The sequence below is a fragment of the Pseudomonas chlororaphis genome, from assembly GCA_001023535.1.
GTDB classification, from domain to species: Bacteria; Pseudomonadota; Gammaproteobacteria; order Pseudomonadales; family Pseudomonadaceae; genus Aquipseudomonas; species Aquipseudomonas chlororaphis_E.
In genome coordinates this window covers 2,526,407-2,753,367 of sequence record CP011020.1, presented here as the reverse complement: position 1 = coordinate 2,753,367, position 226,961 = coordinate 2,526,407, and the positions used below count along the sequence as shown (strand labels likewise).

General features: G+C 61.7%; 216 protein-coding genes and 1 tRNA gene (2 of these 217 running past the window's edge). 114 read left to right on the top strand and 103 right to left on the bottom strand.

Features of this window, described 5'->3' with window-relative positions; genetic code table 11:
- Positions 1-1,031: the 5' portion of a glycerol-3-phosphate acyltransferase gene (locus tag VM99_12120; GenBank protein AKJ98773.1), read on the bottom strand. 1,468 nt of this gene lie to the left of the window's left edge; the window shows 1,031 of its 2,499 coding nt (coding positions 1-1,031); the start codon lies at positions 1,029-1,031; the stop codon falls past the left edge of the window.
- 239 nt (positions 1,032-1,270) lie between these two features.
- Here VM99_12120 and VM99_12115 point away from each other — a divergent pair, with 239 nt between their 5' ends.
- Complete coding sequence (locus tag VM99_12115; GenBank protein AKJ98772.1) at positions 1,271-1,480, top strand: cold-shock protein; 210 nt, start codon at positions 1,271-1,273, stop codon at positions 1,478-1,480.
- A gap of 149 nt (positions 1,481-1,629) precedes the next feature.
- Here the strand turns inward: VM99_12115 and VM99_12110 are convergent, their stop codons facing one another.
- The 3 genes from VM99_12110 to VM99_12100 form a co-directional block, all read right to left on the bottom strand.
- Positions 1,630-2,007 (bottom strand): hypothetical protein, encoded by a 378-nt coding sequence (locus tag VM99_12110; GenBank protein ID AKJ98771.1) that lies wholly within the window; start codon positions 2,005-2,007, stop codon positions 1,630-1,632.
- A gap of 81 nt (positions 2,008-2,088) precedes the next feature.
- Positions 2,089-2,898 carry an SAM-dependent methlyltransferase gene (locus VM99_12105; GenBank protein ID AKJ98770.1) on the bottom strand — a complete coding sequence of 270 codons (810 nt, stop codon included), beginning with the start codon at positions 2,896-2,898 and terminating at the stop codon, positions 2,089-2,091.
- Positions 2,898-4,049: a succinyl-diaminopimelate desuccinylase gene (locus VM99_12100; protein ID AKJ98769.1), complete on the bottom strand. Its 1,152-nt coding sequence runs from the start codon at positions 4,047-4,049 to the stop codon at positions 2,898-2,900. The genes VM99_12105 and VM99_12100 overlap by 1 nt, the downstream gene beginning before the upstream one ends.
- 302 nt (positions 4,050-4,351) lie before the next feature.
- Here VM99_12100 and VM99_12095 point away from each other — a divergent pair, with 302 nt between their 5' ends.
- Complete coding sequence (locus VM99_12095; GenBank protein ID AKJ98768.1) at positions 4,352-5,170, top strand: thiamine biosynthesis protein ThiF; 819 nt, start codon at positions 4,352-4,354, stop codon at positions 5,168-5,170.
- Positions 5,171-5,289: 119 nt separating this feature from the next.
- On the opposite strand, the gene VM99_12090 is transcribed toward VM99_12095, so the two are convergent.
- From VM99_12090 to VM99_12075, 4 genes are all read right to left on the bottom strand, one after another.
- Entirely contained in the window at positions 5,290-5,694 is a 405-nt protein-coding gene (locus VM99_12090; protein ID AKJ98767.1) for a Fe-S metabolism protein SufE, read from the bottom strand.
- Positions 5,691-6,896 carry a cysteine sulfinate desulfinase gene (locus tag VM99_12085; GenBank protein AKJ98766.1) on the bottom strand — a complete coding sequence of 402 codons (1,206 nt, stop codon included), beginning with the start codon at positions 6,894-6,896 and terminating at the stop codon, positions 5,691-5,693. The genes VM99_12090 and VM99_12085 overlap by 4 nt, the downstream gene beginning before the upstream one ends.
- Before the next feature lie 74 nt (positions 6,897-6,970).
- Positions 6,971-8,005: a 2,3,4,5-tetrahydropyridine-2,6-carboxylate N-succinyltransferase gene (locus VM99_12080; GenBank protein ID AKJ98765.1), complete on the bottom strand. Its 1,035-nt coding sequence runs from the start codon at positions 8,003-8,005 to the stop codon at positions 6,971-6,973.
- A gap of 33 nt (positions 8,006-8,038) precedes the next feature.
- Entirely contained in the window at positions 8,039-8,401 is a 363-nt protein-coding gene (locus tag VM99_12075) for an ArsC family transcriptional regulator (protein ID AKJ98764.1), read from the bottom strand.
- A gap of 207 nt (positions 8,402-8,608) precedes the next feature.
- Here VM99_12075 and VM99_12070 point away from each other — a divergent pair, with 207 nt between their 5' ends.
- Positions 8,609-10,246 carry a sodium:proton antiporter gene (locus tag VM99_12070; GenBank protein AKJ98763.1) on the top strand — a complete coding sequence of 546 codons (1,638 nt, stop codon included), beginning with the start codon at positions 8,609-8,611 and terminating at the stop codon, positions 10,244-10,246.
- A 442-nt stretch (positions 10,247-10,688) separates the two neighbouring features.
- On the opposite strand, the gene VM99_12065 is transcribed toward VM99_12070, so the two are convergent.
- Both VM99_12065 and VM99_12060 read right to left on the bottom strand, forming a co-directional pair.
- A complete protein-coding gene (locus VM99_12065) occupies positions 10,689-11,060 on the bottom strand; it encodes a transcriptional regulator (protein AKJ98762.1) in 372 nt (123 codons plus the stop codon).
- A gap of 5 nt (positions 11,061-11,065) precedes the next feature.
- Positions 11,066-11,368 (bottom strand): toxin RelE, encoded by a 303-nt coding sequence (locus VM99_12060; GenBank protein ID AKJ98761.1) that lies wholly within the window; start codon positions 11,366-11,368, stop codon positions 11,066-11,068.
- 354 nt (positions 11,369-11,722) lie between these two features.
- Between VM99_12060 and VM99_12055 the strand changes: the two genes are divergently transcribed.
- Both VM99_12055 and VM99_12050 read left to right on the top strand, forming a co-directional pair.
- A complete protein-coding gene (locus VM99_12055; GenBank protein ID AKJ98760.1) occupies positions 11,723-12,580 on the top strand; it encodes a hypothetical protein in 858 nt (285 codons plus the stop codon).
- Positions 12,581-12,742: 162 nt separating this feature from the next.
- Positions 12,743-13,228 (top strand): hypothetical protein, encoded by a 486-nt coding sequence (locus VM99_12050; protein AKJ98759.1) that lies wholly within the window; start codon positions 12,743-12,745, stop codon positions 13,226-13,228.
- A gap of 122 nt (positions 13,229-13,350) precedes the next feature.
- On the opposite strand, the gene VM99_12045 is transcribed toward VM99_12050, so the two are convergent.
- On the bottom strand, positions 13,351-15,948 hold the full coding sequence (locus tag VM99_12045) for a hypothetical protein (protein ID AKJ98758.1): 2,598 nt from the start codon (positions 15,946-15,948) through the stop codon (positions 13,351-13,353).
- 250 nt (positions 15,949-16,198) lie between these two features.
- A complete protein-coding gene (locus VM99_12040) occupies positions 16,199-17,293 on the bottom strand; it encodes a hypothetical protein (protein AKJ98757.1) in 1,095 nt (364 codons plus the stop codon).
- A gap of 441 nt (positions 17,294-17,734) precedes the next feature.
- Here VM99_12040 and VM99_12035 point away from each other — a divergent pair, with 441 nt between their 5' ends.
- A complete protein-coding gene (locus tag VM99_12035; GenBank protein AKJ98756.1) occupies positions 17,735-18,094 on the top strand; it encodes a hypothetical protein in 360 nt (119 codons plus the stop codon).
- Between the two features lie 316 nt (positions 18,095-18,410).
- Here VM99_12035 and VM99_12030 read toward each other — a convergent pair whose 3' ends face one another.
- The 3 genes from VM99_12030 to VM99_12020 all read right to left on the bottom strand — a co-directional run bounded on the left by VM99_12030 (position 18,411) and on the right by VM99_12020 (position 23,280).
- Positions 18,411-19,610, bottom strand: a complete 1,200-nt coding sequence (locus VM99_12030) for a succinyldiaminopimelate aminotransferase (GenBank protein AKJ98755.1) — start codon at positions 19,608-19,610, stop codon at positions 18,411-18,413.
- Between the two features lie 137 nt (positions 19,611-19,747).
- Positions 19,748-22,450 (bottom strand): protein-PII uridylyltransferase, encoded by a 2,703-nt coding sequence (gene glnD, locus VM99_12025; protein ID AKJ98754.1) that lies wholly within the window; start codon positions 22,448-22,450, stop codon positions 19,748-19,750.
- A gap of 47 nt (positions 22,451-22,497) precedes the next feature.
- On the bottom strand, positions 22,498-23,280 hold the full coding sequence (locus VM99_12020; protein AKJ98753.1) for a methionine aminopeptidase: 783 nt from the start codon (positions 23,278-23,280) through the stop codon (positions 22,498-22,500).
- Positions 23,281-23,639: 359 nt separating this feature from the next.
- Here VM99_12020 and VM99_12015 point away from each other — a divergent pair, with 359 nt between their 5' ends.
- The 23 genes from VM99_12015 to ispD all read left to right on the top strand — a co-directional run bounded on the left by VM99_12015 (position 23,640) and on the right by ispD (position 50,107).
- On the top strand, positions 23,640-24,377 hold the full coding sequence (locus VM99_12015) for a 30S ribosomal protein S2 (GenBank protein AKJ98752.1): 738 nt from the start codon (positions 23,640-23,642) through the stop codon (positions 24,375-24,377).
- Positions 24,378-24,571: 194 nt separating this feature from the next.
- Positions 24,572-25,438: an elongation factor Ts gene (locus VM99_12010; GenBank protein AKJ98751.1), complete on the top strand. Its 867-nt coding sequence runs from the start codon at positions 24,572-24,574 to the stop codon at positions 25,436-25,438.
- 255 nt (positions 25,439-25,693) lie between these two features.
- Complete coding sequence (locus tag VM99_12005) at positions 25,694-26,437, top strand: uridylate kinase (protein AKJ98750.1); 744 nt, start codon at positions 25,694-25,696, stop codon at positions 26,435-26,437.
- On the top strand, positions 26,434-26,991 hold the full coding sequence (locus VM99_12000) for a ribosome-recycling factor (protein AKJ98749.1): 558 nt from the start codon (positions 26,434-26,436) through the stop codon (positions 26,989-26,991). Before VM99_12005 ends, VM99_12000 begins: the two co-directional genes overlap by 4 nt.
- A gap of 13 nt (positions 26,992-27,004) precedes the next feature.
- The gene (locus VM99_11995; GenBank protein AKJ98748.1) at positions 27,005-27,760 is read left to right on the top strand and encodes a farnesyl-diphosphate synthase; all 756 of its coding nucleotides are present in this window, start codon (positions 27,005-27,007) and stop codon (positions 27,758-27,760) included.
- Positions 27,760-28,566 carry a phosphatidate cytidylyltransferase gene (locus tag VM99_11990; protein ID AKJ98747.1) on the top strand — a complete coding sequence of 269 codons (807 nt, stop codon included), beginning with the start codon at positions 27,760-27,762 and terminating at the stop codon, positions 28,564-28,566. Before VM99_11995 ends, VM99_11990 begins: the two co-directional genes overlap by 1 nt.
- Positions 28,563-29,753 carry a 1-deoxy-D-xylulose 5-phosphate reductoisomerase gene (locus VM99_11985; protein AKJ98746.1) on the top strand — a complete coding sequence of 397 codons (1,191 nt, stop codon included), beginning with the start codon at positions 28,563-28,565 and terminating at the stop codon, positions 29,751-29,753. Before VM99_11990 ends, VM99_11985 begins: the two co-directional genes overlap by 4 nt.
- Before the next feature lie 52 nt (positions 29,754-29,805).
- Entirely contained in the window at positions 29,806-31,158 is a 1,353-nt protein-coding gene (locus VM99_11980) for a zinc metallopeptidase RseP (protein AKJ98745.1), read from the top strand.
- A 74-nt stretch (positions 31,159-31,232) separates the two neighbouring features.
- Positions 31,233-33,620 (top strand): membrane protein, encoded by a 2,388-nt coding sequence (locus VM99_11975; protein ID AKJ98744.1) that lies wholly within the window; start codon positions 31,233-31,235, stop codon positions 33,618-33,620.
- A 45-nt stretch (positions 33,621-33,665) separates the two neighbouring features.
- A complete protein-coding gene (locus VM99_11970; protein AKJ98743.1) occupies positions 33,666-34,169 on the top strand; it encodes a Skp in 504 nt (167 codons plus the stop codon).
- A 3-nt stretch (positions 34,170-34,172) separates the two neighbouring features.
- Positions 34,173-35,228 carry a UDP-3-O-(3-hydroxymyristoyl) glucosamine N-acyltransferase gene (locus VM99_11965; GenBank protein ID AKJ98742.1) on the top strand — a complete coding sequence of 352 codons (1,056 nt, stop codon included), beginning with the start codon at positions 34,173-34,175 and terminating at the stop codon, positions 35,226-35,228.
- 105 nt (positions 35,229-35,333) lie between these two features.
- Positions 35,334-35,774 carry a 3-hydroxyacyl-ACP dehydratase gene (locus tag VM99_11960; GenBank protein AKJ98741.1) on the top strand — a complete coding sequence of 147 codons (441 nt, stop codon included), beginning with the start codon at positions 35,334-35,336 and terminating at the stop codon, positions 35,772-35,774.
- On the top strand, positions 35,771-36,547 hold the full coding sequence (locus tag VM99_11955) for a UDP-N-acetylglucosamine acyltransferase (protein ID AKJ98740.1): 777 nt from the start codon (positions 35,771-35,773) through the stop codon (positions 36,545-36,547). The genes VM99_11960 and VM99_11955 overlap by 4 nt, the downstream gene beginning before the upstream one ends.
- A gap of 2 nt (positions 36,548-36,549) precedes the next feature.
- Complete coding sequence (locus VM99_11950) at positions 36,550-37,680, top strand: lipid-A-disaccharide synthase (GenBank protein AKJ98739.1); 1,131 nt, start codon at positions 36,550-36,552, stop codon at positions 37,678-37,680.
- Positions 37,677-38,336 (top strand): ribonuclease HII, encoded by a 660-nt coding sequence (gene rnhB / locus VM99_11945; GenBank protein ID AKJ98738.1) that lies wholly within the window; start codon positions 37,677-37,679, stop codon positions 38,334-38,336. The genes VM99_11950 and rnhB overlap by 4 nt, the downstream gene beginning before the upstream one ends.
- A 241-nt stretch (positions 38,337-38,577) precedes the next feature.
- A complete protein-coding gene (locus tag VM99_11940) occupies positions 38,578-42,099 on the top strand; it encodes a DNA polymerase III subunit alpha (GenBank protein ID AKJ98737.1) in 3,522 nt (1,173 codons plus the stop codon).
- A 150-nt stretch (positions 42,100-42,249) separates the two neighbouring features.
- Positions 42,250-43,197: an acetyl-CoA carboxylase subunit alpha gene (locus VM99_11935; protein AKJ98736.1), complete on the top strand. Its 948-nt coding sequence runs from the start codon at positions 42,250-42,252 to the stop codon at positions 43,195-43,197.
- 130 nt (positions 43,198-43,327) lie between these two features.
- The gene (locus VM99_11930) at positions 43,328-44,656 is read left to right on the top strand and encodes a tRNA(Ile)-lysidine synthetase (GenBank protein ID AKJ98735.1); all 1,329 of its coding nucleotides are present in this window, start codon (positions 43,328-43,330) and stop codon (positions 44,654-44,656) included.
- 274 nt (positions 44,657-44,930) lie between these two features.
- Positions 44,931-46,562: a CTP synthetase gene (gene pyrG / locus VM99_11925; GenBank protein ID AKJ98734.1), complete on the top strand. Its 1,632-nt coding sequence runs from the start codon at positions 44,931-44,933 to the stop codon at positions 46,560-46,562.
- Positions 46,563-46,566: 4 nt separating this feature from the next.
- A complete protein-coding gene (locus tag VM99_11920; GenBank protein AKJ98733.1) occupies positions 46,567-47,412 on the top strand; it encodes a 2-dehydro-3-deoxyphosphooctonate aldolase in 846 nt (281 codons plus the stop codon).
- A gap of 252 nt (positions 47,413-47,664) precedes the next feature.
- Complete coding sequence (gene eno / locus VM99_11915) at positions 47,665-48,954, top strand: enolase (GenBank protein ID AKJ98732.1); 1,290 nt, start codon at positions 47,665-47,667, stop codon at positions 48,952-48,954.
- 170 nt (positions 48,955-49,124) lie between these two features.
- A complete protein-coding gene (locus VM99_11910; GenBank protein AKJ98731.1) occupies positions 49,125-49,403 on the top strand; it encodes a cell division protein FtsB in 279 nt (92 codons plus the stop codon).
- Complete coding sequence (gene ispD / locus VM99_11905) at positions 49,400-50,107, top strand: 2-C-methyl-D-erythritol 4-phosphate cytidylyltransferase (GenBank protein AKJ98730.1); 708 nt, start codon at positions 49,400-49,402, stop codon at positions 50,105-50,107. The genes VM99_11910 and ispD overlap by 4 nt, the downstream gene beginning before the upstream one ends.
- Before the next feature lie 874 nt (positions 50,108-50,981).
- Here ispD and VM99_11900 read toward each other — a convergent pair.
- The 3 genes from VM99_11900 to VM99_11890 form a co-directional block, all read right to left on the bottom strand.
- Positions 50,982-52,316 (bottom strand): C4-dicarboxylate ABC transporter, encoded by a 1,335-nt coding sequence (locus tag VM99_11900; protein ID AKJ98729.1) that lies wholly within the window; start codon positions 52,314-52,316, stop codon positions 50,982-50,984.
- Entirely contained in the window at positions 52,309-54,075 is a 1,767-nt protein-coding gene (locus tag VM99_11895; protein ID AKJ98728.1) for a cytochrome C biogenesis protein CcmE, read from the bottom strand. Before VM99_11895 ends, VM99_11900 begins: the two co-directional genes overlap by 8 nt.
- A gap of 250 nt (positions 54,076-54,325) precedes the next feature.
- Complete coding sequence (locus VM99_11890) at positions 54,326-55,849, bottom strand: fumarate hydratase (protein AKJ98727.1); 1,524 nt, start codon at positions 55,847-55,849, stop codon at positions 54,326-54,328.
- On the opposite strand from VM99_11890, the gene VM99_11885 reads away from it, so the two are divergent.
- From VM99_11885 to VM99_11870, 4 genes are all read left to right on the top strand, one after another.
- Positions 55,848-56,063 (top strand): hypothetical protein, encoded by a 216-nt coding sequence (locus tag VM99_11885; GenBank protein AKJ98726.1) that lies wholly within the window; start codon positions 55,848-55,850, stop codon positions 56,061-56,063. The two genes, VM99_11890 and VM99_11885, sit on opposite strands and share 2 nt — an antisense overlap.
- A gap of 189 nt (positions 56,064-56,252) precedes the next feature.
- Positions 56,253-57,359 (top strand): DeoR faimly transcriptional regulator, encoded by a 1,107-nt coding sequence (locus tag VM99_11880; protein AKK01738.1) that lies wholly within the window; start codon positions 56,253-56,255, stop codon positions 57,357-57,359.
- Positions 57,352-58,287 carry a hypothetical protein gene (locus tag VM99_11875; protein AKJ98725.1) on the top strand — a complete coding sequence of 312 codons (936 nt, stop codon included), beginning with the start codon at positions 57,352-57,354 and terminating at the stop codon, positions 58,285-58,287. Before VM99_11880 ends, VM99_11875 begins: the two co-directional genes overlap by 8 nt.
- 28 nt (positions 58,288-58,315) lie before the next feature.
- Positions 58,316-59,065, top strand: coding sequence for an enoyl-CoA hydratase (locus VM99_11870; GenBank protein ID AKJ98724.1), 750 nt, complete (start codon positions 58,316-58,318; stop codon positions 59,063-59,065).
- 185 nt (positions 59,066-59,250) lie between these two features.
- Here the strand turns inward: VM99_11870 and VM99_11865 are convergent, their stop codons facing one another.
- On the bottom strand, positions 59,251-60,702 hold the full coding sequence (locus VM99_11865) for a pyruvate kinase (GenBank protein AKJ98723.1): 1,452 nt from the start codon (positions 60,700-60,702) through the stop codon (positions 59,251-59,253).
- Positions 60,703-60,971: 269 nt separating this feature from the next.
- On the opposite strand from VM99_11865, the gene VM99_11860 reads away from it, so the two are divergent.
- Both VM99_11860 and VM99_11855 read left to right on the top strand, forming a co-directional pair.
- Entirely contained in the window at positions 60,972-61,343 is a 372-nt protein-coding gene (locus tag VM99_11860; GenBank protein AKJ98722.1) for a lipoprotein, read from the top strand.
- Between the two features lie 290 nt (positions 61,344-61,633).
- The gene (locus tag VM99_11855; protein ID AKJ98721.1) at positions 61,634-61,993 is read left to right on the top strand and encodes a pilus assembly protein PilZ; all 360 of its coding nucleotides are present in this window, start codon (positions 61,634-61,636) and stop codon (positions 61,991-61,993) included.
- Between the two features lie 516 nt (positions 61,994-62,509).
- Here the strand turns inward: VM99_11855 and VM99_11850 are convergent.
- From VM99_11850 to VM99_11825, 6 genes are all read right to left on the bottom strand, one after another.
- Complete coding sequence (locus VM99_11850; GenBank protein ID AKJ98720.1) at positions 62,510-63,841, bottom strand: membrane protein; 1,332 nt, start codon at positions 63,839-63,841, stop codon at positions 62,510-62,512.
- Between the two features lie 175 nt (positions 63,842-64,016).
- The gene (locus VM99_11845; protein ID AKJ98719.1) at positions 64,017-65,021 is read right to left on the bottom strand and encodes an ATPase AAA; all 1,005 of its coding nucleotides are present in this window, start codon (positions 65,019-65,021) and stop codon (positions 64,017-64,019) included.
- The gene (locus VM99_11840; protein ID AKJ98718.1) at positions 65,018-66,181 is read right to left on the bottom strand and encodes a hypothetical protein; all 1,164 of its coding nucleotides are present in this window, start codon (positions 66,179-66,181) and stop codon (positions 65,018-65,020) included. The genes VM99_11845 and VM99_11840 overlap by 4 nt, the downstream gene beginning before the upstream one ends.
- On the bottom strand, positions 66,178-67,716 hold the full coding sequence (locus VM99_11835) for a membrane protein (GenBank protein ID AKJ98717.1): 1,539 nt from the start codon (positions 67,714-67,716) through the stop codon (positions 66,178-66,180). Before VM99_11835 ends, VM99_11840 begins: the two co-directional genes overlap by 4 nt.
- The gene (locus VM99_11830; protein ID AKK01737.1) at positions 67,703-68,677 is read right to left on the bottom strand and encodes a membrane protein; all 975 of its coding nucleotides are present in this window, start codon (positions 68,675-68,677) and stop codon (positions 67,703-67,705) included. The genes VM99_11835 and VM99_11830 overlap by 14 nt, the downstream gene beginning before the upstream one ends.
- Entirely contained in the window at positions 68,674-69,399 is a 726-nt protein-coding gene (locus VM99_11825; protein AKJ98716.1) for a membrane protein, read from the bottom strand. The genes VM99_11830 and VM99_11825 overlap by 4 nt, the downstream gene beginning before the upstream one ends.
- Before the next feature lie 14 nt (positions 69,400-69,413).
- Here VM99_11825 and VM99_11820 point away from each other — a divergent pair, with 14 nt between their 5' ends.
- Together VM99_11820 and sbcB are read left to right on the top strand one after the other, a co-directional pair.
- Positions 69,414-69,641: a hypothetical protein gene (locus VM99_11820; protein ID AKJ98715.1), complete on the top strand. Its 228-nt coding sequence runs from the start codon at positions 69,414-69,416 to the stop codon at positions 69,639-69,641.
- Positions 69,638-71,074: an exonuclease I gene (gene sbcB, locus VM99_11815; GenBank protein AKJ98714.1), complete on the top strand. Its 1,437-nt coding sequence runs from the start codon at positions 69,638-69,640 to the stop codon at positions 71,072-71,074. The genes VM99_11820 and sbcB overlap by 4 nt, the downstream gene beginning before the upstream one ends.
- Before the next feature lie 82 nt (positions 71,075-71,156).
- Here sbcB and VM99_11810 read toward each other — a convergent pair whose 3' ends face one another.
- On the bottom strand, positions 71,157-71,534 hold the full coding sequence (locus tag VM99_11810) for an H-NS histone (protein AKJ98713.1): 378 nt from the start codon (positions 71,532-71,534) through the stop codon (positions 71,157-71,159).
- 306 nt (positions 71,535-71,840) lie between these two features.
- Between VM99_11810 and VM99_11805 the strand changes: the two genes are divergently transcribed.
- Positions 71,841-72,689, top strand: coding sequence for a formyltetrahydrofolate deformylase (locus VM99_11805; protein AKJ98712.1), 849 nt, complete (start codon positions 71,841-71,843; stop codon positions 72,687-72,689).
- Positions 72,690-72,764: 75 nt separating this feature from the next.
- Positions 72,765-72,962, top strand: a complete 198-nt coding sequence (locus VM99_11800) for a hypothetical protein (GenBank protein AKJ98711.1) — start codon at positions 72,765-72,767, stop codon at positions 72,960-72,962.
- Here VM99_11800 and VM99_11795 read toward each other — a convergent pair.
- The 4 genes from VM99_11795 to VM99_11780 all read right to left on the bottom strand — a co-directional run bounded on the left by VM99_11795 (position 72,943) and on the right by VM99_11780 (position 77,918).
- Positions 72,943-73,938, bottom strand: a complete 996-nt coding sequence (locus tag VM99_11795; protein AKJ98710.1) for a membrane protein — start codon at positions 73,936-73,938, stop codon at positions 72,943-72,945. The two genes, VM99_11800 and VM99_11795, sit on opposite strands and share 20 nt — an antisense overlap.
- Positions 73,935-74,702: a deacetylase gene (locus tag VM99_11790; GenBank protein ID AKJ98709.1), complete on the bottom strand. Its 768-nt coding sequence runs from the start codon at positions 74,700-74,702 to the stop codon at positions 73,935-73,937. The genes VM99_11795 and VM99_11790 overlap by 4 nt, the downstream gene beginning before the upstream one ends.
- Before the next feature lie 16 nt (positions 74,703-74,718).
- A complete protein-coding gene (locus VM99_11785) occupies positions 74,719-75,840 on the bottom strand; it encodes a glycoside hydrolase (protein ID AKJ98708.1) in 1,122 nt (373 codons plus the stop codon).
- A 188-nt stretch (positions 75,841-76,028) separates the two neighbouring features.
- A complete protein-coding gene (locus tag VM99_11780) occupies positions 76,029-77,918 on the bottom strand; it encodes a chemotaxis protein (protein ID AKJ98707.1) in 1,890 nt (629 codons plus the stop codon).
- 186 nt (positions 77,919-78,104) lie between these two features.
- Between VM99_11780 and VM99_11775 the strand changes: the two genes are divergently transcribed.
- A complete protein-coding gene (locus VM99_11775; GenBank protein ID AKJ98706.1) occupies positions 78,105-79,595 on the top strand; it encodes an ATP-binding protein in 1,491 nt (496 codons plus the stop codon).
- A 254-nt stretch (positions 79,596-79,849) separates the two neighbouring features.
- On the opposite strand, the gene VM99_11770 is transcribed toward VM99_11775, so the two are convergent.
- Positions 79,850-80,305 carry a putatiave Zn-ribbon-containing RNA-binding protein gene (locus VM99_11770; protein ID AKJ98705.1) on the bottom strand — a complete coding sequence of 152 codons (456 nt, stop codon included), beginning with the start codon at positions 80,303-80,305 and terminating at the stop codon, positions 79,850-79,852.
- Positions 80,306-80,612: 307 nt separating this feature from the next.
- Between VM99_11770 and secA the strand changes: the two genes are divergently transcribed.
- The 4 genes from secA (at position 80,613) to VM99_11750 (ending at position 86,379) form a co-directional block, all read left to right on the top strand.
- Positions 80,613-83,348 (top strand): preprotein translocase subunit SecA, encoded by a 2,736-nt coding sequence (gene secA / locus VM99_11765; protein AKJ98704.1) that lies wholly within the window; start codon positions 80,613-80,615, stop codon positions 83,346-83,348.
- Between the two features lie 103 nt (positions 83,349-83,451).
- Positions 83,452-84,669: an ornithine acetyltransferase gene (argJ, locus tag VM99_11760; protein ID AKJ98703.1), complete on the top strand. Its 1,218-nt coding sequence runs from the start codon at positions 83,452-83,454 to the stop codon at positions 84,667-84,669.
- Between the two features lie 136 nt (positions 84,670-84,805).
- On the top strand, positions 84,806-85,438 hold the full coding sequence (locus VM99_11755) for a glutathione S-transferase (protein AKJ98702.1): 633 nt from the start codon (positions 84,806-84,808) through the stop codon (positions 85,436-85,438).
- Positions 85,435-86,379 carry a hypothetical protein gene (locus VM99_11750; GenBank protein AKJ98701.1) on the top strand — a complete coding sequence of 315 codons (945 nt, stop codon included), beginning with the start codon at positions 85,435-85,437 and terminating at the stop codon, positions 86,377-86,379. Before VM99_11755 ends, VM99_11750 begins: the two co-directional genes overlap by 4 nt.
- A gap of 150 nt (positions 86,380-86,529) precedes the next feature.
- Here the strand turns inward: VM99_11750 and VM99_11745 are convergent, their stop codons facing one another.
- The 3 genes from VM99_11745 to VM99_11735 are packed head-to-tail and all read right to left on the bottom strand — an operon-like array spanning position 86,530 to position 90,114.
- A complete protein-coding gene (locus VM99_11745; GenBank protein ID AKJ98700.1) occupies positions 86,530-87,111 on the bottom strand; it encodes an ATP--cobalamin adenosyltransferase in 582 nt (193 codons plus the stop codon).
- A 2-nt stretch (positions 87,112-87,113) separates the two neighbouring features.
- Positions 87,114-89,150: a histidine kinase gene (locus VM99_11740; GenBank protein AKJ98699.1), complete on the bottom strand. Its 2,037-nt coding sequence runs from the start codon at positions 89,148-89,150 to the stop codon at positions 87,114-87,116.
- A gap of 46 nt (positions 89,151-89,196) precedes the next feature.
- Complete coding sequence (locus tag VM99_11735) at positions 89,197-90,114, bottom strand: 2-dehydropantoate 2-reductase (GenBank protein AKJ98698.1); 918 nt, start codon at positions 90,112-90,114, stop codon at positions 89,197-89,199.
- A gap of 141 nt (positions 90,115-90,255) precedes the next feature.
- Here VM99_11735 and VM99_11730 point away from each other — a divergent pair, with 141 nt between their 5' ends.
- Together VM99_11730 and VM99_11725 are read left to right on the top strand one after the other, a co-directional pair.
- Positions 90,256-90,741 (top strand): nucleotide-binding protein, encoded by a 486-nt coding sequence (locus VM99_11730; protein ID AKJ98697.1) that lies wholly within the window; start codon positions 90,256-90,258, stop codon positions 90,739-90,741.
- 144 nt (positions 90,742-90,885) lie between these two features.
- Positions 90,886-91,722 (top strand): mechanosensitive ion channel protein MscS, encoded by an 837-nt coding sequence (locus tag VM99_11725; protein ID AKJ98696.1) that lies wholly within the window; start codon positions 90,886-90,888, stop codon positions 91,720-91,722.
- A gap of 94 nt (positions 91,723-91,816) precedes the next feature.
- Here the strand turns inward: VM99_11725 and VM99_11720 are convergent, their stop codons facing one another.
- Positions 91,817-93,163, bottom strand: coding sequence for a porin (locus VM99_11720; protein AKJ98695.1), 1,347 nt, complete (start codon positions 93,161-93,163; stop codon positions 91,817-91,819).
- Between the two features lie 887 nt (positions 93,164-94,050).
- On the opposite strand from VM99_11720, the gene VM99_11715 reads away from it, so the two are divergent.
- Positions 94,051-94,476, top strand: coding sequence for a histidine triad (HIT) protein (locus tag VM99_11715; protein AKJ98694.1), 426 nt, complete (start codon positions 94,051-94,053; stop codon positions 94,474-94,476).
- 4 nt (positions 94,477-94,480) lie between these two features.
- Entirely contained in the window at positions 94,481-94,687 is a 207-nt protein-coding gene (locus VM99_11710; protein ID AKJ98693.1) for a hypothetical protein, read from the top strand.
- 71 nt (positions 94,688-94,758) lie between these two features.
- On the opposite strand, the gene VM99_11705 is transcribed toward VM99_11710, so the two are convergent.
- Complete coding sequence (locus VM99_11705) at positions 94,759-95,364, bottom strand: cold-shock protein (GenBank protein ID AKJ98692.1); 606 nt, start codon at positions 95,362-95,364, stop codon at positions 94,759-94,761.
- Between the two features lie 395 nt (positions 95,365-95,759).
- Between VM99_11705 and VM99_11700 the strand changes: the two genes are divergently transcribed.
- From VM99_11700 to VM99_11615, 18 genes are all read left to right on the top strand, one after another.
- Positions 95,760-96,233, top strand: coding sequence for a ferritin (locus VM99_11700; protein AKJ98691.1), 474 nt, complete (start codon positions 95,760-95,762; stop codon positions 96,231-96,233).
- A gap of 220 nt (positions 96,234-96,453) precedes the next feature.
- On the top strand, positions 96,454-96,798 hold the full coding sequence (locus VM99_11695; protein ID AKJ98690.1) for a hypothetical protein: 345 nt from the start codon (positions 96,454-96,456) through the stop codon (positions 96,796-96,798).
- 140 nt (positions 96,799-96,938) lie between these two features.
- Positions 96,939-97,160 (top strand): FmdB family transcriptional regulator, encoded by a 222-nt coding sequence (locus tag VM99_11690; protein AKJ98689.1) that lies wholly within the window; start codon positions 96,939-96,941, stop codon positions 97,158-97,160.
- A gap of 75 nt (positions 97,161-97,235) precedes the next feature.
- Positions 97,236-99,011 (top strand): aspartyl-tRNA synthetase, encoded by a 1,776-nt coding sequence (locus tag VM99_11685; protein AKJ98688.1) that lies wholly within the window; start codon positions 97,236-97,238, stop codon positions 99,009-99,011.
- Between the two features lie 118 nt (positions 99,012-99,129).
- Positions 99,130-99,876 (top strand): hypothetical protein, encoded by a 747-nt coding sequence (locus tag VM99_11680; GenBank protein ID AKJ98687.1) that lies wholly within the window; start codon positions 99,130-99,132, stop codon positions 99,874-99,876.
- 194 nt (positions 99,877-100,070) lie between these two features.
- Positions 100,071-100,595, top strand: a complete 525-nt coding sequence (locus tag VM99_11675; protein ID AKJ98686.1) for a crossover junction endodeoxyribonuclease RuvC — start codon at positions 100,071-100,073, stop codon at positions 100,593-100,595.
- A gap of 112 nt (positions 100,596-100,707) precedes the next feature.
- Positions 100,708-101,316 carry an ATP-dependent DNA helicase RuvA gene (locus VM99_11670; protein ID AKJ98685.1) on the top strand — a complete coding sequence of 203 codons (609 nt, stop codon included), beginning with the start codon at positions 100,708-100,710 and terminating at the stop codon, positions 101,314-101,316.
- A complete protein-coding gene (ruvB, locus tag VM99_11665; protein ID AKJ98684.1) occupies positions 101,317-102,378 on the top strand; it encodes an ATP-dependent DNA helicase RuvB in 1,062 nt (353 codons plus the stop codon).
- Positions 102,379-102,505: 127 nt separating this feature from the next.
- Positions 102,506-102,973 (top strand): 4-hydroxybenzoyl-CoA thioesterase, encoded by a 468-nt coding sequence (locus VM99_11660; protein ID AKJ98683.1) that lies wholly within the window; start codon positions 102,506-102,508, stop codon positions 102,971-102,973.
- A complete protein-coding gene (locus tag VM99_11655) occupies positions 102,963-103,658 on the top strand; it encodes a protein tolQ (protein ID AKJ98682.1) in 696 nt (231 codons plus the stop codon). The genes VM99_11660 and VM99_11655 overlap by 11 nt, the downstream gene beginning before the upstream one ends.
- Positions 103,659-103,672: 14 nt before the next feature.
- On the top strand, positions 103,673-104,134 hold the full coding sequence (locus VM99_11650) for a biopolymer transporter TolR (GenBank protein ID AKJ98681.1): 462 nt from the start codon (positions 103,673-103,675) through the stop codon (positions 104,132-104,134).
- A complete protein-coding gene (locus tag VM99_11645) occupies positions 104,134-105,213 on the top strand; it encodes a cell envelope biogenesis protein TolA (protein ID AKJ98680.1) in 1,080 nt (359 codons plus the stop codon). Before VM99_11650 ends, VM99_11645 begins: the two co-directional genes overlap by 1 nt.
- Before the next feature lie 47 nt (positions 105,214-105,260).
- Entirely contained in the window at positions 105,261-106,511 is a 1,251-nt protein-coding gene (locus VM99_11640; GenBank protein ID AKJ98679.1) for a translocation protein TolB, read from the top strand.
- Between the two features lie 52 nt (positions 106,512-106,563).
- A complete protein-coding gene (locus VM99_11635; protein AKJ98678.1) occupies positions 106,564-107,061 on the top strand; it encodes a peptidoglycan-binding protein in 498 nt (165 codons plus the stop codon).
- Positions 107,062-107,067: 6 nt separating this feature from the next.
- The gene (locus tag VM99_11630; protein AKJ98677.1) at positions 107,068-107,904 is read left to right on the top strand and encodes a hypothetical protein; all 837 of its coding nucleotides are present in this window, start codon (positions 107,068-107,070) and stop codon (positions 107,902-107,904) included.
- A 167-nt stretch (positions 107,905-108,071) separates the two neighbouring features.
- Positions 108,072-108,719, top strand: coding sequence for a 7-carboxy-7-deazaguanine synthase (locus VM99_11625; protein ID AKJ98676.1), 648 nt, complete (start codon positions 108,072-108,074; stop codon positions 108,717-108,719).
- A 1-nt stretch (position 108,720) separates the two neighbouring features.
- A complete protein-coding gene (locus VM99_11620) occupies positions 108,721-109,413 on the top strand; it encodes a 7-cyano-7-deazaguanine synthase (GenBank protein ID AKJ98675.1) in 693 nt (230 codons plus the stop codon).
- Between the two features lie 63 nt (positions 109,414-109,476).
- Positions 109,477-109,552 (top strand) — tRNA-Lys (locus VM99_11615).
- A gap of 149 nt (positions 109,553-109,701) precedes the next feature.
- Here VM99_11615 and VM99_11610 read toward each other — a convergent pair.
- The 6 genes from VM99_11610 to VM99_11585 form a co-directional block, all read right to left on the bottom strand.
- The gene (locus VM99_11610) at positions 109,702-111,132 is read right to left on the bottom strand and encodes a membrane protein (GenBank protein AKJ98674.1); all 1,431 of its coding nucleotides are present in this window, start codon (positions 111,130-111,132) and stop codon (positions 109,702-109,704) included.
- Between the two features lie 97 nt (positions 111,133-111,229).
- Positions 111,230-112,417 (bottom strand): MFS transporter, encoded by a 1,188-nt coding sequence (locus tag VM99_11605; protein ID AKJ98673.1) that lies wholly within the window; start codon positions 112,415-112,417, stop codon positions 111,230-111,232.
- A 156-nt stretch (positions 112,418-112,573) separates the two neighbouring features.
- On the bottom strand, positions 112,574-113,485 hold the full coding sequence (locus VM99_11600) for a copper resistance protein CopD (protein AKJ98672.1): 912 nt from the start codon (positions 113,483-113,485) through the stop codon (positions 112,574-112,576).
- 4 nt (positions 113,486-113,489) lie between these two features.
- Complete coding sequence (locus VM99_11595) at positions 113,490-113,876, bottom strand: copper resistance protein CopC (GenBank protein ID AKJ98671.1); 387 nt, start codon at positions 113,874-113,876, stop codon at positions 113,490-113,492.
- Positions 113,877-113,930: 54 nt separating this feature from the next.
- Positions 113,931-114,872, bottom strand: a complete 942-nt coding sequence (locus tag VM99_11590) for a copper resistance protein CopB (GenBank protein AKJ98670.1) — start codon at positions 114,870-114,872, stop codon at positions 113,931-113,933.
- Between the two features lie 10 nt (positions 114,873-114,882).
- Positions 114,883-116,658: a copper oxidase gene (locus tag VM99_11585; GenBank protein ID AKJ98669.1), complete on the bottom strand. Its 1,776-nt coding sequence runs from the start codon at positions 116,656-116,658 to the stop codon at positions 114,883-114,885.
- A gap of 392 nt (positions 116,659-117,050) precedes the next feature.
- Here VM99_11585 and VM99_11580 point away from each other — a divergent pair, with 392 nt between their 5' ends.
- Positions 117,051-118,109, top strand: coding sequence for a quinolinate synthase A (locus VM99_11580; protein AKJ98668.1), 1,059 nt, complete (start codon positions 117,051-117,053; stop codon positions 118,107-118,109).
- 210 nt (positions 118,110-118,319) lie between these two features.
- On the opposite strand, the gene VM99_11575 is transcribed toward VM99_11580, so the two are convergent.
- From VM99_11575 to VM99_11540, 8 genes are all read right to left on the bottom strand, one after another.
- Positions 118,320-118,808 carry an RDD domain-containing protein gene (locus tag VM99_11575; protein AKJ98667.1) on the bottom strand — a complete coding sequence of 163 codons (489 nt, stop codon included), beginning with the start codon at positions 118,806-118,808 and terminating at the stop codon, positions 118,320-118,322.
- A gap of 90 nt (positions 118,809-118,898) precedes the next feature.
- A complete protein-coding gene (locus VM99_11570) occupies positions 118,899-119,111 on the bottom strand; it encodes a cold-shock protein (GenBank protein AKJ98666.1) in 213 nt (70 codons plus the stop codon).
- 394 nt (positions 119,112-119,505) lie between these two features.
- Positions 119,506-120,630, bottom strand: a complete 1,125-nt coding sequence (gcvT, locus tag VM99_11565; protein AKJ98665.1) for a glycine cleavage system protein T — start codon at positions 120,628-120,630, stop codon at positions 119,506-119,508.
- Positions 120,631-120,669: 39 nt separating this feature from the next.
- The gene (locus VM99_11560; GenBank protein AKJ98664.1) at positions 120,670-122,046 is read right to left on the bottom strand and encodes a serine dehydratase; all 1,377 of its coding nucleotides are present in this window, start codon (positions 122,044-122,046) and stop codon (positions 120,670-120,672) included.
- A gap of 105 nt (positions 122,047-122,151) precedes the next feature.
- Positions 122,152-125,001: a glycine dehydrogenase gene (locus VM99_11555; GenBank protein ID AKJ98663.1), complete on the bottom strand. Its 2,850-nt coding sequence runs from the start codon at positions 124,999-125,001 to the stop codon at positions 122,152-122,154.
- Between the two features lie 10 nt (positions 125,002-125,011).
- Positions 125,012-125,395, bottom strand: coding sequence for a glycine cleavage system protein H (locus VM99_11550; protein AKJ98662.1), 384 nt, complete (start codon positions 125,393-125,395; stop codon positions 125,012-125,014).
- Positions 125,396-125,820: 425 nt separating this feature from the next.
- On the bottom strand, positions 125,821-127,329 hold the full coding sequence (locus VM99_11545; GenBank protein AKJ98661.1) for a Fis family transcriptional regulator: 1,509 nt from the start codon (positions 127,327-127,329) through the stop codon (positions 125,821-125,823).
- Positions 127,330-127,542: 213 nt separating this feature from the next.
- Positions 127,543-128,430: a LysR family transcriptional regulator gene (locus VM99_11540; protein ID AKJ98660.1), complete on the bottom strand. Its 888-nt coding sequence runs from the start codon at positions 128,428-128,430 to the stop codon at positions 127,543-127,545.
- Positions 128,431-128,560: 130 nt separating this feature from the next.
- Between VM99_11540 and VM99_11535 the strand changes: the two genes are divergently transcribed.
- Together VM99_11535 and VM99_11530 are read left to right on the top strand one after the other, a co-directional pair.
- On the top strand, positions 128,561-129,439 hold the full coding sequence (locus tag VM99_11535; GenBank protein ID AKJ98659.1) for a beta-lactamase: 879 nt from the start codon (positions 128,561-128,563) through the stop codon (positions 129,437-129,439).
- A gap of 103 nt (positions 129,440-129,542) precedes the next feature.
- Positions 129,543-130,157 carry a 3-beta hydroxysteroid dehydrogenase gene (locus tag VM99_11530; GenBank protein AKJ98658.1) on the top strand — a complete coding sequence of 205 codons (615 nt, stop codon included), beginning with the start codon at positions 129,543-129,545 and terminating at the stop codon, positions 130,155-130,157.
- Positions 130,158-130,472: 315 nt separating this feature from the next.
- On the opposite strand, the gene VM99_11525 is transcribed toward VM99_11530, so the two are convergent.
- From VM99_11525 to VM99_11475, 11 genes are all read right to left on the bottom strand, one after another.
- Positions 130,473-130,811 (bottom strand): membrane protein, encoded by a 339-nt coding sequence (locus VM99_11525; GenBank protein AKJ98657.1) that lies wholly within the window; start codon positions 130,809-130,811, stop codon positions 130,473-130,475.
- A gap of 17 nt (positions 130,812-130,828) precedes the next feature.
- The gene (locus tag VM99_11520; GenBank protein AKJ98656.1) at positions 130,829-132,157 is read right to left on the bottom strand and encodes a Fis family transcriptional regulator; all 1,329 of its coding nucleotides are present in this window, start codon (positions 132,155-132,157) and stop codon (positions 130,829-130,831) included.
- Positions 132,154-134,055 (bottom strand): histidine kinase, encoded by a 1,902-nt coding sequence (locus VM99_11515; protein ID AKJ98655.1) that lies wholly within the window; start codon positions 134,053-134,055, stop codon positions 132,154-132,156. Before VM99_11515 ends, VM99_11520 begins: the two co-directional genes overlap by 4 nt.
- Before the next feature lie 214 nt (positions 134,056-134,269).
- Positions 134,270-135,004, bottom strand: a complete 735-nt coding sequence (locus tag VM99_11510) for an amino acid ABC transporter ATP-binding protein (GenBank protein AKJ98654.1) — start codon at positions 135,002-135,004, stop codon at positions 134,270-134,272.
- Entirely contained in the window at positions 135,001-135,672 is a 672-nt protein-coding gene (locus VM99_11505; protein ID AKJ98653.1) for an amino acid ABC transporter permease, read from the bottom strand. Before VM99_11505 ends, VM99_11510 begins: the two co-directional genes overlap by 4 nt.
- Positions 135,672-136,418, bottom strand: coding sequence for an amino acid ABC transporter permease (locus tag VM99_11500; protein ID AKJ98652.1), 747 nt, complete (start codon positions 136,416-136,418; stop codon positions 135,672-135,674). Before VM99_11500 ends, VM99_11505 begins: the two co-directional genes overlap by 1 nt.
- A 195-nt stretch (positions 136,419-136,613) precedes the next feature.
- A complete protein-coding gene (locus VM99_11495; GenBank protein AKJ98651.1) occupies positions 136,614-137,528 on the bottom strand; it encodes an ABC transporter in 915 nt (304 codons plus the stop codon).
- 446 nt (positions 137,529-137,974) lie between these two features.
- The gene (gene glpD / locus VM99_11490; protein AKJ98650.1) at positions 137,975-139,513 is read right to left on the bottom strand and encodes a glycerol-3-phosphate dehydrogenase; all 1,539 of its coding nucleotides are present in this window, start codon (positions 139,511-139,513) and stop codon (positions 137,975-137,977) included.
- A gap of 324 nt (positions 139,514-139,837) precedes the next feature.
- On the bottom strand, positions 139,838-140,593 hold the full coding sequence (locus VM99_11485) for a DeoR faimly transcriptional regulator (protein ID AKJ98649.1): 756 nt from the start codon (positions 140,591-140,593) through the stop codon (positions 139,838-139,840).
- Positions 140,594-140,682: 89 nt separating this feature from the next.
- A complete protein-coding gene (glpK, locus tag VM99_11480) occupies positions 140,683-142,188 on the bottom strand; it encodes a glycerol kinase (GenBank protein AKJ98648.1) in 1,506 nt (501 codons plus the stop codon).
- Positions 142,189-142,266: 78 nt separating this feature from the next.
- Entirely contained in the window at positions 142,267-143,118 is an 852-nt protein-coding gene (locus VM99_11475) for a glycerol uptake facilitator GlpF (protein ID AKJ98647.1), read from the bottom strand.
- A 321-nt stretch (positions 143,119-143,439) separates the two neighbouring features.
- On the opposite strand from VM99_11475, the gene VM99_11470 reads away from it, so the two are divergent.
- Together VM99_11470 and VM99_11465 are read left to right on the top strand one after the other, a co-directional pair.
- On the top strand, positions 143,440-143,910 hold the full coding sequence (locus VM99_11470; GenBank protein AKJ98646.1) for a hypothetical protein: 471 nt from the start codon (positions 143,440-143,442) through the stop codon (positions 143,908-143,910).
- Positions 143,911-144,056: 146 nt separating this feature from the next.
- Positions 144,057-144,839 (top strand): isomerase, encoded by a 783-nt coding sequence (locus VM99_11465; GenBank protein ID AKJ98645.1) that lies wholly within the window; start codon positions 144,057-144,059, stop codon positions 144,837-144,839.
- A 135-nt stretch (positions 144,840-144,974) separates the two neighbouring features.
- On the opposite strand, the gene VM99_11460 is transcribed toward VM99_11465, so the two are convergent.
- Complete coding sequence (locus VM99_11460; GenBank protein ID AKJ98644.1) at positions 144,975-146,084, bottom strand: iron ABC transporter ATP-binding protein; 1,110 nt, start codon at positions 146,082-146,084, stop codon at positions 144,975-144,977.
- On the bottom strand, positions 146,081-147,001 hold the full coding sequence (locus VM99_11455; protein ID AKJ98643.1) for an ornithine carbamoyltransferase: 921 nt from the start codon (positions 146,999-147,001) through the stop codon (positions 146,081-146,083). The genes VM99_11460 and VM99_11455 overlap by 4 nt, the downstream gene beginning before the upstream one ends.
- A gap of 403 nt (positions 147,002-147,404) precedes the next feature.
- On the opposite strand from VM99_11455, the gene VM99_11450 reads away from it, so the two are divergent.
- The 3 genes from VM99_11450 to VM99_11440 all read left to right on the top strand — a co-directional run bounded on the left by VM99_11450 (position 147,405) and on the right by VM99_11440 (position 150,362).
- Entirely contained in the window at positions 147,405-147,692 is a 288-nt protein-coding gene (locus tag VM99_11450; protein ID AKJ98642.1) for a hypothetical protein, read from the top strand.
- Between the two features lie 131 nt (positions 147,693-147,823).
- A complete protein-coding gene (locus VM99_11445; GenBank protein AKJ98641.1) occupies positions 147,824-149,932 on the top strand; it encodes a dehydrogenase in 2,109 nt (702 codons plus the stop codon).
- Between the two features lie 91 nt (positions 149,933-150,023).
- Complete coding sequence (locus tag VM99_11440) at positions 150,024-150,362, top strand: glutaredoxin (GenBank protein AKJ98640.1); 339 nt, start codon at positions 150,024-150,026, stop codon at positions 150,360-150,362.
- 223 nt (positions 150,363-150,585) lie between these two features.
- Here the strand turns inward: VM99_11440 and VM99_11435 are convergent, their stop codons facing one another.
- Both VM99_11435 and VM99_11430 read right to left on the bottom strand, forming a co-directional pair.
- On the bottom strand, positions 150,586-151,059 hold the full coding sequence (locus tag VM99_11435) for a bacterioferritin (protein AKJ98639.1): 474 nt from the start codon (positions 151,057-151,059) through the stop codon (positions 150,586-150,588).
- A 199-nt stretch (positions 151,060-151,258) separates the two neighbouring features.
- Positions 151,259-151,477 carry a (2Fe-2S)-binding protein gene (locus VM99_11430; protein ID AKJ98638.1) on the bottom strand — a complete coding sequence of 73 codons (219 nt, stop codon included), beginning with the start codon at positions 151,475-151,477 and terminating at the stop codon, positions 151,259-151,261.
- 316 nt (positions 151,478-151,793) lie between these two features.
- Between VM99_11430 and VM99_11425 the strand changes: the two genes are divergently transcribed.
- Entirely contained in the window at positions 151,794-152,396 is a 603-nt protein-coding gene (locus VM99_11425) for an alkyl hydroperoxide reductase (protein ID AKJ98637.1), read from the top strand.
- 220 nt (positions 152,397-152,616) lie between these two features.
- Here VM99_11425 and VM99_11420 read toward each other — a convergent pair whose 3' ends face one another.
- Both VM99_11420 and VM99_11415 read right to left on the bottom strand, forming a co-directional pair.
- Positions 152,617-153,294, bottom strand: a complete 678-nt coding sequence (locus VM99_11420) for a ribonuclease T (GenBank protein AKJ98636.1) — start codon at positions 153,292-153,294, stop codon at positions 152,617-152,619.
- Complete coding sequence (locus tag VM99_11415; protein AKJ98635.1) at positions 153,291-154,337, bottom strand: dihydroorotase; 1,047 nt, start codon at positions 154,335-154,337, stop codon at positions 153,291-153,293. The genes VM99_11420 and VM99_11415 overlap by 4 nt, the downstream gene beginning before the upstream one ends.
- Before the next feature lie 191 nt (positions 154,338-154,528).
- Here VM99_11415 and VM99_11410 point away from each other — a divergent pair, with 191 nt between their 5' ends.
- Both VM99_11410 and VM99_11405 read left to right on the top strand, forming a co-directional pair.
- Positions 154,529-155,524 carry a membrane protein gene (locus VM99_11410; GenBank protein ID AKJ98634.1) on the top strand — a complete coding sequence of 332 codons (996 nt, stop codon included), beginning with the start codon at positions 154,529-154,531 and terminating at the stop codon, positions 155,522-155,524.
- A 127-nt stretch (positions 155,525-155,651) separates the two neighbouring features.
- Positions 155,652-156,869, top strand: coding sequence for an argininosuccinate synthase (locus VM99_11405; protein ID AKJ98633.1), 1,218 nt, complete (start codon positions 155,652-155,654; stop codon positions 156,867-156,869).
- 72 nt (positions 156,870-156,941) lie between these two features.
- On the opposite strand, the gene VM99_11400 is transcribed toward VM99_11405, so the two are convergent.
- Positions 156,942-157,415, bottom strand: coding sequence for a hypothetical protein (locus VM99_11400; protein AKJ98632.1), 474 nt, complete (start codon positions 157,413-157,415; stop codon positions 156,942-156,944).
- A gap of 451 nt (positions 157,416-157,866) precedes the next feature.
- On the opposite strand from VM99_11400, the gene VM99_11395 reads away from it, so the two are divergent.
- The gene (locus VM99_11395; GenBank protein AKJ98631.1) at positions 157,867-158,493 is read left to right on the top strand and encodes a LuxR family transcriptional regulator; all 627 of its coding nucleotides are present in this window, start codon (positions 157,867-157,869) and stop codon (positions 158,491-158,493) included.
- A 71-nt stretch (positions 158,494-158,564) separates the two neighbouring features.
- Here VM99_11395 and VM99_11390 read toward each other — a convergent pair whose 3' ends face one another.
- The 8 genes from VM99_11390 to metG form a co-directional block, all read right to left on the bottom strand.
- Positions 158,565-158,747 (bottom strand): leucyl-tRNA synthetase, encoded by a 183-nt coding sequence (locus tag VM99_11390; protein AKJ98630.1) that lies wholly within the window; start codon positions 158,745-158,747, stop codon positions 158,565-158,567.
- A gap of 107 nt (positions 158,748-158,854) precedes the next feature.
- Positions 158,855-159,493: an endonuclease III gene (locus VM99_11385; protein ID AKJ98629.1), complete on the bottom strand. Its 639-nt coding sequence runs from the start codon at positions 159,491-159,493 to the stop codon at positions 158,855-158,857.
- Positions 159,490-160,023: an NADH:quinone oxidoreductase gene (locus tag VM99_11380; GenBank protein AKJ98628.1), complete on the bottom strand. Its 534-nt coding sequence runs from the start codon at positions 160,021-160,023 to the stop codon at positions 159,490-159,492. Before VM99_11380 ends, VM99_11385 begins: the two co-directional genes overlap by 4 nt.
- Positions 160,016-160,627, bottom strand: coding sequence for an electron transporter RnfG (locus VM99_11375; protein AKJ98627.1), 612 nt, complete (start codon positions 160,625-160,627; stop codon positions 160,016-160,018). The genes VM99_11380 and VM99_11375 overlap by 8 nt, the downstream gene beginning before the upstream one ends.
- Complete coding sequence (locus tag VM99_11370; protein AKJ98626.1) at positions 160,624-161,610, bottom strand: electron transporter RnfD; 987 nt, start codon at positions 161,608-161,610, stop codon at positions 160,624-160,626. Before VM99_11370 ends, VM99_11375 begins: the two co-directional genes overlap by 4 nt.
- On the bottom strand, positions 161,597-162,616 hold the full coding sequence (locus tag VM99_11365; GenBank protein AKJ98625.1) for a (4Fe-4S)-binding protein: 1,020 nt from the start codon (positions 162,614-162,616) through the stop codon (positions 161,597-161,599). Before VM99_11365 ends, VM99_11370 begins: the two co-directional genes overlap by 14 nt.
- Positions 162,613-163,185 (bottom strand): NADH:quinone oxidoreductase, encoded by a 573-nt coding sequence (locus VM99_11360; GenBank protein AKJ98624.1) that lies wholly within the window; start codon positions 163,183-163,185, stop codon positions 162,613-162,615. Before VM99_11360 ends, VM99_11365 begins: the two co-directional genes overlap by 4 nt.
- A gap of 128 nt (positions 163,186-163,313) precedes the next feature.
- A complete protein-coding gene (gene metG, locus VM99_11355) occupies positions 163,314-165,359 on the bottom strand; it encodes a methionine--tRNA ligase (GenBank protein ID AKJ98623.1) in 2,046 nt (681 codons plus the stop codon).
- 314 nt (positions 165,360-165,673) lie between these two features.
- Between metG and VM99_11350 the strand changes: the two genes are divergently transcribed.
- Positions 165,674-166,768 carry an ATP-binding protein gene (locus tag VM99_11350; GenBank protein AKJ98622.1) on the top strand — a complete coding sequence of 365 codons (1,095 nt, stop codon included), beginning with the start codon at positions 165,674-165,676 and terminating at the stop codon, positions 166,766-166,768.
- 126 nt (positions 166,769-166,894) lie between these two features.
- On the opposite strand, the gene fabG is transcribed toward VM99_11350, so the two are convergent.
- The gene (fabG, locus tag VM99_11345) at positions 166,895-167,653 is read right to left on the bottom strand and encodes a 3-ketoacyl-ACP reductase (protein ID AKJ98621.1); all 759 of its coding nucleotides are present in this window, start codon (positions 167,651-167,653) and stop codon (positions 166,895-166,897) included.
- A gap of 158 nt (positions 167,654-167,811) precedes the next feature.
- Between fabG and VM99_11340 the strand changes: the two genes are divergently transcribed.
- The 4 genes from VM99_11340 to groEL all read left to right on the top strand — a co-directional run bounded on the left by VM99_11340 (position 167,812) and on the right by groEL (position 171,318).
- Positions 167,812-168,543 (top strand): heme iron utilization protein, encoded by a 732-nt coding sequence (locus tag VM99_11340; protein ID AKJ98620.1) that lies wholly within the window; start codon positions 167,812-167,814, stop codon positions 168,541-168,543.
- Positions 168,544-168,609: 66 nt separating this feature from the next.
- A complete protein-coding gene (locus VM99_11335; GenBank protein ID AKJ98619.1) occupies positions 168,610-169,086 on the top strand; it encodes an exclusion suppressor FxsA in 477 nt (158 codons plus the stop codon).
- Positions 169,087-169,327: 241 nt separating this feature from the next.
- Entirely contained in the window at positions 169,328-169,621 is a 294-nt protein-coding gene (locus VM99_11330) for a molecular chaperone GroES (GenBank protein ID AKJ98618.1), read from the top strand.
- A gap of 50 nt (positions 169,622-169,671) precedes the next feature.
- Positions 169,672-171,318 carry a molecular chaperone GroEL gene (gene groEL, locus VM99_11325; protein ID AKJ98617.1) on the top strand — a complete coding sequence of 549 codons (1,647 nt, stop codon included), beginning with the start codon at positions 169,672-169,674 and terminating at the stop codon, positions 171,316-171,318.
- Positions 171,319-171,553: 235 nt separating this feature from the next.
- Here the strand turns inward: groEL and VM99_11320 are convergent, their stop codons facing one another.
- Complete coding sequence (locus VM99_11320) at positions 171,554-172,297, bottom strand: phosphoesterase (protein AKJ98616.1); 744 nt, start codon at positions 172,295-172,297, stop codon at positions 171,554-171,556.
- A gap of 230 nt (positions 172,298-172,527) precedes the next feature.
- Between VM99_11320 and VM99_11315 the strand changes: the two genes are divergently transcribed.
- The 5 genes from VM99_11315 to VM99_11295 all read left to right on the top strand — a co-directional run bounded on the left by VM99_11315 (position 172,528) and on the right by VM99_11295 (position 176,207).
- The gene (locus VM99_11315; GenBank protein ID AKJ98615.1) at positions 172,528-173,211 is read left to right on the top strand and encodes an XRE family transcriptional regulator; all 684 of its coding nucleotides are present in this window, start codon (positions 172,528-172,530) and stop codon (positions 173,209-173,211) included.
- Positions 173,201-174,478, top strand: a complete 1,278-nt coding sequence (locus VM99_11310; GenBank protein AKJ98614.1) for a histidine kinase — start codon at positions 173,201-173,203, stop codon at positions 174,476-174,478. The genes VM99_11315 and VM99_11310 overlap by 11 nt, the downstream gene beginning before the upstream one ends.
- Before the next feature lie 115 nt (positions 174,479-174,593).
- On the top strand, positions 174,594-175,262 hold the full coding sequence (locus VM99_11305) for an SAM-dependent methyltransferase (GenBank protein AKJ98613.1): 669 nt from the start codon (positions 174,594-174,596) through the stop codon (positions 175,260-175,262).
- A 4-nt stretch (positions 175,263-175,266) separates the two neighbouring features.
- Positions 175,267-175,977: an InaA protein gene (locus VM99_11300; protein AKJ98612.1), complete on the top strand. Its 711-nt coding sequence runs from the start codon at positions 175,267-175,269 to the stop codon at positions 175,975-175,977.
- A 2-nt stretch (positions 175,978-175,979) separates the two neighbouring features.
- On the top strand, positions 175,980-176,207 hold the full coding sequence (locus tag VM99_11295) for a hypothetical protein (protein AKJ98611.1): 228 nt from the start codon (positions 175,980-175,982) through the stop codon (positions 176,205-176,207).
- Positions 176,208-176,480: 273 nt separating this feature from the next.
- On the opposite strand, the gene VM99_11290 is transcribed toward VM99_11295, so the two are convergent.
- The 11 genes from VM99_11290 to VM99_11240 all read right to left on the bottom strand — a co-directional run bounded on the left by VM99_11290 (position 176,481) and on the right by VM99_11240 (position 188,940).
- Positions 176,481-179,525, bottom strand: coding sequence for an acriflavine resistance protein B (locus VM99_11290; GenBank protein AKJ98610.1), 3,045 nt, complete (start codon positions 179,523-179,525; stop codon positions 176,481-176,483).
- 13 nt (positions 179,526-179,538) lie between these two features.
- Complete coding sequence (locus VM99_11285; GenBank protein ID AKJ98609.1) at positions 179,539-180,687, bottom strand: RND transporter; 1,149 nt, start codon at positions 180,685-180,687, stop codon at positions 179,539-179,541.
- 154 nt (positions 180,688-180,841) lie between these two features.
- Positions 180,842-181,939, bottom strand: a complete 1,098-nt coding sequence (locus VM99_11280; GenBank protein ID AKJ98608.1) for a lipoprotein — start codon at positions 181,937-181,939, stop codon at positions 180,842-180,844.
- A 2-nt stretch (positions 181,940-181,941) separates the two neighbouring features.
- Positions 181,942-183,006, bottom strand: coding sequence for an imelysin (locus VM99_11275; protein ID AKJ98607.1), 1,065 nt, complete (start codon positions 183,004-183,006; stop codon positions 181,942-181,944).
- Positions 183,007-183,034: 28 nt separating this feature from the next.
- Positions 183,035-184,462, bottom strand: coding sequence for a thiol oxidoreductase (locus VM99_11270; GenBank protein ID AKJ98606.1), 1,428 nt, complete (start codon positions 184,460-184,462; stop codon positions 183,035-183,037).
- 244 nt (positions 184,463-184,706) lie between these two features.
- Complete coding sequence (locus VM99_11265; protein ID AKJ98605.1) at positions 184,707-186,047, bottom strand: histidine kinase; 1,341 nt, start codon at positions 186,045-186,047, stop codon at positions 184,707-184,709.
- A 66-nt stretch (positions 186,048-186,113) separates the two neighbouring features.
- Complete coding sequence (locus tag VM99_11260; protein ID AKJ98604.1) at positions 186,114-186,551, bottom strand: LTXXQ domain protein; 438 nt, start codon at positions 186,549-186,551, stop codon at positions 186,114-186,116.
- 288 nt (positions 186,552-186,839) lie between these two features.
- Positions 186,840-187,517, bottom strand: coding sequence for a chemotaxis protein CheY (locus VM99_11255; protein AKJ98603.1), 678 nt, complete (start codon positions 187,515-187,517; stop codon positions 186,840-186,842).
- Positions 187,518-187,524: 7 nt separating this feature from the next.
- Positions 187,525-187,935: a translation initiation factor 2 gene (locus VM99_11250; protein AKJ98602.1), complete on the bottom strand. Its 411-nt coding sequence runs from the start codon at positions 187,933-187,935 to the stop codon at positions 187,525-187,527.
- Between the two features lie 107 nt (positions 187,936-188,042).
- Positions 188,043-188,342 carry a hypothetical protein gene (locus VM99_11245; protein ID AKJ98601.1) on the bottom strand — a complete coding sequence of 100 codons (300 nt, stop codon included), beginning with the start codon at positions 188,340-188,342 and terminating at the stop codon, positions 188,043-188,045.
- A 1-nt stretch (position 188,343) separates the two neighbouring features.
- Positions 188,344-188,940, bottom strand: coding sequence for a septation protein A (locus VM99_11240; GenBank protein AKJ98600.1), 597 nt, complete (start codon positions 188,938-188,940; stop codon positions 188,344-188,346).
- 87 nt (positions 188,941-189,027) lie between these two features.
- Here VM99_11240 and VM99_11235 point away from each other — a divergent pair, with 87 nt between their 5' ends.
- The 5 genes from VM99_11235 (at position 189,028) to VM99_11215 (ending at position 193,932) form a co-directional block, all read left to right on the top strand.
- A complete protein-coding gene (locus VM99_11235) occupies positions 189,028-189,891 on the top strand; it encodes a phosphoesterase (GenBank protein ID AKJ98599.1) in 864 nt (287 codons plus the stop codon).
- A gap of 13 nt (positions 189,892-189,904) precedes the next feature.
- On the top strand, positions 189,905-190,534 hold the full coding sequence (locus VM99_11230; GenBank protein AKK01736.1) for a hypothetical protein: 630 nt from the start codon (positions 189,905-189,907) through the stop codon (positions 190,532-190,534).
- Positions 190,535-191,365, top strand: coding sequence for a chromosome segregation protein ScpA (locus VM99_11225; protein AKJ98598.1), 831 nt, complete (start codon positions 190,535-190,537; stop codon positions 191,363-191,365).
- 11 nt (positions 191,366-191,376) lie between these two features.
- Positions 191,377-192,324, top strand: coding sequence for a segregation and condensation protein B (locus VM99_11220; protein AKJ98597.1), 948 nt, complete (start codon positions 191,377-191,379; stop codon positions 192,322-192,324).
- Positions 192,325-192,696: 372 nt separating this feature from the next.
- Positions 192,697-193,932 (top strand): pseudouridine synthase, encoded by a 1,236-nt coding sequence (locus VM99_11215; GenBank protein AKJ98596.1) that lies wholly within the window; start codon positions 192,697-192,699, stop codon positions 193,930-193,932.
- A 270-nt stretch (positions 193,933-194,202) separates the two neighbouring features.
- Here VM99_11215 and VM99_11210 read toward each other — a convergent pair whose 3' ends face one another.
- Entirely contained in the window at positions 194,203-195,168 is a 966-nt protein-coding gene (locus VM99_11210) for a leucyl aminopeptidase (aminopeptidase T) (GenBank protein AKJ98595.1), read from the bottom strand.
- A 92-nt stretch (positions 195,169-195,260) separates the two neighbouring features.
- Entirely contained in the window at positions 195,261-195,398 is a 138-nt protein-coding gene (locus tag VM99_11205) for a mercuric reductase (GenBank protein AKJ98594.1), read from the bottom strand.
- A 756-nt stretch (positions 195,399-196,154) separates the two neighbouring features.
- Between VM99_11205 and VM99_11200 the strand changes: the two genes are divergently transcribed.
- Complete coding sequence (locus VM99_11200) at positions 196,155-197,570, top strand: aromatic amino acid transporter (protein AKJ98593.1); 1,416 nt, start codon at positions 196,155-196,157, stop codon at positions 197,568-197,570.
- A gap of 220 nt (positions 197,571-197,790) precedes the next feature.
- Positions 197,791-198,204, top strand: coding sequence for a class I peptide chain release factor (locus VM99_11195; GenBank protein AKJ98592.1), 414 nt, complete (start codon positions 197,791-197,793; stop codon positions 198,202-198,204).
- Here VM99_11195 and VM99_11190 read toward each other — a convergent pair.
- Both VM99_11190 and VM99_11185 read right to left on the bottom strand, forming a co-directional pair.
- The gene (locus tag VM99_11190) at positions 198,201-199,400 is read right to left on the bottom strand and encodes an MFS transporter (protein AKJ98591.1); all 1,200 of its coding nucleotides are present in this window, start codon (positions 199,398-199,400) and stop codon (positions 198,201-198,203) included. The genes VM99_11195 and VM99_11190 overlap by 4 nt on opposite strands.
- A 104-nt stretch (positions 199,401-199,504) precedes the next feature.
- On the bottom strand, positions 199,505-199,699 hold the full coding sequence (locus tag VM99_11185; protein AKK01735.1) for a hypothetical protein: 195 nt from the start codon (positions 199,697-199,699) through the stop codon (positions 199,505-199,507).
- 297 nt (positions 199,700-199,996) lie between these two features.
- Here VM99_11185 and VM99_11180 point away from each other — a divergent pair, with 297 nt between their 5' ends.
- Positions 199,997-200,230 carry a hypothetical protein gene (locus tag VM99_11180; protein AKJ98590.1) on the top strand — a complete coding sequence of 78 codons (234 nt, stop codon included), beginning with the start codon at positions 199,997-199,999 and terminating at the stop codon, positions 200,228-200,230.
- On the opposite strand, the gene VM99_11175 is transcribed toward VM99_11180, so the two are convergent.
- The 3 genes from VM99_11175 to VM99_11165 all read right to left on the bottom strand — a co-directional run bounded on the left by VM99_11175 (position 200,224) and on the right by VM99_11165 (position 202,988).
- Entirely contained in the window at positions 200,224-201,246 is a 1,023-nt protein-coding gene (locus VM99_11175; GenBank protein ID AKJ98589.1) for a magnesium transporter CorA, read from the bottom strand. The two genes, VM99_11180 and VM99_11175, sit on opposite strands and share 7 nt — an antisense overlap.
- Before the next feature lie 170 nt (positions 201,247-201,416).
- Positions 201,417-201,722 (bottom strand): peptidase M4, encoded by a 306-nt coding sequence (locus tag VM99_11170; protein AKJ98588.1) that lies wholly within the window; start codon positions 201,720-201,722, stop codon positions 201,417-201,419.
- A 138-nt stretch (positions 201,723-201,860) separates the two neighbouring features.
- On the bottom strand, positions 201,861-202,988 hold the full coding sequence (locus VM99_11165; GenBank protein ID AKJ98587.1) for a glycerophosphodiester phosphodiesterase: 1,128 nt from the start codon (positions 202,986-202,988) through the stop codon (positions 201,861-201,863).
- A gap of 243 nt (positions 202,989-203,231) precedes the next feature.
- On the opposite strand from VM99_11165, the gene VM99_11160 reads away from it, so the two are divergent.
- A complete protein-coding gene (locus VM99_11160; protein ID AKJ98586.1) occupies positions 203,232-203,561 on the top strand; it encodes a hypothetical protein in 330 nt (109 codons plus the stop codon).
- A 35-nt stretch (positions 203,562-203,596) separates the two neighbouring features.
- On the opposite strand, the gene VM99_11155 is transcribed toward VM99_11160, so the two are convergent.
- Positions 203,597-204,307 (bottom strand): hypothetical protein, encoded by a 711-nt coding sequence (locus VM99_11155; GenBank protein ID AKJ98585.1) that lies wholly within the window; start codon positions 204,305-204,307, stop codon positions 203,597-203,599.
- A gap of 14 nt (positions 204,308-204,321) precedes the next feature.
- Between VM99_11155 and VM99_11150 the strand changes: the two genes are divergently transcribed.
- Entirely contained in the window at positions 204,322-205,269 is a 948-nt protein-coding gene (locus VM99_11150) for a LysR family transcriptional regulator (protein ID AKJ98584.1), read from the top strand.
- Between the two features lie 86 nt (positions 205,270-205,355).
- Positions 205,356-205,889, top strand: coding sequence for a membrane protein (locus tag VM99_11145; protein AKJ98583.1), 534 nt, complete (start codon positions 205,356-205,358; stop codon positions 205,887-205,889).
- Between the two features lie 31 nt (positions 205,890-205,920).
- On the opposite strand, the gene VM99_11140 is transcribed toward VM99_11145, so the two are convergent.
- Entirely contained in the window at positions 205,921-206,529 is a 609-nt protein-coding gene (locus VM99_11140) for a TetR family transcriptional regulator (GenBank protein AKJ98582.1), read from the bottom strand.
- A gap of 186 nt (positions 206,530-206,715) precedes the next feature.
- Here VM99_11140 and VM99_11135 point away from each other — a divergent pair, with 186 nt between their 5' ends.
- Positions 206,716-207,774, top strand: coding sequence for a hydrolase (locus tag VM99_11135; GenBank protein ID AKJ98581.1), 1,059 nt, complete (start codon positions 206,716-206,718; stop codon positions 207,772-207,774).
- A 20-nt stretch (positions 207,775-207,794) separates the two neighbouring features.
- Here the strand turns inward: VM99_11135 and VM99_11130 are convergent, their stop codons facing one another.
- Positions 207,795-208,112, bottom strand: a complete 318-nt coding sequence (locus VM99_11130; protein AKJ98580.1) for an XRE family transcriptional regulator — start codon at positions 208,110-208,112, stop codon at positions 207,795-207,797.
- A gap of 148 nt (positions 208,113-208,260) precedes the next feature.
- Between VM99_11130 and VM99_11125 the strand changes: the two genes are divergently transcribed.
- Positions 208,261-208,611 carry a hypothetical protein gene (locus VM99_11125; protein ID AKJ98579.1) on the top strand — a complete coding sequence of 117 codons (351 nt, stop codon included), beginning with the start codon at positions 208,261-208,263 and terminating at the stop codon, positions 208,609-208,611.
- A 22-nt stretch (positions 208,612-208,633) separates the two neighbouring features.
- Positions 208,634-209,329: a hypothetical protein gene (locus VM99_11120; protein ID AKJ98578.1), complete on the top strand. Its 696-nt coding sequence runs from the start codon at positions 208,634-208,636 to the stop codon at positions 209,327-209,329.
- Positions 209,330-209,375: 46 nt separating this feature from the next.
- Here VM99_11120 and VM99_11115 read toward each other — a convergent pair whose 3' ends face one another.
- Complete coding sequence (locus VM99_11115) at positions 209,376-210,365, bottom strand: hypothetical protein (GenBank protein ID AKJ98577.1); 990 nt, start codon at positions 210,363-210,365, stop codon at positions 209,376-209,378.
- Positions 210,366-210,569: 204 nt separating this feature from the next.
- Between VM99_11115 and VM99_11110 the strand changes: the two genes are divergently transcribed.
- Entirely contained in the window at positions 210,570-211,886 is a 1,317-nt protein-coding gene (locus tag VM99_11110; GenBank protein ID AKJ98576.1) for a toxin HipA, read from the top strand.
- On the top strand, positions 211,883-212,233 hold the full coding sequence (locus VM99_11105; protein AKJ98575.1) for a transcriptional regulator: 351 nt from the start codon (positions 211,883-211,885) through the stop codon (positions 212,231-212,233). The genes VM99_11110 and VM99_11105 overlap by 4 nt, the downstream gene beginning before the upstream one ends.
- Positions 212,234-212,330: 97 nt before the next feature.
- On the opposite strand, the gene VM99_11100 is transcribed toward VM99_11105, so the two are convergent.
- From VM99_11100 to VM99_11090, 3 genes are all read right to left on the bottom strand, one after another.
- Complete coding sequence (locus VM99_11100; GenBank protein AKJ98574.1) at positions 212,331-212,489, bottom strand: DNA-binding protein; 159 nt, start codon at positions 212,487-212,489, stop codon at positions 212,331-212,333.
- 265 nt (positions 212,490-212,754) lie between these two features.
- Positions 212,755-214,002, bottom strand: coding sequence for a ribonucleotide-diphosphate reductase subunit beta (locus VM99_11095; protein ID AKJ98573.1), 1,248 nt, complete (start codon positions 214,000-214,002; stop codon positions 212,755-212,757).
- A 497-nt stretch (positions 214,003-214,499) separates the two neighbouring features.
- Positions 214,500-214,763 carry a hypothetical protein gene (locus VM99_11090; protein ID AKJ98572.1) on the bottom strand — a complete coding sequence of 88 codons (264 nt, stop codon included), beginning with the start codon at positions 214,761-214,763 and terminating at the stop codon, positions 214,500-214,502.
- A gap of 427 nt (positions 214,764-215,190) precedes the next feature.
- Here VM99_11090 and VM99_11085 point away from each other — a divergent pair, with 427 nt between their 5' ends.
- From VM99_11085 to astD, 10 genes are all read left to right on the top strand, one after another.
- Complete coding sequence (locus tag VM99_11085; GenBank protein ID AKJ98571.1) at positions 215,191-217,146, top strand: acetyl-CoA synthetase; 1,956 nt, start codon at positions 215,191-215,193, stop codon at positions 217,144-217,146.
- Between the two features lie 783 nt (positions 217,147-217,929).
- Positions 217,930-218,703, top strand: a complete 774-nt coding sequence (locus VM99_11080; GenBank protein AKJ98570.1) for an ABC transporter substrate-binding protein — start codon at positions 217,930-217,932, stop codon at positions 218,701-218,703.
- 90 nt (positions 218,704-218,793) lie between these two features.
- The gene (locus tag VM99_11075) at positions 218,794-219,483 is read left to right on the top strand and encodes an ABC transporter (GenBank protein AKJ98569.1); all 690 of its coding nucleotides are present in this window, start codon (positions 218,794-218,796) and stop codon (positions 219,481-219,483) included.
- Positions 219,480-220,178: an amino acid ABC transporter permease gene (locus tag VM99_11070; GenBank protein ID AKJ98568.1), complete on the top strand. Its 699-nt coding sequence runs from the start codon at positions 219,480-219,482 to the stop codon at positions 220,176-220,178. Before VM99_11075 ends, VM99_11070 begins: the two co-directional genes overlap by 4 nt.
- Before the next feature lie 56 nt (positions 220,179-220,234).
- Positions 220,235-220,999: an amino acid transporter gene (locus VM99_11065; GenBank protein AKJ98567.1), complete on the top strand. Its 765-nt coding sequence runs from the start codon at positions 220,235-220,237 to the stop codon at positions 220,997-220,999.
- A 113-nt stretch (positions 221,000-221,112) separates the two neighbouring features.
- Entirely contained in the window at positions 221,113-222,093 is a 981-nt protein-coding gene (locus VM99_11060; GenBank protein AKJ98566.1) for an AraC family transcriptional regulator, read from the top strand.
- A gap of 412 nt (positions 222,094-222,505) precedes the next feature.
- Positions 222,506-223,726, top strand: coding sequence for an acetylornithine aminotransferase (argD, locus tag VM99_11055; GenBank protein ID AKJ98565.1), 1,221 nt, complete (start codon positions 222,506-222,508; stop codon positions 223,724-223,726).
- 212 nt (positions 223,727-223,938) lie between these two features.
- Positions 223,939-224,958 (top strand): arginine N-succinyltransferase, encoded by a 1,020-nt coding sequence (locus VM99_11050; GenBank protein AKJ98564.1) that lies wholly within the window; start codon positions 223,939-223,941, stop codon positions 224,956-224,958.
- A 43-nt stretch (positions 224,959-225,001) separates the two neighbouring features.
- Complete coding sequence (locus VM99_11045; GenBank protein ID AKJ98563.1) at positions 225,002-226,027, top strand: arginine N-succinyltransferase; 1,026 nt, start codon at positions 225,002-225,004, stop codon at positions 226,025-226,027.
- On the top strand, positions 226,027-226,961 hold the 5' portion of the coding sequence (gene astD, locus VM99_11040) for a succinylglutamate-semialdehyde dehydrogenase (protein ID AKJ98562.1). The gene runs 532 nt beyond the window's last position; the window shows 935 of its 1,467 coding nt (coding positions 1-935); it begins with the start codon at positions 226,027-226,029; its stop codon lies off the right edge, out of view. Before VM99_11045 ends, astD begins: the two co-directional genes overlap by 1 nt.

Genomic DNA, 226,961 nt, shown 5'->3' with positions numbered 1-226,961 from the left:
ATGACCGGCATGTTGAGGTTGATGCCGGCCGCGATGTGCGGTGGAATCAGGCCGTTGCGAAACAGCAGGTACGACAGCAGCAGGTAGTCGATGTGGCTGCGGTGGCAGGGCACGTAGATGACTTCGTGGCCGGGGGCGATGGCCTGTACGCCTTCGATGTTGTTGACCTTGATGCCGTCGTAGATCTTGTTCCAGAACCAGCTCAGGACCACTTCCAGGAAACGGATCGCGGTGTAGGTGTAGTCCGAGGCGATTTCGTTGCCATAGCACAGGGCCTGGGCCTTGGCTTTCTCCGCCGAGATCTTTTCCCGCTCGGCCTCGTCGGCAATCGCCTGCTTGACCAGCGGCTGGTTCAGCAGGCCCTTGACCAGGTTGCGCCGGTGGGAAATGTCCGGGCCGATGACCGCCGTCTTCAGGTTGCGCAAATGCACCCGCAGCACCCGTTGGGCCATGCGCACGGTGCGTTCGTGGCCTTTGTCGTGTTCGATCAGTTCGCGCAGGTGGATCGGTGGCGAGAACTGCACGCGGGTCTTGCGCCCCAGGATCATGATGCTCAGCAGGCGCCGCAGGCGCCCGGTGACTGCCCAACTGTCGGCGAACAGCAGCTTCCATGGGCTGGATTCACTGTCGGGCGATTGGCCCCAGAACACGCTGACCGGAATGATCTGGGCGTCTTCGGCGGCGTTGTGGGTCAGGGCGTCGACCAGCCGCGTCAGGGTCGGTGGCGCGCCGCGCTTGTCCTGGCGGCCCAGCCAGTCCGGGGCGGGCGTGAGGTAGAAGAACGCCGCCGGCTCCAGCAGGTTGCCCACCGACACCGGCAGCACCGGGCGGGGCAGGCCGGCCTTGGTGCACTCGGTGTCGAGCACCGCCAGGTCGGTCAGCGAAGGGTCTTGCAGAACGTAGAACACCGGACGGCTGCGGTCGAGGTTGAGGGTGAAGGACGACTGGTTGATAGTCTCGGAGCGAACCCAGAGATACAGCAGTCGGCGCAGGGTGCCAAACACTAGACGGCGGAACGGGGAACGGGTCATACGGCTTCTGCATGAGTGGATGGGGTTGAGCGGCAGGTAGTGTGCCGGATTCACCGAAAATCGGCAAAAAAGCACCGAAGTAAAGTCAGTTGAGAGTTTTTCCCGGTGTCATATACTCGGCGGGCTACTGCCCCGACGTTCACGTGGACGGCCAGGCGGCGGTGAGAGTCCGCAGGCTTTGTCTGCCTGCCGCCAGGCGGGACAAGCCGACTTAACAATAAGAAATGGGAGTGAGCATTATGGCTGCACGCGAGACCGGCAGTGTGAAGTGGTTCAACGACGCCAAAGGCTACGGCTTCATCCAGCGCGAAGGTGGGGCCGATGTGTTCGTGCACTACCGCGCGATCCGCGGTGAAGGCCACCGTTCACTGACCGAAGGCCAGCAGGTCGAATACGCGGTCGTGGAAGGACAGAAGGGCTTGCAGGCCGAGGATGTGGTGGGGTTGTAAGCCATTCTTTTTCAGCCACCGCCAATCCCCTGTGGGAGCGGGCTTGCTCGCGAATGCGTCAGTCCAGCCGGCATGGATGTCGACTGATGCACCGCTTTCGCGAGCAAGCCCGCTCCCACATTTGGAACTGTGGTGTGCCTGGAGCCGAATCAGGCCGTCTTCCAGGTGATCTCCTCTTCCCCATCGGCGCTGATGCGAATCCAGCGATCGGCCGATTCCTCGCCTTCTTCTTCCACCCACGAGCCGGGTGCGCAGCGCACTTCGACATTCAGTGCGGCGTAGGCGGCGCGGGCGCAAGCGATGTCGTCTTCCCACGGGGTCCGGTCGCTTTCCAGGTACAGGCTGTTCCATTTGCCGACGGCCTTCGGCAGCCAGGTCACCGGGACGTCGCCGGCCTTGCACTTGTAGGTCTGGCCTTTCTGGACCCATTCGCTGCACGGGCCCAGGGCCTGGCCGAGCCAGTGGGCGATGGCCTTGTGGTCGACGTCGGCGTCCTTGAGGTAAATCTCGATATCGGGTTGGCGCATGGATGTCCTCACTGCGGTCTTGAAAAATCCATTCGCGGATTTAACGGGCCCCGTACGGGTGTCCGGGGCCGATCATAAGGTTTATTGAAGAACGAAATAATCGTAGCGCATCGACACCGTGACCTCGAACGGTTCAGCCTGCTCGATCACGCTGGCCCGGCGTTCGGCACTGGCGCGCCAGCCGTGGGGCGTCATCGCCAGCAGGTTGGCGCGGTCCCGGCCGCTTTCGAGCACGAGCGTGAACTCCAGGGTTTCGCTGTGTTCCAGCGCCATCCCCGAAGGCACCAGGGCCAGGTGCTTGTCGTCGGTGTATTCGCGCACTTCGTCGTACAGGCGTTCACGCAATTGCATCAGGTGACCGCGGGTCGGGCCGACTTTCATCAACCCGCCGCCGGGGCTGAGCAGGCGCTTGGCTTCCTGCCAGTCCAGTGGGCTGAACACGCTCGCCAGGAACTGGCAGCAGCCGTCCGCCAGCGGCACCCGGGCCATGCTGGCGATCAACCAGGTCAGTTGCGGGCTGCGTTTGCAGGCGCGTTTGACTGCCTCGCGGGAAATGTCCAGGGCATAGCCATCGGCGTCGGGCAGTGCGTCGGCGATCTGCGCGGTGTAGTAGCCCTCGCCACAGCCGATGTCCAGCCAGCGCCCCGGCGCGCGCTCAGCCGCCAGTTCGGCCAGGCGCCGGGCGACGGGGGCGTAGTGCCCGGCGTTGAGAAAGTCGCGACGGGCTTCGACCATGGCCTGGTTGTCCCCGGGGTCGCGGCTGTTCTTGTGCTGCACCGGCAACAGGTTCAGGTAGCCCTGGCGCGCGCGGTCGAACCGATGGCCGGCCGGGCAGGCCACGCCGTTGTCCACCGCGTTCAGCGGTTCACTGCAGATCGGGCAGGCGAGCATCAGGCGAGCAACTTGATCAGCGTCTGGTAGTAGATCTCGGTTAGCACGTCGAGATCGGCTGCCAATACCCGTTCGTTGACCTGGTGGATGGTCGCGTTGACCGGGCCCAGTTCCACCACTTGCGTGCCCATGGTCGCGATGAAGCGGCCGTCGGAGGTGCCGCCGCTGGTGGACGCCTGGGTCTCGCGGCCGGTGACGTCCTTGATGCTCGACGACACGGCGTCCAGCAGCGCACCCGGTTCGGTGAGGAACGGCAGCCCGGACAGGGCCCAGTCGATGTGCCAGTCCAACTGGTGCTTGTCGAGGATATCGGCGACGCGCTGTTGCAGGCCTTCGACGGTGGATTCGGTGGAGAAGCGGAAGTTGAACACCGCCACCAGGTCACCCGGGATCACGTTGGTCGCGCCGGTGCCGGCGTTGAGGTTGGAGATCTGGAAGCTGGTGGGCGGGAAGAAGTCGTTGCCATGGTCCCAATGTTCGGCGGCCAGCTCCGCCAAGGCTGGCGCGGCGAGGTGGATCGGGTTCCTCGCCAGGTGCGGGTAGGCCACGTGGCCTTGCTTGCCGCGCACGGTCAGTGTCGCGCCAAGGGAGCCGCGGCGGCCGTTCTTGACCACGTCACCCACCAGGGTGGTGCTCGACGGCTCGCCGACGATGCACCAGTCCAGCCGCTCCTGCCGAGCCTTGAGGCGCTCGACCACGGCTTTGGTGCCGTGGTGCGCCGGGCCTTCTTCGTCGCTGGTGATCAGGAAGGTCACCGCACCCTTGTGGTCCGGGTAGTCGGCGACGAAACGCTCGGCCGCCACCACCATCGCTGCGAGGCTGCCTTTCATGTCGGCGGCGCCACGGCCGCAGAGCATGCCCTGTTCATCGATCACCGCATCGAACGGGTCGAGCTGCCAGGCCTGCACCGGGCCGGTCGGCACCACGTCGGTGTGCCCGGCGAAGCACAGCACCGGGCCGTCATGCTGGCCGTGGCGGGCCCAGAAGTTATCCACATCCTCGATGCGCATCGGCTCGAGCGCAAAGCCCGCGTTGCCCAGGCGCTGCATCATCAGTTTCTGGCAATCGGCGTCCACCGGTGTCACGGACGGACGGCGGATCAGGTCGCAGGCGAGTTGCAAGGTCGGCGAGAGGTCGGCGTGGGCCGTCATGGAAACTCCGGGAATATAGTGTGAACGCAAGGCTTGTGCAGGCGCGGGCTGGCTCGCGCAAAATGGCGGTTATCTTATAGTAAAACGACCGTCATTGGCCCAAGTATGCCGACAGTGTGTGACACAGAACCTGTGGGAGCGAGCTTGCTCGCGATGGCGGTGGATCAGTCGATACTCTATTGACTGGACTGACGCCATCGCGAGCAAGCTCGCTCCCACAAGGGGGAATTGGTGGGATTCAAATCGCGAACGGCTCGAATTGCCACGGCAAAGCCCTATAATGCGCGCCGGTTTTTGGGGTAATGGTCATGAGTACAGAAGATCCACGGTTTGCCGGCATCGCCCGTTTGTATGGCATCGAGGGCCTGGAGCGCCTGCGGGCGGCCCATGTGGCGGTGGTCGGGGTGGGCGGGGTCGGTTCCTGGGCGGCGGAAGCGATCGCCCGGTGCGGCGTGGGCGAAATTTCGCTGTTCGACCTGGACGATGTCTGCGTCAGCAACGCCAACCGCCAGTTACATGCCCTGGACAGCACCGTCGGCAAGCCCAAGGTCGAGGTCATGGCTGAGCGGCTGCGTGGCATCAACCCCGATTGCACGGTGCACGCCGTGGCCGACTTCGTCACCCGCGACACCATGGCCGAATACATCACGCCCCACATCGATTGCGTGATCGACTGCATCGACAGCGTCAACGCCAAGGCGGCGCTGATCGCCTGGTGCAAGCGCCGCAAGATCCAGATCATCACCACCGGCGGCGCGGGCGGGCAGATTGACCCGACGCTGATCCAGGTGTGCGACCTGAACCGTACCTTCAACGATCCGCTGGCCTCCAAAGTGCGCTCGACCCTGCGTCGCGACTACGGCTTTTCCCGCACCGTGACCCGTCACTACAGCGTGCCGTGCGTGTTCTCCACCGAACAGCTGCGTTATCCGAAGCCGGACGGCAGTATTTGCTTGCAGAAGAGTTTTGTCGGCGACGGCGTGAAGCTCGACTGCGCCGGCGGGTTTGGCGCGGTGATGATGGTGACGGCGACATTTGGCATGGTCGCGGCGACCAAGGCGGTGGACAAGATCGTGGCGGGCGTGCGGCGGCCGGCTGACAGGACCAAGCCTCAGGATTGAGGGTGGGCTGAGGGCCTCTTCGCGAGCAAGCCCGCTCCCACAGTGGATAGGGGGATCACAAGATTTGTGTTCAATGAGATCCCTTGTGGGAGCGGGCTTGCTCGCGAAGCTTTTAACGATCAGCGAGTCAGCGCAATCATCCGCTGCAACACCGCATTCAACCCATTACTGCGCGAAGGCGATAGCTGGCGCGACAATCCCAGTTCACCAAACCACCCCGGCAGATCGACCTCGCGCAACTCGTTCGCCGATAACCCATTGACCCGCGCCAGCAGCAACGCCACCAGCCCGCGAATCAACCGCGCTTCGCTGCTGGCGGCAAATTGCCAATGCCCGTCCTGCAACCGACCCATCAGCCACACCTGGCTTTCGCAGCCGTTGACCAGGTTGGCGTCGCATCGCTCGGCCTCGCTCAGCGGCGGCAGGCGCTCGCCCCATTGCATCAGCAGCCGGGCGCGCTGTTCCCAGCCCGAGGCCTGCTGAAAGGTCTGCCGCGCCGTGACAGCCTCGGCCGGCAGGTTCATCGGAGCATCTCCAGGGCCTGGTCCAGGGCCTCGAAGAAGCGTTCGAGGTCGGCCGAATCGTTGTACAACGCCAGCGACACCCGGATCGCGCCCGACAGGTTCAGGTGCTTGAACAGCGGCATGGCGCAGTGATGCCCGGCGCGTACGGCGATGCCTTGCTCGGTCAGCAGGTGGGCCAAATCGGCGTTATGCACACCGTCAACGCCGAAGCTGACCAGCGCCAGCCGGGGCTGGCCCACCAGGCGTATGCCCTTGCGTGCCTGCAAGCCATGGAGCAGGTAGTCGTGCAGCGCCGCCTCATGCTCGATGACCGCGGGCGTCTCGAGGCCGGTCAGGTAATCCAGGGTCGCCCCCAGGCCGATCACGCTGGCGATCGGTGGCGTACCGGCTTCAAAGCCCAGCGGCGCCGGGCGGAACGTGGCGCTGTGGTAGTCGGCCTGTTGCACCATTTCGCCGCCAAACTGCCAGTGACGCAGTTCGCTCAACGCTTCGTGACGGCCGTACAGCACGCCCAGCCCGTCGGGCCCGTAGAGCTTGTGGCTGGAGAACACATAGAAGTCGCAACCCAGGCCTTGTACGTCGTGCCGGCCATGAACCACGCCCTGGGCGCCATCGATCACCGTCAACGCGCCTTGGGCCTTGGCCAGGGCCAGCAGCGCCGGCAATGGTTGCCAGGCCCCCAGCACGTTGGACAACTGACTCACCGCCAGCAGGCGCGTACGCGGCCCGATCAACTGCGTGGCGGCGTCCACGTCGATGACCCCGTCGGGGTCCAGCGGCAGCACTACCAGCGTCAACGCACGGCGTTCAGCCAGTTGTTGCCACGGCAGCAGGTTGGCGTGGTGTTCGAGGGCGCTGACGACGATTTCATCGCCCGGCTTGAACAGGTGTTCCAGCCCGTAGGCCAGAAGATTCAGCGCGCAGGTCGCGCCGTGGGTAAAGACGATCTGCCCGCTGTCGCCTGCGTTGAGCCATTGCGCGACTTTAAGGCGACTGTCTTCGAAGGCCTGGGTGGCATGGGCGCCTGGCAGGTGTTGCGCGCGATGCACGTTGGCCGCGCCGTTGGCGTAGTAGTGCACCAGGGCATCGAGCAAGGCTTGGGGTTTTTGCGTGGTGGCGGCGCTGTCCAGGTAGGTCTGGCCTTGCCGGTGCAGGGCGGCGATGGCCGGGAAGTCGGCACGCCAGGGAGAGGGGATCAACATGCTTTCGGGCCCTGCTGGGTTACGCCGGACCCTGTGGGAGCTGTTCGCTCCCACAGGTGACTGTGTGAAGCGCCTTAGTTGTGCGCGTGCAGAGCTTCGTTCAGCTCGATGGCCGATTTGTGGGTCTTGCACTCCACCGCGCCGGTTTCGGAGTTGCGGCGGAACAGCAGGTCGGGCTGACCGGCCAGCTCGCGGGCCTTGACCACTTTGACCAGTTGGTTGTTCTCGTCCAGCAGTGCGACCTTGGTGCCGGCGGTCACGTACAGGCCCGACTCCACGGTGTTGCGGTCACCCAGTGGAATACCGATACCGGCGTTGGCGCCGATCAGGCAGCCTTCGCCGACCTTGATCACGATGTTGCCGCCACCCGACAGGGTGCCCATGGTGGAGCAGCCGCCGCCCAGGTCCGACCCCTTGCCGACGAACACGCCCGCCGATACGCGGCCTTCGATCATGCCCGGGCCTTCGGTGCCGGCGTTGAAGTTGACGAAGCCTTCGTGCATCACGGTAGTGCCTTCGCCCACGTAGGCGCCCAGGCGAATCCGCGCGGCGTCGGCGATACGAACGCCGGCCGGGACCACGTAGTCGGTCATTTTCGGGAACTTGTCCACCGAGAACACTTCCAGCAGCTCTCCACGCAGGCGGGCTTCGAGCTGGTGCTCGGCCAGTTCGGCCAGGTCGATCGCGCCCTGGCTGGTCCAGGCGACGTTCGGCAGCAACGGGAAGATCCCGGCCAGGTTCAGGCCATGGGGCTTGACCAGGCGATGGGACAGCAGGTGCAGCTTGAGGTAGGCCTCAGGCGTCGAGCTCAATTGGGCGTCTTCGGCCAGCAGGGTGGCAACCAGCGGCTTGTGGCTCTCGGCCAGGCGGGTCAGCAGGGCGGCTTGCGCGGCGTCGACGCCCTTGAGCGCTTCGGCCAGTTGCGAGGCCTGGGCGGTGGTGAAGGTGATCGCCTGGTTGCCTTCGCTGTAGCCAAGGATGGGCGCGATGGCGCTGACGATGGCCGCCGACGGGTTGAGCAGCGGTTGTGCGTAGAACACTTCCAGCCAGGCGCCTTGACGGTTTTGAGTGCCGACACCGAAGGCCAGGCTGAACAGGGTAGTGGACATGGACATTACCTCAACAAAATGGACTGGGCAGGTTTACTTGAGCGCTGCCGCATAAATATCTGGCTTGAAGCCAATCAGGGTTCGGTCGCCGAGATCGAGCACCGGGCGCTTGATCATCGAGGGTTGGGCGAGCATCAGTTCGATGGCTTTCGACTGGTCGAGATCGGCTTTGCGTTCGTCGTCGAGCTTGCGAAAGGTCGTACCGGCGCGATTCAACACCACTTGCCAGCCATGCTCGTCGCACCATTGGGTCAGGTGTTCACGGTCGATGCCGGCGCTCTTGTAGTCGTGGAAGTCGTAGCGTACAGCGTGTTCATCGAGCCAGGTGCGCGCTTTTTTCATCGTGTCACAGGCTTTGATGCCGAAAAGGTGCAACGTTTTGCTTGAATCGGTCAAGGAACTGCCCCCTTTGCAGGTGCTGGGAATAAAAGGTGACGGATTATGCCATGACCGGACGGTTTCGCGGCGGCCTGGGTTGATTTGCCCCAAAGCCTTGGAGAGGGTGCGACATAGGTGTAACGGTCAGCGCCATGCTAAGCGACTAATATGGCACTTCAACGGCAAGCTGTTGCCGGATGTGTGTCGCTGTCAATGGAACCCCCTATGCAAAGCGCTTATACCGTCCTGATCCTGCTGACACTGGTGGGTGTCTCGCGTTTGATCGGGCGGTTGATCCCCCTGCCGTTGCCGCTGGTGCAGATCGGCGCAGGGGCTGTGCTGGCCTGGCCATCCCTGGGCCTGCACGTGGCCCTCGATCCCGAACTGTTCCTGTTTCTGTTCTTGCCCCCGCTGCTGTTCTCCGACGGTTGGCGCATGCCCAAGCGTGAGCTGTGGCGCCTGCGCGGGCCGATCCTGACACTGGCGGTGGGCCTGGTGCTGTTCACGGTGGTGGGCGCCGGGTATTTCATTCATTGGCTGTTGCCCAGCATCCCGTTGCCGGTGGCCTTCGCCCTGGCCGCGGTGTTGTCGCCCACTGACGCCGTGGCCGTGTCGGCGATTGCCCGGGACCGCTTGCCCAAGCCGCTGATGCACATGCTCCAGGGCGAAGCGCTGATGAACGACGCCTCTGGCCTGGTGACCTTCAAGTTCGCCCTGGCGGCGGCCATCACCGGGGTGTTTTCCCTGGCTAACGCGAGCCTGGCGTTTGTGTTGGTGGCCGTCGGAGGCTTGTTGGTGGGGGTGGCCCTGAGCTGGCTGGTCGGTCGTCTGCGGGCCTGGATGGTGGCGCGCGGGTGGGATGATCCGGCCACCCACGTGGTGTTCATGCTATTGCTGCCATTCGCCGCCTATGTGGTGGCTGAGCGATTGGGCGTCTCGGGCATTCTCTCGGCGGTGGCGGCCGGGATGATGCAGAGCTGGCTGGATCTGCTGCCGCGCCAGACCCATACGCGGCTGCTCAATCGCAGCGTCTGGTCGCTGTTGGAATTCGCCTTCAACGGCTTGATCTTCCTGCTGCTGGGCTTGCAGTTGCCGGACATCGTCAAGGCCGTCACCCGCCACGAGACCACGTTGTGGCCGACGTTGTTCTACCTCTGCCTGGAGGTGATGGCGATCTTTCTGGTGTTGCTGGTGCTGCGGTTTGTCTGGGTGCAAAGCATCTGGCGCCTGTCCGGGTGGTTGCGCCGCTGGCGTGGCAAGGGGGAGTTGACCTTGGTGCCGACGGCGCGCTCCTGCTGGCTGCTGACCTTCGGTGGAGTGAGAGGGGCCGTGACGTTGGCGGGCGTGTTATCGGTGCCGTTGCTGTTGGGCGCCGGGGAAGCGTTTCCCGAGCGCGATTTGCTGATCTTCATCGCCGCGGGGGTGATCCTGCTATCGTTGATCGCCGCCTGCATCGCCTTGCCACTGTTGCTGCGGGGCATCGAGCAAAGTCCCGACGACAAGCGCCGCACCGAAGTGCGCGAGGCCTGGCGCAAGACCGCCGAGGCGGCGATCCGTGCGCTGGAAGTGGAAGAGCCCGCCGAGCCGGCCAGTGCGCCAGCGGCGGCCATGGCGACCGAGGTCAAGGCGCGATTGATGAGTGAGTACCGCCATCAGTTGGAGGTGTTCAACGACTCCGCCGAAGCCCAGGCCCTGGCGTTCGAAATGGACCTGCTGGAGCGCCGCCTGCGCCTCAAGGCCCTGAAAGCCCAGCGCCTGGAACTGTATCGCCTCAGCCGCCATCACCAGATCGGCGACGACGTGCTGCGTGAAGTGCTGGGGGAGTTGGATTTGGCGGAGGCGAATTTGGGGTTGGGTAAATAATATCGGCCTCATCGCCCGAAGAGTCTGGGGTCGATCACAAACTCTATGAACACACCTTGCGATGGGTAAAGTCAAATACGAATGGTGGGCGATCCTGTGCTGCTATTTTTGGATTGCTTCAGCCGACGGATCTAGAATCTTGAGCAGCATCTGATCGTGTTCCGCACGCGTTGCCTTATAGAACATGCACCGATCTAGAAGGATCCTTTTCATGCTCCGGGCCGAGGCATTTCGCGAACAATCTTGGCGGGGTTTGCGTGCCGGAGAGGGCGCCTCCGTAAAGATTTGCGGCCAGCAACAAGCTGTAACGCCCAGGAACCGATTTCTCAAGCCCCATGTGCTTTACGAACTCACCCAGGTCGACCTCTGGTATGTTTTCTCTTCGGTTGAGGTCATTTCTTGTCCTTGCTGGTTTGAAAAAGCCCGGCGGGCCGGGCTAGTATCAGGCAGCTTTTACTGGCTTTATCAGGCTTTCTGCGGGGATGCCGAACATATCGTGAAGCTTCCAGATCATGGGCAGAGTTAACGAGCGTTTACGGTTGAGCACCTCGTATACGCGGTTCGTTTTTCCGATAGCGGGAGCCAGATCGGCCGCGGTGAGTCCGGATTGCTCCATGCGAAACTTGATGGCTTCAATTGGGTCAGGCAAATCAACCGGGAAGTTCTTGGTTTCGTAGGCCTCGATCAGAGTGATCATGACTTCGAAAGCATCGCCTTCCGGGGTGCCAGGTTCAGGCTCATTCTCAAACAGGGGAGAGATCTCTTTGAGAACTACCCGGTATTCTTCATCGGTGCGGATTGGGCGAATGTTCATGATGATTACTCCATTTCCACGATGTTTGCGTCGATCTCATCGTACCGACGATGAGTGCCGACAAACTTGATGTACACAGCGCCGAAGCGGTAGGCAATGGCGACCACCAGGCGGTAGTCGTTACCCTTGATGTTGAACACCACGCGGCGACTCTTGAGAATGCTTGCGTTACCGTATTGCGCCTTGATGTCGTTTGGGTTGGTCCAAGTGGCTTTTTTGACATCGTCAAGCCAAGCCTTAAGCTGCTGTTCGGAATCTGGGTATTTCTCCCAGAAGGCTTTCAGATGACTGATGGCGATAATTCTCATGGGTGAGAATGTAGTCCCGTGGTGGGACTTTTGCAAGCATTCACGAGCAACAGCTTGCAGTCCTGCCGGACACTCATCCTTAACCTCATAAAAAGCAAAGCCGCCCGAAGGCGGCTTCAATCGACACGCAGTTGAGCTTATTCCGGCCCGTCTGCGTGTCTGGGTCAACCCTGAGAGAGACCCATACTCCTGCCACGCCCGCACCCGTCACGGTATCAGTGGCCATGAAAATATTCCTCGGTGTTGGATTGGGCATATTATTAGCTGACTTTTTCAACGCTCTCTTGGCTTGGCATCTGAGTGCCGGGCAAATGAAGACTGAGGACAGGCGTGGCGAATTTCAAATCGACTGAAATGCGGTTCCTAGACTCGCTCTTCGACATGGGAGGCGGATATGTCCTCGATTTCTCCAACCGCAGGATGGACGAGTTCTTCATGGAGGAGCTTGAGATCGATATCTCCCACGAGATGTTTTCCAAGGATGGCACGTCCAAGGCCAGACGCGTCAGGTGCCTACTTCAAAACGCCGACCTACCTACGGTCGCCCGTGTGCTCAAGGCCCTCTGGAAGTACCGGCAATCTTTACGGGAAGAGGCTAAGGCCGAAGAAGACGTCGTGAATGCCGAAAGGCGCTTTCTCTCTCTGCTTGAGTCAATAGAGTCGCCAGGTGCGCACGCTGCTGTGGTTCGCAATCCATTCTCTGCGGCAGCGGTGGTTGATCAGGGCCCAATCCTCGATGCCCTGAAGCAGCGGTTGTACGACCTGCGTGATCTGCCTCCGCAAAAGCGTGGCTACGAATTCGAAGGATTTCTCAAAGAGCTTTTTGACTCATCTAAGCTTCAGGCACGTTCGCCGTTCAGCCTAGTTGGTGAGCAAATAGACGGTAGCTTCCAGCTCGGAAACGAAACATATTTGATTGAGGCCAAATGGGTCAGGGATCCGATTGGAGCAGCTGAGCTACACACGTTCCAGGGCAAGCTCGATCAAAAGGCTGCTTGGGCACGTGGTGTTTTCATCAGCTATGGCGGGTTCACGCAAGAAGGCCTTCATGCGTTTGGTCGAGGCCGAAAGGTGATCTGCATGTCCGGCGAAGACATCTACAAGGCGCTGGGAAAGCGGATACCCATCGCTGAGGTGATTGAGCGGAAGGTAAGGGCGGCGGCAGAGACGGGCGCTGCATTCGCTCCGCTGGATGAGTTGTTCAAGCAGTGACCTGACTGAGGCATCGGATCAGTGGCCTGAGGTCACCTGCTACTCATTTTCAGTTGATTGCTATCTGTGGTGGTTGGCGAATACGGTTACGTCATCAGGGCAGACGATATATTGGCTGTTACTGAAAGGACAGGGGATGGCGGATGTACGGAGGGTGCGGGAATGATCTACTTCTTCATTGAAGACAGCAATGAGCAGGTGAAGATAGGTCGGGCCAAGGACATCGAGCGGCGCAGAAAAGGCCTTCAAACCGGGAATCCACGGAAGCTTTTGCTTTTGGGGTGGATCCGAACCGATGATGACGTGCGGCTGGAGAAGGAGATTCATCAGAACTTCTCTCACCTTCGTGGTACTGGCGAATGGTTCGACTTGGATCCTGCGGACATCTTGCCGATCCTTGAGCATTTTGGCATCGATGGGTTTGTCGGTACGACTGGCGATTCTTTCGAAGTTATCGGCAATGACCGGGACGGCGTGCCTGAGTATCTCGGCGTTTGGAGCTGGGGCAACCTGGAATGGAACGAATGCTGCCCTTTCTGCGGAAGCTTTTGCGGCATGCACTTTCAAGACGCGTCGAGCATGTACCACTGCCTAAACTGCGACGCGCTGACAACCTTTGATTTCCTGAGTCATCAGGAAGAGGAGTGACAGGGTCAAAAGTACGTTGTCATGTCAGTCTGAGGCGAGTTGTAATCCCGTGGGATCTTGGAACTGGGCGGGTCAAAATCAGAGCGCTCTGCTTGATTCTGACCCTTGTTTAATGATCCATGTTAGCTGGCTCTAGATCCAAAATCCGTGATCCAGCGTTGCAAGGCCGTTACATCGGCTTCAAATACATCCAGTTCCAGAGCGCTGCTGGGCTTTTCATCGGACTGAGCATGTTCGAACACTGAGTAGCGAGTCATCAGGTCATCGATGAATACGCAGTCTTCGTTTGTCACCTTGGCGACTTTGTGCAGCTTGCCTTGGGTATTGATCGCGCGTCTGAAGCGGCCTACGACATCCGCCAAAAGAATGTACTCAATCGTCTTCTCGACTATCACCCTGAAATCACTGCAGGCGCTTTTGCCTAGCGTCTCGTAAGCGTCGACCTCGGCCCTTTCCTGGTGTTTTTTCAGACGCGTAATGGTGTTGTCGATCAATCCGCGAACAGCGCTTTCCGGTTTCAGGTCTCGAGCGCTAGCGGTGGCGACGATACCAGCAACTTTGTCCATTCTCCTCAGCGAGGTCAGTGTCGGCTTGACGGATGGCATCCCTGGCATCTTGTTCCATTTTTCCGTAACCGCGTCTACTAATGCCACTAAAGATAGTCGGTGAGTAAAAATGATGACCTGCCTCGTCTGAGACAAGGACACGAGGCGTTCGACAACCTTCTCTTCAAAGTCTTGGTCGAGTGACGATATTGGGTCATCAAAAATGAATGGAGCCAACTGGTTTGACCCCGTAGTGTCCGCAAGGAACGCGGCAAGTGCGGCGATCCTGGTTTCGCCCTCGCTCAAGATATAGTCCAGCCCATGGGAGCCATTTGCACCAACTAGGTTCAAGCCGAAGGTGATCTTCCCCTTACCGCCGGATTTACTTTGCGGAGCTATTGGGAGGCGGTGGCCGCCGAGGAGCTTCAACTCTTGCAGGAATCTCGCCTGATAACCCGCATCAAGCTCGGTCTTCGCCAGCTCATTCTTTTTCGTAGTCAGGGAGTTAGTGGCGGCTGAGCGTGAAGCTTTGTCTATTGCTGCAACGGCGATCAACCTTGCCCTTTCAGCGCTGATTGAGGCTTTGTTCTGAGAAAGCCATTGCTTGGCTTGGAGTTGCTGGAGTCGGCTCTGCATTGTCTGGCGATGTTCATCCTTCAACAGGGCCGACAGGCTCACCTCTTCTTCGATCAGGTATGCAGACTTGGTCTTCGCAGCTTCGTTTATGCTCGACCAGTCGAAAGGTTGCAAGGTGCCTACAGGGCTACCCAGTGCAATTTGATCGAGCCGTGTTTTCAACAGACCAAGCCAAGTGATCCCATCGGCTTCTTCAAAGCCTAGAGTGGACATGTGAACGATCCAGTCAGCTTGTCCTGGAAGAGTTGGCAGCCGCTTTTTGCGATCAACAAAACTATTTTCAGCCGTCTTGGCAGTTGTTTCGAGGCCGTCGGTCACAAACTTCTCAAACCCTGCCAGACGAGCTTTGGCGCCCTCGCTGAGGCTTTGGTGGCAAAGTACGCAACGTGAGTTAGCTGAGACGTTAGGGAATGCCGTTTCGACGTAGGCTGTGCCGGTGGAGTAGGCACGTGCTTGCTCCCACATTTTCTGCCAGGTCGCTGAGCCGACGCCTTCAAGCTCTGCTTTCCCGAAAATTGCTGCCGCCGCCTCTTCGCAGGTGCTCCTTGCTTTGACGGCGGTATTTTTCAGGTTTTCTAGTTCGCCTGCCGTCGCGTCGTTCAGGCCCAGTTGAAGTGTCGACATCGCTGTTTCAATACTTTTCAGCGTGGTTTTCTCTTTGTTGATGGCCAAAAGGCGACCAGCAATGTCCTTCTCTGCGAGCAAGGCTTCGCTCTCTATACGCTCCCGATCAAGCTGGTCGGTATACAGACATTCCTTATCAATGCTCGCGGGAGTAGTCGTACTTTTCAGGCCCTGAAGCCATTTCGTTTCAGCTGTGTGATTTAGGATTTCTGGAATGGCGGGTAGCGCTTTGCTGAGTGATGCCTTTTCTCCGGCAAGCTCTGCGCTTACGGCGTCTGCTGTGGCGATCAGGGCTGATACGAATTTCATCCGACTGGGCTCGTAGCATGCCTCAGTCCGTCCCATGTACTGTTGAGCCGCTTTGCTGTCGAACACTTGTGCGTGTCGTAGAGCCTTGTGCGGCCCGCTGGGGATGTCCCAGTGAACATCCGCCGGTTTACCATCAATTGACACCTTGAAATGCGCACGGCACGGCGTAGGTGCTGGATCGAAGACATTACTGCGTATTTCGTCTTTGGATCGTGATCCGCAGATCTCCTTTAACAGTCGTGCAAACCCGCTCTTGCCGGTTCCATTCTGTCCATAGATCACCGAGAGATTGCTTTTGCCGAATGGCAGATTAGCGCCGGCCTTGATCGCGTTCAGCCCATGCACATCAAGGATCTCTTCAATTCGAAGCTGAGGTCTGTTAGCTACATGCGATAACGTTCCGGGGGTTACGGTCAAAAATCCTTGATCAGCCTCATCTTTGGCTTCGAGCTTACAAAGCCTAGCTAGGGTTTTGATTTCATCCTGGGTCAGTTGCCGCTTGGAGTCGATAAGCATGCGAGCTGCTGTCTGCAACCACTTAGGGCGCGCATTCAGCCACGTCTCGAAATCATCAGCTAATACTGGCTCTATCTCAATCTTCGTCATGACAGACCTATCTCAGGAGGGAATCTATGAGCTTAGGTGCAAAGTGGCTTATTGCTATTATTTTTCTATTGGGCTGGTTGCCGGATGTAACCGCTGAAAAAGATAGTGAACACGCACACAGGCAACTTTAGGAGGCCATGAATACAATCCAAGCCCCCGGCCTGATCACCCGACACTATATGCTAGGGCGAGCGGTCGTCCGGCACTCAGAAGGTTCAAAAGGCGCTGAGGGAAATTAGAGGCCTCAGGTTCATCTGCCGCGTTTCATTAAGAATTCCACGAAGGCATTCGCAGGATTGTGCCCATCTTCATCACCAGCCCTGCCCAGCGCTTCTGGGGTGACATCTGTCGTGGGCCAGACACAGCCGCTAACGAAATCATGAAGACATCCCAGCCTATCCAGTTTCATGAAAAATTCATCATTCGTTTCGCCCTTCTGCCGCTTGGTGTAATAGTACGAAAGCGCGCTGGTGAGCACGTCGGTAAGCTGGATACCATCAGAATCGTGTGAGGCACTGAAGGCCAACGTGTTCAGCCTCAGGGGCAACTCAATCTGGGCGTTTCCGAAACCAATCACTTGTTGCTCTTCAGCCTGTTCTTCGAGCTCGGCGATTGCCGTGAAAAAATCGGCCTGCCGTTCTAGTGGCTCCGAGTCATCGCATATCGCGTCGAACCGGGCGTGCTGCCTTCCCCACTCAACACACAGCGAAAAGAAAGCCGGGATCGCAGGATTGAAGGTGCTCTTGGGCAGTTCTACGAGGACATCCCGGACAATCACCGAGGTCATGGACAGCACTTCGAGCTCCCACTCCATCGGCAGCGCGCTCTGTGCGGCAGCTTCTTTCACTATCTCCAAATGCTCGTAGAACGCTGTGATTGCTTCCTCGCTCTTCTCGCCGCACATGTCGTAGTAGACGGAGAGAAATTGATCGAAGCAGGCGTCCCCCACTGCCAGGGGAAGACAAGCGAAGAGCATGTTGCTCAGAGCAATGTTCTGGCCGTTCTCGTAGAGGTTGAAGTCGAAGTGGTAGTAAAGCAGCGGCTCCAGGAGGTCATCGATCACCTTGGTCAGCAGCATGAACCGCTTGTGAAACACCTGTGCCTTGAAGCGCTCAGGCGTCACCAAGTCGGACTGGAATAGCTCAATGATCCGATCTTGCCCTCGCCCAGACTTTCGAAGCTTTTTGAAGTGGATTTCAGGAGCCTGCCTGGAGCGCAGCGGGCTGAGGAGCTGTTCACACTCTTCAGCGCTGAAGTCACATGAGCCAAGAATGAACAATGGCTGATCAAGGTCGGCCAACTGCCGCCCTGTGTTGCCGGACTCGTCGAAGTAGATTGTTGCCATTGCGCCACCCTCATCTTTTGGCCTGCGCCGAGTATCAGACCAAAGCTGAGGTGTTAAACCCGTAAAATCAATGATTTGCTTTGAATAGGCCCGTTTTATTTCTTTTCTTGTCTGAGCAATCGATTGTGGTCTGTCAGACGCACCGAAGTTTCCGACAAGTTTTTAAGGTTGTCCGTCGGAAGCGAGGGCTCTAGCCTCTGGGTGTCGCTGCCAATTCAGTGACCGGATGTGAGAATCCGAACTCCTCTAGGCGCGCAGGCGTCGACCATATAAAGTGCAGGCGCTTTTTCGTCTGCGCATTATGTTATGGCGGCCGTGCGCGGGCATGCTTCGGCATGGCCGGGTTCCTAGAGTCTCGGATTCTCACCCCGCGTACGGCTGCCACCCTCCGGTCCGTGAGAAGACTCGGTGGCGGCTCCCAATTCTCTAGGAGCTATAAACATGATCAAAGAAACGCCGAATCCTCCAAAGCCGGCCTCTACTTTCCCCTACGGCGATTACGCACCCGAAAAGCTGCAAGAGGTGGCTGACCGTGTGCTGGATCAATACCTCAAACCTGACGACAGCGAGCCAGAACCCAAACCCTCAGTACAGTTATTCACTGTGGCTGACGGTATCGACACCGAAGTGTTGCTGGCCAACCTCAGCGAAACCCTGGCGTCGGCCAATGCAATGCTCAATGACCTTGCCTTCGATCAGGACGGCTCGCGACGACATGTAGCGTTGGGAGTGGCCCAGATGATTGAGTTGGGGATGTTGTTGGCGAATAAGTGCCTGGATCGGGTAGAACTTCGGACTTGATGCGGTAAGTGCCGGCCTCACCGCGAGCAAGCTTTGCTCCCACAGTGGACTTGTGTGGCTCACACAACCTGTGATCGATACCGGATACTATGGGAGCAAAGCTTGCTCACGATAAATCGAAAGGCAAACACAAAAATACCTGTGAAGCACTGGACCTGTGGCGAGGGGATTTCCCCGTTGGGCTGCGCAGCAACCCTAAAGCAGTGACCTCAATCGTTCTGGCACACCGAGTTGTCTGTTTTGGGGGCCGCTGCGCAGCCCAGCGGGGATAAATCCCCTCGCCACAACAGCGGTCCACTTCAGTCCGATACAGCCATCACCCCCGGCGCTGGATGAACGCGCGGATCCGCTCGGCCGCTTCCACGCACTCGGCCAATGGGGCGACCAGGGCCATGCGCACGCGGCCGGCGCCCGGGTTGACGCCGTCCACGTCGCGGGAGAGGTAGGAGCCTGGCACCACGGTCACGTGTTCCTGCTCGAACAGGTCCCGGCAGAACGCCGCGTCATCGCCTGCCACGTTGGGCCACAAGTAGAAACTGCCGTCGGGGCGTTGCACGTCCAGCACCGGGCTGAGGATCTGCAGCACGGCGTCGAATTTCTCCCGGTACAGTGCCCGGTTGGCGCGTACGTGCACTTCATCGTTCCAGGCGGCGACGCTCGCCAGCTGGGTCTGCACCGGCATCGCGCAGCCGTGGTAGGTGCGGTACAGCAAGAAGCCCTTGAGGATGTCCGCGTCGCCAGCCACGAAACCGGAGCGCAGGCCAGGCAGGTTGGAGCGCTTGGAGAGGCTGTGGAACACCACGCAACGCTTGAAATCCTTGCGTCCCAGCTCAACGCAGGCGCTGAGCAGGCCCGGTGGCGGCGTCTGCTCGTCGAAATACAGCTCGCTGTAGCACTCGTCGGCGGCGATCACGAAGTCGTGTTCGTCGGCCAGGGCGATGAGTTTTTTCAGCACATCCACCGGGATCAGTGCGCCGGTCGGGTTGCCGGGGGAGCACAGGAACAGGATCTGGCAGCGTTTCCAGATGTCCGCCGAGACGGCGTCGAAATCCGGGTTGAAACCGTTTTCGTCCAGGCACGGCAGGTAGTGCGGCTTGGCACCGGCCAGGAACGCGGCGCCTTCATAGATCTGGTAGAAGGGGTTCGGGCTCACGACCAGCGCATCGTCACCGCGGTTGACCACGGTCTGGGTGAAGGCGAAGAGGGCTTCGCGGGTGCCGTTGACCGGCAGCACGTGGCGCGCCGGGTCAAGCCAGCCGTTCGGCACACCAAAGCGTCGCTCGCACCAGCCGGTGATGGCTTCACGCAAGGCCGGGATGCCGAGCGTGGTCGGATAAACCGCCATCTGGTCCAGGTTGCTGGCCAGGGCCTCGGCGACAAAGCTGGGCGAGCGGTGCTTGGGTTCGCCGATGGACAGGGCAATCGGCCGCTTGTCCGGGTTGGGCGTGACGCTGCCGAGCAGGGCGCGAAGCTTCTCGAACGGGTAGGGCTGCAACTGGTTCAGGGCATTGTTCATCGGGGGCCTCGTTCAATGTGGGGCGCTAGCCTTGTGGGAGCGGGCTTGCTCGCGAAAGCGGTGTGTCAGGTGATGGTCAGTTGACTGACACACCGCTTTCGCGAGCAAGCCCGCTCCCACAGGGGATATAGAGTGGGTCAGATACTGATACGCGTCAGGTTGATGTCCGGTTCCTGGTTGACGCTCAAGTGCCGGACCATCTCTTCCTGCAAGCGGCTGCACAACTGCGGGTCGGATAATGGCTGGTTGTGGGCGTCGGTGATGAAGAACACGTCTTCCACGCGTTCGCCGAGGGTGGCGATCTTGGCGTTCTGCAGCGACAGGTCGAACTCCAGGAAGATGTGCCCGACCCGTGCCAGCAGGCCCGGACGATCCGGGGCGCTGAGTTCCAGCACGGTGACCTGGCGCAGGGCGTCGTTGTGGATCGTCACCTGCGGGGCAAACGCGAAATGCTTGAGCTGGCGCGGCACCCGGCGCTGGATGATGGTCGGGTAGTCCGCCGGGTTACGCAGCGCTTCGGTCAGGCCTTCGCGGATCTGCTTGATCCGCGCCGGGTTGTCGCCAATCGAGTCGCCGTCGGTGTCGAGCACGATGTAGGTGTCGAGGGTGAACTGGCTGCTGGAGGTGATGACCCGGGCGTCGTGGATGTTCAGGTTGAGCTGGTCCATCGCGGCCACGGTCACGGCGAAGAAGTCGTGCTGGTCCGGCGCGTAGATGAAAATCTGCGTGCCGCCCTCGAACTCGCGCTGAGTGGTTTCTTTGATCAGCACCAGGGGCCCGCCATCGGCCGGTTGTTGCAGGATCGCATCGCTGTGCCAGGCCACGTCGCCGGCGGTGTGGCGCAGGAAATAGTCATCGCCCAGTTGCGCCCAGAGCTGTTCGACGTCGTCCGGATCGGTGCCGCCGCGCACCAGGATGTCCAGGGCGGCGCTTTGTGTGCGACGGATCTGCTCTTCGCGGTCCACGGGGTTTTCCAGGCCGCGGCGCAAGGCCCGCTTGGTCTCGGTGTACAGCTGGCGCAACAGGCTGGCGCGCCAGGAGTTCCACAGGCTTGGGTTGGTGGCGTTGATGTCGGCCACGGTCAGCACGTAGAGGTAATCCAGGCGGGTTTCATCGCCGACGATCTGGGCGAAGTCGTGGATCACCTGCGGGTCGGACAAGTCCTTGCGCTGGGCGGTGGTCGACATCACCAGGTGGTTCTGCACCAGCCAGACGATCAACCGGCTGTCCCACACCGGCAGTTGGTGTCGCTGGCAGAACGCCTCGGCATCCACCGCGCCGACCTCGGAGTGATCGCCCTGGCGCCCCTTGCCGATGTCGTGGTACAGCCCGGCCATGTAGATCAGCTCGGGCTTGGGCAGCTTGCCCATGAGCTTGCTGGCCAGCGGGAATTTCTCGGACACCTGGGTGTACTGCAGCTTACGCAGGTGCTTGATCAGGTTCAGTGTGTGGGCATCGACCGTATAGATGTGGAACAGGTCATGCTGCATCTGCCCGACGATGAAGCCGAACTCCGGCAGGTAGCGCCCGAGGATCCCGTAGCGATTCATCCGCCGCAGGTTGCGGTGCACGCCGATCTTGCATTTGAACAGCTCGATGAACAGGCTGGTGTTGCGGATGTCATGACGGAAATCGTCATCGATCAGGTGCCGGTTTTCCCGCAGCAGGCGAATGGTGTCGGCGCGCACGCCCTTGATTTCCGGCTGCTGGGCCATGAGCACGAAGATTTCCAGCATGGCGAACGGCGTGCGGCGGAACACATTGGGGTGGCGGGCCTCGATGTAGCCGTCGTGCAGTTGGAAGCGCGAGTTGATCGGCAGCGGCGCTTCCTCGTCCTCGGGGGCCAGGATGACTTCCTCGAAGTGCTGGATGATCAGTTCGCTGAGCTGGGCGATGCTCATCACCACCCGGTAGTACTGTTGCATGAAGTTTTCGATGGATTGCTTGGCGTCCTGCCCTTCGAAACCCAGCAGCCCGGCGATGGAGCGCTGGTGATCGAACAACAGGCGGTCTTCGGCGCGTCCGGCGAGCATGTGCAGGGCATAGCGAACCTTCCACAGGAATTCCTGGGAGGAGGCCAGCAAGGCGTTTTCGCTTTCCACCAGGAAACCTTCGCCGGCCAGTGCACGCAGGTTCAGCGTGCCGTACTGGCGGCGGGCGACCCAGAGGATCGTCTGGATGTCCCGCAGCCCACCGGGCGAGCCCTTGACGTTGGGCTCCAGGTTGTACTCGGTGTCGTTGTACTTGTGGTGACGGGCTTTCTGCTCGGCGTGCTTGGCGAGGAAGAAATCCTTGCTCGGCCACATGTGCGCGGTGCTGGTGACGTCGAGCATGCGTTGGCGCAGGTGCTCGGGGCCGGCAATGGTGCGGCTTTCCATCAGGTTGGTGATGACGGTCAGGTCGGCGCGGGCTTCGTCGGCGCACTCCTGCACCGAGCGCACGCTCTGGCCGACTTCCAGGCCGATGTCCCACAGCAGTGTCAGGAAACGCTCGATGGAATCGCGAAAGACCTCATGGTCGGCGTTGTCCAGCAGGATCAGCAAATCGATGTCGGAGTAGGGGTGCAACTCGCCGCGTCCGTAGCCGCCGACGGCCACCAGGGCGATGTCGGCGTCCTGGCTCCAGTCGAACTGCTCCCAGGCCTTTTGCAGGATGTTGTCGACGAACCAGGCGCGGTCCTCGATCAGCCGGCGGATATCCCGGCCATTGCGAAAGCGCTGGTCCAGCACCTCGTGGGCCTGGCGGATCGCCTTCTTGAATGCCGAGATGGGGCTTGCCTTCAGGGCCAGTTCTGCCTGGAACTGGCCGCGGTCGAAGAGTTCGGGATCCACCTGCGGCATTAATGGCTTTCCTTTCTATATCTATGGAGCGATAGACGAGTTGCGGATCAGGCGGAAACGCGGGCGATGGTGTCATCGCTGCGCAGGGTGAAGATCTCGTAACCGGTCTCGGTCACCAGCAAGGTGTGCTCCCACTGGGCCGACAGCTTGCGGTCCTTGGTGATGGCGGTCCAGCCGTCACCCAGCACCTTGGTGTCGGCGCGGCCCTGGTTGATCATCGGCTCGATGGTGAAGGTCATTCCGGCCTGCAGCTCCATGCCGGTACCGGCGCGGCCGTAGTGCAAGATCTGCGGCTCTTCGTGGAACACCTTGCCGATGCCGTGGCCGCAGAACTCGCGCACCACCGAAAAACCGTTCTTCTGCGCGTGCTTCTGGATCACTTCGCCGATGTCCCCGAGGCGGCAGCCCGGCTTCACCAGTTCGATGGCCATGTACATGCATTCCTGGGTGACCTTCGACAGGCGCTGGGCCCACTCCGGCACGTTGCCGACATGGAACATGCGGCTGGTGTCGCCATGGTAGCCGTCCTTGATGACGGTGACGTCGATGTTCAGGGTGTCGCCGTCCTTCAACGGCTTTTCGTTGGGGATGCCATGGCAGACCACGTGGTTGATCGAGGTGCAGATCGACTTCGGGAAGCCTTTATAGTTGAGCGGCGCCGGGATGGCCTTCTGCTCGTTGACGATGAAGTCGTGGCAGATGCGGTCCAGCTCTTCGGTGGTCACGCCCGGCTTGACGTAGTCGGCGATCATTTCCAGCACGTCGGCGGCGAGTTTGCCGGCGACACGCATTTTCGCGATGTCCTCAGGCGTCTTGATGGTCACGGTCATACAGGCTCTCTTTGCGCCCGACGGCGCTGTTCAAAACGAAATGAGCGGCGGATATTGATCCGGGCAGCCCTTAAAGAGGCGATTCTAACAGACCATCCTGGCAATCCGCGCCTGTCAGCAATACCAGATCGGTCAGGCGCCATAAATAAACCGTGGCTTGAGGTGTTTTGCCTACCTGCAGAATCCGTGTTCCGTTTTCGCCCTTGCTGTGGTATAAAATGCGCCGCTTTCCGGGGATGACCCCGTAAGCTTAAATCCACACACGTGTCGACACGATGACCTGGGTGCCTTTGGCTCATGAGCCGCTGGTTGGTCATTGGGATACGTGGAGGCCAAACCCGACTTATCAAGGAACTATCATGTCCCAAGTCAACATGCGCGATATGCTGAAGGCCGGTGTGCACTTCGGTCACCAGACCCGTTACTGGAACCCGAAAATGGGCAAGTACATTTTCGGCGCGCGCAACAAGATCCACATCATCAACCTTGAAAAAACCCTGCCAATGTTCAACGAGGCACTGACCTTCGTAGAGCGCCTGGCCCAGGGCAAAAACAAGATTCTGTTCGTCGGCACCAAGCGTTCCGCTGGCAAGATCGTTGCTGAAGAAGCAGCACGTTGCGGTTCGCCGTACGTCGATCACCGCTGGTTGGGCGGCATGCTGACCAACTTCAAGACCATCCGCGCTTCCATCAAGCGTCTGCGTGATCTTGAAGTCCAGTCCGAAGACGGCACTTTCGCCAAGCTGACCAAGAAAGAAGCGCTGATGCGCTCCCGCGATCTTGAGAAGCTGGACCGCTCCCTGGGCGGTATCAAGGACATGGGCGGTCTGCCTGACGCACTGTTCGTGATCGACGTTGACCACGAGCGCATCGCGATCACCGAAGCCAACAAGCTGGGCATCCCGGTCATCGGCGTTGTCGATACCAACAGCAGCCCGGAAGGCGTTGACTACATCATCCCAGGCAACGATGACGCCATCCGCGCCATCCAGCTGTACATGGGTTCGATGGCTGACGCTGTTATCCGTGGTCGCAACAACGTGAATGGCGGCACCGAAGTCTTCGCTGAAGAAGCTCCGGCAGCAGCCGCTGAGTAATTGACGCCCTGGCGTTGACTCAGTAAGCAAAAAGGGGGCTTGGCCCCCTTTTTGCCACCTCGAAAACCATTTGTCGCCAGCGCAGCTACCTGTTTGTAACTTGCCGCGGTCTATAAACGATGGTTTTCCAGGAAGAATTGATCGCCCGTTCGATCGGGTGGAATGGTTGAAAACCTATCCAAGAGGATTTTGAAATGGCAGAGATTACTGCAGCGTTGGTCAAAGAACTGCGCGAGCGTACCGGCGAAGGCATGATGGACTGCAAGAAAGCCTTGACCAAGGCTGGCGGCGACATCGAGAAAGCCATTGATGACATGCGTGCTTCGGGCGCCATCAAGGCTGCCAAGAAAGCGGGCAACGTGGCCGCTGAAGGCGCCATCGCTATCAAGGACGACGGTAAAGCCGCCGTTCTGCTGGAAGTCAACTCCCAGACCGACTTCCTGGCCCTGCAGGATGACTTCAAGGCATTCGTTGCTGCCAGCGTCGAGAAAGCCTTCGCTGACAAACTGACCGACGCAGCCCCGCTGATCGAAGCTCAGGAGCAAGCGCGTCTGGTCCTGGTTGGCAAAACCGGCGAAAACGTCAACATCCGTCGCCTGGTTCGCGTTGAAGGTGACGTGGTCGGCACTTACCTGCACGGCAACAAGATCGGCGTAGCAGTTGTCCTCAAGGGCGGCGACACCGAGCTGGCGAAAGACATCGCCATGCACGTTGCAGCGACCAACCCTGAGTTCCTGCTGCCTTCGGACGTTTCGGCCGAAGCGATCGAGCGCGAAAAAGGCGTTTTCCTGCAGCTGAACGAAGAGAAGCTCAAGGGCAAGCCTGCCGACATCGCCGAGAAGATGGTGGCCGGTCGTATCTCCAAGTTCCTGGCTGAAGCCAGCCTGGTCGAGCAAGCGTTCGTCAAGAACCCTGAAGTCAAGGTCGGTGACCTGGCCAAGAAAGCCGGTGCTGAAATCGTTTCCTTCACCTACTTCAAGGTTGGCGAAGGTATCGAGAAGCCGGTCGACAACTTCGCTGAAGAAGTTGCTGCCCAGGTAGCTGCTGCCAGCAAGCAATAAGACAGGTTTTTACAACTGTCGCCCAGAAGAGGCTGCCCGCTCACGCGCGCAGCCTCTTTTTGGATGAGGATGCCGATTTTTATTGGTTTCCTGTCGGAACTGGCTTACAAAGCCGTGTTCCGATGGCGCTGTGTCAGCGTCAAGCCAGGCTTTGAACGAAAAGTCCCGCAGGCATTTTTCGTTCAGCGCACTGAGTGAGTGCAGGCTGCAAACAATCTGCAAATTTTCGTAAATACGCCGCAGGAGAGATTCGCAATGGCTCAGCAGGGCAGTGGTTATCAGGCTCGCTATAAACGCATTCTACTCAAGCTTAGCGGCGAGGCCCTGATGGGCTCGGAAGAGTTCGGGATCGATCCGAAGGTACTGGATCGCATGGCCCTGGAAGTTGGCCAACTGGTTGGAATCGGCGTCCAGGTCGGCCTGGTCATCGGCGGCGGCAACCTGTTCCGTGGTGCGGCGCTGAGCGCGGCCGGCATGGATCGGGTCACGGGCGACCACATGGGCATGCTGGCCACTGTGATGAACGCCCTGGCTATGCGCGATGCCTTGGAGCGTGCCAATATCTCGGCCATCGTGATGTCGGCCATTTCCATGGTCGGCGTGACCGATCATTACGACCGCCGCAAAGCCATGCGCCACCTCAACTCCAAGGAAGTGGTGATTTTTGCCGCAGGTACCGGTAATCCGTTCTTCACCACGGATTCGGCTGCCTGCCTGCGAGCGATCGAGATCGATGCCGATGTCGTGCTCAAGGCAACCAAGGTCGATGGTGTCTACACCGCCGACCCGTTCAAGGACCCGCATGCCGAGAAGTTCGATCATCTGACCTACGATGAAGTACTGGATCGCAAGCTGGGGGTCATGGACCTGACGGCCATCTGTCTGTGCCGCGACCACAAGATGCCGCTGCGCGTCTTTAACATGAACAAGCCCGGCGCCCTGCTGAATATCGTACACGGCGGCGCGGAAGGGACTCTGATCGAGGAAGGCCAACAATGATCAACGAAATCAAGAAAGACGCCCAAGCGCGTATGCAAAAATCCCTGGAGTCTCTGAGCCACGCGTTTGGCCAGATTCGTACCGGCAAGGCGCACCCGAGCATCCTGGGCAGCGTGATGGTGCCTTACTATGGCGCCGACACGCCGATCAGCAGCGTTGCCAACATCACCGTCAAGGATTCGCGGACCCTGCAAGTCGTGGCCTTCGAGCGCAACATGCTCGCGGCGGTCGACAAGGCGATCCAGAGCGCCGGCCTGAACCTCAACCCGACCAACCTGGGCGAGTTGCTGCTGATTTCCATGCCTGCCCTGACCGAAGAAACCCGCAAGGGCTTCACCAAGCAGGCGCGCAGCGCGGCCGAAGATGCTCGGGTTGCCGTGCGCAACATCCGTCGCGATGCCCTGGGCGAGCTGAAGAAGCTGGTCAAGGACAAGGAAATCAGCGAAGACGAAGAGCGTCGCGCAGCGGCCGATATCCAGAAGCTGACCGATAAGGCCGAGGCTGACATCGATGCGGCCACCAAGCAAAAAGAAGCGGACCTGATGGCCGTATAAGGGTCCCGTTTTCATGGAAAAGACCAAGCAGGCCTTGCCGTTCGCGGTGCCGCGCCACGTGGCGATCATCATGGACGGCAATAACCGTTGGGCCAAGAAACGCTTCATGCCTGGCGTTGCCGGGCATAAGGCCGGGGTCGACGCGGTTCGCGCGGTCATCGAGGTGTGTGCCGAGGCCGGGGTCGAGGTGCTGACTCTGTTCGCGTTCTCCAGCGAGAACTGGCAGCGCCCGGCCGATGAAGTCAGCGCCTTGATGGACCTGTTCCTCAAGGCCCTGCGCCGCGAGGCCAAGCGCCTCAACGAGAACAAGATCAGCCTGCGCATCATTGGCGATCGCTCGCGCTTCCATCCGGAGTTGCAAGCCGCGATGCGCGAAGCCGAGGCCGCGACGGCGGGGGCTGATCGGTTTGTCTTGCAGATCGCCGCCAACTACGGTGGCCAGTGGGACATCGCCCAGGCCGCCCAGCGGCTGGCGCGGGAAGTCCAGGCCGGCCACCTGCGCCCGGAGGACATCACCCCGGACCTGCTGCAGACCTGCCTTGCGACCGGTGATCTGCCTTTGCCGGACCTGTGTATCCGTACCGGTGGCGAACACCGCATCAGCAACTTCCTGCTCTGGCAGTTGGCTTATGCCGAGCTGTACTTCTCCGACCTGTTCTGGCCGGACTTCAAACACGAAGCCATGCGCACCGCACTGGCCGATTTCGCTTCCCGTCAGCGTCGCTTCGGTAAAACGAGCGAGCAGATCGAAGCTGGAGCCCGGGTTTAATGCTTAAACAACGAATCATCACTGCCCTGATCCTGTTGCCTATCGCCTTGTGCGGGTTTTTCCTGCTCGAGGGGGCGAACTTTGCCCTGTTCATCGGGCTGGTCGTGACCTTGGGGGCGTGGGAATGGGCACGGCTGGCCGGTTTTCCCGCACAGTCGGCACGCATAGCCTACGCCGTGGCCGTGGCCGCCATGCTGTTCATCATGTACCTGGTACCGGGGCTGGCGCCTTGGGTGTTGGGAGCATCGGTGTTGTGGTGGGCGACAGCCACCTTCCTGGTGTTGACCTACCCTCGCACCACCCATCACTGGGCCAACACGGCGACCAAGCTGGTGATCGGCCTGTTGATCCTCCTGCCGGCCTGGCAAGGCCTGATCTGGATCAAGCAGGGCGCACTGGGCAACTGGCAGATCATGGCCGTGATGGTGCTGGTCTGGGGCGCCGACGTCGGTGCCTATTTTTCCGGTCGGGCCTTTGGCAAGCGCAAGCTCGCGCCAAAAGTCAGCCCCGGCAAGAGTTGGGAAGGGGTCTATGGTGGCCTGGCCTTGAGCCTGGTGATCACCGCCGTGGTCGGCTTCGTCCGCGACTGGACCGTGGCGCAACTGCTGATGGGGCTGTTTGGTGCGGCCCTCATCGTTTTCGTGTCCGTGGTCGGCGACCTGACTGAAAGCATGTTCAAGCGTCAATCCGGGATCAAGGACAGCAGCAACCTGCTGCCGGGTCACGGTGGCGTACTGGACCGTATCGACAGCCTCACCGCCGCGATCCCGATCTTCGCCGTGCTGCTGTGGATGGCGGCATCGTGAGTCGTCCTCAGCAAATCACGGTCCTGGGGGCGACCGGTTCGATCGGTCTCAGTACGCTTGATGTTATCGGCCGGCACCCGGAGCGCTACCAGGTCTTTGCTCTCAGCGGCTTCACGCGCCTGAGTGAGCTGTTGGCCCTGTGCGTTCGCCATGCGCCAAAGTTTGCGGTGGTGCCTGAGGTCGGTGCGGCGCAGGCGTTGCAGGATGACCTGCGCGCAGCGGGTTTGCCCACGCAGGTGTTGGTGGGGGAGGTCGGGCTGTGCCAGGTGGCGTCCGATCCGGATGTCGACGCGGTGATGGCGGCGATTGTCGGCGCGGCCGGCTTGCGGCCGACGCTGGCGGCGGTGGAGGCCGGCAAGAAGATCCTGCTCGCCAATAAAGAAGCGCTGGTGATGTCCGGGGCGCTGTTCATGCAGGCCGTGCGCAAAAGCGGCTCGGTGCTGCTGCCCATCGACAGCGAACACAATGCGATCTTTCAGTGCATGCCGCGGGATTTTTCCCGCGGTCTGGAAGCCGTGGGAGTCCGGCGGATTCTCCTGACCGCCTCCGGCGGGCCGTTCCGTCAGACGCCGCTGGAAGAGTTGCTGCATGTTTCGCCCGAGCAGGCCTGTGCCCACCCGAACTGGTCCATGGGGCGTAAGATTTCCGTGGATTCGGCGAGCATGATGAACAAGGGGCTGGAGTTGATCGAGGCCTGCTGGCTGTTCGACGCCAAGCCGGCCCAGGTCGAAGTGGTGATTCATCCACAGAGCGTGATTCATTCGCTGGTGGACTATGTAGACGGTTCGGTGCTGGCCCAGTTGGGTAACCCGGACATGCGCACCCCGATCGCCAATGCCCTGGCGTGGCCGGAGCGAATCGACTCCGGCGTCGCCCCGCTGGACCTGTTCGCCATCGCCCGCCTGGATTTCCAGGCGCCGGATGAGCAGCGCTTCCCCTGCCTGCGCCTGGCGCGGCAAGCGGCCGAGGCGGGCGGCAGTGCCCCGGCCATGTTGAACGCGGCCAACGAAGTGGCGGTCGCCGCGTTTCTCGATGGACGTGTTCGTTACCCCGAGATCGCGAGTATGATCGAGGAAGTCTTGAATCTCGAGGCGGTGGTTTCGGTCGATGACCTCGACGCGGTATTTACGGCGGATGCCAGGGCCCGTGAGTTGGCGGGGCAATGGCTGCAGCGCCACGGGCGTTGACGCTGCGATACGTTAGCCAGGGTTGCCCTGGGCAGGATTGCGGAGAAAACAGATGAGCGCGCTCTATATGATTGTCGGCACCCTGGTTGCACTGGGGGTGTTGGTCACCTTTCACGAATTCGGTCATTTCTGGGTCGCGCGTCGCTGTGGCGTCAAGGTGCTGCGTTTTTCCGTAGGCTTTGGCATGCCTTTGCTGCGCTGGCACGACAAGCAGGGCACCGAGTTCGTCGTGGCGGCGATCCCGCTGGGCGGCTACGTGAAGATGCTCGACGAGCGCGAGGGCGAGGTTCCCGCCGACCAGCTCGACCAGTCCTTCAATCGCAAGAGTGTTCGCCAACGTATCGCCATCGTGGCGGCGGGGCCGATCGCCAACTTCCTGCTGGCCATGGTGTTTTTCTGGGCGTTGGCCATGCTTGGCAGCGACCAGGTGCGACCGGTCATCGGTTCTGTGGAGGCCGGTAGCGTTGCCGCCCGGGCCGGGCTTGGTGCGGGCCAGGAAATCGTTGCGATCGACGGTGAGCCGACGTCGGGCTGGGCGGCGGTCAATTTGCAGTTGGTGCGTCGGCTGGGTGAAAGCGGTTCGCTGCAGTTGAGGGTGCGCGAGCAGGGCTCCACCGTCGACTCGCCCCGTGAGCTGGTGCTGGACAACTGGCTCAAGGGCGCCGACGAGCCGGACCCGATCCGGTCCCTGGGCATCCGCCCATGGCGTCCGGCGCTGCCGCCGGTGCTTACCGAACTCGATCCGAAAGGCCCGGCCCAGGCCGCAGGCCTGAAGACCGGCGACCGTTTGCTTGCCCTCGACGGCCAGTCGGTCAGCGACTGGCAACAGGTGGTCGATTCGGTTCGTGTACGTCCTGATACCAAAATTGTGCTGCGCGTGGAGCGCGACGGTGCTCCAATCGACGTCCCGGTCACCTTGGGTGCCCGTGGCGAAAGCAAGGCGCAGACCGGTTACCTGGGGGCGGGCGTCAAGGCCGTCGACTGGCCGCCGGAAATGATCCGCGAAGTCAGTTTCGGTCCGGTGGCGGCCATTGGCGAGGGTGCGCGTCGTACCTGGACCATGAGTGTCCTGACCCTCGACTCACTGAAGAAAATGTTGTTCGGCGAGCTCTCGGTAAAAAACTTGAGTGGACCGATAACCATTGCTAAAGTGGCGGGCGCTTCTGCCCAGTCGGGCGTTGCTGATTTCCTGAATTTCCTTGCTTATCTGAGCATTAGCCTGGGGGTTCTGAATTTGCTGCCCATTCCGGTACTGGATGGGGGGCATCTGCTGTTTTATCTGATCGAGTGGGCGCGTGGTCGTCCCTTGTCGGATCGGGTGCAAGGTTGGGGGATACAGATCGGTATCAGCTTGGTGGTCGGGGTCATGCTGCTTGCCCTCGTCAACGATCTGGGTCGTTTGTAACGCTTCGCCGAATTGCGAATCTGCCGCATTTTGCGGCAGTTTGTTTATTGCCAGTTGGAATAAGAAAGGACTTCATGAAACGTCTGCTGCTAACTGCGGTTCTCACCGTATTGATGATCGCCGAAGTTCACGCCGAGTCCTTCACTATCTCTGATATTCGCGTCAACGGCCTCCAGCGGGTCTCCGCGGGTAGCGTCTTTGGTGCCTTGCCGTTGAACGTCGGCGAGCAGGCGGATGATCGGCGCCTGGTGGAATCCACGCGTGCGCTGTTCAAGACCGGCTTCTTTCAAGATATCCAACTGGGCCGTGACGGCAACGTCCTGGTCATCACGGTAGTCGAGCGCCCGTCGGTTGCCAGTATCGAGATCGAAGGCAACAAGGCGATCTCCACCGAAGACCTCATGAAAGGCCTCAAGCAATCCGGCCTGGCCGAGGGCGAGATCTTCCAGCGTGCCACCCTCGAAGGCGTGCGTAACGAACTGCAACGCCAGTACGTCGCCCAGGGCCGCTACTCGGCCACCGTCGACACCGAAGTGGTGCCGCAACCGCGCAACCGCGTCGGCCTGAAGGTCAACATCAACGAAGGTACCGTGGCGGCCATCCAGCACATCAACGTGGTGGGCAACACGGTTTTCCCGGACGAAGACCTGATCGACCTGTTCGAACTCAAGACCACCAACTGGCTGTCGTTTTTCAAGAACGACGACAAGTACGCCCGTGAAAAACTCTCCGGTGACCTGGAGCGCCTGCGTTCCTACTACCTGGACCGTGGCTACATCAACATGGACATCGCTTCGACCCAGGTGTCCATCACCCCGGACAAGAAGCACGTCTACATCACCGTCAACGTCAACGAAGGCGAGAAATACACCGTTCGTGACGTCAAGCTCAGCGGTGACCTGAAGGTGCCGGAAGACCAGGTCAAGTCGCTGCTGCTGGTGCAGAAGGGCCAGGTGTTCTCGCGCAAGCTGATGACCACCACCTCCGAACTGATCACCCGTCGCCTGGGTAACGAGGGCTACACCTTCGCCAACGTCAACGGCGTGCCGCAGCCCCACGATGACGACCATACCGTCGACATCACCTTCGCCGTGGATCCGGGCAAGCGTGCCTACGTCAACCGCATCAACTTCCGTGGCAACACCAAGTCCGAGGACGAAGTGCTGCGCCGTGAAATGCGCCAGATGGAAGGTGGCTGGGCTTCGACCTACCTGATCGATCAGTCCAAGACCCGCCTCGAGCGCCTGGGCTTCTTCAAGGAAGTCAACGTCGAGACACCGGCCGTACCGGGTGTCGATGACCAGGTCGACGTGAACTACAGCGTTGAAGAGCAGGCGTCCGGCTCGATCACCGCCAGCGTCGGCTTCGCCCAGAGCGCCGGCCTGATCCTCGGTGGCTCGATCACCCAGAACAACTTCCTGGGTACCGGTAACAAGGTCAGCATTGGCCTGACCCGCAGTGAATACCAGACCCGCTATAACTTCGGTTTCGTGGACCCCTACTGGACGGCCGACGGTGTGAGCCTGGGCTATAACGCCTTCTATCGCACCACCGACTATGACGAGCTCGACTCGGACATCTCCAGCTATGCGGTGGACAGCTACGGTGTGGGTGCCAACATCGGCTACCCGATCAGTGAGACGTCGCGCCTGACCTTCGGCCTCACCGCCCAGCAGGACAAGATCAACACCGGTCGCTACACCGTCGACGAGATCTTCGACTTCGTTAAACGGGAAGGCGACAGCTACCTGAACTTCAAGGCGTCTGCCGGCTGGTCCGAGTCGACCTTGAACAAGGGCGTGCTGGCGACCCGTGGCCATTCCCAGAGCCTGGTGCTGGAAAGCACCATTCCTGGCAGCGACCTGTCGTTCTTCAAGCTCGACTACCGTGGCCAGCTGTTCCAGCCGTTGACTGACACCTACACCATGCGCCTGCACACCGAGCTGGGCTATGGCGATGGCTACGGTTCGACCGACGGCCTGCCGTTCTACGAGAACTACTACGCTGGTGGTTTCAACTCGGTGCGTGGCTTCAAGGACAGCACCCTTGGCCCGCGCAGTACGCCGAGCCGTGGCGCGGCTGCCACCGGTAACGCAGGTACATTGGCCGACCCAGACCAGGATCCGCTGCCGTTCGGTGGCAACGTATTGATCCAGGGGGGTGTCGAGGTCCTGTTCCCGATGCCGTTCGTCAAGGACCAGCGCTCGCTGCGTACTTCGGTATTCTGGGACGTGGGCAACGTTTTCGACTCTAGCTGCGATAATACGACCAACACCAATGGCACCAACTCGAACGCCAAGTGCAACGACATCAGCCTGAGCAACATGGCCAGTTCCGTCGGTCTGGGCGTGACCTGGGTGACCGCGCTGGGTCCTTTGAGCTTCGCGTTGGCGATGCCGATCAAGAAACCGGATGACGCTGAAACCCAAGTGTTCCAATTCTCCCTCGGCCAGACGTTCTAAGCGTCTGTCCCATGACAACGACAATGGATTTTGTAGGAGTGCATCGTGCGTAAGTTGACTCAATTGGTTCTCCTGGCGACCGTACTGGTCGCAGGCCCGGCGTTCGCCGACATGAAGATTGCCGTGCTGAACTATCAGATGGCCCTGCTGGAATCCGACGCGGCCAAGAAATACGCCGTGGATGCCGAGAAGAAGTTCGGCCCGCAATTGACCAAGCTCAAGGGCCTGGAAAGCAGCGCCAAGGGTATCCAGGATCGTCTGGTCGCCGGTGGCGACAAAATGGCCCAGGGCGAGCGTGAACGCCTGGAGCTGGAATTCAAGCAGAAGGCTCGTGACTTCCAGTTCCAGTCCAAGGAACTGAACGAAGCGAAAGCCGTTGCCGACCGTGAAATGCTCAAGCAGCTCAAGCCCAAGCTCGACAGCGCCGTGGAAGAAGTCATCAAGAAAGGTGGTTTTGACCTGGTGTTCGAGCGTGGCGCCGTGATCGATGTCAAGCCTCAGTACGACATCACGCGCCAGGTGATCGAGCGCATGAATCAGCTGAAGTAATCCATGACAGCGACTATCAAGCTCGGCCAGTTGGCCGAGTTCCTCGGCGCCACCCTGCGTGGCGACCCGGAGAGGGCAATTACTGGGCTAGCCACTTTGCAAGAGGCTGGCCCAGCTCAGTTGAGCTTTCTGGCAAATCCCCAATACCGCAAGTACCTGGCTGACAGCCGGGCTGCCGCGTTGTTGCTCAAGGCCGCCGATGCCGAAGGGTTTGCCGGCGACGCCTTGATCGTGCCCGACCCGTACCTGGCCTATGCGCGCATTTCCCACTTGTTCGATCCCAAGCCCAAGGCGGCTGCGGGTATTCATCCCAGTGCGGTGATCGCGGCGGATGCGGTGGTGGATCCCACGGCCAGCGTCGGTCCCTTCGTGGTGATCGAAAGCGGCGCCCGCATTGGTGCCGGTGTCACCCTGGGCGCTCATTGCGTCATTGGTGCGCGCAGCGAGGTCGGCGAAGGTGGCTGGCTGGCTCCGCGCGTGACCCTGTACCACGACGTGCGCATCGGCAAGCGGGTGGTGATTCAGTCCGGCGCGGTGCTGGGCGGTGAAGGCTTCGGTTTCGCCAACGAGAAGGGCGTCTGGCAAAAGATCGCCCAGATCGGTGGCGTCACCCTCGGCGATGACGTCGAGATCGGCGTCAACACCGCGATCGACCGGGGTGCCCTGGCCGATACGGTCATCGGCAATGGCGTCAAGCTCGACAACCAGATCCAGATCGCCCACAACGTCCAGGTCGGTGACCACACCGCCATGGCCGCCTGCGTGGGCATTTCCGGCAGCACCAAGATCGGCAAGCACTGTATGCTCGCCGGCGGCGTCGGCCTGGTGGGCCATATCGATATCTGTGACAACGTATTCCTGACCGGGATGACCATGGTGACCCACTCGATTACCGAGCCGGGCGCCTATTCTTCCGGTACGGCGATGCAACCGGCGGCCGAATGGCGCAAGAGCGCGGCCCGTATCCGTCAGCTCGACGACATCGCGCGACGTCTGCGCCAGGTGGAAAAGCGTGTAGGGGACGTGACCCCTGACGGTAATGCTTCATCAGATGGCTGATACCATTTCCATATCAAGTGTGCACAGCCGTTAGGGCTCCTTGATTTGCTAGCGGAGTGCGCGTTGCCCGTGCGCTCCCAATCTTTACATAGGCTTCCTCCCGAAATGATGGACATCAACGAGATTCGCGAATACCTGCCTCACCGTTACCCGTTCCTGCTGGTGGACCGGGTGGTGGACCTGGATGTTGAAGGCAAGCGCATTCGCGCCTACAAGAATGTCAGCATCAACGAGCCGTTCTTCAATGGTCACTTCCCCGCGCACCCAATCATGCCGGGCGTGCTGATCATCGAGGCGATGGCCCAGGCTGCCGGGATCCTTGGTTTCAAAATGCTCGACGTAAAGCCTGCCGACGGCACGCTCTACTACTTCGTGGGCTCCGACAAGCTGCGTTTCCGCCAGCCGGTCACTCCGGGCGATCAGTTGATCCTCGAAGCCAAGTTCATCAGTTGCAAGCGCCAGATCTGGAAGTTCGAATGCCAGGCTTCGGTCGACGGCAAGCCAGTCTGCTCCGCTGAAATCATCTGTGCGGAACGCAAGCTATGAGTTTGATTGACCCTCGCGCAATCATCGATCCGACGGCCGTCCTGGCCGCCGATGTCGAGGTCGGCCCGTGGTCGATCATCGGCGCAGGTGTGGAAATCGGCGAGGGTACGGTGATCGGCCCCCACGTAATTCTCAAGGGGCCGACCCGGATCGGCCGTCACAATCGCATCTACCAGTTTTCCTCGGTAGGCGAGGACACGCCCGATCTCAAGTACAAAGGTGAAGAAACCCGCCTGGTCATCGGCGATCACAACGTGATCCGCGAAGGCGTGACCATTCACCGCGGTACCATCCAGGATCGCTCCGAAACGACCCTGGGCGACCACAACCTGATCATGGCCTACGCCCACATCGGCCATGACAGCGTGATCGGCAACCATTGCATCCTGGTCAACAACACCGCGTTGGCCGGTCATGTGCACGTGGATGACTGGGCGATCCTCTCCGGTTTTACCCTGGTGCACCAGTACTGCCACATCGGCGCCCACAGCTTCTCCGGCATGGGCACGGCCATTGGCAAGGACGTTCCCGCCTATGTCACGGTGTTCGGCAACCCGGCCGAAGCCCGCAGCATGAACTTCGAGGGCATGCGCCGTCGGGGCTTCAGCGAAGAGGCGATCACCGCGTTGCGGCGTGCCTACAAGGTCGTGTATCGCCAGGGCCTGACCGTCGAGCAGGCACTCGCCGAACTGGCCGAGGCCTCGGCGCAGTACCCGGAAGTCGCGACGTTCCGCGATTCCATCCAGTCTTCGACTCGCGGCATCACCCGTTAACCATGGCTAATCTGCGTATTGCGCTGGTGGCCGGAGAGGCTTCCGGCGACATTCTGGGCGCCGGTCTGATGCGTGCGCTCAAGGCGCAGCATCCCGCGGTGGAATTCATGGGGGTTGGCGGCCCGTTGATGCAGGCCGAAGGGCTGGTCTCCTATTTTCCGATGGAACGCCTGTCGGTGATGGGGCTGGTGGAGGTGCTCGGGCGCCTTCGAGAGTTGCTGGCCCGGCGCAAGAAGCTGATCGAGACCCTGATCGACGAAAAGCCGGATGTGTTCATCGGCATCGACGCCCCGGATTTCACCCTCAACATCGAGCTCAAGTTGCGTCAGGCCGGGATCAAGACCGTGCATTACGTCAGCCCGTCGGTCTGGGCCTGGCGGCAGAAGCGGGTGCTCAAGATTCGCGAAGGCTGCGACCTGATGTTGACGCTGCTGCCGTTCGAAGCCCGCTTCTACGAAGAGAAGGGCGTGCCGGTGCGGTTTGTCGGGCATACCCTGGCCGACACCATTCCCCTGCAGGCCGATCGCCAGGCGGCTCGCCAGGCGCTGGGCCTGGTCGATGGGCCGCTGGTGGCATTGATGCCCGGCAGCCGTGGCGGTGAAGTGAGTCGGCTGGGTGGCTTGTTTTTCGACGCCGCCGAACGCCTCCGGGCGATGCGCCCCGACGTGCGTTTTGTCCTGCCGTGCGCCAGCCCGCAGCGCCGGGAGCAGCTTGAAGCGCTGCTGGCGGGGCGCGATCTGCCGGTCACGCTGCTCGACGGTCGCTCCCATGACGCGCTGGCTGCCTGTGACGCCGTGTTGATTGCCTCCGGCACTGCTACCCTTGAGGCGTTGCTGTACAAACGCCCGATGGTGGTTGCCTATCGCCTGGCGCCGCTGACGTTCTGGATCCTCAAGCGCATGGTCAAGAGCCCCTACGTGTCCCTGCCGAACCTGTTGGCCCAGCGCCTGCTGGTGCCGGAGTTGCTGCAGGACGAGGCCACGGCCGACGCCCTGGCCAATACACTTGCGCCGTTGATCGACGGCGGCGAGGAGCAGACCCGCGGCTTCGACGAAATCCACCGGACCCTGCGCCGCGACGCCTCCAATCAGGCGGCTGACGCGGTGCTGACCCTGATCGGCGCACAATCATGAGCCACTCGAAACTGCAGATGGGCCTGGACTTCAATCTGGTCGCCGAAGTGGAAGAATTGGTCGCCGGTGTCGACGAGGTGGGCCGTGGCCCGTTGTGCGGCGCCGTGGTAACGGCCGCGGTCATTCTCGATCCGAACCGGCCGATCCTGGGCCTCAACGATTCCAAGAAGCTCACCGAGGCCCGTCGCGAAAAGCTCTACGACGAGATTTGCGAGAAAGCCCTGAGCTGGTGCATTGCCCGGGCCGAGGTCGAAGAGATCGATGAGCTGAACATCCTCCACGCTACCATGTTGGCCATGCAGCGCGCGGTGCAGGGCCTGCACATCACGCCGAAGCTGGCGATGATCGACGGCAATCGCTGCCCGAAACTGTCGATGCGCGCCGAGGCGGTGGTCCAGGGCGACGCGAAGGTGCCCGCCATCGCGGCCGCATCGATTCTGGCCAAGGTCAGCCGCGATCGGGAAATGAGCGCCTTCGAACTGATTTATCCGGGCTACGGCATCGGCGGCCACAAGGGCTACCCGACCCCCGTGCACCTGGAAGCCTTGGCACGCCTCGGGCCAACGCCGATCCACCGGCGCTCGTTCGCTCCGGTGCGGCTGGCTTATGAGGCGCGTGAAGGGTTGATCATAAACAGTCAGTACCCTGTTTCTTGAGACAAACGCTGCTTTTGTGGCGAGGGGATTTATCCCCGTTGGACTGGGAAGCAGTCCCGAAGTCTGTCAGACGCAACGGGTTGTCAGGTTTAAGGGCCGCTTCGCGCCCCAGCGGGGATAAATCCCCTCGCCACAAAGGCCGTGTTCGTATGTTCAAGGTCGGACACTCATGGCTGATGTTTTACCCCAGGCCCGGTACAATCCGGGCCTTGTTGTTTTCATGACTTAACGCAGGATCACTATGCCGGCTTCATTCGTTCATCTACGCCTGCACACTGAATATTCCCTGGTCGACGGTCTGGTGCGGATCAAGCCACTGGTCAAGACCCTGGTGGGCATGAACATGCCTGCCGTGGCGGTCACCGACCAGAACAACATGTGTTCGCTGGTCAAGTTCTACAAGGCCTCCATGGGCGCCGGGATCAAGCCGATCTGCGGTGCCGACCTGTGGTTGTCGAACAAGGACCCGGATGCGCCGTTGAGCCGCATCAGCCTGCTGGTCATGAATGCGGTGGGGTATCGCAACCTCACCGAGCTGATTTCCCGGGGCTTCATCGATGGCCAGCGCAACGGTTCGATCATCATCGAACGCGAGTGGGTGGCCGAGGCCAGCGAAGGCCTGATCATGCTGTCGGCGGCCAAGGAGGGTGAGATCGGCTTGGCCCTGCTCAGCGGCAACCCCGAGGAGGCCGAGGCATTGGCCCGGGACTGGATGGCGGTGTTTCCCGATCGCTTCTACATCGAGGTGCAGCGCACCAATCGGCCCAATGACGAAGAGCACCTGCACGCCGCCGTGGCCCTGGCCGACAAGCTCGGCGCGCCGCTGGTGGCCACCAACGACGTGCGCTTTATCAAGCCGGAGGATTTCGAGGCCCACGAAACCCGCGTCTGCATCGGCGAAGGCCGTGCCCTTGACGACCCGCGCCGCTCGAAGAACTACAGCGACCAGCAATACCTCAAGAGCGCCGAGGAAATGGCCGAGTTGTTCAGCGACCTGCCTGAGGCGCTGGAAAACACCGTCGAGATCGCCAAGCGTTGCAACATCGAGGTCAAGCTGGGCAAGCACTTTCTGCCCAACTTCCCGATTCCCGATGGCATGACCATCGACGAATATTTCCGCAAGGTGTCGTTTGATGGCCTGGAAGAGCGCCTCAGCGTCCTGTTGCCCAAGGACACCACCGAGGATTACGAAGCCAAGCGCCAGGTCTACATCGACCGGCTGAATTTCGAGCTGGATATCATCATCCAGATGGGCTTCCCCGGTTACTTCCTGATCGTGATGGACTTCATCCAGTGGGCCAAGAACAACGGCGTGCCGGTCGGTCCGGGCCGGGGGTCGGGTGCCGGGTCGCTGGTGGCCTACGTGCAGAAGATCACCGACCTCGACCCGCTGGAATATGACCTGCTCTTCGAACGTTTCCTCAACCCGGAACGGGTCTCCATGCCCGACTTCGACGTCGACTTCTGCATGGACGGTCGCGACCGGGTGATCGACTACGTGGCCGAGAAGTACGGCCGCAACGCGGTGAGCCAGATCATCACCTTCGGTTCCATGGCCGCCAAGGCGGTGGTGCGGGACGTGGCGCGGGTGCAAGGCAAGTCCTACGGCCTGGCGGACCGCTTGTCGAAAATGATCCCGTTCGAAGTCGGCATGACCCTGGAAAAAGCCTACGAGCAGGAAGAGATCCTGCGGGACTTCATCAAGGTCGACGAAGAGGCCGCGGAAATCTGGGAGATGGCCCGCAAGCTCGAAGGCGTGGTGCGTAACGTCGGCAAGCACGCCGGTGGCGTGGTCATCGCGCCGACCAAGCTGACCGACTTCTCGCCGATTTATTGCGATGAAGAGGGCGACGGCCTGGTCACCCAGTTCGACAAGGATGACGTCGAGGCGGCGGGCCTGGTGAAGTTCGACTTCCTCGGCCTGCGGACCCTGACCATCATCGACTGGGCGCTGAAGACCATCAACCGCGACCGGGCCAAGGCCGGCGAAGAACCGCTGGACATCGCGTTCATTCCGTTGGACGACAAACCGACCTACAGCCTGTTGCAGAAAGCCGAAACCACGGCGGTGTTCCAGCTTGAATCCCGGGGCATGAAGGAGCTGATCAAAAAGCTCAAGCCCGACTGCCTGGAAGACTTGATCGCACTGGTGGCCCTGTTCCGTCCGGGGCCGCTGCAATCGGGCATGGTGGACGACTTCATCAACCGTAAGCACGGTCGCGCCGAACTGGCCTACCCGCACCCGGACTACCAGTACGACGGCCTCAAGCCGGTGCTGGCACCGACCTACGGCATCATCCTGTACCAGGAACAGGTGATGCAGATCGCCCAGGTGATGGCCGGCTACACCCTTGGCGGCGCGGACATGCTGCGTCGGGCGATGGGTAAGAAAAAGCCCGAGGAAATGGCCAAGCAGCGCGGCGGCTTCATCGAAGGTTGTGCGAACAACGGCATTGATGCGGACCTGGCCGGTAACATCTTCGACCTGGTGGAAAAATTCGCTGGTTACGGCTTCAACAAATCCCACTCCGCCGCGTACGGCCTGGTGTCGTACCAGACCGCCTGGCTGAAGGCGCATTACCCGGCGCCGTTCATGGCCGCCGTGCTCTCGGCGGATATGCACAACACCGACAAGGTCGTGACCTTGATCGAAGAAGTACGGACCATGAAGCTGCGCCTCGACGCGCCGGACGTGAACGCCTCGGAGTTCAAGTTCACGGTGAACGAAGAGGGCCGCATCATCTACGGCCTTGGCGCGATCAAGGGCGTGGGCGAGGGGCCGGTGGAAGCGATCACCGAGGCGCGCCAGGACGGGCCGTTCAAGGACCTGTTCGACTTCTGCGCCCGGGTCGACCTCAAGCGCATCAACAAGCGCACCCTCGATGGCTTGATCCGCAGCGGCGCGCTGGACCGGCTCGGCCCCTATTTCCATGATGAACCCAAGGCCTACCAGGCCAACATCGACCGCAACCGCGCGGTGTTGCTGGCGGCCATGGAAGAAGCCATCAAGGCGGCCGAACAGACCGCCCGCACCCACGACAGTGGCCACGCCGACCTGTTTGGCGGGCTGTTCGTCGAGGAGGACGCCGACGTCTACGGCAATCATCGCAAGGCCAAGGAACTGACCCTCAAGGAACGCCTCAAGGGTGAAAAAGACACCTTGGGCCTGTACCTCACCGGGCACCCGATCGACGAGTATGAAGGCGAGATCCGCCGTTTTGCCCGTCAGCGCATCATCGACCTCAAGCCGGCCCGGGACACCCAGACCGTCGCCGGTATGATCATTGCCCTGCGGGTGATGAAGAACAAAAAGGGCGACAAGATGGGCTTCATCACCCTCGACGACCGCTCCGGGCGTATCGAGGCCTCCTTGTTCGCCGATGCATTCCATTCGGCCCAATCGCTGTTGCAGACCGACGCGATGGTGGTGGTCGAAGGCGAGGTCAGCAACGATGACTTCTCCGGTGGTCTGCGGCTGCGGGTCAAGCGGGTGATGAGCATGGAGGACGCTCGGACCAACCTGGCCGAGAGCCTGCGCCTGAAGCTGCAGACCCAGGACCTCAAGGGCGACCAGTTGCGCTGGCTGGGCGAATTGTTCAAGCGCCATCGCGGCGCCTGTCCGATCACCATGGAGTACATGCGGCCCGACGCCAAGGCGGTGTTGCAGTTTGGCGAGGGCTGGCGGATCGACCCGGCGGATGCGTTGATTCAAGCCTTGCGTGACCAGTTCGGCAAAGACAACGTCTTCCTCCAATACCGTTGACGGCCAGGGGCCACCTCGCAAACCCGAGTGCCCCCTGATCTCGACCCGGATTTTTAATCTCGACCTGAACGCGCCTCTCCCTTAAGGTAGGCGCGAATAGACAACCGGCCGGCCCAAGCTCTCTTGGACGTCGACCCAAGACGGACGCCTATGAACCCGAATTTTCTAGATTTCGAACAGCCGATCGCCGACCTGCAAGCCAAGATCGAAGAGTTGCGCTTGGTCGGTAATGACAATTCGCTGAATATCGGCGATGAAATCTCTCGTCTGCAGGACAAGAGCCGTACGCTGACCGAAGACATCTTCGGCAAGCTGACCAGCTGGCAGATCGCGCGCCTGGCGCGTCATCCGCGTCGTCCCTACACCCTGGACTACATCGAGCACATCTTCACCGAGTTCGACGAACTGCACGGCGACCGTCACTTCTCCGACGACGCCGCGATCGTGGGCGGTGTGGCTCGCCTGGAAGACCAGCCGGTGATGGTCATCGGCCATCAGAAGGGCCGTGAAGTGCGCGAGAAGGTGCGTCGCAACTTCGGCATGCCGCGTCCTGAAGGCTACCGCAAGGCTTGCCGCCTGATGGAAATGGCCGAGCGCTTCAAGATGCCGATCCTGACCTTCATCGACACGCCGGGCGCCTACCCGGGCATCGACGCCGAGGAGCGCAACCAGAGCGAAGCGATCGCCTGGAACCTGCGGGTCATGGCACGCCTGAAAACCCCGATCATCGCCACCGTCATCGGCGAAGGCGGTTCCGGTGGTGCGCTGGCCATTGGTGTCTGCGACCAGCTGAACATGCTGCAATATTCCACCTACGCGGTGATCTCGCCGGAAGGCTGCGCCTCGATCCTGTGGAAAACCGCCGAGAAGGCCCCGGACGCCGCTGAAGCCATGGGCATCACCGCCGAGCGCCTCAAGGGCCTGGGCATCGTGGACAAGGTGATCAACGAGCCCGTGGGCGGCGCCCACCGCGACCCGGCCGCTGCCGCCGCGCTGATTCGTGCCGAACTGAGTTCGCAATTGTCGATGCTGAAGAAACTCGACCACGACACATTGCTGACCCGTCGCTACGATCGTCTGATGAGCTACGGTCTCTGATCTGACGGCAGTACCCTGTGGGAGCGGGCTTGCTCGCGATAGCGGTTTACCTTCAACAGATAAGTTGATTGATACACCGTCATCGCGAGCAAGCTCGCTCCCACATTGATTTGTGTGAAGGCCAATTCCTATGAATCAATCCAGGATTGATCTCCCCACCGGGCTCCTCACCCAACTGTCCCCCTGGCGCAACGCTACCGCCTGGCACATCGCCTTCTCCGGCGGCCTCGACTCCACCGTGCTGCTGCACCTGCTCGTTTCGCTGTCCAAACATCACACCCTGCCCCCGATCCGGGCGCTGCACGTCCATCACGGGCTCCAGGCTGCGGCCGATGCCTGGCCGGAACATTGCCGTCGGGTGTGTGAGGCACTGGGCGTGCCGTTGCACGTGGTGAGCGTTGAGGTTTGCCTGGGTGCCAGCCTCGAACGCGCTGCCCGGGAGGCGCGCTACGCGGCCTTTGCTGCAACGCTCCAGGCCGACGAAGTGCTGCTCACCGCCCAGCACCAGGATGATCAGGCCGAAACCCTGTTGTTCCGCTTGCTGCGCGGGGCGGGCGTGCGCGGTTTGTCGGCGATGCCCCGGCAGCGTCCCCTCGGGCACGGGTATTTGTTGCGCCCGCTGCTCGAGGTATCCCGGGCGGCGTTGGAGGCCTACGCGACGCAGCAGGGCTTGAACTGGATCGAGGACCCCTCCAACGACGACCTGCGGTATTCGCGCAATTACTTGCGCCGGCGGGTGTTTCCGCTGCTGGCCGAGCACTGGCCTCGGGCGTCCATGAGCCTGGCTCGCAGCGCCGCACACATGAGCGAAGCCCAGGATTTGCTGAGCGACCTGGCGCGGCTCGACCTGGCCGCTGCCGCGAGCCCGGACGCGTTCGACTGGCTGGGTGTGCCGTCGCTTGAACTGGCGCCCTTGCAGGCCCTGTCTGCGGCGCGCCAGCGCAACGCATTGAGCCATTGGCTGGCGGCGCTGACCCTGTTGCCCGACAGCGATCACTGGTCCGGCTGGGACGCGTTGCGCGATGCGGCGCACGACGCCCGGCCGATCTGGCGCCTGGCCGGAGGTGAGTTACACCGTGGTGGCGGGCGAGCCTGGTGGTTATCCGACCACTGGCTGCGCCCGGTCGCCGGCGCTGTTCAATGGCCGGATCCCACGGCCGCGTTGTACTTGCCGGGCAATGGCCGGGTCACGCTCAACGGCCAGCGGCCGGCGGGGCCCCTGTGGATCCGCTATCGTCAAGGTGGCGAGGTGCTGCAATTGCCGGGCCGTGGGCATCGCGACCTCAAGCGTTTGCTCAATGAGCGCGCGGTGCCGGCCTTCGTTCGCGGCCGATTGCCGCTGCTGTACCAGGGCCAGCGATTGCTGGCGGTGGCTAATCTGGGCGGGCTCGACTGCGCGGCAGATGGCAGTTGGCAATTGGTCTGGCAGCCAGGAAGCCAAGATCGGGGTTTGAGCTGAAAGGGGCTTTCCGGTAGACTACGCTCCCTTCTTGATACAACTTCTGTGGATTCGCCTGAATTGCAGGAGTTGCCGATTACCAAGCAGTCTTTGCTGGGCGATTCCAAAAAATGTGTAGCGAGCAACGTACCGGTGATTTCACTTCCGGTCTGTCCCAACGCGGCGGTTTTTTTGAAAGGTGCACTGTGATTAATGCAGGTGATCGGGGGCTTCGGCCTTCCTTCGCTTTCCCCGGCGGCTCGGACCGCTTTAACGCAGACTTCTAGGGTTTTTCATGACGCGCTACATATTCGTCACGGGCGGTGTTGTTTCTTCATTGGGGAAAGGCATTGCCTCGGCTTCATTGGCGGCCATCCTGGAGGCGCGGGGACTTAAGGTCACCATGCTCAAGCTGGACCCGTACATCAACGTCGACCCGGGCACCATGAGCCCGTTCCAGCACGGTGAAGTGTTCGTCACCCATGACGGCGCCGAGACCGACCTGGACCTGGGCCACTACGAGCGGTTCATCCGCACGACCATGACCCAGAACAACAACTTCACCACCGGCCGCGTCTACGAGCACGTGCTGCGCAAGGAGCGTCGTGGTGACTACCTGGGCGCGACCATCCAGGTCATCCCGCACATCACCGACGAAATCAAGCGCCGCATCATCAAGGGTGCTGGCGACGCCGACGTGGCGATGGTCGAGATCGGCGGCACCGTGGGCGACATCGAGTCCCAGCCGTTCCTCGAGGCCATCCGCCAGTTGCGTTTCGAAATCGGCGCCAAGCGCGCGATGTTGATGCACCTGACCCTGGTCCCGTACATCGCCACCGCTGGCGAAACCAAGACCAAGCCAACCCAGCACTCGGTCAAGGAGCTGCGCTCCATCGGTCTGCAACCGGACGTGCTGATCTGCCGCTCCGATCACCCGATCGACCTGTCGTCGCGTCGCAAGATCGCCCAGTTCACCAACGTTGAAGAGCGTGCGGTGATCGGCCTGGAAGACGCCGACACCATCTACAAGATCCCCGGCATCCTGCACTCCCAGGGCCTGGACGATTTCGTCGTCGAGCGTTTCGGCCTGCAGTGCGCCGGTGCCGACCTGTCCGAGTGGGACGCCGTGGTCGATGCCAAGCTCAACCCTGAGCACGAAGTCACCATCGCCATGGTCGGCAAGTACATGGAGCTGCTGGACGCCTACAAGTCGCTGATCGAAGCGATGAGCCACGCCGGTATCAGCAACCGCACCAAGGTCAACCTGCGCTACATCGATTCCGAAGACATCGAGAACCAGGGCACTGGCCTGCTCGAAGGCGCCGACGCGATCCTCGTGCCGGGCGGCTTCGGCCTGCGGGGCGTGGAAGGCAAGATCACCGCCGTGCAATACGCTCGCGAAAACAAGGTGCCTTACCTGGGGATCTGCCTGGGCATGCAAGTGGCGGTCATCGAGTTCGCCCGTAACGTGCTGGGCTGGAAAGACGCCAACTCCACCGAATTCGATCGCGCCAGCGGCCACCCGGTCGTGGGCCTGATCACCGAGTGGGAAGACGCCACCGGCGCCGTTGAAGTGCGCACCGAATCTTCCGACCTGGGCGGCACCATGCGCCTCGGTGCCCAGGAATGCCTGCTCGAAGCCGGTTCCCTGGTGCACGAGTGCTACGCCAAGGACGTGATCGTCGAGCGTCACCGCCATCGCTACGAAGTGAACAACAACCTGCTGCCGCAACTGATCGAGGCTGGCCTGAAGATCTCCGGCCGCTCCGGTGACGGCGCGCTGGTCGAGGTGGTCGAGTCGCCGGATCACCCATGGTTCGTGGCTTGCCAGTTCCACCCCGAGTTCACCTCGACGCCACGGGACGGTCATCCGCTGTTCAGCGGTTTTGTGAAAGCCGCTTTGGCCCAACACCAGAAAAAGGCATAAGACGATGGCCCAGAAGATCATCCGCGTCGGTGACATCGAGATTGCCAACGACAAGCCCATGGTGCTGTTCGGCGGCATGAACGTGCTGGAAAGCCGTGACATGGCGATGCAGGTCTGCGAGGAGTACGTCAAGGTCACCCAGAAACTGGGGATCCCCTACGTCTTCAAGGCCAGCTTCGACAAGGCCAACCGTTCGTCCGTGACTTCCTACCGTGGCCCGGGCCTGGAAGAGGGCATGCGGATCTTCCAGGACATCAAGCAAGCCTTCGGCGTGCCGATCATCACCGACGTCCACGAGCCTGCCCAGGCGGCGGTCGTGGCCGAGGTCTGCGACATCATCCAACTGCCGGCCTTCCTGTCGCGCCAGACCGACCTGGTGGTCGCGATGGCCAAGACCGGCGCGGTGATCAACATCAAGAAGGCCCAGTTCCTCGCGCCCCAGGAAATGAAACACATCCTGAGCAAGTGCGAGGAGGCCGGCAATGACCAGTTGATCCTCTGCGAGCGGGGTTCGAGCTTCGGCTACAACAACCTGGTGGTGGACATGCTCGGCTTTGGCATCATGAAGCAGTTCGAATACCCGGTGTTCTTCGACGTGACGCACGCCTTGCAGATGCCTGGCGGCCGTTCCGACTCCGCCGGTGGTCGTCGTGCCCAGGTCACGGACCTGGCCAAGGCGGGCATGAGCCAGTCCCTGGCGGGCCTGTTCCTGGAAGCCCACCCGGACCCGGACAACGCCAAGTGCGACGGTCCTTGCGCCCTGCGCTTGAACAAGCTGGAACCATTCCTGTCTCAGCTCAAGGCGTTGGACGAGCTGGTCAAGGGTTTTGCGACGATAGAAACCGCGTAAGGCGGTTTTCTCCGGTAAAGTACCGCTCGTTTATCGCTCTGGCCTGTGGGCCGCACTGCTCTTGTGGGAGCATGGTTTGCCAGCGATGGCGCCCTTGAGGCCCCCATCGCCGACAAGCCGTGCTCTTGTGGCGAGGGAGCTTGCTCCCGCTGGAGTGCGAAGCGCTCCCATTCGGTCTCTTTTGGCTGAATCGCAGCTGAGGGTGAGCAAGTTTTCTGCAACGTTCTAGTCAACTTTGGAGTGTTTACAACAATGGCAAAAATCGTCGACATCAAAGGTCGTGAGGTTCTCGACTCCCGTGGCAACCCCACTGTTGAAGCGGACGTGCTTCTCGACAACGGCATCATCGGCAGCGCCTGCGCGCCGTCCGGTGCTTCCACTGGCTCGCGCGAAGCGCTGGAGCTGCGTGATGGCGACAAGGGCCGTTACCTGGGCAAGGGCGTGCTGAAAGCCGTCGCCAACATCAACGGTCCGATCCGTGACCTGTTGCTGGGCAAGGACCCTGCCGACCAGAAAGCCCTCGATCAGGCGATGATCAAGCTCGACGGTACCGAGAACAAAGCTACCCTGGGCGCCAACGCGATCCTCGCCGTGTCCCTGGCTGCCGCCAAGGCCGCCGCCCAGGACCAGGACCTGCCACTGTACGCCCACATCGCCAACCTCAACGGTACGCCGGGCGTCTATTCGATGCCGGTGCCGATGATGAACATCATCAACGGCGGCGAACATGCCGACAACAACGTCGACATCCAGGAGTTCATGGTGCAGCCGGTGGGCGCCAAGTCCTTCTCCGAAGGCCTGCGCATGGGCACCGAGATTTTCCATCACCTCAAGGCTGTGCTGAAGGCCCGTGGCCTGAGCACCGCCGTTGGCGACGAAGGTGGTTTCGCCCCGAACCTGGCGTCCAACGAAGACGCGCTGAAAGTGATCTCCGAAGCCGTGGCCAACGCCGGCTACACGCTGGGCACCGACGTGACCCTGGCCCTGGACTGCGCCGCCAGTGAGTTCTTCGAAGACGGCAAGTACAACCTGTCCGGCGAAGGCCAGGTGTTCACCGCCGAAGGTTTCGCCGACTACCTCAAGGGCCTGACCGAGCGCTATCCGATCATCTCCATCGAAGACGGCCTGGACGAGTCCGATTGGGCGGGCTGGAAGATCCTCACCGACAAGATCGGCGAGAAGACCCAGCTGGTGGGTGACGACCTGTTCGTGACCAACACCAAGATCCTGAAGGAAGGCATCGACAAGAAGATCGCCAACTCGATCCTGATCAAGTTCAACCAGATCGGCACCCTGACCGAAACCCTGGAAGCCATCCAGATGGCCAAGGCCGCCGGCTACACCGCCGTGATCTCCCACCGTTCCGGTGAAACCGAAGATTCGACCATTGCCGACCTGGCCGTGGGCACCGCGGCAGGCCAGATCAAGACCGGTTCGCTGTGCCGTTCCGACCGCGTTTCCAAGTACAACCAACTGCTGCGTATCGAAGAGCAGTTGAACGGCAAGGCCAAGTACAACGGTCGCGCCGAGTTTCGCGGTTAAGCGGTAGATGGTAAAAAGACAGCGGGTTATGTCGGAAAAGTCGCCCATGCGGCGCTTTTCCCTCTAATCTGATGCCTTATCAAGCACAAGCCTGGGTTTTCCAGGCTTCGTGCTATCAGACGCTGCAAAGTTTGGCATGGCGGTCTTTTTTCACTGGATACTGATATTCGATGCGCAGTCCCAATTGGTTGTTTCTTGTCTTGCTCCTGTTGCTGGCCGGCTTGCAGTACCGCCTCTGGGTGGGTAATGGCAGCCTGGCGCAAGTGGCCGACCTGACTCAGCAGATTGCCGACCAGCATGCCGAAAACGAGGCGTTGCTGGAGCGTAATCGGGTAATGGACGCCGAAGTCACAGAGTTGAAAAAAGGCATGGAGACCGTCGAAGAGCGGGCTCGCCATGAATTGGGCATGGTCAAGGAGGGTGAAACCCTCTACCAGTTGGCCCAATGAGTATTCGTTTGCCGGCCTTCTGGGCCGTGATTCCTGCCGCGGGCGTGGGTGCCCGGATGGCCGCGGACCGACCCAAGCAGTACCTGCAACTGGGTGGACGCACAATTCTTGAACACAGCCTTGGCTGTTTCCTCGATCACCCCACCGTCAAGGGCGTGGTGGTGAGCATTGCCCATGATGATCCCTACTGGCCGAGCCTGGCTTGCGCCAGCGATCCGCGCATCCAGCGCGTGGACGGCGGCGAGCAGCGTGCGGACTCCGTGCTCAATGCCTTGTTGCATCTGCACGGGCAGGGCGCCGACGATCATGACTGGGTGCTGGTGCACGATGCGGCGCGGCCCAACCTGTCCCGCGATGACCTGGACACCTTGCTCGGCGAGTTGGTGAACGATCCGGTCGGGGGCCTGCTGGCGGTTCCGGCCCGGGACACCTTAAAGCGCGTCGACAAACACGGCCGCGTAGTGGAAACCGTGGATCGCAGCGTGATCTGGCAAGCCTACACGCCCCAGATGTTTCGCCTCGGCGCGCTGCACCGGGCCCTTGCCGACAGCCTGGTGGCGGATGCGCTCATTACCGATGAAGCTTCGGCCATGGAGTGGGCGGGGCAGGCGCCTCGCTTGATCGAGGGGCGTTCCGACAACATCAAGATCACCCGCCCTGAAGACCTGGAGTGGCTGCGCCAGCGTTGGGTGCATCGCCGTTAGTACCGTATAAGGACGTCACCGCTCCGTGGCGAGGGAGCTTGCTCCCGCTGGGCTGCGTAGCAGCCCTAAAAGGTTGGGACCGCTGCGCGTTCCAGCGGGAGCAAGCTCCCTCGCCACGATAAGTGATGAACCTCAAGTGAACGGTATTACGCCAGTACCGGGGATGTTCTGTTCCAGTTAACCCGCTTCGCGAGCAAGCTCGCTCCCACAGGAAGCTGTGTACACAGTCCAATGTGGGAGATCACCCGCCCTGAAGACCTGGAGTGGCTGCGCCAGCGTTGGGCGCATCGCCGCTAGTCCCGTATAAGGACGTCACCGCTCCGTGGCGAGGGAGCTTGCTCCCGCTGGGCTGCGTAGCAGCCCCAAGAGCTTGGGACCGCTGCGCGCTCCAGCGGGAGCAAGCTCCCTCGCCACGACAAGTGATGAACCTCAAGTGAACAGCATCACGCCAGTACCGGGGATGTTCTGTTCCAGTTAACCCGCTTCGCGAGCAAGCTCGCTCCCCCAGGAAGCTGTGTACACAGTCCAATGTGGGAGATCACCCGCCCTGAAGACCTGGAGTGGCTGCGCCAGCGTTGGGCGCATCGCCGCTAGTACCGTATAAGGACGTCACCGCTCCGTGGCGAGGGAGCTTGCTCCCGCTGGGCTGCGTAGCAGCCCTAAAAGGTTGGGACCGCTGCGCGTTCCAGCGGGAGCAAGCTCCCTCGCCACGATAAGTGATGAACCTCAAGTGAACGGTATTACGCCAGTACCGGGGATGTTCTGTTCCAGTTAACCCGCTTCGCGAGCAAGCTCGCTCCCACAGGAAGCTGTGTACACAGTCCAATGTGGGCGCGAGCTTGCTCGCGAAGGCGTCGGCCCGGTCGACCTGCCATCAGTTGTCCTGCAAAAACATTTCCCGGTTCAACCCATGGCGCTGCAGCTTTTCATTGAAGGTGCGGCGCGGCAGTTGCAACTCTTCGAGCACCGCTTTCACGTCGCCCTTGTGCCGTGTCAGGGCGGCGCGCAGGCATTGGGCTTCGAAGGCCTCCTGCTGGGCGGCCAGTGACTGCCCGGGCTCGCTGTCCAGGGTGTGCGGCTGGTCCAGCCCCAGTACCTGGCGTTCGGCGACGTTGGCCAGTTCACGCACGTTGCCCGGCCAGGCATGGCTGAGCAGGTGATTCAACTGCGGGCCGCTCAGGGGCGCGGCGGTGCGGCCCAGGCGCTCGGCGGCGCTGTGGGTGAAGTGTTCGAACAGCAGCGGGATGTCCTCGCGCCGTTCCCGTAGCGGTGGCAAGCGCAGCTCGGCGATGTTCAGGCGATAGGCAAGGTCTTCGCGAAAGCGCCCGGCCCGGGCCTCATCCAACAGGTCGGGCTTGGTCGCGGCGATGATCCGCAGGTCGACGTGGATGCTCTGGTTCGAGCCCAGCCGTTCGAGCTTCTGTTCCTGCAGCACCCGCAGCAGCTTGACCTGCTGGGCCAGGGGCATGCTCTCGATTTCATCGAGGAACAACGTGCCGCCGTGAGCGTATTCGAGCTTGCCGATACGCTTGCCCTGGGCGCCGGTGAACGCGCCGCTTTCATGGCCGAACAGCTCCGCCTCGAACAACGGTTCGGGAATGGCCGCGCAATTCAGTGCGACAAAAGGCTTGCTCGCCCTCGGGCCGAAGTCGTGCAGGCAACGGGCGACCAATTCCTTGCCGCTGCCGGTTTCGCCGCGGATCAGGACGTTGACCGGCAACGCGGCCAAGTCCAGCACCTGGCGGCGCAGGTTCTGCAAGGCGCGGGACACGCCCAGCAGCGTCCCGTCGAGGCGGGCCCTGGCGTCGGCCTGTTCGTGCAGGCGACGGTTCTCCAGGACCAGGGTGCGCTTGTCCAGGGCCCGGCGCAGGCTGCCGAGCAGGGCTTCGGGGCTGAAGGGCTTTTCCAGGAAGTCGTAGGCGCCGTCGCGCATGGCTTCCACGGCCATCGGCACGTCACCGTGGCCGGTCAACAGGATCACTGGCAGGTCCGGGTCGCGGCGGCGCACTTCGGCCAGCAGTTCCAGGCCGCTGAGGCCGGGCATGCGCACATCGCTGAGGATCACCCCGGGGTAGTGCTCCGGCAATTGCGCCAGGCAGTCTTCGGCGCGACTGAACAACTGCACCTGGAACCCCGACAGGCTCAACCATTGCTCGACGGCACTGCGGATGCTGCCTTCGTCATCCACGACCATGACTGAATCAAGCATGCAACTGCGCCTCCTGGTCGATGGGCAAGGTCACGCAGAATACCGCGCCGTGTTCATGGTTGTCCGCTGTCAGGCGCCCACCCGACTCATGAATGATCGCAAACGACACCGCCAGCCCCAGCCCCAGGCCGTCGCCCACTGCCTTGGTGGTGAAGAACGGGTCGAACACCTGGGCCAGGTGCTCCTCGGCGATCCCGCAGCCGCTGTCGCTCACGCACAGGCGCCACAGTTGTTCATCGGCCTCCAGGCGTACTTCCAGGCGCTTGAGGGGCTGCCCGGCCATGGCGTCGAGGGCGTTGCGCAGAAGGTTGATCAATACCTGTTCGAGGCGGATCGCATCGCCACGCACCCATGCCGGACGCGTCAGGTGCAGCACGGTGCTGACCTGTTCGTCCCGTAGACGGGTGTCCAGCAATTGCAGGGCCTGGTCCACCACCGCCGCCAGGTCGAGCCGTTCGCGCAGGCCGCTGGGGCTCTTGCGGGCGAAGGTTTTCAGGTGGCCGGTGAGGGCGGCCATGCGGGTCAGCATGTCGTCCACCGGCTTGAGGGCCTTATAGGCATCGTCGACCCGGCCATGGTCCAGCAGCAGGCGCAACGTGGCCAGTTGCATGCGCTGGGCGGTCAGTGGCTGGTTGATCTCGTGGGCCAGGGCCGCGGACATCTGCCCCAGGGCCGCCAGCTTGGCCGATTGCACCAGGCCGTCCTGGGCCGTGCGCAGGTCTCGGGTACGGACTTCCACCAGCCGCTCAAGCTCTTCGCGACTGCGCTGGCGAAGTTTGGCCAGGCGCCAGCGCTGGTTGAGAAACAGCAGCAGGAACACCAGCGCCAGCCATGATCCGGCGGCGGCAAGCCCGGCGTTGCGCAGGTCCTCGAAGGCGATCTGCGGGTGGCGCAGCAGGTGCAGCGTCCAGCCTTCGGCGCTCAACGGCAGGGACTCCCAAAGGTAGTCGGCAGTGCCGTTGGGGGCGGCGACACGGGCCAGATGGCTGTTGTCGTCAAAGCGTCGTAGCGATTCGATGGCCAACGGTTGCAGCGGTTGCTTGTCGTACTGGCGGGTAGTCTTGAGTTCGGCGCGGTCGCTGTCGGTCAACGGCTGCAAGTGGCGATAGCGCCAGCCCGGCCGATTGGCGATGAACACGATACCCCGGGCATCACTGACCAGCAGGGTGTCGCTGCCCTGGCGCCATTCGCGTTCAAGCTCTGGAAACTCCAGTTTCACCACCATGGCGCCGAGGAATTCGCCGTGGTCGCCGGTCACCGCGCTGGAGAGGAAATAGCCCGGTATGCCGCTGGTGACGCCCACCGCATAAAAGCGCCCGGTGCCCTGGGTGCGGGTCTGGATGAAGTAGGGCCGGAACCCGTAGTTGTGTCCGACATAGCTGCTGGGCAGTTGCCAGTTGCTGGCCGCGACGGCCAGGCCGTTATGGTCGAGCAACTCCAAGGTGGACGATTGGGCGGCACCGTTGATCTGCTCCAGCTTGCGATTCAAGGCGTCCTGCTGCGCGCCCTCGACCGGCCCCTTGAGGGCCGAGCGCAACTCGGGGTCCAGCGCCAGCACGGCGGGCAGGGCGCGGTAGCGTTCGATCAGGGTGTGCAGGGAGTTGGCGTACAGCGCCAATTGCTGGCTCGCTCGGTGAGCGTCCTCTTCCAGGGCGGCACGCTCGGCGTGGCGCATGGCGAGGGTGGCGGCGACTGCCGCGCCGGCAAGGATCAGCAAGGTGTACAGCGACAGGCGCAAGGTGCGGGTGGTTGGCAACATGCTGGCGTGAACAGATTGAAAGTCGGGCGGGCACCATAGCATGGCTTGAACACCGTTTTCGCAGACAACCAAAAACCCTTGTGGGAGTGGGCTTGCTCGCGAAGGCGGTGTAGCGGTTAACCACGATGTCCACTGATGCACCGCCTTCGCGAGCAAGCCCGCTCCCACAGGGTTCAAGGCGGTATCCGGGTACGAAAAAGGCCGGTGGGCATTGAGCTCACCGGCCTTTTTCAGCGCATCGAAGGGCGTGTTACTGCACTTCTACCGCCAGGCTGTCGCTGATTTTCTTTTGCCAGATGGCCGGGCCGGTGATGTGCACCGACTCACCCTGGCTGTCCACGGCGACCGTCACCGGCATGTCCTTGACCTCGAACTCGTAGATCGCTTCCATGCCCAGCTCGGCGAACGCCAGGACCTTGGATTTGCGGATCGCCTGGGCCACCAGGTAAGCGGCGCCGCCGACGGCCATCAGGTACACGGCCTTGTTGTCCTTGATCGCTTCGATGGCGGTCGGACCGCGCTCGGATTTGCCGATCATGCCCAGCAGGCCGGTCTGTTCGAGGATCTGGCGGGTGAACTTGTCCATCCGCGTGGCGGTGGTCGGGCCTGCCGGGCCCACGACTTCGTCACCCACCGGGTCGACCGGGCCGACGTAGTAGATGAAGCGGCCCTTGAGGTCCACCGGCAAGGTTTCACCTTTGTTCAGCATCTCGACCATGCGCTTGTGCGCCGCGTCGCGACCGGTGAGCATCTTGCCGTTGAGCAGCACGGTTTCGCCCGGCTTCCAGCTCTGCACTTCTTCCGGGGTCAGGGTATCGAGGTTAACGCGGCGAGCCGAAGGGCCGGCTTCCCAGACGATTTCCGGGTAGGCGTCCAGCGGTGGCGCTTCCAGCTCCGCCGGGCCCGAGCCGTCGAGCACGAAGTGGGCGTGACGGGTGGCGGCGCAGTTGGGGATCATGCACACCGGCAGGGAGGCGGCGTGGGTCGGGTAGTCCATGATCTTCACGTCGAGCACGGTGGTCAGGCCACCCAGGCCCTGGGCGCCGATGCCCAGCTGGTTGACCTTCTCGAACAGCTCCAGGCGCATTTCTTCGATGCGATTCTGCGGGCCGCGCGCCTTCAGCTCGTGGATGTCGATGGATTCCATCAACACTTCCTTGGCCATGACGGCGGCTTTCTCGGCGGTACCGCCGATGCCGATGCCCAGCATGCCCGGCGGGCACCAGCCGGCACCCATGGTCGGAACGGTCTTGAGTACCCAGTCGACGATGGAGTCGGACGGGTTGAGCATGGCCATCTTGGACTTGTTCTCGGAGCCGCCGCCCTTGGCCGCCACGTCCACTTCCACGGTGTTGCCCGGGACGATGGAGTAGTGGATGACCGCTGGCGTGTTGTCCTTGGTGTTCTTGCGGGCGCCTGCCGGGTCGGCGAGGATCGATGCGCGCAGGACGTTTTCCGGCAGGTTGTAGGCGCGACGTACGCCCTCGTTGATCATGTCGTCCAGGCTCATGGTCGCGCCATCCCAACGCACGTCCATGCCCACGCGCACGAACACGGTCACGATGCCGGTGTCCTGGCAGATCGGCCGGTGGCCGGTGGCGCACATGCGCGAGTTGATCAGGATCTGCGCCATGGAGTCACGGGCCGCCGGCGATTCTTCGCGCAGGTAGGCCTCGTGCATCGCCTGGATGAAGTCCACGGGGTGGTAGTAGGAAATGAATTGCAGGGCGTCGGCAACGCTCTGAATCAGGTCGTCTTGCTTGATCACGGTCATGAGTCGCGCTCCTCTAAAAGACGGGAACATTCTATGGGGCAGCTTCAAGCTTGGAGCTTCAAGCGGCAAGTTGAAGCAATACGCACAGCTTGCAGCTTGCCGCTTGGGGCTCGAAGCTTTCGTCGGGCATGCTGGCGCGACGCTAAAAAGGCGCGGCAGTATATCGCAGGCAGGCACCCTGTGGGGGAGCTTGCTCGCGATAGCGACGGATTGAACAGGTGTGTGGGAGAAAACCTGTGGCGAGGGGGCAGCAAACAAATGCGTCAATCTAGGCCATTGCTTTGACGCCATTTTTCTGCTCCAGAATTGAATGGTCATTTGGCCTGCACGCCACTAAAGTGGCGTCTGGCCTGTAGCGTAGGACGCCTCCTGTCAGTTTCTCTTTCCCATGGTGAGTCAACGATTGACCCATAACGCCATCCAACGTCTTTTGCTGAAACGCTTCGCTCTGGCGGCTGCGACTTACGCGCTGGCACTGGTGTTGTTGTGGCTGGCATTTTTCAGTGGTCACTACCTCGATTCGTTGCGCGGTGTCGTCATCGGCAGCTTGCTCGTGGTGGTGTGCCAGGCAGGGTTGTTCGCGTTGTTCATCACCGGTCGCAACCTGCGCTTCGCGGACCCCAGCCTGACCGAAATACAAGTGTTGATCGGCCTCGGCTGGCAGACCTGGATGATGGCGCACCTGGACCAGGCCCGAGGCGTGTTCCTGGTGTTCTACGTGCTCATCCTGCTGTTCGGCCTGTTCCACCTGACACGCCGGGTCTTCGTGCGCTGCGCGATGCTGGTGTTCTTCAGCTTTACCGGCATTACCCTCTGGGATGGCTATTTCTTCCGGCTCCCCGACCCCACGCTGGCCGGGTTGCAGGTGTGCGTGCTGTTCATGGTGCTGGTGTGGCTGGTGTTCTACGCGCGCTACGTCCAGACCTCGCGCCAGCGCATGCGCCAGCGACGGTTTGCCTTGCAGGCGCACCAGGACACGTTGCGCGGCATGATGCGCCAGCTCGAAGACCTGGTGGCCACCGATGAGCTCACCGGGTTGTTCAACCGCCGGCATTTCCTGCGCCTGGCGTCCCGCGAGCTCAACACCCTGCGGCCCGGCGTTGCCCATGGCCTGGCGTTGATCGACCTCGACCATTTCAAGCGCATCAACGATCTGCACGGCCACGCCGCCGGCGACCAGGTGCTCCAAGCGTTCGCCAGTGTCGCCACGGCCTGCCTGCGCGAAGGCGATGTGCTGGCCCGTTACGGCGGCGAGGAGTTCGTCATGCTCCTGCCTGCCTGCGACCCGTCGCGTCTGACGGCCTGCTGCGAGCGATTGCGCCTGGCGTTCACCGAGGTCGAGTTGGTCGGGCTGCAGGTCGGGGCGCTGAGCTTGTCGGCGGGCATGACGATGCTGGAAATGGGCGATGACCTGGACAACGCGTTGCAACGCGCCGACCAGGCCCTGTACCGTGCCAAGCGAGACGGCCGCAATCGTTGCGCTGCCGCTTGGGAGAGCGTCGATGCCTGAACTGACAGTCGCTGGCCGGCAATGGACGGTGGCGGTGGGCAGTAACCTGTTGGACGCATTGAATGCGTCCGGTGTGGCGGTGCCCTACAGTTGCCGGGCGGGCAGTTGCCATGCGTGCCTGGTGCAATGCCTGAGCGGCGATGTGCGTGACAGCCGGCCCGATGCCCTGAGCCCGACCCAGCGTGATCAGGGCTGGCGGCTGGCCTGTCAGTGCCAGGTGGTCGAGGATGTGCAGGTCCACACCTTCGACCCGCAACGCGACGGTCGCGCGGCTCAGGTAGCGGCGGTGGATTGGCTGGGCGCCGATGTGTTGCGCCTGCGGATCACCCCCGAGCGACCACTGCGCTACCGTGCCGGCCAGCACCTGGTGCTGTGGGCCGGCGAGGTGGCACGGCCGTATTCCCTGGCGAGCCTGCCGGAGGAAGACCGTTTCCTGGAGTTTCACCTTGATTGTCGCGAGCCCGGCCAGTTTGTCGATGCGGCTCGACAGTTGAAGGTCGGTGACCCGATCCGCCTCGGCGAACTGCGTGGCGGCGCCCTGCACTATGACCCCGACTGGACCGACAAGCCGCTCTGGTTGCTCGCCGCCGGCACCGGGCTGGCGCCGCTGTTCGGCCTGCTTCGCGAAGCCTTGCGCCAGCATCACCAGGGCGCCATCCGCCTTATTCACGTGGCTCATGATGAAGCCGGGCACTATTTGGCCAAACCCTTGGCCGCACTGGCGTCCAAGCATGCAAACCTGGACGTGGAGCTTCTGACCGCGACCGAGGCGCCATCCGTGTTGACGCAACTGCGGCTTGTTTCCCGGCAAACCCAAGCCTTACTCTGCGGCCATCCCGACCGGGTCGAGGCCTTTGCCAAGCGCCTGTACCTGGCCGGCCTGCCGCGCAATCAACTGCTGGCCGACGTCTTCCTGCCCCGTGGTTGAGCGCTGATTTCCAGACGCGAGACCGACCATGAGCGAAACCCTGTTACTTGACCGCGAGCGCGGCTTGCTGACGATGCGGCTGAACCGTGCGGACAAGAAAAACGCCCTGACCCGGGCCATGTACAGTCAATTGGCCCAGGCCCTGGCGACGGCCGACGCCGACCCGAAGATTCGCGCGGTCCTGCTGACCGGTTCCAGCGACTGCTTCACCGCCGGTAACGACATCGTCGACTTCCTCGAACAGCCGCCGGACGATCTCGATAACCCGGTGTTCCAGTTCATGCTCGCCCTGCTGGAGTGCCGCAAGCCGGTGATTGCCGCCGTCGCTGGGCCGGCGGTCGGCATCGGCACCACGCTGTTGCTGCATTGCGACCTGGTCTACGTCAGCCGGGATGCGCGGCTGCGGATGCCGTTCGTCAACCTGGGGCTGTGTCCGGAGTTCGGCTCCAGCCTGATCCTGCCGCGATTGCTGGGCCAGGCCAGGGCGGCGCAATTGTTGTTGCTGGGCGAGGGCTTCAGTGGTGAACAGGCGGTCGCCTGGGGCCTGGCCACCGAGGCGTTGGACACGGGGGACGCGGCCTTGGCCAAGGCGCGTGAGGTGGGGCTGAGGTTCGAGTCGCTGCCGCCTGAAGCCGTGCGCATCAGCAAGCAGTTGATGAAGGCACCGGGTCGCGAATCGTTGCGCCGGGCGATCGAGGAGGAGGGTGCCTTGTTCATCCAGCGACTGCGCTCGCCGGAAGCGATGGCGGCGTTGTCGGGGTTTATCGAGCGGCGTTGAGCTCTCCGGCGCCTGGGTCGACGCCTTCGCGAGCAAGCTCGCTCCCACAAAAGCCTGCGTATGCATAACCTTTGTGGGAGCGAGCTTGCTCGCGAAAACGCCAGTGGGAGCGACATATTTCCAAGGCCGAAAACCAAAAAGCCCCGCCATTCACATGGCAGGGCTTTTGTTTTTCAGCCGGTCACTCAGACCATCGGGTCGCCAACATGGAGGATTTTCATCCCGTTGGTGCCGCCGATGGTGTGGTAGCTGTCGCCTTTGGTCAGGATCACCCAATCGCCGGTCTGCACCACGCCGCGCTTGACCAGTTCATCCACCGCCGCCTGGCTGACTTCGCCCGGTTGCAGGGCGGCCGGGTCGAAGGGCACGGTGTAGACGCCACGGAACATGGCGGCACGGGCCTGGGTTTCGCGATGGGGGGAGAACGCGTAGATCGGCACCGAGGAACGGATGCGCGACATGATCAGCGGGGTGTAGCCACTTTCGGTCAGGGCGATGATCGCCTTCACGCCCGGGAAGTGGTTGGCGGTGTACATCGTCGCCAGGGCGATGCTCTCGTCACACCGCTCGAAGGTCTTGCCGATGCGGTGGCTGGAGGTCTTGCTGGTCGGGTGCTTCTCGGCGCCCAGGCAGATACGGGCCATGGCCTGCACCGCTTCGAGCGGGTAGAGGCCGGCGGCGCTTTCGGCCGAGAGCATCACGGCGTCCGTGTAGTCGAGCACGGCGTTGGCTACGTCGGAGACTTCGGCGCGGGTCGGCATCGGGTTCTGGATCATCGACTCCATCATCTGGGTCGCCACGATCACCGCTTTGTTGTGGCGGCGTGCGTGCAGGATGATTTTCTTCTGGATGCCCACCAGCTCGGCGTCACCGATTTCCACGCCGAGGTCGCCACGGGCCACCATCACGGCGTCGGATGCCTTGATCAGGCCGTCGAGGGTGTCGTCGTCGGCCACGGCTTCGGCGCGTTCGATCTTCGCCACCAGCCAGGCGGTGCCACCGGCCTCGTCGCGCAGTTGACGGGCATATTCCATGTCGGCAGCGTCACGAGGGAAGGACACGGCGAGGTAGTCGACTTCCATTTCCGCGGCCAGCTTGATGTCGGCCTTGTCTTTTTCGGTCAGGGCCGGCGCCGTCAGGCCACCGCCGCGACGGTTGATGCCTTTATGGTCCGACAGCGGGCCGCCGATGATCACGGTGCAGACCAGTTCGGTGGCCGTGGCGGTATCGACGCGCATCACCACGCGACCGTCGTCGAGCAGCAGCTCGTCGCCCACGCCGCAGTCCTTGACCAGGTCCGGGTAGTCGATACCCACCACCTGCTGGTTGCCTTCGGTCAGCGGATGGCTGGTGGAGAAGGTGAAGGTGTCACCGATCTTCAGCTCGATGCGCTTGTTGGCGAATTTGGCGATACGGATCTTGGGGCCTTGCAGGTCACCCAGCAGGGCAACGAAGCGGCCGTGCTTGGCGGCGAGGTCGCGCACCAGCTTGGCACGAGCCTTGTGCTCGTCGGGGGTGCCGTGGGAAAAGTTCAGGCGGGCGACGTCCAGGCCAGCCAGAATCAGCTGTTCGAGAACTTCCGGCGAGTGACTGGCCGGGCCAAGGGTAGCGACGATTTTGGTGCGACGGACGGACATGCAAGACTCCTCAGGTTCAAGCGCCAGCGAAGGCTACTATGCTCTTTGGGTGTAGTCATTGTTCATATGCACTACTTATTCGTTTCTTTTTCGAAATGAACATTCCTGAAAATTTTTGCGCCTGTTAAGCACGAAGGCCGAACATTGCTGTTGTGGCGAGGGAGCAAGCTCCCTCGCCACGGGATTTGCATTTACCTAAGGTAGACGTTTTGAGGCTGAAGATTTTCTTGCCCAGGTCGATAAAGAACTCAAGACAGGAGAACCTCCCCATGCGATTCGTGCTTTTTATTGCCCTGGCCCTGAGTATCACGGGCTGCACCCGTTGGTCGATGAACCATCACATGAACCTGGCCTACAAGGCCTATGACCGTGGCAATTGCGAGCAGGTGATGCTCGAGCTGTCCCAGGTCGACCGCGCCAGCCGTGCCCGCCGCTACATGCAGCCGGAAGTCTCGATGCTGCGTGGCCAGTGCCTGGAGCGCCAGAAGCTGTTCATCGATGCGGCGCAAACGTATCAGTTCATCATTGCGCAGTACCCTTACAGCGAATATGCATTCCGCGCCCGCGCCCGTCTTGAAACCTTGCAGAGCCTGGGGCATTACCCGACGCGCAGTGCCGCGGCGATCCGTCCTGCGTCCTGATTCCTGCCCCTGGCGCATGGCCGGCGAAATTCCCGGCCACTTGCGCGTTGTCGTGTTGTCCTACATTAAACATGGCGTGTGTACTGGCTGCGTCGGAACCTTCAGCTATAGTTGTACAAGTCGCATTAGAGCTAACCCTCTAAAACAAGGGGCACCTGTGACCGGCAATAACTAGGCTTAGGCGCTGGCGAGCGTCTGGCACCGGGATCGGGGAGAGCGAGCAGGTCCTTTGGCTCGTTCCGAAGTATCGGTAGCCCCTGCGCGGGGTCGTCCAAAAAGCGATACAAGACATGTACAAAAAGAGGCGTATCGAACGGCAACAGCTGCCGTACTTCCTGAAAGTGTTTAACGGCGTCAATGACAAGCCCCTCGGATTCCTGGGTAATGTCTCTCAGGATGGCCTGATGTTGATCAGCCATCTGCCGTTGATGGTGGGGGCCGACTTTGACTTGCTCCTCAAGCTGCCGGCCGATGAGGGGCCGTCGCTGAACATTAAGTTGAAAGCCACCTGCCTGTGGTGCCACGAAGACGTGACGCCGCAACACTTCGACGCCGGCTTCAGCCTGCATTGGGCGCCGCCGGAGTACAGCCAACTGGTCAATGCGTTGCGCCAGTATTTCAGTTTCCACACGTTGCCAGCGTCGGCCTGATCCATACCTGAGCCAACGAGGGAATCGTCATGGGTTTAGCGGTCACAGGCGACCCCTTGTGGGAGCAGGCTTGTTCGCGAAGGCGGTGGGGCAACTGCACATGTATTGCCTGGCACGCCGCCTTCGCGAGCAAGCCCGCTCCCACAGGTCCTTCATCGTTCTCCAGTTTTGCAAGTCAGCGCTGGACCTTCGCGTGGTGGGCTGCCAGACACTCGCGACTAAACGAGTTGTGGCGGCTGAACGCAGGTTAGTCGACCGGTGGAAAAGCGAAAGCCCGGCGCGCCCGAGGGCGCCCTGCGAACAGACACCATCAAGTGCGGGGATAGGGGGACCCGACTGGATGAAGCCTGTGCGCATCACCTTTACCACCGGGCGACTAAACCCGATCGCTGGAAATCAGCGACGCGAATCAAGTTACGGGGCAAGGCCAAGGCGCACAAGTCGGCGGATTCTGGCGGGTCTGTAGTCCGTTGCGCACGGCGCAGTAGTCGCCCGGACCTTTCTTACAGATCCGGTCTAAGCGGTTCCGGCCTTCTTCCAGGCCAGGTACTGGGTCACCAGTTGCGCGCCCAGCTCACTGGGGCGGGCGTCCAGCGTGGGAATGGCGTGGGCGCTCAACTGCTGGTGCAATTGGGCCCGCGCATTCAAATAATCCACCGTGCCGCAATAGGCCAGGGCTTCGGGCAGGGTCTGCACCGGCGCCTGACGCAATCGGTCGAGGGCTTCTTCACGCAGGCTGGCCACCAGGACCCGATGCTGTTGGCCCAGCCGTTTCACCGCGGCCAGCAGTTCTTCGTCGTCTTCATCGCGCAGGTTGGTCACCAGCACCACCAGCGCCCGGCGCTTTTGCCGGGCCAGCAGTTGAGTGACGGCTGCCTGGTAGTCGGCGGGACGCTGGCTGCTGTCGAGGTCGTACACGGCGTTGAGCAGGACATTGAGCTGGCCGCTGCCCTTGACCGGGGCGAGGTAGCGAGCCTGGTCGCTGGCGAAGGTGCTCAGGCCCACGGCGTCGCCCTGGCGCAGCGCGGTGTAGCTGAGCAGCAGGCAGGCGTTGAGCGCGTGATCGAAATGCGACAGTTCGCCGTCCTGGCTGCGCATGCGGCGGCCGCAATCGAGCATGAAGATGATCTGCTGGTCGCGCTCGTCCTCATACTCCCGGGCAATCGGCGTGCGATGGCGGGCGGTGGCTTTCCAGTCGATCTGCCGCAGGCTGTCGCCTTCGCGAAATTCCCGCAGTTGATGGAATTCCTGGCCCTGGCCCCGCCGCTGGCGTTGGCGTATGCCGAGCTGGCTGAGCCAGTTGTCTACCGCCAGTAACTGGCCGTCGTAGAGTCGGGCGAAATCGGGGTAGACGCGGGTGGCGTCGAGGGCGTCCAGCAGGCGCCGGTCAGACCACAGATCCAGTGGGCTCGGCAGGCTGACCTCGCAGTGTTCGAAGCTGAAATGGCCGCGCTTGAGCGGGCGCAGGCGGTAGCCGATCTGACTGCGTTGGCCGGGTTGAAGCTCGACCGACAGCGGCAGGTTGTCGAAATCCAGGCCGTCCGGTACGTGGTCGAAAAGCTGAATCTGCAAGGGCTGGGCAAAATCATGGGTAATGTCCAACCGGACTTCACCCCAGCGTCCCAGCGCCAGACTGCCCGGCATCTGCCGTTGCACCCGCGGCGAGGGCAAGCGCTTGAGGCGCACGGCGTCGATCAGCGCCAGGGCCAACAGGGCCAGCATCAAGCCCCAGTCGATCGACAGCAGCGTCGCCGGCAGCGCCACGCCCAATGCCCGCAATGCACCCAGCAGGATGCTCACGGCCAGCAGGACGGCGAGCCAGGTCAGCAGCAGGCGGGAGGGTTTCATCGGAACGTTTCCTGCGAAAGAAATGCAGAGCGAGCTTTTGTGGCGAGGGGATTTATCCCCGCTGGCCGCGAAGCGGCCCTTTGCGGTGTATCAGTCGGAATCCGGGGGCCGCTTCGCAGCCCAACGGGGATAAATCCCCTCGCCACAAAGGTGTTCCTGATCATGTTGGTGTGACTCACAACCGCGGCGCCGGCACTTGGTCCAGCAGTTGCCCGAGCACCTGGTCCACCGAGAGCCCTTCGATGTCCAGCTCCGGTGCCAGCCGTACCCGATGACGCAACACGGCCAGGGCGCAGCCCTTGATGTCGTCCGGCACCACGAATTCGCCCCCACGCAACAATGCTCGGGCCCGGGCACAGCGCACCAGCGCGATCGAGGCGCGAGGTCCGGCACCAAGGGTCAGGCCCGGCCAACTGCGGGTGGTGCGGGCCAGGCGCACGGCGTAGTCGAGCACCTGATCGTCCATCGGCAGGTCGCTGGCGATACGTTGCAGCACCTGCACGTCCTTGGCCTGCAACACCGTGCGCAGCGGCTGCACGTCGAGCATGTCGGCACGGGTCGAGCGGCTGACCTGGCGAACCATGTCCAACTCCCGCTCCGCGTCGGGGTAGTCCATCCGCACCTTGAGCATGAAGCGGTCGAGCTCGGCTTCCGGCAGCGGGTAGGTGCCTTCCTGTTCGATGGGGTTCTGGGTGGCGAGCACCATGAACGGCTGGGCGATGGGCAGGGCGCGGCCTTCGAGGGTGACCTGGCGTTCCTGCATGGCTTCGAGCAGCGCGGCCTGGGTCTTGGCCGGCGCGCGGTTGATCTCGTCGGCCAGCAGCAGGTTGGTGAACACCGGCCCCTTGCGCAGCTTGAATTGCTCGGTCTGCAAGTCGTACACCGCATGACCGGTGACATCGCTGGGCATCAGGTCGGGGGTGAACTGGATGCGCGCGAACTCGCCACCGAAACAGCGGGCCAGCGCACGCACCAGCAAGGTCTTGCCAAGGCCCGGAACACCTTCGAGCAGGACATGACCGCCGGCGATCAACGCCGTGAGCACATCGTCGATCACCGCCGCCTGGCCGACCACCGCCTTGTGCAGTTCGGTGCGGATGGCCTGGGCCAACTGACTGGCGCGCTGGCGCTGTTGGACGGCGTGGGCCTGGCCGTCGACAGGTTCGTTCTGTTCAGTCATAGGGCATTCCTGAGGGTTTGCAAATGGGCGACCTGACGGCAGAACTCCGCGTTGGACAGGCGCTGTTTCGGCCGCGGGCTCAAGGCTTGGCTGATGGCTCGCGTGGGCTGGCGGGTCAAGCGGGCGAGCACCTGCCATTGGTCGGCAACCGCCAGTTGTTCGAAGCCCGGATGAAGATGCCTGGCGCGGCGCAACACATCCTGCTGCAAGGCCTGCAGCAAGTACTGCCGGCCATTGTGGCGCATGTGGAAGCCGGCGCTGGCCTGCAAGTGCTCTTCCAGCTGACGCCGGGCCTTGGACGCCGGCGGCTGGATCGGGCCCAGGCGTACCGCCGAGCGCCAGAGCCACAGCGCAACCAGTGCGAGCAGTGCCACCAGCGCCTGGGGGAAATAGCGCAGCAGCAAGGTCAGCAGGCTGTCGTGGTCCGTGTTGAACAGCAGCGTGACATCGGTGTCGGCAGTCAGATACCAGAGCAGCCAGGCGTTGTCGTACTGCTCGATCTGATCGTTCTTCCACAACTCGGCGTCGGTGATCACCGTGATCGAACCCAGGCCATGGTTCAGTTGCATCATGTGGGTGGACTGTGCGCTGTTCGCCCAGGCCTGGGCCAGGTTGTGCGGGTCTTCGAGGTGGAAGTCGGTGTCGAAGCCGACATACGCCGGGGCCTCTTCGTCCTCCAGGTACAGCTTGGTCAGCTCGGGATAGCGGTCTTTGATGAGTTCGGGTGGCGCTTGCTTGAGGTCCTTGCTCAAGGACTGGCGCAGGCGCACGCGGTCCAGCAGCAGATCGCCGCTGCTGCCGGTGCTGTCATCCCAAAGGGCCTCGGCGACAAACAACAGGCGGCCACCGGCCCGGGTCCAGTTCAGCAGTTGCTCGACCTGGCGGGGTGTCATGTTGGTGCGTTCGCCCAGCAACAGCAGGCTGTTCTGGCGCGGTTCCAGGGCCGGTAGCCCATCCAGGTTGTTGGCGTGCGCGACGTTGATGCCTTGCTGGCGCAAGAACTGTTCGGCGGCCAGGTAGGGGTTGGCCTGGGCTTCAGGGGACGGGCCGTGATCGACGGTTTCCTGGTACGGCACGGCCTTGGCGCTGAGGTAACTCACCAGCGCCGCGAGCAGCGCGGCCACCAGGGCCAGGGTCAGCCAAGCGGCGCGCCGGCTCATGGGGTGGCTCCCGGGCCGAACAGCCCACGCCAGTCGTCACACAGTTGCTGTTGCAGGTCGGGCGGCGGTGCCCGGTGCCCATAGGCGATGTTCTGCCAATGCAGGGTCAGGCGTTTGCTGAACCCCAGCAGGCGTTCATTTTCGAGCTGTTCGACCCGGTGCAGCACCTGGCCTTCGGTGTCGGCGGCTTTCAAGGGCACCTTGAAGTCATGGTGCAAGCGGCTGAGCAGCGCCCGGTAGAGCAGGCCCAGCGCTTCCCGGGGATGGGCCGACCACAGTTGCTCGGCGCTGGCCGCGACATCCACCGGCAAGCTTTCTTCGCGGATATCCAGGCCGAACATCTGCGTCGGAGCCGGTCGGTCCAGGTGGGGCTGTTTGGCCGGGCGGCGAACCATCAACAGGTTGAGTCGTTCCCGATAGCGCCAGACCAGCCAGACGATCGCGCTCGCCAGGCAGGCCCAGAGCAGGATTTGGATCAGCCCGGCGGCGAGGTCGAAACGCTGGCCGGCCATCCATTTGAACAACCCTTTGAGCCAGTCCGGATTGGCCTCGGCCTCGGGCGATTGGCTTTTCTCTTCGCCAAAGCGATAGCGGGTGATCGTTTCCGGGTTCTTGAACGGCGGTGCTTGCAGGATCGTCTTGATGCTGTCCCTGGAGGCTTCGCTAGTGAGGGGCTGGTTGAGCAGGCGTGGGCGCTCGGGAGCGTTGCTGTCTTCGTCGGCCCAGGCCGCAGGGGGCATGGGCGCGAGCGTCAAGGCCAGCAACAGCAGCAATGGCGCGACGCCGAGCAGGCGCTGGCGCAGGCGTCGGAACACCAGTTCGATGTCCCAGGCCTCGAGGATCGTGCGCCGGTTCAGGTAGAGGCTGAAGCCGCAGGCGACATAGATCGGCTCCCAGACGATCAGCAGCAGGGGATAAAGAACGTTGACCAGGTGCTCGAACCACAACCAGTCCTGTTCGGTCGCGGTTATCAGCTTCTGCCAGTCCCATTCCAGTTCGACCTGTTGCGGCACGAACAGATAGAACAGGACCATCAGGCCGAACCACAGGGCGGTCTCCAAATGCACGCCGATGACGGTCAACCATTGCGCGGCGCCGCCATTGCGTTGCAACAACACCCGCAAGCGCTGCTCCCGGGCCTCGCCGGCCAGGCCCTCCAATTGCACCACGGGCATCAGGAAGCTGCGGCTCAGGCTCAGCCGACGCCAGGTCAGGCTTGCCAGCAACTGTGGCTTGAGCAGCGCTGGCCATTGGCGCAAGGCCTGGCGCAATGTCGGGGTTTCGCCAAACAGCGCCTTGGACAGAATGTACAACGGCAGGCGGTCGAAGGCCGGCTTCAGCCACCAGAACAGGAACATCACCAGGTTTGGTGACTTCCACAACAACAGCGTCAGCAACGCATACACGGGCAGGGTGCTGATGGCCCAACTGGTCATCAGCAGCCGTCGATGCTGCTGGCTCATCAGCACGCCCAGGTCCATGGCTTCCCAGGTGGTGCGGGGGCGGATCACGACGGTGGCGTCACTCAGGCGCATGGCGGGCTCGTCCGGCAAGCGACAGGTAGCTGATCACCAGCAGCCACAGCAGTGCGCCGACCGTGTACTTGGTGGCGGGCGTCACGGCGCTGGAAGACCAATAGGCCTCGATGAACGCGGCGATGAGCAGGAACAGGATGACCCCGGCAATGATCTGCACGCTCTTGCCGGCGGCGAGCCGCAGCGCCTCGCCCCGGGTGAGGCGGCCCGGGGCGATCAACGCCCAGCCCAATTGCAGGCCGGCGGCGCCTGCCAGGGCGATGGCGGTCAGTTCGAACGCGCCGTGGCCGATCACGAAGGGCCAGAACGTCCCGCCGGAACCGATCTCGGTCAGGTGACCGGCGATTGCGCCGATGGTCAGTCCGTTGAAAAACAGGAAGAACGCGCTGCCCAAGCCAAACATCAAGCCACTGGCGAACGTCTGAAAGGCGATGCCGATGTTATGCATGATGTAGTAGCCGAACATGATCCAATCTTCGCTGGAGGCGCGCTCGACGGAGCGTCCCAGGTGTCCGGCGGCCGGATCGTACATGCCGCGCACCTGGCTGACTTCCTCGGCGCCCAGGATGCTGTAGACCAGGTCGGGAAACAGGTACACCAGCAGCCCGATGCCGATCAGGCTGCCGAGGAACATTACGCTCGCCGCCAGCACGAAGCGCCATTGCGCGCGGACCAGTCGCGGGAAACCGGCCAGGATAAAGTCCGAAAGGCTCGCCGACGGTCGGCTGCGGTCCCGGTAGAGTTGCTGGTGGCCGCGCAACGCCAGTTGTTGCAGGGTATCCACCAACAAGCTGCTGTAGCCCCGGGCCTGGGCCAGCGCCAAATGATGGCAGAGCCGTCGGTAGGCGGGCGGGAAGTCGCTGTCCTGGGGCACGCGGCGGTTGCGTTCCAGTTGGTCGAGCTGCCGGGACAGGCGGTCCCATTCCTCTTGGTGACGGCTTTCGAAAAGACTTTGCTTCATGTAGGCCCCAGCAGGCCACGGGCAATGCCGTTGAGTTCGGCCACGGCCCGTGGCGGCTGGACATTCAAGGGCTCGGCCAGGATAGCGGCCAGCTCGCTGACCCGTGCCTGGGACAGTTCGGCCTGGCGTTCGGCGAAACCGAGCACGGTACGTTGCTCATCGACACTCAGGGCAAAAGGCGGGCGGATCGGCGTTGCCATGGGCAGCGCCGGGCGCTTGACCGGTTGCTCGCGATACACCACCAGCGTGCCGGCCGCCAGGTCGCCCAGGCGTTTGAAGGTCGGATGCTGCAGGCAACTGATCGCGCCGAAGGTATAGCCGAAGGGCAGCATGTCGACAAAGCGCAGCAGGTTGCGGATCAGCGACGCCGACCAGCCGATGGGCCGGCCGTCGTCCTGCACCACGCGCAGGCCCATGATCTGTTTGCCGGGGGAGCGGCCCTGGTGCAGCACTTCGAACAGCACCATGTACCACCAACTGATGACGAACAGCAGGATGGAGCCCAAGCCAATCCCCAGCTCACCGAAGAACGCCAGGATGATGAACAGCAGGCCCAGCACCAGGCCGCGTATCGCCAGGTCGATGGCAAACGCCAGTGAACGGGGCATCAACCCCGCCGGGCGCAATGGCAGGTCGATGCCTTCGGGCGTCTCGACCTGATACCGCGTGTCCAATGGCGGTGGCAGCGTCGCGGTCCTTTGCAGTGCTGGTGTCTCGAGCATGGGCAACCTGAGTGATGGGCCGGGTCGAACGGTCGATGTCGGCGTCGATGCTAGCAGAAAACGGTGGGCGCGAGCCTGCTCGCGAACGCGGTGAGGCGGGTGATGTCGAGGCGGATGGTGGCGCTGCCTTCGCGAGCAGGCTCGCGCCCCTCGGAAGTGTTTCCAAAACAGGCACAGTGCTGGCCGGCGGTAGGGTCGAGCGCCTAGACTTCGCCCGTCTACAGTTCAGGAACAGCCCGTGACTTCCATCTTCTGGTACGACTACGAAACCACCGGCATCAACCCGCGTTGCGACCGGCCCTTGCAGGTGGCGGGGATCCGTACCGATTTCGAACTCAATGAAATCGACGCGCCGGTGAACCTGTATTGCCGGCCCAGCGACGACATCCTGCCTCATCCGGCGGCCTGTGCGATCACCGGGATCACCCCGGACTGCCTGGCGGAAAACGGCTTGAGCGAAGCCGACTTCATGACCCGCGTCCATGCCCAACTGGCCGCGCCGGGTACCTGTGGCGCCGGTTACAACACCCTGCGCTTCGACGACGAGATGACCCGCTACAGCCTCTATCGCAATTTCTTCGACCCGTATGCCCGTGAGTGGCAGGGCGGCAACAGCCGCTGGGACCTGATCGACCTGGTGCGCGCCGCCTATGCCCTGCGCCCGGACGGCATCGTCTGGCCGGAGGAAGATGGCCGCGTCACTCTCAAGCTCGAGCGCCTGACCGCCGCCAATGGCATCGATCATGGCCAGGCCCATGATGCGTTGTCGGACGTGCGCGCCACCATCGCCCTGGCCCGCCTGATTCGCCAGCGGCAACCCCGGCTCTACGATTGGCTGTTCCAGCTGCGCAGCAAACAGAAGGTGATGGACCAGGTGCGCCTGTTACAGCCGATGGTGCACATTTCCGGGCGCTTCTCGGCCGCGCGAAATTTTATCGGTGTGGTGCTGCCGCTGGCCTGGCATCCGAAAAACCGCAACGCGCTGATTGTCTGCGACTTGCACCTTGATCCCCAGGGGTTGCTGGACCACGACGCCGAAACCCTGCGCCAGCGTCTGTACACCCGCCGCGAAGCGCTGCTCGAAGGCGAGCTGCCGGTGCCGCTCAAGCTCATCCACATCAACAAATGCCCGGTGGTCGCGCCGCTCTCGGTGCTGCGGGCCGAGGACCAGCAGCGCTTGCAACTGGACATGGCCGGCTACCAGCAGCGGGCGTTACAACTGACGGACGCGCAACAAGTTTGGCAGGACAAACTTCAGGCCATTTACGCACGGGAGGATTTCGCCGCCAGCGACGATCCCGAGCAACAGTTATACGCAGGCTTCATTGGCGATCGTGACCGGCGTTTATGTGAACAAGTCCGACTGGCCGATCCGGCACAATTGGCACAAGAGCGCTGGCCGTTCGACGATGAGCGTTTACCGGAACTACTGTTCCGTTATCGTGCGCGCAACTTCCCGGACACATTGAATGCTGAAGAGCAGCAGCGTTGGAGAGTTTTCTGTCAACAACGCCTGTCTTCCCCGCAATGGGGCGCGCCTAATACCCTGGAAAGTTTTGATGTGGCAATGGCAGAGTGGCTGTCCCTGGCGACACCCTTACAGCGAGAAGTACTCATGCAATGGCAAGGCTACAGCCAGCAATTGCGTAAACGTTTAAGCCTTGATTTGTCGTGAAGTAAGCAAGATGACAGGCATAAAAAAACGCCAGCAATGCTGGCGTTTTTTTTTCGCAAGGAACGGTGCGAGCCGGTGAGGCTTAACCCAGCAGGGTTGCCCAGCCTTCAACCACGTCACCGCCCCACTTGGCTTTCCACTCTTTCAGCGTCTTGTGGTTGCCACCTTTGGTTTCGATGACTTCGCCGTTGTGCGGGTTTTTGTATTGCTTAACTTTGCGAGCACGTTTGGTGCCGGTAGTTTTGACGGCGCCACGTGGAGCCTTGCTCGACTTGGCATCCGGATCCAGCAGGGCAATGATGTCGCGCAGGGACTTGGAGTATTCGCCCATCAACGTGCGCAGTTTGCCTTCGAATTCCAGCTCGGTCTGCAGCTTGTCGTCCTGGGACAGGTTTTTCAGACGGGCTTGCAGTTCTTTGATGGCTTCTTCGGTGGCACGGTATTCATTGATCAGGGACATGTGGACTACCTTATGTAGGGCTTGGGGTGACAAGGGCACAGTGCGGCAATAGTAATCAGACAGTTTCATCAAGTAAACATTTAACCGATGTTTTATTTAATTAATTAGTGCTGTGCCACAAAAATCGCTATTGCAGTTAAATACCGTCCCGCCGACTTCACGCCCGTTCACACATATAGCTAGCCGCCCTGAGCTGCGCCTTGCGCGGCTCAGGGGCGCGTGGGGCACCGATTGCTTGATCGATACTGCAGTTTTGCCGCGCAATGGCTAGAATAGCCGCCTTTGCGAAGTTCTGGAGTTCCCCTAATGCGCACTTTTCGGCTGGTGATTGCTTGCCCGGACCGCGTCGGTATCGTTGCTAAAGTCAGTAACTTTCTGGCGTCCCATAACGGCTGGATCACTGAAGCAAGCCATCACTCGGACAATCAGAGCGGCTGGTTTTTCATGCGTCACGAGATTCGTGCCGACTCGCTGCCCTTTGGCATCGAGGCTTTTCGCGAGGCTTTCGCGCCGATTGCCGAAGAGTTCTCGATGGACTGGCGCATCACCGACACCGCGCAGAAAAAACGCGTGGTGCTGATGGCCAGCCGCGAGTCCCACTGCCTAGCAGACTTGCTGCACCGCTGGCACAGCGATGAGCTCGACTGCGATATCGCCTGTGTGATTTCCAACCACGACGACCTGCGTAGCATGGTCGAGTGGCACGGCATCCCGTACTACCACGTACCGGTCAACCCGCAGGACAAGCAGCCGGCATTCGCCGAAGTCTCGCGCCTGGTCAAGCAGCACGATGCCGAGGTGGTGGTGCTGGCCCGCTACATGCAAATCCTGCCGCCGGCCCTGTGCAGCGAATACGCGCACAAGGTCATCAATATCCACCACAGCTTCCTGCCGTCCTTCGTCGGTGCCAAGCCGTACCACCAGGCCTCGATGCGCGGCGTGAAGCTGATTGGCGCCACTTGCCATTACGTCACCGAGGAGCTGGACGCCGGTCCGATCATCGAGCAGGACGTGGTCCGCGTCAGCCACAGCGATAGCATCGAAGACATGGTGCGTTTCGGGCGTGATGTGGAGAAAATGGTCCTGGCGCGAGGCTTGCGTTATCACCTGGAAGACCGGGTGCTGGTGCATGGCAACAAGACTGTGGTGTTCTGACCGAACGGCCATCGTGGTGGGGGATCAAGCGCCCTCACCACAGCATGCCCGCCAGATGTTTACCGAAGGTGCACCATGACCGATCCACTGGACAAAGCCACTTCGAAGGCGCCGGCCACCCTCGGTGAGGGTTGCCTGAGCCGCTACGATCCCGAGGAGCTGGGCCCGGAAGACGGTACGGAGTTTCCCGACGCCGCCGAACTGTGGAAACAGACCCATCCCGAAGATCATCCCGATCCCGAGCAGCCAGCCCTCACGCCTGACGCAGGCTGATCAGCTTCTTGATCAATGGTCGCCCGACCATCAGCAAGAACACCGGCCCACCGGCCACCAGATAAAAATAATAGGTGACCGCCCGCCAGATCAGGATGGCCGCGGCCGCGGTGGATTTGCCCACCATCGGCGCGAGCAGCGCCGCCGAGGTCAGTTCTGCCGCCCCCGCACCGCCCGGCAGCAGGCTGAATTGCCCGGCACTCAAGGACAGCATCTGGATCAGGAAACTCCAGGCCCATTGCAAGTCCGCCCCCAGCCCCTTCAAGGCCAGGTACAGCACGCTGTAACGCAACGCCCAATGCAGGCAAGTCAGGCCGAATACCTGGAACAGCGTCTGGCGTGGCAGTTTCAGGGTGTCGGTGAACGCTGCGAGAAAATGCAGGATCTTGCGTCCCCAGCGATGGCGGGTGGCGGTCTTCACTCGCAGATGCCGCAGCAGGCGCGCGCCCAGCAGGATCAACCGGCGGTGATAGCGCGCCACCAGCACGCAGCCGAACAGCCCGCCAAACAATGAAACAGCGCTCACGGCCAGCATCCATTCCATGCGCTGGCTGAGGTTCTGGAACAGCGCGTAGAACAGGATGCCCACCAGGGCGCAGAGAAAGAACAGCAGGTCGCTCAACTGGTCCATGGCGAATACGGCGCTGCTGTGGGCCGGCCGTACGCCATTGCGCGCCAGCAGGGCCATCAAGGTCAGTGGCCCGCCACTGCCGCCGGGTGTCGCGCACATGGCGAACTCGGTGGACATCACCACCCCCAGGCTCTTGAACCGGCCCAGGCGCCCCCGGTGCTCACCCAGCAACAGGCGCAGGCGCAGCGAGTTCAGGGCCCAGCACAGCACGATCATGCCGAGCATGATCAGCAGCAAGGACAAGGGAAAGCGCTGTACCCGTGCCCACATGTCCGTGCCGCCCACCAACAGCGGGACCAGCAAGGCCATGAGCAGCGCGGCGGCCAGCCAGAGCAGCCGCTTCATGCCGCGCTGCTGACCCGCAGGCCCTGGGTGGCCAGCCAGTCGACCTTGGTCATTGGCACGCGGCCTTCATTGAGCAGGCGTTCGAGGGTCTGCAGCCAGTAGTCCCGGGAAAACCGATGGCGCATGTCCACTGGGTGCAGGCCCAGCCGAATCACCGGTGCCTGGCGCCAGCGCTGTTCACGTTGGTCGCTGAGGACTTTCGACAGCCCCCGGCGCCAGGCGCTGCGGGCGCTCCACACCAGCCCGGGAGCGTCGAGCGGAGTAAAGTCGGGCAGGCGATACAGGTGCTGGGTGTCGCTGGTGTAGCTCAGCGGTAACTGACGCAAGGCCCGGCGCGTGCCTTCGCTCATCAGCCAGGCCGGGGCGACGAAGCCTTCCAGCGGCCATTGGTAGCGCTCGAAGGTTTCGATGCCGGCGCGCAGGCGGGCGAGGGCGGCTTCTTCGTCCAGGCTGTAGAACTCGCCTTCATGGGTGTAGACCCGGCGCATGAACCAGTCCTTGGGGTGGCGAGCCGCCGGCCCATCGTCGCAATGGTAATAGCCGTGCAACACCAGTTCGTCGCCGCGCTCCACGCGTCGGTCGAGCAGGCGCCGGAAGTCGGGGTGGTCCTGCAATGCATTGGTGTGGTGGAAATCCGGCACCACCAGCCAGGTCATCGGCACATCGCCCAGGGCGTCGACGGCTTCGACGAAGGGCTGGTAGTCGGGCCAGGTTTGCGGCGCTACGTCGTGCAGCACCAAAAGCACGCTGGGCGAGGTATTCATCGGCACGGTCCTCGTTTCAACCATTGGCCAGCAGTGGCATCTGCTCGCCGAGCACCGCGTAGTAATGCCCCAGCAGGTTGTTGACCACTGAATCCCAGGCGTAATAACGCTCCACGTGCCGGCGCGCCAGCACGCCACGGCGCTGGCAGCCCTCGGCGAACAGTTGCCGCACGGCGTTGGCCATGGCTTGTGGATTGTTCGGTGTGCACAGCAGGCCGCAGTCTTCATGGACGATTTCGGTGAAGGCGCCGGCTGCCACGGCCACCACGGGGATGCCGCTGGCCATCGCCTCGAGGATCACCAGGCCGAAGGTTTCCTGGTCGCCGGCATGCAACAGCGCGTCGGCGCTGGCCATGAGCCGCGCGACTTGCGGTGCCGGGCAGAACTCATCCACCACGGTGACGTTGTCCGGCACCAGCGCCGGCATCGATGAGCCCACCAGCAGCAGGTGATAGCGCTCGCCCAGGCGCTTCATGCACTTGAGCAGCACCGGCAGGTTTTTTTCCTTGGAGCCGCGACCGGCGAAGATCAGCAGGCGGGTGTCTTCGGCGATCCCCAGTTCCGCCCGCAGCTCCGGGTCACGGGCGGCGGGGGTGAAGGTTTGCAGATCCACGCCCAGGGGTTGCACGTGGACATTCCTGACCCCCAGCCCGGTCAGCTTGTCGGCCATGACCTGGCTGGGCGCCAGGACCCGGTCGAAGTTGCCATACAGCTTGCTGACATACGCTTCGATATTGGGGGTGAACCAGTTGCCCATGCGGTTGCTCACCAGCAGTGGCAGGTCGGAGTGATAGAAACCAATGACGGGCACGTCGAGCTGGCGGCGGGCATCCAGGGCGGCCCAGGCGGTGAGGTAGGGGTCGCCGACTTCGATCAGGTCCGGTTGCAGATCACGCAGGACATTGCGCCAGGGCGCCAGGCGCAGGGGGAAGCGGTAGCCCTTGCCGAAAGGCAGCGCCGGGGCTGGGACCTTGTAGACCCCGTCGTGCTCGCTCAAATGTGCGCCGGGAATCAGCAGGCTGTGGCGAATACCGGGCCGATCGCCCAGGCGCCGGTGCTTGGCATCCAGGTAAGTGCGCACGCCGCCGCTGGCAGGGGCGTAGAACATGGTTATGTCCGCTATATGCACGATGAACATCCCTCCGGTCTGTGTTCTCCTTTGTTGACCTTTATGAAGAATAGATGTTCGGTTGGGTTGCGGTGGGGCGGGGGTGTCAGTGGAGTGTTGCTTGATTTGACAGGCCCTCATCGCGAGCGAGCTTCCACAGGGTTAGCGCAAATCCCCGTGGGAGCGAGCTTGCTCGCGATGAGGCCAGTTCAGGCGCTTTAGATCCTGAAACTGCCCACCAACTGCTTGAGCCGCGCCGCCTGCCGCTCCAGGTCGGCACAGGCGCGCAAGGTCGATTGCAGGTTCTCCACCCCTTCCTGGTTCAGCGTGTTGATCTCGGTGATGTCGACGTTGATCGATTCCACCACGGCCGTCTGCTCTTCCGTGGCGGTGGCCACGGACTGGTTCATGCCGTCGATTTCACCGATGCGCTGGGTCACGCTGTTCAGGCGCTCGCCGGCCAGGTTGGCGATCTCCACGCTTTCCTGGCTGTGGCGCTGGCTGTCGTTCATGGTCATGACCGAATCCCGGGCGCCGACCTGCAGTTCCTCGATCATGGTCTGCACTTGTTGTGCCGATTCCTGGGTGCGGTGGGCGAGGTTGCGCACCTCGTCCGCCACCACGGCAAACCCGCGTCCGGCTTCACCGGCCCGAGCGGCCTCGATCGCGGCGTTGAGGGCCAGCAGGTTGGTCTGCTGGGAAATGCTGGTGATCACCTCCAGGATCTGGCCAATGTTCACGGTTTTGCTGTTCAACGTCTCGACGTTGTTGCTCGACGTGCTCAGCAGCTCGGAAAGGCGATTCATCGCGGCAATGCTGCGGTCTACCACGTGCTGGCCGTCCTCGGCCAGGCCACGGGCGTCGCTGGCCTGATGGGACGCCTGGGCGGCATTGCGGGCGATCTCCTGGGCGGCGGCGCCCAGTTGGTTGATCGCGGCGGCCACGCTGTTGGTGCGGCTCGATTGTTCGTCGGAGTTGACCATTGACGAGTTCGACGCGCTCACCACGCGCAGGGCGACTTCATTGACGTGTTCGGTGGCGGAGGACACTTCGCGGATCGAACCGTGGATGCGCTCGACGAAACGGTTGAAAGCGATGCCCAGAATGCCGAATTCGTCCTGGTTCTGGATCGTCAGGCGCTTGGTCAGGTCGCCTTCACCGTCGGCGATGTCCTCCATGGCCCGGGTCATGGTGTGCAGCGGCTGGATCAGCAGGCGGATCAGCATGCTCAACAGCGCGATGATGAAGATCACGGCAATGATCGTCGCCACGACTGCCGAGGTACGGAAATCGCTGAGCATCGCGTAGGCCAGGTCTTTATCCACCGAGACCCCGACGTACCAGTTCACCGAAGGCAGGCCCTTGATCGGCACGAAAGTGACAATGCGCGAGTGGCCGTCCACCTCGACTTCGGTGATCTGTTCGCTGATTTTCGGCGTGTTGCCTGGGTAGGCTTCGGCCAGGGTTTTCATGACCAGGGCCTTGTCCGGGTGCACCAGGATCTTGCCATCGGCGCTGACCAGGTAGGCATAGCCCATGCCATCGAAGTCCACGGTCTTGAGGTTGTCGACAATGGCTTGCAGGCTCAGGTCACCCCCCACGACGCCGACGGTCTGTGTGGCGTTCCGGGCAGCACTGGCAATGGAGATGATCAGCCCGCCACTGGCGGCGTCGATGTACGGTTCGGTCAGGGTCGAGGTGCTGCTGCTCTGCGCGCCCTTGTACCAGGGGCGTACGCGAGGGTCGAAGCCGTCGGGCATCTTCGCGTCGGGGCGAATGATGAAGCTGCCCTGGGCGTCGCCCAGGTAGGAAGCCATGAAGGTTGCGGTCAGTGCTTTCTGCTCCAGCAGCCGGGTGACGCTGGCGGAGTCCGGGCTGGCGGCAATGTTCTGGGCCAGGTTTTCGATGAGCAGGATCCGCCCGCTGAGCCAGGTCTGGATGTTGCTCGCGGTGACCTCGGCCATTTCATGCAGGTAGCCGTCGAGGTCGTCGCGGATGGCGTTGCGTTGCAGGTAATCGTTGTATGACGTGAAGGAGGCGAAGGCGGCAACGACGATCAGGGCGGCGGCAAGGAGGATTTTATGGCTGAAACGCAGGTTTTTCTTCATGGTTCGAGGTTCCGCTGAGTCTTATGGCTCTGGGCGTGCTTTTATATGGAAAGTTCGCTAAATATCGCCGTATTGAAAAAAGCTGATATTTCCATCTCCCTGGGAATTATCCGACCTTGTTTTCAGTAGGGTCTGTCATTCCAGGTATCGGCCAAGCAGGGCCACAGATTAACCACAGGTGACGAAATGCCTGACTCACTCAAGCTTGTTATCGGCGCCGACCCGACCGGCCAACCCCTCTCCCAGGCGATGCGCCTGGCGAACCGCCACGGCTTGGTGGCGGGCGCCACCGGCACCGGCAAGACCGTGACCTTGCAGCGCCTGGCCGAAGCGTTCAGCGATGCGGGTGTGGCGGTGTTCGCGGCGGACATCAAGGGCGACCTGTGCGGCCTCGGCGCTGCCGGCAACCCCCAGGGCAAAGTGGCCGAGCGGATCGCCGGCATGCCTTGGCTCGGCCACACGCCCCAGGCCTATCCGGTGACGTTGTGGGACATCCACGGCCAATCCGGTCATCCACTGCGCACCACCTTGAGTGAAATGGGCCCGTTGCTGATCGGCAGCCTGCTGGAGCTCACCGACAGCCAGCAGTCGGCGCTGTACGCCGCGTTCAAGGTGGCTGACCGTGAAGGGCTGTTGCTGCTTGACCTCAAGGACCTCAAGGCGTTGCTCAACCACCTCAGGGACAACCCCGAGTTGCTGGGGGACGACGCGGCGCTGATGACCACCGGTTCCAGCCAGGCCTTGCTAAGACGCTTGTCCAGCCTGGAGCAGCAAGGTGCGGAAGCGTTGTTCGGCGAGCCGGCCTTGCAGCTCGAAGACATCTTGCAACCGGCCAGCGATGGCCGGGGACGCATCCACCTGCTGGACGCCAGTCGGCTGGTCCATGAGGCGCCGAAAGTCTACGCGACCTTCCTGCTGTGGCTGCTGGCCGAGTTGTTCGAACAGTTGCCCGAGCGCGGCGATGCGGACAAACCGCTATTGGCGCTGTTTTTCGACGAGGCGCACCTGTTGTTCGCCGGCACGCCCAAGGCCTTGCAGGAACGCCTGGAACAAGTGGTGCGGCTGATCCGTTCCAAGGGTGTCGGGGTGTATTTCGTGACCCAGTCGCCGGGCGATTTGCCAGACGATGTACTGGCGCAACTGGGCTTGCGTATCCAGCACGGCCTGCGGGCTTTCACCGCCAAGGAGCAGAAATCCCTGCGGGCGGTGGCGGACGGTTTCCGCCCGAACCCGCAGTTCGATGCCTTGGCGGTGCTGACCGAGCTGGGCATCGGCGAAGCCCTGGTGGGCACCCTGCAGGAAAAAGGTACGCCGGAAATGGTCCAGCGCGTGCTGGTGGCACCACCGCAATCGCGCATCGGGCCGTTGAGCGAGGCCGAGCGCGCCGCGTTGATCGCCCGCTCGCCACTCCAAGGGCGCTACGACAAGCCCATTGATCGCGAGTCGGCCTATGAAGTGTTGATGGGGCGCAAAGGGCTGGAGCCTGAAGCCGAGGCCGCGTCGGACAAACCGGCGGCTGAACAGCCGAGCCTTGCTGACAGGGCCGGGGAGTTCCTCGGCACGGCAGCGGGGCAGGCGCTCAAGTCGGCAATGCGTCAGGCGGCCAACCAGTTGGGCCGTCAACTGGTGCGCGGGTTGATGGGCTCATTGCTGGGCGGCAGCAAGCGCCGCCGGTAGTCAGGGCCGAGTCGCGCCCTTCGCCAGCAGGGGAATTTTGCCGACACAGGATTTTTGCTCGACGCAATCCCTTGTGGGAGCGAGCTTGCTCGCGAAGGCGCTGGGTCAGCCACTTATTCTTAAATGACAGACCGCTTTCGCGGGCAAGCCCACTCCCACAGAAGAGCCGAGGTGAACACAATTTTTGTGGCCGCTGAAAACTCTTGTGGGAGCGAGCTTGCTCGCGAAGGCGATCGACTGGACGAAACAACGTCTCAAGTCTTGGGGCGCGCGTGCGCCGCCAGGCGCTCCAGCGCCGCCCGCAGGTTGGGATCGCTGATGCCCTCGGCCGTGGACTGGATGGTCGCGGCGGCATCCTGGGACAGGTCCAGCGTGTGCCCCTTGGCACCGACCTGCACGGTAGGCGGCTGGACCTTGAACTGGATCCGCACCAGGCCGGCGAACTCTTCGAACGCCTGCAACTGGCGCAGCAGGCGTTTTTGCTGGTAGCGCAGGCGCGTGGCCCAGTGGCCGTCGGTGACAATCAGCAACAAACTGCCTTCGCGCCAGGACGCCACGTGACAATGCTCGCGAGCGGCAGGTTGCAGTTGGCTGTCCAGCAGCCGCTGCAGGTGGCCCAGGCGCCTGGCATGGCCGAAGATGGCTTTCAGCGGCTTGGCTTCGCGCAGCAGGATGGCGGGCGCCTTGGCGGTAAGGGGGCGAAAGGCCATGAATGAATACCGCAAGTGACAGAGGCGCCATGGTAACAGAAAGCATCGCAGGCGCCTGGGCCCGGTGGTCCGGGGCGTTTTACCTGAGCAATCAACGCTTAACTTCTGCGTTTTGTGGGTTGAAGTTCGCGCAAAAGCCCTTATTTTAAGCAAGCCCCGTCACAGCGCTGTGCCAGCATCGTGGAATAACGCCACTTTCCTCTCCATCGTTTCCGGGTAGAATGCTCGTTCGCATGCGGCCATGAGGGCTGCACGGGCGACTCACGGGGCCGCCCTCCATCCCTTTAGTGTGGAAGATCCTGCCGATATGTTTGCGCCTTTGTTAAAGAAACTCTTTGGAAGCAAGAACGAGCGTGAAGTCAAGCGCATGCTCAAGACGGTACAGACTGTCAATGCCTTCGAAGAGCAAATGGTGGCCCTTTCGGACGATCAGTTACGCGCCAAGACTGCCGAATTCAAGGACCGCATCGCCAAGGGAGAAACCCTCGACCAGCTCCTGCCCGAAGCCTTTGCGGTTGCCCGCGAAGCCGGTAAGCGGGTCATGGGCATGCGTCACTTCGACGTCCAGTTGATCGGCGGCATGACCTTGCACGAAGGCAAGATCGCCGAAATGCGCACCGGTGAGGGCAAGACCCTCGTGGCAACCCTGGGCGTCTACCTCAACGCATTGTCCGGCAAGGGCGTGCACGTGGTGACGGTCAACGACTACCTGGCCCGCCGCGACGCCAACTGGATGCGTCCGCTCTATGAGTTCCTCGGCCTGACCGTCGGCGTCGTCACGCCGTTCCAGCCGCCGGAAGAGAAGCGTGCCGCCTACGCCGCCGATATCACCTACGGCACCAACAACGAATTCGGTTTCGATTACCTGCGCGACAACATGGCGTTCAGCATGGAAGAAAAATTCCAGCGTGAACTCAATTTCGCCGTGATCGACGAAGTCGACTCCATCCTCATCGACGAAGCCCGTACCCCGCTGATCATTTCCGGTCAGGCCGAGGACAGCTCCAAGCTGTACACCGAGATCAACAAACTGATCCCGCAGCTCAAGTTGCACGTCGAGGAGGTCGAGGGCCAGGTCACCCAGGCCGGTCACTACACCATCGACGAGAAGACCCGCCAGGTCGAACTCAACGAAGCCGGTCACCAGTTCATCGAAGACATGCTGACCCGCGTCGGCTTGCTGGCCGAGGGCGAGAGCCTGTACTCGGCGCATAACCTGGGCCTGCTGACCCACGTCTATGCCGGCCTGCGCGCCCACAAGCTGTTCCATCGCAATGTCGAATACATCGTGCAGGACGGCCAGGTCGTGCTGGTGGACGAGCACACCGGCCGTACCATGCCGGGCCGTCGCCTGTCCGAGGGCCTGCACCAGGCCATCGAAGCCAAGGAAGGCCTGAACATCCAGGCCGAGAGCCAGACCCTGGCCTCGACCACCTTCCAGAACTACTTCCGCCTGTACAACAAGCTGTCCGGCATGACCGGTACCGCTGACACCGAAGCGTTCGAGTTCCACCAGATCTACGGCCTGCAAGTGGTGGTGATCCCGACCAACAAGCCGCTGGCCCGTAAGGACTACAACGACCTGGTGTTCCTGACCGCCGAAGAGAAGTACGCGGCGATCATCAACGACATCAAGGAAGGCATGGCCCAGGGCCGTCCTATCCTGGTGGGTACCGCCACCATCGAGACGTCCGAGCACATGTCCGCCTTGCTGAACAAGGAAGGCATCGAGCACAAGGTCCTCAACGCCAAGTTCCACGAGAAGGAAGCCGAGATCATTGCCCAGGCCGGTCGCCCAGGTGCATTGACCATCGCCACCAACATGGCCGGTCGGGGTACCGACATCCTGCTGGGCGGCAACTGGGAAGTGGAAGTCGCCTCCTTGGAAAACCCGACCCCCGAGCAGATCGCGCAGATCAAGGCCGACTGGCAGAAGCGTCACCAGCAGGTGCTCGAGTCCGGTGGCTTGCAGGTGATCGCCTCCGAGCGTCACGAGTCGCGCCGTATCGACAACCAACTGCGTGGCCGTGCCGGTCGCCAGGGTGACGCCGGCTCCAGCCGTTTCTACCTGTCTCTGGAAGACAGCCTGATGCGCATCTTCGCCTCTGATCGGGTGAAGAACTTCATGAAGGCCCTGGGCATGCAGCCGGGCGAGGCGATCGAGCACCGCATGGTGACCAACGCCATCGAGAAGGCCCAGCGCAAGGTCGAAGGCCGCAACTTCGATATCCGCAAGCAATTGCTGGAGTTCGACGACGTCAACAACGAGCAGCGCAAAGTGATCTATCACATGCGTAACAGCTTGTTGGCCGCCGACAACATCGGTGACACCATCGCCGATTTCCGCCAGGAAGTGCTCAACGCGACCGTCAGCGCCCACATCCCGCCGCAATCGCTGCCGGAGCAGTGGGACATCGCTGGCCTGGAAGCGGCCTTGCGCAGTGACTTCGGCGTGTCGTTGCCGATCCAGCAGTGGCTCGACGAAGACGATCACCTGTACGAAGAGACCCTGCGCGAGAAGCTGCTCGCCGAACTGATCGCCGCGTACAACGAGAAGGAAGACCAGGCCGGTGCCGAAGCGCTGCGCTCCTTCGAGAAGCAGATCGTGCTGCGGGTCCTGGACGACTTGTGGAAAGACCACCTGTCGACCATGGACCACCTGCGCCACGGCATCCATTTGCGCGGTTACGCCCAGAAGAACCCGAAGCAGGAGTACAAGCGCGAGTCCTATACGCTGTTCTCCGACCTGCTGGATTCGATCAAGCGCGACTCGATCCGTGTGCTGTCCCACGTTCAAGTCCGCCGCGAAGACCCGGCCGAGGAAGAGGCGCGCCTGCGTCAGGAAGCCGAGGCCCTGGCCGCGCGCATGCAGTTCGAACACGCCGAAGCCCCTGGCCTGGACGTTGTCGCCGAAGAGGGCGTCGACGTGGATGTTGCCCTGGCGACCGCGCCAGTGCGCAACGAGCAGAAGCTGGGCCGTAACGAACTGTGCTACTGCGGTTCGGGCAAAAAATACAAGCATTGTCACGGGCAGATCCAGTAACACCCGTTTCCAACGCTGAACGACCCGCGCCGCGACCGGTTTCCGACCGTCGCGGCGTTTTGCCATTTGATTCAGACATACATTTTATTTAAGGAGCGCATTCATGGCTGTTGGTCTTGGTCCGTTGCCAACGTTGCACCCGGTTGCCGGTTTTGAACTCGGTATCGCTTCGGCGGGCATCAAGCGTCCCGGGCGCAAGGATGTCGTGGTGATGCGTTGCGCCGAGGGCTCGACGGTTGCCGGTGTCTTCACCCTCAACGCCTTCTGCGCCGCTCCGGTCATCCTGGCCAAGCAACGCGTGCAGGGGCCGGTGCGCTACCTGTTGACCAACACCGGCAATGCCAACGCCGGTACCGGCGCGCCAGGCCTGGCTGCCGCCGAGCGTACCTGCGCCAAGCTGGCGGAGTTGACGGGCGTGGACGCCAGCCAGGTGCTGCCGTATTCCACCGGTGTGATCGGCGAGCCGCTGCCGGTCGAGAAGATCGAAGGCGCGCTGCAGGCCGCCCTCGATGACCTGTCGGAAAACAACTGGGCCGCTGCCGCCACCGGCATCATGACCACCGACACCCTGCCCAAGGGCGCGAGCCGCCAGTTCGAGCATGACGGCGTGACCGTCACCGTGACGGGCATCAGCAAGGGCGCCGGCATGATTCGCCCGAACATGGCGACCATGCTCGGCTACATCGCCACCGACGCCAATGTCTCCCGGCAAGTGCTGCAAGACCTGATGCTCGACGGCGCCAACAAGTCGTTCAACCGCATCACCATCGACGGTGACACGTCCACCAACGATTGCTGCATGCTGATCGCCACCGGCAAGGCCAACCTGCCGCCGATCACTGAAGCCAGCGGCCCGCTGTTCGCCGCGCTCAAGCAAGCCGTGTTCGAGGTGTGCATGGAAGTGGCCCAGGCCATTGTCCGTGACGGCGAAGGCGCGACCAAGTTCGTGACCGTGCAGGTCAATGGCGGTGGCAATCACCAGGAGTGCCTGGATGTTGGCTACACCGTGGCCCACTCGCCGCTGATCAAGACCGCGCTGTTCGCGTCCGACCCGAACTGGGGCCGGATCCTCGCCGCCGTCGGCCGTGCCGGCGTGCCAGACCTGGATGTGAGCAAGATCGACGTGTTCCTCGGCGACGTCTGCATCGCCAGCCAGGGCGCTCGTGCCGCGAGCTACACCGAGGCCCAGGGGGCGGCGGTGATGCAGCAGGAAGAGATCACCATCCGTATCGAGTTGGGCCGTGGTGAGTGCAGCGAGACGATCTGGACCACCGACCTGTCCCACGAGTATGTGAAGATCAACGCCGAGTACCGGACTTAACATCGAGCCGTCCTCTTCGCGAGCGAGCCCGCTCCCACAGGCGTTTACGGGATGCCGTTGTGGGAGCGGGCTTGCTCGCGAAGGCGGCCTGATAGACAACAGCCAATTTCTGTACCCCTAAGAACGGATTCCAGACATGAGCCTGCACCTGATCATCGGCGACAAGAAAATCTCTTCCTGGTCCCTGCGTGCCTGGTTGGCGTTGACGCTGACTGGCGCGAAGTACACTGAAGAACTGGTCAGGCTCTATCAACCCGACACGCGGCAGAAGCTGCTCAAGTATTCGGCCACCGCCAAGGTCCCGCTGCTCAAGACCGAATCGGGCGTCATTGCCGATTCCCTGGCGATCGCCGAGTACCTGGCCGAGCAGTTCCCCGAGGCGGGCCTCTGGCCCAGGGATGTAGCGGCCCGGGCCCAGGCGCGGTCGGCATGTGCGCAAATGCACAGCGGTTTCTTCGCCCTTCGCACCCACATGCCGTTTGACCTGGCCCATGATGCGCCGTTGTCGCCCATGCCGGCCGATGTCCAGGCGGAAATCGAACGGATGCTGGCGCTGTGGGCCGAATGCCGGGCTGCGGCGACCGACGCCGGGCCTTACCTGTTCGGCACCTTGGGCCTGGCGGATGCGTTTTTCCTGCCGGTTGCCGTGCGCCTGCGCACCTACCAGGTGGAACTGCCGGCGATCGATGCGGCCTATGTTGAAACCCTTTACCAATGGCCGGCCTTCAAGACCTGGCAACAGGCCGGCCTGGAGGAAGCAGCGCGGTGAAACGAGTACACGTAGCGGCGGCGGTCATTCGCGACGCCGACGGCAGGATCCTGATCGCCCGTCGGGCCGACACCCAGCACCAGGGTGGCCTGTGGGAGTTTCCCGGCGGCAAGGTCGAGGCGGATGAGTCCGTCGAGGCGGCCCTGGCCCGGGAGCTTCATGAAGAGCTGGGCATTGTGGTCGGCGCCGCCCGGCCGCTGATCAAGGTGCGCCACGATTACCCGGACAAACAGGTGTTGCTGGACGTCTGGGAAGTCTCGGCGTTCACCGGCGAACCCCACGGTGCCGAAGGACAGCCATTGGCCTGGGTGACGGCACGCGAGCTGACGGGCTATGAATTTCCGGCGGCCAATCAGCCGATCGTGGCCGCCGCCCGTTTGCCTGGCGAATACCTGATCACCCCCGATGGCCTGGAAACACCGGCCTTGTTGCGCGGCCTGCAGAAGGCGATTGCCGGTGGGGTCAAGCTGGTCCAGCTGCGCGCGCCCAACGGCTACGATCCGCAGTACCGCGACCTGGCGGTGGATGCGGTGGGGCTGTGCGCCGGCAAGGCGCAATTGATGCTCAAGGGCCCGTTCGAATGGCTGGGGGATTTCCCGTCCGCTGGCTGGCACATCACCGCCGCGCAGTTGCGCAAGCATGCGGCGGCCGGTCGTCCGTTCGGCAAGGATCGCTGGCTGGCGGCTTCCTGCCATAACGCCGAGGAGTTGTCCCTGGCGCAGCAGATGGACGTGGACTTCGTGACGCTCTCGCCTGTCCAGCCGACCCAGACCCACCCCGAGGCCCAGCCGTTGGGTTGGGACGAGGCGGCCCGGCTGATCGAGGGCTTCAACAAGCCGGTCTATCTGTTGGGTGGGGTAGGGCCCGCTGAACGGCGGCAGGCCTGGGAGGCTGGGGCTCAGGGTGTGGCGGGGATTCGGGCGTTCTGGCCTGGGGCATGATTTTTGTGGTGGGGCTGCTGGCCCCTTCGCGGGCAAGCCCGCTCCCACATTGGATCTGCGTCAGACATAAAGTCAGAGGGCACAACCGATCACCTTGTGGGAGCGGGCTTGCCCGCGAAGGCGGCCTGACCGGCGATACATCTCTTTTGATCACCCCCCAGGCTTGGCCGCCGCCTCCCACAGCACCTCTGCTATCCCTTGCCGCCGGGCGATGATTCGCGCCGCCACGAACAACAGGTCCGACAACCGATTGATATAAGCCAGCCCCGGCCCCGCCAGCGGTTCCACGGCGTTCAACTGCTGGCAACGACGCTCGGCACCGCGGGCCAGGCTGCGACAGATGTGGGCCTGGGCAATCAGCGTCGAGCCACCGGGCAGGATGAAGTTTTCCAACGGTCCCAATTCCTCGTTCCAGACATCGATCGCCGTTTCCAGTCGCTCGACTTCTGCCGCATTCAACGCCTGATAGGCCGGCATCGCCAGTTCGCCGCCCAGGTCGAACAGCCGGTGCTGACAGGGTGCCAGCACGTCACTGACTTCCTTCAGCGCCGGGTAGTGCGTGGTTTCGGCGGCAAGTCCAGCCAATAGCAACCCCAGTTGGCTGTTCAGGGTATCCACTTCGCCGATGGCCTCGACCCGTGGGTGGTCCTTCGCCACGCGGCGACCATCGCCCAACCCGGTTTCACCGGTGTCGCCGGTGCGGGTGTAAATCTTCGACAGGCGAAAGCCCATGCTCAGCGCTCCAGTTGTATGTTTTCCTGCTGGGTGAGGGACGTGCCGGCCAAGGGCAGGCGCAAGGTGAAGCAGGTGCCCTGGCCCGGTGCCGATTGCACTTCCATCTGGCCCTTGTGGTTGTTGGTGATGATGAAGTACGACACGGATAGCCCAAGGCCCGTGCCCTGGCCGATTTCCTTGGTGGTGAAAAACGGCTCGAAGGTGCGCTTGCGCACGTTCTCACTCATGCCGATGCCGTTGTCCTCGACCTGGATCTCGGCCCACGGCGGGTTCAGCCGCGTGCGCAGGATGATACGCCCCGGCTCGCTGTCGTCCTGGCGTTGGTGGATCGCCTGGGCGGCGTTTTTCAACAGGTTGAGCAGCACCTGTTCCAGCTCGTTGGCGGTGCCGGGGACCGGGCCCAGGTTCGGGTCGAACTGACGGATGATCGCCTGGCCCTTGAAGTCGAAACCGATCGCCAGGTCGAAGTCGTTGCCGGCGATTTCCACTGCCTGGTCGATCAGCGCGGGCAGGTCGCAAGGCGCCATCTGCCGCGTGCTGCGGCGGCTGAAACTGAGCATGTGGGTGACGATCTTCGCGGCCCGGGCGCCGGCCTGCTGGATGCCGTCCAGCAACTGCGGGATCTCCCGGCCTTCCAGGTAGCGATTGACCACCTGCAGCTCGATGCCCAGTTGCTCGGCCTGTTCGAGGTTCTTCGGCAGGTCCGGCGACAGGCGTCGGCGGATGTTCTGCACATTGTGCAGGATCGCCCCCAAGGGGTTGTTGATTTCGTGGGCCATGCCCGCCGCGAGGCCGCCGACCGAGAGCATCTTCTCCGATTGCACCATCATTTCCTCCAGCGACAGGCGCTGGGTGATGTCGTCGATGCGGATCACCACCCCGCGGCCGGCGCCGCCCATCAGCGGATAGAAGGTCAGGGCGTAGTGGCGAGCCTCGTCGTCCTTGGTCCAGGTGACGCGTTCGATCTTGGCCACGGTGTGCTGCTCGACGGTCTGCTTGAGTTGGGGCAGGTAGGGCTTGAGCGGTTCGAAGGCGAGGAAGATCGGCTGGTTCAGGGCTTCATCCAGGCGCGTGCCGGAAAGGGCGCTGGCCTCCTGGTTCCACTGGGTGACGTAGAGCTGTTCGTCGAGGGCGATCAGCGCCGACGGCATGGAGTCGATGATGCTGTTGAGGTAGTTCTGGAAGCCGGTGAGCTTCTTCTCGATCTTGCTGCGCACCTGGACTTCCAGCTCCAGCTTGCGGTTGGTGTGACGAGTTTCTTCCGCCAGGCCCTGGGCCTGGTCGTAGGCGGCCTGGGAATCGTCCCGGGCGCGCTTGAGTTGTTGCTCCCGGGCTTCGATCCGCGACAGCATGGTGTTGAACGCCTCGGCCAGGCTGCCGATTTCATCGTGGTTGCCCCTGGCGGCGCGCAGGGCATAGTTTTCCTCGCGGGTGACCTGGCGTGACAGCTCTTCGAGTTGGTGGATCGGCTGGGTAATCAGGCGCTTGATCTGCTGGGCGATGACCAGCCACAGCAGCACGCTGAAGATCAGGATGCCCAGGCTGGCGGTCAGCGTGCCGGTGTAGAACGCGGTCGGCAGTTCGCTGCTGGCCACCAGGAGCAGATGGCCGGGCTCCATGCCGGGACGGGGCAGGGTGATGACCTGGTTGCTGCGAAACTCACCGGCCTGCCAGGCCTGCATCTTGCGAAAGTGGTCCGGCAGCTTGAGCTTTTCGCCTTGTTGCAGTTGTGCCAGGCGTTCGCCCTGGCCGTCGTACAGGGCCGCCGCCCGAAGCGGTGCGTAGCTGTTGAGTTCGTCGAGCAGGCGCTTGGCGCTCTGCGGCGACTGCACGGCATCGGAGATCAGGCTCGGGTTTGCCACCAGCCGGCCAATGGTCTGCAAGGCCTGGGGCGCCATGCTCTCCTGGGAGATGTAGTAGGCGGCACTGATAAAGGTCAGGTTGGCCACCAGCAGGACAGTGGTCAATAACACCAACAGGGCGGCCAGCAGCTTCTGGCCGACCGGGAGGTTCTCAAGGCGCTGGCGCAATGGCATCAGACTGGTCGCTAAAAAGGAACACGAGGGCCAGCGTAGCCGCTGCTCAGTCGCTGGGCAATCCGAGGTTGTCCAAGTGGACAATCAGTCGCTGGCGCAGTTGTTCCAGGTGCGGTACCGCCAACCGGTGCCGCTGGGCCACCTTGCAGGCGTGGCCGAGCAGGTAGCTGATCTCGGTGCGGCGCCGGTTACTGACATCCTGGTACATCGAGGAGTAGTTGGTAGCGGTGGCCTGGATCACCCGCTCGACCTCCGGTTGCAGGTCTTCGGCGGCGGCGGGCTGGCCGCAGTGTTCGAGCAGATCGGTGAGTTCCGCGCACAGGGTGGCGACTTCGCAGTGGTGGCTTTGCAAGCCGCCGTTCTTGCAGTGGTGCAGCACCGTCAGTGGATTGATCGCACAGTTGAGCGCCAGTTTGCGCCAGAGGCGGGTGAGGATATCGGCGCTCCATTCGTGGGGAATGCCTGCGGCCACCAGGTCGTCCAGCCAGAACGGGGCCACCGGGTGCGCCGGATCGCCGAGCCAGGTGTAGCCATGGCCGGCGAACACCACGCGCCAGTCACCGTCGCGAAACGCCCCTTCGGTACTGGAGGCACTGATGCAACGGGCCAGGGGCACGCGGTTGGCCACTGCGTCCTGGCTGCCGAGGCCGTTCTGCAGCAGGATCAGTTCCGAGTCGGCATCCAGGCGGTGGGTCACCGAGCTGACGGCGGCCTCGGCGTCATAGGCCTTGCAGGCCAGCAACAGGCGCTTGATCGGCTCGTGGTGGTCCGCCGTTTCGCCGGGGACCGGGTAACACTGCGCCTGGCCCTGTTCCACCAGCGTCAGCCCGCCGGCGGCTTGATAGGCTTGCAGGCGGTCTGCATTGCGCAGTACCAACCTCACTGGCAGGCCGGCCCGGGCCAGGCGCGCGGCCCACAACGTGCCGAGGCTGCCGGCCCCCAGGACATGCCAGGTGGTGGGCATCAGTTTTTTACTCGGTTTGTCGCAGGCATCCGGGAGCTCGCAGTGTCAGTGGGGAAAGACCCGTTATAATGAGCCCGATTTTAACCACAAGCCAAGCGCGCGCCTTTGTTACCGGCGCGCCTTTTTATTGGAGAACACTACATGCCGTCATTCGACGTGGTATCCGAACTGGACAAACACGAAGTCACCAACGCCGTTGAAAACGCCGTCAAGGAACTCGACCGTCGCTATGACCTCAAGGGCAAGGGCAGTTTCGAGTTCAAGGAAAAGGACCTGACCGTCAACCTGACCGCCGAAGCCGATTTCCAGCTCGAGGCGATGATCGAGATCCTCAAGCTCGCGCTGGTCAAGCGCAAGATCGACGTACAGTGCCTCGAGGTCAAGGACGCTTTCGCCTCGGGCAAGCTGATGAAGCAGGAAGCCGTGCTCAAGGAAGGCATCGACAAGGAACTGGCGAAGAAGATCGTTGCCCACATCAAGGACGCCAAGCTCAAGGTTCAGGCCGCCATCCAGGGCGAGCAGGTGCGGGTGACCGGCAAGAAACGTGACGACTTGCAAGAGGCCATTGCGGCACTGCGCGGCAAGGAATTCGGCATGCCGTTGCAATTCAACAACTTCCGCGACTGATATTTCAGTCGCTTGGAGACCCTGTGGCGAGGGCGCTCGCTCCCGCTGGCTGCTTAGCAGCCCCTTATCGGTGAGCGCTACGCACCCAAGCGCGAGCATCCTCCCTCACCACAATGCCGCGTGTAACAGGAAAAGGAGACAACGATGGACTTGAACGCTGAAGTGGACCACCTGGTCAAGGCTTCCCAGGCCTGGATCCCGATGATCATGGAGTACGGCAGCCGGGTGCTGCTGGCGATCATCACCCTGGCCATCGGCTGGTGGCTGATCAACAAGGTCACGCAGAAACTGGGCGCGCTGTTGGCCCTGCGCAACGCGGACCTGGCGCTGCAAGGGTTTATCAGCACCCTGGCGAACATCATTCTGAAAGTGCTGCTGATCGTCAGCGTGGCGTCGATGATCGGCGTGGAAACCACCTCGTTCGTCGCGGCCATCGGTGCGGCCGGCCTGGCGATTGGCCTGGCATTGCAGGGCAGCCTGGCGAATTTCGCCGGTGGCGTGCTGATCCTGCTGTTCCGCCCGTTCCGCATCGGTGACTGGATCGAGGCCCAGGGCGTTGCCGGTACGGTCGATGCGATCCAGATCTTCCACACCGTACTGCGCACCGGCGACAACAAGACGGTCATCGTGCCCAACGGCAACCTGTCGAACGGCATCATCACCAATACCAACCGCCAGCCGACCCGCAAAGTGGTATTCGACGTGGGTGTGGATTACCAGGCGGATCTGCAGAAGGCCCGGCAGGTGTTGCTGGACCTGGCGAAGGATGAGCGCGTGTTGGCTGATCCGGCGCCTGAAGCAGTGATTTCCACCTTGGGTGACAGTTCGATCACAGTGTCGTTGCGGATCTGGGTGAAGACGGCCGATTACTGGAGCGTGATGTTCATGTTGAATGAACAGGCTCGGGACCGGTTGAAGGATGCGGGGATCGATATTCCGTTCCCACAACGTGTGATTCGGGTGGTTCAGGAGTCTGTTTGACCTGTTGGTCAGACTATTCATGAATAGCCAGCAATGAAAAAGGCCCATCCGAAGATGGGCCTTTTTTTGATTACCGCGAACTAACTTTCGGCAATTACAGAACCGAGATCGGGTAGTCGACGATCAGGCGGAACTCGTTGATATCGCCCTCAGCCTGGTCGGTGTTGGCGCGGTGCCATGCTTGACGAACGCGGAACGACAGGTCCTTGGCAGGGCCGCTCTGAACCACGTACTTGGCTTCGACGTTGGTTTCGTGATGCTTGCCATCTTCACCATAGCCGTATTGGTTGTATGGGCTGGAGGCATCCATCTTGGTACCGTCGATATCCCAGCCTTTAACGTAACGGGCCATGAAGCTCAGGCCTGGTACGCCGTACTCAGCCATCTTCAGGTCGTAACGAACCTGAGCAGACTTCTCGTTAGGGGCGTTGAAGTCAGAGTACTGGATGGAGTTGGCGAGGAAGATCGAGTCGCCGCCACGGTTGTTGTCACCCACACCGACGTAGTCGAATGGAGTGTCGCCGTCCACTTTCTGGAAGGCCACGGTAACGGTGTGCGCTTTCAGGAACGAATACGCAGCTGCCAGCGAGAACGTGGTGTTGCTGATATCACCCGCTCTGGCGCTACCGGTATCGACGGTGCGGTAGATGTTACCATCCAGATTGAGCGACTGGTCGTTACCCATAGGGATGGTGTAGTTCACGTTGGCGTAGTACTGGTCCCAAATATCTTCGAATTTGGAGCCGTAGAGCGAAACGCTCAGATCGTCGGAGATGCCGTATTTGCCACCAACGTAATCCATGGTCTTGCCGGTAACGGCAATGCTGTCGCCGGATGCGTATGTAGCGTGCAGCTCACCGTCACTGTTCATCTCGTCCTGGCTGGAGGCCGAGTAGAAGTGACCTGCTTCCAGATCCAGGTTCTTGATTTCGCTGCTTTGCAGTTGGAAACCGGTAGCGGTTTGAGGCAACAGGCGGGAACCGCCGACAGCGAACACTGGGGAGGTGCTAGGCTGCATTTGACCGAATTTCAGTTCGGTTTTGGAGATACGCAGCTTGACGGCTGCACCGGCCTTACCAAAGTCGTCTTCGTTGTGGCCTTGGGAGTTGCGGCTCATGTTGCCCGAACCTGCCGTGCCGTCGCCGCCGTCCAGTTTGATGCCCAGATAACCGAATGCATCAACACCGACCCCTACCGTGCCTTGGGTGTAACCGGAGCTGAAGTTGCCCCAGAAACCCTGAGTCCAGTCTTTCTGGTCGTTTGAACCGTTTTTGCGGTCACGGTTGAAGTAATAGTTGCGCAGCAGCAAGTCGAACTTGGCGTCTTCGACAAAGCCCTTGGCTTCAGCTTGGTCACTTACGAAAGGTGCGGCCGTAGCCATTTGAGTACTGGCTGCTGCAGCAACGGCCAGTGCGATCATGCTCCACTTCATCACGCGCATCGTGATTTGCTCCTTTGGTTTTAGAAGAGTACTGCCGTCCCACCTGTTTTATTATCTGGGCGGCTCTTTCTTTTTGTGTCGGCGCAAACTTATATCACGCCGACCCTATTGGCGATACTTGCCCATACAACCTTTCAGCTTCTTTACGACCGTGTCGCCAATGGCTCGATCCATGTCGTATTTCGGCTGAACCAACGCAATCGGATTCACAACTTCTAAGGTTGTTTTTTCTCTCCGGCATTGGTGTAAAGAGTCCGTCATTACCGCGCTTGAAGCTCCTGAGGGCAGCCTTGCCACTTTAATTTATAGGTCTGCGGGTTTTCGCTTCCGGCGAAGCCCTTGGACGATGTGCGGATGAATGCAACAAGCATGCACAAACCCGAATTTCGTTTACATTTTTTTCACATTCTACCGGTTGACGCGGTGAAACCTCATGAAACCGGGCTCCAAAGGCCTTGTTTTAAATAGGGTTGACGGCTGCGCGGCCCTCGTGTTGAACGTCTTGAAACGGTGCGCGACAACCAAAAACGTTACCGGTTCACCCCATCGAGTGAGTAAATCCCGGATGCTTCGTGCACTGAGCGTAGACCCACTGTGCTGTTTTGGTGCAAAAAATTTTCAAGCTGTACGAAAATCTGACAGCTCCGGTGCATTTGCCAGGCCCTGGGACGCTGCTGTCGGACTGCACCCTGGACCCTGCGCCGTGTTGGTGCAACGCCCGCCCTCGTTCATACCGGTTCTTGAAAGAGCGGTGAACAAAAAGGCGATGCAGGCGTGTCGAACGAGTGCCCCGTGAACCCTCCGGCATTCGCAGGTATGCTGCCGGTCTGTGTCCGGCGCGGCCTGTGCCCGGAAACCGGACCGATCAACCATCAGGAGTGCGCGCGGTGTTTGCCTTAGATCCACGACTGCAACAAGACACATTGCCGATCGGCGATTTCCCGCTGTGTCGGTTGCTCTTGTCCAATGATTCCAACTATCCGTGGTTCATACTCGTACCGCGGCGGGAAAATATCAGCGAATTATTTCAATTGGATGACATGGACCAGCAGCAACTGTGGAAAGAAACCACGGCCCTGGCCGAAACGCTCAAGGACTCGTTCGACGCCGATAAGCTGAACGTCGCGACGTTGGGTAACGTTGTCAGTCAATTGCACATGCATGTCATCGTGCGCAAACGCGATGATGCCGCGTGGCCGGCACCGGTCTGGGGCAAACACCCGGCACAGCCTTATAATGACGTGCAAGTGAAGGCCATTCGCGAACGCTTGCGCGTGGCATTGACCGATGATTTCAAGTTTCTGGAGGGCTGAAACCATGAACCTTGAAGACCGTGTAACCGATCTGGAAAGTCGCCTGGCGTTTCAGGATGACACCATCCAGGCATTGAATGATGTGTTGGTGGAGCAGCAGCGCGTGGTCGAGCGGCTGCAGTTGCAGATGGCGGCGTTGCTCAAGCGCCAGGAAGAGATGGCTGGGCAGTTCGAATCCTTCGAAGAAGAGGCACCGCCTCCTCATTACTGACCGGCACCGAGTGCCAGGCCCAAAAAAAACCGCGAGCAGCGAGGCTGCATCGCGGTTTTTTTACGGCAGTATCAGCGGCGCGGCAGCGCAGCGATCACGTCTTCGGCCTGCAGGCCCTTGTCGCGGTTCATCACGGAAAACTCTACGCGCTGGCCTTCCACCAGGACGCGATGGCCTTCGCCACGGATGGCCCGGAAATGCACGAAAATGTCATCGCCGGAATCGCGGGAGATAAAGCCGAAGCCTTTGGAAGTGTTGAACCACTTCACGGTGCCGGTATCGCGGTTGGACATGTCGTAGTTCTGCGAGGCAGCAGCGGGCGACGACTTCTTGTAGAAGCTGACGCCCAGGTGCACGGCCACGGCCAGCAACGCACAGCCAAGGCTGAACGCAATGGCCGGTTGGCCGGCGATTTCCGGCATGGGGGCCAGCAACGCCAGGGTTTGCAGGGCGACGGCCAGTACCAGCAGGACGCTGACGAGGTTTTGCAGTTGATGACGGGGGCCTTTATTCCAGTAAGGAATGACGGGCGCGAGGGTCAGGTTGAGCAGGCCGAAAAAGGCCAGGTACAGTGCATCGGGATGTTGCAGGTAAGGTGTGGCTTCGGAACCCAGGCTAGGGATGAAGGACAGCAGCAAGGCAGCTGCGCCCATTAGCAAGTGGACGATTTTCAACATTTTAATTGGCTCACGGTTAAGACAGATCACAAGGAAGAGCGGGTCGAGGACGGTTCGCTTCGGAAAAATGGAGAGGCGTTGGACACGTATTCGAACCAGCCTATGCGCCACGTCCTGGAAAATAGGCGTAGCGACACACTGCCTATTTAACAGTAAAGCCTTGGCCTTCTCAAACGCGTCGCGGACCCATACCGCGCTGTTCGTCGGCCAGCCACCCGGTGGACGCTTGCAGGGGCCAGGCGAGCGCCGTTGAAGGGGCCCGTGTGTCGGAACCGCCCGGCGTCCCGGCTTGTCGGTTCAGGAGGGCCGGCGATCTGTCGCAGGCTGCCGGCGGCAAAAACCACTACAGTGGAGGAGCCGCTGTCTCATTCATCACCGTCAGGAGATCAATCAACATGGCCATTGATATCGGTATCAGTGAAGAAGACCGCAAGTCCATCGTCGACGGGCTTTCACGCCTGCTTTCGGACACTTATGTGCTCTACCTCAAGACCCACAATTTCCACTGGAACGTCACCGGGCCGATGTTTCGCACCCTGCACCTGATGTTCGAGGAGCAATACAACGAACTGGCGCTGGCGGTGGACCTGATCGCCGAGCGCATCCGTGCCCTCGGTTTCCCGGCGCCGGGTGCCTACTCGGTGTACGCGCGCTTGTCTTCCATCAAGGAAGAAGAGGGCGTGCCCGGTGCCGAGGATATGATCCGGCAACTGGTGGAAGGGCAGGAAGCGGTGACGCGTACCGCCCGTGGCATCTTTCCCCTCCTGGACAAGGTCAGCGACGAGCCCACCGCCGATCTGCTGACCCAGCGCATGCAGGTTCATGAAAAGACCGCATGGATGCTGCGCTCGCTGTTGGAAGATAAATAAGCCTGGCAGGGCTGCCGAGCCCTTGCTCTCCGGGAGCAGGGCGCCGGGATTTGTAGGCAGCGGGTAGGACGGCGTAATTCGTCGCCTGCCGGCTGTCGGCTTGTCCTACGTCGATGGCCATAAAGTCGTCTGGATCTGCCGATGCCGTTGAGCTTCCAATAAGCGCCACAGGTGGAGTGTTCCACCTGAAAGGTTCGTCTGGCAAAGGAGTGTCAACGGTATGATTCAAGGAAAAGAACCCGGCGAGGGCGCGCGCGGGCGCTGTCAGCCCATCCACGTCGATCCGTTCGTCAGGGGCTTCGACATGCAATTGGCTCGGCCCTGGGCCCGGTCCATCCGCCTGAATGGCTTTGCCACGTGTCTGCGTCTGGAGCAGGTCTATTGGGATATCCTCGCCGACATGGCCCGGCTCAACCGCTGTTCCATCAGCACCTTGCTGTCCCATGTGGACCGGGAGGTGCACTTGCGCCATGGTGGCGTGCGCAATTTCAGTGGCCTGGTGCGCGTGGTCTGCGTTGTGCACAGTCTGAAGGAAACCGGGCTGGAGGTCGTCGGACGGCACTGAGGCCCAGGCCAGTGCTTGAAACGGGCCGGGAGCGGCCTGTGCGGTCTTACGGCTGCACAGGCTGCATTTAATGGATATAATCTCGCCCTTTGCCGCAAAGCCCGCCTTTGCGCGAGTAACCTGATCGCCGAGACAACCCCATGCCGATGTACGACTATCAATGTGCTTCCTGTGGTCATCAGATGGAAGTCATTCAAAAGATCAGCGAGGCACCGCTGGTCGACTGCCCTGCCTGCCAGGCGCCAGAACTGAAAAAGATGCTGTCCATGCCTGGTTTCCGCCTCGGCGGTACGGGCTGGTATGAAACCGACTTCAAAACCGGCGCCAAGAAGAACCTGGCCGGTGGCGACAAAGCAGACTGAGTTGAATACGCGCGAGTTCTTGCATGGGCAGGGCCTCCAACCGAATGTCGAATTACGAGAAGTGAAACCACTACCATGATGCGCAGCCATTATTGCGGCCAACTGAACGAAAGCCTGGAAGGTCAGGAAGTTACTCTTTGCGGATGGGTTCATCGTCGCCGTGACCATGGCGGGGTGATTTTCCTCGATATCCGTGATCGTGAAGGCCTGGCCCAGGTGGTGTTCGATCCGGACCGCGCTGAAACCTTCGCCACCGCCGACCGCGTGCGCAGCGAATACGTGGTCAAGATCACCGGCAAGGTGCGCCTGCGTCCGGCCGGTGCTGGCAACGCCAACATGGCGTCCGGCATGATCGAAGTGCTGGGCCACGAGCTGGAAGTGCTCAACGAAGCGGAAACCCCACCGTTCCCGCTCAACGAATTTTCCGACGTGGGCGAAGAAACCCGCCTGCGCTACCGCTTCATCGACCTGCGCCGTCCGGAAATGGCCGAGAAGCTGCGCCTGCGTTCGCGCATGACCACCAGCATCCGTCGCTACCTGGACGAGAACGGTTTCCTCGACGTCGAGACGCCGATCCTGACCCGCGCCACGCCGGAAGGCGCCCGCGACTACCTGGTGCCGAGCCGCACCCACCCCGGCAGCTTCTTTGCCCTGCCGCAATCGCCGCAGTTGTTCAAGCAACTGCTGATGGTGGCCGGCTTCGACCGCTACTACCAGATCGCCAAGTGCTTCCGCGACGAAGACCTGCGTGCCGACCGTCAGCCTGAGTTCACTCAGATCGACATCGAGACCAGCTTCCTCGACGAAAAAGACATCATGGGCCTGACCGAAGGCATGATCCGCAACCTGTTCAAGGAAGTGCTGGGTCTGGAATTCGGCGACTTCCCGCACATGACCTGGGACGAGGCTATGCGCCGCTACGGTTCCGACAAGCCGGACCTGCGTATCCCGCTGGAACTGGTGGACGTGGCCGACCAGCTCAAGGACGTCGAATTCAAGGTCTTCAGCGGGCCGGCCAACGATCCGAAGTGCCGCGTTGCCGCCCTGCGCGTGCCGGGCGCCGCGAGCATGCCGCGCAGCAAGATCGACGACTACACCAAGTTCGTCGGCATCTACGGTGCTAAGGGCCTGGCGTACATCAAGGTCAACGAGCGCGCCAAGGGCGTCGAAGGCCTGCAATCGCCGATCGTCAAGAACATCCCTGAGGCCAACCTGAACGTGATCCTCGATCGCGTTGGCGCGGTCGATGGCGACATCGTGTTCTTCGGCGCCGACAAGGCCAAGATCGTCAGCGAAGCCCTGGGCGCATTGCGCATCAAGGTCGGTCACGATCTTGAGCTGCTGACCAGCGAGTGGGCGCCGCTGTGGGTCGTTGACTTCCCGATGTTCGAAGAAAACGAAGATGGCAGCTTCACCGCGCTGCATCACCCGTTCACCGCGCCGAAATGCACCCCGCAGGAGTTGGAGGCCAACCCGGCTACTGCGCTGTCGCGTGCCTACGACATGGTCCTGAACGGCACCGAGCTGGGTGGCGGTTCGATCCGTATCCACCGCAAGGAAATGCAACAGGCGGTGTTCCGCCTGCTGGGCATCGACGAAGCGGAACAGGAAGAGAAGTTCGGCTTCCTGCTCGACGCCCTGAAGTTCGGCGCACCGCCTCACGGTGGCCTGGCCTTCGGCCTGGATCGCCTGGTGATGCTGATGACCGGCGCCCAGTCGATCCGTGAAGTGATCGCTTTCCCGAAAACCCAGAGCGCGGCCGATGTCATGACCCAGGCTCCGGGTGTGGTGGATGCCAAGGCACTGCGCGAGCTGCACATCCGTCTGCGTGAACAGCCCAAGGCTGAGTAAGGCTGACACCTGAAGGCGCATCTTCGGATGCGCCTTTTCGTTGGTGTCGATATTTCTGCTTGCCTGCCGCTGCATCGGTGCAGGGCGGGCAACGTTTCAAGAAAAACCGGAGCGAGTTATGGCAGGTCATTCCAAGTGGGCGAACATCAAGCACCGCAAAGAACGTCAGGATGCCAAGAGGGGCAAGATCTTCACCAAGTGGATCCGTGAGCTGACGGTCGCGGCCCGCCAGGGTGGCGGCGATCCGGGTTCCAATCCGCGCCTGCGCCTGGCCCTGGACAAGGCACTGGGTGCCAACATGAGCCGCGACATCATCGACCGGGCCATCGCCCGTGGCGCCGGTGCGACCGAGGCCGACAACGTTGAAGAACTGACCTACGAAGGTTATGGCCCAGGCGGCGTGGCGGTCATGGTCGAATGCATGACCGACAACCGTAACCGTACCGCGGCGGCCGTGCGTCACGCCTTCAGCAAATGCGGTGGCAACCTGGGCACCGACGGTTCGGTGGCATACCTGTTCGAGCGCAAGGGGCAGATCAGCTTCGCGCCGGGCCTGGATGAAGACGCCTTGACCGAAGCCGCCCTGGAAGCCGACGCCGACGACGTGGTCAGCCATGAAGACGGATCGTTCGACGTGTTCACCTCGTTCGCCAGCTTCTATGCCGTGCGCAATGCCCTGGAAGCGGCCGGGTTCAAGCCGGCCGACGCGGAAATCGTCATGCAGCCGACCACCAGCGCCGAGCTGGACCTGGACGGCGCCGAGAAAGTGCTCAAGCTGATCGACATGCTCGAAGACCTGGATGACGTGCAGAATGTCTATTCCAATGCTGACATTCCAGAGTCGGTGGCAGAGCAACTGGGCTGACAGGTGTAATGCTGCTCACTTAAGGTTTGTTTGAAACCATTGTGGCGAGGGAGCTTGCTCCCGCTGGAGTGCGAAGCGCTCCCAAAAAAGGTCTGCTACGCAGCCCAGCGGGAGTAAGCTCTCTCGCCACGGGTTCACTGCAGGCCTTTGATGAGTTGTACCTTCTTGCCATCGCACTTTTTTTCGCAGGCGTTATGACTTTAATCCTTGGCATCGACCCCGGTTCACGCATCACCGGCTACGGCGTGGTTCGTGATACCGGGCGTGGCTGCGTGTACGTGGCTTCCGGTTGTATCCGCACGGGGGCGGGCGAGTTGCACGAGCGCCTGCAGATTGTTTATCGCGGCGTGCGGGAGGTCATCCAGACCTACGGGCCGGTCACCATGGGCATCGAAAAAGTGTTCATGGCCCGTAACGCCGATTCGGCCCTGAAGCTGGGCCAGGCCCGGGGCGCGGCCATTGTTGCCGGTGCCGAGGAAAGCCTGGAAATCGCCGAATACACCGCTACCCAGGTCAAGCAGGCGGTCGTCGGAACGGGCGCGGCGAACAAGGAACAGGTGCAAATGATGGTGATGCACCTGTTGAAACTGGTCAGCAAGCCGCAGATCGACGCCTCCGACGCCCTGGCCATCGCCATTTGCCATGCGCATACCCGCTCCAGCCTGCTGCCGCACGGCTTGGGCACTGCACGCAGTCGTGGCGGGCGCCTGCGTCTCTGATAGCATCAGCGCACTCATTCGTGAACCCGGGTAGGGTGCGCCGCGTCGTCGGCCCTTATGCCGGGCCGTTATTCGCCAGCCCACGGCTGGCCAACGCCCAAGGATCTGAAACGTGATTGGACGCTTGCGCGGCACCCTGGCTGAAAAACAGCCGCCGCACCTGATTCTGGATGTGAACGGGCTCGGTTATGAGCTCGAAGTGCCCATGACCACGCTGTATCGCCTGCCGTCGGTCGGCGAGCCGCTGACACTGCACACCCATTTGGTCGTGCGCGAGGATGCGCAGTTACTCTATGGCTTCATTGGCAAGCGCGAACGGGATTTCTTCCGTGAGCTGATCCGCCTCAATGGCGTCGGCCCGAAGTTGGCCCTGGCCTTGATGTCGAGCCTGGAGGTCGATGAACTGGTGCGCTGCGTGCAGTCCCAGGACACCTCGGCACTGACCAAGGTGCCCGGGGTTGGCAAGAAGACCGCCGAGCGCCTGCTGGTGGAACTCAAGGACCGCTTCAAGGCCTGGGAAACGGTGCCGGCCATGTTCGCCCTGGTGCCAAACCAGCCGGACGCGCCGGCCCCGGCGGTCAGCGCCGAGAACGATGCGGTTACCGCGCTGATTTCCCTGGGTTACAAGCCGCAGGAAGCCAGCAAGGCGATTTCCGCCATCAAGGAAAAAGGCCTGAGCACTGAAGACATGATCCGCCGTGCCCTGAAGGGAATGATCTAAGTGATTGAAGCTGACCGTCTGATCGCCGCCACGGGTGCGCCCCGTGACCGCGAGGAAATCCAGGACCGCGCGATTCGCCCCGTCAGCCTGGCCGACTACATTGGCCAACCGACCGTGCGCGAGCAGATGGAGTTGTTCATCCAGGCGGCCCGTGGGCGCAGCGAGTCGCTGGACCACACCTTGATCTTCGGCCCGCCGGGCCTGGGCAAGACCACCCTGGCCAACATCATTGCCCAGGAAATGGGTGTGTCGATCAAGAGTACCTCGGGGCCGGTTCTCGAGCGGCCGGGCGACCTGGCGGCGTTGCTGACCAATCTCGAACCCCATGACGTATTGTTCATCGACGAAATCCACCGTCTGTCGCCGATCGTCGAAGAAGTGCTGTACCCGGCCATGGAAGATTTCCAGCTCGACATCATGATCGGCGAAGGTCCGGCGGCGCGTTCCATCAAGCTGGATTTGCCGCCGTTCACCCTGGTGGGGGCGACCACCCGGGCCGGCATGCTGACCAACCCGCTGCGGGACCGTTTCGGCATCGTCCAGCGCCTGGAGTTCTACAGCAATGCCGACCTGGCGACGATTGTCAGCCGCTCGGCGGGCATCCTCGGATTGCCGCTGGACCCGGACGGCGCGTACGAAGTCGCCCGTCGGGCGCGAGGCACGCCGCGGATCGCCAATCGACTGCTGAGGCGGGTCCGGGACTTTGCCGAGGTCCGTGCCAAGGGCCACATCACCAAGCCGATTGCCGACCTGGCGTTGAACCTGCTGGACATTGACGAGCGTGGCTTCGACCATCAGGACCGGCGTTTGCTCCTGACCATGATCGAGAAGTTCGACGGTGGCCCGGTGGGCGTCGACAGCCTGGCCGCCGCCATCAGCGAAGAGCGTCACACCATCGAGGATGTGCTGGAGCCGTACCTGATCCAGCAGGGCTACATCATGCGTACCCCCCGCGGGCGCGTGGTAACCCGCCATGCTTACCTGCACTTTGGCTTAAACATCCCGACACGAATGGGCGAGATGCCGGTAGTAGACGAATTCCTCGATGCCGTGGACGATTGAACGCGCTCGATAGGCTGACTTTTTTCCGGCTCGTGCTGTCCCAGACGACGTCTGGAGCGTCAATGCATTCGAGAATGAAAAAACAGTTGCCTGGCCGATTGGCAACCTGAGGAGTAAGCACTAGAGTATGCGCGCGCAAAACGGGCTGGAGTCGTTCGCACATCGCTGTCGCGTTTATTACGAGGACACCGATGCCGGCGGCATCGTTTACTACGTCAATTACCTCAAGTTTATGGAACGGGCTCGAACCGAACGGCTGCGGGAACTGGGTTTCGCCCAATCCGCGCTGGCAGGGGAGGACCTGTTATTCGTCGTGCATTCCAGCGAAGCGCGCTACCACGCGCCGGCGCGACTGGACGACGAGCTGGTGGTAAGTGCCGATGTCATCGAGTTGAACCGTGTCAGCCTGCGCTTCAAGCAGCAGGTCAGGCGGGCTACGGATAATGTGCTGCTCTGTGAAGGGCAGTTCCTGGTGGCCTGTGTGCGCACCCATAGTTTGAAACCCCGGGCCATTCCCGAAGCTCTACGTGCGGCCTTTGCCGGCGTGAGCGGCGCGGGTACACACTCAGAGCAGGAGATAAAGCGTGGAAGCTAACGTCGTCGACCATACCTCCATGTGGAGCCTGGTCAGCAATGCCAGCGTCGTGGTGCAACTGGTAATGCTGACCCTGGTAGCCGCATCGGTGACCTCATGGATCATGATTTTTCAGCGCAGCAACCTGCTGCGCGCCGGTCGCCGAGCCCTGGAGAGCTTTGAAGAGCGCTTCTGGTCGGGCATCGACCTGTCCAAGCTGTACCGCCAGGCGGGCAGCAACCCGGACCCGGACTCGGGCGTCGAGCAGATCTTTCGCGCCGGCTTCAAGGAGTTCTCCCGCTTGCGCCAGCAGCCGGGCGTCGACCCTGAAGCGGTGATGGAAGGCGTGGCCCGTGCCATGCGCGTGGCCATTTCCCGCGAGGAAGAGAAGCTCGAGCAGAGCCTGCCGTTCCTCGCCACCGTCGGTTCGGTCAGCCCGTACATCGGTCTGTTCGGCACCGTGTGGGGGATCATGAACTCCTTCCGTGGCCTGGCATCGGCCCAGCAAGCGACCCTGGCCACCGTGGCCCCGGGCATCGCCGAGGCCCTGGTTGCCACCGCCATCGGCCTGTTCGCGGCCATCCCGGCCGTCATTGCCTATAACCGCTTCGCTGCCCGCAGCGAAACGCTGATCGGCCGTTACTACACCTTCGCCGATGAGTTCCAGGCGATCCTGCACCGCAAAGTGCACACCAGCGAAGAATAAGCAGGTATTTCCCGATGGCTTTAATCGCTCGAGCCCGAAACAAGCGCAAGCCGGTTGCCGAGATGAACGTGGTGCCCTACATCGACGTGATGCTGGTGCTGCTGGTCATCTTCATGGTGACCGCGCCGATGCTCAACCAGGGCGTGAAGGTTGATCTGCCCAAGGTTTCCAGCGAAGCCTTGCCGCAGGACAACAACACCCAGGTCCTGACCATTTCGATCAAGGCTGACAAGACCTACTACTGGAACCTTGGCAGCGAAGTCGACACCGAGAAGCAGCAGGACCGGGCCATGACCCTGCCGCAGATGACCGATGCGGTGACCAAGATCATTCGTGTCGGCAATGACGCCGGCAAGCGTACGCAGGTCTTCATTCGCGGCGACAAGACCGTCGACTACGGTGCCGTGATGGGCGCCATGGGCGGTCTGCAGAAAGCCGGGGTCGGTAATGTTGGCTTGATCACCGAGGCCCCCTGATGCAGCAACAGCGAGAGCCGTCCGCCTCGGAAAGCTACTTCTGGCCCACTGTCCTGGCCGTCGGCCTGCACGTGCTGGTGTTCGGCATGCTGTTCGTCAGTTTTGCCATGACACCGGAGCTGCCACCGGCCAAGCCGATCGTGCAGGCGACGTTGTACCAGCTCAAGTCCAAAAGCCAGGCCACCACCCAGACCAACCAGAAGCTTGCGGGCGAGGCGAAGAAATCCGCCGCGCGCCAGACCGAAGTCGAGCAGATGGAGCAGAAAAAGGTCGAGCAGGAAGCGATCAAGGCCGCGGAACAAAAGAAAGAGGAAGCGGCTCAAAAGGCCGAGGAAGCCAAGAAGGCCGATGAGGCGAAGAAAGCGGACGAGGCGAAAAAGGCTGATGAAGCCAAGAAAGCCGACGACGCGAAGAAGGCGGCCGAGGCCAAGAAGGCAGAAGAGAAACAATTGGCTGATATAGCCAAGAAGAAGGCCGAGGAAGAAGCCAAGAAAGCCGCCGAAGAAGAGGCCAAGAAAGCGGCCGCTGAAGAAGCGAAGAAAAAGATTGTCGAGGACGCGAAGAAGAAAGCGGCCGAAGACGCCAAGAAGAAAGCCGAAGCTGAAGAGGCGAAGAAAAAGGTCGCCGAAGAAGCGAAGAAGAAAGCCGCCGCCGACGCCGCCAAGAAAAAGGCCCAGGACGCAGCGCGTAAATCTGCCGAAGACAAGAAGGCCCAGGCCTTGGCAGACCTGCTTTCCGACAAGCCGGAGCGCCAGCAGGCCTTGGCCGACGAGCAGGGCGATGAAGTCGCCGGCAGTTTCGATGATCTGATTCGTGCCCGGGCGGCAGAAGGTTGGGCCCGTCCACCTTCGGCGCGCAAAGGCATGACGGTAGTATTGCAAATCGGCATGTTGCCCGACGGTACGGTTACCTCGGTCAGCGTCGCCAAGTCCAGCGGTGACGGTCCGTTCGACGCTTCGGCGGTCGCGGCGGTCAAGAACATTGGACGACTGACGGAAATGCAAGGAATGAAACCGAGCGACTTTGCTCCCTATCGTTCGTTCAAGATGACATTCACACCTGAGGATCTAGCCTTGTGAGAAACATTCTTCGATCAATGCTTGTCGTTATCTGCTGCCTGGCAGGGATGGCGGTAGCAGAGGAAAAGAACATTCTGGTCACCAGCGGCAGCGACCGGGCGACCCCGATCGCCGTCGTACCGTTCGGCTGGCAGGGCGGTAGCGTCCTGCCGGACGACATGGCGGAGATCATCGGCAACGACCTGCGCAACTCGGGTTACTACGCGCCGATTCCGAAACAGAACATGATCAGCCTGCCGACCCAGGCCAGCGAAGTCATCTACCGTGACTGGAAGGCCCTGGGCGCCCAGTACATCATGGTGGGCAGCATTGTCCCGGCCGGCGGTCGCCTGCAGGTGCAGTACGCCCTGTTCAACGTCGCCACCGAGCAGCAAGTGCTGACCGGCAGCGTGTCGGGCGGCGTCGATCAATTGCGCGACATGGCGCACTACATCGCCGACCAGTCCTTCGAGAAACTCACCGGCATCAAGGGCGCGTTCTCCACGCGCATGCTCTACGTGACCGCCGAGCGCTTCTCCGAGAACAACACCCGTTACACCCTGCAGCGCTCCGACTATGACGGCGCCCGCGCGGTGACCCTGCTGCAATCGCGCGAGCCGATCCTGTCGCCGCGTTTTGCCCCCGATGGCAAGCGCATCGCCTATGTTTCGTTCGAGCAGAAGCGTCCTCGGATCTTCGTGCAGCACATCGACACCGGTCGTCGTGAGCAGATCACCAACTTCGAAGGCCTCAATGGCGCGCCGTCGTGGTCGCCGGACGGTTCGCGCCTGGCGTTCGTGCTGTCCAAGGACGGCAACCCTGACATCTACGTGATGAACCTGGCCTCGCGCTCGATCTCCCGCGTCACCAATGGCCCGGGCATCAACACCGAACCGTTCTGGGGCAAGGATGGCTCGACCATCTACTTCACCTCCGACCGCGGTGGCAAGCCTCAGATCTACAAGACCAGTGCTGGCGGCGGCGGTGCTGAACGCGTGACGTTCGTGGGTAACTACAACGCCAACCCTAAACTGTCGGCAGATGAAAAGACCCTGGTGATGATCCATCGCCAGGACGGTTTCACCAATTTCAAGGTGGCGGCCCAGGATTTGCAGCGCGGTAGCGTAAAAATCCTCACTGATAGCACTCTGGACGAGTCACCTACTGTTGCGCCCAACGGCACCATGGTAATCTACGCCACCCGCCAGCAGGGCCGGGGAGTCTTGATGCTCGTGTCCATTAATGGACGCGTGAGGCTCCCGCTTCCTACCGCACAAGGCGAAGTCAGAGAACCGTCCTGGTCCCCTTACCTGAACTGACGCGGCGCAATACGTTTTACTTAACACACTGGGGTTCATTAGGAGTTTCACGATGGAAATGCTGAAGTTTGGTAAATTTGCTGCGCTGGCTCTGGCCATGGCTGTAGCTGTAGGTTGCTCGTCCAAAGGCGGCGACAACGCCGGTGAAGGCGCTGTTGATCCAAACGCTGGTTACGGCGCTAACACTGGTGCAGTTGATGGCTCCCTGAGCGAAGAAGCTGCTCTGCGCGCAATCACCACCTTCTACTTCGAATACGACAGCTCGGACCTGAAGCCAGAAGCCATGCGCGCTCTGGACGTTCATGCCAAGGACCTGAAAGCAAACGGCGCTCGCGTTGTTCTGGAAGGCAACACCGACGAACGTGGTACTCGTGAGTACAACATGGCACTGGGCGAGCGTCGTGCGAAAGCCGTTCAACGCTACCTGGTACTGCAAGGTGTTTCCCCAGCTCAGCTGGAACTGGTTTCCTACGGCGAAGAGCGTCCAGTTGCTACCGGCAACGACGAGCAGTCCTGGGCTCAAAACCGTCGCGTCGAACTGCGTAAGTAATTCGTCATGCGAACGTGCCGTCGTGCTGTAACTGTTCTGGCTCTCAGCCTCGCGCCGCTTGCGGCGTGGGCTGCGGTTCCTGTGGTCGATAACGATGCCGGCTATAGCAATAGCGGGAGCAGTAATCCGCCTGCAGGTTACGGTACGAACGGCGCCTATGCCGGGGGAGGGGTTTCGGCCCCTGTCTCGGCACAGGGCGAGCTGTTCAACCAGCTCCAGCAAATGCAGGATCAACTGTCGCGCCAGCAAGGCGTGATCGAAGTTCTGCAGAATGATATTTCGCGCATGAAGCAGGAAAACCTGGAGCGATACCAGGATCTTGATCGGCGCATAGGAACCGGCGTCGCACCTGCCGCCACTCCTGAGAATTCTGGTACCGGTGGCGACTTGAACGCCCCCGGTGCAACACCTGCCGCAGGCGCTGGGGCAGCCGCTCCGGCACCTGCCGCCAGCGGCGAACCGGCTGACCCGGCGAAGGAAAAGCTCTACTACGATGCCGCCTTCGACCTGATCAAGGCCAAGGATTTCGACAAGGCCAGCCAGGCCTTCGCCGCTTTCCTGCGCAAGTACCCCAACAGCCAGTACGCGGGCAATGCTCAATACTGGCTGGGCGAAGTGAACCTGGCCAAAGGCGACCTGCAAGGCGCTGGACAGGCGTTCGCCAAGGTCTCCCAGCTGTATCCCAAGCACGCCAAGGTGCCGGATTCGCTGTACAAGCTGGCTGACGTAGAGCGCCGCCTCGGTCACACCGACAAGGTCAAGGGCATCTTGCAGCAAGTGGTGGCCCAGTACCCGGGCACCTCCGCCGCCCAACTGGCTCAGCGCGATCTGCAGCGCATGTAAGCCGGTTTGAGCCCGTATTGAAGAAACCCGCGCCTGTCGCGGGTTTTTTCGTTAGAATTCACGCCCTTTTTCTGAAACACGCTTCCTGGGATCTACGCGTTGGCGGGGTTTCTTGAAGTGCCTGACGGAGGCGGACAGCCTGTTTAGCTGTTACGCCCGTGGCGACTATGCAAGACACATTGAGAATCACCGAAGTTTTTTACTCGTTACAGGGTGAAACACGAACGGCCGGGCTGCCCACGGTATTTGTGCGCCTCACCGGTTGTCCGTTGCGTTGCCAATACTGTGACAGCGCCTACGCCTTCAGTGGCGGCACCTTGCGCACCCTCGACGACATCCTTGAGCAAGTCGCCGGCTACCGCCCGCGCTATGTCTGCGTCACGGGCGGCGAACCACTGGCACAACCCAATGCCATTCCTTTGCTCAAGCAGCTATGCGATGCCGGCTACGAGGTCTCGTTGGAGACCAGTGGCGCCTTGGACATCTCGGCCGTCGACCCGCGTGTCAGCCGCGTCGTGGATTTGAAAACCCCAGGTTCAAAGGAAGCGCATCGCAACCGTTATGAGAACATCGAACTGCTGACGCCCAACGACCAAGTCAAGTTCGTCATTTGCTCGCGGGAAGATTACGACTGGGCCGTGTCCAAGTTGATCCAGTATCGGCTTGACGAGCGGGCCGGGGAGGTTTTGGTGTCGCCCAGCCATCATGACTTGAATGCCCGTGACCTGGCGGATTGGGTGGTGGCGGATAACCTGCCGGTGCGCCTGCAATTGCAGTTGCACAAATATCTTTGGAACGACGAGCCGGGGCGCTGAGATGACTGAACAGACGAACATTACAGAAAAACGCGCGGTCATCCTGTTGTCCGGTGGCCTGGACTCGGCGACGGTCGTGGCCATGGCCCGGGCCGAAGGCTACCGCTGCTACACCATGAGCTTCGATTACGGCCAGCGTCACCGCGCCGAGCTTCAGGCCGCCGAGCGGGTTGCCCGGGACCTGGGGGTGGTAGAGCACAAGGTGATCGGCCTGAACCTCAACGGGATCGGCGGTTCGGCCCTGACCGACAGTTCCATCGACGTGCCCGAAGCGCCGAGCGAAGGGATCCCGGTGACGTATGTACCGGCCCGCAACACGGTGTTCCTGTCTCTTGCCCTGGGTTGGGCCGAGGTGCTGGGCGCCCGTGACATCTTCATCGGCGTCAATGCCGTGGATTATTCCGGCTACCCGGATTGTCGTCCGGAGTTCGTCGAGGCGTTCGAGCGCATGGCTAACCTGGCGACCAAGGCCGGCGTGGAAGGGCTGGGGTTCCGCATACAGGCGCCTTTGCAGAACCTGAGCAAGGCCGACATCGTCAAGGCGGGTGTAAAGCTTGGCGTGGACTATGGACTGACCGTTTCCTGCTATCAGGCCGACGATCAGGGCCGTGCCTGCGGCAAATGCGACAGCTGCCGCCTGCGTGCCGAAGGCTTCGCAGCGGCGGGCGTGAGCGACCCAACACCTTATTTTTGATTTATTTCAAATTAGGTGTTGAATAGTCCTTAGAAATCAGTATTATACGCGCCACCACACAGCGGGTCGTTAGCTCAGTTGGTAGAGCAGTTGGCTTTTAACCAATTGGTCGTAGGTTCGAATCCCACACGACCCACCATTTTTAGCAGTTTTAAAAGTCTGGAAGGCCCACGAAAGTGAGGATTTCCAGATTTTTTTTTGCCTGAAATTAAGTGTCCCCCCGCCCAAGGGCAGGGAGTCAGCCGTTCTGTCGTGGCGCAGTCGCCATGCTCACGACTGCCAGGGCCTTCAGCCCTTTTTCTCGCCCGACGCGGAGCGGTAAACGCCTGGAACCAGCGCTTCCCAAGCGAGCCAGCGTCCTGCCTGGATCTGCCATGAGGGCACCCGGCAAGCCCAATCTTTCTGTAATTTCCTGGCGAATACCGGTAACGGCGGTTTGCGCACAACCTTGCTATTGAGCGTGCTGATACAGAACTTCGAGTAGTTTTTCAGTTCTTTGAGTTCAAGTGACAGCATGTCTTTTGGGCACAGTAACAATACGTCCCCAAAGGAATACAACTGGAAGGCCTCGACTTCTATTTTTTGCGCAGCAACCTGACGTGTTTTCCACAGGGTCGCGCTCAGGTCTTGCAGTTTTATCTCTTCTGGCAAGGCGTATCGCTCCGCCGTTTGTTGGCGAACGGATAAGCCTTGTGCTGCGATGTAGGTGATCTGGCTCAGACTGCCCGGCGAGAGCATTGTGAAGGCGCAGAAGGCCAGGATCATTGCGATCAGGCCATTGAAGGTCCGCCGGTAGATATCCCCCTTGAAACAATAAAATACGACGACCGGTAACAGGGTGAAGATGAGTGTCAGCCAGGACAGGCCCGCCACGTAGGGGACGGTGTCAGGGGTTTCTTTCTCCATGTATGAACGTATCGTCAGCAGGATTGGAAAGGCGGCGAAGATCACGGTGACAAATATGAAGATCGAGACCAGGGTGACGAGCCAGAACGCTTTGCGAGCCCTTACCCACGACTGTAGCCGCTGCCATTTTTCTTTTAGCTGCAGCCACGTTGGCGTCGTCTTGTCTTTGAACGCCTGCCAATAGGTGAGCCATTTTTGCAGGCAGGCCTTCTTGGGGCGGGCAGGCTTATTTTTCTGCAGCTTTTTCTGCTTTATTTGTTGATGGGCTGCCAGGCGTTTCAAGCGGGCTCGCTCCAGCCTGGCTTGGACCAGTGTGCTTTTCCTGATGATTCTTTTGAACGGCGTGAGCGCGTACATGAGAAAGCACGCAACGAAGACGATCAGGAGTAACGCCACGAATATCATCCAGGTGTTCAATGTGGACAGAAAGAAAGTGGCGCCGATGAACGCGCTAAATCCCACAACCGTGGGGAACACCAGATAGAAAACAATCTTCGGTTGGTTGTCCTTCATGTTTGAAAAAAGCGAAACCGACCAGCCGAACATCCACGTTGTTGCCCCCAGGATGAACAGATACGACAGCATCAGCAGCAGGACGAGCACGACCCAGACCAACAGTGCAGACTTCACATCGATGGACGGCATGAACAGATCGATTCGTCCAATCGTCCGGGTATACAGGTACAACGTGATGAACCCTAGCCCTGTCGCGAGCAGGCCTAACGTGACGGTGATCTGGGTCCAATAGGAAAGAATGCGTTTGACGGTGTGCTTGAGCACTTCAGCGAAGGTTCTGTCAGGAATGACGGACAAGGCGTAGCTCCCTTACGAGGTAAAAATCCTGGCAGGTATAGTAACGTCAAGTCGCACCCGCTAAATCTTCAACCTATCAAGTCCTCCTACTGGAAACTCAGCGGATGTGCTGTCCGTAATGTTTCGGGTCCAGGCGCAATCCCATCACCATCATCAACGCCATGATCGCCATGAGCGACCACCAGGCCCACTCAAAACTCCCCAGTTGGTCGCGGATCATCCCGGCAATCAATGGCGAGAGGCCGGCGATGAGATAGCCGACACCCTGCACGAACGCAGTAAGGCCACCGGCCCGGCGTGGGTTGTCCAGGTGGTCGAGGGATACGATCAGGCTCATGGGGAACAGGCCGCCGATACCCAGCCCCAGCAGGCAGGCCCAGAGCAGGCTGAAGCGTTCCGGACTGAGGATCAGGCCACAGAAGCCGCCGATGATCAGGGCCAGCAGGACGCTCAGGACCAGGCGTTTATCCCGGCTGCGGTTGGCAATCGCCGGGGTGACCAGGCCGGATAACACTTCCATTGCCGTGAGGAACCCCAGCAGCAGGCCAGCGTGCTGTTCGCTCCAGCCCTTTTCCACGTAGTACGGTGCCAGCCAGGCCAGCACGCAGGTGTAGGAAGCGGTGCCCAGGCCAAAGAAAATCGCCAGGAGCCAGGCCCGGGCGTTGCTGGAGAACGCTTCGTGATGCCGGGGCGCTGTTTCGGACAAGGGCGTGATGTTCGATCGCTGGGCGTACCAGCAGCCCAAGGCGACCAGCGCCAACAATGCCCAGATCGCCAGGCCGACGCGCCAACTGCCCGTTTGCGTCAGGACAAAGGGTGAAAACGACGCGGCAATCGCCGCCCCGCCCATGATGGCGGTGACGTACAAGCCCATGAACAGAGAGACGTTGTCGGCGAAGCGTGACTTGATCAGTGCCGGCATCACTGCCTGGATCAACGCGATCCCAAGCCCGGCCACGATCGCACTGGCGATCAACCCGGCGGCGCTGTCCAGATACAAGCGCGAGGCCGTGGCGATGCCAATGATCAACAACGACAGCACGATGGTGCGGTGTTCACCAATGCGCAGGGCGATGCGCATGCCCTGGAACATCGCCAGGCCCATCGCCATGACGGGCAACATGGTCAGCAGCGAGGCGGTACTGAAACTCAAGGGAACCTCGCCGCGAATGGCCGATAACAACGGCCCGACCGCTGCCATCGAAGGCCTCAGGTTCAGCGCTACCAAAACGATGCTGACCATCAGCCAGATGGCGTGGGTGGTTGAGGTTCGAATGCTTTCCATAACAGGGCCTTGGCTGGATAAAGCCCCATTTAGGCCAGGGCACCTTGCGATGGGCAAACTGAAAACTGGTGAGGCTTATTTAATAATTAAATGCTGCTCGCTTTTGTGGCGAGGGGGCAAGTTCTCTCGCCACGGATTCAGTGGGGCGCTAGTCGGTTATTCCATCTCCGGGCTCAGCGTCCCCAGCCACGCCACCAATCCCAGAATGATCACCGCCACAGCGAACTCAAGGACCATGCTGCGCCGTAGGGCATTCACCGCGATTTTGTGCTCGCCGCTCTGTCGAGCCCGCTCCAGCAGTGGGCTCAGGTGAAAGCGGTTCAACGCGGCGAACACCAGCATGGCGGCGAACAAGATGAGCTTGAGCGCCAGCAACTGACCGTAGGTACTGTCCAGCAGCCCTTCGACGCTTGGGCCGGCGATGAACAGATAATTCACCACCCCCGTCACGCTGATGACCGCCACGATCACCGCCCCGGCGGTTTCAAACCCGGTCAACGTCCGGGCCAGTACCGCCAGCTGCGGTTCGGCCTGGCGAAGCAGCAGGGCAAACGCGGCCAAGGCCCCGACCCAGCCTCCCGCCGCCCACAAGTGCAGGAAGTCGGTGCTGAAGTGCCAGTTGCGGCGTGTGCCTTCGTCCATTGCGCCGTGCCCCGCCCAGGCCAGCGTCGCCAAGGCCACGGCCCCACCGAGCATGACCAGGCCCAGGCTGGCAGTCGGCCAACGTTTATTGAGCGTCACGGCGACCCCGGCCAGCAGCAGCGCCGCTATCCGCAGTGTCCAACTCGAGCCGAAGTCGGTCTCCAACACCATCATTTCAATGTGCGGCCACAGTTCGGCCCAGTCTGAAACTCCGCTCATGGCCCAGGCCATGCACGCCATGGCGGCGAAGGAGAGCAGCACGCCCAACACCGCCGTGGTCACTAGCAGTAGTGTGAACGGCAACTGCGCGCCCGACACCCGCTCCTGGCCTCGCAGGCTATAGAGCCCGAACGCGGCCAGGCCTAACAGCAACATCAGATCCAAATACAGGGCAAAACGCAGGGCGATGTTGATCGAGTCGCTCATCAACTCACTTCACCTTGAACGTGACGTTACCGGTGATCGGGTGAGTGTCAGACGACACCGCGCGCCACTGGACCTGATAGGTGCCGGCGGTGAGAGGGCCATTTGGGACAATGACCATGGTTTTCGGGTCATCGCTGCCGGAGACCTTGGCTGGCATGGGCATGGGCGAATGCGCCGCCATGCCGGGCATCTCGGTCATCATCAGCTTGGCTCCGGAAAACTGGGTCATCAGGTTTTCGGAAAAGTGCAGCTCGATCCTTGGCGGTGCCGCACCTTCGGCGCCCTCGGCGGGGGTAGAGGACAGCAGTTTCGGATGCGCCTGGGCCAGGCCACTGACCAACAGGCCGGTGGACAAGGCGACAGCAACAACAGCAGTTTTGATGAGTGACATGCAAGGACTCCTACAGCTCGGTTTTTTAGTTTTTTTGTGAAACAGGTCAATGGCTCAGAACCACATGCGCACGCCCAACACCAGACGGGCTTCGCTGTGGTCTTCGCCCTCTTCGCGAGCGTAGTCGGCGGTGTTGCCATAGACCCGATTCCAGGTAACACCCATGTAGGGCGCGAACTCGCGGCGTATTTCATAACGCAGCCGTACGCCGAGTTCGGTGTCCGACAGCCCTGAGCCGACACCGCGGGCGGGGTCGTTCTTGCCATAGAAGTTGACCTCGGCGGTGGGCTGCAGGATCAACCGATTGGTCAGCAAGATGTCGTAGTCACCTTCCAGTCGCGCCGCGCTCTGGCCACCTTCGCCGATGAACGCGGTGGCTTGGGCTTCGAAGTTGTACAACGCCATGCCTTGCACGCCGAAGGCGGCCCAGGTTTGCGCATCGCCCGGCTTGAAGTCCTGGCGTACGCCGGCCACCACGTCCCACCAAGGACTGATGGCGTGGCCCCACAGGGCCTGAAGTTCCGCCTCTTCGGTCTTGCCGTTGAGGCGTTCACCTTCGGAGCGCAGCCACAAACGGTCGATGTCGCCACCGATCCAGCCGGAGGCATCCCAGCTCAGGGCGCTGCCGTCATCGGCGTCTTGCCACTCCAGTTGGTCAATGAGGAAAAACGAATTGATTGCACTGTCATGCACCGCGTGTCCGCCGTGATCCTCGTAGACGGCGGCGCGATCGGCGGCTGTCAGTTCCGGGATCGGCGTGCGGCTGGTGGTCGGCGCTGATTGCATGGGTTCCATGCCCTGCATCGAGTCCATGCCTTGCATCGAATCCATACCTTGCATCTGGCTATGGTCCATCCCGTGCATCTGGCTATGGTCCATCCCGTGCATCTGGCTGTGATCCATGCCTTGCATGTCGTTGCCCGCCGCCCAGGCCGAGGTGGCGCCGAGGGTCAGGCTGGCCATGAGTGCCAGGGGGTATTGAAAAACAGTGGTCATGCTCGGCTCCTCATTCCTGCACCCGAACTTCACGGAACATCCCCATCTCCATGTGGTACAGCAGGTGGCAGTGATACGCCCAACGCCCGAGGGCATCGGCGGTGACGCGGTAGCTGCGCCTGGCGCCCGGTGGTACGTCGAGGGTGTGCTTGCGCACCATGAACTGGCCGTTCTCGTCCTCCAGATCGCTCCACATGCCGTGCAGGTGGATGGGGTGGGTCATCATGGTGTCGTTGATCAGCACGATGCGCAGTCGCTCGCCGTACTTGAGCAGCAGCGGCGCGGCGTCGGAAAATTTCACGCCGTTGAATGACCAGGCGAATTTTTCCATGTGCCCGGTCAGGTGCAGCTCGATCGTACGGCCCGGTTCGCGGCCGTCGGGGTCGGGGAAGGTGCTGCGCAGGTCTGAGTAGGTCAGCACTTTGCGGCCGTTGTCGCGCAGCCCCATGCCCGGGTCGTCGAGCTTGGGCTTGACGCTCATGGCCTGCATGTCTACCAGGGGGTTGTCTTTCTCGGTGTCGGGGTGCGACAGCATGCCGTCCGTGCCTTGCATGGCACCGTGATCCATACCGGACATGTCGCCCATGCCCTGCATCTGGCTATGATCCATGCCCTGCATCTGGCTGTGGTCCATCCCGGCCATGCCCTGCATCGAGCCGTGGTCCATGCCGCCCATGCCCATGTCGTCCATGGTCACCAATGGCCGCGGGTCCAGGGGCGGCACCGGTGCCGACAACCCGGCCCTGGCCGCGAGGGTGCCGCGGGCATAGCCGGTGCGGTCCATGGACTGGGCGAACAGGGTGTAGGCCTCTTGGGTCGGTTCGACGATGACGTCATAGGTTTCGGCCACGGCGATCCGAAACTCATCGACACTCACCGGTTTGACGTATTGGCCGTCGGACGCCACCACCGTCATCTTCAAGCCGGGAATGCGCACGTCGAAATAGCTCATGGCCGAGCCGTTGATAAAGCGCAGGCGAAGACGTTCGCCAGGCTTGAACAGGCCGGTCCAGTTCATGTCCGGCGCCTGGCCGTTCATGAGGTAGGTGTAGGTGGCACCGCTGACGTCGGCCAGGTCCGTGGGGTTCATCTTCATCTCGGCCCACATCTTGCGATCGGCCACAGTGCTGGCCCAGCCGTTCTTGCCCACATCGTCAATGAAGTCGCCGACGGTGCGTTTGTTGTAGTTGTAGTAGTCCGACTGTTTCTTGAGCTTGCGAAGGATGTTGCCGGGGTCTTCATCGGTCCAGTCGGTGAGCATCACCACATAGTCCCGTTCGTATTGGAAGGGCTCCGGTTCCCTGGCGTCGATCACCAGCGGGCCGTAGACCCCGGATTGCTCCTGGAAGCCTGAATGGCTGTGGTACCAGTAGGTGCCGTTTTGCCGGACCTTGAACTGATACACATACATGCCGTCGGGTTCGATGCCCTTGAAGCTCAACCCCGGAACGCCGTCCATGTTGGCTGGCAGCAGGATGCCGTGCCAGTGGATGGAGGTTGTATCCTTCAAGCGATTGCGCACCCGCAGGGTGACGGTGTCGCCTTCACGCCAGCGCAGCAGCGGGCCGGGAATGCCGCCGTTGATGGTCTGGGCGGTACGTGGGGTGCCGGTGAAGTTGACCGGGCTTTCGCCAATGAACAGATCGAACTCGGTGCCGCTCAGGACGTTGGGCTGGCCGGGGCCGGTGACCGCCCAGACAGGCGCGCGCCACAAGCCCAGGCCGCCGAGGATGCCGCCGGCAGTCAGACCCTTTACGAAGGTGCGCCGGGAAGTTTTGGTTTGCATACGATGGAGGTCCGTCAGTCGATTCGCCACGTGCCCGGAGCAATCTCCTTGGCAGGTTTGAACGAAAAGATGACACAGGCGAGTGGGGCGAGTGATTACATTTCAGTCAGCTTGAGGGGAACGCAAGTTGGCGGTCGATTTGAGCCGGCCATGTTTGGGGCTGCTTCGCAGCCCAGCGGGAGTAAGCTCCCTCGCCACGGTGGATCGCGTTCGGGGCTGAGGTCGGGCACAGGTCAGAATGATCTTTTGCATCGCCGGGATATTCTGTAGCCTTGCCGGCTTCACGCTGTCCCGTGCCTGATTGATACCCACTTTCCCGGCGGTACCCGAGTGGTCCGGAGCCGGGTGTATACTCGACTTTCGCGCTAAACGCGCTTGCAGGTCTTGCGAACATGACGCAAATTTCTGAACGCCTTCTGGTCCAGGCCCACCTTGACGCCAAGCAGCCCAAGCCGCTGTCCGCCGAACAGGAAGCCTGGTACCGCGCCGCCATCGCCGCCGAGCTCAAGGCTCAGGACGCGGTACTGGTCGCGCATTTCTACTGTGATCCGATCATCCAGGCCCTGGCCGAGGAAACCGGCGGCTGCGTGTCCGACTCCCTGGAGATGGCCCGCTTTGGCAATGCCCACCCGGCCAAGACCGTGGTCGTTGCCGGGGTCAAGTTCATGGGCGAGACCGCCAAGATCCTCAACCCGGAAAAACGCGTGTTGATGCCGACCCTGGAAGCCACCTGCTCCCTGGACCTGGGTTGCCCGGTGGACGAGTTCTCGGCGTTCTGCGACCAGCACCCGGAGCGCACGGTGGTGGTGTATGCCAACACCTCGGCGGCGGTCAAGGCCCGAGCTGACTGGGTGGTGACATCCAGCTGCGCGCTGGAGATCGTCGAGAGTCTGATGGACAACGGCGAGACGATCATCTGGGGCCCGGACAAGCACCTGGGGACCTACATCCAGCGCAAGACCGGAGCCGACATGCTGCTCTGGGACGGTGCCTGCATCGTCCACGAGGAGTTCAAGTCCAAGCAGTTGGAGGACATGAAGGCGCTGTATCCGGACGCTGCGATCCTGGTGCACCCGGAGTCGCCGACATCGGTGATTGAGCTGGCGGACGCAGTGGGTTCCACCAGTCAGTTGATCGCTGCGGCCCAGAGCCTGCCGAACAAGACGCTGATCGTCGCCACCGACCGCGGCATCTTCTACAAGATGCAGCAGCTGTGCCCGGACAAGGTCTTCATCGAGGCCCCAACCGCCGGTAACGGCGCGGCGTGCCGCAGTTGCGCGCATTGCCCGTGGATGGCGATGAACACCCTGGAGCGCACGCTCAAGAGCTTGCAGGAAGGTGCCAACGAGATCTTCGTCGACCCGGCCCTGATTCCCCAGGCCATTCGCCCGCTCAAGCGCATGCTGGACTTTACCCAGGCGGCGCGGATGAAATTGGCGGGGAACGCCTGAGCGGAGCTGTCTCCTATGGCGAGGGGGTTATCTGTGGCGAGGGGATTTATCTGTGGCGAGGGGATTTATCCCCGTTGGGGCGCGAAGCGCCCCTAAAGCCAGCCGATTCGGTACGCCAGGACAATCGAGTTGACTGTTTGGGGCTGCTTCGCAGCCCAGCGGGGATAAATCCCCTCGCCACAATGGGGCTCCCCTGACAAAGCGCCGCTGTTACCGGGTCTTCTTCGGAATCCGCACCAGTTGCGTGTCCGAGTAGATGTCATGCCAACTGCGCTTGCGCTTGTCGAACAGCGCCCAGATGAAGCCCAGCCCCAGCGGCAGCCATGACGCAATCGACACCACGAAGCGCAACAGTGCCTGCCACAGGCTGATAGCCGTGCCATCGGCGTTCTGCACGCGAATGCACCATACCTGCATGCCCAGGGTCTGGCCGTTGTGGGTCCAGAACTTGGCGAAGAAACCGAACAATACGAACAGCAGCACGGTAGACAGCAACGGGTCACCGTCCAGCGCGCCGGCTTCGGTCAGGGCGCGCATCTTCTCTTCGCCGATGATTGCCATCTGGATCATCTTGTAGGCGCCACTGGTGACGATCAACAGCGCCGTGCACAGCAGGAAGTCATAGAACATCGCCGCCAGGCGACGGCCCAGGCCGACGGGAGGGAAGTCGCCCTGGGGATTGAGCAGGTGCTTGGGCATGGTGGCCTCGGAAAAAAAGAAGGCATTCTACGGAATTGCGCCCATAAAAAAGCCCCTGATATCAATCAGGGGCTTTTTCATTTCAGAAAATTAGCTTTCTGCTTGTACTTCGTCAGCCTGCATGCCTTTCTGGCCTTGCACCGCAACGAAAGTGACCTTCTGGCCTTCTTTCAGGGTCTTGAAGCCGTTGCCCTGGATCGCGCGAAAGTGCACGAACAGATCCGGACCGCTTTCAGGGGTGATAAAACCAAAACCCTTTTCGTCGTTGAACCACTTGACGGTACCGCTCTGACGATTCGACATTTTCTTATTTCCTTGACGCTAAAATTGATGACAGCCTCTTTCATATGAAAGAGTACTGGGGCTGGGTTGCAGGAAAGTAAGAGACGTCGAGCGGGATGTAGCGAACTTCATAAGCTACTGCCCAGGTCACGATTCCAAGCGACCCATGCAAACACAGTGGCCAAACTCTACGCCAACCACCAACAAAAAAACAACCCCCCTGAGGGGCCCGTATTTGCTCACGTTGCTGGCATTTAAGCGCTTCGCTGGCGTGGGCTTATTCGAAAGGCGAGTTGGGTACTTCTTGACTGTTATAAGCAAGATGCCCGCGACAATTAGATGCACCTTTTTATGGCGATTGCGTTACACATTAGTGCACGTATAACGCAATCGCGTTACTTATAGAAACAGTCAATCATCCGCGATAGTAGCGTTGTGCAACAAATGGCATTTTGCTTACAAGCAAAGGCACCTTTTTCCCACGAACAATGGCCCAGACAGGCGTCTCCAGCGCGACATAGGCACTGTCCAGGTAACCCATGGCCAACGGGCCGCCCAAGGTCGGGCCGAAACCGCCGCTGCATACGGTTCCGATCGTCTCGCCCGCCTCGTTGACGATCTCAGCGCCTTCGCGCACCGGTGTGCGTTCCTGGGGCAGCAGGCCCACGCGTTTACGCTTCACTGTGCCCTGTTGTTGGGCAAACACGGTCTCAGCGCCGGGGAAGCCACCGGCACGGGCGCCATCGGCACGTCGAACCTTGGAAATGGCCCACAGCAGGCTCGCCTCGATCGGGGTGGTCTCGGTGTTCATGTCATGGCCGTAAAGGCACAGGCCGGCTTCCAGGCGCAGGGAGTCACGGGCGCCGAGGCCGATGGCGGCGACTTCCGGCTCGGCCAGCAGGGCGCGGGCCAGGGTTTCCACGTCGGCGACGGGTACGGAGATCTCGAAGCCGTCTTCACCGGTGTAGCCGGAACGGCTGACGAAGCACTCCACGCCCAGCAGCGTGACACGCTGAAATTGCATGAAGGTCATCTTCGCCACGTCTGGCGCCAGGCGTGCGAGCACGGTGACGGCGGCGGGGCCTTGCAGAGCGAGCAAGGCGCGCGCTTCGAACAAAGGCTCGATGGTGCATTGGTTGCCGATATGGTTGCGCAGGTGGGCCAGGTCCTGGTCCTTGCAGGCCGCGTTGACCACCAGGAACAGTTCGTCGTTGCCCAGGTTGGCCACCATCAGGTCGTCGAGGATCCCACCTTGCTCGTTGGTGAACATGGCGTAGCGCTGCATGCCCACCGGCAGGTCGATGATGTCCACCGGCACCAGGGTCTCCAAGGCCTTGGCGGCACCCGCGCCGCTCAGGCGGATCTGGCCCATGTGGGACACGTCGAACAACCCGGCCTGGTCGCGGGTGTGCTGGTGTTCTTTCATCACGCCCAACGGGTACTGGACCGGCATGTCGTAGCCGGCGAACGGCACCATACGGGCGCCGAGTTCGAGGTGCAGCGCGTGCAGCGGGGTCTTGCGCAGTGGTTCGGTGGACATATCAGCTCCTGGAAGAGGTAGAGGGCAGGGAAGCACGCGTCAGCATTCGATGATGTTGACCGCCAGACCGCCGCGGGCGGTCTCCTTGTATTTGCTTTTCATGTCGGCGCCGGTCTGGCGCATGGTGCGGATGACCTTGTCGAGGGAGACGAAGTGGTGCCCGTCGCCGCGCATCGCCATGCGCACCGCGTTGATGGCTTTCACCGAGCCCATGGCGTTGCGCTCGATGCACGGCACCTGCACCAGGCCACCGATGGGGTCGCAGGTCAGGCCGAGGTTGTGTTCCATGCCGATTTCGGCGGCGTTTTCCACCTGCTGCACGGTGCCGCCCAGCACTTCGCAGAGCGCCCCGGCGGCCATGGAGCAGGCGACGCCGACTTCACCCTGGCAACCGACTTCGGCCCCGGAGATGGATGCGTTTTCCTTGTACAGGATGCCGATGGCGGCGGCGGTCAGCAGGAATCGCACCACGCCGTCTTCGTTGGCACCCGGAATGAAGCGCATGTAGTAATGCAGCACGGCCGGGATGATCCCCGCCGCACCGTTGGTGGGTGCAGTGACCACGCGTCCGCCGTAGGCGTTTTCTTCGTTGACCGCCAGGGCGTACAGGTTGACCCAGTCCAGCACCGACAGTGGGTCGCGCAGGGACGCTTCCGGGTTCTTGCACAGTTGACGGTGCAGCGCCGCTGCCCGCCGCTTGACCTTCAACCCACCGGGCAGGATTCCTTCGTTGCGACAACCGGCCGCCACGCAATCCTGCATCACTTGCCAGATCTTCAGCAGGCCGGCGCGGGTTTCGGCTTCGGGGCGCCAGGCACTTTCGTTGGTCAACATGACCTGGCTGATGGACAGGCCATAGGTGCTGCAATGGCCCAGCAGGTCCTTGGCACTCTTGAACGGGAAGGTCAGGGGCGTGGCGTCCTCGACGATCCGGTCGGCGCCGGCGGCGCCTTCATCCACGACAAAACCGCCGCCGATCGAATAGTACTCGCGGCTGCGCACTTGCAACCCGGCGGCGTCGAACGCGCGGAAGATCATGCCGTTGGGGTGGAAGGCCAGCGGCTTGCGAATCATCGCCAGGTGCAGCTTTTCATTGAATTCGATGGGGTGTTGGCCGAGCAGATTCAGGCGTCCGTTGCTGCGGATGTCCTGCAGGCGGGCGGTGACGGTCTCGGTGTCCACGGTGTCCGGGTGCTCACCTTCCAGGCCCAGCAGCACGGCCTTGTCGCTGCCGTGGCCCTTGCCGGTGGCGCCGAGGGAACCATAGAGCTCGACCTTGACGCTGGTGATGCTTTCAAGCAAATCATCACGGCGCAGCCCCTCGACAAAACGGGCAGCGGCACGCATGGGGCCGACCGTATGGGAGCTCGAAGGGCCGATACCGATCTTGAACAGGTCGAACACGCTTAACGACATAGGGGGCTCCTGGGGGAGCAGCTACGAGCTTCAAGCTACAGGCTGCAAGTTAAAAGCCGAGTGGCTCTTACTTGCAGCTTGCGGCTTGTCACTTGTCGCTGCTTCTTAAGCGTAGCTTTCGATCGACGGGCAAGCGCACACCAGGTTGCGGTCGCCGAACACGTTGTCGACCCGGCCCACGGGCGGCCAGTATTTGCCTTCGATCAACGAGGCCACCGGGTACACCGCTTGCTCGCGGCTGTAGGGGTGGGTCCACTCGCCGACCAGCTCCGCCGCGGTGTGCGGGGCGTTCTTCAGCGGGTTGTCGTCCTTGTCCAGGCTGCCATTTTCCACGGCGCGGATTTCTTCGCGGATGCAGATCATGGCGTCGCAGAAGCGGTCCAGCTCTTCCTTGGATTCGCTTTCGGTCGGTTCGATCATCAGCGTGCCGGCCACCGGGAACGACATGGTCGGGGCGTGGAAGCCGAAGTCGATCAGGCGCTTGGCCACGTCATCGACGCTGATGCCGCTGCTGTCCTTGAGCGGGCGCAGGTCGAGGATGCATTCGTGGGCCACCAGGCCGTTGCTGCCGGTGTAGAGCACCGGGTAGTGCTCTTCCAGGCGGCGGGCAATGTAGTTGGCGTTGAGGATCGCCAGCTGCGAAGCGCGCTTGAGGCCGGCGCCACCCATCATGCGAATGTACATCCAGGTGATCGGCAGGATGCTCGCGCTGCCGAACGGCGCCGCGCACACCGCGCCTTCCTTGCGGTCCATGTTCGCGTGGCCCGGCAGGAACGGCGCCAGGTGCGACTTGACGCCGATCGGGCCGACACCTGGGCCGCCACCGCCGTGAGGAATACAGAAGGTCTTGTGCAGGTTGAGGTGCGACACGTCGCCACCGAACTTGCCCGGTGCACAAAGGCCGACCATGGCGTTCATGTTGGCGCCGTCGATGTACACCTGGCCGCCGTTGTCATGGATGATGCCGCAGATTTCGCGGATGCCTTCCTCGAACACGCCGTGGGTGGACGGGTACGTGATCATCAGCGCGGCCAGGTGTTCGCGGTGTTCGATGGCCTTGGCGCGCAGGTCTTCGATGTCGACGTTGCCACGGGCATCGCACGCGGTGACCACCACGCGCATGCCCGCCATGTTGGCAGTGGCCGGGTTGGTGCCGTGGGCCGAGGATGGGATCAGGCAGATGTCGCGGCGCTCTTCGCCACGGCTCTGGTGATAGGCCCGGATCGCCAGCAGGCCGGCGTACTCACCCTGGGAACCGGCGTTGGGTTGCAGCGACACCGCGTCGTAACCGGTGGCGGCGCACAGCATGGCTTCCAGTTCATCGGTCAGTTGCTGGTAACCGGCACTCTGCTCGGCCGGGGCGAACGGATGCAGGGCGCCGAACTCGGCCCAGGTCACCGGGATCATCTCGCTGGCGGCGTTGAGTTTCATGGTGCAGGAACCCAGGGGGATCATGGTGCGATCCAGGGCCAGGTCCTTGTCGGCGAGCTTGCGCAGGTAGCGCATCAGCTCGGTTTCGGAATGGTAGCGGTTGAACACTGGGTGGCTGAGGATCGCCGATTGGCGCACCAGCTCGGCCGGGATGCGGCTTTGCACGCTGGCGGCCAGTGCGGCGAAGTCCGGCAGGGCCTTGCCGTCGGCCAACAGGTTCCACAGTGCTTCGACATCCGCCTGGCTGGTGGTTTCGTCCAGGGACAGGCCCAGGCGCTGCGCGTCCACCACGCGCAGGTTGATGCGCTGTGCGCGGGCCTTGTCGTGCAGGGCTGCGGTTTGCGCGCCGGTGCGCAAGGTCAGGGTGTCGAAGAAGCTCTCTTGCTCAACGCTCAGCTCTAGCGCGCCCAGGCCTTTGGCGAGGATTGCGGTCAGGTGGTGGATGCGATTGGCAATTTGCACCAGGCCCTTGGGACCGTGGTACACGGCGTACATGCTGGCGATGTTGGCCAGCAGCACCTGGGCGGTGCAGATGTTGCTCGTGGCTTTCTCGCGGCGGATGTGTTGTTCGCGGGTCTGCATCGCCAGGCGCAGGGCCGGCTTGCCGAAACGGTCCACGGAAACGCCGACCAGACGGCCCGGCATGTCGCGCTTGAAAGCGTCCTTGGTGGAGAAATAGGCCGCGTGTGGGCCACCGAAGCCCAGGGGCACGCCAAAGCGCTGGGCGCTGCCGATGGCGACGTCGGCGCCGAATTCACCCGGCGGGGTCAGCAGCGTCAGGGCCAGCAGGTCGGCCGCGACGGCGACCAGGGCGTTGCTGGCGTGGAAACGCTCGGTCAGGGCGCGGTAGTCGAACACGTCACCGTTGCTGGCCGGGTATTGCAACAGCGCACCGAAGAATTGGCTGGTGTCGCTCAGTTCGCGTTCGTCGCCGACCACCACGTCGATGCCCAGGGGCTCGGCACGGGTGCGCAACACGTCGAGGGTTTGCGGGTGGCTGTGTACGGAGGCGAAGAAGGCGTTGCTGCCCTTGTTTTTGCTCAGGCGCTTGCAGAAGGTCATCGCTTCGGCGGCGGCAGTGGCTTCGTCCAACAGGGAAGCGTTGGCGATCGGCAGGCCGGTGAGGTCGCTGATCAGGGTCTGGAAGTTCAGCAGTGCTTCGAGGCGGCCCTGGGAGATTTCTGGCTGGTACGGGGTGTAGGCGGTGTACCAGGCCGGGTTTTCCAGCAGGTTGCGCAGGATCGGTGCCGGCGTGTGGCAGTTGTAGTAGCCCTGGCCGATGTAGGTCTTGAACAGTTGGTTCTTGCTGGCGATGGCCTTGATCGACGCCAGTGCGTCGGCTTCGCTCTGGCCGTCCCCCATGTCCAGCACGCTGGTGCCCTTGATGCTTTCAGGGATCACGCTGGCGCTCAGGGCTTGCAGGGAGTCGTAGCCCAGGCGCTCTAGCATGGCTTGCTCGTCGCTGGCCCGTGGGCCGATGTGACGGGCGATGAATTCGTTGGCGGTGCCCAGATTAACGGTCATGTGGCGCTCCTCAGGCTTGGGCGTTGGCTTTGATCAGGCGGTCGTAGGCATCCTGATCCAACAGTTGGCCAACTTCAGCGGGATTGGCCGGCGTGAAGCGGAAAAACCAGCCTTCGCCCAGCGGATCTTCGTTGACCAGTTCCGGATTGCTTTCCAGGGCCGGGTTGACTTCCAGCACGTCACCGTCCAATGGCATGTAGACACCGCTGGCGGCCTTCACCGATTCCACGGTCGAGGCTTCAGCCCCCTTGGCGTAGGTTTGCAGTTCCGGTAACTGAACATAGACCACATCGCCCAAGGCGTTCTGGGCAAACGCGGTGATGCCGACTGTAACGCTGCCGTCGGCTTCGGTGCGCAGCCATTCGTGATCTTCAGTGAAACGCAACTCGCTCATGGAAACTCCTGGGGCCAGATTCGTCTGGTGGACGCGAAGAAAGGCGCGGGACTTGGCCCGGCCGAATGGCTATACCCATAGCAAGAATGCGGCCAATGTTTAAAAGGGCTTATGGATCAATGAGTTGAGGAGGATTGAGGCGGCGTTGAGCGGTGACGCTGTAGCGAAATCGCTACAGCAGCATGCCTGGATAAAATCATTGCCGGATCAAAGCCTTATCCAGCGCAGCTTACCGCTTGATGTAGCGATATCGTTCCACTGTAGCGCTTTCAGTACAGGTAGAGGTCGCTTTTGGCGCAATTTCGACCACGACTCAGAACCCTGTGGGAGCGGGCTTGTTCGCGAAGACGGTGTGCCAGCCAGGTTGACGTCGACTGACACACCGCTTTCGCGGGCAAGCCCGCTCCCACAGGGACCGAGTCAAGCTAGGGCTTGTTGGAAATCCCGTACTTGCGCAACCGGTGGGCGATCGCGGTGTGGGAGGTTTGCAAGCGGCTGGCGAGCTGGCGGGTCGAAGGGTAGTTGACGTAGAGGCTTTCGAGCAGGTGTTTCTCGAAGGCTTCCATGGCTTGTTCCAGGCTCTCGACCTCCACGTCGCCCTGGCGCGCGACAGAGGTGCCGGCGATGTCCAGGTCGCCAATGTCCACCAGGCTGCTTTCGCAGATGGCGGCGGCGCGGAAGATCACGTTCTGCAATTGCCGCACGTTGCCCGGCCAGCGATTGCCCAGCAGCGCCGGGTACGTGCCGGGGGCGAGGCGGCAGACCGGGCGCTGGATCTGGGCACAGGCTTGCTGCATGAAGTAACGGGCCAGCAGCAGGATGTCCTGGCCGCGCTCTCGCAGCGGCGGGACTTCGACGTTGAGCACGTTGAGGCGATAGAACAGGTCCTCGCGGAACGAGCCTTCACTGACCATTTTTTCCAGGTTGCGGTGAGTGGCGCTGAGGATCCGCACGTTGACCTTGATCTCGCGATCGCCCCCCACCCGGCGAAAGCTGCCGTCGTTGAGGAACCGCAGCAACTTGGCTTGCAGGTACGGTGACATCTCGCCGATTTCGTCGAGAAACACCGTGCCCTGGTTCGCCAGTTCCATCAGCCCCGGCTTGCCGCCCCGTTGCGCCCCGGTGAAGGCTCCGGGGGCATAGCCGAACAGTTCGCTCTCGGCCAGGTTCTCCGGCAACGCGGCGCAGTTCAGGGCCAGGAATGGAGCACTGTGACGGGCGCTGATGGCGTGGCAGGCGCGGGCCACCAGTTCCTTGCCGGTTCCGGTTTCGCCCTGGATCAGCAACGGTGCGTCGAGGGCCGCGACCCGTTGGGCCCGGGCCTTGAGGGTGCGGATTGCCGGGGATTCGCCGAGCAATGCGTCGAAACCTTCGGCGTGGTCGTGATGCAGCGCCGACAAGCGTTCGCCGATGCGGTTCGGCGGATAGAGCGTCAGCAGGGCGCCGGCGTCGGTGATAGGGGTGGCGTCCAACAGCAGGGTCTGGCCATTGAGGGTGATTTCCCGCAGTGGCAGGCGAAAACCGTTCTCCAGCAACGTGCTGAGCAGCGCCTCGTCGCCGAACAGCTCGGTCACGCTTTCCCCCGCCGGCTCCCGACCGTACAGGGCAATCAGCGCGGGGTTGGCCAGCAGCACATTGCCGGCGCTGTCCAGGGCCAGCACCGGGTCGGTCATGGCCGCCAGCAGGGCATCGAGCTGCAAGTGCCGGCGCTGGCCCGGCAGGATGTCCACCACCGTCACCGCCTGCACGCCCCGCACGCTGAACAAGGCGTCACGCAATTCGTCCAGCACTTGCGGGCTGAGGGTCGGTGCGTCGATGTAGACGTTGGGCGGCACCATCTCCACGGCATCCAGGTTGAGATTGCGTCCACCGAGCAAGGCCAGGACTTCCTGGGTGATGCCGACGCGGTCGATGAAACTGACGTGGATACGCATGGGGCGGCTTAGGGTTCTGGCGTATGGAGGGTGGCAAGTATGCCTTGGGGCGGGCGGTTGGTGGAATCCTGCCGCGGCACTTGAGGCGTACCGGGCCCCTGTGGGAGCGGGCTTGCTCGCGAAAGCGGCGTATCAGTCAACCTATGTTTTGCGGATACGACGCCTTCGCGAGCAAGCCCGCTCCCACAACGTGTTCGGTGAAGCTGACACGGCTTACAACCCCACATCCCACTCCGGCGTCTCGGGAAATTTCTGCACCAGGAAATCCAGCAGGCTGCGCAGTGCCGAGGGCATGTGCTTGCGTGAGGCGTAGACCGCGTACATGTTCATTTGCCGCGGCTCGGCATGGGGCACCAGGCGTACCAGCTCGCCGCGCCTGATGTGGGGGCCGGCCTGATAGCTGGGCAGCATGGCCACGCCGGCGCCTGCCATGGCCGCCTGCAACAGGGTGGTGGCTTCGTTGCTGCTAATATTGCCCTGCACCGGCACCGAGACCTGCTCGCCGTCCTGCTCGAAATGCCAGAGGCTCTTGCCCACGTAGGCGTGGGTCAGGCAGTTGTGCTGGCTCAGGTCCTCGACCCGCTGGGGTGTCGGGTGTTCCTGCAAGTAACCGGGCGAGGCGCAGATCACCGAGCGGCACACCGTAAGGCGGCGGGCGATCAGGTTCGGGTCCAGGTCGTTGCTCATGCGGATCGCCAGGTCGATGCGCTCGTCCACCAGGTTCACGGTGCGATCGAGCATCTGCAGGTCGACGCTCACCCCGGGGTAGCGCTTGACGTACTCGGCCATGGCCTTGGTCAGTTGGGCCTGGCCAAAGGAGGTGCTGGTGCTGATGCGCAGCAGGCCCCGTGGTGCGTCGTCCGGCTTGCTGACAGCCGCTTGCAGGTCGCCGGACAGCTCCAGCATCTGCCGGCAGCGCGGCAGGATTTCCGTGCCGGCGGCTGTCAGGCTCAGCTTGCGGGTGGTGCGGTGCATCAGTCGGGCGCCGACCCAGTCTTCCAGCTCCGCCAGATACCGCGACACCACCGGTCGCGACAGGTCCAGGTGCTCGGCCGCCGCCGACTGGCTGCCCAGGTCCACCACGGTGACGAACACCTGCATTGCTTGAAGACGATCCATGATTTGCCCGTTTTCAGAAACAAACTATGTTGAATCATCGCATTTTTTAGGACGAGTCAGACTACTAAGCTTCGTCTCAATGCCTACGGGCTTTTGGACAACGGAGTACAGCATGACCGGATTCACCCCACTCAAGCGCCTGTTGCTGGCGACCGCATCCCTGGCGTTCGCGGCCCATAGCTGGGCAGCCGACTTGACACTCGATGTCTACAACCCTGGCGCCGCGGCGGTCTTTCCGGTGTCCTCGGTGTTGGTCAGTGGCGAGCACGACGCCATCCTGGTCGACGCCCAGTTCGGTAAATCCCAGGCCGAGCAGGTCGTGGAAAAAATCCGCGCCAGCGGAAAGCGACTGACCACGATTTACATCAGCCACGGCGATCCCGACTACTATTTTGGTTTGCAGACCCTGACGGCCGCTTTCCCCGAGGCCAAGGTGCTGGCCACCCAGCCGACCGTCGAACACATCAAGCACACGATGGACGGCAAGCTGAAATATTGGGGGCCGATCCTGAAGGCTGATGCACCCGACAACGCCATCGTGCCCCAGGTGCTCAAGGGCGACAGCCTGACCCTGGAGGGCAAGCGCTTGCAGGTCATCGGCCTGGATGGCCCGCAACCGGAGCGCAGTTTCGTCTGGATACCATCGATCAAGGCCGTGGTCGGGGGCGTGGTGGTGGCCGAGAACATCCATGTCTGGATGGCCGACACCCAGACGCCGCAGTCCCATCAGGATTGGCTGGCGACCCTGGACAGCATCGAGAAGCTGCAGCCGCGCAGCGTGATCCCCGGCCATTACCTGGGCGAGAGCACCCGCTCCGTGGCGTCGGTCAAGTTCACCGCCGGCTACATCAAGGCTTTCGACGAAGAAACCGCTCGCGCCAAAGACGCCGCCGCCCTGATCGCCGCCATGAAACAACGCTACCCGGACCTGGGCGAAGACAGCTCGCTCGAGCTCAGTGCCAAGGTGGCCAAGGGGGAAATGAAGTGGTGAGTGCCTGACGGCCGATGACACCTTTGCCGCAATCAATCAGCTTGGCTGCCTCGCTACAAGGGGTTGCATGCCCGGTATCTATGAGTAATCACTGGAGAACATCATGAGCAAGATCGCAATCATCGGCGCCACCGGTCGTGCTGGCAGCCAACTGTTGGAAGAAGCCCTGCGTCGTGGCCACAGCGTGACGGCCATTGCCCGCAACACTGCAAGCATCGGTGACAGGCCTGGCGTGGTCAGCCAGTCACTGGATGTGTTGGACAGCGAAGCGCTGACTGCCGCCGTCGCCGGTCACGATGCCGTGATCAGTGCCGCGCACTTTGCCACCGTACCGGCCGACAAGATCATCGCGCCGTTGAAAGCGGCGGGGGTCAAGCGCCTGCTGGTGGTGGGTGGGGCCGGCTCGCTGCTGCTGCCGGACAACAGCCGGGTGATCGACAGCGATGGTTTCCCCGAGGAATACCTCGCCGAAGCCACGGCCGGAGCTTTGTTCCTGGATGTGCTGCGCCAGGAGCAGGACCTGGACTGGACGTTCCTTTCGCCTTCGGCGGAGTTCGTCGAGACCGAGCGCACCGGGCACTTTCGCCTTGGCAAGGATCACTTGCTGTTCGACGAGGCAGGCCGCAGTTGGATCAGTTTCGCCGACTACGCCATCGCGATGATCGACGAAGTGCAGACGCCGCAGTTTTCGCGGACGCGGTTCACCGTCGGCTATTGATTCGCCGCTCCCACAAGGGATCTACGGTGAACACACATCCTGTGCCCGCCAACGATCAATGTGTGGGAGCGGGCTTGCCCGCGAAGAGGCCGGGCCTGTCCAACAGATGCGTCGACTGATACACCGCTTTCGCGAGCAAGCTCGCTCCCACAAGGGATCTACGGTGAACACACATCCTGTGCTCGCCAACGATCAATGTGTGGGAGCGGGCTTGCCCGCGAAGAGGCCGGGCCTGTCCAACAGATGCGTCGACTGATCCCCCGGCTTTCGCGAGCAAGCTCGCTCCCACAGGGGAGATAAGGCACGCTTGTGCCCTTAGCCGTGAACCCTTACCCAGACGCTGACCAGCACCGTGGCGGCCATCAGCCATGCCACCGCCGCCACCGCCAGAGATGCTTCCAGGCGCATCCGGTCGACCATGACATACAGGGTCGCCAGGTACACGAAATACGGAATGATCGACCACATGCCAAACACGATGGTGGTCTTTAGGTCGTCCACCGAGCGGCCCTTGCCGACGATGTAGTGGGCGATCAAGGCAAAGGTGGGAAACAGCGGCACCAGCCCGGCGATGTAGTAATTGCGGGTCTTGGCGAGCATCGCCAGGATCACCACCACGGCAGCCCCCAGCGCCGCCTTGAAAATCAGGTCCACAGGTCATTGCCCCGTTGTTAATGGCTCAGGCCATATTTTTTGACTTTGTCGAACAGGGTGGTCTTGGCCATCCCCAGTTCCTGGCTGGCCTGGGTCAGGTTGCCGCCGCTGCGTTGCAGGGCGTCCACCAACAGGTTGCGTTCGAACGCTTCCACCGCTTCGGCGAAGGCCAGGCCCTGGCCGCCGCTGCTGGCACCGGTTTTCTTGAAGGCAGGCAGGCCGAGGGCATAGCGCTCGGCGACGTTGCGCAATTCGCGCACGTTGCCCGGCCAATCATGGCTCATCAGGTTCGACAGGGTCTGGTTATCCAGCTGCGGCACTGTGCGGTCGAAACGCAGGGACGATTGCTGGAGGAAATGTTCGAACAGTTGCAGGATGTCTTCGCGCCGCTCGCGCAGGGGCGGCAGTTCCAGCGTCACCACGTTGAGGCGGTAATACAGGTCGCTGCGAAACTGGCCGGCGCGGCCCATTTCGTCCAGGTCGGACTTGGTCGCGGCAATCACCCGGCAGTCCACCGCCACGCTCTGGTTCGAGCCCAGCCGTTCGAGGGTGCGTTCCTGCAACACCCGCAGCAACTTGATTTGCAGGGGCAGGGGCATGCTTTCCACTTCATCGAGAAACAGCGTACCGCCATCGGCATGCTCGATCTTGCCGATCCGGCGCTTGCCGGCGCCAGTGAAGGCATTGGCTTCATGGCCGAAAATCTCGCTTTCGAACAGGTTTTCCGGCAGGCCCCCGCAGTTGAGCGCGACGAACTGTTTGCCGTGGCGCCGGCTGAAGTCATGCAGGCAGCGGGCGACCAGTTCCTTGCCGGTGCCGGTCTCGCCTTCGATCAGCACGTTGGCCGAGGTGTCGGCGACATTGGCGATCAGTTCGCGCAGGTGCTGCATGGCCGGCGAGCGGCCGATGATACGGCCTTCCAGGGAGTCGCGCTCGGCCAACTGGCGGCGCAGCGATGACACTTCGCGGGCCAGGCTGCGCTGTTCCAGGGCGCGCCGGGCGACGTCCACCAGGCGTTCGGGGGAGAAGGGTTTCTCCATGAAGTCATAGGCGCCTTTCTGCATGGCGCCGACGGCCATGGAAATGTCGCCGTGGCCGGTGATCAACACCACCGGCAAGCGACTGTCCCGAGCCTTGAGACGGGTCAGCAGTTCCAGGCCGTCGATGCCCGGCAGGCGAATGTCGCTGATGACGATGCCGGCAAAATCATCGCCCACCTGTTCCAGGGCTTCTTCGGCGCTGCCCACGCCGATGCACGGGATGTCTTCCAGGCTCAGGGCCTGCTGGCAACCCAGCAGGACGTGGGGGTCGTCTTCGACGATCAGTACGCTCAGGTCGTTGTTCATGGTTGCTCGGCTGGGGGAAGGCTTACCAACGGTAAACTGAGGACGAAGGTGGTGCCACGTTCGACCGGGAATTCGACGCCCAGGTGTCCGCCCGCGGCGGCGGCCAGGCTCGCCGAGAGCGTCAGTCCCAGGCCCAGGCCCTGTTCGCCGGGCTTGGTGGTGAAGAAGGGTTCGAACAAATGCTTGCGGGCTTCGGGGTCGATGCCATGGCCGTTGTCCCGCACCCGCAGGCGGTACTTGCCGTGGCTGCTTTCACCGTCGAGCCATAGTTGTGGCTCGGGCTGCGTCTGCATGGCATCCAGGGCGTTGCCGATCAGGTTCACCAGGATCTGCTCCAGGCGCGTCTGGTCGATTTGCAACTGGACGTCGGCGTAGCCGTTGTGGATCTGGATGTTGCGGTTTTCCAGGCGCCCGCCCAGCAATTGCAGCGCGGCCTCGACGGCCTTGCCCAGGCTCGCCCGGCCCTGATCGTCGCCCCGTCGGGCAAAGGCGCGCAGGCTGGCGGTGATGCGCCCCATGCGGTCGATCAATTCGTTGATGGTCTTGAGGTTGGTGCTGGCGATGTCCAGTTGCCCGCGTTCGAGAAAGCGCACGGTATTGCCAGACAACGTGCGCAAGGCCGCCAGCGGTTGGTTGAGTTCATGGGCGATGCTGGTGGACATCTGGCCGATGGCCGCCAGCTTACCGGCCTGGACCAGTTCGTCCTGGGCCCGGCGCAGGGTCTCTTCGGCCTGTCGACGCTCACGGATCTGGCTCTTGAGCCGTTCGTTGCTGGCGCGCAGGTCGGTGGTGCGTTCGGTAATCCGACGTTCGAGCTGGCTGTTGGCTTCCTGCAAGGCTTCCCGGGCCGCGAGGCGGGTGGCGATGACCTTGCGCCGTTCGTTCCAGGCGATCAGCAGGAACGCCACCAGGGCGAAGGCCACGGCCACCAGGATGCCCTGGTTGATCGCCTGGCGGCGCAGGTCTTCCAGCGGCGTCAACAGGGTGAAGTTCCACGGTGTGTCGCTCAGTGGCCGGGTCTGCGACAAATAGCTGATGGCGCGTTCGTCGGACACCAGTTCGGTGTTGGCCGGGAAGGTCAGTTTCTCCATGCCTTCGGCCAGGCGTTCCCGGGCCAGGGGCACCAGTTCGTTCAGCGGGAACCAGTAGTATTGCAGGCTGCGGGCCAGGCGTTCCTTGGTCTCGTCGCTCAAGGGACGCACGGACTTGAGCCGCCGCGCCGGGTCGCTGGACAAGATGATGATGCCGTTTTCATCGCTGACGAACGCTTCCAGGCGTGCCCGCTGCCAGCGTTCCTCCAGGGCTTCGAGGCGCACCTTGACCACGGCGACGCCAATGATCTTGCCCTGTTCTTCCAGGCCGTGGGCCAGGTAGTAGCCGGGTTCGCCGTTGGTGCTGCCAATGCCATAGAAGCGACCCGGCTGGCCGCGCACGGCGTTCTGGAAATAGGCGCGAAAGGACAGGTCTTCACCCAGGTAACTGTCGACGTCGCGCCAGTTGCTGGTGGCCATGACGCGGCCGGTCGTGTCCATCACGTAGATGGCCCGGCTGCGGCTGCGCCGGTTCAGGCCTTCGAGGTATTCGTTGACGGTCTTGCGGTGTTCGGGTGTCGGGTCGTCGAGCAGCGTCGAGACACTCGATTCAAGCTCCAGCAGGCTCGGCAAGTAGGTGTACTTGCTGATTTCACTCTCCACCGCCCGGGCATGCAGCTCCAGCTGGCGCTCGCCGTTCTCGGCAAGGCCACGCACGCCATAGTGTTCGCTGATCCAGAAGCCGAGATAGCCCAGGCCGATCATCAACGCGATGATCAGCGGCGGTAGGAACAGGTGGCGGATCAGGCGAGGTTTCACGGCAAGTGATGGCGGCGCGGCGCGATAGAGGGTGGGGTCGCATTTCATCACAGAAGCCTTGGGTCAACCAGTGTGCTGCGGTCGTCCTTCGAACGCGGCTCTGTGGCGAGGGAGCTTGCTCCCGCTCGGCTGCGAAGCAGTCGCAAAACGGTTCGTGCGGTGTGCCAGATGCAATGCATTTACCGGTTTGGGGTCGCTGCGCGACCCAGCGGGAGCAAGCTCCCTTGCCACAAGAGCAAGTGCGTCTAAAAGAAGGCGACGCTTAGTGCTGCAGGATTTTCTCAAGGAAGTGCTGCGCACGTTCGGAGCGGGCGCTGATGTCGCCGAAGAACTCTTCTTTCTTGCAGTCTTCGATGATCTGGCCCTGGTCCATGAAGATCACCCGGTTCGCCACTTTGCGGGCGAAGCCCATTTCGTGGGTCACGCACATCATGGTCATGCCTTCGTGGGCCAGTTGCACCATCACGTCGAGCACTTCGTTGACCATTTCCGGGTCGAGGGCCGAGGTGGGTTCGTCGAACAGCATCACCACCGGGTCCATCGCCAGGGCCCGGGCGATCGCCACGCGCTGCTGTTGGCCGCCGGAGAGCTGGCCCGGGTGCTTATGGGCATGGGCCGACAGGCCGACGCGCTCGAGCAGTTGCAGGCCTTTCTTGGTGGCTTCTTCCTTGCTGCGGCCCAGCACCTTGATCTGCGCGATGGTCAGGTTTTCGGTGATGGTCAGGTGCGGGAACAGCTCGAAGTGCTGGAACACCATGCCCACCCGCGAACGCAATTTCGGCAGGTTGGTCTTCGGGTCGGCGATGGAGGTGCCGTCGACCACGATGTCGCCTTTCTGGAATGGCTCCAAGGCGTTCACGCACTTGATCAGCGTGGACTTGCCCGAACCCGAAGGGCCGCACACCACCACGACCTCACCCTTGCTGACCTCGGTGCTGCAATTGGTCAGTACCTGGAAGTCCCCATACCACTTGTTGATGTTCTTGATAGAGATCATACGGCGAACCTTTTTTGCAGACGCTTGACCAGCAGCGAGGCGGCAAAGCTGATTGTGAAGTACACGAGACCTGCGACGATCAGGAACTCATTGGAGCGGCCGATGATGTCGCCATTGGCCCGCGAAGCATTGAGGAAGTCCACCAGGCCGACCGTGTAGACCAGCGAGGTGTCCTGAAACAGGATGATGCTCTGCTGCAGCAGCAGCGGGGTCATCTTGCGGAACGCCTGGGGCAGGATGATCAGGCGCATGGTCTGGCCATAGTTCATGCCCAGGGCCTGGGCCGCACCCATCTGGCCCTTGGGGATCGACTGCACGCCGGCGCGCACGATTTCGCAGAAGTACGCCGCCTCGAACATCATGAAGGCCACGACGCAGGAGCCGAAGGCCCCGATCGGCGTGTCTTCGCCGGTGATCCAGCGCAGCACGAACGGCACCGCCAGGTAGAACCAGGTGATGACCAGCAGCAGCGGGATCGAGCGGAAGTAGTTGACGTACGCGCCGGCGATGTTGGAGATCAGTTTGTTGTGGGACAGGCGCATCAACGCCAGGATCGTCCCCAGGATGATCCCGCCGACGACACCCAGGGCCATCAGTTTCAAGGTCATCACCATGCCATTCCACAGGCCGGGAATGGCCGGGACGACACCGCTGAAATCGAATTCCATCATTTACCCCCCACGGAGATCAGGCCGGGCACCGCGACTTTCTTCTCGACCATGCGCATGAGCAGCATCAGGCTCATGTTCAAGGTGAAGTAGATCAGCGTCGCCAGGGTAAAGGCTTCGAACAGGTTGGCGGAGAACTCGGCGGTCTGCTTGGTCTGCGCGAGCAATTCCATCAGGCCGATCAGCGAGGCCACGGAGGAGTTCTTGAAGACGTTGAGGAATTCCGAGGTCAGCGGCGGAATGATGATCCGATACGCCTGGGGCAGCAGCACGTTCCAGTAGATCTGCGGCAGCTTGAAGCCCATGGCGCGGGCAGCGGATTCCTGGCCGCGCGGCAGCGCCTGGATACCGGTGCGCACCTGTTCGCAGACCCGGGCGGCGGTAAACAGCCCCAGGCACACGACGACGCTCAGGTAGGCCGAGGTGGTCGGGTTCAGGTCCTGCTTGTACCACTCCTGCAGGTTTTCGGGCAGCAGGTCGGGCACCAGGAAGTACCAGATGAACAGCTGAACCAGCAGCGGCACGTTGCGGAAAAGCTCCACGTAGCAGGTGGCGATGCCCGACACCAGCCGGTTCGGCACGGTGCGCATCACGCCCAGGATAGAGCCCAGCATCAGGGCGATGATCCAGGCGACGACGGCGATGGCGATGGTCCAGCCCAGGCCGGCGATGTACCAGTCGAGATAAGTCTCGCTGCCCACGCCGGTGGACTTGAAGAACACGCCCCAGTCCCAGTTGTAATTCATTAGGGTCTCCCCTCAGATCGTTCGATGTGCAAATGCCCGCCTGGGGAAGCTCCGTTCCCGTCCTGGCCTGTAAAGGCCAGGCACACGCGATCGGCTCGACAACCACCGCCTCGAGTGTTTCCAGATATGCCAGCAGGGAGTGACCATCCCCTGAAAGGGCGGGGCCCCTTCAGGAGATAAGGTTAGTCAGAAAAATCAGGACTTCTTGTCGTCAGCCGCTTTGTCGGTCGGATTGGCGATCAATGCCTTGAGCTCATCGCTCATCGGGAAGTTCAGGTTCAGGTTTTTCGGTGGGATGGGCTGGGTGAACCACTTGTCGTAGATCTTGTTGATCTCGCCCGAGGCATAGGTCGCCTTGATGGCGTCGTCGACCGCTTTCTTGAACGGCTCGTCGCCCTTGCGCATCATGCAGCCGTAGATCTCGTAGGACTGTGGTGTACCGGTGACGGCCCAGTCGTCGGCCTTCTTGGCCTTGGCCGCTTCGCCGGCCAGCAGGGCGTCATCCATCATGAACGCGACGGCACGGCCCGATTCCAGCATCTGGAAGGACTCGCCGTGGTCCTTGGCAGAGATGACGTTCATGCCCATCTGCTTGTCGGCGTTCATTGCCTTGAGCAGGCGCTCGGAGGTGGTGCCGGCGGTGGTCACGACGTTCTTGCCCTTCAGATCGTCGAAATCCTTGTACTTGGAGTCTTTCTTGGAGAGCAGGCGGGTGCCGATCTCGAAGATGCCGACGGAGAAATCAACCTGTTGCTGACGCTCGACGTTGTTGGTGGTGGAGCCGCACTCCAGGTCCACGGTGCCGTTCTGCACCAGCGGGATGCGGGTTTGCGAGGTCACCAGGTTGTACTTGACCTGCAGGTTCGGCAGGTCCAGGTCTTTTTTCAGTGCTTCGACGACTTTCAGCTGGATGTCGTGGGAGTAGCCCACCGGCTTGCCGGAAGCGTCTGCGATGTAGGAGAACGGAATGGAAGCGTCGCGATGCCCAAGCGTGATGACGCCGGACTCTTTGATCTTTTTCAGCGTGCCGGTCAGTTCGGCGGCGAAAACCGGGGTGCTGATCAGAGCGGCAGCAATGGCTGCGCCCAGAAGATGGGGAACGATGCGCATCGATGTTTCCTCGACATTGTTTTTTTTATTTCAGCCGGTACGTCGGCCCTGAGTGCTTCGAAACGCCTGGCAGCTCCTGTTGTGTTGGCATGCAGGCATTCGTCTCGAAGGAGTGTAGAGCATGACTCGTGCCAGGCCAGTCGATACAGGTTAACTATATGTTTTATAAAGTAATTAATGTTTTGTTTCAGGTTTATTTGCCGGTTGTTTATCCGGCTGGCCGAACTGACTGATGGGTCTTGTTCGGAAAACCGAATGCCCTGAGGTCGCATTAATCCATTGTGGGAGCGAGCTTGCTCGCGAATGCGGTGTGCCAGTCATATAGATGTTGAATGTGCAGGCGTCATCGCGGGCAAGCTCGCTCCCACAGGGGCATTGGTGGACGCCAGATAGCAAAAAGCCCCTGAATCGCACGATTCAGGGGCTTGGGTCAGGCAGTCTTGCCTTCAGGCCGCTTCGATTTTGCGGCGGTTGTGCTCGACCTTTTCCAGGTATTGCTGAAGCTTTTGCTGTTCGGCCGCAGTGGTGAACAGGCCCAGCTTGCTACGACGCCAAAGGATGTCCTGGGCGTCGACGGCCCACTCATCGCTGCACAGATAGTCGACTTCGCGGGTATAGAGGCCGCCGCCGAGGTGTTCGCCCAGGTCGGCGAGCGTCTGCACGCCTTCCAGCATGCGCCAGGTGCGGCTGCCATAGGTGGTGGCCCAGCGCCGGGCGATGTCGGTGGGCAGCCAGTCGAACTTGTCGCGGATGGCCGAGCACAGCGCTTGCGGGGTGGTCATGTTTTCGCCGCCAGGAAGCGTGGCGACGGCGGTCCAGCTCGGGCGCATCTGGGTGAAGTACGGAGCCAGTTGCGCCATGGCCGACTCGGCCAGCTTGCGGTAGGTGGTCAGCTTGCCACCGAACACCGAGAGCAAGGGGGCTTCTTCGCCGCCGCCGGAGAGCGCCAGGGTGTAGTCCCGGGTCACGGCCGACGGGTTGTCGGATTCGTCGTTGCACAGCGGACGCACGCCGGAATAGCTGTGCAGGATGTCGTCGCGGCTGAGCTGTTTCTTGAAGTGGGCGTTGACCACTTTCAGCAGGTAATCGGTTTCGCCTTCAGTGATGGCCACTTTGGCCGGATCGCCGGTGTATTCGCGATCGGTGGTGCCGATCAGGGTGAACTGGTTCAGGTACGGAATGGTGAACACGATGCGTTGGTCTTCGTTTTGAAGAATGTGCGCATGTTCGCCTTCATAGAGTTTCGGCACGATCAGGTGGCTGCCCTGGATCAGGCGGATGCCGTAGGGCGATTCCATCTTCAGGTCATCGCGAATGAACTTGGCCACCCACGGGCCAGCGGCATTCACCAGTGCCTTGGCGCGAATCGAAAACAGGCTGCCGTCGGCACGTTCCAGGTGCAGGTGCCAAAGGCCTTTGCTGCGACGGGCGTTCACGCAACGAGTGCGGGTGTGGATATGGGCGCCTTTTTCCCGGGCGGCCATGGCGTTGAGCACTACCAATCGGGCGTCGTCGACCCAGCAGTCGGAGTATTCGAAGCCTTTGGTGATCTCGCTTTTCAGCGCGCTGTCGGCACCGAATTTCAAGCTCTTGGAGCCGGCGAGCTGTTCACGCTTGCCGAGGTGATCGTAGAGGAACAGGCCGGCGCGAATCATCCACGCCGGACGCAAGTGCGGGCGGTGGGGCAGCACGAAGCGCATTTGCTTGACGATGTGCGGCGCCTTGGCCAGCAGCACCTCGCGTTCGGCCAGTGCCTCGCGCACCAGGCGGAACTCGTAGTGTTCGAGGTAGCGCAGGCCGCCATGAATCAATTTACTGCTGGCCGACGACGTGTGGCTGGCCAGATCGTCCTTTTCGCAAAGGAACACCGAAAGACCGCGACCGGCAGCGTCCGCGGCAATCCCCACGCCGTTGATACCGCCGCCAATCACGGCGACATCGTAAACCTCGGCGAGAGGGGGCGTAGGCAAGGTAGAAGTGGGCATCGGCTGGCCTCGGGCTTTTTTTCGTAATATTTGAATTCGAACATTAATGTTCATTTGCGAAAATACTAGCCCATAAGGACAGCAACGGCCAGTCGATTTCGATTGAAAAAACTGATCAAGGGAAGCTGAAAGGAAAATTTTCGAACATAAAAATAACGCTTAAGGCGCGGCGTGCACTTGTGGCGAGGGGATTTATCCCCGCTGGCTCGCGAATCAGGCCTAAACCCGGCGATTCGGTATCTCAGACAAGCTGAATGACTGAAGGGGGCTGCTGCGCAGCCCAACGGGGATAAATCCCCTCGCCACAGGGTATTGGGGGAGGGGTTAAACCACTTCCAGTCGAATCTTGTGCTGGCTCAGCAACTGCACCAGGGCTGGCACCGGTTGCTGGTCGGTCACCAGGCAGTCGATGAGGCTGATCGGGCCCAGGCGCACCATGGCATTGCGCCCAAACTTGCTGGAGTCGGCCGCCAGCAGCACTTGCCGGGCGTTGGCGATGATCGCCTGGGACACCCGCACTTCCTGGTAATCGAAATCCAGCAGGCTGCCATCCTCATCGATGCCGCTGATGCCCACCAAGGCGAAATCGACCTTGAACTGGTTGATGAAATCGACGCTGGCCTGGCCCACTACGCCACCGTCTCGTCGCACGTTGCCGCCGGCGACCAGGACTTCGAAATCGTCCTTGGCACTGAGGATCGATGCCACGTGCAGGTTGTTGGTGATGACCTTCAAGTGGTTGTGATTGAGCAGTGCCCGGGCGATGGATTCGGTGGTGGTGCCGATGTTGATGAACAGCGAGGCGTGATCGGGGATCTGGGCGGCAATGGCTTCGGCGATGCGCTGCTTCTCGTCGCGCATCTGGTCGGCGCGCATGGCGTAGGCGGTGTTTTCCACGCTGGAATCGTAGGCGGCGCCGCCGTGGTAGCGGCGCAACAGGTTGGCCTCCGCCAGTTGATTGATGTCTCGGCGGATGGTTTGCGGGGTTACAACGAACAACTGCGCCATTTCCTCAATGCTGACGTAGCCGCGTTCGCGGACCAGTTCGAGGATTTGCTGCTGACGGGGAGGCAGATTCATGGGCGTCCTTTGGGCTGCCGAAATATGCCCATGATGCCGCAGGAATCTGCTCCCGACCAGTTCAGACCCAGGTGTTGCTCAGGGTCGGCTTATTCGGCGTCTTCGTGGGGTTCCCAGTCGCGGGTGCGGCTGACCGCTTTCTGCCAGCCGGCGTAGAGCTTTTCCTTCGCCGGTTCGTCCAGTTGCGGTTCGAACTCGCGCTCGATCACTGCCTTGCCGCGCAGCTCTTCCAGGCTGCCCCAGAAACCGCACGCCAGGCCGGCCAGGTAGGCCGCGCCCAAAGCGGTGGTTTCGCGCATTTTCGGACGCTCGACCCGTGTGCCCAGGATGTCGGCCTGGAACTGCATCAGGAAGTTGTTCGCCACCGCGCCGCCGTCGACACGTAGGGCCTTGAGACGCTCACCGGAGTCCTGTTGCATGGCATCGAGCACGTCGCGCGTCTGGTAGGCGATGGACTCCAGCGCCGCACGGATGATGTGATCGACCCGCACGCCCCGGGTCAGGCCAAACAACGCGCCCCGGGCATAGGGGTCCCAGTACGGCGCGCCCAGGCCGGTGAAGGCCGGCACCAGGTACACACCGTTGCTGTCCTTGACCTTGTTGGCAAAGTATTCGGTGTCCAGGGCGTCGTTGATGATTTTCAGCTCATCGCGCAACCACTGCACCGTGGAGCCGCCATTGAACACCGCGCCTTCGAGGGCGTAGGCGACCTCGCCGCGTGGGCCGCAACCGATGGTGGTAAGCATGCCGTGATTGGACTTGACCGCCTTGTTCCCGGTGTTCATCAGCAAGAAGCAGCCGGTGCCGTAGGTGTTTTTCGCCTGGCCCGGCTCCACGCACATCTGGCCGAAGAGGGCGGCCTGCTGGTCGCCGGCGATACCGCCGATGGCGATGCCACTCTTGGTGCGGCCGTAGATCTCTGAGGACGACTTCACTTCCGGGAGCATTTCCCGGGGGATGTCGAGGATCTCGAGCATCTTCGCATCCCACTCCAGCGTATGGATGTTGAAGAGCATGGTGCGCGAGGCGTTGGTGTAGTCGGTGACGTGGACCTTGCCGCCGGTGAATTTCCAGATGAGCCAGCTGTCGACGGTGCCGAACAGCAACTCGCCGTTGCGGGCACGCTCGCGGCTGCCTTCGACGTTGTCCAGGATCCACTTGAGTTTGGTGCCGGAGAAGTACGGGTCGGTCACCAGGCCGGTGGTGTCGCTGATGTATTGCTCGTGGCCGTCGCGCTTGAGCTGCTGGCAGATTTCAGTGCTGCGACGGCATTGCCAGACGACGGCGTTGTAGATCGGCCGGCCGGTGGTCTTGTCCCAGACCACTGTCGTCTCGCGCTGGTTGGTGATGCCGATGGCAGCTACCTGGTCATGGTGCAGGCCGGCCTGGGCCAGGGCTTCGACCATCACGCCGCTCTGGGTGGCGAAGATTTCCATCGGGTCGTGTTCGACCCAGCCGGCCTGGGGGTAGTGCTGGGCGAATTCGCGCTGGGCGATGCAGACCACGTTGGCGTCACGGTCGAAAATGATCGCGCGCGAGCTGGTCGTACCCTGGTCGAGGGCAATGATGTAGTTCTTGTTCTGGAGGTCGGTCATGTCGATTGCCTTGGGACGAAAATAAGGGCTGAGGCCATGGCGCACGCTCGAACGGGCAGGAGCGTGCGCCGACTGTTTTCAGGATGTTCTGGGCTTGCCGTCAATGGCCGGTTCTGCATCCTTTATAGCTGTCGTGGTGCTGGGCAGATGGCGGGCAATCAGCCCGCGATAGGCCGCAGCACCCAGGCATGCACCCAGCAGCGGTGCAAAAATCGGAACCAGGAAGTATGGGATGTCGCGCCCACCGGTGAGGGAAATTTCACCCCAGCCTGTGACGAAAGTCATCAGTTTAGGGCCGAAGTCCCGAGCCGGGTTCATCGCGAAGCCGGTCAACGGCCCCATCGAACTGCCGATCACCGCAATCAACAGGCCGATCAACAACGGCGCCAGCGGGCCGCGGGGCAAGCCATTGTTATCATCGGTGAGGGACATGATCACCCCCATCAGGATGGCGGTGATGATCATTTCCACCACGAAGGCCTGGCCAGTGGAGAGGGCCGGATGTGGATAAGTGGAGAATACCGACGCCAACTCGAGGCTCGCCTCGGTGCCACGGATCATGTGTCGCGACTGTTCGAAATCGAAGAACAGGTTGCTGTACAGCGTGTACACCAGCAACGCGCCGCAGAAGGCGCCGGCGACCTGGCAGATGATATAGAAGGGCAGCTTGCGCTTTTCGAAGTCAGTGAAGAGGCACAGGGCGACGCTGACGGCAGGGTTCAGGTGCGCGCCGGAGATGCCTGCGCTGAGGTAGATCGCCATGCTGACGCCGACGCCCCAGATGATGCTGATTTCCCACAAGCCGAAACTCGCACCCGCGACCTTGAGCGCTGCAACGCAACCGGTCCCGAAGAAGATCAATAGCGCTGTCCCCAGGAATTCGGCCAGGCATTGGCTGGAAAGGGACGGCTGTTGTGAAGCAATGGTCATTCGAACCTCGGTTTTTGTTTTTTTCCGGGCGCGTTCGAGCAAGCTCTACAGCGCGATTTCCGCCGAGGCAGGATGCAGTCCTTGGCCTCGGGTTGTTGCTTGAGACAGGCGTTATGGCTTTCAGTTTCGAAAAAATATAGACAAGAAACGCTGGTGTCAAAGGTCGAAAGTGAACCGTCGGTCATATTTCAACTATTCGTGGCGTGAATGTCTGCTTCTTTGCCAAGCCCTCATCGACAGCGACACTGCGGCCCACAGCCTTTTGGCCAGTGATGGCTTAGAATCCATCCACTCTTTTTGATTTCCCTGTCAGGAGCGGTCATGACCCCCGCGTTGGATCTGTTGAAGAAAGTGCGCGCCGAACATCGTATCCACAGTTATGAACACGACCCCAAGGCAGCGTCCTACGGCCTGGAAGCGGCGGAAAAACTTGGACTGGAGCCGGCCCAGGTGTTCAAGACATTGCTGGCCGCCAGTGAAAAAGGTGAGCTGCTGGTGGCGGTTGTGCCGGTGGCAGGCAGCCTGGACCTGAAAGGCCTGGCCCACGCGGCAGGCGTGAAGAAAGTGGAGATGGCCGACCCGGCGGCGGCACAGCGTTCGACCGGGTATTTGCTCGGAGGCATTAGCCCGCTGGGGCAGAAGAAGCGCCTGCGCACGTTCATCGATACGTCTGCTGAACAGTTCGACAGCATCTTCGTCAGTGCTGGCAGGCGCGGGCTGGAAGTGGAGCTGGCGCCTTCGGTGCTGGCAGAACACACCGGGGCGAAGTTCGCCGAGATCGGCCGCGCCTGATTCCAGGATGAGCACAGCGTCCAAGCGGAGGCTAGCCTGCTTGTCAGGGGCGCATGCGGTGTAGGGTGAAAATTCTGCTGATCTGTCACTGGATACCACCGTTGCCGCCCTTCATGCTGGCGCATCAATAAAAAAGGGGAAGGGCCATGCAGCTTGCGTTTCATCAGGTCGATGCGTTCAGTGATCGCCCGTTTGGCGGTAACCCGGCGATGGTCTATCGGCTCGACGCCTGGCTCGCCGATGATTTGATGCAAAAGATCGCCGCCGAGCACAACCTGGCGGAAACCGCGTTTGTGGTGCGTGAAGGCCAGCAGTGGCATATCCGCTGGTTCACGCCCACCACGGAAGTCCCACTGTGCGGGCACGCGACGCTGGCCAGTGCCCATGTGCTGTTCGAGGTCTACCACGAAACCGCAGAGCGCCTGGAGTTCACTTGCCGGTCCGGTCCATTGAGTGTCACCCGCGACCAGGGCCGCTTATGGCTGGACTTCCCGGCCATCGTGCCTACCGAGCTGGGTGTGTCCCTGGCGGTCCAGAGCGCGCTGAACGTCGAAGCGGTGGACGTGCTGAGCTCCAATGAGCTGTTCGTGGTGCTGGAGTCGGAGCAGGCGGTGCTCGATTGCAAGCCGGACATGGCCGCCCTGGCAAAACTGCCTTGGCCGGGTGCGATCGTGACCGCGCCGGGCAGCAAGCATGATTTCGTCTCGCGCTATTTCGCCCCGGCGATCGGCATCAACGAAGACCCGGTGACCGGTTCGACCCATTGCAGCCTGATTCCCTACTGGTCCAAGCGCCTGGGCAAGCGGGGGCTGACGGCCTACCAGTGTTCGGCCCGGGGCGGGGCCCTGTTCTGCCGGCTGGAAGGGGAGCGGGTGCGGATTGGCGGCGACGCGAGGTTGGTGGCCAGCGGGACCCTTTCACTGGGCTGATCAGCGCGAAGGCGCTTGCGTGGCGAGGGAGCAAGCTCGCGCTCGAGTGTGCAGCGCTTGCATGTTTTTTGGGGTCGCTACGCGCCCCAGCGGGAGCAAGCTCCCTCGCCACAAAGCCATCCAAACAATCGATGATCAATGGGCTGCGCTGTACCGCCGCACGCCGCTTTCCACCGCAGGCAGATGCGCCGCCGTGCTGCCCGAGGCCTGGAATAGCACCAGGTGCTCTGCCGCCACGCGGATACCGACACGGGCGCCGACCTGGTGGTCGGCATGGCTCGGGAAGATCGACTCCAGTTGGGCGCCCGTCGGTAATTGCAGACGATACAAGGTCGATGCGCCCAGGAATGTCTTGTCGACGATCTGGGCGGTGAGCGGGCTGTCCGGGGCGTAGACGATGTCGTCCGGTCGCAGCAATGCGTCCACCGCGGCGCCAATCGGCCAGGTGTAGGCCCGGTTACCGCGCAGGATGCCCAGCTCGGTCTGCACCGACTCGGGGCTTTCGAGGCGGCCACGGATGAAATAACCCTGTCCGATGAAGCTGGCCACGAAGGGCGTCAGGGGTTCGTGATAGAGGTTGTAGGGCGTGTCCCACTGTTCCAGTCGACCTTCCTTGAACACCCCGACATGGTCGCTCACGGCAAACGCTTCTTCCTGATCGTGGGTGACCAGGATCGCGCTGGTGCCGCGGGCCTTGAGGATGGCCCGGACCTCATGGCTGAGTTTGCGTCGCAACTCGCCGTCGAGGTTGGAGAACGGTTCGTCGAGCAACAGCAGCTGTGGCTCGGGTGCCAGCGCGCGGGCCAGGGCGACGCGCTGTTGCTGGCCGCCGGAGAGCTCATGGGGAAAACGCCCGCCTAGGTTCTTCAGGTTCACCAACTCCAGCAGTTCCTCCACTACCCGCGCCTTGCTCGGATGCTTGCAAATGCCAAAGGCAATGTTCTCGCTCACACTCAGGTGGGGGAACAACGCATAGTCCTGGAACACCATGCCGATGCGGCGTTTTTCCGGGGCGAGGGTGAAACCGGCGCGGGAGAGGGTTTGCCCGGCCAGTTGGATCTCGCCTTCGTGCACCGGCTCGAAACCGGCAATGGCCCGCAACGTGGTGGTCTTGCCGCAGCCAGACGAACCGAGCAGGCAACCGATGTCACCGGCATTGAGGTGCAGGTTGAGGTTCTGCACAACCCGTTGGTCCTGGTAACCACACGCCAGGTTGTGCAGATTCAGTAGCAGGGGCTGGCTCATGCGTGGCGGTACGCCGGCTCGACCAGGAACTCCAGCAGGGCCTTCTGTGCATGAAGGCGGTTCTCTGCCTGGTCCCAGGCCACCGAGCGCGGGTCGTCCAGCAGGTCGACGCTGATTTCTTCGCCACGGTGGGCCGGCAGGCAATGCATAAACAGCACGTCGGCATCCGCCAGGTCGAGCAGGGCGCGGTTGACCTGCAGCGGCGCGAACAGCTCCAGGCGCTTGGCGGTTTCTTCTTCCTGGCCCATGGAGGTCCAGACGTCGGTGCTCACCAGGTGCGCGCCGGCCACGGCCAGTTTCGGATCGCGGACAATTGTCACCCGGTCCCCGGCCTTGGCGACCAGCCTGGCGTCGGGATCGTAGCCTTCGGGGCAGGCAATGCGCAGTTGGAAGTCGAATTGCAGCGCCGCTTCTATATAGCTGTTGCACATGTTGTTGCCATCGCCGATCCAGGCCACGGTCTTGCCCTGGATCGAGCCACGGTGCTCGAGGAAGGTCTGCATGTCGGCCAGCAGTTGGCAGGGGTGCAGGTCATCGGACAGACCGTTGATCACCGGCACGCGGGAATGGGCCGCGAACTCGGTCAGGGTGCTGTGGGCAAAGGTGCGGATCATCACCGCATCCAGCATGCTCGACATGACGATGGCGCAATCGCTGATGGGTTCGCCACGGCCCAGTTGAGTGTCACGCGGCGACAGGAAGATCGCCTGGCCGCCGAGTTGGATCATGCCAGCTTCGAAAGAGATGCGGGTGCGGGTCGATGATTTCTCGAAGATCATCCCCAGCACGCGGTTTTTCAAGGGCTCGAACAGTACGCCGCGGTTACGCAGGTCCTTGAGCTCCACGCCTCGACGGATCACGCCGAGCAACTCGTCGGGCGTGAAATCCATCAGGGAGAGAAAGTGCCTTGCGCTCATGATTGACTACCTTTTTGTTACTGACCGCAGATGCTCAAAGCCTTGTTTAGGGAAAAACGGGCGAGACCTGCGGCAAAAGCCGCACGGGGCGACGAAAATAGGGGAAGGCGCGATATTGACATTAAATGTCGCGTCTTACCAATAGGGCTACGGTTTTTGGGGATTCAGCGAGGCCATCGCCGGGGTTGCGATGGCGGGTTGGGGGCCGTTTTCCTGACAGCAGCGCCTCTTTGTACACTGCCGTCGCGTCGCTTGGCAATCAAGCGGGACGGGGCTTGGGCGACCCGGAAGAGCGTTTCGCCGCCCCGGGCAGGCGCCCACCCGCCCACCGGTGGCTGTGAAACATTTCCTAATGCAAGGGCCTGGGTTATAAATGAACCCCGCGTGACACAGGAGCCCCGAAATGGATTCGAAAGAGCAGCAACTGATGGAATTGCTAGGGCTGACGGCACGCACGCTGACGCACCTGACCGCTTCGGTGACGTCCATGTCATTCGAGTTGCTGCGCAGCGAGGATGAGGTAACCAAGGCGGCGGCCCGTCGAATGATCGATCGCATGGCCACCATCAGCGGCGGCATCGATGAACACTGGCGGCTGATTGGCGAGTTGACCGGCGACCCGATCACTCAGGAACTGGTGGAAACCGTCGAGGAGATCCAGTTGCTGGCACCGCCGCCCGACCGGTCTTGACGGCACTTCATCGGCGGGCCTGATGCCCGCCAATTCACAGGACGAACGTCGCTGGCGCCGCCGGGGATCACGCGCCATAGTTTTGTTCCCGCGGCCGACAGTGCCCGCTACGAATAAAACAGAGGCTGGCCATGACCAAGACTCTTCACCACCGTGCGTGCCATCTGTGCGAAGCCATTTGTGGCTTGACCCTCGAAACCACCGAAACCGAAGGCCAGGGCCTGGCGATCACCTCGATCAAGGGGGATGCGCTGGACAGCTTCAGCCGGGGCCATATCTGCCCCAAGGCGGTGGCCCTGCAGGATATCCAGAATGATCCGGACCGCTTGCGCCAGCCCATGCAGCGGGTCGGCAACGAATGGCAGCCCATTGCCTGGGACGCGGCCTTCGCCCTGGTCGCCGAGCGCCTGGCGGACATCCAGGCACGTCATGGCCAGAACGCGGTGGCGGTCTACCAGGGCAACCCCAGCGTGCACAATTACGGGCTGATGACCCACAGCAACTATTTCCTCGGCCTGTTGAAGACCCGCAGCCGTTTCTCGGCGACGTCGGTAGACCAGTTGCCCCATCACTTGACCAGCCATCTGATGTACGGCCATGGCTTGCTGATCCCGATCCCGGACATCGACCACACCGACTTCATGCTGATCCTGGGCGGCAACCCGCTGGCGTCCAACGGCAGCATCATGACCGTACCGGACGTGGAAAAACGCCTCAAGGCCATCCAGGCCCGTGGCGGCAAGGTGGTGGTGGTCGATCCACGCCGCAGCGAGACGGCCGCCATTGCCGACCAGCATGTCTTCGTACGCCCCGGTGGCGACGCTGCGTTGTTGCTGGGCTTGCTCAATACCTTGTTCGATGAAGGCCTGACCCGCGACAGCCATCTGCCGGTAGACGACCTTCATCGGGTGCGTGAAGCCGTCGAGCGGTTCACGGCGCAAGCGATGAGCCCGCTCTGCGCGGTGCCGGCGGCGCAGATCCGGCAGTTGGCCCGGGACTTCGCCGCCGCGCCATCAGCGGTCTGCTACGGGCGGATGGGCGTTTCGACCCAGGCCTTCGGTACGCTGTGCCAGTGGCTGATCCAGGTGATCAACCTGGTCACCGGCAACCTTGACCGCGTGGGCGGGGCCTTGTGCACCGAGCCTGCGGTGGATCTGGTGGCGACCACGTCGGGCGGGCATTTCAATCGCTGGCAGAGCCGGGTGTCCGGGCGCCCCGAGTACGCCGGGGAGTTGCCGGTGTCGGCCCTGGCCGAAGAGATGCTCACCGAAGGGGAGGGCCAGGTGCGTGCGCTGGTCACCGTGGCCGGCAACCCGGTGCTGTCCACGCCGAACGGGCGTCAATTGGAGCAGGCGCTCGACGGCCTGGAGTTCATGGTCAGCGTCGACTTGTACATCAACGAAACCACGCGGTACGCGGACCTGATCCTGCCCTCGACGTCGGCGCTGGAAAACGACCATTACGACACCACGTTCAATGTGTTCGCGGTGCGCAACGTGACCCGTTTCAACCGGGCGATCCTGCCCAAGCCCGAAGGCGCGTTGCACGATTGGGAAATTTTCGTCGGCCTGGCCAAGGCCTTCGCCGCCAGGACCGGCAAGGAACTCAAGCCCACCCTGCCGCCGGCGCAAATGATCGATTTCGGCTTGCGGGCGGGGGCGTATGGCGATGCGTCGCCACACAAGCTGTCCCTGGCAACGCTGTTCGATCATCCCCATGGCATCGACCTGGGTGCGCTCAAGCCGAACCTGGCGGGGCGGCTGAAGACCGAAAACCAGCGCGTGCAGGCCGCGCCGGCCGTGATCCTGGCCGATATCGAGCGCTTTGCCGCCGTGCAGGCGCCCGCACCGGACGAGTTGCTGATGATTGGCCGTCGTCATGTGCGCAGCAATAATTCGTGGATGCACAACTTCCATCGGCTGGTGAAAGGCAAACCACGTCATCAACTGCTGATGCACCCGGATGACCTGGCCAGCCGCAGCCTGGTCGATGGCCAGCGGGTGAAAGTCAGCTCCCGGGTGGGCACCATCGAAGTGGAAGTCCAGGGCAGCGCGGACATGATGAAAGGCGTGGTCAGCCTGCCACACGGTTGGGGTCATGCCCGGCCAGGCGTGCAGATGAGCATCGCCAGCGGCCAGCCGGGCTCCAGTGCCAACGACCTGACGGATGAGTGCCAGTTGGATGAGTTGTCCGGCAACGCGGCACTCAATGGCGTACCGGTGAAGGTCGCGGCTGCGTGAATTTGTCCCTGGGACAGCGTGCTCGGCTTTCCGTTACAATGCGTCACCGTGTCGACGACTTAAGTCGCAGAAGTTCAAGCCGAGGTGCTCCATGGATATCATCGAAACGATCAAAGACCAGATTGCCAACAACACCGTCCTGCTCTACATGAAAGGCGCGCCGAATGCTCCGCAATGCGGCTTCTCGGCCAAGGCTGCCCAGGCGGTGATGGCATGTGGCGAGAAGTTCGCCTACGTAGACATCCTGCAGAACCCGGAAATTCGTGCCAACCTGCCGAAGTACGCCAACTGGCCTACCTTCCCGCAACTGTGGGTGGGTGGCGAGTTGATTGGCGGCAGCGACATCATGACCGAGATGGCGGCTGACGGTTCGCTGCAGGCCACCATCAAGGCCGCTGTGGAAAAAGCAGCGAACAAGACCGAAGCCTGATTATGGACGTCTGTTCACCACACTGGTTGTGGTGAACACGAAACCTTGTGGGAGCGGGCTTGCTCGCGAATGCGGAGGGTCAGTCAGCGTTTGTTTATCTGATATGGCGTTTTCGCGAGCAAGCCCGCTCCCACATTGGATTTGGCATGCCTGGAAGTCCAGGCAATAAAAAGCCCCGCCTCTCACAAGAGGGCGGGGCTTTTTAGTGGCAGGTGGGGGGAAGTTACTCTTCGCCCATCTGCGATTGCAGGTAGTTCTCAAGGCCCACTTTATCGATCAGGCCCAATTGGGTTTCCAGCCAGTCGATGTGCTCTTCCTCGGATTCGAGGATGTCTTCCAAAAGTTCACGGCTACCGAAGTCGCCAACGCTTTCACAATGGGCGATGGCGGCTTTCAGATCGGCGTGGCCGGTGCGCTCGATGCGCAGGTCGCACTCCAGCATTTCCTGGGTGTGTTCACCGATGTGCAGTTTGCCCAGGTCCTGGACGTTCGGCAGGCCTTCGAGAAACAGGATGCGCTTGATCAGCTTGTCCGCGTGCTTCATCTCGTCGATGGATTCGTGGTACTCGTGCTTGCCCAGCTTGTTCAGGCCCCAATCTTCGTACATGCGCGCATGCAGGAAGTATTGGTTGATCGCGACCAGTTCATTGGCAAGGATCTTGTTGAGATGCTGGATGACTGTAATGTCGCCTTTCATGATGAGGCCTGCCCTGTAATAGCTGTGTATGGGGCAGAGTTTGAGCCGCGTATTGACCAGTGTCAAACCTAAGTTATTGAATAATAAATGAAAATTAATCGGAATAAGAATGTTTGTGTTCCGCGTCTTGACGCTAACCAATTGATTTACAGGCATAAAAAAACCGGACATGGTGTCCGGTTCCTTGAAGTGCTGTTTATTACGCGGCGGTAAATTCTACCGGGTAGGGAATGGCGGCTTGTGCCGTCTGCACCTTGGCGAGGGTTTCACGTACCACTTCCTTGGCCAGGCAGGCACATTTGCCGCATTGGCTGGCTACGCCGGTGGCCTGGCGGACTTCGCGATAGCTGCAGCAACCTTCGTAGATTGCTTCGCGGATTTGTCCGTCGGTGACGCCAGTGCAGAGGCATACATACATAAGTGAGAACCGTCGCTGGTTGTGACTCAATTGAGACGGATCTTAATGTTAACGAGAATGATTGTCAAAGTGGTTTCTGAAACCCTCGGGCCAGAGCGGTGCCTGCCTGACGAACGGTTCTGCGCGAGGATCATTGCACGATCATGAGGCGAAACATTGATTTTTCAATGTCGCGGAAAAACCGTTGAAGACAGTCCAAATGCCCGGTGTATGATGGTCGGTCCTTGCAAAGCGGGTTCGTGTCACAGGGCTGTCGCCTGAGGGTGACAGGCTGGCCCGGACCTTGTTTTCACGTTACTACACCAGGAGATATCCAATGAGCGTACTCGTAGGCAAACAAGCCCCTGACTTCACCGTTCCAGCCGTCCTCGGCAACGGCGAAATCGTCGACAGCTTCACCCTGTCCTCGGCCATCAAAGGCAAATACGGCCTGGTGTTCTTTTACCCACTGGACTTCACCTTCGTCTGCCCGTCCGAGCTGATCGCACTGGATCACCGCATGGACGACTTCAAGGCGCGCAACGTCGAAGTGATCGCTGTCTCGATCGACTCGCACTTCACCCACAACGCCTGGCGCAACACCCCGATCAACAATGGCGGTATCGGCCAGGTGAAATACACCATGGCTGCCGACATGAAGCACGAGATCGCCAAGGCCTACGACGTTGAGTCCGAAGGTGGCGTGGCTTTCCGTGGTGCGTTCCTGATCGACGACAAAGGCGTGGTTCGTTCGCAGATCATCAACGACCTGCCACTGGGCCGTAACATGGAAGAGCTGATCCGTCTGGTCGACGCTCTGCAATTCCACGAAGAGCACGGCGAAGTCTGCCCAGCCAACTGGAAAAAAGGCGACAAGGGCATGACCGCATCGCCTGAAGGCGTTGCCGCTTACCTGGGCGAGCACAGCGACAAGCTGTAAGCGAACCTGGCATAAAAAACCGGCCCTTGATGGGCCGGTTTTTTTTGGGGGGTGTTCTAAAGCAGAGCACAATCCTGTGGCGAGGGGATTTATCCCCGATGGGCCGCGAAGCGGCCCCCAAACCTGCCAATTGAGTTTGCCTGGCTCATCCTTCTGGGACTGCTGCGCAGTCCAACGGGGATAAATCCCCTCGCCACAAGAGAGCCAAGCCAGGCGGATGTCAGTCGTCGAAATCCTGCCAGCCACCCATCTCTTTCCACCGATTGACGATGCCGCAGAACAGCTCGGCGGTCTTCTCGGTGTCGTAGCGGGCCGAGTGGGCCTCGCGGCCATCGAAGTCGATGTCGGCGGCCTGGCAGGCTTTCGCCAGGACGGTCTGGCCGTACGCCAGGCCGGCGAGGGTGGCCGTGTCGAAACTGGAGAACGGGTGGAACGGGTTGCGCTTCATGTCCAGGCGCGCGACGGCGGCATTGAGGAAGCCCAGGTCGAAGCTGCTGTTATGCCCGACCAGGATCGCGCGCTTGCAGCCGTTGGCCTTCAACGCCTTGCGCACGCCGCGGAAGATGTCGGTCAGGGCCGTCTCTTCGCTGACGGCCATGCGCAACGGGTGGTCAAGCTTGATCCCGGTGAACTCCAGGGCCGCGGCTTCGACGTTGGCACCTTCGAACGGTTCGACGCGGAAGAAATAGGTGTGATCCGGGAACACGAAGCCTTTTTCATCCATGCCGATGGTCGTCGCGGCGATTTCCAGCAGGGCATCGGTGGCGGAGTTGAAGCCGCCGGTTTCTACGTCGACGACAACCGGCAGGTAGCCGCGGAACCGGGCTGCCATCGGGTGACGGGCACCGCCCGAACCACCATTGCCGTCCAGTTCGTCGTCGAAATGATCTTCACTCACGCGTTTTCCTCCAGCAGGCGCCAGCGCAGTTTTTCACCGGCGCGCAGCGGGATGACGGTCTGCTCGCCGAACGGCAGGCTGACGGGGGCGGTCCATTCGTCGCGGACCAGGGTAATGCGATCGGTGTTCACCGGCAGGCCGTAGAAGCGCGGACCGTGCAGGCTGGCGAAGCCTTCGAGCTTGTCCAGCGCATTGCGCTGCTCGAATGCCTCGGCATACATCTCGATGGCGGCGTACGCGGTGTAGCAGCCGGCGCAACCGCAGGCGGCTTCCTTGGCGTGGCGGGCGTGGGGCGCCGAGTCCGTGCCGAGGAAGAACTTGGCGCTGCCGCTGGTGGCGGCGTCGAGCAAGGCTTGCTGATGAGTGTTGCGCTTGAGGATCGGCAGGCAATAGAAGTGCGGCCGGATCCCGCCCACCAGCATGTGGTTGCGGTTGTACAGCAGGTGATGCGCGGTAATGGTCGCGCCCACGTTGGCCGGCGCTTCGTTGACGAACTGCACGGCGTCGCCGGTGGTGATGTGTTCGAACACCACCTTGAGGGTCGGGAAGCGTTCCACGACGCGGCGCATGTGCTCGTCGATAAAGATTTTCTCGCGGTCGAAGACGTCGATGTCGCCGCGGGTCACTTCGCCGTGGATCAGCAGCGGCATGCCGACTTCGGCCATGGCCTCCAGCACCGGGAAGATCGTGTCGATGCGGGTGACGCCGGAGTCCGAGTTGGTGGTCGCGCCGGCCGGGTACAGCTTGGCGGCGTGGACAAAGCCACTGGCCTTGGCGTCACGGATCTCTTCGGGCTGGGTGCGGTCGGTGAGGTACAGCACCATCAGCGGTTCGAAGCGGCTGCCAGCCGGGCGCGCCGCGAGGATGCGCTGGCGATAGCCATCGGCCTCGGCGGCGTTGCGCACCGGCGGAACCAGGTTAGGCATGATGATTGCGCGCCCGAAGGTGCGCGCGACATCGGCGACGGTATGGGTCAACACAGCACCATCGCGAAGATGAATATGCCAGTCGTCGGGACGCAGCAGGGTCAGGCGGTCGGACATTGGGGGGCTTCCAGGCGGGTCAAACTCTGGGGAATGCTACCGGAAAAGACCGATTCAGGCACCCGCTATCAAGTTCTGGCGCCGGCGACCGATAGCCCCTACAGGTGTGCCACGAATCCGTGGGGTGCCTGGGACCTGCGTCAGACTCTCAGTAGGTGTCGAACTTTGTAATAAAGCCAGTGGAGCCTCCCGTGCGCCAGCGTTATCTAGCCTTGCTCAGTGTGTTTGCCAGCCTTCCCGCGATGGCGCTCACTTTCCAGACCCGTCTGGAGAGCATTGAGTGGACGGTCGAAGGCGACAAGTTCGAGTGCCGGCTGAGCCAGCCGATCACCGATTTCGGCAGCGGCGAATTCGTGCGCCGGGCGGGCGAGCAGGCCACGTTCCGTCTCAAGGCCTACAACCCAATGCTGGGCGGCGGTTCCGCCACCTTGCTGGCGGCGGCCTCACCCTGGCAGCCGGGACGCGGAGACATCAACCTGGGTTCGGTGAGGATCGGCAGCGGCGACGTGCTGTTCAACAGTTCTCAGGTCCAGGCCGGGCGACTGATCAGCGGGCTGATGGAAGGTCGCAGCCCTGTGGTACGCCGCAACAGCGAGGACGGGCGCGTCTCGGAAGTCCGCTTGCTGCCGGTGCGCTTCAACAAGGCCTTCAATGACTATCAAGGCTGCGTGGCCAAACTGTTGCCAAAGAACTTCGAACAGATCAAGCAGACCCAGATCGCATTTCCCGGTGAGTCCATCGAGCTCGATGCCCGTGCCAAGGCGCAACTGCAGGTGATGCTCGACTTCATCAAGGCCGACCCGAGCGTCAATCATGTCGAGCTTGACGGTCATTCCGACAACAGCGGCAACCGCCTGACCAACCGTGAGCTGTCGCGCCGCCGGGCCCTGGCCGTGCAGGAATTCTTCAAGGCCAACGGTTTCCAGGAATCGCAGATCACCGTGCGTTTCCACGGTGAGCGTTACCCTCTGGCACCCAACACCACCGCCGCCAACCGGGCCAAGAACCGTCGCGTGGTCGTGCAACTGGCGCGTGTGGAGCCTGCCCAGGCACCGACACCAGCACCGGTGCCGGCTGCGCAACCGGCCCCTGCGCCACCCGCACCGGCCGCCGCGCCTGCCAAGGTTCCGGCCCCCGCCGCTGCGCCGGCCAAGGCGCCTGCCGGGGCCACTGCGCGCACGTCCTGATCCCGCGTGGTCGTCGCGCGTTCGACATAATCTGTCGCTTCGTCGTCATAAGCTGTCGCGCCCCTGTAAATTATCCGCGTTGGACGTTAGACTTCACGGCTTTCCGTAGAACCCGTGGAGTGATGGCATGGCGGACGTAAACAAGGTCGTTCTGGCGTATTCCGGCGGCCTGGACACTTCGGTGATCCTCAAGTGGCTGCAGGACACTTATAACTGCGAAGTGGTGACCTTCACCGCTGACCTGGGGCAGGGCGAAGAAGTCGAGCCTGCACGCGCCAAGGCTCAGGCCATGGGCGTCAAAGAGATCTACATCGATGACCTGCGCGAAGAGTTCGTCCGCGACTTCGTGTTCCCGATGTTCCGCGCCAACACCGTCTACGAAGGCGAGTACCTGCTGGGTACTTCCATCGCCCGTCCGCTGATCGCCAAGCGCCTGATCGAAATCGCCAACGAAACCGGCGCCGATGCCATTTCCCACGGCGCCACCGGCAAAGGCAACGACCAGGTTCGTTTCGAACTGGGCGCCTACGCCCTCAAGCCAGGCGTTAAAGTCATCGCCCCGTGGCGCGAATGGGACCTGCTGTCCCGCGAAAAACTGATGGACTACGCCGAGAAGCACGCGATCCCGATCGAGCGTCACGGCAAGAAGAAGTCGCCGTACTCGATGGACGCCAACCTGCTGCACATCTCCTATGAAGGTGGCGTGCTGGAAGACACCTGGACCGAGCACGAAGAAGACATGTGGCGCTGGACCGTCTCCCCGGAGAAGGCCCCGGATACCCCGCAATACCTGGAACTGACCTACCGCAATGGCGATATCGTCGCCCTGGACGGCGTGGAAATGAGCCCGGCCACCGTGCTGGCGACCCTCAACCGTATCGGTGGCGAGCACGGCATCGGCCGTCTGGACATCGTCGAGAACCGCTACGTCGGCATGAAGTCCCGTGGTTGCTACGAAACCCCGGGCGGCACCATCATGCTGCGCGCCCACCGCGCCATCGAATCGATCACCCTGGACCGTGAAGTCGCTCACCTCAAGGATGAGCTGATGCCCAAGTACGCCAGCCTGATCTACACCGGCTACTGGTGGAGCCCTGAGCGTCTGATGCTGCAACAGATGATCGATGCTTCCCAGGTCAACGTGAACGGTGTCGTGCGCCTGAAGCTGTACAAGGGCAATGTGATCGTGACCGGGCGCAAGTCCGACGACTCGCTGTTCGATGCCAACATCGCGACCTTCGAAGAAGACGGCGGTGCCTACAACCAGGCCGACGCGGCCGGTTTCATCAAGCTCAACGCCCTGCGCATGCGCATTGCGGCGAACAAGGGTCGCAAGCTGTTCTGACCCTGCCTGTGTAAAAAACGGCCTGCCCTGCGCAGGCCGTTTTTTTTGGGGGCTCCCTTTTCTGTGCAGGGATTATCCATCCTGCCTGGCCGTGGCCTCGCCTGCGCCCCGGTAAATGACGTAGACGATGATGCGGGTGGCTTGTCTGTCGCGTTTGGACCGTGGGCGTTGCGATTGCCCGCACACCACGCACCCAGGGCGCCGCCGCTTGCGTCCGGGGCGATGACATTGCGTCGGCAACGCCTGGTGTTTGTTTGTCCGGCGCAACGTCCGTTTACGCCGGCCGAGCGAATCATCCAGGGTCTTGAGGAAATGTTTGCCCTTGGGAAAGTCGGAAGGTGAATACAGCGAGCGGTAGTTGAAGTTCAGGGTGGTAAAAAACAGCAATAACAGATAAAACGGAAAACTGATCAAAAACCAAAGATAGTATTCGCGATCGTCATCATCCAGAAACGGCAGGGAGATGGCCGCGGAAGTTTCCGATAGCGTGGCAAATACAGCGATGAGGGTCATGGGGTTGGTAATGGTCTTCAAGGGTTTGTTCATATGGGTTGCTCATACAATATGCTCGGTGAGTCAGTTGATGGATAGGGTTATTAATAACTAGTCCAATACCGCGGCGCTGGCAAGGCGTGAATGGACGCTGCCTTGATTTCTGTTTTTTTATATTGAACGCGCCTGGCACTTCGATGCGAGGCTATTTAACCAAGGCTTTAACGATCCTATTAGCCACATGCCTTGAACCACCGGCCTCGGGGTGGAAGCGTGGCGTAATACGATTTGTCCAGAGGTTACCGGGAGGTTAAGAAAGGTCGCTTGCGGGCCGTCGAAAAATTCATGACACATTTTTTTCGGGTGAATTTGTAGGATTTTTCTGTATAGCTTGTAGGTTTCGTCTTTCGCTGCGAGCGGCCAGGGGGGGGCGGCATGCCAAGGTAGAAATGACTAGGCTATTGTGCGTGCTCTAAAAATTCGAACAGCGAAGTTGGATTTGCCCATGAATAAAGTGCTGATCGTGGATGATCACCCCGTCATTCGTCTTGCTGTACGTCTGCTGATGGAGCGTCATGGTTATGAAGTTGTGGCCGAAACGGATAACGGCGTCGATGCGTTGCAACTTGCGCGGGAACTTATGCCCGATATCGTCATTCTCGATATCGGTATTCCGAAGTTGGATGGCCTGGAGGTTATTGCCCGCCTGAGCGCCATTCCCTCGGCAATGAAAGTCTTGGTGCTGACGTCCCAGTCGCCCGGGCATTTCTCCATGCGCTGCATGCAGACGGGAGCGGCCGGGTATGTGTGCAAGCAACAGGACTTGACCGAGTTGTTGAGCGCGATCAAGGCCGTATTGTCCGGCTACAGTTATTTCCCCAACCAGGCGCTGCATACCGTGCGCTCCAGCCTGGGTAACGCCAGCGAGTCGGACATGGTCGATCGTTTGTCCGGACGGGAAATGATGGTGCTGCAACAACTGGCGCGCGGAAAAACCAATAAGGAAATTGCCGATGGGATGTTTCTGAGCAACAAGACGGTCAGTACCTACAAGACGCGTTTATTGTTGAAGCTCAACGCGCGTTCGCTGGTCGATCTGATCGAGCTGGCACAACGCAATGGGTTGGTGTGAGTCAGGCGGTCACCCATAGCCAATAAAAAAGCCTCCATCGGGGAGGCTTTTAGGTGTTTGGGGGCAAGCGGTCAAAGGTCAAAGTCGTAATCGGCCAACTGCTTCTGCAAGCGGCGTTCTTCCAGCAGATTATCAATGGTGCGGCGTTTGCTCAGATTGGTTTTCGCCACTTCCACGACCACGGGTTCCGCGTCGTCGGACTCAACGGCGATGAATTCGTCTTCTACATCCAGTTGTTCTTTGCCAGTACTCATGGGTTCGACTCCAGGCTAAGACTGCCATTGGCGCTCCTTATATCGATAAACCACGGGCGGGTAAAAAAGATTTTTTCAATCGACAGATCAATAAAACCAATAGCGCCTCAATCGTCGGAGGTCTTGTGCTTGTATTCGCATAAATCTTCGATCCGACAGCTGCCGCACCGGGGCTTGCGTGCCAGACACACGTAGCGCCCGTGAAGAATGAGCCAGTGGTGGGAATCCAGGAGGAACGCCTTGGGCACGAACTTCATCAGCTTGTTCTCCACTTCCACCACGTTCTTGCCGGGCGCCAACCCGGTGCGGTTGCTGACGCGGAAGATGTGCGTGTCGACCGCCATGGTCAGTTGCCGGAACGCGGTATTGAGCACCACGTTGGCGGTCTTGCGGCCGACGCCCGGAAGCGCTTCCAGGGCTTCGCGGGTCTGCGGGACCTCGCTGTCATGGCGCTCGATCAGCAGGCGACAGGTTTCGATGACGTTCTTGGCCTTGCTGTTGTACAGCCCGATGGTCTTGATGTACTCGGACAGCCCTTCGACGCCCAGGGCGTAGATCGCCTCCGGCGTATTGGCCACCGGAAACAGCTTGGCCGTGGCCTTGTTGACGCCGACGTCGGTGGACTGGGCCGACAGAATCACCGCGATCAACAGCTCGAACGGCGAGGAGTAGGCCAGTTCGGTTTTCGGTTCCGGGTTGTCTTCGTGAAGGCGACGAAATATTTCCAGGCGTTTGGCGGCGTTCATGGGCGCGGCGTGTCCTTGGTAGGTGAATGAGGGCTGGCGGCCGTCCAGGCCTGGCGGGCCGCCAGCAGCAAGCCGAGCAGGATGAACCCGCCCGGGGCCAGCGCGGCCAGGGGCAGGGCGCTGGCGATCAGCTCGCGCAGGGCGCCCAGGCCAAGCATCCAGAGGCCGAACAGGCCAGCAAGCCTGAGGCGAGCGGACAGACGCCGCTCAACGAGGGCGTCTTGTTGTTCCAGCACCACGCCGCTCAAGGCGATCCAGCCCAGGTAAAGGCTCGACACCCGGAACGGCTGCGGCGCCCAGGCCTGGAGCACGAAGCCTGTGCAAGCGGCCAGGGTAGCCGCCAGCACGGCACAGGCGAGCACGCGTTGATACGCGCTCAGGCGATGTCGGACACTTCCCATCGCCGCGTCTTGCGCAACGACGATCAATGCCCAGGCCAACCATACCCCCAGCGCACCGGCCAGCGAGTCGCTCGCGCCGACCAATGGGACGAGCAACAGCCCGCGCGTCAGGGCCCATGGCTTATTCATCCGCGACCACTCCGGTCAGTTGAGCCTGGTGCTCGTCGAAGTAACGCAGCGTATCGTGAACCGCCTCCAGGACGGCTCGGGAGGTCACGGTCGCGCCGGCCAATTGGTCGAATCGTCCGCCGTCCTTTTTCAGGGCCCAGGCGCTGTCGTCAGTCTGCTGGCGTGATTGGCCGGTGAAGGTTTGCAGCCAGGCATTTGGCCAACCGGCAATCGCCGCGCCCAGTCCGGGGGTCTCGGACTGATGCAGGGTTTTCACGCCCAGCAGGCGGCCTTGCACGTCGATTGCGATCAGCAGTTCGATGCTGCCTTCATACCCCGTTGTCTGGCTGCGTAGCAGCACCGCGCTGGGTTGGCCGGCGCGAGTGGCCCGGTAGGCCTGTAGCAACGAGCTATGGGCCAGGGGCACGGCGGTCGTCATCACCGGCTGCGCCAATGGCTGATTGTCGTAGCGCTCGACGGGCAATACGTCGAGCAGGGCGCGGGTCTGCTGTGCTTGTCGTTGCGCCTCGATGCGCCCGGTCGTGCTCAGGTGCGTGAGGTAAGTGGCACCGCTGCCGAGGGCAACCAGTGCGATCAGGAGGGCCACGCCGCCGGGATTGTTCATGCCGGTTGCCGCCGTTGCCGTGCAGCGGCCAGGCGCTCCAGTGCGGGGACGCCAAGGTTCATCAGCAACACCGCAAATGCCACGCCGTCGGGGTAACCGCCCCAGGTGCGTATGGTGTAAGTCAGCAGTCCCACGCCGACCCCGAACAGCAGTCGAGCGAGTGGCGCCTTGGCGCCCGAAACCGGTTCGGTCACGATGAAGAACGCCCCGAGCATGGTTGCGCCGGCGAGCAGATGAAACAGCGGAGAGCCATGGGAATCGGAGCCTGAGCCGTTCCAGCCGATCAGGCTGATGAGGAACAGGCTGGCCAGCATGCCCACCGGTGCGTGCCAACTGAACACCCGTTGTTGCAGCAGAAACAGGCCGCCGGCCAGGAACGCCAGGTTGACCCATTCAGCGCCCCGACCACCGAAATGGCCAAACGCCGGGTTGTGGGCGAACAACTCGTCGATGGTCAGGCTTCGGTTGAGCCGCAGGCTGTCCAGCGCGGTCGCCCCGGCCCAGGCGTCGGGTGCTGGCGGTGTGCCGAACACGTGTTGCAGGCCTTCCAGCAAGCCCACGGCGTGGGGCGCAGGCCATTGACTCATGTGGGCAGGAAACGCCACCAGGGCCAGGGCATAGCCGAGCATGGCCGGGTTGAATGGGTTGCTGCCGACGCCCCCCCACAGGTGTTTGCCAAAGAGCAGGGCGCAGGCCACCGCCGTGACGGTCAGCCACCAGGGACCGTACGCTGGCAAGGCCAGGGCCAGCAGGGTGGCGCTGACCAGCGCACTGCCATCGAACAGCTCGGGGGCGAGTGATCGGCGGCGCAGGCGCAGCACCGCGGCTTCGATCGCCATTGCGGTGAGCCCCGCCAGCGCCAGGTTCAGCAAAATGCCCCAGCCCTGGAACCACAGCAGCGCCAGCGCCCCCGGCAGCGTCGCCAGCAGCACGCGCTGCATGGCCTGGCGCAGTCGTTCGTCCATGGGCTCAGGGCGTGACATGGGCGTCCACCTGGCGCTCGGCGTCCTTCACCGCTTGCTCCAATGCCAACACCTGGTCGTCCGGGGCCGCCGCCGCGCGGGCCTTGCTGAGCTCGGCGCGGCGCATGGCCAATTGGATCTTGGCCCGTTTCAGCTCGGCGTTCGGCGCGGGTGCCGGGGCTGGCGCTGGCGCGGTTTGCGGTGCGGCGCTTTCCAGTTGTATCAGGGCTTGCTCGGCCGCTTCGAACTGGCGTTGCAGCACGATCAGTTGCGATTGTTGCTCGAAGGTCGGCGGATGACCGAAGGCCTTCAAGGATTTGTTCAATTGCGCCCGGCTCATGGCCAGGTCGACCTTGGCCTTTTTCAGGGCGGCATCGGCGTTGGCGGCTTTCTGCGCGCGCACCCGTTCCAGCGCGGCTTGAACCGGGTCGAGCGCCTGGGGTTGAGCCGGGGCCTGGGCGGCGCGTTGGGTGCGGGCCAGGCGTTCGGCCTGGCGCTGCTCTTCTTCACGCCGCAAACGGGCGTTGCGTTGCTCGAAGCGCCGTCGGGCATGGTTGCGTTTGGCCGCGCGCGCTTGTTGCTCCTCAAGGCTTGAGGTCAGGCCGCCGATAATCGGCAGCACGCTGGCTGTCGGCAGGGGTCGCATCTCGATGCAATCGACGGGGCAAGGCGCTACACACAGGTCGCAACCGGTGCATTCGTCGATGAGGACGGTGTGCATCAGCTTTGCCGCGCCGACTATCGCGTCCACCGGGCAGGCCTGGATGCACTTGGTGCAGCCGATGCATTCGGCTTCACGGATAAAGGCGATTTGCGCCGGGGCCGCGCCGCGGCTGGTGTCCAATTCCAGCACCGGTACTTTCATCAGCTCGGCCAGGGCCGCGATGGTTTCCTGGCCGCCGGGTGGGCACTTGTTGATCGGCTCGCCCTGGGCAATGCCCTCGGCGTAAGGCTTGCACCCCGGGTGCCCGCATTTGCCGCATTGGGTTTGCGGCAGCAGCGCGTCGATACGTTGAATCAGGCTCATGTCTTGACCAGCCCGCGCAATCCAAGAAAGGCCACCGCCATCAGTCCGGCGCTGATCAACTGAATCGGCAGCCCGCGGAAGGGCAGGGCAATAGCGTGAGTGAAGGTGCGCTGGCGCAGGTCCTCGAACAGGCCCAGCACCAGCCAGAAGCCCAGCCCGGCGCCCAGGCTCAGGGCGACGGCGTGGCCCAGGCCCTGGTCGTCCTCGCCATTGAGCAGCGTCACGCCGAGGACGCCGGCATTGCCCAGCAGCAATGGCCACAAGCCGTCGAACGGCCATGTCGGCCGCCAACGTGCCAGCCCGCGCAGCAGGGGGGCGATGAGCAATACGCTTAAGGGCAGCCAGACCAGCAGGCGCAACGCCGTCAGTTGGGCCAGCGCCAGCAACCAGTGATCGAGCAGATAGCCCAGGGTGCCGACCACCAGCATCAGGCACGTCGTCGCCAGCCCCAGGGCGTGCACCCGCCGCCTGCCATCGGTCGTCAGCAGCGGATCGACGCCCAGCGGCCAATGCAACACCAGGTTGTTGATCAGGGCCGCGCTGAACAATGTAAGAAGGAGGTCGGTCATGGGCGTATGGGTGAAAGGGCCTGTTACACGATGAGGCATTATCCGCCACGCGGGCAGGGCGGGCCAGATATGAAAATCCCACAGCCGCCTGCAAAGCGACTGTGGGATCGGTGCAGCGTGCGGTCGCGTTACTTGATCCGCTGGCCTGGCTTGGCGCCGCTGTCGGGGCTCAGCAGGTAGATTTCCTCGCCACCAGGGCCCGCCGCCATCACCATGCCTTCGGACACGCCGAAGCGCATTTTGCGCGGCTTGAGGTTGGCGATCATCATCGTCAGCCGGCCTTCGAGCTTGGCAGGGTCCGGATAGGCACTCTTGATGCCGGAGAACACGTTGCGCTGTTCATCGCCGATGTCCAGGGTCAGGCGCAGCAGTTTGTCGGCACCCTCGACGGCTTCGGCCTTGACGATCAGCGCGACGCGCAGGTCCACGGCGGCAAAGGCGTCGAACTCGATTTCCGGCGACAGCGGATCCTTGGCCAGTTCGCCATTGCCGGTCAGGGCGCCGGTGTCGGTCTGGCTGGCGGCCAGGTCTTCCTTGGAGGCGTCGGTCATGGCTTGCACCTTGGCGGCGTCGATGCGGGTCATCAACGGCTTGAACTCGTTCAGTTGATGGTTGCTCAGCAGGGTCTGGTGATCGTTCCAGGTCAGCGGCGCGACATTGAGGAACGCCTCGGCGTCGGCGGCCAGCAACGGCAGCACCGGCTTGAGGAAAATCACCAGTTGGCGGAACAGGTTCACGCCCAGGGCGCAGATCGCCTGGACTTCTTCCTGCTTGCCTTCCTGTTTGTTCAGCGACCACGGCGCCTTGTCGGCGATCCAGGCGTTGGCGCGGTCGGCCAGGGCCATGATCTCGCGCATGGCCCGGGCAAAGTCGCGAGCCTCGTAGGCTTCGGCGATGCTCGGCGCGGCGGCCAGGAACGCTTCGGTCAGCTCTGGTGCCGCATTGCCTGCCACCAGCACGCCGGCATTGCCCTTGTGGATGAAACCGGCGCAGCGGCTGGCGATGTTGACGACTTTGCCCACCAGGTCGGAATTGACCTTCTGCACGAAGTCGTCGAGGTTCAGGTCCAGGTCATCGACGCCACGGCCCAGCTTGGCCGCGTAGTAGTAGCGCAGGTATTCCGGGGACAGGTGGTCCAGGTATGTCCGGGCCTTGATGAAGGTGCCGCGGGACTTGGACATTTTCTGGCCGTTGACGGTCAGGTAGCCATGGACGTTGATGCCGGTCGGCTTGCGAAAACCCGCGCCTTCGAGCATTGCGGGCCAGAACAGGGCGTGGAAGTTGACGATGTCCTTGCCGATGAAGTGGTACAGCTCGGCGGTGGAGTCCTTGCCCCAGAACGCGTCGAAGTCCAGCTCCGGCGTGCGGTTGCACAGGTTCTTGAAGCTGGCCATGTAGCCGATTGGCGCATCCAGCCAGACGTAGAAGTACTTGCCGGGCTCATCCGGGATCTCGAAGCCGAAATACGGCGCATCGCGGGAGATGTCCCACTGTTGCAGGCCGGCGTCGAGCCATTCGGCGATCTTGTTGGCGACGGCGTCCTGCAGGGTGCCGCTGCGGGTCCAGGCTTGCAGCATCTGCTGGAAATCCGGCAGCTTGAAGAAGAAGTGCTGGGAATCCTTGAGCACCGGCGTGGCCCCGGAAATCGCCGACTTCGGGTCTTTCAGGTCAGTGGGTGCATAGGTGGCGCCGCACTTTTCGCAGTTGTCGCCGTACTGGTCCTCGGTGCCGCATTTCGGGCAGGTACCCTTGATGAAGCGGTCGGCCAGGAACATTTTCTTTTCCGGGTCGAAATACTGGGTGATCGAGCGGGTCGCGATGTGCCCGGCATCACGCAGCTTGAGGTAGACCTGACTCGACAGCTCGCGGTTTTCCTCGGCGTGCGTGGAGTGGAAGTTGTCGAAGTCCACCAGGAACTCGGCAAAGTCGGCGCTGTGTTCGGCCTGGACGTTGGCGATCAGTTGTTCCGGGGTGATGCCTTCCTTTTCCGCGCGCAGCATGATGGCCGAGCCGTGGGCGTCGTCGGCGCAGACATAGATGCATTGGTTGCCGCGATGCTTCTGGAAGCGCACCCACATATCGGTCTGGATGTATTCCAGCATATGGCCGAGGTGAATCGAACCATTGGCATAGGGCAGGGCGCTGGTGACGAGGATCTTGCGTGGCTCGGACATGGGGCTCGGCTACTTGATGAAACGGAGGTCGGCCACTATAAAGCGCCGGCGGCTTTTTTTCACCCTATGAGCCTGTTTCCGGATGCTGGCAGGGCCTGTGTGGCGAGGGAGCTTGCTCCCGCTGGGTGGCGAAGCCGCCCTTAAAAAGGTTGTGTACCCTGACAACGTCAGCCTTGGTGCGACTGCTGCGCAGTCGAGCGGGAGCGAGCTCCCTCGCCAGAGGGACATTCACACAGCAGTGTTTGGGTCGCCACAAAAGAATGGGCGGCGTAGGATAGCCGCCTGTTTTTCCAGTCTTGCTATCGGAGTTGCCCATGAGCGCCGTCAATCGCGCAGCGGTGGAAGCCGTCCTTCGCCAGTACACCGACCCCTACCTGAACCAGGACCCGGTCAGCGCCGGATGCGTGCGTGCCATCGATGTCCAGGGCGATCGCGTCCACGTCCAGTTGGAAATCGGCTACGCCGCCGACCTGTTCAAGAAGGGCTGGGCGCAAATGCTGCAGATGGCGATCGAAGGCCTGGATGGCGTGGCGGCCGCCCAAGTCGACATCACCAGCGTGATCGCCGCCCACAAGGCCCAGGCCCAGGTGCCGGGGCTGGCGAACGTCAAGAACGTGATCGCCGTGGCCTCCGGCAAGGGCGGCGTGGGCAAATCCACCACCGCCGCCAACCTGGCCTTGGCGCTGGCCCGTGAAGGGGCCAGGGTGGGGATCCTCGACGCCGATATCTATGGCCCGAGCCAGGGCATCATGTTCGGTATCGCCGAAGGTACCCGGCCGCAGGTCAAGGACCAGAAATGGTTCGTGCCGCTCAAGTCCCATGGCGTGGAAGTCATGTCCATGGCGTTCCTGACCGATGACAACACGCCGATGGTCTGGCGCGGGCCGATGGTGTCTGGCGCCTTGCTGCAACTGGTGACGCAGACCGCCTGGGGCGACCTGGATTACCTGGTGATCGACATGCCGCCAGGCACCGGCGATATCCAGCTGACCCTGGCGCAGAAAGTCCCGGTGGCCGGCGCGGTGATCGTCACCACGCCCCAGGACCTGGCCCTGCTGGATGCGCGCAAGGGCGTGGAGATGTTCCGCAAGGTCAACATCCCGGTGCTGGGCGTGGTGGAAAACATGGCCGTGCACATCTGCTCTAACTGCGGGCACGCCGAGCATCTGTTCGGCGAAGGCGGCGGGGAAAAACTGGCGACCCAGTACGGCGTCGAACTGCTGGCCTCGCTGCCGCTGTCGATGCTGATCCGTGAGCAGGCCGACGGCGGCAAGCCCACCGTGAGCGCCGAGCCGGACAGCCAGATCGCTATGGTCTACCAGGAACTGGCTCGCCACGTAGGCGCGCGGATCGTGTTGCAGGAAGCCGCCATGCCGGCGATGCCGAACATCACCATCAGCGACGACTGATAGAGTGAAACCCTACCCACTGTGGGAGCGAGCTTGCTCGCGATAGCGGCGTATCAGTCGCATCAAGGCTGACTGAACTGACGCTATCGCGAGCAAGCTCGCTCCCACATTTGGGTTGCGGTGACCTTAGATCCGCAACCCGCCATCCATTTCCAGGATCCGGCCGGTGTAGTAGTCGTTCTCGAAGATGTACGCCGCCGAATGGGCGATTTCCTCGGGCCTGCCCATGCGTTTGAGCGGGATGCCCGAGGTCATTTTTTCCAGGGCCTCGGGTTTCATGCCCAGGGTCATTTCAGTCTCGATGAAGCCCGGGGCAATGCCGGCGACACGAATGCCGTAGCGCGCCAGTTCCTTGGCCCAGGTCACGGTGGCGGCGGCCACGCCGGCCTTGGCGGCGGAGTAGTTGGTCTGGCCGACGTTGCCGGCGCGGGAAATCGAGGAAATGTTGATGATCGCGCCGCTGTTCTTCAGCTCGACCATTTTCGCCGCCACTTCGCGGGTGCACAGGAACACGCCGGTGAGGTTGACGTCGATCACGGCTTGCCATTGGGCCAGGCTCATCTTGCTTATTTCGCCGTCCTTGACCTTGAGCAGCAGGCCGTCGCGCAGGATCCCGGCATTGTTGATCAGACCATGGATCGCGCCGAAATCCTCGGCCACTCGGGCGACCATGTCGCTCACCTGTTCTTCATTGGCCACGTTGCACAGGTACGCCCGGGCCTCGACGCCCTTGGCCACGCACGCGGCCACGGCCTGGTCGAGCTTCTCCTGATTGAGGTCGACCAGGGCAAGCTTCGCGCCCCTGCCCGCCAGGTACTCGGCCATGGAGCGCCCCAGGCCCTGGCAACCGCCAGTGATAATGATTACTTTGTCAGTGAGTTGCATGTGCGTGTCCCGGGATGGCGGAGCGGTTGAGGGAGTTCGGTTGCGGGCCTCTCTTCTGTAGCGGCTGGAGCGCGGCATAGAGTTGCCCGATGGCACCTGGAAACATAGTCCAGCTGCCTGATCGTATTCAAGACGAATTTAGTCGAAGGAGTCATAAATTGAGCGTTGAAGCTGCCAAGCTTGCCCGAGAGCTGCTGCTCAAGGAATACCGTGGAGTGTTATCCACCCATTCCAAATCCATGCCCGGCTTCCCGTTCGGCTCCGTCGTGCCGTATTGCCTGGATGCGCAGGGCCAGCCGCTGATCCTGATCAGCCGCATTGCCCAGCACACCCACAATCTGCAGAAAGACCCCAAGTGTTCGATGCTGGTGGGCGAGCGAGGGGCGCAAGACGTGCAGGCCGTGGGGCGCCTGACATGCATGGCACAGGCACGCAAACTCCAGGACAGCGCCGCCATCGAGGCCGCTGCCGAGCGCTATTACCGTTATTTCCCCGAATCGCAGAACTACCACAAGGCCCACGATTTCGACTTCTGGGTGCTCGACCCGGTGCGTCATCGCTACATCGGCGGCTTCGGTGCGATTCATTGGATCGACCAGGTCACCCTGGCCAATCCCTTTGCCGGCCAGGCCGAGGCGAGCATGATCGAACACATGAACGCCGATCACGCCAAGGCCATCGCCCATTACGTGACACTGGCCGGACTGCCGGACTGCGAGCCGGCACAGATGGTCGGCATCGACAGCGAAGGCATGCACCTGCGCATTGGCCAGGGGCTGTACTGGCTGGCGTTTCCCAGTCCTTGCAACACGCCGACACAAGTGCGCGAAGCCTTGGTTTACCTGGCTCACGCCGAGCAATGGCCGAAAAATGCAGAGGCGAACGCTTGAATTCACGAAAGGACGACGTCATTTAGGGTTTGATAGCAAGGCATTCTTGCGTTGAGGAACCTTTTGATGCGCCCTTTTTTGTTGCTCTTTCTGCTGTTCCCGGTGTTGGAGCTGTTCGTATTCGTCAAGGTCAGCGGTGCGGTCGGGTTTTTCCCGGCGCTGCTGCTGGTCATTCTCGGCTCGATGCTCGGCGTGTTCGTGCTGCGCATCGCCGGCCTCGCCACGGCATTGCGTGCCCGTGAAAGCCTGAACCGCGGCGAACTGCCTGCCCAGACCATGCTCGAAGGCCTGATGCTGGCCCTGGGTGGCGGCCTGTTGATCCTGCCAGGCTTCATCAGCGACGTGCTGGGCCTGGTCCTGCTGCTGCCGTTCACCCGGCGCATGCTCGCCAACAAGATGCGCCAGCGCGCCGAGGAGCAGGCGATGCGTCAGCGCGCGTTCGCCGATGACCTCCAGCCCCGTGGCGGCCCGGCCCCACGAGAGCCGGTGGGCCGCGAGCCGACGGTGATCGAAGGTGAATTCGAACACCGCGACTCCAAGTAAACCCTTCAGCACGGCGCCTTCGGGCGCCGTGTTCGTTCAGGCGTGGACGTAAAAATTTTTCCACCCGGCCCTTGTAATCGCCTTGCGCGCCCCTATGTATGGGTCACCGCAAGGTTTCCGGTGGCAACACCGGACAGACTTCCGCGGTTCGACTGACGAACCGCAACCGGCTTCGCCGGCTTTGTTAAACCCGCCGGGACTACACCGGCCGATGAAAACCCAAAATTAGGAGAGATCGACAATGAAGCTTCGTCCTCTGCATGACCGCGTCGTCATCCGTCGCAGCGAAGAAGAGAAGAAAACCGCTGGCGGTATCGTCCTGCCAGGTTCGGCTGCTGAAAAAGCCAACCACGGTGAAGTTCTCGCTGTAGGTACCGGCCGCGTGCTGGACAGCGGTGAAGTGCGTGCGCTGGCCGTGAAAGTGGGTGACAAGGTTGTGTTCGGCCCTTACTCCGGCAGCAACACCGTGAAAGTCGACGGCGAAGACCTGTTGGTAATGAGCGAGAACGAGATCCTCGCTGTTATCGAAGGCTGATTTCCCCGCTCATTTTCCCGCTACTACACAGTATTTAAGGAATATCGATCATGGCTGCTAAAGAAGTTAAATTCGGCGATTCCGCCCGCAAGAAAATGCTCACCGGTGTCAACGTCCTGGCTGACGCAGTAAAAGCGACCCTGGGCCCGAAAGGCCGCAACGTGATCATCGAGAAGAGCTTCGGCGCTCCGACCATCACCAAGGACGGCGTTTCCGTAGCCAAGGAAATCGAACTGGAAGACCGTTTCGAGAACATGGGCGCGCAGCTGGTCAAAGACGTTGCCTCCCGTGCCAACGATGACGCCGGCGACGGCACCACCACCGCCACCGTCCTGGCCCAGTCGATCGTCAACGAAGGCCTGAAAGCCGTCGCTGCCGGCATGAACCCGATGGACCTCAAGCGCGGCATCGACAAGGCGACCATCGCCATCGTCAAGGAGCTCAAGGGCCTGTCCAAGCCTTGCGCTGACTTCAAGGCCATCGCTCAGGTAGGCACCATCTCCGCCAACTCCGACAACTCCATCGGCGACATCATTGCCGAAGCCATGGAAAAAGTCGGTAAAGAAGGCGTGATCACCGTTGAAGAAGGCTCGGGCCTGGAAAACGAACTGTCGGTCGTCGAAGGCATGCAGTTCGACCGCGGCTACCTGTCGCCGTACTTCGTCAACAAGCCGGACACCATGGTGGCCGAGCTGGACGGCCCGCTGATCCTGCTGGTCGACAAGAAAATCTCCAACATCCGCGAAATGCTGCCGGTGCTGGAAGCCGTTGCCAAGGCTGGCCGTCCTCTGCTGATCGTGGCCGAAGACGTTGAAGGCGAAGCCCTGGCGACCCTGGTCGTGAACAACATGCGTGGCATCGTCAAGGTTGCTGCGGTCAAGGCCCCTGGCTTCGGCGACCGCCGCAAGGCCATGCTGCAGGACATCGCCGTCCTGACCGGCGGTACCGTGATCTCCGAAGAGATCGGCCTGAGCCTGGAAAGCACCACCCTGGAGCACCTGGGTAACGCCAAGCGCGTCACCCTGTCCAAGGAAAACACCATCATCGTCGACGGTGCTGGCGTTCAAGGTGACATCGAAGCGCGCATTAGCCAGATCCGTGCCCAGGTTGCCGAAACTTCCTCGGACTACGACCGTGAAAAACTGCAAGAGCGCCTGGCCAAGCTGTCCGGCGGCGTTGCGGTGATCAAGGTTGGCGCCGGTTCCGAAGTCGAAATGAAAGAGAAGAAAGCCCGCGTTGAAGACGCCCTGCACGCTACCCGTGCAGCCGTTGAAGAAGGCGTGGTACCTGGCGGTGGCGTTGCGCTGATCCGCGCACTGGAAGCCCTGACCGAACTCAAGGGCGACAACGCTGACCAGAACGTGGGCATCGCTGTTCTGCGTCGCGCTGTTGAAGCGCCGCTGCGTCAGATCGTTGCCAACTCCGGCGACGAGCCAAGCGTCGTGGTCGACAAGGTCAAGAACGGCCAAGGCAGCTTCGGCTACAACGCTGCGTCGGGCGAGTACGGCGACATGATCGAAATGGGTATCCTGGACCCAACCAAGGTCACCCGTTCGGCCCTGCAGGCAGCGGCTTCCATCGGCGGTCTGATCCTGACCACCGAAGCAGCCGTGGCTGACGCACCGAAGAAAGAAGGTGCAGCTGGCGGCGGTATGCCAGACATGGGCGGCATGGGTGGCATGGGCGGCATGATGTAAGCCAGCCTTACCCTGTAGCGAAAAACCCCGCCTGCGAAAGCAGGCGGGGTTTTTTATTGCCGCTTATTGGGGAGCGAGCGTTACGCCGCTTTCGCGAGCAAGCTCGCTCCCACAGGTGATCTTGGGCGATCACCGGATTTGCGCCCACCCTGGTCCCCTGTGGAAGCGGGCTTGCTCGCGAAGGGCCAGCAGCCCCAGCATCGTTATCGCAGGCTCGCCCCCCTCTGAAAGATCCTCAGCCCCGGGCGGGGGCGGGCAGGGCTACGCGATCCGTCGTGGCGGCGGGTCGGTAAAGAATGAAGTAGTAGCAACCCAGGCAAATCAGCCAGCAGAACACCGCGGTCCAGACGTTGTGGGAAAAGAAGTGCGCCCCCTGCATCATCCTGCCGATGGAAAACACCGTGCCCAGGCCGAGGGCCAGGACGAACGCGCGTCTGGCCAGGCGTGGCCGGCGGTCACGCAGGACGAAGAACAGGGCAAACAGGGTGAAGCCGGTCGCGGCATGGCCGCCGGGCCAGCATCGCCCAGGCTTGTCGGTGGCCGGTCGCGGGCTCAGCAATTCGCTGTAGGTTTCCTTGCCGCCGAACTCCTTGAGGCTCCAGGGGCATTGCACGGCCGTCACGGCCTTCATCGGTGTGACGAACGACGTGGCCAGCGCCAGGGACAGGACCAGGCAGCCGAGTTCGCGTTTGAACGGCTTGAGTCGAGCGTTGAAGAACGTGGCGATAAACCCCAGGACCGCCACCACGGAAAAGGCGATGACTACCTCCTTGGCACGGTCGTGGAGGATGTCTTCCAAAAAGTAACTGTGACGGCCAATGAACCCGCCACCGGTGGCGTCATAGAACAAGTGGGCCAGACCCATGTCCAGGGTGGTCAGTTCCAATAGCACCAGGATGACCGCGACGGCGGCGGGCAGCCCCAGGGCGATCCGCAGGTTAAGCGGCCTGGAAGCAGGGCGGATGGCGGTGGAAACCATGAAAGTACCTTTCTGGGAGTCTTCGATGAACAGCGCGTTTCGCGCAGTCTGACCGGTGTTGCGTGGGAGGGGTGTGAAGGTTGGGTGAAAAAGTCGTCAAGGCTTGCCCAAGGCTGTGTTCGGGAGCGGTCCAGTGAAGACACGAGCAGACACAATCCTAGCGGTGAGCCACACTTGGCCGTAAGCTGCGCGGGCCAAGACGGCCGTTCCCCGTATACGCAGAGGTGCCCATGCGAATTCTATTGGTCGAAGACAACCGCGACATCCTGGCCAACCTGGCCGACTACCTGGGGCTCAAGGGCTACACCGTCGATTGTGCCCAGGACGGTCTGTCGGGGTTGCACCTGGCGGCGACCGAGCACTACGACCTGATCGTGCTCGACATCATGCTGCCGGGCATCGACGGCTACACCTTGTGCAAGCGCCTGCGTGAAGACGCCCGCCGCGACACGCCGGTGATCATGCTCACCGCCCGGGACCAGTTGGACGATCGCCTGCAAGGCTTCAAGTCCGGGGCCGACGATTACCTGATCAAGCCTTTTGCCCTGTCGGAACTGGCTGCGCGGATCGAGGCGGTCATGCGCCGGGCCCAGGGGGGTGGACGGCGGGCGTTGCAGGTCGGTGACCTGAGCTACGACCTCGACACCCTGGAAGTGACCCGCGAAGGCAAGCTGCTCAAGCTCAACCCGGTCGGCCTGAAGCTGCTGGCGGTGCTGATGCAGAAAAGCCCCCATGTGTTGCGCCGGGAAATCCTCGAAGAAGCGCTCTGGGGCGATGATTGTCCGGACAGCGACAGCCTGCGCAGCCATGTCCATCAACTGCGCCAGGTGATCGACAAACCGTTCGAAAAACCCTTGCTGCACACTGTGCACGGCGTCGGTTATCGCTTGGCCGAGGGGCGCGATGGAGTTTAAGCAAAGCCTTGCCCAGCGGATCATCATCGCCTTTGCGTTGATGAGCGCATTGGTGGCAGGGGCGTTCGCCATGGGGATCGTGGCGACGGTCCACCTGGTTGAAGAAAAACTGATTTCCGCCGGGCTCGGTGGCGACCTGCAGCGCCTGTTGTTGATGGACAGCGTCTCGGACTGGAACCATCGCCCGGAACCCGACCAGTTGTTCTATTTCAGCGGCGGCCCCGGGGATTTCGAGCTGCCCAAGGACCTGCGCCATCTGGAGCGCGGGTTCCACGAAGTGTTTCGCGAACAGCTGTCCTATCACGCCATGGTCGAGATCGTGGACGGCCGCCACTACGTCCTGCTCCAGGACCAGAGCGACTTCGAAGAGCGCGAACGGGTGCTGTTCGCCGTGGTGCTGGTGGGCTTTGTGCTCAGCCTGGCGCTGGCGGTGTTCCTGGGGTGGGTCCTGGCCCGTCGGGTCATGGCGCCTGTGGTTCGCCTGGCCCGGCAAGTGCGGCACCGCGACCAGTTGCTTGGTCTGGCCCCACCGCTGGCGCCGGATTACGCGGCCGATGAAGTGGGCGAACTGGCCGTGGCGTTCGACGCCACGCTGGGCCAGCTACGCCAGGCCCTGACCCGCGAGCGTTTGTTCACCAGTGATGTGAGCCACGAGTTGCGTACGCCGTTGATGGTCCTGGCGACCTCGTGCGAACTGTTGCTGGAAAACCCGGCGCTGGATCAGCGCGGTCGCACCCAGGTCGAGCGGATCAACCGCGCCAGTGAGGAAATGCGAGAGTTGGTCCAGACCTTCCTGATGCTCGCCAGGGCTCGGCGCGAAGACAACGGCATGTCACCTCGGGCGACCCTCGCGCAGGTGGCCGAGAACCTTCTCGGGGTGTGGCGCGCGCCCATCGAATCCAAGGGCCTGACGCTGATCTTCGAACCGGGGCAGACCCTTGAGACGCTCTACAACGCCACCTTCCTGACCGCCGTGATGGGAAACCTGCTACGCAACGCCCTGCACTACACCGACCAGGGGTTTATCCGTCTTTCGCTGACCGCCACCGGTTTCGTGGTGGAAGACAGCGGCGTGGGCATCCCCGAAGAGAAGCGCGAGGCGATGTTCGAGCCGTTCGTGCGCGGTAACGAGCAGCGCGGCGAGGGCTTGGGACTGGGGCTGTCGCTGGTGCAGCGGATCTGCGAAAACCAGGGCTGGACCGTGAGCCTCAGCACGATGGAGCCTAACGGCTGCCGTTTTGAAGTGCAGTTGAACCCGACGGGATAAGGGGGCTTGTGGACAAATCTTGTAACTATTGGTGGCATCAACATGACTTTGTTTTCACAAAGAGATGACATGCCGATTCATAAGGTGGGGCCCATCTGTAATGGAGGCCCCCTCAATGTCCAAACCCATCAAGCTGGATTTTTCCGAGAAATACGACGAGCAGCATGCTCGCAAATATTTCCATAAGCATCGCAGCGGCATGAGCCGTCGCCTGTCCAACCAGCGGGATCAACAGCTGGCTCGCCGAGCGTTGGCGCTTGTCGGCGATCCGGGGCTGGTGTTGGACCTGCCTTGCGGTGCCGGGCGTTTCTGGCCTTTGCTGGCCGAAAAACCGAACCGGGTGATCATCGGCGCCGACAATTCCGAGGCCATGCTCAAGACGGCCATGACATCTCAACCGGCCGATGTGGTGAAACGGGTACAACCCTTGCACACATCTGCGTTCGACATTGCCTTGCCTGATAACGCCGTCGACAGCATTTTTTGCATGCGGCTGCTGCACCACATCGGTGAATCCGCGCACCGCCTGGCGATCCTCAAGGAATTCGAGCGGGTCAGCCGCGACAGCGTGATTGTTTCATTGTGGGTCGACGGTAATTTCAAGGCCTGGAAACGCAAGCGCCAGGAACGCACCCGTGGGCAGAAAGACTACCAAAATCGATTTGTGTTACCGGTTGCTACAGTAGAAGAGGAATTTCGCCAGGCTGGGTTCCGTATTCAGGAACGACTGGATTTCCTACCGCTCTATGCCATGTGGCGAGTTTATGTATTACGCAAGAGGTAAAAGCATGGTTGTGCAGGTAGCAGAGGCATCAGGTATCCCCCGCGACAGTTTCGATTATTTTTGGAGCTTGCAGGGTGAGTGGGTGGAGGAGCCCAACGTACGACGTGGCGGCGAGAGCGGCGTACAACGGATCACCAGCAAGGACGGCGAGTTGCTGTATGCCAAGCGCCAGACCGGGCACATCTATCGCAGTTGGCTGCACCCGTTCGGGCGTCCGACGGTATTACGCGAGCAGGACGCGCTCCTGGCGTTGCCTCGACTCAATGTCCGGGTGCCCGAGCTGGTGTTCTGTGGAGCCCAGCCGGACCCCGAGCATAAATGGCGGGCGTTATTGGTGACCCGTGCGCTCGAAGGTTTCGAGGAGATCGAACACTGGTATGCCGGTGGCGGTCGCGAGCGTCATGGCGAAGCGGTGCATGACCAGATCCTCCAGGAACTGGCCGGGAACCTGGCCCGCATGCACAGGGGGCGTTGGCAACACAGCTGCATCTACATCAAGCACGTCTTCGTGCGCGTGACTGGGGAGGGCGAGGCGGCCAAGCCGGAGGTGGCGCTGCTGGACCTGGAGAAGTGCCGCCGGCGCATGACGGCCCGGCAGGCGGCCTCCCATGACATGAAGCAGTTGCGGCGCCATTCGTCGTTCAGCGACGCCGACTGGAAAAAACTCGTCTACTTTTACGAGACGGCGTTTGGCAGCGCTATCAAAGGTTTATAGCGATGAAACTAGAAATTGCTAGAGGTGTGTTTTTAGTTGGAGCCCTGGCAGTTGCGTCGATGGCGGTGGCTGTGTGGGAGCAGCCACGCTCGCAGATCCTCAACGTTTCCAAGGTGGATGCGCAGTGCCCTTTGCCACGGGTGGCAAAGGTCAGCGAAGTGACCCGGCCGGACAATGATCTGCTGCTGTTCATGTTCAGTCTTTCCCAAGGGATGAGGCCGCAGAGTTGAGGATGATGACGTCTAGATAAAGGCCTCGCATATGCGAGGCCTTTATCTTTGGGCGTTTGATTTTCAACCGTGACGGCTGGACCTGTGGCGAGGGAGCTTGCTCCCGTTCGGCTGCGAAGCCGTTGCCGTGGGGAGACCGTTGGTCGGAGGGGACCGCTTCGCGCTCCAGCGGGAGCAAGCTCCCTCGCCACAAGAGCCAAAGCCAGAGCCAGAGCCAGAGCCAGAGCCAGAGCCAGAGCCAGAGCCAAGAGCTAGAGGCCCCAGCGCAAAAGATCAGAGACTGGCGTGTTCTCGGTTCTTGTCCGGTTTGGCCAGCAGCGTGTAGACGCAGGGCAGCACGAACAGGGTGAACAAGGTGCCAATCGACATCCCGGTGGCGATGACCGTGCCGATGTCGAAGCGGCTCACCGCCCCGGCGCCTGTCGCGAGGATGAGCGGTACCATGCCGAATACCATTGCCGCGGTGGTCATCAGCACCGGCCGTAGACGGATCGAGGCGGCCTGTTCCACGGCTTCCCTTGGGCTCAGGCCCTGTTCCTTGCGCAACTGGTTGGCAAACTCGACGATCAGGATGCCGTGCTTGCTGATCAGGCCGATCAGCGTCACCAGGCCCACCTGGGTGTAGATGTTCATGCTTGACCAGCCCAGGAAGAGCGGAATCAAGGCGCCGCAAATCGACAGAGGCACCGTCACCAGGATCACCAGCGGGTCGCGGAAGCTTTCGAACTGGGCGGCCAGCACCAGGAAGATGATCGCCAGGGCCAGGCCAAAGGTGACCCACAGGGCGCTGCCTTCCTGTACGAACTGTCGCGAAGCCCCGGCGTAATCGAAGGCGAACCCTGCCGGCGCTTCTTCCCGGGCGATCTGGCGGACCGTCTCGATGGCTTCGCCCATGCTCACGACGGGAAAGCCCGAGATCGTGACCGCATTGAGCTGCTGGAACTGGTTCAACTGCCGTGGCCGTGCCCGGTCGCTGACCTTGATCAGGGTCGACAGCGGCAGCAGTTCGCCCTGGGTGTTCTTCACGTAGTAGTTGTTCAGCCAGTCGGGGTTGTCGCGAAACGGCCGTTCAACCTGGGCGATGACCTTGTAGCTGCGTCCTTCGAGGGTGAAGCGGTTGATCTCGGCTTCCCCCAGCAGGGTCGCGAGGGTGCCGCCCAGGTCCTGCATCGAGACGCCCATCTGGGCCGCCTTGGCGCGGTCGATATCGACCACGACTTCAGGTTTGTCGAACGCCAGGTCGATGTCCATGAAGGCGAACTTGCCGGACGCCATCGCGCGGTTCTTCACCCGTTCGGCGATTTGCAGCAGGGTGGCGTAATCCTTCGGAGAGTTGATGACGAAGGCGAACGGCAGGCCTTCGCCGGTGCCCGGCAGCGATGGCAGGTTGAAGCCGAAGATCTGCAAGCCGGGGATGCTTTCGAGCTTGGCCTGGACCTCGGGCAGGATTTCCATCTGGGTGCGGCTGCGCTCGTTCCAGGGCTTGAGCAGGAAGCCGCCGATGCCGGACTGTACGCCGTTGTAGCCGTTGATCTGGAACGAGGAGTAGTACTCGGGGAACTCCTTGAAGATCGTGATGAAGTGATCGGTGTAGGCGTTCAGGTAGTCGAGGTTGGTCGTCTTCGGGGAGTTGGCCATCATGAAGATGATGCCCTGGTCCTCGTCGGGGGCCAGTTCGGACTTGGTGAACATGATCAGCACCGGGATCAGGAGCAGGATGATCACGGCGAACACCAGCACCACCGGGCGCGCATCGAGGGTGCCATGGAGCATGCGCTGGTAGCGGCCCTTCAGGCGTTCGAAGACCATGTCCAGGCGGTGGGCCAACCCCGTGGGGTTTTCGTCGTGGCGCAGCAGCATTGCGCACATCATGGGCGACAGCGTCAGGGCGACGATCCCGGAAATCACCACCGCCCCGGCCAGGGTGAGGGCGAACTCCTTGAACAAGGCCCCCGTCAGCCCTTCGAGCAGGCCGATCGGCGCATACACCGCCGCCAGGGTGATGGTCATCGAGACCACCGGCATGGCGATTTCCCGTGCACCTTCCAATGCGGCGTCGAAGGGGCTCTTGCCTTCCTCGATGTGCCGGTGGATGTTTTCCACCACCACAATGGCATCGTCCACCACCAGACCGATGGCAAGCACCATGGCCAGCAGCGTCAGCAGGTTCATCGAGTAGCCCATCAACTGCATGAAGAACATCACGCCGATCATCGACAGCGGGATGGTCACCACCGGGATCAGCACCGAGCGCAGGGCGCCCAGGAACAGGAACACCACGACGATGACGATCAGCACCGCCTCGAACAGGGTCTTCACCACTTCGTCGATGGAGGCCTGGATGAACAGGGTGGCGTCGTAGGCGATCTCGGCCTTGAGGTTGGTCGGTAGCTGGGCCTCCAGCTCCGGCATGAGCTTGCGCACCTCCTTGATCACGTCCAGCGGGTTCGCGCCCGGCGTGGCCTTGATCCCGATGTACACCGACGGCGTACCGCCGAAGGAGCTGATGGTGTCGTAGTTCTCGGCGCCCATTTCCACCCGCGCCACATCCCGCAGCAACACGCGGCTGTCGCCCTCGGTCTTGAGTGGGATCGCGGCGAAGGCCTCGGCTGACTTGAGTTCGGTGTTGGCGTTGATGCTGGTGACCACGTACTCGCCTTTTACCTCGCCGGCGGCGGAGAGGAAGTTCTGCTGGCGCACGGCATTGGTCACGTCGGTGGCGGTCAGGCCGAAACCGGCGAGCTTGACGGGATCGAGCCACAGGCGCATGGCGAAGACCTGGTTGCCGAGGATCTCGGCTTCGGCCATGCCCGGCAACGTCGCCAGCTTGGGCTGGATCACCCGTGACAGGTAGTCGGTGATCTGCGGGTTGTTCAGTTCCTTGCTGAAGAAGCTGATGTACATCAGCGCGGAGGCGTCGGCGGCCTCACGGCTGAGTACCGGGTCCTCGGCGTCCTGGGGTAACTGGTTCTTGACCTCGTTGGCCTTGGCCAGCAGTTCGGTGAAGAGCCGGTCGCTGTTGGAACCGATGCGGGCGTAGACCGAGATCACCGAGAAGTTCTGGCGACTGACCGAGGTCATGTAGTCGATGCCTTCGGCACTGGCCAGGCTTTGCTGCATCGGCTGGGTGATGTAGCCCTGGATGGTCTCGGCGTTGGCCCCGGGGTAGGCGGTGGTCACCGTGATCAGGGCGTTTTCCATCTGCGGGTACTGGCGCAAGGGCAACTTGCTCCAGGCCTGGAAGCCCAGCAGCACGATCAACAGGCTGACCACGGTGGCGAGCACCGGGCGGCGGATGAACGGATCGGTAAAAGCCATGGGGATTCCTTGATCAGTCCGCGCGCGGCGGGCTGTTCTGTTCGGTCAGGGTCTTGTCGTCGCCGATGGCGATGGTCGTACCGTTGTCGAGCTTGATCTGGCCGGCGATCACGACCTGTTCACCGCTCTGCACGCCCTTGGAAACCAGGACCTTTCCATCACGGCGCTCACCGGTCTCGACGAAGCGCCGCTCGGCGATCAGCACCGGCTGGTCCTTGTCATCCTTCTCGACGCTGCCATCGGCGGCCTTCTTTTGCGTGACCACGTACATGGAGTTGCCATAGAGGGTGTAGGTCACGGCGCTTTCCGGCACGACGACAGCATTGGCCACCTCCGGCAGGATCACCTGCAGGTCGGCGAACATGCCCGGCAGCAGCTTGCCATCGGGGTTGGCCAGGGTCGCGCGCACCAGCACGTTGCGGGTGCTGTCCTCGACCTTGGGGTTGATCGCGCTGATGGCGCCGACGAAGGTTTGCCCGGGATAGGCCGCTACGGTGACATTGACCGGCTGGGCAACGGCAAGCCTGGGCACCGTTTGCTCGGGCACGTAGAAATCCACATACAGGCTGCTGAGGTCTTGCAGGGTGGCGATGACCGTGCCGCTGGCCAGATAGTCGCCGACGTCCACCCGGCGAATGCCGATGGTGCCGTTGAAGGGCGCGAGGATCTGTTTCTTGGCCAGCGAGGCCTTGAGTTGATTGACCGTGGCCTGGTTCTTTTTCATTTGCGCCGAGAGTCGGTCGAACTCGCCCTTGGAAATCGCCTGGCTGCCGACCAGTTGTCGGCCGCGTCCGAAGTCCAGTTGCGACAGGCCAAGATCGGCCTCGGCGGTTTGCAGCAAGGCACTTTCGACGTCGCTGTCGAGTTGCAGGAGCGGTTGGCCGACCTTGACCTTCTGGCCGGACTGGAACAGCACCTTCTGCACGGTCCCGGAATTTTCCAGGCTCAGGTCGACGCCTTGCAGGGCCTTTAGGCTGCCGACGGCGGGCAGGCGGGCCTGCCAGGGCTGCTCGGTAGCCGTGGCCACGGCCACGCTGACCGGTGGTTTCGGCGCAGAAAACATCTGGATCTGCTGGTAGACGGAGAAGGCCTTGTAGCCGGCCAGCAACAGCACCACCAGCAGGACAACACCCAACATGATCAGCATGCGGCGTCGCAGCATGTTCCACTTCCTTGGAAAGAACCGAGAGAAAAGACAATCAGGCGGGCACATTACTCCGAGTGCGGCGGGGTTTCCAGACGGACATGGGCGCTGTGTCGTGTGGGATTATTCCTGGATTTACGGGCGCTTGGCGCCCGTAAGCTGCACATTGGCTTCAGACCAGATGCAAATGGTTGTCCCAGAGCCCCGCGGGCAGATCGAGCGGCTTTGCAACCAGTTGTGTCTGCCGACAATCGTAGTAGCGGCAACGCCCCTGGCCCGACGTGACGACGAAACCGTCGGCCACGGCGCCCACGCCCGCGCAGTCTGGCAGGGGGGCATCCAGGCGCGCTTCACCGGTGTCCAGGTCCCAGATGAAGAAACGGTTGCCACGGGGTGCGGTCAGGGCTACCAGGCGCAGCTCGCTGTGCACGGCGACACTGGCGGTGTAGTGCCCCATCGCCTGCAATTGCTGCTCGGGCACCGGGAAGGCCTGGAACGGCTCGCCCGGTCGCTTGATCGCCACCAGTTGCGAAGACTCGTGGGCATCGCCCATGAACTGCTGGCCGGAAACGATGGTGCCGTCGCTGGCGATGCCCAGGTGCCGCACGCTGTTCATCGACTGGGGCAGGGTTTCCTTGCTCAGCAGCGTGCCGTCACGCTGCATCAGCACCAGGCTCGGTTCCATGGCATCGAGGTTCATCTCGACCCGGCTCTCGGCTTCGGTCCGGATGCCACCGTTCGCCACCACCAGGGTCTCGCCGTCGGGCATCCAGGACACCTGGTGCGGGCCGATGCCGTGGGTGGGGATTTCGCCGCTGTGGACCAGCCGTTCGCCTTCGAATCGGTACACGCCCAACAGGCCGCGCCCCGGATCGCGGGTATCGTTCTCGGTGGCGTACAACCACTCGCCGCCGCGGTGGATCACTGCGTGACCATAGAAATGCCGGTCGGGCAGCGAGGTGACGGTTTGCAGCAGCGTACCGTCGCGCAGGTCGATCAGGTAGCTTTCGGTGCCTGGGCGACGGGCGACGAACAAGGCGATCGGCCGGGTGGGGTGGTTGATGATGTCGTGGCAGCGCTGGCCGACCTGGGTGGCGAACGCCCGAGTGCCGTCCAGTCGATAGCCCACGGCGTAATGCCGGCCATCACCATCGTCCCGCGCCGAAAGCAGCAGCGGTTGCTTGTCCTTTTGCTTGAACAGCGTCCAGCCACCCAGGGTAACGGCGCCGAGCAGCAAGCTGCCCAGGGCCAGGGCCTGACGTCGAAGCATGATCAGTCACCGTCGTTGGCGTTGAAGCCCAGTTGAACGCCCAACGCCTTGGCCAGTTCGCCTTCGTGCAGGCGGTGGACGACGTTGAGGCTGTCGTACAAATCGTTGAGTTGCTGGCGTCCGGCGTCGTCGTTGAGCATTTCGGTCAGCGAACGCTGGCTGCTGGCGAACAGTTTCAGTGAGGCATCGTAGGCGGCATCGATCTTGTCGGCCAGTGGCTTCTGCTCGCTGGGCAACAGGCCGCGCAGACCCTTGTTGTCCACGCCTGCCCAGACGGTCCGGGCCGCGCTCAGGCTGGCTTCCAGGCCTTGCAGCGAGGACTGGCTGCGCCAGGCGTCGGCCTGGAACGGTTGCGGCACCCCTTTGCTCTGGCGGCCCATTGGCGTGCCGAGTTTTTTCTTCAGGGTGTCGAGGGCGGTGACCTGGACCCGCAGCAGATCGGCGATGGCTTCATGGGAGTCGGCGTAACGCTGGTTCGGGAACTTGCTCATCTGGGCGAGCATGCCGTCGTTGGTGTTCCAGCGCGACAGGATCTCTTCGGCCAGTTGTTTCTGGCGTTCGCCGATGGCGATCAGCAACGGGCAGTACTTGGCCTTTTGCGCGGCGTCGGCCATGTCGATCTTGGCGTCGAACAGCAGGTACTCGTAGGCCGACAGGCCCTGGACTACGACACTGGACTTGGCCAGGCCGGCGGCGTCGATCTGCGGTTCGCTGTTGATCAGTTGCTCGACCTGACGGCCCACCAGGTTTTTCTTGTCCGGCCAGAACTGGACCTGCCAGGCACGGTTGCCTTCGGCCAGCGGGCCGATGAGCAGCGGTTGCAGCTCGGCCCAGGCTTTTTGCGCCTTGAGGAAATCGGCGCGGGCGGTTTCCAGGGTTTCCTTGCCTTGGCAGAACGCCAGGGCGCTGCTCGCCAACTGCCGGTCGGCGTCGACCCAGCGGCTGTAGGTCGGCAGGATCACTTGCTTGGCGATGGCCGCCGAGGTGACCGCTTGCGGGTCCTGGGGCGAGCAGGCGCCGAGGGCCAGGGCGGCGAGGCTGGTGAACAACAGCTTGGGACGGAACATGTCGGGCTCCCGTGGTCGGAGAATACGTTTAAAGGGAATTCAGGAAGGCCAGCAACGCGGCGCGTTGCCCGGCATCGAACGATAGAACCTGGCGCTGCGCCGCTTGTGCTTCGCCGCCATGCCACAGCACGGCTTCGAGCAGGTTGCGGGCGCGCCCGTCATGCAGGAACTGGGTATGGCCGTTGACGGTTTCGGTCAGGCCGATTCCCCACAACGGCGGCGTGCGCCAGTCGCGGCCACCGGCCTTGAATTCGCTGCGGTTGTCAGCCAGGCCCTCACCCATGTCGTGCAACAGCAAGTCGGTGTAGGGGCGGATGACCTGGTTGGCCAGCTCCGGCTCGGCCGCATTGGCGGACGTGGTGTATTTGGGTGTGTGGCAGGACTGGCAGCCGGCCTGGAAAAACAGATTCTTGCCCGCCAGCACGTCGGGCGAATTCACCTCGCGGCGGGCTGGCACGGCGAGGTTGCGGCTGTAGAACAGCACCAGCCGAAGGATGTTGTCGCTGACCTCCGGCTCACCGTCCGGGCCGTTGCCATTGGGCGCTCGCCGGCAATCGACCTGGGGTTCGGTGCAGTCGTCGAAGGGACGCAGGCGGGTGGTCAGGCCCATGTCGCCCGAGAAGGCGTGGACATTCTGCTGGTTGAGGTTGGGTTGCCCGGCCTTCCAGCCGAATCGCCCCAGGACGGTTTTCTGCTGGGCATCGTCCCAGACCTGGTTGGGGCGGCCCGCGATGCCGTTCTTCGCCTGCGCCTGGGCCTCGGCGTTCGCCAGGATGGCTTGCTCGGGGATGGCCTCCAGCAACCCAAGGCCGATCATCGGCGGTGCGACGCGGGCGGAGAAACGCGTGTCCGGGTGCATCGGCCCGTAGCCGAGCTGGGTGATCTGCAGGGTGGGCTTGCGCAGTTCGACCAGGGTGCCGTCCTTGAAGCGTACCGGGACGGGGCTGTAGTCGACCCGCACCTTGCCTTCGGGCACCACGCCGGGCACGGACATGTCCTGCAACTGGCCGCCATAGACCGGTTCGGGCACCACCCCCAACTGTTCGATGACCTTGGCGTAGGGCGGCGCGTCGGGAATCGACAGGCGCACCAGCATGGACACCGCCGTGGTGGCGTCCGGCGCGGGTGGATGACCGCGACCGTCCTTGATGTGGCAGTTCTGGCAGGCGTTGGTGTTGAACAACGGCCCGAGGCCATCGCGGGCGGTGGTGGTCGACGGGGCGATCACCCAGGGGCTGCGGAAGAAGCTGTTGCCGACGCTGAAATCCACACGTCTCGACGGCGGCAGGTTGGCCGAGGGCAGGGAGAAGGCGTTCTGGTCGGTCTTGCGGACCGTCGCTGCGCCACCGGACCGCGCTTCACCGGGCTCGGCCTGGGTAAAACGCGGGGCATCGTCGCAGGCACTCAGGCCCAGGGCCATGAACAGTGCGCATAGACGAAGAGGCAACGACGGCATCGGGCAACCTGGGAGATGAATGAAACGAGGGCGCAGAGTCTAACAGGGCGGGGCAGTTTGAATAAGAGGGATTATCGTTTGGTTCAGTGCGACGGACACGGTTTCATGTGGGGGCGGCTTGCTCGCGAAATCGGTGGGTCAGGTTGCGTGGATGCTGGCTGCGCTGGTGTCTTCGCGAGCGAGCCCGCTCCCACAGGGCGCCGCGTTCGCCGCAGGCCCTGTGTGGAGCAGCGTAGCCAATCGCTTAAGGCTGAACGACCGCGCCGGGCACCAATGGCAGCTCCAGGCTGGCGATGAAGCCGCCCCCAGGGTGATTGGCCAGCACCAGCGCGCCACCGTGACGCTCGGCGGCGCGGCGGGCGATGGCCAGGCCCAGGCCGTGGCCGGCGGCGGTCTGCCCGGGCGCGCGGTAGAACGGTTCGCCCAACTGGCCCAGGTGTTCGGCTTCCACCCCCGGCCCATGGTCACGCACGCTGATGATGATCCGCTCCCCCTGGCGCAGCGCGCGCATTTCGATCGGCTGGCCGACGGGGTTGAAGCGCTGGGCGTTGCGCAGCAGGTTGTCCACGGCCCGTTCGATCATGGTCGGCCAGCCCTTGAGGTTCAGGTTCGGCTCAGCGTTCAACTGCACGCTTTGTTCTGTCGACGCCAACTGCGCATCTTTTTGCAGGTTGACCAACAGGCTGTTCAGCTCGATGTCCTCGGCGCTGGCGTTGTCGGCATCGACCCGGGCCAGGACCAGGATTTCACTGATCAGCGCTTCCAGGCGGTCGCATTCGCGGGTCAGGCGCGGCCAGAGTTTTTCGCGCTCCTCGGGGCTTGCCCGTTCCGCCAGCGCCAGGGCAATGCGCAGTCGCGCCAGGGGCGAACGCAACTCGTGGGATACGTCGCGCAACAGTTGCCGCTGGCTGCCGATCAGGCTTTGCAAGCGGGCCCCCATGCGGTTGAAGTCGGTGGCCAGCACGCCGAACTCGTCTCGCCGGGCGGCCAGCTTGGCCAGGCTGTTCTGTTGGTAGGTGGCCTGGCCGAGGTCGTGCACTGCGCCCCGCAGGCGGCTCAATGGGCGAGTGATGGAGAGCGTCACCAGCAGGCTGAACAAGGTCAGCACCACCAGCGCGATTCCCAGGGCACTGAGGGGCCAGAGCAGGCTTCCACGGTGCCAGGCATCCAGTTCGGGGTGGGGAATGCGATAGATGAACAGGTACGTGTCGCCGCTCTTGGCGCTGGTGAATTCGTCGGTCAGCCGCCGCCAGGGCAGGCGCCGGTCGTCGTTGTTCTGCCGGGCCTCGAACGCCGCGGCGCGACGCGGGAAGGTGCCGCGCACCACCGGGTCGCCGCTTTCGTTGAGCACCTGGACGTCGATGTGGTACTGGCGCTTGCGCTGTTGCAGGATCTCCTGCGCGGCGTCCTCGCCCTGGCTTTCATAGGTTTGCGTCCATTCTTCAGCCAGGGTGTTGAGCCCCGGGTGGCGACTGAGGATCCATGCGTCCTGGTTCAGCATGTGGCCCATGAGAATAGACAGCCCGGCAACCAGGGCGATGGCCAGCCAGAAACTGGCCAGGATGCGCCAGAACAATGAACGCACGGTAAATCCTCGAAAACAAAGAAAGCCCAACGGCGGTTTGCCGTTGGGCTGGATGACTTCAGCGCATTATTGCGCTTTTTGCGGCTGTTGCGCTTTCCAGGCCTTGAATTCGGCCCATTCGGCGCGACGCTCGGCCTGTTTCTTCTGGATCGCGTCGAACTCTTTCTGTTGTTCAGGCTTGAGCAGCCCGCGGATCTGGGCGTCGACTTTTTCATGCCGGGCCGCCATTTCGTCCTGCATGGCCTTCTGATCGGCGGGCGACAACTTGGCCAGGTACTTTTCTACCAGCTCGCGGCGTTCGTGGCGTTGTTCGTCCATGATCTTGCGGATCTGCTGGCGCTGTTCGCGGCTCAGGTCCAGTTGGCTGTACGGGCCTTTGTCGTGCATCTGGCCACCGTGACGCGGGCCGTCCATCGGGCCCATCGGGCCGGGGCCTTCAGGCATGGCCATGGCAACGGTGGGCAGGGCAGCTGCGAACATCAGAGCGATAAGGGTCTTGCGCATGGTGTTTCTCCTTGTCTCGTTCCCGGTCAGTTCCGGATGTGTGCAGATTACGCAGAGCAAGGTCAGCGGCGGTCAGGGCTGGGTAAAGCTTGGGTAAAGACGGTTTGGGATGATCCTGACAAAACGATCGGTACAAACCCCGTGGCGAGGGAGCTTGCTCCCGCTGGAGGGCGAAGCCCTCCCCATGCAATGACGGTGTTTGGCCTGATGGGCCACAGGGTGAGATTTTGGGGCTACTTCGTAGCCCAGCGGGAGCAAGCTCCCTCGCCACAGGGGATCGGGGATTTTCTAGAGGCTGTAGTAGTAACCCCGGCTGCGCAGCGCCACGATGCGCGGGCGGCCGTCGGGGTGGGGGCCGATTTTCTTGCGCAGGTTGCTGACATGCATGTCGAGGCTGCGATCGTAGAGGGTGAGCTTGCGGCCCAGGGCGATCTGCGCCAGTTCCTGCTTGTCCAGCGGCTCGCCCGGTTGCTTGAGCAAGGCTTCGAGCAGGCGGCTTTCGGAAACGGTGAGGGTCTGTTCCTGTTCGTCGATGCTGACCACGCCGCGTACCGGGCTGAAGGTCAGGTCGCCCAGTTCGATCTGGCTGGACACTGCCGTCGGGTGGCTGCGACGCAACACGGCGCGCAGGCGGGCGGTGAGTTCACGTGGGTCGCAGGGCTTGGCCAGGTAATCGTCGGCGCCCAGCTCCAGGCCCAGGATGCGGTCCAGCGGTTCGCCCCGGGCCGAGAGCATCACCACCGGCAATTCCGGGTGGTCGTTGCGCAATTGCTTGAGCAGTTCCAGGCCGCTGCCATCGGGCAGCATCACATCCAGCACGACCGCCGCGGGGGAGGCCTCGGCCAGCGCCTTGCGGGCACTCTGGCCATCGTGGCAGGCCCGGACCTGAAAACCTTCCTGGCCCAGCCAGCTCACCAGGAGCTCACACAGCTCCTGGTCATCATCTATCAGTAACAGCTCGCTCATGACTCACTCAATTTAGCCATTGCCGACGTCGTCTGCGTCCACCGCTGGCAAAGATACCGCAGAGCAGGGCCAATAGCGCTACCCCGGCACCAATCACGAACCATTGTTGCTGATCGGTCAGCAGCCGTGGCAGCGGGCTCGCCTGGGCTTCCTTGAGTTGCAGTTTCAGGCGCTGGTTTTCCTGGCGCAACCGGCCCAGCAAGGCACTTTCGCGCTCGCCGTCGGCGTTTTGCAGTTGTTTGCTCAGTTCTTCACGCTGGCGCTCGCTGTCTTTCAAGCGCTGTTGCAGCTCGGCGATCTGGCTACCGGCGCTCAGGGACAAGGGCGCCGAATGACTGCCCTCGGTGCTTTCCTCGCCATGGGCGGGGGCCCCGATCGCCAACGTGACCAACAACAGGCACAACGGACCTTTGCGCATTGCAACTCCTGGATTCCAATCGAGATTAGACAGGTTGTCGGCAGGCAAACGAGAACAATGAGCAATTGAGCGCAATGAGCCGTGCAGGCTCATTGCACCTGGGGGATTTACGGCAGGACTTGCTTGAACGGCTTGACCACGACGCTGGCGTAGACGCCGGCCTTCACGAACGGGTCGGCCTCGGCCCAGGCTTGCGCGTCGGCGAGGGAGTCGAACTCGGCCACGGTCAGGCTGCCGGTGAAACCGGCGGCGCCCGGGTCATTGCTGTCTACGGCCGGATGCGGGCCGGCCAGCACGACGCGGCCTTCGGCGGTGAGCTGTTGCAGGCGCTCAAGGTGCGCGGGGCGAGTGGCCAGGCGTTTTTCCAGGGAGTTGGCGACGTCGGTGGCAATGATTGCGTAGAGCATGTCAGTCCTCGGTGTTTGGCGTGGTGGTGTCGGTATCGTGCAAGTGACGGGACAGGTAGATGCCCTGGCCAATCAGGAACAATAGCGTCATGCCCAGGCTGCCGAAGACCTTGAAGTCGACCCAGTAGTCCTGGAATGTGAACGCCACGAACAGGTTGGCGGCCCCGCAGAACAGGAAGAAGGCGATCCAGGCGATGTTCAGCCGGGTCCAGATCACGTCCGGCAGGCTCAGGGCGTGGCCCATGATGCGCTTGATCAGCAGGCGGTCGCCGATGAAGTGGCTGCCGATGAAGGCCAGGGCGAACAGCCAGTTGACCACCGGGGCTTTCCATTTGAGGAAGGTTTCGCTGTGGAAGGCCAGGGTCAGGCTGCCGAACACCAGGCAGGCGATCAGGGTCAGCCACTGGCTCTTTTCCAGCTTGCGCTGGGAGATGAACAGCGCGCCGTAGACCACCAGGGAACTGATGATCAGCACCGCGGTGGCGCTGTAGATACCGCCTACGGTCAAGGATTGACCAGCGATGTCGACGCTGCGCGGATCAAGTTTGTAGACGACGAAAAACAGCAGCAGCGGGATGAAATCGATGAATTGTTTCACAGTGGCAGCCAGGAGCGGGATGTGGCGGCATAATAACAAACATCCTTGGCCGCGATAGGGCCAGCTGATTTGAGGTAACAAACTCTCGTGAATGTTGATTTGCACTGCCATAGCACGGCCTCCGATGGCGCCCTGGCGCCTGCGGTTCTGGTGGCGCGGGCGTTCGAGCACGGCGTGCGAGTCCTGGCCCTGACCGACCACGACACCCTCGAAGGCCTCGATGAGGCCCGCGACGCCGCCACGGCGTTGGGCATGCAACTGGTCAACGGGGTCGAGCTGTCCTGCACCTGGGGCGGGGCGACCATTCACGTGCTGGGCTATGGTTTCGATGTGAATGCGCCAGCGCTGGTCGAGGCCCTTGCGCAACTGCGCGACGGCCGCTGGCTGCGGGCGCAGGAGATCAGCCGCAAGCTCGAGCTCAAGGGCATGCCCGGTGCGCTGGAGGGCGCCCGGCAGATCCAGCAGGAACTGGGCGACAGCGGTAACGCGCCGGCCCGGCCGCACTTTGCCGACTGGATGGTGCGCGAGGGGTTCGTCAAGGATCGCGCCGAGGCGTTTCGCAAATGGCTGGGGGCCGGCAAGCTGGGAGACGTCAAGCAGCATTGGCCGACCCTGGAAGAGACCGTCCAGACCCTGCGAGCGGCGGGTGCCTGGGTCAGCCTGGCGCATCCGTGGCACTATGATTTCACCCGTAGCAAGCGTCGCCGCCTGGTTGCCGACTATATTCAAGCAGGGGGCCATGCCATCGAGGTGGTCAATGGTCACCAACCGGCCGAGCAGGTCGGCAGCCTGGCGATCCTGGCCCGTGAATTCGGTTTGCTGGTGAGCGCCGGAAGTGATTTCCATGGCCCTGGGGGCTGGTCCGAGATCGGCGAATATCGCCCGTTGCCGGAAGATCTGCCACCACTATGGTGTAGATTCAAACATGATCCCGTTACCGCCGCCGTCTGAACAGGTAGAACACGTGAGTCAATTTTTCCAGATTCATCCGGAAAACCCGCAACCGCGCCTGATCAAACAGGCCGTCGAGATCATCCGTAGCGGTGGCGTGGTGGTCTATCCCACCGACTCGGCCTACGCCATCGGTTGCCAGATCGGTGACAAGAACGCCGTCGAACGGGTTCGACGCCTGCGCCAGCTCGACGACAAGCACAACTTTGCGTTGATCTGCAGCAACCTGTCCCAGTTGGGCCTGTTCGCCAAGATCGACACTGGCACCTTCCGCCTGCTCAAGGCCCACCTGCCGGGGCCGTACACCTTCATTCTCAACGCCACGCGGGAAGTGCCGCGGCTTTTGCTGCACCCGAAGAAACGCACCATCGGCCTGCGGGTGCCGAGCCACCCCATTGCCCTGGCGCTGTTGGCCGAGCTGGGCGAGCCGCTGATGAGCGTGACGCTGATCATGCCCGGTGACACCGAGCCGATGACCGACCCCTACGAGATTCGCCAGTTGCTTGAGCACCAGGTCGAGCTGATCATCGACGGTGGCTTCGGCGGCATGAAGGCGTCCACCGTGATCAACCTGGCCGACAGCGAGCCGCAGGTGGTGCGGGTCGGCTGCGGCGATCCGGCCCCGTTCATGGCCGAGGCCTGAATGTCGGCTGTGCAAACCCCTGTGGACAGCGCGGACAGCCAGGCCGGTGCGCAACAGGAGCTGCCGTTCGCCATGGTCTACGGCCAGGCGGTCCTGGAAATGCCCCTGGACCTGTACATTCCGCCGGACGCGCTGGAAGTGTTCCTCGAAGCCTTCGAGGGCCCGCTCGACCTGCTGCTGTACCTGATTCGCAAGCAGAACATCAACATCCTCGACATCCCGGTGGCGGAAATCACCCGCCAGTACATGGGGTATGTCGAGCTGATGCAGTCGGTGCGCCTGGAGTTGGCGGCCGAGTACCTGGTGATGGCGGCCATGCTCGCCGAGATCAAGTCGCGGATGCTGTTGCCGCGTTCGGCCGAGGTCGAGGAAGAAGAGGACGACCCGCGCGCCGAATTGATCCGTCGCTTGCAGGAGTACGAGCGCTTCAAGGTGGCGGCGGAAGGCATCGACGGCTTGAGCCGGGTCGGCCGCGACGTGCTGGTGCCCAAGCTGGATGCGCCCGAGGCCCGGGCGCGCAAGTTGTTGCCGGATGTCAGCCTGGAAGAGCTGCTGATGTCCATGGCCGAGGTCCTGCGCCGAGGCGATATGTTTGAAAGTCACCAGGTCAGCCGCGAAGCGCTGTCCACCCGCGAGCGCATGAGCGACGTGCTGGAGCGGCTTAAAGGCGGCGGCTTCGTGCCGTTCGTCGAGCTGTTCACCGCCGAGGAAGGGCGGCTGGGCGTGGTGGTGACGTTCATGGCGGTGTTGGAATTGGTCAAGGAATCCTTGGTCGAGCTGGTGCAGAATGAGCCGTTCGCAGCGATCCACGTGCGGGCACGAGCCGAATAACGAGCAAATCAATGAATCTGACTGAACCCCGCGAGCTGGCCCCCTTGCTTGAAGCTTTCCTGTTGGCTTCGGGAAAGCCGCAATCGATGGAGCGCCTGTTCGAGCTTTTCGAGGAAGGCGAGCGGCCAGAGCCGGCCGTGTTCAAGAAGGCCCTGGCGCTGCTGGGTAAATCCTGCGAGGGACGGGCCTTCGAGCTCAAGGAAGTGGCGTCCGGCTATCGCCTGCAGATCCGCGAGAAGTTCGCCCCCTGGGTCGGGCGCCTGTGGGAAGAGCGGCCGCAGCGCTATTCCCGGGCCATGCTCGAAACCATGGCGCTGATTGCCTATCGCCAGCCCATCACCCGCGGTGAGATCGAGGATGTGCGGGGGGTGGCGGTCAACAGCCACATCGTCAAGACGCTGCTAGAGCGGGAGTGGATCCGCGTGGTCGGCTATCGCGACGTGCCGGGCAAACCGGCGATGTTCGCCACCACCAAGGCCTTCCTCGATCATTTCAACCTGAAGAACCTGGATGACTTGCCGCCCTTGGCCGAGCTTCGGGAAATCGAGCCTGAGCCGGTGCTGGAGTTCGACGATGCACCTGTGCCCCAGGGCCTGCAGGACCTGGCCGATGCCAGCGCCGAGCCGGAGGAGCCCAAGGAGGAGACCAGTTTCCACTCATTGCTGCTGGAACTGGACACCATGGAGGAGGGCCTGAAGACCGATTTCGACGACCTGCTGCGCGAGGGCCCGGGGCCTGAAGGCGAGACGGATGAGTTGCCTGAGCCTGACAGCGAGTCGGAACCTGAGCCAGAGCCAGAGCCGGAAGAAGACATCCTCGGCGTGGCCGAAGCCCGGGAAAAACTGCTGGCCGCCGTCGCCGCCCTTCAACCGCCGGAACTCGAATTGAGCGACGAAGAAGCCGAAGCCCGCGCCCTGGCTGAAGCGATCGAAAACGAACGGCGCGAGTTCGACGACTGATCCGATTTTTTGGTGATTAGACCTCCGCCATCGCGAGCAAGCTCGCTCCCACAATTGATCTTCAGTGTTCATGGGGTCCGAATACCCACAGAACCCTTGTGGGAGCGAGCTTGCTCGCGATAGCGGTGGGTCAGTCAACGAAGAGGGTGAGGGTAATGACGCTATCGCGAGCAAGCCCGCTCCCACATTGGAGGGTGCGGCGTTATCACCGATCGGCGGAAAACGCGCCGGGCCTGCATTGATCAGCTAGTCTCTGATGCGCAAACGTCTCAACGAGCGTATGATTCGCGACCCTTTGGCGATCCCTTCGCCATGGACCTGTTTTCAACGCGTCAGGCCACGCCTGGCCGACCACACCGGGAGGTGCCCAGAATGAAAGACCAAGACCAGAACGACAGCCAGGAAATCCGTCCAGCCGGCGAGAAACTGCAGAAAGTCCTCGCCCGTATCGGCGTCGGTTCGCGCCGTGACGTGGAAACCTGGATCACTCAGGGCCGCATCAAGGTCAACGGCAAAGACGCCACCTTGGGCCTGCGTGTCGACATGCATGACGCCATCACCATCGATGGCAAGGTGATCAAGCGCGAAGAGGCCGCCGAAACGGTGCGCCGCGTGATCATGTACAACAAGCCCGACGGTGAGATCTGCACCCGTGACGACCCGGAAGGCCGTCCGACCGTGTTCGACAAGATGCCGCGTCCCAAGGAAGGTCGCTGGATCAACATCGGTCGCCTCGACATCAACACCACCGGCTTGCTGATGTTCACCACCGACGGCGAGCTGGCCAACCGCTTGATGCACCCGTCCTACGAAATGGACCGCGAATACGCCGTGCGTGTACGGGGCGAAGTCGATGACGAGATGATCGAGCGCCTGAAGGCCGGCGTCGTGCTGGAAGACGGCCCGGCGCGTTTCACCGACATCAAGCAGGCGCCCGGCGGTGAAGGTTTCAACCATTGGTACCACTGCGTGGTGATGGAGGGCCGTAACCGTGAAGTGCGCCGCTTGTGGGAATCCCAGGGGCTGGTGGTCAGTCGCCTGAAGCGCGTGCGTTTTGGCCCGGTGTTCCTCAACTCCGACCTGCCGATGGGCCGCTGGCGTGAAATGAGCCAGTACGAAGTCGACATCCTGGCTGCCGAAGTGGGCCTCACGCCCGTGGCAATGCCGCAGATGACCGCCAAGAGCAAGGACAAGCTGGAGCGGATGCAGCGCAAGTCCTCGCGGCCGATGGCCAAGACCGAACGCGTGCGCACCCTGCGTCCGCCAGTCGAAGGTGCGGCGCCTGGCCCGCGTCCTTCGCGCGAGCCGCAGATCGAAGGCGAGCGTCCGGCGCGCAAACCGGCGCCTCGCCAGGATGGCGAGCGCGGCCCACGCAGCCCGCGTCCGGCTAACGGTCGGGCCGAGCGCGGCGAAGGCCGCAGTGCTCCGGCAGGTCGTGGCACCCCAGTTGCCGATCGCCCGGCCGACACCAAGCGTCCAGCCAAGCCGGCGCCGAAGAAGCGCCCTGGCATCGCGCTGGTGGACCGTGACGCGCCTTCGGGCAAGCGTCGTGGGGCACCGGCCGGTTCGGGACAGCGTCCAGGCTTCGGGCGCCGCAAGCCCGAGTGAGGCCGCGTTGAGGTTCTAGCTGCAAGCGGCAAGAAAAAACGCCAACCGTTGGGTTGGCGTTTTTTTTGGGTTCGGCTTAAGGGGTGGGGTGCTGATGAAACCGCTTTCGCGGGCAAGCCCGCTCCCACATTGGGGCGGCGGCGTTCAAAGATCTTCCATTCACTGAGATCAACTGTGGGAGCGGGCTTGCCCGCGAAGGGGCCAGCCGCCTCAACCACTCTTTGCCAGACCTCCCTCGCTTGCCGCTCGAAGCTGCCCTTAAAGCGGCTTCTAAAGCACAAACCGCCCATCGAACATCGCTTCATTGTCCAGCGCCAGCACACCACTTTCGAAAATCAGGTCCAGGTGATGGCTGCCCTTGGCCCCGCCGCCTAGCCCCAGGTGCAGGCCGCAATGACGTTCCTCGAAGCCGGCGTTGCGCGCGTACAGGCTCTTGATCCCTTCATTGGTGCCGATTCCCAGTTCCTCGATGCGACGGTTGGACGGATTGGCGTCCAGGTATTTGTTGAAGTCGTGTTCCAGGCCCGGCACGTCGGTGGCGATTTTCTGAATGGTGGAGTCTTCGATCCACAGCTCCAGCGGCGATTGCAGCACACCGTACTTGCGCGCAAACGGGATGGTGCTGAGGAACGTGCCGACGAATTTGACCCGGCCGTTGATGGTGTCGCTGTGAGTGGCGATTTCACCGGGGGCCAGGTCGTAGTTGCCCACGCCGTTGATGTCGGTCCACTTCTTCACGCTGTCCAGGGCCGTGTCGAAATACGAGCCGTGCTCATCCTGGAAGCTCAACGTCGTGGCTTGGGACATGCGCCGGATCAGGTGACTGTTGAGCCCGGCGATCCGCTGGGGGATGACGCTGAAGGTGTCGTAGAAATAATCGCCGTAGTCCTTGAACAGCAGCGATTTCCTCCAGTTGTCCGCCATCACGCCTTGCAGCGCGCGAACAAAGTCCGGGCCGTCCGGGCGGGGGTTGGGCAGGGTGGAGGAGTCGTAGAAGAAAATGTACAGATCGCTGTCGGCAATGGCCTTGGACAGGCGCTCCGTGGATTCGAGGTCCAGGCGCATGGCACTGAACTGCAAAGGTGAACCGCTGCCCGCCTGTTCGACGATGGCGCCGGTCAGTGCCTCGTAGTCGGCGGTGTGGCCGAGCAAGACCTTGGCGGGCTGGATGCCGGCCAGGGCTGGATGGTGATCGAGGTAGTAAAGGAAATGTGAGATGGCTCGTTGTGTGTCCATGCTTGTTCTTCCCTGACAAATCTATTTGGCTTCCCTGACAACGGCAAAAAGTGGCGGAGTCGACCGGCCGGACCGCCTCCGCCGGGCTGTGCCTACAGAGGCCACATCGCCGTGCCGAACGGAACGACCGCGTCGGCTTGCATCATTTCAACAGCGGCTTCATGGGTTGGCGCTTCAAACCATTCGTCCAGTTGCAGTTCGGTTTCCAAGTCTTTGTCCAGTGTTTGCATAGTGAATCTCCTAGAGGACTTTTACGGAAATGAGCGGGCCGATCGGCGAGTGGAAACTGGCCGCAGGGGGCACCGCAAAACTTGTCGGCACGATGCCTTGGCAAGTCGGTGAAAACCTAGTCGAGGGTTTTTTGGAATGCAAAAAATAATTTTTATTTTTTCAGATGAACTTTTTGTTCCATTTTCGGCGGGTTTTTTTGCTGAGGTAAAACAATTGGCTGTGAGGTTTATTCATTAGCTAGCTTCCTACCGTCAATTTCCAGACGGATGACAGAAATTTCCTACATGGAAAAAATGCGTTACGCCTTGTAAAGAAAAGCTGACGAAAAGCCAGTGCCGCGTCGATCCCAAACACCTGTACCGACGAATGTAAGAAAAAGCTTCCATCAAGCCCTTCAAACGGAGTTTTCCAGGGAATGGGGCGCCTTGTTTCCGCTCCTGGGGCAGGGTCAGATGCGTGCCATGCCTTGTGAGGGTGTCTGGCGGCAAAAGGTCGGCGGTGTACAATGCGCCGCGTTTTACTGTGACCCTTCGCGTACCCACGCACCTTCAAGGTTATCCGCCTTGCTCATTCCGCCACGTCACAAGCGTGTCGGGTTCGATTTCGTCACAGATAAAAACAAACAGGTGACGCATGACCGTTGTAAATACGCTGAATTCCTGGTGCCTGCGCTGGGGTTTGATGGGCGCTGCTTGAAATCCATTTGAGCGGCAACGTCCTACGAACATCATCAAACCTTGCGTGAGACCCTTTTCATGAGTGGACAAAACTCGCATTCAGGCGAGCTGAAACGCGGCCTGAAAAATCGCCATATCCAATTGATCGCCCTCGGCGGCGCCATCGGTACCGGTCTGTTCCTGGGTTCGGCCGGGGTGCTGAAGTCGGCCGGTCCGTCGATGATCCTCGGCTACGCCATCTGCGGCTTCATCGCCTTCATGATCATGCGCCAGTTGGGCGAAATGATCGTCGAAGAGCCGGTGGCCGGTTCCTTCAGTCACTTTGCCCACAAGTATTGGGGCGGTTTCGCCGGCTTCCTGTCGGGTTGGAACTGCTGGATCCTCTACATCCTGGTGGGCATGTCCGAGCTGACCGCGGTGGGCAAGTACATCCACTACTGGGCGCCGGACATTCCGACCTGGGCTTCGGCGGCCGCGTTCTTCATCCTGATCAACGCCATCAACCTGGCCAACGTCAAGGTGTTCGGCGAGGCCGAGTTCTGGTTCGCCATCATCAAGGTGGTGGCGATTGTCGGCATGATTGCCCTGGGCAGCTATCTGCTGGTCAGCGGCCATGGTGGGCCGCAAGCGTCGGTGACCAACCTGTGGTCGCACGGCGGGTTCTTCCCCAACGGCGTCAGCGGCCTGGTGATGGCCATGGCAATCATCATGTTCTCCTTCGGTGGCCTGGAAATGCTCGGCTTCACCGCCGCCGAGGCCGACAAGCCGAAAACCGTGATCCCCAAGGCCATCAACCAGGTGATCTACCGGATCCTGATTTTCTACATCGGCGCCCTGGTGGTGCTGTTGTCCCTGACGCCTTGGGACAGCCTGCTGAGCACCCTCAACGCTTCCGGCGACGCCTACAGCGGCAGCCCGTTCGTGCAGGTGTTCTCGATGCTGGGCAGCAACACGGCGGCGCACATCCTCAACTTCGTGGTCCTGACCGCTGCGCTGTCGGTGTACAACAGCGGCACCTACTGCAACAGCCGCATGCTGCTGGGCATGGCCGAGCAGGGCGATGCTCCACGGGCCCTGGCCAAGATCGACAAGCGCGGCGTGCCGGTGCGCTCGATCCTGGCGTCGGCGGCGATCACGCTGGTGGCGGTGCTGTTGAACTACCTGATCCCGCAACACGCGCTGGAGCTGCTGATGTCGCTGGTGGTCGCGACCCTGGTGATCAACTGGGCGATGATCAGCTACTCACACTTCAAGTTTCGCCAGCACATGAACCAGACCGGCCAGGTGCCGCTGTTCAAGGCGCTGTGGTATCCCTACGGCAACTACATCTGCCTGGCGTTCGTGGTGTTCATCCTTGGCGTGATGTTGCTGATCCCCGGCATCCAGGTCTCGGTGTACGCGATTCCGGTGTGGCTGGCGTTCATGGGGGTGTGCTACGTGATCAAGAACAAGCGCAGTGCCCGTCAGGAACTGGCTGTGGCAGCGGCCAAGTAGGCGCCCCGAAACACACCAGACCCGGCCGCGTGCCGGGTCTGGTTTTTCTGGCTCACGCGATCCTTTGTGGGAGCGGGCTTGCCCGCGAAAGCGTCGTTACATTCAATGCTTCGTCGACTGACACAGCGCTGTCGCCAGCAAGCCCGATGCCACAGCAGGATGGGTGTTGCGCTGGCGATTCGGGGTATTCTTGGCGGCCTGAATACCGGACCTTTTCCCAATGCTGGCGATTTCCAACACCGTGCACATTCCCGACGCCGAGATCGAGCTGACGGCCATCCGCGCCCAGGGCGCCGGGGGGCAGAACGTCAACAAGGTGTCCAGCGCCGTGCACCTGCGCTTCGACATCCCGGCTTCGTCCTTGCCCGAGTTCTACAAGGAACGGTTGCTGGCCCTGCGCGACAGCCGCATCACCAGCGACGGTGTGTTGATCATCAAGGCCCAGCAATACCGCACCCAGGAACAGAACCGGGCCGATGCGCTGGAGCGCCTGGTCGAACTGATCCTCGGGGCCACCAAGGTCGAGAAGAAGCGGCGTCCCACCAAACCGACGCTGGGCTCGAAGAAACGTCGGCTGGAATCCAAGACCAAGCGCGGCTCGATCAAGGCCGGACGCGGCAAGGTGGATTTCTAGTTGCGCGTCCGTGCCTCGCGCTGCCTTGGCGCTTGCCGGTACAAGTACACGCTCAGGGCCAACCCGCCCAAGGCGGCCAGCGCCGCGAACAGGAAGATCGACGCGAAGCCAAAGCCTGCGGCAATGGCACCGGCCAAGGGACCGGTGATCCCCAGTGACAGGTCGATGAACAACGAATAGGCACCCACCGCCGCGCCGCGACTGGACGCCGGCACCAGGTTGACCGCCTCCACGCCCAACGCCGGGAACACCAGGGAAAAACCGAAACCGCTCAACGCCGCCCCCGCCAACGCCCAGTGGGCATCGGGCGCCAGCCATAGCAGCAACAGCCCCAGGACCTCCACCGACAGGCAGGCAATCGCCACGCGAAAGCCACCGAGGCGGTTGATCAGGTTGCCGAACAACAGCCGCGCACCGATGAAGCTGGCGCCGAACAGGCTCAGGCAGAGCACGGCGTTTTCCCAGTGCTGGGTGGCGTAGTACAGGGTGATGAAGGTGGCGATGGTGCCAAATCCGATGGAGCCCAGGGCCAGGCCGCAGCCGTGGGGCAGGACGCGACCCAGCACGTGCATGAAGGGCAGGCGTTCACCGGCGACGATGGGCGCGGCCAGTTTCGGCCAGGCCAATGCCAGGCCCAACGAGGCCAGCAGGATAATGCTGACGCCCATGCTCCACAGTCCCAGCGTATTGACCAGCCACACCCCCAGCGGCGCGCCGATCGCCAGCGCACCGTAGCTGGCAATGCCGTTCCAGGAGATGACCTTGGCGGTATTCGCCGCGCCGACCCGGCCAATCCCCCAGCCGATGGAGCCCGAGCCCACCAGGCTTTCGGCGCTGCCCAGCACCAGGCGGCCGATGAACAGGCTGGCCAGGCTGAGCATCGGCAGGCTCGGCGTCCAGGCCGACACCAGCATGAACACCCCGCTCAGCCCGCAACCGGCCAGGCCGATCATGACCGCGCGCTTGCTCCCCAGGTTATCGATGATCCGGCCCGCGTAAGGGCGGCTGAGCAGGGTGGCGAGGTACTGGACGCTGATCACCAGCCCGGCAATGACCGCACCGAAACCCAGCTCGCCATGGACGTACCCGGGCAGCACGGCGAGCGGGATACCGACGTTCAGGTAACCAATGAAGGTGAATAGGACGATGGAAACAACTTGCAGCGTGACCGCCAGGGGGCGCTGAGAATCTGACATGGGGAAAGGGTCCACGGAGCAGCAACAATAGATAGGCTGCTTATGATAACGGCGACCGTGGGGGCAGGGTGCGGAAAAGTAAAACTATTTGCCCGGCGGCTTGTTCAGTCAGTGCCTTGTTCGCTGACCAGGTGACTGGTGACCAGGGCGGCCAGGGCGTTTTCCTCGGTGCCGAAACGGGCCAGCAGCGCGGCTTGTTTTTCAGGCGACAAGCGCGTCCAGATCTCGACCATTTTCTCGGCGGTGCCGATCAGTACGCTGGCCTGGGCTTCGCTGAAGGGGGAGGTGTCATCGGTCATCGCAGGGCTCGGATTCAGGCAGTGTGGAAAGCGCATCTTAGCGCTTTCCACACGGTCTGGTTACGCGGTGGATCAGTCTTGGCTGTCGGCCTGGCGGCGTTCAGTGGCTTCTTTGGGTTCGGGTTGCTGGGCGTCTGCCGGCCCCCCGGCTTGTAGCGTGGTCGTCTGCTCAGTGTCGTGCAGGCTTGGGAAGGGGAGATTAGGGATCTCGTGCATATCGCGCTCCTCGCAAAGTCTGTGGATAGATCTGGTAGATCCGCGCTTTTAAAAAAGCCTGGGCAGGATACAGCAGGAGAAATGACAAAAAGACGTTTAAATCCTGTTGCACCGACAGATGGGATTGTCTGGACAGGTCAAGGCAAGCTTGTCGACAGGCTTGCAAAGGCCGCCGACAATCGGATGAAGCCATTCGAGGAACGCCAGCACGACGTCCAGGGCATCCTGGGTGAGTTGATCGCGCGTGAACAAGGCGTCCCGGCGAACATCAAGAGGCGCATCGAGCAGCCAACGCCCGCGCCACCGGCTCAATAGTCGCGTCGCTTGCGAAACGCCCATCGACCGGCGATCAGGGTGAAGGTCGCCACCAGTGCCACGAGGATCCAGAAACCTTCGGGATCGGTGGCCAATGGCACGCCGCCGACGTTCATGCCGAAGAAACCGGCAATGATGTTGATGGGCAAGGCCAGCACCGTGACCACCGTCAGGGTGAACAGGGTACGGTTGCTCTGTTCATTGAGGTTGGCGGCGATCTCTTCCTGCAACAGCTTGATCCGCTCGCCCAGCGCGGTCAGGTCGTTGATGATCAGGGCGAATTCCTCGGTGGATTTGCGCAGTTCCTTGACGTCTTCTTTCTGCAACCATTGCGGCGGGCGGTTGAGCAGGCGCAACAACGAACCGGGCTCCAGCGCCAGCAGGCGCTGCAGGCGCACCAGCACCCGGCGCTGGCTGCCCAACTCGGCGCGATTGGTGGACAGGCGCGAAGACAGCAACTGATCTTCGATCTGGTCGACGCCTAGGCTGGTCTTGCGCACGATCTGGGTCAGTACTTCACCCTGGTCGCGCAGCAGGTGCACGAGCAACTCCAGTGGTGAGCGAAAGCATTCGCCGGCCTTGACCGAGGAGCGCAGCTTGTCGACCGAGTGCAGGGGTTGCAGGCGGGCGCTGACGATCAAACGGCTGTGAACGCACACCCACAACGTGGAGACGTCCGAAGACACCAGGTTGCTGAGGTTGAACACCACGTCGTTCACCACCGCCAGCAACGCCGAATCCACGTGTTCGATGCGGGTCGAGCGCGAGCCTTCATGCAGGGCTTCGAAGAATTCCTGTGGCAAGGCCAGGTGACTTTTCATCCAGCGCTCGCACGCGGCATGGGCCAGATTCAGGTGCAGCCAGAGGAACTCATCGGCGTCCTGGGGGTGTTGCAGGCTTCGCAGGGCTTGGGCCGAGTCGATTTCCTGTCCACGCTGGCCGGGACGGAAACGAAACCCGTAGAGCAGGCCGAACAGGTCCGGATCGCGGTGGCTTTGATCGATGCTGTGATTCATGAAGGCTCGCTGGCGGGAAGTGCCTGTCGCGGCTACAGGTTCACTTGAGTGGCATCATCGCAAGCTTTCTTGATGGTTTTGTGACAGTTGTGAGGGGACCGACAGGTTTAAATCCAGGCAAAAAAAAGAGCCGCGCAACGGGAAGTTGCGCGGCTCTTTTTGCAGGTCAATCAAGTGTCTTGCTTGTTGCTCAGAACTTCGCCAGTGGTGGCATCGAAGTCGACGTCGAACTCTTTGCCGTCAGCGGTCTTCAGTTCAACTTCATATTCATAACCGTTGAAGTGATTGTCCAGGTCGGTGTCGGTGATGGTCGCGCCCGGGTGCAACTTCAGGGCTTCTGCGTTCATCGACTCAAGGGACTTGATTTTGCCTTCCTTGACCAACTGGGGAATCTGGTCGATCCGGACGTCGGCTTGTGCCAGGCCGGCGGTGAGGGTCAGGGCAGCGGCGGTAAAGAGGGCAGTCAACGTTTTCATAAGTGCTTTCCTTGTGTCATTAAAGGGGTGATTCGTTTAAGTGGGTTCAGGCTAACGCTGGCAACTTAATTCACCCTTAATTTGCAATAACTTGGAATGCACCCAGAGGCCTGTGGTTCCCCAAAGGCCTCTTCGGTTTCAATACCCGTTCTTTTTCAGCAGTTGTGCCACGCTGCCAGTCTCGGGACGCTTGAAGTACTTGAGCAGTTCACTGGCGCGGTTGGTAAAGATGCCATCGACGCCGGCATCCAGCACTTTCTTGAAGTCCACTGCCTCATCCACGGTGTAGACGTGCACCAGCAGGCCCTGGTCATGGGTGTACTGGTTCATCCAGGGTTTGACCAGGTCCGCGTAACTCTGGCTACCGCCATGGGTCAGTGCGGCGGACGGCCCGGTGCCGATGGCGCCCTGGGCCTTGGCGTACTGGACCCATTTCTCGAACTCGGCCTTGTCTTTGGGTTCCTGTTTGGCGTAGTAGGCCGCCTTGTCTGTTTCCCCGGACTCGGCAAACGGCACCTTGGACTTGGGCTCGATGTTGCCTTCGCCGACCCACAGCAAGAGGATCTTCGGCACCTTCGGCATCTCTTTTTGCAACAGTTCGAGGCTGCTCTTCTCGAAGGTCTGCAAGACCACCTTGCCCTTGCCTTGGCCGACGCCGGTGGCGCTCTTGGCAAGCTTGGACCCGGACGGACTCAGCCAGCCACGGTCCTGCAACTTGTCCTTGAGGTCACGCTCGATGCCGGGGAACAGCTTCGGCTCCTTGGTTTCGATGTACAGCCCCGGTTTGTGCTGCGGGTTGCCTTCGGCAATGTCGATCACTTCATCGAGGGTCAGGATCTTCAGGCCGGCGAACGAGGGGCGCGCGCGGTCCGGGTAGGTCGTGTTGAACCAGCTGCCGGCGTCCAGGGTCTTGAGCTCTGCCATGGTGAAGGCGTTGGCGGTGCTGTCCTTTCGCTCGGGAAATTTGCTCGCGACGTCCGTGGTGCGCAGCAGGCTGTCGTCATGCAGCACGAACAACACGCCATCCTTGCTGCGTTGCAGGTCCAGTTCCAGGTAGTCCGCCCCCAGGTCGCGAGCCAGCGTGTAGGAAGCCGCGGTGGATTCCGGCGCGTCGAACGAGGCGCCACGGTGGGCGATGACCGCTGGATGAGGGATGCCCTGGCGAGCTGCCAGGGCCTTGGGGCTCAACGCTTCGGCGGCGTGGGCCTGGCCGAAGCCGAGCACCAGGCTCAGCATCAAGGCGCTGCGGGTGAAGGTGACAGGCATGCTCGAGTTCCTTTCGTGGGTGTGCAAAAACCTATCTTTTAACAACTGAACGCCGTCGGCGCTATCGCCATACCGACATAAATGCGTGCGAAGCAGATTTTTCCCACGCATTGGCGCACCGCTTTGCAGTACCCTTGGTCGCACCAGTTTCCCCGGCAGAGGGAGACCTTGAATCAGCATTCGCCGCCCTGCGTGTAAACCATCGATCAGCCGTCCCCAGGGGACGCATCCATGAGGTTTACCATGCGCACCACTTCGACACTCATCTGCCAGGCCGCCGACCAGCTCAAGGGTTTTGTCGGCCTGAACCGCAAGACCGGCCAGTACATCGTGCGTTTCAGCGAAGACGCCTTCGGCATGGACGTGGCCGACGACGGCATCATCCCCACCTGTGAATTTGTCTGGGGGCCGGTGGCAGACGGCACCATGGCCCTCAAGCGCGAGCGGATCCAACTGCTGCTGGACCAGCATGTCGACGACCGGATCAACCTCACTGATCCGCTGCGGGTCTACATGGCCCGCACCGACCTGCCTGAAATCGTAGCGGTGCGGCAGTTGGTCGTGGAGGGCTGATCCCCACGGATCAGTTGATCGATACCCGGTGACACTCAGGCGCGGGTCTTGGCGCATGCCTCGACAAATGCCTTCGCCAGCGGCGGCGTGCGGCCTTCCAGCGCGGCTCGTTCGGGCTGAAACAATGTCGCGACAAAGAACGGATGATCGCGCAGTTCCACCGCGCGCAAGTCACCGGTCGAGTCCCGGGCGACGGCGTGCAGGCGCTGGCCGAGCAGGTCTTTTTCGAAGGCCGGGTTGAGCCCGAAGCGGCAGCGATAGCTTTCGAACGCTGTCTGGCGTCCATAGGCCCGGGCAATCAGTGACCCCGCGTCGAACTGAAGGCTGTCGAGGGTTTCGATCAAGGCGCAGCTCAGCGGCGTCACCACGAGCCGTTCAGCCTCGGGGGAGTTCTCGCCGTGGGCGGCATCGGTCCAGCCCATCACGTGGCGCGCGTATTCCAACACCGCATGCTGGAAACCGCCGCAGGTGCCGAGGAACGGACGACGTTGTTCACGGGCAAACCGAATGGCGTGCAAAGCGCCGTCTTCATTTCGGTAAGGGCTGCCCGGTACGCACCAGATGCCGTCGAAGTCGTTCATCAGCGTGCTGTGCTCGATCAGGTCGGTGGCCAGCCACTGAAAACGAAGCCCGTGGCCTGTTTGCTGGCTGGCCTGTTCAAGGGCCAGGGGGATCGCCCGGTGGGCCGTGATTTGTGGGTCATGATCGCCGACCAGGGCGATGTGCAAAGGACGCTGGTTTTCCATGGAAATCTCGCCGCTTGTTGATTGCTGGCGGCCACTATAGATTGGCGTTCACGCAATCAATATTGGCGTTTACCCAAGTGTTCAATGCATCCACGCACTATCGACTGGACTATCCCGACCTCTCCCTGATCCTGGCGTTGGTGCGTGGAGGCTCGCTGGCTCGGGCGGCGCGGTTGCTGGACGTAGACGTGTCCACCGTGTTTCGTTCGGTGCGCCGACTCGAGGCGGCCCTGGGCCAACCCCTGTTCGAAAAAAGCCGTGCCGGGTATCTGCCCACGAGCTTGGCCCAGACGCTGTCCGAGCAGGCTGAGCGCGCCGAACAGGCCCTGGAGGCGGCACGCATCGGCGTGGAGCAGGGCGGCGAGGTCGTCAGCGGCACGGTGCGCCTGACGTGCTCCGACTCGGTCCTGCAGGTGCTGTTGTTGCCGGCGCTGGCGCGGTTCATGCCCGCGTATCCGGCGTTGAACCTGGACCTGAGTACGTCGAACGACTTCGCCAACCTGAGCCGTCGCGATGCTGACATCGCCTTGCGCCTGACCCGCTCGCCGCCGGAACATTTGGTGGGGCGGCACCTTGGTGGTGTCGTCTACCGAGTCTGCGGGAGTCCGGTCTTCCTGTCCGGCGCGAATCTGGATGACTTGGCGTCCCTGACCTGGATTGCGCCGGACGACTTCCTCCCCGATCACCCCACCGTGGCCTGGCGCCGACAACATCTGCCCGCCGTGATGCCAGCCTATCGCTGCAACAGCATGCTCTCGGTCGCCGAGTTGGCGCGGGCCGGCCTGGGTGTCGCCGCCTTGCCGGATTTTCTGATCGGTGAAGGCCAGGGCTTGATCCCCTTCGGCGAACCGTTGGCGGGGTATGACACGTCGCTCTGGCTGCTGACACGACCAGACTGCCGCGCCTTGCGTTCGGTGGTGACATTGTTCGACGAGTTGGGGCGTAATTTGCGGCAGCGCTGATGTTTCATGAGCCAAGCGTGCCGAGATAGATGATGATCGCCCAGCGGTTATAGTGCCTTCAGCACCAGCCCCAGGCGGAGAACATCATGGCGACCCCTTACCCATCCACCCCCGCGGCCCCCGTGGATCACTTGCGTTTTCATCGGCCTCACGCGCATCTGGCACCCACCTTCGGGAATGATCGCTTTGCGTTGCGAGCGGAGGCGTTCGCGCGTTTTTTCGGCACGCCGATGTTCCTCGGCGCACAAACCCTGATCGTGCTGATCTGGGTAGGCTTGAACCTGTCGGGCATCGTGCATTTCGACGCTTATCCGTTCATCTTGCTCAATCTGGCGTTCAGTCTGCAGTCGGCCTACGCCGCCCCGCTGATCCTGCTGGCGCAAACTCGCCAGGCCGCTCGCGACAAAGCCCAGGCGGAAGCCGATGCGCAACATCGCGAAGCCCTGGCCATTGCCAACACTGAGCGCCAAGCCCAGGCCGCGCACAATACGGCGCAGTTGCTCGAGTTGTTGGAGCAGAACACCCGCCTGACGGAAATGACCAAGGCACTGACCGAGCGCATCGACAGCCTGACCACCGAAATGCATCAGAAATTCGTGAACACTTCCTCGGCGCAATGACCCTCGTGACGCGACTCCCGGTGGTGGGCACTCAAGCCTGATAGCGAACCAGGAACATGTCGAGGGCTGACTCGATCACCTGCACTTGCTCCTCATGGGTCAGGCTTGGTTGCCCCATGGAAATCTGTGGCCAGAAGGCGAAGGTCTTGATCAAACCGTGCATTTGCTGGGCAGCGAATTCCGGCTCCACCGGCTTTAGCCGGCCATCGACCTGGGCTTGGCGAATCCAGGTGGTGAGGCCCTCTTCACGCTGGCCCATGCGCGACACCATGTCTTGGGCACGTTCGGGTGAGTGAATGGTTGCGGCAATGGCGATACGCGCCAGATCGAGGAAGTTTTCCTCCGATAAGAGTTGTAGCTTGGCTTGCAGCAACCGACGTAGCTGCTCACGCAAAGGCTCCAACGGGTCATAGGCCATCTCCTGTTCAGCGGTGATGCTCTCCCATAGCCGACTCAGAATTTCGGCAAACAGCTCTTCCTTGCTCGGAAAGTGGTTGTACACCGTGCGCTTCGACACGCCGGCCGTCGCCGCGATCCTGTCCATGCTGGTGATCTCGAAACCGTTGATGCGGAATTCGGCAATCGCGGCCTGGAGGATGGCTTCGCGTTTTCGTTCGGTGAGGCGCTGCGGTACGGTCATGGGCATTCGTCGGTTGAGAAGGGCAAATTACACTCGGCAGTTTACTTGCTCCCGGGATTCATGCAATCTAGAAACTACACCGAGTGGTGTAGTTTTGTCGCGAACGGCTGAGCGTGCACGTCGCAGCCATCAAACGTCCTACAAAGACGAAGCGTAATTCGACGACGTTCCTGGAGTTATCGCACCATGAGTATTCCTTCTTCCACGACCGATAACGCAGCTGCCAACCCGGCCTCCCGACACGAACAAGGGAAGTATCACAATCACGCCCATACACCGCGAGAAGGGTTTGGCCAGATGCTGCGCATCATCTGGAACATGCTCCTCCACAAGCCCCGTACCACCCGTCCGGCAGGGGCCATCACCGTCCAGCCGCTGACCCGCGCCGAGCTGCTGGCAGCACCGAACCAGAGTGTGTTCCGTCTCGGCCACTCCACGGTTCTGCTCAAACTGCGCGACAAGTTCTGGATCACCGACCCGGTGTTCTCCGACCGTGCATCGCCCGTGCAATGGGCCGGCCCCAAGCGTTTCCACCAGCCGCCCGTCAGCCTGGAGGATCTGCCGCCGATCGAGGCGGTGATCCTGTCTCATGACCATTACGACCACCTCGACCATCAGGCCATCCTCAAGCTTGCCGCCAAGACCCGGCACTTCCTCACACCCCTTGGCGTGGGTGACATCCTGGTCAAATGGGGTATCGAGGCCAGCAAGGTGCGTCAGCTGGATTGGTGGCAAAGTACCGAAGTGGACGGTATCGAGTTCATCGCCACACCATCACAGCATTTTTCCGGTCGCGGGCTGTTCAACGGCAACAGCACGTTATGGGCTTCCTGGGTGATGATCGATGGCGGCGCGCGGATTTTCTTTAGCGGCGACACCGGTTACTTCGACGGTTTCAAGCGCATCGGCGAGCGATACGGCCCCTTTGACCTGACCCTGATGGAAACCGGCGCCTATAACGTCGACTGGCCTCACGTGCACATGCAGCCCGAGCAGACATTGCAGGCTCATATCGACCTGCGTGGGCGTTGGCTGCTGCCGATCCACAACGGTACATTCGACCTGGCGATGCATGCCTGGTTTGAACCCTTCGACCGCATCCTGGCGCTGGCCTGGGAGCGCAACGTGCTCATTACCACGCCACAGATGGGCGAAGCCTTCACCCTGACCCATCCGCACCGTGGCCGGGCCTGGTGGCTGGAGGTAGAGGCGTCGGCCTATCAGAACCAGACTGGCGCGGCCTGACGCCCGCCGCAGCGGCCCGGCTATTCGATCATCGCGTAGTCGGCCCGTCCCATCGGGTCCGGTGTAGCACCCTTGATGTTCATGCCACGCCCCGGTGCAAAGCCAGGGAAGAACACCAGGCCTTCGGCTTCAAAGCGAAACGCCAGCGCCAGTCGGGTTACATCGAGCAGTTCACCCCCGGCTTCGAAGCGTTGGATGGCGGGTACCGAGACGCCCGACCGACGGGACAACTCCTCGACACTCCACCCCAGCATGGCGCGGGCTTGCGCGCTGTGGGCAGGGGTGAATTGATAGACAGCGATGCGTTCCAGGGTGGTTTTGAGTGCGAGAGAGGCCATGGGATGCTCCAAAGCAGTGGATTCAAAATACTGTGTTTTTGTACAGTTGTTTTGAAACCGGATCAATCTCATTTTTTTGATGGGTGACCAGTGGTCGGCTTCAGCCAAGCGCTCGGTGTACCCTGGCGTCTAACGGAGGAGGGGTGGTATGTCTATTTCCGATAGTGACTGGAAAAGTTACAACGAGCTCTACGAACTGGCGCTGGACCGCTTCTGCAAAGGGGTTCTTGCTGATGCCCAGACGATCGCTCAGAACGAAACTTTATCGGCCCACGCTCGATACGCAACGCTGTATGGTCTCATACGCAATCGAGACAAAGACCTGTCGATGGCCTTCAACGGACGTCGACGCAAAGAAGTTTCCCTATCTTTGAGGCTGATGGTCGCCTATGACCTGCTGAGCGATCAGGAGCTGATGGTTCTGAGCGACGAGTTACGAGAACGGATTTCCGACGCTGTTCGTCAGCCCTATGAAATAGAATGGGCCACAGACGCATAGTCCTTTTCAAGCAGAGCACACCATGTTGATCTTCAATTGCACCGAAGCGGCTTGTAACTTCTTTAGCCGCGTGCACAAAGGCAAGAAAATCACTCCAGTGGAGAAGCCTCCGTCACCCGTTATCGAGGACGATGAGGTGGATGGATTCGCAGAACAGTGGTTGGTCCATGCCATTACTGTCCAACGTAAACATGTGTTGTTCGTCATCCATGTGCAAACCCGTTATTGCATGATCTTCGCTGACGCCAAAAAAGCTGACGTGGAAGGTTTTATTCATCGGTTTTCCGAGCGTTGGATCAACGGCTTGATGCGCCACGCCGGGCAATATGACCTTTTGCACTGGGTCGATGACGAGCCAATGATGGCCCGCTTCCAGGAAAGTTGTCATGAGTCCGTTTTTTACAAGCGCGGCCATCGCGGTGCGCAAAAGCACATCAATGAAATCTCCTGGGTTTTCGAGGATTGCGCCGCTGAGTGGGGAACGTTGCCTTCTGATGAATTCTCCGCAGGCCGCTTTGATGGTGATATGAACAACACCCCGAGAGGCAGCAAGGGGCACAAGGACTATTACTTCCCAGATGAGGAAATGATTATTCACTGGTTGCGGCGTTATGGTGGACTGGATGAGCCCAGCGTTCAGAAAGCCCGTGAACGACGGATGGAAGTGAGACGGGAGATGCGGGCGTTTGAGCGGCAGCTTGTCCAAGATGGACTATGAACTGAAACACCGGCGCGTGTAGGGTTGCTGTCAGCCCAAGCCGAGATCAGTTATCGGCCAACCCCGGCGCTTCACGAATAATGAAGTGGTCCAGGTTCTCTATGTTGGCGCTGAACACCCCGAACGTCTGTTCGGGGTTTTTCTTGCTCGGCACCTGCTTCAGCTCCGGCGTCACGCCGTAGAAGAAGCAGTACAAATCCCGTTCGCTCTCGGCGGCATGCTTGATCTCTTGCAGAAACGCCTTACGCTTGCGGTAGCTGTCGATCAGCTTCTTGCTCAGGTAAACGTTGACCGAATAAGGCTTTTTCTTCGCCTCGCCCGGTAGCTGGGTCCAGACCTTCTGCTCGAAGTCCACGCGAAAACTGGCGCTGTGATAATCCTCGATCTTCTTGATCTTGCCCCAGTAGATCAGCCCCTTGTTGTCCAGCAAGTATTCGATCTTCTTGAAGAACGATGCATAGGGCGCCGTGTGCTCGCCAATCTTCAACGGCATGCGCTTGAGCAGATCCTTGTCGGCGAAGTTCGACACAAAACATTCCACTGGATGGGCGAACACATGGGTCTTGTCCGGCGCTGAATCACGGCTCGGGTGCTCGACGTTATTGCCGGCTGAAGGCACTCGCTCCTCGCGCATGACGTCTGCCGCCACTGCCGGGCTGGACGGCTTACGCAGATACTCACGCCGGGTCAGCAATAGCTCCGAAGGGAAGTGTTCCTCTCGACCGTCATCCAATTGCGCAGCATCCGCCTCCAGGCCGGTAGTCGGAGTTTTCAGGCTCGCATAAGGACAACCCTCGACATGCCGCGTGCTGGGAATGTTCTTGAAGTGCGGCGTGCGCACGTAGTTCACATTCTTGGCATTGAACGTCCCCAACACATTCGCCGCATCGAACGCCGCCCGACAGGCGTCGTTGGGGCACTGGAACTGTTCCTTCGCGGAATCGAAGCCCACCGTCTCGTCGAAATTCAAATCGCGCACGTCATAGATCGACAGCTTGTCGTCGAGGCTGCGGCAGTAGGCGAGGTCGAATTTCATGAGGGGCTCGGGTCCTTGAGTGGGGGGAGGGTATTAATAGCGGGTGGTGGGGGAGTACTGAATGATTTGGCTATCGAGCTTAGGTGAGTCGGTATCAAAATGCCGATTAACTCCACATGCATGTCGTTAGTCAGAATTATATTGCTGAGAAAGCCTGTATGAGTCACATTAGTCGGCATCATAATTCCGATTGTATGGCGCGCTATGGTAGGACAGCTCACGATCCAGGCCTATATCAAAGGCCATTGGCACGACGCAATGGTGCTCTCTGTATCGGACGCTCAAAAGGTCGATGAGTCGCGTTGCGCCGCATCTTACGCTCAGAGTTACCTGGTCGAATTCATCGATAAATTCGAGACGCTCTTCGAGCCTGCCGTCAGCGTCAACCTTCCGTTGAGCTGGAACCCTGTCGATAGCAAAGGGTACCCCCCGTTTGTGTACGACATCATACCGGCCGGCGCCGCCCGTAAATCGTTGCAGCGGCGATTTGGTGGAGAAAGACCGGTTGGGATGGACATGGGCTTTTTCCTTTTGAGCCGCTGCACCCCTTCGCCCATAGGGCACTTGCGCGTGAAGGAGTCTTTCGAGCAAATCGATCAGACCCGCAAGGAGGCCTTTGCCCGCAAAGAGGTCGTAGAGAGGACAAGTGATTTTCTCGAATACGCTTATGAGTCCGGCGCTGCCCTAGGCGGTGCCACTGGCGCTCAGGGCGAAGCGCCGAAGCTGACTATGGTCGAGGGAGAGGATGGCGACCTATATGCCGACGCCATGCTTTGCGACGAGCATGCGCGCCGTCATTGGCTGGTAAAGTTTGCTCGCAACCAGGGCACTGAACGCGACAAGAACATCCTGCGAACGGAATACCATTATTACAAAGCGATCTCTCAGCTTGGTTTGAACACGATAGCCACAGATGGGCTGGTGCTTGAGGAAGCCGACAAGCCGAGCCTGTGGATGCCACGTTTTGATCGGCGGGTCGCTGACGGCGAGGTAGAAAGGATTCCAGTCGAGTCGATTTATTCGGTGTGCGGGAACACCGAACCGGGCTCGAGGATGAACCATGAGGACGTGCTCCGCCGTCTGGTGAATCTGTGGCGCATGAACGGGCAGGACGCAGAGCTTGAGGATTTGGTGTTCGAGTATCTGCGCCGTGACTTGCTTAACCGCATCCTTGGGAACTCGGACAATCATGGACGCAACATGGCCATTTTCAGGTATCAGAACACATTCGAGCTGGCGCCGATCTACGACCTCGCGCCGATGGTGCTCGACCCGGAGGGCGTTACGCGAGCCACTAAATGGGAGTCCGAGCACATGGGAAGTCCCGACTGGAAAACGATCTGCGGATACTTTCAGGACCTGGTAAGCACAGACGTGCTCTTCGAACGTCTGCGCGGAGCGGCTGAGACGTTTCGGGCGTTGCCGGATCTGCTGGTCGATCTTCCAGACGAAGTGAGGCGCGCTCAGTCTATCCCGATGAACAATCTGGACAAGCGCCTGGCCGAGTGGGGGCTTCGATGACAGATAACACCCCCGAACGGCGCAAGGAAATCATCGAAGACATCGTGATGCAGCATGCGCTGGGGAATGAAACCCTCGGAACCGCTGTTCGCCGGTTAAGGCTCGAGGTAACCGGTCTGGATCAGGACACCTTCGCGCTGATGTGCAAGATGTCGACCAAAGCCCTGTACCAGATCGAGAAGGACAAGGGCAATCCGACCCTCAGCACCATCGAATCCATCTTGCGGAAATTCGGTCTTCGCCTGGGGCTGACCACAGCGCTCCAGCCCATTCATGCGCCGCAGCCTGAGCCGCACAAACCGGCCACTTACACGCTGACTCGTGGGGCTAAGCCTCGGCGCAAGTAGACGGGTTGCGCTCCGTGGAGTGGTTGCTCTGCGAGCCAATTGAGTGGAAGGGTCCAGCCGGATGAGTAAAAGCCCCTTCCTCATCTACTAGCCAGATTTACTCAATCTGAGCAGGCGGGATTTCAGCAGGCGCCTCGCCAATGCAGGCCTCGTCGAACTCGCCCATGGCGGCCTCGTCGATAGCGCCGATTTTCAGCAGTGCTTCTGCCGAACTGTGAATCGACTCGAAGGCCTCACTTTTAAACGCGTTAGCCATTCAATTATCTCCAGTAGAAGTTGGACTGAAGCCTTGCTCCATCACCGTGGCGAGGGAGCTTGCTCCCGCTGGGCTGCGCAGCAGACCCTCTTTAACTAAATGTAGTCACTCAGCAATCAGCCGCCCAACCCTCTGATACAACGACAGGGTAAACGCCTCCCGATCACTGGCAAGATGACACCGCCGATGGCAGTTAAATGCAAAAAACCCCGCTTTCACGGGGTTTTTAGTCGAGCGTCAACTGACAGGTTCAACTTAGGATTTATCAATCCCAGCTCAAAGCCCCACCCGTCTGATACTCAATCACGCGCGTCTCAAAGAAGTTCTTCTCTTTCTTCAAGTCCATGATCTCGCTCATCCAAGGGAACGGGTTCGTCGTGCCTGGATACTCCTCTTTCAGACCAATCTGCGACAGACGACGGTTGGCGATGAACTTCAGATAGTCCTCCATCATCGCCGCGTTCATACCCAATACGCCGCGAGGCATGGTGTCACGGGCGTATTCGATCTCCAGCTGCGTACCCTGCAGGATCATCTGGGTCGCTTCTTCCTTCATCTCGGCATCCCACAGGTGCGGGTTTTCGATCTTGATCTGGTTGATCACGTCGATGCCGAAGTTCAGGTGCATGGATTCGTCGCGCAGGATGTACTGGAACTGCTCGGCGACGCCGGTCATCTTGTTGCGGCGGCCCATGGAGAGGATCTGAGTGAAGCCGCAGTAGAAGAAGATGCCTTCCAGGACGCAGTAGTAGGCGATCAGGTTGCGCAGCAACTCCTTGTCGGTTTCCGGGGTGCCGGTTTCGAACTTCGGATCGGAGATCGAGCGGGTGTACTTCAGGCCCCAGGCGGCTTTTTTCGCGACCGATGGGATCTCGTGGTACATGTTGAAGATCTCGCCTTCATCCATGGCCAGCGATTCGATGCAGTACTGGTAGGCGTGGGTGTGGATCGCCTCTTCGAACGCCTGGCGCAGGATGTACTGGCGGCACTCCGGGTTGGTGATCAGGCGATACACGGCCAGGACCAGGTTGTTGGCCACCAGGGAGTCGGCGGTGGAGAAGAAGCCCAGGTTGCGCATTACGATGCGGCGCTCGTCGTCGGTCAGGCCTTCCGGGTTTTTCCAGAGGGCGATGTCGGCGGTCATGTTGACTTCTTGCGGCATCCAGTGGTTTGCGCAGCCGTCCAGGTACTTCTGCCAGGCCCAGTCGTATTTGAAGGGCACGAGCTGGTTGAGGTCGGCGCGGCAGTTGATCATGCGCTTTTCATCGACGGCGACACGGGCGGAGGCGCCTTCGAGTTCGGCGAGGCCTTCGGCGATGTCGAGTTTGTCGAGGGCGGCCTTGGCGCGAATGATCGCGGCCGAGTCGCTGGCCGTCACGGCGCGGGCTTCGAGCGCGGCGGCACCGCCGGCGCTGTCGAGGCGGTCCATGTTGGCTTCAGAAGCGTGGCCGGCATTGGCGCTTTTTACAGCGACTTCGCCGTCTTCTTTGTCGAATTCGTCCCAGCTCAGCATGACGTGTCGTCTCCTGCGTGAGGGCCAGCAACCCGGGGGAGGTCGGCTGGCGGCGGTGGATCTTGGAAAAATCGTTTGTTGCAGCTGACGCAGGCAATAAACAGAAAAATGTACGGGTCGTGCTGAAGCGGCGGTGAACGCGAAGAGGTCATGGGTCTTGGCGTGGGCTTCAGGCTGGCTTGATCCCCTGTAAGGGAATATTGCAGGCCCGTTTAAGGCGGCATTATAAGGACTTTTTTGCCTACGTGGTGCGGCGAAATCGCCCACGGAGGAGCTGACGGACGGCTCATCCGCGTTGGAGCGAGGGTTTACAAGGCTTTGGCCGGATCCGGCTGCCGAAGATTTTTTTTGCCTGGGTCGGATGGCAGGCTTTTTTGCTCAAAAAATGAGCTGTTTTTGCCTTTTTACACTACATGTTGTGTTTGAAAAGGGTTTTCGACGGCTCCAGACACAACCGGGCCCGATCGAAATCGGGCCCTGGAAAATACCGGTAGTGATCAGCCGTTGGAGCAACCGTTGCCCATCACGCTGTAGCGCAGGATGTGGCGCTGGCCCTTGGAATCGTCGTAGACCATCTTCGCCGGGACTACTTCGCAGACATTCGGGATCTCGCTCATGGAAATGACTTTGGCGATGTCCAGGTGAGTGGAGTAGGTGTACTCCTCAACGGCGGGTTTTTGCTGGGCGACATCGCTCGGGGCCTCGTCTGCCATCGCGGTGGCGCACAGGCTGCCGAGGACCAGAACCCATAAAGCTTTCATCTGATTTCACCTTTTTTGAGGTCGAGTGGGGTCACGCAACCTTTTTGGGGTTGCGTGTGGAGCAAGTATTGGAAATTTGATCAACGGCCTTCGTGGGGGCTGTGTTGCGTCAATCGTGTTTGCCGGTTGGCGGGGCTGATTCTAGAGGGGCAGGGTGGATGCAAACAGACTGGGTTTTGATAAAGACTTTTGGTTGATTTGGTAATAATCGGCTGATGTTGGAGGCTGGCTGTTGGATCTGTTCTGGCTGTGCTGTTGTCTTCGCGAGCAAGCTCGCTCCCACAGGAATGGGCTGTGAAAGTGGTCTTGCACGTTAGTACCGACATTTTGTAGGGACTTGTTACTACCATCGTCGAATGGTTCTATAGGCCCGCCCCAGGCTACAACGGGACCATACAAAAACAACTATGTCACCGAGGTAAGAAACATGAGTGCGGCTTCTCTGTATCCCGTTCGCCCCGAGGTTGCGGCCAGTACGTTGACTGACGAGGCGACCTACAAGGCGATGTACCAGCAGTCAGTCGTCAACCCGGATGGCTTCTGGCGCGAGCAGGCCAAGCGCCTGGACTGGATCAAGCCCTTCACCACGGTGAAGCAGACGTCCTTTGACGATCACCATGTCGACATCAAGTGGTTTGCCGATGGCACCTTGAACGTTTCCTACAACTGCCTCGACCGCCACCTGGCCGAGCGTGGCGACCAGGTCGCGATCATCTGGGAGGGTGATGACCCGTCCGAGAGTCGCAACATCACCTATCGCGAACTGCATGAAGAAGTCTGCAAGTTCGCCAACGCCCTGCGTGGCCAGGACGTGCACCGCGGCGACGTGGTGACCATCTACATGCCCATGATCCCGGAAGCTGTGGTCGCCATGCTGGCCTGTGCCCGGATCGGCGCGATCCACTCGGTGGTATTCGGTGGCTTCTCCCCCGAGGCCCTGGCCGGCCGGATCATCGACTGCAAATCCAAAGTGGTGATCACCGCCGACGAAGGCATTCGCGCCGGTAAGAAGATCCCGCTCAAGGCCAACGTCGACGACGCGCTGACCAACCCGGAAACCAGCAGCATCCAGAAAGTCATCGTGTGCAAGCGCACCGCGGGCAACATCAAGTGGAACCAGCACCGGGATATCTGGTACGAAGACCTGATGAAAGTCGCCGGCACCGTTTGCGCGCCGAAGGAAATGGGCGCCGAAGAAGCGCTGTTCATCCTCTACACCTCCGGCTCCACCGGCAAGCCCAAGGGCGTGCAACACACCACGGCCGGCTACCTGCTCTACGCGGCCCTGACCCACGAGCGCGTGTTCGACTACAAGCCGGGCGAAGTCTACTGGTGCACCGCCGACGTCGGTTGGGTCACCGGCCACAGCTACATCGTCTATGGCCCGTTGGCCAATGGCGCGACCACGGTGCTGTTCGAAGGCGTACCGAACTACCCGGACATCACTCGGGTGGCCAAGGTCATCGACAAGCACAAGGTCAGCATCCTCTACACCGCGCCGACCGCGATCCGCGCGATGATGGCGTCGGGCACCGCCGCCGTCGAAGGCGCCGATGGCAGCAGCCTGCGCCTGTTGGGGTCGGTGGGTGAGCCGATCAACCCGGAAGCGTGGGACTGGTACTACAAGAATGTCGGCAAGGAACGTTGCCCGATCGTCGACACCTGGTGGCAAACCGAGACCGGTGGCGTGTTGATCAGTCCGTTGCCGGGCGCCACGGCGTTGAAACCGGGCTCGGCCACTCGTCCATTCTTCGGCGTGGTGCCGGCGCTGGTGGACAACCTCGGCAATCTGATCGAAGGCGCCGCCGAAGGCAACCTGGTGATCCTCGATTCGTGGCCAGGCCAGGCGCGCACGCTGTACGGCGACCACGACCGCTTCGTCGACACCTACTTCAAGACCTTCAGTGGCATGTACTTCACCGGTGACGGTGCGCGTCGAGACGAGGACGGCTACTACTGGATCACCGGTCGCGTGGACGACGTGCTCAACGTGTCCGGCCACCGCATGGGCACCGCCGAGATCGAAAGCGCCATGGTCGCCCACCCGAAAGTCGCCGAAGCGGCGGTGGTGGGTGTGCCGCACGACATCAAGGGGCAGGGCATCTACGTCTACGTGACCCTCAATGCGGGCGAGGAAAGCAGCGAGGCCCTGCGCCTGGAGTTGAAGAACTGGGTGCGCAAGGAAATCGGTCCGATCGCCTCGCCAGATGTCATCCAGTGGGCACCGGGCCTGCCGAAAACCCGCTCCGGCAAGATCATGCGCCGCATTCTGCGCAAGATCGCCACGGCGGAATACGACGCGCTGGGTGACATTTCCACCCTGGCCGACCCAGGCGTGGTGGCGCATCTGATCGAGACGCACAAGACCATGAACGTCGCCTGACGGCGGATTTGTGATCCCTGAAAGCCCGGAACGGTGTGAGCCGTTCCGGGCTTTTTTTGTATGTGCGCATTCCCATGTGGCGAGGATGCTTTTGTGGCGAGGGGATTTATCCCCGCTGGGCTGCGAAGCGGCCCTAAACCCTGACACCTCGGTCTGCCAGACAGATTGAGCCGCCTGTCTTGGGGCTGCTGTGCAGCCCTGCGGGGATAAATCCCCTCGCCAAAGGGTTCGGTGCCCGAAAGACTCTGGCATCTGGCTTTGGAGCTGCTGCGCAACCCAGCGGGAGCAAGCTCCCTCGCCACAGGAGGAATGAATAAATATCGATCTTCAACGTCAGACGCTTGCAGGCGTTACCGATGTTTCGAAATGTGTAACCAAACGCGCCAGTCCGAGGCGATGGGAAACGCCGAGCCCTGTTCCAGGGCATTTTCAGCCCGTGGACAAAATTAGCCGACACGCTGTGCTTGCCGGATTAGAAGGGTTTGCGAATAATGGGCCCGCAATTTGCAGCATAGATCGGTTTCCCTTCTTTTGCTCTTGCATGAATTTGCGGGGCTGTCAATGTCCTTGAAAGGCTTTCTCGGTGCTTCTGTAATTTGTTGTCGCATTGAAGAAATATCGGCCTCGGGCCTGTCGTTAGAATGCCGATCACTCGCTCGTCGTGGCGTGCGTTGAATAAAACGTTCGCTTCCTAGGACGCAGCACCGGAATTCGTTTCACTCATTCGCATATTGGGCTGTTGCTCACTCTGCCGTTTTTGCCCTTTACCGATGGAGTTCCAAGATGAAGAAACTCGTGCTGCTTGGCGCCCTGGCACTGTCCGTGCTGTCCCTGCCGACATTCGCTGATGAAAAGCCCCTGAAGATCGGTATCGAGGCGGCGTACCCTCCGTTCGCCTCGAAAGCCCCGGACGGCAGCATCGTCGGTTTCGACTACGACATCGGCAATGCGCTGTGCGAAGAGATGAAGGTCAAGTGCGTGTGGGTCGAGCAAGAGTTCGACGGCCTGATCCCGGCGCTCAAGGTCCGCAAGATCGACGCGATCCTGTCGTCCATGTCGATCACCGAAGACCGCAAGAAATCCGTTGATTTCACCAACAAGTACTACAACACCCCGGCCCGCCTGGTCATGAAGGCCGGCACCCAGGTCAGCGAAGGCCTGACCGAGCTCAAGGGCAAGAACATCGGCGTGCAGCGCGGTTCGATCCACGAGCGTTTCGCCCGTGAAGTCCTGGCCCCGCTGGGTGCCGAGATCAAACCGTACGGCTCGCAGAACGAAATCTACCTGGATGTCGCTGCCGGTCGTCTCGACGGCACCGTGGCCGACGCAACGCTGCTGGATGACGGCTTCCTGAAGACCGACGCCGGCAAGGGCTTCGCGTTCGTTGGTCCGGCCTTCACCGATGAGAAGTATTTCGGTGACGGTATCGGTATCGCGGTGCGCAAGGGCGACGCCCTGAAAGACAAGATCAACAGTGCGATTGCCGCCATTCGCGAGAACGGCAAGTACAAGCAGATCCAGGACAAGTACTTCACCTTCGACATCTACGGCAAGTAACACCGTCCCGCCACTCGTGAGAAATGGCGCAAGCACCAGGCTCCCTGCGGTTTGCGCCATTTTTTCATCCCATTTTCGAGGACCTGAATCATGTTGAAAGGCTACGGGGCTGTCATCCTCGATGGCGCATGGTTGACGCTTCAGCTCGCCTTGTCGTCCATGGCCCTGGCCATCGTCCTGGGGCTGATCGGTGTCGCGTTGCGTCTTTCGCCGGTGCGCTGGCTGGCGTGGCTGGGCGACCTGTATTCCACGGTCATTCGCGGCATTCCCGACCTGGTGCTGATTCTGCTGATTTTCTACGGCGGCCAGGACCTGCTCAATCGCTTGGCGCCGATGCTCGGTTATGACGATTACATCGACCTCAATCCGCTGGCGGCCGGTATCGGCACCCTGGGGTTCATCTTCGGTGCGTACCTGTCGGAAACCTTTCGCGGCGCGTTCATGGCCATCCCCAAGGGGCAGGCCGAGGCGGGCATGGCATATGGCATGAGCGGCTTGCAGGTGTTCTTCCGGGTGATGGTGCCGCAGATGATTCGCCTGGCCATTCCCGGCTTCACCAACAACTGGCTGGTGTTGACCAAGGCGACCGCGCTGATTTCGGTGGTGGGCCTGCAAGACATGATGTTCAAGGCCAAGCAGGCGGCGGATGCCACTCGCGAGCCTTTCACCTTCTTCCTGGCGGTGGCGGCGATGTACCTGGTGATCACCAGCGTCTCGTTGCTGGCACTGCGTCACCTTGAGAAGCGCTACTCGGTAGGCGTAAGGGCGGCTGATCTATGATCTTCGACTACAACGTCATCTATGAAGCCTTGCCGCTGTATTTCAGTGGCTTGCTGACCACCCTCAAGCTGCTGGCGCTGTCGCTGTTCTTCGGCCTGCTGGCGGCGCTGCCCCTGGGGCTGATGCGGGTGTCCAAGCAGCCGGTCGTGAACATGAGCGCCTGGCTCTACACCTACGTGATTCGCGGCACGCCGATGCTGGTGCAGTTGTTCCTGATCTACTACGGCCTGGCACAGTTCGAGTTCGTGCGCGAGAGCTTCCTCTGGCCTTGGCTGTCCAGTGCGACCTTCTGCGCGTGCCTGGCGTTCGCCATCAACACCAGTGCCTACACCGCCGAGATCATCGCCGGCAGCCTGCGGGCCACGCCCAACGGTGAAATCGAGGCGGCCAAGGCCATGGGCATGTCGCGCTTCACGCTGTATCGCCGGATCCTGCTGCCGTCGGCCCTGCGCCGGGCGCTGCCGCAATACAGCAACGAAGTGATCATGATGCTGCAGACCACCAGCCTGGCGTCCATCGTGACCCTGATCGACATCACGGGTGCCGCGCGCACGGTCAATGCGCAGTATTACCTGCCGTTCGAGGCCTACATCACGGCCGGTGTCTTCTACCTGTGCCTGACCTTCATCCTGGTGCGCCTGTTCAAACTGGCCGAACGCCGCTGGCTGGTTTACCTGGCCCCGCGCAAGCACTGATAACGCATCGATCCGATCGACTGCTCAACGAATGACGTTTTGTGAGAACCGACCGCATGTACAAGCTTGAAGTCCAAGACCTGCATAAACGCTATGGCAGTCACGAAGTGCTCAAGGGCGTGTCCCTGAAGGCTGCCGCTGGCGATGTGATCAGCATCATCGGCTCCAGTGGCTCCGGCAAGAGCACGTTCCTGCGTTGCATCAACCTGCTTGAGCAACCCCATGCCGGCAAGATCCTGCTCAACAACGAAGAGTTGAAGCTGGTGGCGGGCAAGGATGGCGCGATGAAGGCCGCGGACCCCAAGCAACTGCAACGCATGCGTTCGCGGCTGTCGATGGTGTTCCAGCATTTCAACCTGTGGTCGCACATGACCGCCCTGGAAAACATCATGGAAGCGCCGGTGCATGTGCTGGGCGTTGCCAAGGCCGAGGCCCGCGAGAAGGCCGAGCACTACCTGAACAAAGTGGGCGTGGCTCATCGCAAGGACGCCTACCCGGGCCACATGTCCGGCGGCGAGCAACAGCGCGTGGCGATTGCCCGGGCGCTGGCGATGGAGCCGGAAGTGATGTTGTTCGATGAGCCGACATCGGCCCTCGACCCGGAGCTGGTGGGTGATGTGCTCAAGGTGATGCAGGCCCTGGCCCAGGAAGGGCGGACGATGGTGGTGGTGACCCACGAAATGGGCTTTGCCCGCGAAGTGTCGAACCAGTTGGTGTTCCTGCACAAGGGTATCGTCGAAGAGCGCGGTAACCCGCGTGAAGTGCTGGTCAATCCGCAATCGGAGCGCCTGCAGCAATTTCTTTCGGGCAGCCTCAAGTAATCGCTCCCGTTTCGCACCCGATTTAGGTCATGCTGCGCACCGCGCGCCAGATGGTCTAACTTGGTTGCAGCCGCTTCTGGCTTTAACACTGTTTTCGCTTTGGATTGCCCGCCATGACCGCCCATCGAATTGGTTTCCTGATTTGGCCCAGCACGAAAGCCTTGACGCTGGCGCTGGCCGAGGAGGCCTTGCGTGTTGCCCAGCGGGTGCATCCAGAGGTGGTCTACGAGCTCTCGTTCCTGCAAGCCGAGCCGGCGGTCGAAGGCGCCTGGCAATTGCCCGGCGAACCCTGGGCCGGCAAGCTCGAAGGCTTCCAGAAGCTGTTCCTGCTGGCCGATGAGCCGCCGACCGTGCTCGCCTCTTCCCTGGGCAGCGCCCTCAAGCAGTTGGTGCGGGCCGGGTGCGTGATCGGGGGCTTGTCCGCCGGTGTCTATCCCCTGGCCCAATTGGGGCTGCTCGACGGTTACCGCGCTGCCGTGCACTGGCGCTGGCAGGATGATTTCTCCGAACGCTTTCCCAAGGTCATTGCCACCAGCCATCTGTTCGATTGGGACCGCGATCGCCTGACCGCCTGCGGCGGCATGTCGGTGCTCGACCTGCTGTTGGCGGTGCTGGCCCGGGACCACGGCGCGGAACTGGCCGGTGCGGTGTCGGAAGAGCTGGTGGTCGAGCGCATCCGCGAGGGCGGCGAGCGCCAGCGCATCCCGTTGCAGAACCGCCTCGGTTCCAGTCACCCGAAGCTCACCCAGGCGGTGTTGCTGATGGAAGCGAACATCGAAGAGCCGCTGACCACCGACGAAATCGCCCAGCATGTGTGCGTGTCCCGACGGCAACTGGAGCGGATCTTCAAGCAGTACCTCAACCGCGTACCCAGCCAGTATTACCTGGAGCTGCGCCTGAACAAGGCCCGGCAGATGCTGATGCAAACCAGCAAATCCATCATCCAGATCGGCTTGTCCTGCGGGTTCTCCTCGGGCCCGCATTTCTCCAGCGCCTACCGCAACTTCTTCGGCGCGACCCCCCGCGAAGACCGCAACCAGCGACGCAGCAGCAGCCCGTTCGAATTGTCGTCGGTGCCGTCCGAGCGCGGCTAGCACTGGCGCGGTCCTCGTGGTGGCAGCTTACTCTGTGGCGAGGGGATTTATCCCCGCTGGGGCGCGAAGCGCCCCCAAAACCCGGCACCTCGGTGTGCCAGACAGATTAGATTGACTGTTTCAGGGCTGCTTCGCAGCCCAGCGGGGATAAATCCCCTCGCCACAGATAAGCCCCTCCCAAGCTACAGTTGCGCCCGACAAGGGAAATGTGGAAGCGAGTGCCTCAAACCCCCTGGCAACGTTTAAACTGCGCCTTTGCGACGCAATTTGTCGCATTGCCGTAAACCCGCTGAAAACGTGGGTTGGCGCTATAAGAAGTTGTCGCTTGGCGACAAGGCCGGGCTGAAAACTGTCCTTACAATCCCTTCATCGCTCGCCATTCCAGGCGAGTGTTTCTCTTCAGGAGACTCCGATGTCCGTTGAGCAAGCCGCGGTACAACGCGCCGATTTTGACCAGGTCATGGTGCCCAACTATGCCCCTGCTGCCTTCATACCTGTGCGTGGCGCCGGTTCGCGCGTGTGGGACCAGTCTGGTCGCGAGCTGATCGACTTTGCCGGCGGTATCGCAGTCAACGTGCTGGGGCATGCCCACCCGGCGCTGGTCGGTGCACTGACCGAGCAGGCCAACAAGCTGTGGCACGTGTCCAACGTATTCACCAATGAGCCGGCCCTGCGCCTGGCCCACAAGCTGATCGACGCGACCTTCGCCGAGCGCGCGTTTTTCTGCAACTCCGGCGCCGAAGCCAACGAGGCCGCCTTCAAGCTGGCCCGTCGCGTGGCGTTCGATCGCTATGGCAGCGAGAAGTACGAAATCATCGCCGCACTCAACAGTTTCCATGGCCGCACGCTGTTTACCGTCAACGTCGGCGGGCAGTCGAAGTACTCCGACGGTTTCGGGCCTAAAATCACCGGCATCACCCACGTTCCTTATAACGACTTGGCCGCGTTGAAAGCGGCTGTTTCGGACAAGACCTGCGCCGTGGTGCTGGAGCCGATCCAGGGCGAGGGCGGTGTGCTGCCGGCCGAGCTGGCCTACCTGCAAGGCGCCCGCGAGCTGTGCGATGCGCACAATGCACTGCTGGTGTTCGACGAAGTGCAGACCGGCATGGGCCGCAGCGGCGAGCTGTTCGCCTACATGCACTACGGCGTGATCCCGGACATCCTCACCAGCGCCAAGAGCCTGGGCGGTGGTTTCCCTATCGCGGCGATGCTCACCACCGAGGCGCTGGCCAAGCACCTGGTGGTTGGCACCCACGGCACCACCTACGGCGGCAACCCGTTGGCGTGCGCGGTGGCCGAAGCGGTGATCGACGTGGTCAATACCCCGCAGGTGCTCGGCGGCGTCAAGGCCAAGCATGACAAGTTCAAGACCCGCCTGGAGCAGATCGGCCAGAAGTACGGCCTGTTCACCGAGGTGCGCGGTCTGGGCCTGTTGATCGGCTGCGTGCTGAACGATGCCTGGAAAGGCAAGGCCAAGGACATCTTCAACGCCGCCGAACAGGAAGGCCTGATGATCCTGCAAGCCGGCCCGGACGTGATTCGTTTCGCCCCGAGCCTGGTGGTGGAAGACGCCGACATCGACGCCGGCCTGGACCGTTTCGAGAAGGCTGCGGCGAAGCTGACCCAGGCTTGATCCATTTCAGCTGAACCGGGTCCACTGTGGGAGCGAGCGTGCTCGCGAAAGCGGTGGTCCTGCTTGCATCAATGTTGAATGTGCCACCGCCATCGCGAGCAAGCTCGCTCCCACAGAGGGCGGTGGTCACAGACGGGCAGTAAACCCGGTATTTTTTCTTGTGTATCGATCCTTTCGGTCGAACCCTTTATTTCAAGTTAAGGAGTGACACCATGCTGGTGATGCGCCCCGCGCAAATGGCTGATCTGGGCGAGGTACAGCGTCTGGCTGCGGACAGTCCGATCGGTGTCACTTCCTTGCCGGATGACGTGGAACGCTTGAGCGACAAGATCGCCGCGAGCGAAGCCTCGTTTGCCGCCGAAGTCAGTTTCAACGGCGAGGAGAGCTATTTCTTTGTTCTTGAAGACACCGCCACCGGCAAGTTGGCGGGCTGTTCGGCGATCGTCGCGTCGGCGGGCTATTCCGAACCGTTCTACAGCTTTCGCAATGAAACCTTCGTCCACGCCTCCCGTGAGCTGAAGATCCACAACAAGATCCACGTGCTCTCCCAGTGCCACGACCTGACCGGCAACAGCCTGCTGACCAGCTTCTACGTGGTCCCGGAACTGGTCGGCTCGCCGTGGTCGGAACTCAACTCCCGTGGACGCCTGCTGTTCGTCGCCAGCCACCCGGAGCGCTTCGCCGATTCGGTGGTGACCGAGATCGTCGGCTACAGCGACGAGAACGGTGATTCGCCATTCTGGGACGCCATCGGGCGCAATTTCTTCGACCTCAACTACGCCGCCGCCGAGCGTCTGTGCGGGCTGAAAAGCCGCACCTTCCTCGCCGAGCTGATGCCCCATTACCCGATCTACGTGCCGCTGTTGCCGGACGCCGCCCAGGAAGCCATGGGCCAGGTCCACCCGCGCGCGCAGATCACCTTCGACATCCTGATGCGCGAGGGTTTCGAGACCGATCACTACATCGACATCTTCGATGGCGGCCCGACCCTGCATGCCCGTGTCTCGGGGATCCGCTCGATTGCCCAGAGCCGCGTGGTGCCGGTCAAGATCGGCGAACCGGTCAAGGGCGCCGGCCGGCAATACCTGGTGGCCAATGCCCTGTTGCAGGATTACCGCGCTGTGCTGCTGGAGCTGGATTACGCGCCGGGCAAGCCTGTGACGCTGGACATGGAAGCGGCCGAGGCCCTGGGTGTCGGCGAAGGTGCCAGCGTACGCCTGGTGGCGGTTTAATGAGTTTCGCGGGTGGCGTGAGCGGCCCGTCTGAGGAGATAGCATGATCGTTCGTCCCGTACGCAGCAGCGATTTACCCGCTCTGATCGCCCTGGCCCGTAGCACCGGCACCGGCCTGACCACCTTGCCGGCCAACGAAGAGCGCCTGGCCCATCGGGTCGGCTGGGCCGAGAAGACCTTTCGCGGTGAAGCGGGGCGCGGTGACGCGGACTATCTGTTCGTGCTCGAAGACGACGACGGTCGGGTGGTGGGGATCTCCGCCATCGCCGGTGCCGTGGGGCTGCGTGAGCCCTGGTACAACTTCCGGGTCGGCCTGACGGTCAGCGCTTCCCAGGAGTTGAACATCTACCGGGAGATCCCGACGCTGTTCCTGGCCAACGACCTGACCGGTAATTCCGAACTCTGCTCGTTGTTCCTGCACGCCGACTACCGCAATGGCCTCAACGGCCGCCTGCTGGCCAAGGCACGGATGCTGTTCATCGCCGAATTCGCGCATCTGTTCGGCAACAAGATCATCGCCGAAATGCGCGGCATGTCCGACGACCACGGCCGCTCGCCGTTCTGGGAAAGCCTGGGCCGGCACTTCTTCAAGATGGAATTCAGCCAGGCCGACTACCTGACCGGGGTGGGCAACAAGGCGTTCATCGCCGAACTGATGCCCAAGTTCCCGCTCTACACCTGCTTCCTGTCCGAAGACGCCCGGGCCGTGATTGGCCAGGTGCATCCGGACACGGAGCCGGCGCTGTCGATGCTCAAGAGCGAAGGCTTCAGTTACCAGGGCTACGTCGACATTTTCGACGCCGGCCCGGCCGTGGAATGCGAGACCGGCAAGATCCGCGCGATTCGCGACAGCCAGGCGCTGGTGCTCGCCATCGGCACCCCGGGCGATGACGCCACGCCGTTCCTCATCCATAACCGCAAGCGCGAAGACTGCCGCATCACGGCAGCCCCGGCGCGCTTCGCCGCGGGCACCCTGGTGGTCGATCCGCTGACCGCCAAACGCCTTCAACTCAACGCCGGCGACCAGGTACGTGCCGTTGCGTTGTCCGCTGCTCGGGAGTCGAAATAATGAATTCGCTGTACATCGCAGGCAGTTGGCTGGAAGGCCAGGGTGACGTCTTCGAGTCGTTGAACCCGGTGACCCAGCAGGTGTTGTGGGCAGGCAAGGGCGCCACGGCGGCGCAAGTGGAGTCAGCCGTGCAGGCGGCGCGCCAGGCGTTCCCGGAGTGGGCCCGGCGTTCGCTGGATGAGCGCATCCAGGTGTTGGAAGCCTTTGCCGCGACCCTGAAAAATCGCGCCGACGAACTGGCCCGCTGCATCGGTGAAGAAACGGGCAAGCCGTTGTGGGAAGCGGCCACCGAAGTCACCAGCATGGTCAACAAGGTGGCGATCTCGATCCAGAGCTACCGTGAGCGCACCGGGGAAAAGAGCGCCCCCCTGGGCGATGCCACGGCCGTGCTGCGGCACAAGCCTCACGGCGTGGTGGCGGTGTTCGGCCCGTACAATTTCCCCGGTCACCTGCCGAACGGGCACATCGTGCCGGCACTGCTGGCGGGCAACAGCGTGCTGTTCAAGCCCAGTGAGCTGACGCCGAAAGTCGCCGAGCTGACGGTCCAGTGCTGGGTCGAGGCCGGCCTGCCGGCGGGCGTGCTGAACCTGCTGCAAGGTGCGCGGGAAACCGGCATCGCCCTGGCGGCGAACCCGGGCATCGACGGGTTGTTTTTCACCGGTTCGAGCCGCACTGGCAATCTGCTGCATCAACAATTCTCCGGGCGCCCGGACAAGATCCTGGCGCTGGAAATGGGCGGTAACAACCCGCTGGTGGTGGACGAGGTGGCGGACGTCGAGGCGGCGGTCTACACCATCATCCAGTCGGCCTTCATTTCTGCCGGGCAGCGCTGCACCTGCGCGCGCCGCCTGCTGGTGCCGGAAGGCGCCTGGGGCGATGCGTTGCTGGCGCGCCTGGTGGCGGTCAGCGCGGCCCTGCAGGTGGGGGCCTTCGA

What these genes read in the sequence shown, in the direction of transcription:
- VM99_12115 (AKJ98772.1), top strand. Translation starts at nt 1,271, where the DNA reads ATGGCTGCACGCGAGACCGGCAGTGTGAAGTGGTTCAACGACGCCAAA.
- VM99_12110 (AKJ98771.1), bottom strand. Translation starts at nt 2,007, where the DNA reads ATGCGCCAACCCGATATCGAGATTTACCTCAAGGACGCCGACGTCGAC.
- VM99_12105 (AKJ98770.1), bottom strand. Translation starts at nt 2,898, where the DNA reads ATGCTCGCCTGCCCGATCTGCAGTGAACCGCTGAACGCGGTGGACAAC.
- VM99_12100 (AKJ98769.1), bottom strand. Translation starts at nt 4,049, where the DNA reads ATGACGGCCCACGCCGACCTCTCGCCGACCTTGCAACTCGCCTGCGAC.
- VM99_12095 (AKJ98768.1), top strand. Translation starts at nt 4,352, where the DNA reads ATGGTCATGAGTACAGAAGATCCACGGTTTGCCGGCATCGCCCGTTTG.
- VM99_12090 (AKJ98767.1), bottom strand. Translation starts at nt 5,694, where the DNA reads ATGAACCTGCCGGCCGAGGCTGTCACGGCGCGGCAGACCTTTCAGCAG.
- VM99_12085 (AKJ98766.1), bottom strand. Translation starts at nt 6,896, where the DNA reads ATGTTGATCCCCTCTCCCTGGCGTGCCGACTTCCCGGCCATCGCCGCC.
- VM99_12080 (AKJ98765.1), bottom strand. Translation starts at nt 8,005, where the DNA reads ATGTCCACTACCCTGTTCAGCCTGGCCTTCGGTGTCGGCACTCAAAAC.
- VM99_12070 (AKJ98763.1), top strand. Translation starts at nt 8,609, where the DNA reads ATGCAAAGCGCTTATACCGTCCTGATCCTGCTGACACTGGTGGGTGTC.
- VM99_12065 (AKJ98762.1), bottom strand. Translation starts at nt 11,060, where the DNA reads ATGAACATTCGCCCAATCCGCACCGATGAAGAATACCGGGTAGTTCTC.
- VM99_12060 (AKJ98761.1), bottom strand. Translation starts at nt 11,368, where the DNA reads ATGAGAATTATCGCCATCAGTCATCTGAAAGCCTTCTGGGAGAAATAC.
- VM99_12055 (AKJ98760.1), top strand. Translation starts at nt 11,723, where the DNA reads ATGCGGTTCCTAGACTCGCTCTTCGACATGGGAGGCGGATATGTCCTC.
- VM99_12050 (AKJ98759.1), top strand. Translation starts at nt 12,743, where the DNA reads ATGATCTACTTCTTCATTGAAGACAGCAATGAGCAGGTGAAGATAGGT.
- VM99_12045 (AKJ98758.1), bottom strand. Translation starts at nt 15,948, where the DNA reads ATGACGAAGATTGAGATAGAGCCAGTATTAGCTGATGATTTCGAGACG.
- VM99_12040 (AKJ98757.1), bottom strand. Translation starts at nt 17,293, where the DNA reads ATGGCAACAATCTACTTCGACGAGTCCGGCAACACAGGGCGGCAGTTG.
- VM99_12035 (AKJ98756.1), top strand. Translation starts at nt 17,735, where the DNA reads ATGATCAAAGAAACGCCGAATCCTCCAAAGCCGGCCTCTACTTTCCCC.
- VM99_12030 (AKJ98755.1), bottom strand. Translation starts at nt 19,610, where the DNA reads ATGAACAATGCCCTGAACCAGTTGCAGCCCTACCCGTTCGAGAAGCTT.
- glnD (AKJ98754.1), bottom strand. Translation starts at nt 22,450, where the DNA reads ATGCCGCAGGTGGATCCCGAACTCTTCGACCGCGGCCAGTTCCAGGCA.
- VM99_12020 (AKJ98753.1), bottom strand. Translation starts at nt 23,280, where the DNA reads ATGACCGTGACCATCAAGACGCCTGAGGACATCGCGAAAATGCGTGTC.
- VM99_12015 (AKJ98752.1), top strand. Translation starts at nt 23,640, where the DNA reads ATGTCCCAAGTCAACATGCGCGATATGCTGAAGGCCGGTGTGCACTTC.
- VM99_12010 (AKJ98751.1), top strand. Translation starts at nt 24,572, where the DNA reads ATGGCAGAGATTACTGCAGCGTTGGTCAAAGAACTGCGCGAGCGTACC.
- VM99_12005 (AKJ98750.1), top strand. Translation starts at nt 25,694, where the DNA reads ATGGCTCAGCAGGGCAGTGGTTATCAGGCTCGCTATAAACGCATTCTA.
- VM99_12000 (AKJ98749.1), top strand. Translation starts at nt 26,434, where the DNA reads ATGATCAACGAAATCAAGAAAGACGCCCAAGCGCGTATGCAAAAATCC.
- VM99_11995 (AKJ98748.1), top strand. Translation starts at nt 27,005, where the DNA reads ATGGAAAAGACCAAGCAGGCCTTGCCGTTCGCGGTGCCGCGCCACGTG.
- VM99_11990 (AKJ98747.1), top strand. Translation starts at nt 27,760, where the DNA reads ATGCTTAAACAACGAATCATCACTGCCCTGATCCTGTTGCCTATCGCC.
- VM99_11980 (AKJ98745.1), top strand. Translation starts at nt 29,806, where the DNA reads ATGAGCGCGCTCTATATGATTGTCGGCACCCTGGTTGCACTGGGGGTG.
- VM99_11975 (AKJ98744.1), top strand. Translation starts at nt 31,233, where the DNA reads ATGAAACGTCTGCTGCTAACTGCGGTTCTCACCGTATTGATGATCGCC.
- VM99_11965 (AKJ98742.1), top strand. Translation starts at nt 34,173, where the DNA reads ATGACAGCGACTATCAAGCTCGGCCAGTTGGCCGAGTTCCTCGGCGCC.
- VM99_11960 (AKJ98741.1), top strand. Translation starts at nt 35,334, where the DNA reads ATGATGGACATCAACGAGATTCGCGAATACCTGCCTCACCGTTACCCG.
- VM99_11955 (AKJ98740.1), top strand. Translation starts at nt 35,771, where the DNA reads ATGAGTTTGATTGACCCTCGCGCAATCATCGATCCGACGGCCGTCCTG.
- VM99_11950 (AKJ98739.1), top strand. Translation starts at nt 36,550, where the DNA reads ATGGCTAATCTGCGTATTGCGCTGGTGGCCGGAGAGGCTTCCGGCGAC.
- rnhB (AKJ98738.1), top strand. Translation starts at nt 37,677, where the DNA reads ATGAGCCACTCGAAACTGCAGATGGGCCTGGACTTCAATCTGGTCGCC.
- VM99_11940 (AKJ98737.1), top strand. Translation starts at nt 38,578, where the DNA reads ATGCCGGCTTCATTCGTTCATCTACGCCTGCACACTGAATATTCCCTG.
- VM99_11935 (AKJ98736.1), top strand. Translation starts at nt 42,250, where the DNA reads ATGAACCCGAATTTTCTAGATTTCGAACAGCCGATCGCCGACCTGCAA.
- VM99_11930 (AKJ98735.1), top strand. Translation starts at nt 43,328, where the DNA reads ATGAATCAATCCAGGATTGATCTCCCCACCGGGCTCCTCACCCAACTG.
- pyrG (AKJ98734.1), top strand. Translation starts at nt 44,931, where the DNA reads ATGACGCGCTACATATTCGTCACGGGCGGTGTTGTTTCTTCATTGGGG.
- VM99_11920 (AKJ98733.1), top strand. Translation starts at nt 46,567, where the DNA reads ATGGCCCAGAAGATCATCCGCGTCGGTGACATCGAGATTGCCAACGAC.
- eno (AKJ98732.1), top strand. Translation starts at nt 47,665, where the DNA reads ATGGCAAAAATCGTCGACATCAAAGGTCGTGAGGTTCTCGACTCCCGT.
- VM99_11910 (AKJ98731.1), top strand. Translation starts at nt 49,125, where the DNA reads ATGCGCAGTCCCAATTGGTTGTTTCTTGTCTTGCTCCTGTTGCTGGCC.
- ispD (AKJ98730.1), top strand. Translation starts at nt 49,400, where the DNA reads ATGAGTATTCGTTTGCCGGCCTTCTGGGCCGTGATTCCTGCCGCGGGC.
- VM99_11900 (AKJ98729.1), bottom strand. Translation starts at nt 52,316, where the DNA reads ATGCTTGATTCAGTCATGGTCGTGGATGACGAAGGCAGCATCCGCAGT.
- VM99_11895 (AKJ98728.1), bottom strand. Translation starts at nt 54,075, where the DNA reads ATGTTGCCAACCACCCGCACCTTGCGCCTGTCGCTGTACACCTTGCTG.
- VM99_11885 (AKJ98726.1), top strand. Translation starts at nt 55,848, where the DNA reads ATGAGTCGCGCTCCTCTAAAAGACGGGAACATTCTATGGGGCAGCTTC.
- VM99_11890 (AKJ98727.1), bottom strand. Translation starts at nt 55,849, where the DNA reads ATGACCGTGATCAAGCAAGACGACCTGATTCAGAGCGTTGCCGACGCC.
- VM99_11875 (AKJ98725.1), top strand. Translation starts at nt 57,352, where the DNA reads ATGCCTGAACTGACAGTCGCTGGCCGGCAATGGACGGTGGCGGTGGGC.
- VM99_11870 (AKJ98724.1), top strand. Translation starts at nt 58,316, where the DNA reads ATGAGCGAAACCCTGTTACTTGACCGCGAGCGCGGCTTGCTGACGATG.
- VM99_11865 (AKJ98723.1), bottom strand. Translation starts at nt 60,702, where the DNA reads ATGTCCGTCCGTCGCACCAAAATCGTCGCTACCCTTGGCCCGGCCAGT.
- VM99_11860 (AKJ98722.1), top strand. Translation starts at nt 60,972, where the DNA reads ATGCGATTCGTGCTTTTTATTGCCCTGGCCCTGAGTATCACGGGCTGC.
- VM99_11855 (AKJ98721.1), top strand. Translation starts at nt 61,634, where the DNA reads ATGTACAAAAAGAGGCGTATCGAACGGCAACAGCTGCCGTACTTCCTG.
- VM99_11850 (AKJ98720.1), bottom strand. Translation starts at nt 63,841, where the DNA reads ATGAAACCCTCCCGCCTGCTGCTGACCTGGCTCGCCGTCCTGCTGGCC.
- VM99_11845 (AKJ98719.1), bottom strand. Translation starts at nt 65,021, where the DNA reads ATGACTGAACAGAACGAACCTGTCGACGGCCAGGCCCACGCCGTCCAA.
- VM99_11840 (AKJ98718.1), bottom strand. Translation starts at nt 66,181, where the DNA reads ATGAGCCGGCGCGCCGCTTGGCTGACCCTGGCCCTGGTGGCCGCGCTG.
- VM99_11835 (AKJ98717.1), bottom strand. Translation starts at nt 67,716, where the DNA reads ATGCGCCTGAGTGACGCCACCGTCGTGATCCGCCCCCGCACCACCTGG.
- VM99_11830 (AKK01737.1), bottom strand. Translation starts at nt 68,677, where the DNA reads ATGAAGCAAAGTCTTTTCGAAAGCCGTCACCAAGAGGAATGGGACCGC.
- VM99_11825 (AKJ98716.1), bottom strand. Translation starts at nt 69,399, where the DNA reads ATGCTCGAGACACCAGCACTGCAAAGGACCGCGACGCTGCCACCGCCA.
- VM99_11820 (AKJ98715.1), top strand. Translation starts at nt 69,414, where the DNA reads ATGGGCCGGGTCGAACGGTCGATGTCGGCGTCGATGCTAGCAGAAAAC.
- VM99_11810 (AKJ98713.1), bottom strand. Translation starts at nt 71,534, where the DNA reads ATGTCCCTGATCAATGAATACCGTGCCACCGAAGAAGCCATCAAAGAA.
- VM99_11805 (AKJ98712.1), top strand. Translation starts at nt 71,841, where the DNA reads ATGCGCACTTTTCGGCTGGTGATTGCTTGCCCGGACCGCGTCGGTATC.
- VM99_11800 (AKJ98711.1), top strand. Translation starts at nt 72,765, where the DNA reads ATGACCGATCCACTGGACAAAGCCACTTCGAAGGCGCCGGCCACCCTC.
- VM99_11795 (AKJ98710.1), bottom strand. Translation starts at nt 73,938, where the DNA reads ATGAAGCGGCTGCTCTGGCTGGCCGCCGCGCTGCTCATGGCCTTGCTG.
- VM99_11790 (AKJ98709.1), bottom strand. Translation starts at nt 74,702, where the DNA reads ATGAATACCTCGCCCAGCGTGCTTTTGGTGCTGCACGACGTAGCGCCG.
- VM99_11785 (AKJ98708.1), bottom strand. Translation starts at nt 75,840, where the DNA reads ATGTTCATCGTGCATATAGCGGACATAACCATGTTCTACGCCCCTGCC.
- VM99_11780 (AKJ98707.1), bottom strand. Translation starts at nt 77,918, where the DNA reads ATGAAGAAAAACCTGCGTTTCAGCCATAAAATCCTCCTTGCCGCCGCC.
- VM99_11775 (AKJ98706.1), top strand. Translation starts at nt 78,105, where the DNA reads ATGCCTGACTCACTCAAGCTTGTTATCGGCGCCGACCCGACCGGCCAA.
- VM99_11770 (AKJ98705.1), bottom strand. Translation starts at nt 80,305, where the DNA reads ATGGCCTTTCGCCCCCTTACCGCCAAGGCGCCCGCCATCCTGCTGCGC.
- secA (AKJ98704.1), top strand. Translation starts at nt 80,613, where the DNA reads ATGTTTGCGCCTTTGTTAAAGAAACTCTTTGGAAGCAAGAACGAGCGT.
- argJ (AKJ98703.1), top strand. Translation starts at nt 83,452, where the DNA reads ATGGCTGTTGGTCTTGGTCCGTTGCCAACGTTGCACCCGGTTGCCGGT.
- VM99_11755 (AKJ98702.1), top strand. Translation starts at nt 84,806, where the DNA reads ATGAGCCTGCACCTGATCATCGGCGACAAGAAAATCTCTTCCTGGTCC.
- VM99_11745 (AKJ98700.1), bottom strand. Translation starts at nt 87,111, where the DNA reads ATGGGCTTTCGCCTGTCGAAGATTTACACCCGCACCGGCGACACCGGT.
- VM99_11740 (AKJ98699.1), bottom strand. Translation starts at nt 89,150, where the DNA reads ATGCCATTGCGCCAGCGCCTTGAGAACCTCCCGGTCGGCCAGAAGCTG.
- VM99_11735 (AKJ98698.1), bottom strand. Translation starts at nt 90,114, where the DNA reads ATGCCCACCACCTGGCATGTCCTGGGGGCCGGCAGCCTCGGCACGTTG.
- VM99_11730 (AKJ98697.1), top strand. Translation starts at nt 90,256, where the DNA reads ATGCCGTCATTCGACGTGGTATCCGAACTGGACAAACACGAAGTCACC.
- VM99_11725 (AKJ98696.1), top strand. Translation starts at nt 90,886, where the DNA reads ATGGACTTGAACGCTGAAGTGGACCACCTGGTCAAGGCTTCCCAGGCC.
- VM99_11720 (AKJ98695.1), bottom strand. Translation starts at nt 93,163, where the DNA reads ATGCGCGTGATGAAGTGGAGCATGATCGCACTGGCCGTTGCTGCAGCA.
- VM99_11710 (AKJ98693.1), top strand. Translation starts at nt 94,481, where the DNA reads ATGAACCTTGAAGACCGTGTAACCGATCTGGAAAGTCGCCTGGCGTTT.
- VM99_11705 (AKJ98692.1), bottom strand. Translation starts at nt 95,364, where the DNA reads ATGTTGAAAATCGTCCACTTGCTAATGGGCGCAGCTGCCTTGCTGCTG.
- VM99_11700 (AKJ98691.1), top strand. Translation starts at nt 95,760, where the DNA reads ATGGCCATTGATATCGGTATCAGTGAAGAAGACCGCAAGTCCATCGTC.
- VM99_11695 (AKJ98690.1), top strand. Translation starts at nt 96,454, where the DNA reads ATGATTCAAGGAAAAGAACCCGGCGAGGGCGCGCGCGGGCGCTGTCAG.
- VM99_11690 (AKJ98689.1), top strand. Translation starts at nt 96,939, where the DNA reads ATGCCGATGTACGACTATCAATGTGCTTCCTGTGGTCATCAGATGGAA.
- VM99_11685 (AKJ98688.1), top strand. Translation starts at nt 97,236, where the DNA reads ATGATGCGCAGCCATTATTGCGGCCAACTGAACGAAAGCCTGGAAGGT.
- VM99_11680 (AKJ98687.1), top strand. Translation starts at nt 99,130, where the DNA reads ATGGCAGGTCATTCCAAGTGGGCGAACATCAAGCACCGCAAAGAACGT.
- VM99_11675 (AKJ98686.1), top strand. Translation starts at nt 100,071, where the DNA reads ATGACTTTAATCCTTGGCATCGACCCCGGTTCACGCATCACCGGCTAC.
- VM99_11660 (AKJ98683.1), top strand. Translation starts at nt 102,506, where the DNA reads ATGCGCGCGCAAAACGGGCTGGAGTCGTTCGCACATCGCTGTCGCGTT.
- VM99_11650 (AKJ98681.1), top strand. Translation starts at nt 103,673, where the DNA reads ATGGCTTTAATCGCTCGAGCCCGAAACAAGCGCAAGCCGGTTGCCGAG.
- VM99_11645 (AKJ98680.1), top strand. Translation starts at nt 104,134, where the DNA reads ATGCAGCAACAGCGAGAGCCGTCCGCCTCGGAAAGCTACTTCTGGCCC.
- VM99_11640 (AKJ98679.1), top strand. Translation starts at nt 105,261, where the DNA reads ATGGCGGTAGCAGAGGAAAAGAACATTCTGGTCACCAGCGGCAGCGAC.
- VM99_11635 (AKJ98678.1), top strand. Translation starts at nt 106,564, where the DNA reads ATGGAAATGCTGAAGTTTGGTAAATTTGCTGCGCTGGCTCTGGCCATG.
- VM99_11630 (AKJ98677.1), top strand. Translation starts at nt 107,068, where the DNA reads ATGCGAACGTGCCGTCGTGCTGTAACTGTTCTGGCTCTCAGCCTCGCG.
- VM99_11625 (AKJ98676.1), top strand. Translation starts at nt 108,072, where the DNA reads ATGCAAGACACATTGAGAATCACCGAAGTTTTTTACTCGTTACAGGGT.
- VM99_11620 (AKJ98675.1), top strand. Translation starts at nt 108,721, where the DNA reads ATGACTGAACAGACGAACATTACAGAAAAACGCGCGGTCATCCTGTTG.
- VM99_11605 (AKJ98673.1), bottom strand. Translation starts at nt 112,417, where the DNA reads ATGGAAAGCATTCGAACCTCAACCACCCACGCCATCTGGCTGATGGTC.
- VM99_11600 (AKJ98672.1), bottom strand. Translation starts at nt 113,485, where the DNA reads ATGAGCGACTCGATCAACATCGCCCTGCGTTTTGCCCTGTATTTGGAT.
- VM99_11595 (AKJ98671.1), bottom strand. Translation starts at nt 113,876, where the DNA reads ATGTCACTCATCAAAACTGCTGTTGTTGCTGTCGCCTTGTCCACCGGC.
- VM99_11590 (AKJ98670.1), bottom strand. Translation starts at nt 114,872, where the DNA reads ATGACCACTGTTTTTCAATACCCCCTGGCACTCATGGCCAGCCTGACC.
- VM99_11585 (AKJ98669.1), bottom strand. Translation starts at nt 116,658, where the DNA reads ATGCAAACCAAAACTTCCCGGCGCACCTTCGTAAAGGGTCTGACTGCC.
- VM99_11580 (AKJ98668.1), top strand. Translation starts at nt 117,051, where the DNA reads ATGACGCAAATTTCTGAACGCCTTCTGGTCCAGGCCCACCTTGACGCC.
- VM99_11575 (AKJ98667.1), bottom strand. Translation starts at nt 118,808, where the DNA reads ATGCCCAAGCACCTGCTCAATCCCCAGGGCGACTTCCCTCCCGTCGGC.
- VM99_11570 (AKJ98666.1), bottom strand. Translation starts at nt 119,111, where the DNA reads ATGTCGAATCGTCAGAGCGGTACCGTCAAGTGGTTCAACGACGAAAAG.
- gcvT (AKJ98665.1), bottom strand. Translation starts at nt 120,630, where the DNA reads ATGTCCACCGAACCACTGCGCAAGACCCCGCTGCACGCGCTGCACCTC.
- VM99_11560 (AKJ98664.1), bottom strand. Translation starts at nt 122,046, where the DNA reads ATGTCGTTAAGCGTGTTCGACCTGTTCAAGATCGGTATCGGCCCTTCG.
- VM99_11555 (AKJ98663.1), bottom strand. Translation starts at nt 125,001, where the DNA reads ATGACCGTTAATCTGGGCACCGCCAACGAATTCATCGCCCGTCACATC.
- VM99_11550 (AKJ98662.1), bottom strand. Translation starts at nt 125,395, where the DNA reads ATGAGCGAGTTGCGTTTCACTGAAGATCACGAATGGCTGCGCACCGAA.
- VM99_11545 (AKJ98661.1), bottom strand. Translation starts at nt 127,329, where the DNA reads ATGCGTATCCACGTCAGTTTCATCGACCGCGTCGGCATCACCCAGGAA.
- VM99_11540 (AKJ98660.1), bottom strand. Translation starts at nt 128,430, where the DNA reads ATGCAGGTGTTCGTCACCGTGGTGGACCTGGGCAGCCAGTCGGCGGCG.
- VM99_11535 (AKJ98659.1), top strand. Translation starts at nt 128,561, where the DNA reads ATGACCGGATTCACCCCACTCAAGCGCCTGTTGCTGGCGACCGCATCC.
- VM99_11530 (AKJ98658.1), top strand. Translation starts at nt 129,543, where the DNA reads ATGAGCAAGATCGCAATCATCGGCGCCACCGGTCGTGCTGGCAGCCAA.
- VM99_11520 (AKJ98656.1), bottom strand. Translation starts at nt 132,157, where the DNA reads ATGAACAACGACCTGAGCGTACTGATCGTCGAAGACGACCCCCACGTC.
- VM99_11515 (AKJ98655.1), bottom strand. Translation starts at nt 134,055, where the DNA reads ATGAAATGCGACCCCACCCTCTATCGCGCCGCGCCGCCATCACTTGCC.
- VM99_11510 (AKJ98654.1), bottom strand. Translation starts at nt 135,004, where the DNA reads ATGATCTCTATCAAGAACATCAACAAGTGGTATGGGGACTTCCAGGTA.
- VM99_11505 (AKJ98653.1), bottom strand. Translation starts at nt 135,672, where the DNA reads ATGGAATTCGATTTCAGCGGTGTCGTCCCGGCCATTCCCGGCCTGTGG.
- VM99_11500 (AKJ98652.1), bottom strand. Translation starts at nt 136,418, where the DNA reads ATGAATTACAACTGGGACTGGGGCGTGTTCTTCAAGTCCACCGGCGTG.
- VM99_11495 (AKJ98651.1), bottom strand. Translation starts at nt 137,528, where the DNA reads ATGCGCATCGTTCCCCATCTTCTGGGCGCAGCCATTGCTGCCGCTCTG.
- glpD (AKJ98650.1), bottom strand. Translation starts at nt 139,513, where the DNA reads ATGCCCACTTCTACCTTGCCTACGCCCCCTCTCGCCGAGGTTTACGAT.
- VM99_11485 (AKJ98649.1), bottom strand. Translation starts at nt 140,593, where the DNA reads ATGAATCTGCCTCCCCGTCAGCAGCAAATCCTCGAACTGGTCCGCGAA.
- glpK (AKJ98648.1), bottom strand. Translation starts at nt 142,188, where the DNA reads ATGACCGACCTCCAGAACAAGAACTACATCATTGCCCTCGACCAGGGT.
- VM99_11475 (AKJ98647.1), bottom strand. Translation starts at nt 143,118, where the DNA reads ATGACCATTGCTTCACAACAGCCGTCCCTTTCCAGCCAATGCCTGGCC.
- VM99_11470 (AKJ98646.1), top strand. Translation starts at nt 143,440, where the DNA reads ATGACCCCCGCGTTGGATCTGTTGAAGAAAGTGCGCGCCGAACATCGT.
- VM99_11465 (AKJ98645.1), top strand. Translation starts at nt 144,057, where the DNA reads ATGCAGCTTGCGTTTCATCAGGTCGATGCGTTCAGTGATCGCCCGTTT.
- VM99_11460 (AKJ98644.1), bottom strand. Translation starts at nt 146,084, where the DNA reads ATGAGCCAGCCCCTGCTACTGAATCTGCACAACCTGGCGTGTGGTTAC.
- VM99_11455 (AKJ98643.1), bottom strand. Translation starts at nt 147,001, where the DNA reads ATGAGCGCAAGGCACTTTCTCTCCCTGATGGATTTCACGCCCGACGAG.
- VM99_11450 (AKJ98642.1), top strand. Translation starts at nt 147,405, where the DNA reads ATGGATTCGAAAGAGCAGCAACTGATGGAATTGCTAGGGCTGACGGCA.
- VM99_11445 (AKJ98641.1), top strand. Translation starts at nt 147,824, where the DNA reads ATGACCAAGACTCTTCACCACCGTGCGTGCCATCTGTGCGAAGCCATT.
- VM99_11440 (AKJ98640.1), top strand. Translation starts at nt 150,024, where the DNA reads ATGGATATCATCGAAACGATCAAAGACCAGATTGCCAACAACACCGTC.
- VM99_11435 (AKJ98639.1), bottom strand. Translation starts at nt 151,059, where the DNA reads ATGAAAGGCGACATTACAGTCATCCAGCATCTCAACAAGATCCTTGCC.
- VM99_11430 (AKJ98638.1), bottom strand. Translation starts at nt 151,477, where the DNA reads ATGTATGTATGCCTCTGCACTGGCGTCACCGACGGACAAATCCGCGAA.
- VM99_11425 (AKJ98637.1), top strand. Translation starts at nt 151,794, where the DNA reads ATGAGCGTACTCGTAGGCAAACAAGCCCCTGACTTCACCGTTCCAGCC.
- VM99_11415 (AKJ98635.1), bottom strand. Translation starts at nt 154,337, where the DNA reads ATGTCCGACCGCCTGACCCTGCTGCGTCCCGACGACTGGCATATTCAT.
- VM99_11405 (AKJ98633.1), top strand. Translation starts at nt 155,652, where the DNA reads ATGGCGGACGTAAACAAGGTCGTTCTGGCGTATTCCGGCGGCCTGGAC.
- VM99_11400 (AKJ98632.1), bottom strand. Translation starts at nt 157,415, where the DNA reads ATGAACAAACCCTTGAAGACCATTACCAACCCCATGACCCTCATCGCT.
- VM99_11395 (AKJ98631.1), top strand. Translation starts at nt 157,867, where the DNA reads ATGAATAAAGTGCTGATCGTGGATGATCACCCCGTCATTCGTCTTGCT.
- VM99_11390 (AKJ98630.1), bottom strand. Translation starts at nt 158,747, where the DNA reads ATGAGTACTGGCAAAGAACAACTGGATGTAGAAGACGAATTCATCGCC.
- VM99_11385 (AKJ98629.1), bottom strand. Translation starts at nt 159,493, where the DNA reads ATGAACGCCGCCAAACGCCTGGAAATATTTCGTCGCCTTCACGAAGAC.
- VM99_11380 (AKJ98628.1), bottom strand. Translation starts at nt 160,023, where the DNA reads ATGAATAAGCCATGGGCCCTGACGCGCGGGCTGTTGCTCGTCCCATTG.
- VM99_11375 (AKJ98627.1), bottom strand. Translation starts at nt 160,627, where the DNA reads ATGAACAATCCCGGCGGCGTGGCCCTCCTGATCGCACTGGTTGCCCTC.
- VM99_11370 (AKJ98626.1), bottom strand. Translation starts at nt 161,610, where the DNA reads ATGTCACGCCCTGAGCCCATGGACGAACGACTGCGCCAGGCCATGCAG.
- VM99_11365 (AKJ98625.1), bottom strand. Translation starts at nt 162,616, where the DNA reads ATGAGCCTGATTCAACGTATCGACGCGCTGCTGCCGCAAACCCAATGC.
- VM99_11360 (AKJ98624.1), bottom strand. Translation starts at nt 163,185, where the DNA reads ATGACCGACCTCCTTCTTACATTGTTCAGCGCGGCCCTGATCAACAAC.
- metG (AKJ98623.1), bottom strand. Translation starts at nt 165,359, where the DNA reads ATGTCCGAGCCACGCAAGATCCTCGTCACCAGCGCCCTGCCCTATGCC.
- VM99_11350 (AKJ98622.1), top strand. Translation starts at nt 165,674, where the DNA reads ATGAGCGCCGTCAATCGCGCAGCGGTGGAAGCCGTCCTTCGCCAGTAC.
- fabG (AKJ98621.1), bottom strand. Translation starts at nt 167,653, where the DNA reads ATGCAACTCACTGACAAAGTAATCATTATCACTGGCGGTTGCCAGGGC.
- VM99_11335 (AKJ98619.1), top strand. Translation starts at nt 168,610, where the DNA reads ATGCGCCCTTTTTTGTTGCTCTTTCTGCTGTTCCCGGTGTTGGAGCTG.
- VM99_11330 (AKJ98618.1), top strand. Translation starts at nt 169,328, where the DNA reads ATGAAGCTTCGTCCTCTGCATGACCGCGTCGTCATCCGTCGCAGCGAA.
- groEL (AKJ98617.1), top strand. Translation starts at nt 169,672, where the DNA reads ATGGCTGCTAAAGAAGTTAAATTCGGCGATTCCGCCCGCAAGAAAATG.
- VM99_11320 (AKJ98616.1), bottom strand. Translation starts at nt 172,297, where the DNA reads ATGGTTTCCACCGCCATCCGCCCTGCTTCCAGGCCGCTTAACCTGCGG.
- VM99_11315 (AKJ98615.1), top strand. Translation starts at nt 172,528, where the DNA reads ATGCGAATTCTATTGGTCGAAGACAACCGCGACATCCTGGCCAACCTG.
- VM99_11310 (AKJ98614.1), top strand. Translation starts at nt 173,201, where the DNA reads ATGGAGTTTAAGCAAAGCCTTGCCCAGCGGATCATCATCGCCTTTGCG.
- VM99_11305 (AKJ98613.1), top strand. Translation starts at nt 174,594, where the DNA reads ATGTCCAAACCCATCAAGCTGGATTTTTCCGAGAAATACGACGAGCAG.
- VM99_11300 (AKJ98612.1), top strand. Translation starts at nt 175,267, where the DNA reads ATGGTTGTGCAGGTAGCAGAGGCATCAGGTATCCCCCGCGACAGTTTC.
- VM99_11295 (AKJ98611.1), top strand. Translation starts at nt 175,980, where the DNA reads ATGAAACTAGAAATTGCTAGAGGTGTGTTTTTAGTTGGAGCCCTGGCA.
- VM99_11290 (AKJ98610.1), bottom strand. Translation starts at nt 179,525, where the DNA reads ATGGCTTTTACCGATCCGTTCATCCGCCGCCCGGTGCTCGCCACCGTG.
- VM99_11285 (AKJ98609.1), bottom strand. Translation starts at nt 180,687, where the DNA reads ATGCTGCGACGCCGCATGCTGATCATGTTGGGTGTTGTCCTGCTGGTG.
- VM99_11280 (AKJ98608.1), bottom strand. Translation starts at nt 181,939, where the DNA reads ATGCTTCGACGTCAGGCCCTGGCCCTGGGCAGCTTGCTGCTCGGCGCC.
- VM99_11275 (AKJ98607.1), bottom strand. Translation starts at nt 183,006, where the DNA reads ATGTTCCGTCCCAAGCTGTTGTTCACCAGCCTCGCCGCCCTGGCCCTC.
- VM99_11270 (AKJ98606.1), bottom strand. Translation starts at nt 184,462, where the DNA reads ATGCCGTCGTTGCCTCTTCGTCTATGCGCACTGTTCATGGCCCTGGGC.
- VM99_11260 (AKJ98604.1), bottom strand. Translation starts at nt 186,551, where the DNA reads ATGCGCAAGACCCTTATCGCTCTGATGTTCGCAGCTGCCCTGCCCACC.
- VM99_11255 (AKJ98603.1), bottom strand. Translation starts at nt 187,517, where the DNA reads ATGAGCGAGCTGTTACTGATAGATGATGACCAGGAGCTGTGTGAGCTC.
- VM99_11250 (AKJ98602.1), bottom strand. Translation starts at nt 187,935, where the DNA reads ATGCGCAAAGGTCCGTTGTGCCTGTTGTTGGTCACGTTGGCGATCGGG.
- VM99_11245 (AKJ98601.1), bottom strand. Translation starts at nt 188,342, where the DNA reads ATGCTCTACGCAATCATTGCCACCGACGTCGCCAACTCCCTGGAAAAA.
- VM99_11225 (AKJ98598.1), top strand. Translation starts at nt 190,535, where the DNA reads ATGTCGGCTGTGCAAACCCCTGTGGACAGCGCGGACAGCCAGGCCGGT.
- VM99_11220 (AKJ98597.1), top strand. Translation starts at nt 191,377, where the DNA reads ATGAATCTGACTGAACCCCGCGAGCTGGCCCCCTTGCTTGAAGCTTTC.
- VM99_11215 (AKJ98596.1), top strand. Translation starts at nt 192,697, where the DNA reads ATGAAAGACCAAGACCAGAACGACAGCCAGGAAATCCGTCCAGCCGGC.
- VM99_11210 (AKJ98595.1), bottom strand. Translation starts at nt 195,168, where the DNA reads ATGGACACACAACGAGCCATCTCACATTTCCTTTACTACCTCGATCAC.
- VM99_11205 (AKJ98594.1), bottom strand. Translation starts at nt 195,398, where the DNA reads ATGCAAACACTGGACAAAGACTTGGAAACCGAACTGCAACTGGACGAA.
- VM99_11200 (AKJ98593.1), top strand. Translation starts at nt 196,155, where the DNA reads ATGAGTGGACAAAACTCGCATTCAGGCGAGCTGAAACGCGGCCTGAAA.
- VM99_11195 (AKJ98592.1), top strand. Translation starts at nt 197,791, where the DNA reads ATGCTGGCGATTTCCAACACCGTGCACATTCCCGACGCCGAGATCGAG.
- VM99_11190 (AKJ98591.1), bottom strand. Translation starts at nt 199,400, where the DNA reads ATGTCAGATTCTCAGCGCCCCCTGGCGGTCACGCTGCAAGTTGTTTCC.
- VM99_11185 (AKK01735.1), bottom strand. Translation starts at nt 199,699, where the DNA reads ATGACCGATGACACCTCCCCCTTCAGCGAAGCCCAGGCCAGCGTACTG.
- VM99_11180 (AKJ98590.1), top strand. Translation starts at nt 199,997, where the DNA reads ATGACAAAAAGACGTTTAAATCCTGTTGCACCGACAGATGGGATTGTC.
- VM99_11175 (AKJ98589.1), bottom strand. Translation starts at nt 201,246, where the DNA reads ATGAATCACAGCATCGATCAAAGCCACCGCGATCCGGACCTGTTCGGC.
- VM99_11170 (AKJ98588.1), bottom strand. Translation starts at nt 201,722, where the DNA reads ATGAAAACGTTGACTGCCCTCTTTACCGCCGCTGCCCTGACCCTCACC.
- VM99_11165 (AKJ98587.1), bottom strand. Translation starts at nt 202,988, where the DNA reads ATGCCTGTCACCTTCACCCGCAGCGCCTTGATGCTGAGCCTGGTGCTC.
- VM99_11160 (AKJ98586.1), top strand. Translation starts at nt 203,232, where the DNA reads ATGCGCACCACTTCGACACTCATCTGCCAGGCCGCCGACCAGCTCAAG.
- VM99_11155 (AKJ98585.1), bottom strand. Translation starts at nt 204,307, where the DNA reads ATGGAAAACCAGCGTCCTTTGCACATCGCCCTGGTCGGCGATCATGAC.
- VM99_11145 (AKJ98583.1), top strand. Translation starts at nt 205,356, where the DNA reads ATGGCGACCCCTTACCCATCCACCCCCGCGGCCCCCGTGGATCACTTG.
- VM99_11140 (AKJ98582.1), bottom strand. Translation starts at nt 206,529, where the DNA reads ATGACCGTACCGCAGCGCCTCACCGAACGAAAACGCGAAGCCATCCTC.
- VM99_11135 (AKJ98581.1), top strand. Translation starts at nt 206,716, where the DNA reads ATGAGTATTCCTTCTTCCACGACCGATAACGCAGCTGCCAACCCGGCC.
- VM99_11130 (AKJ98580.1), bottom strand. Translation starts at nt 208,112, where the DNA reads ATGGCCTCTCTCGCACTCAAAACCACCCTGGAACGCATCGCTGTCTAT.
- VM99_11125 (AKJ98579.1), top strand. Translation starts at nt 208,261, where the DNA reads ATGTCTATTTCCGATAGTGACTGGAAAAGTTACAACGAGCTCTACGAA.
- VM99_11120 (AKJ98578.1), top strand. Translation starts at nt 208,634, where the DNA reads ATGTTGATCTTCAATTGCACCGAAGCGGCTTGTAACTTCTTTAGCCGC.
- VM99_11115 (AKJ98577.1), bottom strand. Translation starts at nt 210,365, where the DNA reads ATGAAATTCGACCTCGCCTACTGCCGCAGCCTCGACGACAAGCTGTCG.
- VM99_11110 (AKJ98576.1), top strand. Translation starts at nt 210,570, where the DNA reads ATGGTAGGACAGCTCACGATCCAGGCCTATATCAAAGGCCATTGGCAC.
- VM99_11105 (AKJ98575.1), top strand. Translation starts at nt 211,883, where the DNA reads ATGACAGATAACACCCCCGAACGGCGCAAGGAAATCATCGAAGACATC.
- VM99_11100 (AKJ98574.1), bottom strand. Translation starts at nt 212,489, where the DNA reads ATGGCTAACGCGTTTAAAAGTGAGGCCTTCGAGTCGATTCACAGTTCG.
- VM99_11095 (AKJ98573.1), bottom strand. Translation starts at nt 214,002, where the DNA reads ATGCTGAGCTGGGACGAATTCGACAAAGAAGACGGCGAAGTCGCTGTA.
- VM99_11090 (AKJ98572.1), bottom strand. Translation starts at nt 214,763, where the DNA reads ATGAAAGCTTTATGGGTTCTGGTCCTCGGCAGCCTGTGCGCCACCGCG.
- VM99_11085 (AKJ98571.1), top strand. Translation starts at nt 215,191, where the DNA reads ATGAGTGCGGCTTCTCTGTATCCCGTTCGCCCCGAGGTTGCGGCCAGT.
- VM99_11080 (AKJ98570.1), top strand. Translation starts at nt 217,930, where the DNA reads ATGAAGAAACTCGTGCTGCTTGGCGCCCTGGCACTGTCCGTGCTGTCC.
- VM99_11075 (AKJ98569.1), top strand. Translation starts at nt 218,794, where the DNA reads ATGTTGAAAGGCTACGGGGCTGTCATCCTCGATGGCGCATGGTTGACG.
- VM99_11070 (AKJ98568.1), top strand. Translation starts at nt 219,480, where the DNA reads ATGATCTTCGACTACAACGTCATCTATGAAGCCTTGCCGCTGTATTTC.
- VM99_11065 (AKJ98567.1), top strand. Translation starts at nt 220,235, where the DNA reads ATGTACAAGCTTGAAGTCCAAGACCTGCATAAACGCTATGGCAGTCAC.
- VM99_11060 (AKJ98566.1), top strand. Translation starts at nt 221,113, where the DNA reads ATGACCGCCCATCGAATTGGTTTCCTGATTTGGCCCAGCACGAAAGCC.
- argD (AKJ98565.1), top strand. Translation starts at nt 222,506, where the DNA reads ATGTCCGTTGAGCAAGCCGCGGTACAACGCGCCGATTTTGACCAGGTC.
- VM99_11050 (AKJ98564.1), top strand. Translation starts at nt 223,939, where the DNA reads ATGCTGGTGATGCGCCCCGCGCAAATGGCTGATCTGGGCGAGGTACAG.
- VM99_11045 (AKJ98563.1), top strand. Translation starts at nt 225,002, where the DNA reads ATGATCGTTCGTCCCGTACGCAGCAGCGATTTACCCGCTCTGATCGCC.